Raw genomic sequence first — 224106 nt, 5'->3', positions numbered from 1 at the left:
GCCCTTCGACTTCGACATCTTCTTGCGGTCGGGGTCGACGATGAAGCCCGAGATCGCGGCGTTGCGCCACGGCGAGCGCCCGTCTTCGAGGGTCGAGCGCAACATGGTCGAGAAGAGCCAGGTGCGGATGATGTCCTGTCCCTGCGGGCGCAGGTCGAACGGTGCCGTGAGCTGCCACAGCTCCTCGTCGCGCTGCCATCCACCGGCGAGCTGCGGAGTGAGCGACGAGGTGGCCCAGGTATCGAGGATGTCGGCCTCGGCCTCGAAACCACCGGCCACGCCGCGCTGATCCTCGGTGTATCCCTCCGGCACGTCGGTCGTCGGGTCGATGGGGAGACTGGCGTGATCGGGAGCGATCACGCGGGCGTAGTCGCGCTCGCCGTTCTCGTCGAGGCCGTACCAGAGCGGGATCGGCACGCCGAAGAAGCGCTGACGCGACACGAGCCAGTCTCCGGTCAGACCTCCGACCCAGTTCTCGTAGCGAACCCGCATGAAGTCCGGGTGCCACGCCAGCTGCGTGCCGCGCTCGAGCAGCTCGTCGCGCAGGTTCGCGTCGCGTGCGCCGTTGCGGATGTACCACTGGCGGGTCGAGACGATCTCGAGAGGGCGGTCACCCTTCTCGAAGAACTTCACGGCGTGGTTGAACGGCTTGCCGACGGCCGTCATGTCTCCGGTCTCCTGCAGCTTCTCGACGATCGCCTTGCGCGCGGAGAACACCGTCTTGCCCGCGAGTTCGGCGGTGTACCAGTCGATCGCGTCGGCGTCGGCGACGATCGACGGCGCCGTCGGGAGGAAACGTCCGTCGAGGCCGATCGTGGTCATGTTCGGGAGGTGGTCGCCCGCCGCCGTGCGCAGCTCGCGCCACCAGATGATGTCGGTCACATCGCCGAAGGTGCAGACCATCGCGGCGCCGGTGCCCTTGTCGGGCTGTGCGAGGTGGTGGCCGTGGATCTCGATCTCGGCGCCGAAGAAGGGCGTGCGCACCTTCGTGCCGATCAGGTGCTTGTGCGGGCCCTCGGGGTGGGTCACGATCGCGATGCACGCGGGAAGCAGCTCGGGGCGGGTGGTCTCGATCGTGATCGAGCCGGATCCGTCGGCGAACGGGAAGTCGATGGTGTGGTACGCGGCCTGCTGGTCGCGATCCTCGAGTTCGGCCTGGGCGATCGCCGAGCGGAAGTCGATGTCCCACAGCGTCGGAGCGAGCGACTGATAGGCCTCGCCGCGCTCGAGGTTGCGCAGGAATGCGAGCTGGCTCTGACGGATCGTGTCGTCGGAGATGGTGCGGTAGGTCTGCGTCCAGTCGACCGAGAGGCCGAGCTGGCGGAACAGCGCCTCGAACTGCTTCTCGTCCTCGATCGTCAGACGTTCGCAGAGCTCGATGAAGTTGCGGCGGCTGATGGGCACCTGGTCGGCAGCGCGGCTGGACTTGTTGTCGCCGCCTTCGAACGGCGGGGTGAAGTCGCTCTGGTAGGGGAGCGTCGGGTCGCACCGCACGCCGTAGTAGTTCTGCACGCGGCGCTCGGTGGGCAGTCCATTGTCGTCCCACCCCATCGGGTAGAACACGTTCTTGCCGCGCATGCGCTCGAAGCGCGCCTTGACATCGGTGTGCGTGTACGAGAAGACGTGCCCGATGTGCAGGCTTCCGGATGCGGTCGGCGGGGGAGTGTCGATCGAGTAGACGCCCTCGCGGCCGGACTCCGCGGCGCGGATGCGGTCGAACAGGTACGTGCCCCGCTCGGACCAGGTCTCACCCCACTTCGCTTCGAGACCTTCGAGTGCGGGCTTGTCGGGAATAGCGGACATGAAGGTTCTCCTCGAGCGATGTATGCGGCACTGTGTGAGCGTGCCTGAGTGTGGATTGTGTCCCACAGTCTAATCGCCCGCGGCAGTGCAGAGTTCCGGTCCTGCCGCGCAGCGCCGGGGGTGAAGAGGACGCTCTAGAATTGGATCCAGTCCAACAAACGACGCGTCCGCGTCCCTTCGCCTTCCCTCCCGAGGAACAGCATGCCCATCACCTTCCTGCGCCGCGCGATCCCGCTCGGTGCCACCGTCGCCGTGAGCGCCCTCCTGCTCAGCTCCTGCGCCGCGCCGTCCTCCGAGTCCGACGGCGGAGAGCTCGTCTGGTCGATCGAGGGCGCGAACCTCTCTGCCGGGCACATGGATCCGCAGGTGAGCCAGCTCGACGTCTCCGGCATGGTGCAGCGGGCAGTGCTCGACTCGCTGGTCTTCCAGGAGGACGACGGCTCCTTCAGTCCCTGGCTGGCGAAGGAGTGGACCGTCTCCGACGACAGCACGGAGTACACCTTCGTCCTCCGTGACGACGTGACGTTCACCGACGGCGAGGTCTTCGACGCCGAGGCGGTCAAGGCGAACTTCGACCGCATCGTCGACCCCGAGACGGAGTCGGCGCAGGCGGCGTCGATGCTCGGAGCAGACTTCTACGCGGGTACGGAGGTCGTCGACGAGCACACCGTCACGGTCAGCTTCACCCAGCCGTACGCGCCGTTCCTGCAGGCCGCCAGCACGCCGCAGCTCGGGTTCTACTCACCGGCCGTGCTGGCGGAGTCCGCCGACCAGCTGAAGGCCGGAGGGCCCGATGTCACGGTCGGCACCGGTCCGTTCGTGCTCACCGAGTACACGCCCGATCAGGAGCTGGTGTACACCCGGAACGATGACTACGCCTGGGGACCGCACGGCGAGGATGCGGCGGAGGTCGAGACGCTGCGCGTCGAGATCCAGCCGGAGGCCTCCGTGCGCACCGGCGTCGTGCAGAGCGGCGAGGCGGACCTCGCGAGCAACATCCCCCCGAACCTCGCGGGAGATCTCGGCGACGGCATCACCGTGGACTCGGTCGAGTACCCCGGCCTGCCGTACTCGCTGTACCTCAACGAGAAGTACGGTGTCTTCGCCGACGAGAAGGTGCGCCAGGCATTCGCTCGGGGCATCGACGTCGACGCCGCCGTCGAGGAGATCTTCTTCGGGCAGTTCCCACGAGCATGGAGCGTGCTCGGCTCGACGACTCCCGGGTACGACGCCTCCCTCGAGGACAGCTGGCCTTTCGATGCAGCAGCGGCGAACGCTCTCCTCGACGAGGCCGGCTGGACGGAGCGCGACAGCGACGGCATCCGCATGAAGGACGGCAAGCGTCTGTCGGCGCGGTGGATCGCATGGACCCCGGTGCCGGACGACCGGGCCGCCCTGGCGAACGCCATCCAGTCGGATCTCAAGGCGATCGGGTTCGAGGTCGTGCGCGAGGTGCTGGAGCCCGGCGCCTACAACGAGCAGTACGGTCCCAAGACCTTCGACCTGACGGACTGGGGATTCTCCGGCGTCGATCCCGACTTCCTCCGCGCGCATCTGCACACAGAGGGGTTCCAGAACGCCTCCCAGGTCACCGATCCGGAGATCGACGCTCTGCTCGACCAGGCCGTCGCCTCCAGCGACCAGGACGAGCGCAACAGCATCTACACGCAGCTGCAGGAGTGGAATGCGGAGTACACGGCCATCGTCCCGCTCTACAGCCCCTCGGCGATCACCGCCGTCGGCGAGCGGGTCAGCGGTCTCGACTACGACCTGTACGGACGTCCGCTGTTCTACGATGTGAGCGTCGGCTGACCGCTGAGTCGTCGAGCACCCTTGGGCATATCGCTGCGGTATCGTTCGTGAGCGAGCGCCGCGTGCCGAAGGGTGCTCCGAGATCGTCGAGAGGGCGCCAACGGTGAAGGCAGCGCTCATCCGGATCGCCGGTCTCGCGGCATCCGTCGTGATCGTGCTCTGGGGTGCGGCGACACTCGTCTTCCTGGCGTTCCGCGTCATCCCGGGCGATCCGGTCTCGGTGATGCTCGGGCCGCAGGCTCAGGTGAGCGAGGCGGTCAAGGACGGCATCCGTGCGGAGCTCGGCCTCGATCGACCCCCGCTCGAGCAGTATCTGACCTTCATCGGTCAGCTCGCCCGGGGAGACCTGGGCGAGTCGTATCAGCTGCGGATGCCGGTGACCGAGGTCATCGGCCGTCAGCTCGGATCGACGCTGCAGCTCTCGGCGCTGGCTCTCGTGATCGCCGTGCTGCTCGCGCTCGCCGTCGCCCTGCTGGTGCGAGGCCAGGCAGGGCGAGCCGTCGCCGCGGGCATCGAGCTCGTCATCCTGTCGTCGCCCGTGTTCTGGATCGGATTGATCCTGCTCAGCGTCTTCGCATTCGGACTGGGGTGGTTCCCTGTCTCGGGTGCCCGCAATCCGGCGACGATCGTGCTGCCGGCCATCACGCTCGCGCTTCCCGTGGCGGCGCTGCTCGGCCAGGTGCTGCGGGATGGACTCGTGCAGGGCGAGCGGATGCCGTTCGCCGAGACCGTGCGGGCGCGGGGTGCGAGCCCGTCCTGGTTCACGCTGCGTCACGGGCTGAGACACGGTGCCGCGAATGCCGTGACCCTGGCGGCCTACCTGACCGGATCGGTGCTCGGAGGAGCGGTGCTCGTAGAGACCGTGTTCGCCAGGGCGGGCCTCGGCCGGGTCACCCTCGCGGCCATCACGAACCGCGATCTGCCGGTGATCACCGGGATCATCCTGCTCAGTGCCATCGTCTTCGTGATCGTGAACCTCGTGATCGAGCTGCTGCATCCGCTCATCGATCCTCGGCTGCGCACCGGGCGGGGAGGAAGGCGATGAAGCGCGCGCAGACCGTGCTGCTCTGGTGCGCCGTGGCCGTGCTGCTGGTGCTCGCATTCGCTGCGGCCTTCCCCGCTGTCCTCGCCACGCACGACCCTCTTCAGACCGACGTGCGCGCATCGCTTCTGCCGCCCAGCGCCGAGCATCTGTTCGGCACCGATCAGAGCGGGCGTGACGTCTACTCGCGCGTGCTCTACGGGGCAGGGCGCTCGATCGGCATCGGCCTGCTCGCCACGGGCATCGCGCTCGCCGTGGGGCTGCTCATCGGTGCGCTCGCCGGCCTCGCCCCGCGGGGAGTCGACGCGGCACTCATGCGGGTGAACGATGTGCTCATGGCCTTCCCCGAGTTCCTGGTCGCGCTCGTGGTCGTGGCGGTGCTCGGGCCCGGACCGGTCAACATCGCGATCGCCGTGACGCTCGCCGCCGTCCCCGTCTACATCCGGCTGGCGAGGGTGCAGACCCGCACCCTTCGCAGCGCCGAGCACGTCGAGGCCGCCCGGATCCTCGGCGTCCCCCCGGTGCCCGCGTTCGTCCGGCATGTCGTGCCGGGTGTGCTCGGGTCGCTGAGCGTGCTCGCGACGATCGGCATCGGCTCGAGCATCCTCGCGGCCGCCGGACTCAGCTTCCTCGGTCTCGGCCCGTCAGAGCCCACTCCCGAGTGGGGCCTCATGCTCGCCGGAGGACGCAACGTGCTCGGACAGGCCTGGTGGATCGCCGTGTTCCCCGGCATCGCGATCACCGTCACCGTGATCGCGGCGACGATCGTCGGCCGCGTGCTGCGTGCCAGAGCAGAGGGGCGGACGTCGTGACGGAAGCGCTCGAGCTGCAGGGGTTGCGCATCGACTTCGGTGGGACGCCCGTCGTCGACGGGGTGTCGCTGTCGGTGGCGCGAGGGGAGTGCGTCGCCATCGTCGGTGAGTCGGGCGCGGGCAAGTCGCTCACCGCGCGGGCACTTCTCGGACTGACGCCCGCAGACGCACGGGTGCGGTTCGAACGGTTCATCATCGACGGGACGGATGTCGCGCGGTTCGGCGAGCGGCGTTGGCGGTCTCTGCGCGGCGCGGGCATCGCGCTCGTCTCGCAGGATGCCCTCGTCTCGCTCGATCCGCTGCAACGGGTGGGATCGGAGATCGCCGAACCCCTGCGTCTCCACCGCCTCAGGTCGGGACGAGCGGCGCTGCGCGAAAGAGTGCAGGAGCTGCTGCACCGCGTCTGGATGCCGGACGCCGCCCGCCGAGCGCGGCAGTACCCGCACGAGCTCTCCGGCGGACTCAGGCAGCGGGCACTGATCGCCTCGGCCATCGCCGCCGAGCCCGCGATCCTCGTCGCGGACGAGCCGACCACGGCTCTCGATGCGACGGTGCAGGCGAGGATCCTCGGACTCCTCCGCGACATCGCCGACGCCGGCACCGCGATCGTGTTCATCAGCCACGACTTCGCGGCCGTCCGTCGCATCGCCGATCGCGTGCTCGTGATGCGCAACGGCGTGGTCGTCGAGTCCGGGCCCGTCGGCGAGGTCCTCGAGAAGCCGCAGCACGCGTACACCCGGCAGCTGATCGCCGCGACGATGCACGAACCGCGTGTGACCTCTACCGACGACGTGACACCCGTGCTCGTCGCCACAGGCGTCACCAGGACGTACGAGGAGATCGCCGCCGTGAACGACGCGTCGTTCGCCGTGCATCAGGGACGCACACTCGGCATCGTCGGGGAATCGGGGTCGGGCAAGACGACGCTCGCCCGGATGATCGTCGGTGTCGAGCAGCCGGACGACGGCGGCCTGCGCTGGATCGGCGAGCACCGCGTGCAGCTCGTGCACCAGAATCCGCTCGGCGCATTCGATCCCCGATGGAGCATCGGGCGGTCGCTGAGGGAGGCGCTCGCCGCGGGCGGCGTGCCTCGGGCGCTGCGTGCCGCGCGGGTGTCCGAGCTTCTCGCCGAGGTCGACCTCGACCCCGTATTGGCGACCCGGCGGCCGTCCGCGCTGTCGGGTGGGCAACGACAGCGTGCCGCCATCGCTCGGGCACTGGCTGCCGAGCCCGAGGTGCTCGTGCTGGACGAGCCGGTGTCGGCTCTGGATCCGTCGGTGCGTGAGCGCGTGATCCAGCTGCTGCTGAGGCTGCAGCGCGAGCGTCGGCTGACCATGATCTTCGTGTCGCACGATCTCGATGTCGTCGGGGCGGTCGCCGACGACGTGCTGGTGATGCAGGACGGCGTCATCGTCGAACAGGGTGCAGTCACGGACGTGTTCGAATCGCCGCAGCATCCGTTCACTCAGGAGCTGCTCGACGCGAACCGGCCCGTCAGTCCCTGACCTGGATGCCGATCCCCGCCGCGAGTACCGGTGCGAGCTGCTGCACCTGGAAGCTGCTCAGGGTCGTGCCGCGGAGGCTGTTCGCATCGACGAACGCCGAGGCGTCGAGCCCGCGCAGGTCGACGTGCGCGGCGCGCATGCCGCGGGAGTCCACCTCGTCGCAGCGCGTGTCGGTGAAGCGCACGCGGGTGAGCTCGGCCTGGGGCATGTCGATCGTCCGGATGCTGCACGCGGTGATCTCGACGTCCGTGGTCTTCGACGCCCCCAGGTTCAGATAGTCGATCCGCACGTCGCGGAGCTCCAGCTCGTCGATTCGGGCGCTGCTCAGATCGAGCGTGCCGATGCGTCCGCCGCTGATGCGCACGCGACGGATGCCGGCATCCCGCATCTTGAGCGAGGCGATGCGGACACCCGTCATGTCGACGTCGATGAGGGTGGCTCCGGTCAGATCGACACTGTCGGCATCGGCCGTGATCGTGCACTGCTCGAGTGAGGCGTGGGCGAGATCGGCTGCGACCTCGAGATCGAGCTGTGCCGCGAGCAGATCGGCGCTGCGCCGAGCCGTCGCCGACTCGAACTCGAGGGGAAGGTCGGGAGGCGAAACGCGGGGAGCCGCAGGGGATTCGGGGGAGCGGGCCATGCTTCGAGGGTAGGGGGTGGGTGAGACACTCCTCGGTTCGGCCGCGCCTTCCTCGGTTCGGCTGCTCCTTCCTCGGTTCGGCTGCTCCTTCCTCGGCCGGATGCGCTTCACTCGGCCTATCGCGCTGAATCGGACCGAGGGAGGTGGATTCGGCCGAGCGAGAGCGGGAGCACGAGAGTGGCGAGCGAGCGACGTCTGCGGACGCCTCGACCGCTCCTGCACAGAACGCCACGAGACGCCGTTGTGCGCACAAGCCTGGAACGGGGGGGGGGGGGGGGGCGACGCGCACGCGATACGTCCCACACTGGCTGGGTGCGGAGAACGTCAGAGGACTTGCTTGCGACGATGACGGAGCTCGGCGGCGTCGTGCGTGTCACCGTCATCCAAGAGCGCGGATTCGCTCGGAGCCTGGTCGCGTCGGCGGTCGAAGGCGGTGTGCTGATCCGGCCGCGACGAGGATGGCTCGCGGTGCCTTCCGCCGACGGGATGCTGATCAGCGCGGCGCGCCGAGGCGTCGTGCTGACCTGCCGTACTCAAGCCGCTCGGCTCGGTCTCTGGCTGCACGACGATTCGGGCAAGCCACACGTCGCCGTCGGGCCGAACGCCGCGGGGAGGCGACGTGTCGACGCGCAGGTGCACTGGGGCAGTCCGATCGTGCCGCGTCATCCGGATGTGCTCGTCGATCCGATCGAGAATGTGCTGGCGTACATCGCTGAGTGCGAGCCTTTCGAGCGGGCGCTCGCGACCTGGGAGTCGGCGCTCAACAAGTCGCTCGTCACGATGGAAGCTCTGCGCGGATACTCGTGGAAGCCGGCGGCGCGGCTGATTCTCGAACGGGCCACTCCTTTCGCCGATGCGGGGCTGTAGACCTACCTTCGTGCGCGACTGCGGTGGTTGAGAGAGCCGATCCGCGTGCAGATCTGGATCGCGGGCCACCGCGTCGACGCTCTGATCGGCGACCGATTCGTCGTACAGATCGACGGGGCCCACCACGTCGGTGCGCAGCGATCCGAAGACATCCGGCACGATGCCGAACTGCGGCTGATGGGGTATCACGTGATGCGCGTGTCGTACACGCACGTCATGTTCGACTGGCACATCGTGCAGGACCTGATCATGCGCGCGGTCGCGCAGGGACTGCACCGCGCGGGGTGAGTGACCCGCCGTTCAGACGCTTCGCACCGTCGGACAGATCGTCGTGCCTCGGCCGAACCCCCGGAGACTGGCCGACGGAGGTGCATTCGGCCGACGGGGGTGCGGGCCCCGAAGACAGAACCGACATCGGAAGCGCGCACGGACTTCGGCCGCGCTCAGGAGGCAGGAGGCGTACGCGCCGCACCGCGCGTACAATGGGAGACAAGAGCTGTGATCCGGACATCACCGGGGAGCTCTCGGAAGAACGGTCGGCTCGCGAGGGCGGACTCAGTAGAACCGAGCGGGGCAGGCCCGTCACAGCCGCAGTGAGAGTGGCTCCGCCGTGAGGCGCGGCACGCGAGGTGGTACCGCGGTCCCCGGAACGACAAGCCGGACGGATCGTCCTCGCAGCAGCATCCGCCACGACTCCTGCGAGACGACATGACCTACCCGCGTTCCTCCTTCGGCCCCGCCGCCGACCAGGCTGCCTCCGTCGCCCCGAGCCCTCGGTTCCCTCAGATCGAGCGCGAGGTGCTCGACTTCTGGGAGACCGATCAGACCTTCCGCGCCTCGATCGAGCAGCGCGAGGGCGAAGACGAGTGGGTCTTCTACGACGGCCCGCCGTTCGCCAACGGCCTGCCGCACTACGGGCACCTGCTCACGGGCTACGCCAAAGACGTCTTCCCGCGATTCCAGACCATGATCGGCAAGAAGGTCGATCGTGTCTTCGGCTGGGACACCCACGGTCTGCCCGCCGAGCTCGAGGCCATGAAGCAGCTCGGCATCACCGAGAAGAGCCAGATCGAGGAGATGGGCATCGACGTCTTCAACGCGAAGGCGAAGGACTCGGTGCTCAAGTACACCCATGAGTGGCAGGACTACGTCACGCGTCAGGCTCGCTGGGTCGACTTCGAGCGCGGATACAAGACGCTCGACCTCGGTTACATGGAGAGCGTGCTCTGGGCGTTCAAGACCCTGTTCGACAAGGGACTCGCCTACGAGGGATACCGCGTGCTGCCGTACTGCTGGCGCGACGAGACCCCGCTGTCGGCGCACGAGCTGCGCATGGACGACGACGTGTACCAGAACCGTCAGGACCCGTCGGTCACCGTCACGTTCCCGCTGACCGGTGCGAAGGCTGAGGCCCTCGGTCTCACCGCCGTGCGGGCACTCGCCTGGACGACCACACCCTGGACCCTCCCCACCAACCTCGCGCTCGCCGTCGGCCCCGACATCGAGTACGTCGTGCTGCCCGCCGGTCCCGGAGGAGCTGCCGACGTGCACCAGGTCGCGGGAACGACGGATGCCGCCGTCGAGGCCTCGGCCCACCGCTACCTTCTGGCGCGTGAGTTGCTCGGCGGCTACGTCAAGGAGCTCGGATACGAGAGCCTCGACGAGGCGCTCGCCGCGGTCGACGCGACGGTGCGCGGAGCCGAGCTCGAGGGCGTCACCTACGACCGGCTCTTCGACTACTACGCCGACGCCGAGACCTACGGCACGGAGAACGCCTGGCGCATCCTCGTCGACGACTACGTCACGGTCAGCGACGGCACCGGCATCGTCCACCAGGCTCCTGCCTACGGTGAGGACGACCAGCGGGTGGCCGGTGCTGCCGGCATCCCGACGATCCTGTCGCTCGACGATGGCGGACGATTCCTGCCGAACGTCACCGACGTCGCCGGGCAGCTGTGGATGGACGCGAACACGCCGCTCATCCGCCTGCTGCGCACCGAGGGGCGCCTCCTGCGCGAGCAGAGCTACGTGCACTCGTACCCGCACTGCTGGCGGTGCCGGAATCCCCTGATCTACAAGGCCGTGTCCAGCTGGTTCATCCGCGTCACCGACATCAAGGACGACCTGCTCGCGAACAACGAGCAGATCACCTGGGTGCCCGAGAACGTGAAGCATGGCCAGTTCGGCAAGTGGCTCGAAGGCGCGCGCGACTGGTCGATCAGCCGCAACCGCTACTGGGGCTCGCCGATCCCGATCTGGAAGAGCGACGACCCCGAGTACCCGCGCGTCGACGCCTACGGCTCGCTCGAGGAGATGGAGCGCGACTTCGGCACGCTCCCGCGCAACCCCGAGGGTGAGATCGATCTGCACCGCCCGTACATCGACGACCTCACCCGTCCGAACCCCGATGACCCGACCGGCCGGAGCACGATGCGCCGCATCGAGGACGTCTTCGACGTGTGGTTCGACTCCGGCTCGATGCCGTACGCGCAGGTGCACTATCCGTTCGAGAACCAGGAGTGGTTCGACACGCATGCGCCCGCCGACTTCATCGTCGAGTACATCGGGCAGACGCGTGGCTGGTTCTACGTCATGCACGTGCTCTCGACGGCGCTGTTCGATCGACCGGCGTTCACGGGCGTCAGCTGCCACGGCATCGTCCTGGGCAACGACGGCTACAAGATGTCGAAGTCGCTGCGCAACTATCCGGACGTCTCCGAGGTGCTCGACCGCGACGGCTCCGACGCGATGCGCTGGTTCCTCATGTCGAGCTCGGTGCTGCGCGGCGGCAACCTCGCAGTGACCGAAGAGGGCATCCGCTCGGGCGTGCGCGAGTTCCTGCTCCCGCTGTGGAACTCGTGGTACTTCTTCGCGACGTACGCCAACGCGGCGAAGCCCGGCGGATACGAGGCGACCTGGCGCACTGATTCGACCGACGTCCTCGACCGCTACATCCTCGCTCGTCTCGGCGACCTGGTGCGCGAGGTGCGAGCGGACCTCGAGGGTCTCGACTCCACGACCGCGTCCGCGCGTCTGCGCGACTTCGCCGAGGTGCTCACCAACTGGTACATCCGTCGCTCGCGCGACCGGTTCTGGGAGGGGTCGAGCACAGACGCCTTCGACACGCTCTACACGGTGCTCGAGACGCTGACCCGGGTCGCCGCGCCTCTCGTGCCGCTCATCAGCGAGCGCGTGTGGCAGGGGCTCACGGGCGGACGCAGCGTGCACCTGCAGGACTGGCCGGATGACACCGCGTTCCCCGCGGCGGACGAGATCCGCGACGCGATGGATGCCGTTCGCGAGCTGTCGAGCGTCGGCAACGCCCTGCGCAAGAAGGAGAAGCTCCGTGTGCGGCTGCCACTCGCACGCCTCACGGTGGTGTCACCTCTGGCGGCCACGCTCGGCCAGTTCGAGGACATCCTGCGCGAGGAGCTCAACGTCAAGTCGGTCGAGCTCGTCCAGCAGTCGGACACGACCGCCGGCGGATACGGGATCAGCCACCGGCTGAGCGTGAACGCACGTGCGGCGGGTCCGCGCCTGGGCAAGAACGTGCAGACGGTGATCAAGGCCGCGAAGTCCGGCGACTGGTCGGAGGTCGACGGCGTCGTGACCGCGGGCGGCATCGTGCTCGAGCCGAGCGAGTACGACCTCGTGCTCGAGACCACCGGCCGGCCCGAGGGGGAGGCGCTCGCGATCGTGCCGAGCGGCGGATTCGTCTTGCTCGACACGACGACGACTCCTGAGCTCGAAGCCGAGGGACTGGCGAGAGACGCCATCCGCGTCGTGCAGGAGGCCCGCAAGAATGCGGACCTCGATGTGAGCGACCGCATCGTTCTGGCACTGAACGTGGGCCCGGCCGATGCCGAGGCGCTGCAGGCGCATGCGGACCTGATCGCGGGGGAGACCCTGGCCGTCGCGTTCGCGGTGCAGGCGACCGACGACATGGACACCCTCGTGCAGGAGGTCGCCAGCCCCGGCGACGGCGTCTTCCGCAGTGGTGCGACCGCCCTGGGCGCCGACAAGCGTCCGATCATCGTCACGATCGACGTCACGACGAAGGAGCCCGCCGCATGAGCGCACGCGACAAGGCCGATGCCGTCTACGACAAGCTGCTGAGTCGTGCGGGGGAGCGTTGGGTGCAGCCGCGCAAGGAGCGCACAGCGCGCATCCTCGCGTATCTCGACGATCCGCAGCGCACGTATCGCGTCGTCCACATCACGGGTACGAACGGCAAGACCTCGACCGCTCGCATGATCGAGACCCTGCTGCGCGCGCACGGGCTGCGCACGGGCCTCTTCACCAGTCCGCACCTCGAGCGCTTCACCGAGCGCATCGTGATCGATGGAGAGCCGATCGAGGATGCCGCCGTCGTCGACGCCTGGAACGAGATCGAACCGTTCGTCGAGATCGTCGACGCCGAACTCGAGGCAGCGGGTGAGGAGCCGCTCACGTTCTTCGAGCTGCTCACCGTGCTCGCCTTCGTGGCGGTGGCGGATGCCCCGGTCGACGTGCTCGTCCTCGAAGTGGGAATGGGCGGCGAGTGGGACTCGACCAACACGGCCGACGGTGATGTGGCGGTGTTCGCGCCCATCGACATCGACCACGCCGATCGTCTCGGCGGCACGATCGCCGAGATCGCGACCGTGAAGGCGGGAATCATCAAGGAGGGCGCTGCCGTCGTGTCGGCCCAGCAGCCCGCGGAGGCCGCCGAGGTGCTGCGCCGTGTCGCTGCCGAGAGGAATGCCACGATCGCCTTCGAAGGGGAGGAGTTCGGACTCGCCGAGCAGAAGCTCGCCGTCGGCGGACAGCTGCTGACCATCCGCGGTCTCGCCGGAGCGTATGTCGAGGAGTACCTGCCCCAGTACGGAGCGCACCAGGGACACAACGCGGCTCTCGCGGTCGCAGCCGTGGAGTCGCTCATCGGCGGGGCGCAGCAGCCGATCGCCGCCGACATCATCTCGGAGGGCCTGCAGGGCTCGACCTCGCCGGGGCGACTTCAGCTGTTGGGCGTCGCTCCCACGGTGATCGTGGATGCGGCGCACAACCCGCACGGCGCAGCCGCGCTCGTGCAGGCGATGGATGACAGCTTCGACTTCGACGAGTGGGGTGTGGTGCTCGGCGTGCTCGCGGACAAGGATGCCGCCGGTATCGTCTCGAAGCTCGCACCCGCGGCGGCCCATGTGTTCGCCACGGCGCCCGAGTCCGACCGTGCGAGCGACGCGGATCTCATCGCCGATCTCGTCGAGTCGACGGGACAGCGTGCGACGGTGCACCCGACGCTCGCCGAGGCAGCGGACGCCGCGCGCGAGTGGGCGGCGTCATCGGATCGCCGGGCCGTCGTGATCGCCGGCTCGGTCGTGCTCGCCGGTGAGGCGATCGCTCTCGCCGAGGAAGAGGACTGGAAGTCGGGATGGCGCGCGTGACCGCTGCATCCCGCCCGGCCCGTCCGCCGCGTCCCCCACGCACTCTGGTGCAGAAACTGGCGCCGATCGTGCTCGGTTTCGAGTCCATCGTCGTCTTCCTCGCGGGGCTCACGGTCTTCGGTCTGAAGACGCTGCCCGCGGGCATCCCGCAATGGTGGGGGATCGTCGGCGGTGCCGTCGTCGGGCTCGCCTGCCTCGCCCTCGCCGGCATGATCACGAAGCCGTGGGCGATCACGGCGGGCTGGGTCCTGCAGGTCGTCATCGCTCTGGCGGCTATCCTGGTCCCCGCGATCCTGCTCGTCGTCGTGGTTTTCGGCGGCATGTGGGGGTATGCGACGATCATGGGGGCCCGATTGGACGCACGACGTCCCGACGGGCCTACGACTGAGACTCAGACAGAGAGTGAATGACATGGCCACCGAAGAAACCCTCGTCCTCGTCAAGCCCGATGGTGTCGCCCGCGGCCTCACCGGCACGATCCTGGCGCGCATCGAAGCGAAGGGCTACGCCCTCGTCGACATCCGCCTGGTCGAGCCCGACCGCGACCTGCTCGCCGACCACTACGCGGAGCATGAGGGCAAGCCCTTCTACGAGCCGCTCCTGGAGTTCATGCTCTCGGGCCCGTCGGTCGCCATCCGCCTCGCCGGCAACCGTGTGATCGAGGGCTTCCGCTCGCTCGCCGGCACGACCGACCCCACCACCGCCGCGCCCGGCACGATCCGTGGCGACTTCGGCCGCGACTGGGGTCTCAAAGTGCAGCAGAACCTCGTGCACGGCTCGGACAGCCCCGAGTCGGCCGCACGCGAGCTCGGCATCTGGTTCGACTGACCGATCCGCACACGACGAAGCCCGCCGCACGAGATCGTGCGGCGGGCTTCGTCATGTCCGGGCGGGGTCAGAAGATGATGCGCGCCATCTCGCCGAGGAAGTCCAGGCCCTGCAGCTGCGCCATCATGATGATGACCGCGTAGGCCAGGATGGTGGCCAGCGGAACCCAGACCATCAGCTTGTCGGCGCGTTCCCGGGTCTTCTCGTTCCGTGTGAAGGTGCCGTTGCGGGTCAGATGCAGCATCGTCGCGAAGAAGGTCGGGATGGTCACTGCCCACGTCACCATGCACCACGGGCACAGAACCCCGAGGTTCGCGGCGTAAAGGCTCTGGCCGATGAGCCAGCAGACGAGTCCGAAGGCGAAGGTGATCCCCGCGCCGAAGGCTGCCCAGAACCACCGCGGGAACCTCGCCCCGGCGAGGATCGCGACGCCGATCACCAACGGGGCCATCCACCCGGTCAGTCCGAGCAGCGGGTTGGGGAAGCCGAAGATCTCACCCTGCCAGGACCCGAGGTTCTTGCTGCACTGGATGAAGGGGCTCACATCGCAGGCGAGCGCATCGGTCGGGTTCTCCAGAAGCACGAACTTCTCGACCGTCAGCTGGAAGGCGGCGAACCAGCCGATGACGCTCGCGATGATCAACCACACGGCATAGACGACGGGGCGGGTGCGCTGCTCGCTCATGTGTGGATTCTCTCAGCGATCGCTATGTATCGGGCGTGAGCGCGCCGGAGAAAACGACCCGGAGTCGCGAGGATGCCGCGAACCGGGGCACTTGGTGCGATAATGGCCTGTGATGCATCGCTCGACCCCGTCGTGGCGCGCATCGACGCAGACTTCGGGGCCGTATGCCCCTCGTGATCAGAGCCATGGGCCGGTCGCACACCGAATGAGTTCGCGACACCTGCGGGTGTCGCATGAGAGTTAGCGGAACACGAAGTGTCCGCGCGAGGAGCAAGCCAGAGATGGCCGATGAGAACAATGACTACGACGCCCCTACCCTCGACTTCACTGCGGATGCTGACGCGCCCGCAGAGGTAGTCGCCGACGCTCCGGAGGCTGTCGCATCCGACGCTCCGGACGACGGCGAGGGTTCGACGAGCGAGACCGCCTCGGCCGAGGAGACTCCTGCGGAGGAGGCTCCCGCTGAGGATGCTCCTGCTGAGGAGGCTCCTGCTGAGGACACTCCTGCTGAAGAGGCTCCCGTCGAGGATGCCCCGGCTGAGGATGCCGCTGCTGCGGAGGCTCCGTCGCAGGACGCGCCCGACGCCTCTGCAGAGCAGCCCGCTGTCGAAGCCGCACCCGAGCAGCCCGCTGCCGAGAAGCCCGCTGCCGAGACCGCACCCGAGAAGCCGGAGGAGCCCAAGCCCCTCACCGCCGTCTCGCTGGGGCTGCTCCCCGAGGTCTTCGTCTCGCAGGTCTCGACCCAGCTGCACTTCTACGCACCCGAGGTCCTGCCGCTTCCTGCGCGCACGGGTCGCGAGCGTGTGTTCGACCGCATCGCCGACCGCGAGCAGGACGAGCCGGCCGGTCGTCGCGGCCGCCGTCGTCGCGGCGGTTCGGACGACCTCGACACTCGCGATCAGCGTGAGCCGCGGGAGCAGCGCGATGAACCGCGCCAGCCCCGTCAGCGCGTCGTGGAGTACATCACCGAGCCGAAGGCCATCAAGGGCTCCACGCGCCTGGAGGCGAAGAAGCAGCGCCGCCGCGACGGACGTGACGCAGGTCGTCGTCGCCCGGTCGTGACCGAGGCGGAGTTCCTCGCGCGTCGCGAGTCGGTCGACCGCAAGATGGTCGTCCGCTCCAAGAACGGCCGCACGCAGATCGGCGTCCTCGAAGACGGCGTGCTCGTCGAGCACTACGTCGCTCGCAACCAGGACGCATCGCTGATCGGCAACGTCTACCTCGGTCGCGTGCAGAACGTGCTGCCGAGCATGGAGGCAGCGTTCGTCGACATCGGCCGCGGCCGCAACGCCGTGCTGTACTCCGGTGAGGTCGACTGGGACGGCGTCGAGACCGGCAACCAGCCGCGCCGCATCGAGCTCGCGCTGAAGGCGGGCGACCGCGTCCTCGTGCAGGTCACCAAGGATCCGGTGGGCCACAAGGGCGCGCGTCTGACCAGCCAGATCTCGCTCCCGGGCCGCTACCTCGTGTACGTGCCGGGCGGATCGATGAACGGCATCAGCCGCAAGCTTCCCGACAACGAGCGCACGCGCCTGAAGCGCATCCTCAAGGAGGTCCTGCCCGAATCCTCCGGCGTGATCGTCCGCACGGCGGCCGAAGGCGCCACCGAGGACCAGCTCACGCGTGACGTCCAGCGGCTCACCAGCCAGTGGGAGCACATCCGCAAGCAGGTCGAGAACCAGCAGGCACCCGCACTGCTGCACGCCGAGCCCGACCTCCTCGTCAAGATCGTCCGCGACGTCTTCAACGAGGACTTCACGAAGATGCTCATCCAGGGCGAGGACGCGCAGCGCACGATCCGCGCCTACCTCGAGAGCGTCGCACCCGACCTCCTCGAGCGCGTCGAGTCGTATGAGGACGAGACCGACCCGTTCGACGCTTTCCGGATCACGGAGCAGATCGAGAAGGCGCTCGACCGCAAGGTGTGGCTGCCCTCGGGTGGTTCGCTGGTCATCGACCGCACCGAGGCGATGACCGTCGTCGACGTGAACACCGGCAAGTTCGTCGGCTCGGGCGGAAACCTCGAGGAGACCGTCACCAAGAACAACCTCGAGGCGGCCGAGGAGATCGTCCGCCAGCTGAGGCTGCGAGACATCGGCGGCATCATCGTCGTCGACTTCATCGACATGGTGCTCGAGTCCAATCGCGACCTGGTTCTGCGTCGCCTGATCGAGTGCCTCAGCCGGGACCGGACGAAGCACCAGGTCGCCGAGGTCACCTCGCTCGGCCTCGTGCAGATGACCCGCAAGAAGCTGGGCCTCGGCCTGCTCGAGACGTTCAGCGAGGCGTGCGACGTGTGCGCCGGCCGCGGCGTCATCGTCCACCACGACCCCGTCGTCAAGCACCGCTCCAGCAGCAACGGGAACGGCAACGGCAACGGGAACGGCAGCTCTCAGTCCAACCGTCGCCAGCGCGGCGGCAACGGTCAGTCGCAGAGCGCTGCTCCAGCCGCGGTGACGACGCACAGCATCCCCGAGGGAGCGAAGTCGGCACTCGCGCAGATCGCAGCCTCGACGCGCACTCCGAATGCCGACGAGCCGGCAGAGGCCGTCGCTCCCGTGACTGAGCCGACGGAAGCGACCGCACCGCAGGAGCGCGCCAAGAAGCCTCGCAAGAAGCGTGGATCCGACCGCAAGTCGTCGCCGAAGTCCCCGGCGGAGGCGCTGCTCGATTCGGTGCTCGATGCTCTTCCCGAGCCGAAGGCGCCCGGTCAGGGTCGCGGTCGTCGCCGCGTCTCGACGGCTGCCCTCACAGGCACGCCCGTCTCGGTGAACTCCGAGCCGTCAGCGCCGGTCGCGAGCGGGGATTCGGAGTCCTGAGGCGATCAGCCGCCTGACCAGCTCCTTGCCGCCGACATGCTGTGCGCCGGCGGCGAGGAGCCGGGGGATGATCTCTTCCGGAACGTCGTAGTGGTCGAGATCGAACGCGCGCGCGGGCACGTCATGCGCCCTCGCGAAGTCGTGCAGCTCCTGCAGGGTGTCATCGCTGACGAGATGAGCCCACAGGCGCCCGTGCGCAGGCCACAGGGGGTCATCGACGAGAACGGTCATCCCTTCAGCCTATGACCGGACACACCGGGCGGCACGTTTTGCCACAGTGTCCCGCATCCGGTAAAGTAGTCCCTTGGTGCGTATGCCGCGTCGTCCTGGACGGTCGGAGCGGAGAGTCTTGCGTTCGTGCCCGTCGCCCCGCGATGCATGCAAGCAACAGTCTTCCCGTGAGATCTCGGAGCCGCGAGCTCCCCAACGAAACAGGTATGAAGTGGTTTACGCAGTAGTGCGCGCCGGTGGGCGGCAGGAGAAGGTCGAGGTCGGCACGATCGTTCAGCTCGACCGTGTCAAGGCTGCACAGGGCGAGAAGATCGAGCTGGCCGCAGTGCTGCTCGTCGACGGCGCCTCGGTGACCACCGACGCTGATTCGCTGGCGAAGGTCAAGGTCACGGCAGAGGTCATCGGCAACCTCCGCGGCCCGAAGATCATCATCCAGAAGTACAAGAACAAGACCGGCTACAAGAAGCGTCAGGGCCACCGCCAGGAGCTCACGCGCGTCAAGATCACCGGCATCAAGTAAAGACCGAGGAGACCAGGACATGGCACATAAAAAGGGCGCAAGCTCCACCCGTAACGGTCGTGACTCCAACGCTCAGCGACTTGGCGTCAAGCGCTTCGGTGGACAGCAGGTTCTCGCCGGCGAGATCATCGTCCGCCAGCGCGGCACGCACTTCCACCCCGGCGTGAACGTCGGCCGTGGTGGCGACGACACTCTGTTCGCTCTGGCCGCCGGTGCGGTCCAGTTCGGCGCGAAGGGCGGCCGCAAGGTCGTCAACATCGTCGCCGCTGCTGAGTGATCACAGCACGACACTAGTCATCCGATTCGGGGCGGGCTTCGGCCCGTCCCGAATCTGCGTTTCCGGCCGAGTCCACATCTCAGGCCGCATCAATTGAGGAGAGAGACATGGTCAGCTTCGTCGACACCGTGACGCTGCATCTGCGCGCGGGCAAGGGCGGCAACGGCTGTGTCTCGGTGCACCGCGAGAAGTTCAAGCCGCTCGGCGGCCCCGACGGCGGCAACGGCGGTGATGGCGGCGACGTCGTGCTCGTCGCCGACACCCAGACGGGAACGCTCCTCTCGTACCACCACTCTCCGCATCGCAGCTCCGGAAACGGCGGCCCCGGAATGGGCGACCACCGTGCGGGGTTCATGGGCGAGGATCTCGAGCTTCCCGTTCCCGTCGGCACCGTGGTGAAGAACCCGGCCGGCGAGGTGCTCATCGACATGATCGAGCCCGGTGAGCGCTACGTCGTCGCCAAGGGCGGGCATGGCGGACTCGGCAACGCCGCACTCGCCACCCCGAAGCGCAAGGCTCCCGGGTTCGCGCTGCTCGGGACCCCCGGGTACGAGGGCGATGTCATCCTCGAGCTCAAGACCGTGGCAGACGTCGCTCTGGTCGGCTACCCCTCGGCGGGCAAGTCCAGCCTGATCGGTGCGATCTCGGCCGCACGCCCCAAGATTGCCGACTACCCCTTCACCACGCTGCACCCCAATCTCGGTGTCGTGCAGGCAGGGGACTCGCGGTACACGGTCGCTGACGTCCCCGGACTCATCGAAGGAGCGAGCGAGGGACGCGGTCTCGGACTGGAGTTCCTCCGTCACGTCGAGCGCTGCACCGCACTGCTGCACGTGCTCGACTGCGCAACGCTCGAGCCCGGTCGCGACCCGATCTCCGACCTCGATGTCATCCTGGGAGAGCTCGCCGCATACGAGGTTCCCGAGGGGCAGACCCCTCTGCTCGAGCGCCCGCAGCTCATCGCCCTGAACAAGATCGACGTGCCGGAGGCCCGCGACCTCGCAGACCTCGTGCGACCCGACCTCGAGGCTCGCGGATTCCGTGTCTTCGACATCTCCACGATCTCGCACGAGGGTCTGCGCCCGCTGACCTACGCGCTCGGCGAGATCGTCGACCAGCACCGTGCCGAGCTCGCCGCGACCGAGGTCCCGCGTGAGCGCGTCATCCTTCGCCCGCGTGGCCCGAAGAAGGGCTTCGAGATCCGCGTCGAGGGCGGAAGCTACGGCAACGTCTACCGCATCCTCGGCGAGAAGCCGGTGCGCTGGGTCCAGCAGACCGATTTCCAGAACGAAGAGGCGGTGGGCTACCTCGCCGACCGTCTCGAGAAGCTGGGCGTCGAGGACGAGCTCTTCCGCCTCGGTGCCGTGCAGGGGTCGACGGTCGTCATCGGCGAGGGCGACAGCATCGTCTTCGACTGGGAGCCCACCATGACGTCTGCGGCCGAGCTGATGACCGCACCCCGTGGCACCGACCCGCGTCTCGCCCCCAACGGGCGTCGCACCACCTCCGAGCGTCGTGAGAACTACTACGAGCGCATGGATGCCAAGGCCGAGGCTCGCGCCGAGGTCGAGGCTCAGCGGCTCGCGGCCTACCGCGAGGACGGGGAGTGACTGCCCGCACGAGGGCGGATCTCGCCACAGCCTCACGGATCGTCGTCAAGGTCGGGTCTTCCTCGATCAGCGGGGAGTCCTCCTGGCGCATCCCCGTTCTGGTGGAGGCACTGGCGGCAGCGCACGCGCGCGGGGCCGAGGTGATCCTCGTCTCCTCCGGAGCGATCGCCACGGGCATCCCGTTCCTGCGTCTCGATGCTCGCCCCACGGACCTGGCCACTCAGCAGGCCGCAGCCGCCGTCGGACAGAACATCCTCGTGTACCGCTACCAGGAGTCGCTGCGTCCTTTCGACATCGTCGCGGGACAGGTGCTGCTCACGACCGGTGATCTCGAGAATCCGACCTCGCGCAGCAACGCGCGACGGGCGATGGAGCGACTTCTCGGTCTTCGCATCCTGCCGATCGTGAACGAGAACGACACGGTCGCGACGCAGGAGATCCGATTCGGCGACAACGACCGCCTCGGCGCGCTCGTGGCCCAGCTGATCGAGGCGGATGCGCTCGTGCTTCTCAGCGACATCGAGTCGCTGTACACCAAGCCGCCGTCCGATCCGACCGCTGAGCCCATCGACGTCGTCGCTCCGGACGCCGATCTCTCAGGCCTCGAGTTCGGCTCGACGGTCGTCAACAGTGTCGGCACCGGGGGAGCGGCGACGAAGGTGTCCGCCGCCCGACTGGCGGCCGCGTCCGGAATCGGTGTGCTCGTGACCAGCGCCGACCTCGTCGACAAGGCCCTCGCGGGCGCCGACATAGGGACCTGGTTCGAGCCCGCGCTCTCCTAGACTGGGCGGATGACCGACCAGACCCCGCAGGTGCGGCTCGAGCGTGCCAAAGAGGCGTCCCGCGCCACGGCCAGACTGACCAGCGACGACAAGTCCCGCGCGCTCGAAGCCATCGCGGTGGCTCTCGAGGGGAACGCGGCCGCGATCATCGAGGCCAACGGCCGAGACATCGAGCGCGGTCGATCTGACAGCATCGGCGAGTCGCTCATCGACCGACTGCGCCTCGATGAGAAGCGCGTCGCCGCCCTCGCCGCTGCGGTCCGTCAGGTGGCGGCTCTTCCCGACCCTGTCGGTCGGGTCGTCGGAGGGCACCGGATGCCGAACGGCGTCGCTCTCGAGCAGGTGCGGGTGCCCTTCGGGGTGGTCGGGGCGATCTACGAGGCGCGCCCCAATGTCACGGTCGACATCGCGGCGCTCGCGCTGCGCTCGGGGAACGCCGTGATCCTGCGCGGTGGCAGCGCCGCACGAGACTCCAACGCGGTGCTCGTCGAGATCATGCGCCAGGCACTCGAGGAGGCAGGCGTCACCGCGGAAGCGGTGCAGACCGTCGACGACTTCGGTCGCGACGGCGCCACCGCCCTCATGCACGGACGGGGTTACATCGACGTGCTGGTGCCTCGCGGCAGTGCGGGGCTGATCGAGACCGTCGTGACCGAGGCGACCGTGCCCGTGATCGAGACCGGCGCCGGCAACGTGCACATCGTCCTCGACGAGAGCGCCCCTGACGACTGGGCGCAGGACATCGTCGTGAACGCGAAGGTGCAGCGCCCCAGCGTCTGCAATGCGGTCGAGACGGTCCTCGTGCTCCGTCAGGCCGCGCCACGGCTCGTCCCGCTGGTCGCGAGTGCGCTGCAGAGTGAGGGCGTGGCCATTCACGGCGACGACATGGTGGTCGGCCTCGTCTCGAACGTGATCCCCGCGACCGAGGAGGACTGGGCGACGGAGTATCTGAGCCTCGACATCGCGATCAAGGTCGTCGACACGCTCGATGACGCGCTCGACCACATCCGTCGCTACAGCACCGGCCATACGGAGTCGATCATCACGACGGATTCGCGCAACGCGGAGCGGTTCCTGGCCGAGGTCGACTCGGCGGTCGTGATGGTGAACACCTCCACGCGGTTCACCGACGGCGGGGAGTTCGGGTTCGGTGCCGAGGTCGGGATCTCGACGCAGAAGCTGCACGCGAGGGGCCCGATGGGGCTTTCCGAGCTGACCAGCACGAAATGGCTGGCGCGTGGGGCAGGGCAGACGCGCGGCTGAGGGCTAGACTAGGGGGCGCTGTGGCTCTTCGTGAGCCACGCCCGCCAGCCACGAAACGGAGTCAGGATGAACCTCGTCGCACAGATCGCGATGGTCGCTGCCGAAACCGAGCACCACGGCAATGTCCAGCTCGAGACGCTGATCTTCGGCGTCATCGCGATCATCGTCTTCGCCTTCCTCGGCCTGGTCACGCTGTCATACAAGAACGTCGCCAACCGTCACTCCGCCAAGGCTGACGCCTGGGCTGCGAGGCACGGCAAGGACGGCCACGAGGCAGGGCACGGCCACTAGGCCCATATGAACGACACGACCTCGCGTCCGGCGCGCATCGGTGTGATGGGCGGCACGTTCGACCCCATCCACCACGGGCACCTGGTCGCTGCGAGCGAGGTCGCGCACTCCTTCGATCTCGACGAGGTCGTCTTCGTGCCCACCGGACACCCGTGGCAGAAGTCGGATGTCACCCCCAGTGAGCACCGCTACCTGATGACCGTGATCGCGACGGCGTCCAACCCGCAGTTCACGGTGAGCAGAGTCGATATCGACCGTGAAGGGCCGACGTACACGATCGACACCCTCCGCGACCTGAAGGAGAAGCGGCCCGACGCCGAGCTGTTCTTCATCACGGGTGCCGATGCCGTGGCGCAAATTCTCAGTTGGAGGGACCATGATGAACTGTGGGAGTTGGCCCACTTCGTCGCGGTCTCACGTCCAGGACACGTCCTGAGCACTGACGGCCTCCCGAGCGACAACGTCAGCCAACTGGAGGTGCCGGCGCTGTCCATCTCGTCGACGGCCTGCCGGGCGCGGGTCCGTGACGACGAGCCGGTCTGGTACCTCGTCCCCGACGGAGTCGTTCAATACATCGCGAAGCATCATCTGTATCGGAGCAAGGCATGAGTACATCGGATCGGCAGGAACAGGGTCCGCTGACGCGAAAGCAGTTGCGTGAGATCCGGTTGACCGGCTCCACACCGGTCATCTCGGCGGAGGAGGCTGCTGCTGCCGCTGCGGTCGCGACTCCGCCCGCCGCAACGCCGCCCGAGGAGCAGGACGCCGCCGAGACCGAACCCGCTGCGCCGTCGGCACCGGCCGTCCGCGGCGAGACCGAGCCGGGGAACACGCCGCTGACGCGTCGCCAGGTTCGCGAGCGCGAACGCTCCATGACCGGATCCGTTCCCGTCGGCGACGCTGACGAGTCCGACGCGCCGGACAGTGCGGATGATGCGGACTCGACCGACGAGGTTCCGCCCGTCGAGGTCCCCGCGGCCGAGGCCCACGACTCCGACGTCCACGACTCCGATGTCCACGACTCCGATGTCGTTGACGACGATGACCAGGAAGACGACGACCCGGCTGCGGCGGACCTGCCCGCACCGGTCAGCGCCTCGACGAACCTCGACACGACGGACGACGACCGCGAGCCGGTCACCTCCGGCGCGGGCGACACGAGTGCCGCCGTCGCGGAGCTCGGAATCGATGCAGAAGCGACCGACGAGGTCGACGCAGGCGACGTTCTGGCGGATGTGGACGACGTCGACGACGACATCGCGGACGGGGAGCGCCCCGTCGTCAACTCCGCCTTCGGTCAGGATCTGCTCAGCGACGACGCGGAGACACGGAAGCCCTTCTCGCCGTCGTTCGACGAGCTGCTGACCGTCGGCGACTCGACCGGTTCTCAGCATCTCGCTCCGAACACCCTCATCTTCAACCCCTCCCAGGGAGAGGGGTCGCTCTCAGGCCCCGTCGCCTCCACGGGGGAGATCCTCGTGACCGGTTCCTACGAACTTCCCAAGGGACTCGGCTCACAGGGCCACGCGCACGGCACCACGGACGGCAAGGACGTGGACGCCGTGCTCATCGACGGCGAACTGCCCCCGGCATCCTCGCCCACGCCGATCGCCGCCAGCGCGGCCGTCAGCACCATCAAGCCCGCCGGCGAGGTCATCCGCCCGCCCGCCCCCGAAAAGGGCAACAAACTCATGCTCATCCTCGCGATCGTGGCGGGTGGTCTCGCGCTCGCGCTGGGCGTGTCCCTGATCGTCGCCTTCACCACGAATGTGTTCTGATGCAGTCACCTGAAACCGCCGAAGAGATGCTCCAGCTCGCGGCCGACGCCGCCGTCTCGAAGGGCGGTGAGGATCTCGTCGCGCTCAACGTCTCGGAGCCTCTGCCGCTCGTCGACATCTTCCTGCTCGTCACCGGAAACAGCGAGCGCAACGTCGCCGCCATCGCCGATGAGATCGAGGACAAGCTCATCGAAGCCGGTCACAAGCGGGTCCGCCGCGAAGGTCGCGCGGAGGCCCGATGGGTTCTCCTCGACTTCGGCGATCTGATCGTCCACGTCTTCCACCAGGAAGAGCGCGTCTACTACGGCCTCGAGCGTCTGTGGAAGGACTGCCCCGTCGTGCCGTTCGAGCTCGCAGACTCCGCCGCAGCAGACCGCGACTGACGTGACCGTCCACCTGATCACCGGCGCCGGATCCGGCATCGGCGCGGTCGTCGCGCGCCGCCTCCTCGATCGGGGCGATCAGGTCGTGGTGCTCGCCCGCGATGCCGGGCGCGCCAAGGAGATCACCGCGGCGCTGCCAGGAGCCTCGGCCGTCGTCGGCGACCTCGCGCAACCCGGCAGGCTGTCGTGGGCCCTGTCGAAGCAGGCGCTTCCCGAGCGCATCGACTCGCTGGTGCACGCGGCGGGCGTCGTCGACCTCGGACCCGTGGCCGACCTTCCGGCGAATCTCTGGGAGCGCCAGCTCGCGGTCAACCTCGTGGGGCCTGCCGAGCTCACCCGTCTGCTCCTCCCTGTGCTGCGCGTCTCTCGCGCTCGGATCGTGTTCGTCAACTCCGGTGCGGGGTTGCACGCGCACGCCGGCTGGTCGGCGTATGCCGCATCGAAGCACGGACTCAAGGCTCTCGCCGACGCATTGCGGGCCGAGGAGAGCGAGCATGGTGTGCGGGTCACATCGATCTACCCCGGACGCACCGCGACCCCCATGCAGGAGCGAGTGCACCAGCAGGAAGGGCGGGATTACGATCCGGAGCGGTTCATCACGGCGGATTCCGTCGCGACGACGATCCTCACCGCGCTCGACCTGCCGGACGACGCCGCTCTCACCGATCTGACCATCCGCCCTCGGGCGTGACCCCCTGAAGTCTCTCGTCTCAGCTGTCAAGCCCCTGTGACCTTTCGGTCGGAGCGGGGATGATCTTGAGTGGGGAGAGAGTCTTGGAGGGAATCACATGTCCGGAGATCCAGATCCTAGATACGTGCTGCATCGCGTCACACCGTCGGAGTGGGTGATCAACGACCGACGATACGAGACGAACGATCCGCGGCACGTGGTGGCATGCGTCTACGAGTACGCGGACACCGAGGTCGAGGTCGTGTGGCTTCGCGACCTGCCTCTGGCAGTGCGATACACGACCGCGTACGAAGTTCTCGAAGAGGTGACGCGAGTGCAGGATTCGAGCCGGGCGACGAGGCCCATCGCGATCCCGCACCTGCCCCCTCTTCTGGCGACCTGAACAGGCTGCGCGGCAGGACCCGGGGAGGGGCCTGCCGCGCAGGGGCGTGCTGGGCGAGGACTCAGGAGTCCTCGCCCAGCGGCTTCTCCGACGCCAGGCGGTCGGCCGCGGCGCCGTCGACCTGGTCGGCATCCGCATCCGTGTCGAGAACGGGCTCGCCGTCGACGTCGCGGTGAGGCACGCCGTCGATCTCTCCTTCGTCGTCCGGGCGGGGGACCAGCGGCGGTATCGGGTTGTTGGTCATCATCGACTCCTCTCGTGAGATGTGCGCGCCACGATAGGTCGGGCGTGCACAGACAGGGAGTGGGTTGACGACCGAGGTCCGGAGGAGTATCCGGCGGTGCGACGATTCTGCGGCACTCGATGGGTCGGCGGCGTCACACCGTTTCGGGGCGCTTCTTGCGGAACGGCTTCGCAGGGGTGTGCGGGCCGTCCCACACCGTGATGATGCCCCAGGCGACAGCGGCGATCGGCACCGAGAGCACCGCGCCGACGATGCCTCCGAGGATGGTGCCCGTGGTCAGGGCGAGGAGGATCACGAGAGCGTGGAGCTCGAGGGAACGGGCCATCACGACCGGCTGAAGGAAGTTGCCCTCGAGCTGATTCACGAGCACGACGATGCCGACGACGATGAGGGCTGCCACCGGGCCGTGCGTGACGAGCGCCACGAGAGCCGCGAGGATCCCGGCGGCGGTTGCGCCGACCAGGGGGATGAACGCCGTCAGGAAGACGATCACGGCGAGGGGGAGTGCAAGAGGGATCTGCAGGATCGCCAAGCCGATGCCAATGCCGAGAGCATCGGCGGCGGCGACGATCGACGTGCCGCGGATGTAGCCTCCGAAGACGTCGACGGTCTTGTCGCCGATGCGGCGCGCACGCTCATAGCTGTTCCCGGTGAAGGGACGGAGCAGGAACTCCCAGATGCGCGGTCCGTCCTTGAGGAAGAAGAACAGCACGACGATCATCAGCGCGAGACCGGTGAAGAAGCTCGCAGTGGCCGAGACCCCCGCGAGAGCTCCGCGTCCGAACGAGGCGCTGGTCAGGAAGTCGCCGACTCCTGCCCACACCTCGTCGAGATCGATCGATGCGATGTCGAAAGGCAGGGTGTCGAGCCAGGTCGTCACCTGTGTCACGCCGTCGGTGGCCGACTCGATCAGATCGTCCCACTGGGAACGGACCGTCAGCACGATCACCCAGACGATGCCGCCGAGGATCGCGAGGATGCCGATCAGCGCGATCCAGGTGGCGAGGATCGACGGCACTCCGCGACGCCGCATGAACGCGACGAGCGGGTGGATGGCCGAGGCGAGGATCAGCGCGATCGTCACGGGGATGAACACGAGAGAGAGCTGCGTGATCACCAGCACGCCGATGGCGACCAGGGCGAGCACCGAGAGGGTCTGCAGACTCCGTGTGGCGGCGAGGCCGAATCCCCGCGACCACAGTCGCGTCTCCGTCATCGGGGTCGACGCGTCTGACAGAGACGATGACATGGTCTCCGGTCGTCGGAACAGTCCCAGCACGTGCGTCCTCCACCTCGTCGAAGACCGTCTCGGTGACGAAGACGGCCTGGCCTTTCTATCCGGCGCAGCGGACGATGGCAAGTCCCTGGCGCTCTGCCGTGGGCGGCTCTTCGCCGATGACGAGGGCGCCCGCGCGCGCCGGTGTGTCGGAAGAACGAGAAGAAGGCCCCGCGATCTCTCGCGGGGCCTTCTATCGGGTGGACCTGGGGGGACTCGAACCCCCGACCCCCTGCATGCCATGCAGGTGCGCTACCAGCTGCGCCACAGGCCCAGAACTGCTTCCTCACTGCTCGAACCAACTTGAACAGAGTACTACACGGATCGCGCGCAACACCAATCGGCGCGGGGCCCCCGGGCGCGTCGCATTAGGCTGACCGCATGACGACGATCACCGCCACCGTAGAGGCCGACTTCGACGAATGGTGCGGTCTGTGGCGCGGGTATCTGACCTTCTACGGCACGGAGCTCCCTGACGAGATCACGACAGAGTCGTTTCGGCGGATCGTCGAGGGGCGGGATCTGCACGGAGCGGTCGCGCGCGACGGCGACGGGCGTGCGATCGGCATCGTGCACTGGCTCACGCACCCGGCGACGTGGAGCACGTCGCCCTACTGCTACCTCGAAGACCTCTATGTCGACGGCGAGTCCCGAGGCTCCGGGGTGGGGCGGCTGCTGATCGCCCACGTGCGTGCCTGGGCTGTCGAGAACGGGTGCGAGAAGGTCTACTGGCTGACGCAGGAGACCAACATGACAGCCCGCGCGCTCTACGACAGCGTGGCGACGCACACCGGGTACACGCACTACCAGATCGCCCTCTGACGCCCCGGAACAACCGCGTGATCGCGGGTGTTGTCATCATCGTGAGCATCCTGGACAGCGTCGTGATCGGCGCCGGTCAGGCCGGTCTGTCGGCCTCCTTTCATCTGACCCGTCTGGGCATCGGTCATGTCGTGCTCGACTCGGACTCCGAGCCCGGAGGCGCATGGCGGCACCGGTGGGATGCTCTGACGATGCGCGACGTGCACGGAGTGGCGGAGCTGCCGGGGGATTCTCCACCGCCGCGAGACGGGCAGCGCGCCAATATGGCCGTGCCGGCATACTTCGCGGCGTATGAGCGCGCTCATCGCCTGCCGGTGATCCGGCCCGTGGGAGTCGACCGGGTGGTCGACGAGGGCGGCCTCCTGGTCGTGCGCGCGGGGGAACAGGAATGGCGCAGTCGGACGCTCGTCAACGCGACCGGGACGTGGACGCATCCGTTCCTGCCGCACTACCCGGGGATGGAGACGTTCCTCGGCGAGCAGCTGCACACGGTCGACTATCCGGGACCAGAGCACTTCGTGGGCAAGCGCGTCCTCGTCGTCGGCGGGGGCGCGTCGGCTGTCCAGTTCCTCGGAGCTCTGGCGCCGATCACCGACACACTCTGGGTGACGCGGCGTGAGCCGGTGTGGCGCAGCGACGACTTCACGCCCGAAGCAGGAGCAGCCGCTGTCGCGCTCGTCGAGCGACGGGTCGCCCAGGGGCTGCCTCCCGAGAGCGTGGTGAGCGTCACAGGGCTCATGCTGCGGCCGCAGGAACGGGAGGCGGAGAGGCTCGGCGCCTACGCTGCTCGCCGCCCGATGTTCTCGCGCATCGAGCCGGACGGCGTCCGCTGGGCCGACGGCACCTTCGAGCGGGTCGACGTCATCCTCTGGGCGACGGGGTTCCGCCCGGCGATCGCGCACCTCGCGCCGCTGCACCTCCGCAGCGCGGCCGGGGGCATCCAGCTCGACCGCGGCGGGCGGGGGACGACCGCGGTGCAGGACCCGCGGATCCAGCTCGTCGGCTACGGTCCGTCGGCGAGCACGATCGGTGCGAACAGGGCGGGACGCTCAGCGGCGAAGGGCGTCCAGCGGGCGCTGGCCGTCGCATCGGTCCGGAGCCCCTGAGCGATCTCGGCCCGTTCGTCCCGAGCCGACGTCGGCGAGGGCGCGTAGGGTGAAGACATGTCGCGAATCATCGTCTTCGGCGGCCACGGCCGCATCGCACTGCTTCTCGCTCCTCTTCTCGTCGAGCGGGGTGACGAGGTCACCTCGGTCATCCGCAATCCCGACCACGTCTCGGAGGTCGAGGCGACAGGGGCGCATGCGCTCGTCGCCGACGTCGAGACCCTCGACACGTCTGAACTCGCGGAGATCATCCGCGGTCACGATGCCGTCGTCTGGTCGGCCGGGGCCGGTGGGGGTTCCGCGGATCGCACGTACGCCGTCGATCGTGACGCGGCGATCCGCACCATGGATGCCGCAGAGGCGGCGGGCGTCATGCGCTATGTCATGGTCTCGTGGATCGGTTCGAAGGCCGATCACGGAGTGGCTGAGGACGACGGGTTCTTCGCCTACGCGGATGCGAAGTGGGCGGCGGACGAGCACCTGCGATCGACGGACCTCGACGGCACGATCCTCGGCCCCGGCACGCTCACGTTCGATGAGCCGACGGGCCGTATCCTGCTCGACCCGGACGGCAAGGGCGAGGTCGCGCGCGCCGATGTGGCGGCTGTGATCGCAGAATCGCTCGGCAACCCCTCGACGTTCGGCCGCACCATCCGATTCGGAAACGGCACGGCCGACTCCGGCGTGCCCATCGCCGACGCTCTCACCACCTGACCTCATGCTGCGACGTCGCTTCGGAGCGGTCAGTGCCGCGGCGTTCGTCGCCCTCGCGACGGCGGCCGGACCGGCCTCTGCCGCGGCTGTCGGCTCGGTGCAGGGCGGTCTCGCCCATGCGCAGATCTCCTCACCAGCGATCGGCGAGCACGCCGAGGCTCTCGTCGCCGAGATGACGACGGTCGAGCAGGCGGCGAGCGTCGTGATGGGGCACATCCCGACGACGGATGCTGGAGCGCTCCGCGCCTACATGCAGCAGGGCCTGGGCGGTTTCATCCTGATGGGAGCGAACATCCCGGCGACCGACGACGAGCTCCAGACCCTCACGTCTGCTCTCACGGTCGACCCCGCGCTGCCTCCGCTCGTGGCGGTCGATCAGGAGGGCGGGATCGTGTCGCGCCTCGTCGGCGATGGTTTCCCCGCCTCGACCGTCTTGAAATCGCAGCCGGTCTCCGACACGTCGTCGGCGTTCTCCGCCCGCGCGGCGCTGGTGGCGAGAGCGGGGATCACTGTGAACTTCGGCACGGTCGCAGACCTGACGTCCGACCCGTCGTCATTCATCTACGGCAGGGCACTCGGCACCGACCCCCAGACGGCCGCCGAGCGAGTAGCTGCCGCCACCACGGCGCAAGAGCAGATCATCGCCTCCACGCTGAAGCACTTCCCCGGTCACGGGGCGGCGCCGGGCGACTCCCACAGTGCTGTCCCCGCCACAGCCGAGACCATCGACGAGTGGCGTTCCACGGACGCGGTGCCTTTCGTTGCAGGTATCGAGGCCGGTGCCTCTCTGCTGATGTTCGGCCACCTGGCCTACACCTCGATCGATCCTGCTCCCGCGTCTCTGTCGGCGCGCTGGCACGAGATCGCCCGTGAACAACTGGGATTCGACGGCGTGATCGTGACCGATGACCTCGGGATGCTGCAGTCCTCGGGGATTCCCGAGTACGCCGACCCTGTGACGAACGCCGTGTCGGCGGTCGTCGCCGGGAGCGACCTCGTGCTGATGATCGCCGGTTCGACTCCCGACACCGCCGGCCAGATCGTCCGCGGGCTCGCGGATGCGGTCGATGCGGGGGTGCTGCCCGCCGATCGGCTCGCCGACGCGGCCACCCGCGTGATGACGTTGCGCCTGCAGTCGACGTCGGCGACCACCGACTGGGCACCGTGCCCGGAGTGCGAGCCGGCGGACTGATCGTTCAGCCCGCTCACGCCGGTCAGCCCGCGAGCGTGACGGCGGTGGTGGAGCCGAGCCAGGCATGCAGCAGCTCGCCGCGCAGATGCCCACCGCGCTCTGCGAACACGCGCTGCCGGCGGACGTACTCCGCCTTGCCCTCGGTCGTCTCGATCGGTACGGGCTCGACGCCCCACGGTGCCAGGTCGTACGGCGCGGCCTGCATGTCGAGAAGGCGGATGTCTCTTGCGAGCTCGAAGGTGTCGAGCAAAAGTTCGCCGGGCACGAGGGGGCCCAGCTTGACCGCCCATTTGTACAGGTCCATGCCGGCATGAAGGCATCCCGGCTGCTCGAACAGGGGCTGCTCGTCGCGGGTCAGTTCCGTGCGGTTGCGAGGCACGGCCGCGGGTGTGAAGAACCGGAAGGCATCGAAGTGGGTGCATCTGAGGTCATGGCTCTCGACGACCAGATCCGTTGCGTCCTGCCCAAGACGCAGGGGCACCGCGTGTCTGTGCTCGTCCGCTCGATAGACCATCGCCCACTCATGCAGTCCGAAGCATCCGAACTGCCCGGGTCGAGAGGCGGTGCGACGCAGCATCCGCTCGATGAGGCCAACGAGGTCTGCCTTCTCGCGCGCGAAGGCAGCGGCATCCGGCACCGCACCGGCTCTGGTCGCGCCGGGGGAGTACCACCGCCAGGTCAGCCGCTCGTCGGCCTCCTCGAGCTCGACCCCGGCGCCGGGGTGCCACCGACGCAGCTGCGCGGGTTTGTAGCTGTAATAGGTGAACAGGAAGTCCCATACCGGGTGCTTCTCGCCCCGCGCGGCTCGTTCCCGATGCTCAGCCGTGAGGGCGTCGGCTCTCGTCTGGTGCGCTCGTTCGCGTTCCAGCCAGTCGGTCCGCGCCAGCGTCATGGTCACCTCAGTGGAGGATGCCGGCTTTGCCGAGCAGGTCACGGAGCCCCGCGCCGTCCTCGGCACTGACCCAGGGGGCGACGTCGTCGGAGTGCGGCTCGTGGCCCGCGCGACCACCGGCGAGCACGGCCTCGGCCGGGAGCAGCCGACGGATGGCGACGCCGGCGACGGAGTCCGGGTGCTCATCCATGAACTCGGAGTAGATCGCCTCGTCGTGCTGGCCGTCGTCGCCGATCAGCAGCCATTTCACGTGCGGGAACTCCGTGGCCAGGCGACGCAGGTTGGTGAGCTTGTGCTCGCGCCCGCTGCGGAACCATCGGTCATGCGTGGGGCCCCAGTCGGTGAGGAGCATGGAGCCTGCGGGGAACAGGTGGCGCCCGAGGAACCGGCGGAGAGTCGGGGCGATGTTCCAGGCTCCGGTCGAGAGGTAGACCATGGGAGCACCGGGATATTCGCGGAGCACCTGATCGAGCAGCACGGCCATGCCCGGCACGGGGATGCGCGCGTGCTCGTCGACGACGAAAGAGTTCCAGGCGGCGATGAAAGGTCGGGGGAGGGCGGTGACCATCACGGTGTCGTCGACGTCGGAGACGACCCCGAAGTGGGTCGACTCGGCCACGATGAACGCGGTCGTCTCGACCGGGTCCTGACCCTCGACAGAGAACGTGAAGGTCTGCCATCCTGGCTCGAGCTCGGCGTGCACGACCGAATCGATCACACCGCCCCGGTCGGCGACGACATAGTGCACCGAGTCGCCGATCTGCACGGCGACCTTCGCGAAGCTCACGGGGATGCCGACGAAGCTCCGCCAGCCGCGGACGCTGGCCGGTTCGCCGTCCTTCGTGCTCCGTGCGGGAGGGACGATGAGAACGCGACCGACGACACGCACCCAGCCGGGCCCGCCGTAACCGGGGAACGGGAGGATGGTCGCGGTGCGGCCGCGACGGCGCGCTCGCCCCTCGCGCCACACGTGGAGGCGGTGTTCGAGGCGCGCGAACCAGTGGATCCGGGGCGCCGGAGGTGACGAAGCCATTGCTTCAGTCTTTCACGTCGGTCGAGTCCTTCGCGTCGGAGATGTCGAGATGGCGCGCCTCGAGGCGCGAGATCACCTTCTTGCCCACGAACACGGCGACGAGGAAAAGGGCGATGATGCCGACGAAGATGTATCCCGCGTAGTGCACCCGGTCGGCGAGCTCATCGAAGCTGCCGGCGGCGAGCGAGGTGATGCTCACGTAGGCCGTCGCCCAGAGCAGGCAGGCCGGCGCCGTCCACGCGAGGAATCGGCGGTAGGAGTAATGGCTCATCCCCACGGTCAGCGGCACGAGGGAGTGCAGCACCGGCAGGAACCGCGAGAGGAAGATGGCGATGCCGCCGCGGCGGGCGAGGTAACGCTCCGCCCGCACCCAGTTCTCCTCGCCGACGCGTCGGCCGACCCAGGAGGCACGGATGTGCGGGCCGATCCACCGCCCGAGCCAGAAGCCGATGCTCTCGCCGATCAGCGCGCCGACGACGACCGAGACGACCATCGCTACGGCCTGAGGGAGGCTGGTGATGCCGATGGAGGCGACGAGCACGACAGTGTCACCGGGGAATACGAGCCCGATCAAGACGCTCGTCTCCAACATCACGGCGAGCCCCGCGACGAGCGTGCGAGTGATCGGGTCGATGGACCGCATGAAGTCGATCAGCCACGGCACCAAGTCGTCCACCCCTTGAGAATACGGGAGTGCACGCCGCCTAGGCTGAGAACGTGCCCGAACCTCTGAGCGCCCGCGTCCTGCCCGATCGGGTGACGCCTGACGCGCTCTTCCTCGCCCTCGAGCGGTCGTGCGCCGACCTGTTCTGGCTCGACGCCGGGGCGGAAGCGACGGAGGGATGGAGCTTCGTCGGGACGGGCGATCCGGCGTCGTTCCCCGGTGAAGTGCGGATGGATACCCGCACGGCCGCCGCGCATCCCGGTCCTCCGCTGCGGGGTGGGTGGGTCGGCTGGTACGACTACGAGACCGGCGCCCGAGCAGCGGGAGCACCCGTATCGGAAGCCGCTGACGAGCCCGGCGACGCCTGGTTGCGGGTCTCCCGGCTGGCGGCGTTCGATCATGCGACCGGCACCGTATGGGTTGCCGCAGCCCATGCCGATCTCGACGAGTGGAGCGCCGTCGTCGCGCGCGTCACCCCCTCCGCCGTGCCGCGCGGGGAGACGGTGTTCAGTGCGGCCTCGTCCGTACGCAGCGAGGCGCGACACACTCCGACGGAGTACGCAGGACTCATCGAGCGCTGCCGCGAGCTCATCAGAGCGGGGATCGCCTACCAGCTCTGTCTCACCACCCGGTTCACCGTGCCGGGGGAGCACGACGGAGTCGCGGTGTACCGACGCCTCCGTGCCGCCACTCCCGCTCACCATGGCGGCTTCATCCGGATCGGCGGCCGCTCCTTGCTCAGTGCGAGCCCCGAGCAGTTCCTCCACGCTGACGGCGGCGTCATCCGCACGCGGCCGATCAAGGGCACGCGGCCCCGCGGCGCAGACGCCGCGCACGATGCCGAGCTCGCCGACGAGCTCGCCGCGGACCCGAAAGAACGGGCTGAGAACGTCATGATCGTCGATCTGATGCGCAACGATCTGTCGAGGGTGTGCCGACCCGGGTCGATCCGGGTCGAGGCGCTGTGGGCCGTGGAGACGTATCCGGCGGTGCACCAGCTCGTCAGTACCGTCAGCGGCACGGCGGCCGCGGGCACGACGGCGAGCGAACTTCTCGCAGCGACCTTCCCGGCAGGCAGCATGACAGGCGCGCCGAAGCTCTCGGCGATGACGCGCCTGCATGAGCTGGAGGGAGGGCCTCGCGGTATCTACGCCGGGTGCTTCGGTTACATCGGCGATGAGGGGTCGCTCGACCTCGCGATGGTCATCCGCAGCATCGTGATCGACGGTACGGGCGCTGCGGTCGGCGCAGGCGGGGGGATCACCTGGCGATCGGTCGCCGCCTCGGAGGTCGCCGAGGTCGCGACGAAGGCTCGGGCGCCGCTCGCTGCGCTGGGAGTGGAAATGCCCGCGGCCTGGGCTTCCGATATCCTGAACTGATCCCCTTTTCCCTTCAGATTGGTCGTGCGTTCGTTGTCTGAGAACCTGTCCACCTCTCCCGTCGCCGAGGAGACCTCCTCGGCGCACGCTATCCAGGCCAAGTGGCAGAAGTACTGGGCGGAGAACGAGACGTTCCTCACCGGCGGCGACGATGACAAGCGGCCCCGCCGCTACGTGCTGGCGATGTTCCCCTACCCTTCCGGCGACCTGCACATGGGGCACGCGGAGAACTACCTGTATTCGGACATCGTGGCCCGGTTCTGGCGCCACCGCGGGCACAACGTGCTCAACCCGATCGGCTGGGACTCCTTCGGGCTGCCTGCGGAGAACGCGGCGATCCGTCAGGGTGCGGATCCCCGCGAGTGGACCTACCAGAACATCGCTCAGCAGAAGCAGGCGTTCCAGAACTACGGCGTCTCGTTCGACTGGTCGCGAGTGCTGCACACCTCCGACCCCGAGTACTACCGCTGGAACCAGTGGCTGTTCCTGAAGCTGCACGAGCGCGGTCTGGCGTACCGCAAGAAGAGCGCGGTCAACTGGTGCCCGAACGACCAGACCGTGCTCGCGAACGAGCAGGTCGTCGACGGCCGTTGCGATCGCTGCGGTGCCGAGGTCGTGAAGAAGAAGCTGACTCAGTGGTACTTCAAGATCACGGACTACGCCGACCGGCTGCTCGATGATCTGAACCAGCTCGAGGGCTTCTGGCCGCACAAGGTGCTGCAGATGCAGCGCAACTGGATCGGACGCTCGATCGGCGCCGACGTCGACTTCCGCATCGAGGGGCGCGACGAGCCCGTCACCGTGTTCTCGACGCGTCCTGACACCCTGCACGGAGCGACGTTCTTCGTCGTCGCCCCCGACTCCGACCTGGCGTCGGAGCTCGCAGCGGATGCTCCGGCCGACGTGCGCGAGCGATTCCAGAAGTACCTGGCCGATGTGCAGAAGACCACCGACGTCGACCGACAGGCCACCGATCGCCCGAAGACCGGGGTCTTCCTCGAGCGGTACGCGATCAACCCGGTCAACGGCGAGAAGCTGCCGGTCTGGGCGGCGGACTACGTGCTGGCCGATTACGGTCACGGAGCGGTCATGGCCGTGCCGGCGCACGACCAGCGAGACCTGGACTTCGCCCGCGCCTTCGACCTGCCCGTGAAGGTCGTCGTCGACACGACCGCGCCGGTCACCGGTGCGATGCCGGTCATCGAGGTCGATGAAGAGGGCGTGCCGATCGACACCGGTGCGGCGCTCGACGAGCAGAACCCCGCCTCCACCGGCATCGCTCTGACGGGAGAGGGCCGGATGATCAACTCCGGACCGCTCAACGGTCTGTCGAAGCGCAATGCGATCGCCCGTGCGATCGAGCAGCTCGAGGCGTCCGGCACCGGGCGCGCCGCCAAGAACTACCGTCTGCGCGACTGGCTGATCTCGCGTCAGCGCTTCTGGGGCACGCCGATCCCGATGCTGCACGCGGAGGACGGCCGGATCATCCCCGTGCCCGAGGAGCAGCTGCCGGTGAAGCTGCCCAGCGTCGAGGGGCTCGACCTCAAGCCCAAGGGATCGTCGCCGCTCGGCGCCGCTGAGAGCTGGGTCCGCACGGTGGATGCCGCCAGCGGTGACCCCGTGCTGCGCGATCCGGACACGATGGACACGTTCGTCGACAGCTCGTGGTACTTCCTGCGATTCCTGTCGCCGAACAGCGACACGGTCGCGTTCGACCCGGCTCAGGCCGCCCGCTGGTCGCCGGTCGACTCTTACATCGGCGGCGTCGAGCACGCCATCCTGCACCTGCTGTACGCGCGATTCATCACCAAGGTGCTGTTCGACATGGGGCTGATCGACTTCACCGAGCCCTTCTCGAACCTCATCAACCAGGGCATGGTCCTGCTCGACGGCGCCAAGATGTCGAAGAGCAAGGGCAACCTGGTGCTCTTCGAAGAGGAGCTCGACGCCTACGGCGCCGATGCGCTGCGCGTGGGTCTCGCGTTCGCCGGACCGGTCGAAGACGACAAGGACTGGGCCGACGTCTCGACGACCGGTGCGCAGAAGTTCCTGGCCCGCGCGTTGCGCATCGCCCACGAGGTGTCCTCTCCTGTCGACGTCGTGTTCGCGGGCGGAGATGCGGCGCTGCGTCGAGCCACGCACAAGCTGCTGGCAGATGCTCCTGGGCTCGTCGAGCAGACGAAGTTCAACGTCCTGGTCGCGCGCCTGATGGAGCTGGTCAACGTCACCCGCAAGACGATCGACGGTGCCGCAGGCGCCGCTGATCCGGCGGTGCGTGAGGCGGCCGAGACCGTCGCCGTGATGCTCGATCTGATCGCCCCGCACACCGCGGAGGAGATGTGGGAGATCCTCGGACACGAGCCGTCCGTCGGGCTCGTCACCTGGCGCTCCGCCGACCCGGCGCTGCTCGTCGAGGACACCGTGACCGCCGTCGTGCAGGTGGGCGGCAAGGTCCGCGCTCAGCTCGAGGTGCCCGCGCGCATCGGCGAGGCCGAGCTCGAATCGCTCGCCCGTGCCGACGAGCGGGTCATTCGCTCGATCGGCGACCGCGAGATCGTCAAGGTCGTCGTGCGCGCCCCGAAGATCGTCAGCATCGTCGTGAAGGGCTGACCGACCGCGTAGCCAGCCGCTCTGCACATCCGGCCGCCCACGGGGGTTCTCCCCGACGGGCGGCCGGATGCATGAGAGGCGTCGTTCGCTGGCATAGCGTTGCGGAATGCCCGAATCCGCCGCTTCCTCACCGGCGCCGCGCCGGTTGCGGCTAGGGGTCGGCGCCGCCGTCGTGCTGGCGCTCGTCGTGCTGTCCGCGGCCGTCGGACTCGGACTGATGCGGGGGCAGGCCGTGCCGACCGAATCGGTGCCGTTGGCCACCGAGGCCGCCGAGAGCGGCGGATCGACGGGAGAGCTCTACGTGCACGTGCTGGGCGCGGTCGAGCATCCGGGACTCTATGTCCTCGATCTCGACTCCCGGCTGGTCGATGCGGTGGCGGCGGCCGGCGGGACCACTGACGATGCCGACCTGACCGCGGTCAATCTCGCCCGCGTGCTCTCGGACGGCGAACAGATCAGCGTGCCGGTCGTGGGTGCCGCAGCCGCGGAGGGGTCGCCGGGAGCAGGCGCGCCCGCGGACGATCTGGTGGATCTCAACACCGCAGATCAGGCGGCGCTCGAGACTCTGCCGCGCATCGGCCCCGCCCTGGCCGAGCGGATCATCGCCTGGCGTGACGAGAACGGTCGGTTCACATCGGTCGACGACCTGCTGTCGGTCCCCGGCATCGGAGAGAAGCTGCTCGCCGGCATCCGCGACGGTGTGCGGGTGTGATGCGCGGTCTGCGGGCGCTGTCTCTCTCTCGCCTGAGTCCGAGCGTCGTCAGCTGTGCAGCGACGTGCCGCTTCTCGAAGCCCCCGAGTCGGTCAGGACGGCACGTGCGGCACGCTCGCCGGAAGCGAGGGCGCCTTGGATCGACGCGGTGTCTCTGTGATCCCCGGCTGCATACAGCCGCTCGGCGTAGCGCGGCGATCGCGGTGGGCCGAGCGGTGCCGGTTGGGCAGGCAACGCGTCCACGATGTCGTCGCGCCGGATCAGCTGCCACGCGCTGATGTCCGTACCCCAGACCTCTTCGAGGTGGCGGCGCACGTCGAACTCGTCGGCGGGTGCGCCGCCACGCGGCAGCAGGCAGGTCGCGGCGATGAGGTGACGTCCGGCCGGCGCATACGAGGGCACGGTGTGCGTCATCACGACGGTATTCACGACGGGGCCTCCACCTCGGCCGTCGACGGTGAGCAGTGCGGATCCGCTGGGAGGTTCAGTGGCGGCGAACCACCACGTCTGCAGACCTCTCGTGACCGGACGGGCGAGACCGGTGAGGTCGCTGACGGCATCGGCGCCGACTGCGACCACCGCCCGAGCCGCTCGCACGGAGTCGCCGTCGCTCAGCCCCACCGTGATCTCCTCTCCTCCTGCTGAGATGCCTCCCGCGCGCGCGCCGAGACGGATGTCAGTACCCGCCGCGCGCGCGTGCGCGGCGAGCTGCTCGGGGACAGCGGCGATCCCCTGTGCGGGAAGCCCGGGTCGGCCGAGCGCGAAGTAGAGTACGAGCAGTCGCGCGAAGGCGTTCGACGTCTCGCCGCCTCTCTCCGCCAGAACCCCGGCGAGAAACGGCTCGAGTACAGCGGTGCGAAGCGGGCCACGAAGCCCCGCGGCATCCCATCCCTCGCGCATGGTGGCATCGTTCCGAGCCAGATGCGAGAGCGGACTCACCAGTGCCGGCGCGGCCCAGCGTGCCAGCGCGACGGCATCCCGACCGCTCACCAGGCTGCTGCGCAGAGACGTGACGATCGACAGCGGATGCCGAAGCGGATGCCGCAGCTCAGCCACCCCGTCCGTCGTGCGCACCCGCACGCCCACAGGGAAGCTCCCGAGCGCGAGTGCGTCGAGATCGACGCTGCGCCGAAGTGCCGGGTAGGCCGGGTTGAGGACCTGGAACCCGCGGTCCAGCCGGAAGCCGTCGATGATGTCGGTGCGCTGGCGTCCGCCGACCGCATCCGCGGCCTCGAGGACGACGACGTCGAGTCCGTGAGCGGAGAGCAGTCCCGCGCAGCGGAGCCCTGCGAGGCCGGCGCCGATCACGATCACGTCATGCATCCGTGATGACCTCTCCTCGGCGCGTCAGAAAGTCTCGCACCAGAGTCAGGCGAATGGGCTGGTGTTCTGCGATGTCGCGTACGTCGACCATTCCCCGAGTATGCCTGAGTCGCTCGGTGTGGTGGACGGTGTCGGCTGTCGGAACGGCCCGCGGTCGGTGAATCGAAGTGCCCGCGGTCCTCACGCAGAGATCATCGCTTCGCATTCGGCGCTCCTGCACGCCGCGTCGGCATCGATGTGTTGTCCACCGACCGGGGGGGCGGGTGCGCTGCGAGGTGGTCGCACGCCCCTACGTTGTCCTGATGCACCGGCTGCCGATGAGATGCGACCCGCGGGTTCGACCGCGCGATGACGCGCGGGTATGAGCCGGGATCTGCGTCTGCTGCCGATCGCGGGCGGAGTGTGGGCGTTCGCCCTTGTCTGCGTGTTCGTGCCTCCAGCTGCGCAGTGGTGCCTTTTCGGTGGCGTGCTGGGGGCTGCGGCGTCGCTGTTGTGGATGCTGCGGCGGTCGTCCGCCGCGGCGTCCATGGCCGGGGTGGTGCTCGTGATGCTCGCCGCGATCGCCGCTGTCTCTGTCACTGTTCTTGCCGCGACACCGGCGCGCGAGGGCGCTGCGTCGTGGGACGGACGTGTGGTCGAGGCGACGGGGGAGGTCAGCACCTCGGCGTCGGTCGGTCGGGATGGGCGCCTGTGGATGGAGGTGCAGCTCACGGGCATCGGGTCGCCGGGGTCGGTGCGGGCGGCATCGGCTCCGGTGCGGATCGGCATCGACCCGGCCGACGGGTTCGATCTCGGTGCCACAGTCCGGGTGAAGGGCGAGGCAGCGGCGACGGATCCGGGGGAGAGGGCAGCGCTCGTCGTGTTCGCGAGCGAGGCGTCGGTCGAGGAGCCGGCATCCGGGGTCTTCGCGGTCGCGGCCGGATTGCGCAGCGCTTTCATCGACCGGGCGCAGCGACTTCCCGAGCCCGGAGCGGGTCTGCTTCCCGGACTCGCAGTCGGCGACACCCGCGCGGTGTCGACCGAGCTGAACGATGACATGCGCACCAGCGGTCTCAGCCACCTGACGGCGGTCTCCGGAGCGAACTGCGCCATCGTCGTCGGGGCGGTGTTCTGGTTGGCTGCGCTGTGCGGCGCCGGACGGGGGACTCGAGTCGTCGCGGCCGCTCTCGGTCTTGCGGGCTTCGTCGTCCTCGTGACGCCGGAACCCAGCGTGGTCAGGGCGGCGGTCATGGCGGGTGTCGCGATGCTGTCACTGCTTCTCGGGCGGCCGAGCGCGGGTGCGGGGATGCTGGCGCTCAGCGCGAGCGGCATCCTGATCGCCGACCCGTGGCTGGCCTCGACTGCGGGATTCGCGCTCTCGGTCTCCGCATCGGGTGCACTGATCCTGCTCTCGCCGTCGCTCACCCGCGAACTCGCGCGATTCATGCCGCAACCTCTCGCTCTCGCGATCGCCGTGCCGACGTCCGCACAGCTCGTGTGCGGCCCCGTCATCGCCCTCTTCGCAGAGCAGCAGTCTCTCGTGGGGCTCGTGGCGAACCTGCTGGCTGCGCCCGCGGCGCCGATCGCCACTGTCATCGGCCTCCTCGCGTGTCTCGCCGCTCCGGTGGGCGTTCTCGCCGACCTTCTGGCGGCGTCGGCATGGTTGCCCGCCGCGTGGATCGCGCAAACGGCCAGCATCACGGCCAGGCTGCCGTTCGCTCAGATCGCCATGGTGCCCGGCATCGCCAGCGCCGTGCTGGTCGGCGTCGTGAGCGCGGCGATCGGGGTGATTCTCGCCGATGGGTACCGCGCGGTGCCGGTCGTCAGGGGTGTCGCAGCGGCCGTGCTGGCAGTCGCGCTCGCCCTGGGCGGTGCGCATGTGGTGCTCAACGGTCCGCTGGCGAGCGCGACCACTCCCGACGAATGGTCGGTCGCCGCCTGTGATGTGGGCCAGGGAGACGCACTCGTCGTGCGCTCCGAGGGGGCGATCGCACTGATCGATACCGGGCCGGAACCGGAGCCGCTCGCCTCGTGTCTGCGCGAACTCGGTGTCGAACGCGTGGATCTGCTCGTGCTCACGCACTTCGATCTGGATCACGTCGGCGGGGTCGAGGCTGTTCAGGGGAGAGTCGGCGCGGTGCTGCACGGGCCACCGGGGGAGAGCGGTGACGAGCGGATGCTGCAGCACCTCGCCGACGGCGGTGCGACGGTCGGTCAGGCGGCAGCGGGCATGCGGGGTGACCTGGGCGCGGCGTCCTGGCAGGTGCTGTGGCCGCAGCGTGGGTCGGAGGCGTTCCCGCCGGGCAACGACCAGAGCGTGGTTCTGGAGATAGGTGGCGGCGGCGTACCCCGCTCGCTCTTCCTGGGCGACCTGTCGGGGGAGGCGCAGCGGATGCTGGAACGCACCGCGCATCTCCGAGGCGGCTACGCGGTGGTCAAAGTCGCCCATCACGGCAGCGCCGACCAGGACTTCCCGCTCTATCAGGACCTGCACCCGAGTGTCGCGCTGTTCAGCGCAGGCGTCGACAACGACTACGGGCATCCGCGAGCGGAGACTCTGGCATCGCTCGAAGCTGCCGGTGCGCGAGTGCTGCGGACCGACCAGCAGGGCCGTCTCCTCGTCGGCCTCGCGGGGGACGAGCTTCAGCTGTGGGCCGAGAAGCAGCCACCCTGACGACGGGGTCGACGTCTGTGGCCCCCGGTAGTCTGGAGGCATGGCTGCTTCTCGTACTCCTTCCCGCGGTGGGACCAAGGCAGCCAAGGTCCCGCAGGTGTCGTGGCGCGATCCGCGTCCGGCGCCGGTGGTGCTCGTGTTCGGCCCGGAGGAGGTCTGCGCAGAGCGCGCGATCGCCGGAGTCCGCGACTACCTCCGCACCGAAGACCCCGCGCTCGAGGTGACCGATGTCCGCGCTGATGACTACGCGCCCGGGACTCTCCTCGCGCTGACCTCGCCGTCGTTGTTCGGGGAACCCCGGCTGGTGCGCGTGTCGGGGGTGGAGAAGTGCTCGGATGCCTTCTTGCAGGAGGCTGTGTCCTACCTCGACCACCCGCAGGAGGGTGCGACAGTGATCCTGCGCCACACCGGGGCCAGCGTCCGCGGCAAGAAGCTGCTCGATGCGGTGCGCGCCGGGACGGGCGACGGCATCGAGATCCCGTGCCCGGCCATCAAGCGCGACGGCGACCGCGTCGACTTCGCTGCCGGCGAGTTCTCTGCGGCGAAGAAGCGGATCGCCCCGCCTGCGTTGCGCGCTCTGGTCTCGGCCTTCGCCGATGATCTCACCGAGCTCGCGGCGGCATGCCAGCAGCTGATCGGCGACGTCGAGGGCGATGTCACCGAAGAAGTCGTCACCAAGTACTACGGCGGGCGGGTCGAAGTCTCTGCCTTCGTCGTCGCTGACACCGCGATCGCCGGACGCTATGGCGAGGCTCTCGTGGCCCTGCGCCATGCCCTCGCCTCCGGCGCCGACCCCGTGCCGATGGTCGCGGCGTTCGCCATGAAGCTGCGCACCATGGCGCGCGTCGCCGGAAACCGCGAGCCGAGCCGCCAGCTCGCGCAGCGACTGGGAATGAAGGACTGGCAGGTCGACCGTGCGCGACGCGACCTCGCCGGATGGAACGAGCGTTCGCTGGGGATGGCCATCCAGGCGACGGCGCGCGCCGATGCCGAAGTCAAGGGTGCCGCCCGTGACCCGATCTTCGCTCTCGAGCGGATGCTCACCGTCATCGCCACCCGCCAGCCGTTCGGCGAGTGAGCGCGGTCTGACGCGCGGCAGCTGCCTCGTCCGTCGAGATCGCTGGCACATACGGTTCCGAGCACGCGAAAGAGCCCGCCCCGCGAACGGGACGGGCTCTTGTCACACCGTCAGGCGTGGAATCGGCTCAGAGAGCGGAGACCTGCTTGGCGATGGAGGACTTGCGGTTCGCAGCCTGGTTCTGGTGGATGACACCCTTGCTGACGGCCTTGTCGAGCTTGCGGGAGGCAGCCTTCAGAGCAGCCTCGGCTGCAGCCTTGTCACCGGAGACGACAGCGGCGCGGGTCGCGCGGATGTGCGTCTTCAGCTCGCTCTTCACGGCCTTGTTGCGCTCGTGAGCCTTGTCGTTGGTCTTGTTGCGCTTGATCTGCGACTTGATGTTTGCCACGTGTGGACGCTTTCTGTACGGAGTTGTTAGGAAATGCCGGCAGAAGAAGAGGGCTTCCACTCGGCGGTCGTGAGGGAAGAACCCACACGCAAGCCAAGAACCAACTCTACCAGCATCCGGGCGGTTCACCCTAAACGAGCGAGGTGTGCTCGTCACTGATGCGGTGTCGGTGCGTGTGGGTGCACAATCATCAGTATCCCGACACTCGCGTCGCGACCCCGACGTCAAGGAGCGACATGAGCCCCGCCCTCCCATCCGGATCGCCGGTGTCCGCTCTGCGGAGAGTCGGACCGCCATGGATGACCGTCTTCACCCTCGCCTGGCTGGCGATCTGGACGGTGCAGCTCACTCCGGTCCAGTTGCTCCTCCCCTTGCAGTTGAACACGTCTGAGAAGGACTGGATACCCGGCGTCATCTCGTCCGGGCTGGTGCTCGGCATCGGCGGTCTCGCAGGGATCGTCGCGGGCCCGCTGGCCGGGGCGCTGTCGGATCGCGCGGCCGTCGGACGGCGGCGTCGGCGACCATGGGCGATCGGTGGCGTGCTCGTCACCGCGCTGTTCCTCGTGGTGACCGGTTTCAGTGAGGGGCCCTGGGCCGTGGGAGGAGCCTGGGTCGGGGTGTCGATCGGCGTCGCGGTGTCGTCGGCCGCCTTCACCGCACTGATAGCGGACCAGCTTCCTCCGACGCAGCGTGGCGCCGCGTCCGCCGCCGTGGGCTCCAGTCAGGCGGTGGGCATCGTGCTCGGCGTCGGGCTCGTGGTGCTCCTCGGGCTCGGCATCCGTGAGGGGTACCTGCTGCTCGCCGGGATCATCGCGACGGTGGGAATCGGTGCAGCGCTGCTTCTGCCCGATCCGCCCGCGGCCGTCGACGCGACTCCGGTGACGCGTGATCGTCATCTGCTGGCATCGCTGCGCGATCGGGATTTCACCTGGATGCTGTCGGGCCGGCTCGTGACCAACATCGGCAACGCGCTCGGCACTGCACTGTTCCTCTTCTTCCTGCTCCATGGTCTGCACCAGGAGACGACGGTGGCGCAGGACAACCTGCTCCTCCTGATCGTGGTCTACACGCTGTTCGTGGTGCTCGCATCGGTGTGCACCGGTGTGCTCTCCGATCGCACGGGCAACCGGCGTTCCCTCACGATCCTGGCGACCCTGGTGCAGGCGGCCTCCGGCGTCGTGATCGCCGTCGTGCCGACCTTCGAGGCGACGATGGTCGCCGCCGCGCTCATGGGGCTCGGCTACGGCGCGTTCTCGACCGTCGGGCTCGCCTTCGCCGCCGACCTGCTGCCCGGCGAGAGGGACCACGCCCGTGACCTCGGCATCGTCTACGTCACGGCGGCACTCGGCCAGCTGATCGGCCCGGTGCTCGGGGCGGGGCTCGTCGCGCTCGTCGGGGGATTCTGGCTGGTGTTCGCAGCAGCCGCCGTGCTGTCGCTCGTGGGCGGTGCGCTCACGGCTCTGGCGAGGCAGCCGGCGCGGGAGCCGCGGCCTCACCCGTAGCCTTGGATTCGATGGTCGCGACGGCCAACCGCAGGACGGCGTTGAAGATCTGCGGACGCATCGCCGTGACGAGGTGCGTGGTGCGCGGCACGACGATGAGCTCTGCGTGAGGCGCGAGCCGTCGGAAGAGGGCCTCGTTGACTCGCAGCTGATCCCACTGTCCGTTCACGAACCACAGCGGCACGCGGATGCGGGCGACCGCTGTCGCGAGATCGAGCGTGGCGAGATTTCGCAGTGCCGTGTCCTGGGTGTCCAGCGCATAGCCGCCGGCGGCGAAATCGGAGCGCGTCTCTTCGGGGATCGTCGCTTCGAGGATGCGCTTCGTGATCCACATCCCGCGATCGGGCAGCCGATCGACGGCGCGCGCGATCGCGCGATACGCCGCGAGACCGGCGCCTCGGGGGAGCGACGTGCACGACGCGGCGACGAGCCCCGCGACCCTCGGTGCCTCCGCTCCGCCGACGTAGGCGAGTGTCAGCAGGCCGCCCATCGAGTGCCCGACGAGCAGCACGGGACCTCGCGTCGCTGCGTCGCGCACCGCGACGTCGATGGTGTGGAGCGCCTCGTGCAGGGTGAAGTCCTCCTCCATCCGGGTGCCATGCCCGGGAAGGTCGACAGCGACGGCCCCGATGCCCTGCTCCTCGAGGAAGGCGAGTTGCGACCGCCACATCGTCGCGGACGTACGGATGCCGTGCACGAAGACGATCTGGACGCTCACGCGTTCAGCATAGAGAAAAGCGGGGCCGGTGGATGGACCACCGACCCCGCTGCGAAGCTCTGACGAGTCAGGCTCCGAATGGATTACTTCTCGTATCCCACGTTCTCCACCGGCGTGATGCCGAAGAGGTCGAGACCCACGTAGGGCTCGGGCGTGAGGTTGGCGAGACCTTCCTTGACGGTCCAGATCTCCGGGCCGTTGAGGACCGGGATGATGCCCCAGGTCTTCGCGAAGATCTCGGACTCCATCTCCATGGCCTTCTTGGTCTGCTCGACCGGGTCGGAGATCGTCTCGAGCTCCTCGTGGATCATCGTGTCGATCTCCTCGGTGCCGGTGCCCGACAGGTTCAGGCCGCTGTCCGAGCAGTACAGCTGGCAGAACCAGGCGGCACCGAACGGGTCGGACGACGTGAAGTTGAGGAAGAAGATGTCACCGTTCTGCGTGGTGTAGTCCTCGGCGAAGTCGGCGGACGGGCGGGTGTCGATCGTCACCTCGACGCCGACCTCCTTCAGCTGCGCCTGAACGGCGAGCGAACGCGCGCGCGCGGTCTCGGTGTCGGAGTGCACGGGGAAGACGAGCGACAGGCGCTGGCCGTCCTTCTCGCGGATGCCGTCGGCACCGGCGACCCAGCCGGCCTCATCGAGGAGCTTGTTGGCACCCTCGGTGTCGCCGTCCTTGCGGCCGGCCTCCTCCAGCGCGTTGACATAGTCAGGCTGGAACGAGAAGAGGGTCAGGGACCCGGCGGGCTCCTCGGTGTAGTTCAGGCCGTTGAAGACGATGTCCTTGACCTGCTCGATGCTGATCGCCTCGAACACGGCCTTGCGGACCTCGAGGTCGGACAGCACCGGGTTGGTCGAGTTCAGCGTGAAGATCGCGTTCGCGGTCGCCTGACCCTTGTAGGTCTTGACGCCTTCGAGACCCTCGACCTGTGCGAGCAGCTCGGCGCTGCCGGTCTCGGCCATGTCGACCTCGCCGTTGCGCAGTGCGTTGACCGCCGCGGTCGGCTCCATCTGGATGAAGGAGACCTTGTCGAGCAGCGGAGCGTTGCCCCACCACTTCTCGTTCGGGACGAGCGTGACGACGCCGCCGGTCTTGTCGAAGTTGTCGACCGTGTAGGGGCCTGCGGCCCATTCCGGGTGCCAGTCGCCGAGGAACGCCGTGTTGAACAGCTCAGGCGTGTTGACGGCCGGGTGCAGCAGCTGCGAGTAGACCATCTCGGGCCAGGCGAACTCGCCCTTGAAGGTCACGATGACGTCGCGGTCGTTCTCGCCGGCCTCGACGGACTCGATCTCCTTCCAGCCGTCGGTCGCGTTGGGCTGGTACTCCTCGTTCTCGCCGCTCTGGGCTTCCCAGGTGGCCTTGAACGCGGTGACGTCGATGGGCGTGCCGTCGTTCCAGACAGCCTTCTCGTTGACCTTGAAGTGCAGGACGGTCTTGCCGTCTTCGACACCGAAGGAGTAGTCGTCGAGGTATGCGTCGTTCTTCTTGACGGTGCCGTCAGGATCCATCAGCAGGATCTGGGGGCGGAACCACGTCCCGATCTGGGTGACGCGGGCGTCACCGTCGCTGTGGAAGTAGTTCAGCTGCTCGGCGATGTTCGAGACGGGGATGCGGAGTTCGCCGCCCTCTGCGAGGTTCTCGCGGGGCTGCGGGTTGTAGTCCGCGCCCTCGACCGTCTGAGCTTCGCCTTCACCGCTGTTGCCGCCGCCGTTGCCTGCCGGTGCGCACCCGCTCATGACGAGGGCGAAGGCGGCGCCGAGAGCAGCGATGCCCATCAGCTTCTGATGCCGTTTCATGGTACTCCTTAGTGCCTGTCGGCCTTACTTGGGATAGGGGCAGACTAACCCCGCAACTCTCGGGCGAAACCCCAGTGACACGGAACCGTTATCGGACTGTGCACATCGGTACACAGGTCAGCTGACGGCGATGGCCTCTGCGTCGAAACCCTCGACGGGAAGGATGATCCGCTCGCGCGTGCGCTCGATGTCGGGGTCGGGGATCGGGATCGCCGAGAGCAGCGCCTTCGTGTAGGGGTGCTGCGGATCGTCGAACACCTGATCGACGTCTCCGTGCTCGACGAACGAGCCCTTGTACATCACCGCGACCCGGTCGGCGATGTGGCGTACGACGGCGAGGTCGTGCGCCACGAACAGGTAGGACAGCCCGAGCTTGGCCTTCAGCTCGTCGAGCAGGTTGATCACGCCGGCCTGGATCGAGACGTCGAGAGCCGAGACGGGCTCGTCGAGCACCACGATCTTGGGGTTGGTCGACAGCGCTCGTGCGATCCCGATGCGCTGACGCTGACCACCCGAGAACGCCTGGGGGAAGCGGTCGCTGTGCGCCGGGTCGAGACCCACGAGACCCATGAGCTCCTCGACGCGATCGAACACGTCGTCCTTGCTCATGCCGATCGCGAGCATCGGCTCGGCGATGATGTCCCAGACCGTCATGCGAGGGTCGAGCGCCCCCATCGGGTCCTGGAAGACGATCTGCAGATCACGACGGAGCTTTCGCTCCTCCGCTCGGTTCTTGATGTCGGCGACGCTCGTACCGCCGATGCGGATGTCGCCGTCCTCCTGCGCGACGAGATCCATGATCTGGAGGAGCGTCGTCGTCTTCCCGCTGCCCGACTCGCCGACGATCGCGAGGGTCTCGCCCTGGCGGATGTCGAAGCTGATCCCCTTGACGGCGTGCACCTCGCCGACCTTGCGCTTGAACAGCGCACCCTTCATGAGGGGGAAGGTCTTGTTGAGGTTGACCGCCTCGAGGGTGATGGGACGATCCTCGCGGGGCACCTTCGCCAGCCCGCTCTCGGGGATCTCCGGGATGGGGAAGACGGGGAGCCCGCCGATGCGTCCGTCGTCGTCGATGTCGTTCGCGCGGATGCAGGCGACGGAGTGGTCGGAGTGACCCTCGGTGGAGATGGGGAGCAGATCGGGCTCGCGCTGCAGGCACGCGTCGATCGCGATGGGGCATCGCGCCGCGAACGGGCACGCATCCGGCAGATTGATCAGGAGCGGGGGGTTGCCCTTGATCGGGATCAGCGGCACCTTCTCGGTCTTGTCGACCCGCGGGATGGCACCCAGAAGGCCGATCGAGTACGGCATCCGGGTGCGGTAGAACAGCTCGCGCACCGGGGCCTGCTCGACGGGCTTGCCGGCGTACATCACCAGCACGTCGTCGGCGGTCTTGGCGACCACCCCCATGTCGTGCGTGATGATGATCATCGCGGCGCCGGTCTCCTGCTGCGCCTTCTCCATGAGCTCGAGGATCTGCGCCTGGATGGTGACGTCCAGCGCGGTCGTCGGCTCGTCCGCGATGATGAGCTTGGGATTGTTGGCCATCGCGATCGCGATCACGACACGCTGACGCATGCCGCCGGAGAACTCGTGCGGGAAGGCCTTCATGCGGCGCTCCGCCTCGGGGATCCCGACGAGCTTCAGCAGCTCGACGGAGCGGTCCCAGGCGTCCTTCTTCGACAGCCGACGATGCACCGTGAGAGCCTCGATCAGCTGGTCGCCGATCGTGAACACGGGCGTGAGCGAGGTCAGCGGGTCCTGGAAGACCATGGCCATCCCGTTGCCGCGGATCACCGAGAGCTGCTTGTCGGACTTGCCGAGCAGTTCCTGGCCGTCATAGATGATCGACCCGGTGACCTTGGCGTTGTCGTCGAGCAGGCCCATGATCGCGAGCGAGGTGACGGACTTGCCCGAGCCGGATTCGCCGACGATGCCGAGGGTGCGCCCCTCTTCGAGGTCGAACGAGACGCCGCGCACGGCATCGACTCGACCGGCTTCCGACGGGAAGCTGACCTTGAGGTCTCGGACGGAAAGGACAGTACTCATGCGCGACCTCCAGCCGCAGAGGTCGGATCCAGGGCGTCGCGCAGACCGTCGGCGATGAGAGCCATCGAGACGGTGAGCAGGGTGAGCGCCGCTGCAGGGAAGTAGAAGAGCCACGGTGCGCTCACCAGAGTGCTGGAGCCGTAGCCGATCAGGGCGCCGAGCGAGACGTCGGGGAGCTTCACACCGAAGCCGAGGAACGAGAGCGCGGTCTCGGTGAGGACGGCGGACACGACGCCGAGCGTGAAGTTGATCACCAGCAGCGACCCGATGTTCGGGAGCATGTGACGCAGGACGATCCGCATCCCCGAGAGCCCGGCGTAGCGAGCGGCATGCACGTACTCGCGCTCGCGGATCGACAGCGACAGGGTCCAGATGATCCGGGCAGGGAAGAACCAGCCGACGACGAAGATCATGACGAGCGAGATCACCAGCCAGTTCCCGCCGGCGTCGTTCGAGATCATCGCGAGGATCAGGAAGTTCGGGACCACCATCATGAAGTGGATGATCGCGAGCATGATCCGCTCGTACCGGCCGCCGAAGTAGGCGGCGGTGGCTCCGATGAGTGCCGAGACGACCGTGGTGCCGATGGCCACGAGGGCAGCGATCATCATGGAGCGCTGAAGACCGACGGCGACCTGGGCGAAGTTGTCGTTGCCCGAACCGTTCGTCCCGAACCAGTGCTCGGCCGAGGGAGCCTGGCGCAGTGCGAGGAAGTCGAGGTCGGTGTGCGAGTACGGCGCGATGAGCGGTCCCACGATCGCGAACACCACCAGAAGCGCGAGGATGACGACGCCGATCAAGGCGCCGCGGTTGCGCAGGAACCGACGCGTATACAGCGTCAGCATCGAGGTGCGCTTGCGGTTCTTCGGCTTCTCCGGTTCGGCGATCTCGGGGGACACCCCGATGGCTTCCAGGGACATCAGCTCACCCGCACTCTCGGATCGAGGACAACCACGGCGACGTCAGCGAGGATCGCGCCGATCGCCGTCATCAGGGCGCCGAACGCCGCGACTGCGACCACGCCGTGAATGTCGTTGTTGTTCAGGGTCTGGATGAAGTACCGACCCATTCCGTTCCAGTTGAAGATCGTCTCGGTCAGCACCGCTCCGGTGAAGACCGCGGGGATCGTGAACGCGACCTGCGTCGTGACGGGGATCAGCGACGTCCGCAGCGCGTGCTTGCGGATGGCCTGCTGCTTGGTGAGTCCCTTGGCACGGGCGGTGCGAACGTAGTCCGCCTTGATGTTGTCGAGCAGCAGCGAGCGCTGCAGGAAGTGGATGGACGCGTAGCCCGTGAGCACCAGGCCGAGTGTGGGGAGCGTCAGATGTTGGAGGACGTCTATGAGGACGGGGAAGAATCCCTCGACCCCCTGACTGGAGGATCCGACGACGTAGAAGACGGTCGTGCCGACCGCGTTGTTGAAGTTGATCGCGAGCAGAACCAGAGCGAATCCCGCAACGACCGTGGGGATGTTCATCGTGATGATGCTCGTGCCCTGACCGATGCGGTCGGCCAGTTTGTACTGACGGGATGCCGTGTAGACACCGAGGGCGATGCCCAGGATGGTCGTGATGATCGTCGCCCCGAGCACGAGCTCGGCGCTGATCCAGACGCGGTATGCGACCTGCTCGTTGACGGACTCGCCTGTGGGGCCGACTCCCCAGTCCCAGCGGAAGAGGATGCTGGAGAACCAGGTCCACCATCGTTCGATCAGGGGGACCGATTCGCTGAGGTTGCGAGGCTTCAGCAGCGCATCGATCTGATCGGGCGAAAGCGGAGGTCGACGTCCGACGTAGTTGTTCTCGGGATCGAGATACAGCCACGCGAGGAAGTAGGTGATGTTCGTCGCGATGACGATCATCAGCACCCATCCCAGCAGGCGGCGCAACAGATACTTGATCAAGGTGATGATTCTTTCTCTTTTACAGACGCGCGCGGGATCCGCCGACGCAACGCTGAGCCGGGAAGACAGTCAATCACCATCAGCCGATCTGCGCGACACGACGCCTGCACTTGGTCTGTGACGGAGTCTTATCGCTCACGGGATCCGGTGTCACGGATGGCTCCCGGGCAACCTCGGCAGAATATCACCGGATCGCACGAAGCGGGCATAAGCCTCACCTCACCGTAGAATCGTCAGGACATGTCACCACGCGCTCTCACTCCGCTTCAGCCTGCCGCGACGCCTTCGGCGCAGATCCGCAACTTCTGCATCATCGCGCACATCGACCACGGCAAGTCGACCCTCGCCGACCGCATGCTCCAGATCACCGGCGTGGTCTCGGATCGCGACATGCGCGCGCAGTACCTCGACCGCATGGACATCGAGCGTGAGCGCGGCATCACCATCAAGAGCCAGGCCGTGCGGATGCCGTGGGAGATCGACGGCGAGACCTTCGCGCTCAACATGATCGACACCCCGGGGCACGTCGACTTCACCTACGAGGTGTCCCGGTCTCTCGCCGCCTGCGAGGGCGCGATCCTGCTCGTCGACGCCGCCCAGGGCATCGAGGCCCAGACTCTGGCGAACCTCTACCTCGCGCTCGAGAACGACCTGCACATCATCCCGGTGCTGAACAAGATCGACCTGCCGGCGGCCGACCCCGACAAGTACGCCAAGGAGCTGGCATCGCTCATCGGCGGCAAGCCCGAGGACGTGCTCCGTGTCTCGGGCAAGACCGGTGTCGGCGTCGAGGAGCTGCTCGACCGACTGGTCAAGGAGATCCCCGCACCCGTCGGAGACGCCGATGCTCCGGCCCGCGCCATGATCTTCGACTCCGTCTACGACGCCTACCGCGGGGTCGTCACCTACGTCCGCATGGTGGACGGCAGCCTGTCGCCCCGCGAGCGCATTCAGATGATGTCGACGGGTGCCAACCACGAAGCGCTCGAGGTCGGCGTGTCGAGCCCCGAACCGGTGCCGTCCAAGGGGCTCGGCGTCGGCGAGGTCGGCTACCTCATCACCGGTGTGAAGGACGTCCGTCTGTCGAAGGTCGGTGACACGATCACGACGGCACGCAGGCCCTCGACCCAGGCTCTGCCGGGCTACACCGACCCGAAGCCGATGGTCTTCTCGGGGATCTACCCGATCGACGGCAGCGACTACGCGGAGCTCCGGGAGGCGCTCGACAAGCTCAAGCTCTCCGACGCCTCGCTGCAGTACGAGCCTGAGACCTCCGTCGCCCTCGGTTTCGGCTTCCGCTGCGGGTTCCTGGGACTCCTGCATCTCGAGATCATCACCGAGCGTCTCGAGCGAGAATTCGGCCTCGACCTCATCACCACCGCACCCAGCGTGATCTACGAGGTGCTCACGAGCGACACGGGCGAGACCGTGACGGTGACGAACCCGAGCGAGTACCCCGACGGTCGCATCGGCTCGGTGTCGGAGCCGATGGTGAAGACCGCGATCCTGCTGCCCAAGGACTACGTGGGCACGGTCATGGAGCTCTGCCAGTCGCGTCGCGGAGCGCTGCTGGGCATGGAGTACTTCTCCGAGGAGCGCGTGGAGCTCCGCTACATGATGCCGCTCGGTGAGATCGTCTTCGACTTCTTCGACCAGCTCAAGTCCAAGACCCAGGGCTATGCCTCGCTCGACTACGAACCCGCCGGACAGCAGGAGGCGGACCTGGTCAAGGTCGACATCCTGCTGCAGGGTGACAAGGTCGACGCGTTCAGCTCGATCGTGCACCGCGACAAGGCCTACGCCTACGGCACGCTGATGACGGAGCGACTGCGCAAGCTGATCCCTCGCCAGAACTTCGAGGTGCCGATCCAGGCCGCCATCGGCGCCAGGATCATCGCCCGCGAGACGATCAGGGCGCTGCGCAAGGACGTGCTCGCCAAATGCTACGGCGGTGACATCAGCCGCAAGCGCAAGCTCCTCGAGAAGCAGAAAGAGGGCAAGAAGCGCATGAAGATGGTCGGTCGTGTCGAAGTGCCGCAGGAGGCGTTCATCGCAGCGCTCTCCGGCGACGTCGAGGGCAAGGACAAGAAGTAGGACCTTCGGGCCGGGCTGTTCCCGGCGTGGAGGGTGATCGTCCAGGGAACGGGAAGTAGGCTGGAACGCATGCGGCGCGGGACTTTCCGAGACGACACGGTTGACTATGCGGCCGTGGGTGCGACCCACGCGCCCGATCTGATGCAGTACCCGCCGGAGCGCAGCATCCCGGCGGAGAACTCCTGGCGGATCGGCAGCGGTCATGACCGCTTCCAGTCCGCGGGCGAAGCGCTGCTGACCTGGACCGCGCAGCGCGCGGCGGGCCTCAGCATCGAGGATGTGCGTCCCGCGCCCGGTCCCGCCTACGCCGGTGTCAGCTTCGACGCCGAGGGCACGCCGATCGCACCGAGCAAGAACGACGTCGAACAGCGCTTCGACGCGGAAGGCACCCCGTTCGCCGGCCCGGGCATGACGTTGCGTCTGCATGGGCGGGTTGCCGGCATGCGGGCGGATGCCGAGCTGCGCGTGATCTCCGTGACCGAGGAGAAGCGCCGGATCGGATTCGTGCTGGGCACGGTCGGAGGCTCGGTGGTGCGCGGTGAGGAGTCCTTCGACATCGACTGGCGTGAGGACAACGACGAGGTGTGGTTCTCCGTCCGTGCCTTCGACGCGCCGAACTCCCTGCTCTACCGCGTCGTCCCGCCGCTGGTGAAGCGCCGTCGCCGGGAACTGTTCGCACGCTATCTGCGGGCGATCTCGCCGCTGTACGCGACTCCGGTCTGATGGTCGCACCTCTCTGATGGCCGGTCCGCTCCCACTCGGCGATCCGGCACCGGCAGACGGACATCTGCCCTCCGATCTGCCGATCGATTCCTCCGTGCCCTTCTCCGCATATCTGCACGTCCCCTTCTGCCGGGTGCGGTGCGGCTACTGCGACTTCAACACCTACACCTCGGGAGAGCTCCGCGGCGCGAAGCAGGAGGACTACGCCTCGACGCTCATCACCGAGATCGCCCTGGCGAGGCGCGTTCTCGCGGATGCGGGCGCGCTGCGCCCGATGGACACCGTGTTCTTCGGCGGCGGCACGCCGACTCTTCTGCCCGCGGGAGATCTCGCCCGGATGCTCGGTGCGGCGACCGACGCGTTCGGCCTCGTCGACGGCGCCGAGGTCACGGTCGAGGCGAACCCCGACACGGTGACACGCGAGGTCGCGCGGACCCTCGCGGATGCCGGCGTCACGCGACTGTCGATCGGCATGCAGTCGGCAGTGCCGCATGTGCTCGCCGCTCTCGACCGCACCCATCGCCCCGAGAATGTGACGACAGCGGTCGCCGCGGCGAAGGACGCAGGCCTCGCCGTGAGCGTGGACCTCATCTACGGCGCCCCCGGTGAGTCGATCGGTGATTGGGAGGCGTCGCTCGACGCGGCGCTCGCACTCGAGTCGGACCACATCTCGGCGTACGCGCTGATCATCGAGGACGGCACGAAGCTCGCGCGACAGATCCGCCGAGGCGAGGTGCCGGCGCCGGACGACGACCTGCAGGCCGACATGTACGAGCTCGCCGATGCGCGTCTCGCAGCGGCGGGCTTCGACTGGTACGAGATCAGCAACTGGTCTCGCTCGCCCGAGCAGCGTTCGCGGCACAATCTCGCCTACTGGCGGGGGAGCGACTGGTGGGGATTCGGTCCCGGCGCGCACAGTCACGTCGCCGGCCTACGGTGGTGGAACGTCAAGCATCCGGCCGCGTATGCACAGCGGCTCGCCGCAGCGGAGTCTCCCGCCGCCGGCACGGAGCGGCCGGACGAGCAGTCGACGACGCTCGAGCGCATCCTGCTGCTGAGTCGCATCCGCGAGGGCATCGCCGTCTGCGACCTCGCCGCGGACAAGAGGACACGCGTCGCGGGTCTGATCGCGGATGGGCTCGTCGACCCGGCCGCTGCCGTTCGCGGACGCGTGCAGCTCACACTGCGGGGGCGCCTGCTCGCCGATGCCGTCGTGCGTGAGCTCACCGACTGATCGGCGACCGCTGAGTCCGGACATCGTGCCGGATCAGCACGTGGTCGGCGTCGGCGGGTAGAATTGGCACTCGTAGCCAGTGAGTGCCAAGAGGGAGGGAGTTGCGATGGTCAGCGAAAGAGGCCTCCAGGTTCTCCGCGCGATCGTGCAGGACTACGTCGAGACCCATGAACCCGTCGGCAGCCGATCGATCGTCGACCGATACTCCTTCGGCGTGTCCGCGGCGACGATCCGCAACGACATGGCACTGCTCGAAGACGAAGAGCTGATCGCCGCCCCGCACACCTCCTCCGGTCGCGTTCCCACCGACAAGGGCTACCGCGTGTTCGTGGATCATCTCGCCCAGCTGCGGCCACTGTCGGTCGCGCAGCGCACGGCCATCGAGTCCTTCCTCACCGCTCCCTCCGACCTCGACGACCTGATGGTGCGCACGGTCCGAGTGCTGACGCAGCTCACGGGGCAGGTCGCGCTGGCGCAGTACCCGTCATTCGCGCGCGCGCATCTCACGCATCTCGAACTCGTGGCGCTGGCGCCGAATCGTCTGCTCATCGTGCTCGTCACCGACGCGGGCGGCGTCTCGCAGCGCATCGCCCCGCTGCCCGTCGACGTCGACGACGCCGACATGGCGCTGCTGCGTGCTCGTCTCTCCGCCCTGATCACGGGCCGGGCGGTGAGCGACGCCGCTGAGCGGCTGCAGGCGCTTCTCGCGGACGACGCACACAGTCATGACGTCGTACTGCGCGCTCTCGCGACGATCGTCATCGACGAGCTCGGCGCCTTCCGTCAGGAGCGCCTGGTGATGGCCGGAGCAGCGACTCTGGCTCGACGCGAGCAGGACTTCCGCGGCAGCATCCACCCTCTGCTCGAGGCGATCGAGGAGCAGGTGACGCTGCTGCGGCTGATGAGCGAGATGGAGGCGGACTCCCACGGTCTCGCCGCCAGCATCGGCACCGAGAACGCGTCCTTCGGCCTCGGCGAGGCATCGATCGTGGCCAGCAACTACGCCGCCCCCAGCGGCACGGCGCGAGTCGGCGTGATGGGGCCGACGCGCATGGACTATCCGAGCAATCTCGCGGCGGCGCGGGCCGTGGCCCGCTATCTGTCTCGGATGCTCGACGAAGACGAGGCGGCCCGCTGACGCGGCCGCCCAGAGAACAGCACACGCAGAAGGGCCATTGTGGCAGACCACTACGAGGTACTCGGCGTCTCTCGTGACGCCTCCACCGACGAGATCAAGAAGGCGTACCGACGCCTCGCTCGTCAGCTCCACCCCGATGTGAATCCGGGTGAAGACGCGGCCGAGCAGTTCAAGCTCGTCACGCATGCATACGACGTCCTGAGCGACGACGATTCCCGTCGCCGCTACGACATGGGCGGCGGAGACGGCGCCGCCGGCAACTTCCAGGGCTTCGGCGGCTTCGGGGACATCTTCGAGACCTTCTTCGGTGCGGGCCAAGGCGGTGGCAGGGGCGCGCGTCCGCGGTCACGCCGCGAACGGGGACAGGACGCCCTCGTCCGGGTGACCCTCGATCTCGGCGACGTCGTCTTCGGTGCGCACCGCGACATCGAGGTCGACACGGCCGTGCTGTGCGAGACGTGCAACGGCTCGTGCTGCCAGGAGGGCACGTCGCCCGTCACCTGTGACATCTGCGGCGGCTCCGGCCACGTTCAGCGTCAGGTGCGGAGCCTGCTCGGCAACGTCGTGACCTCTCAGCCCTGCGGCACCTGCGAGGGCTACGGCACGACGATCCCGTATCCGTGCGGCACCTGCGGCGGCCAGGGGCGGGTGCGCTCGCGTCGCACCGTCTCGCTCGACATCCCCGCCGGCGTCGAGACCGGGCTGCGCCTGCAGCTGCCGGGCTCTGGCGAGGTCGGCAAGGCGGGTGGCCCGAACGGCGACCTGTACGTCGAGGTCACCGTGAACCCGCACCCGTCTTTCAGCCGCGACGGCGACGACCTGCTGGCGACGCTGGAGGTGTCGATGCCGGATGCGATCCTCGGCACCGAGACCACGATCCAGGGTCTCGACGGCGAGGTCGATCTCGAGATCCGCTCGGGCGTCCAGTCCGGCGACGTGCTGACGATCAAGGGCCGCGGCATCACGCCGCTGCGGGGCAACCAGCGCGGCGACCTCCGCGTCGGCGTGCAGGTGGTCACTCCGACCCGGCTCGACTCCGCGCAGCGCGCGCTCATCGAGGACTTCGCGAAGAAGACCAAGGCACCGGGCCCGCAGCTGGCGCAGTTCCAGCAGGGGCTGTTCTCGAAGCTCCGCGACCGCTTCCGTTCGCACTGATCCGGACGGCGCTCATGGCACTCCACTTCCTCGTCGAGAACTCCTCGGATGCCGCGGTCGGCGACCTCGTGTCGCTCACCGGCGCCGAGGCGAAGCACGCCGCCGTCGTCCGACGGCTCCGCGTCGGCGAGGCGGTGACGGTCGGCGACGGCTCGGGGGTGTGGCTGACCGGCGTCGCCGAAGAGGTGTCTCCGTCCCGCGTCGACGTGCGCGTGGCCGAGCGATCGGTCGACCCCGCGCCCAGCCCTCGCATCGTGCTCGTGCAGGCTCTCGCGAAGGGCGATCGCGACGAGCTCGCCGTGCAGGCGGCATGCGAGCTCGGTGTCGATGAGATCGTGCCGTGGCAGGCGAGTCGAAGCGTGTCCCGATGGGATGGTCCCAAGGCCGTCAAGGGGCGCGAGCGGTGGGCGACGATCGTCCGCGAGGCGGCCAAGCAGGCTCACCGGGCGTGGGTCCCGGAGGTGGCGCCTCCGGCGTCGACCGCAGACCTCGCGAGACGCGCCGCATCTCAGCGGGTGCTGCTTCTCGACCCGACCGCCCCCGTGCGGTTGTCCGAGCTCGAGCCGGACGGCAGGGACATCGTCCTCGTCGTCGGGCCCGAGGGTGGTATCTCCGACGACGAGCTCTCGAAGCTGTCGGACGCCGGCGCCGAGCGTGTGCTGCTCGGAGACACCGTGCTGCGCACGTCCACGGCGGGCCCGGCTGCGATCGCCGTGCTGTCGGTCGCACTCAGCCGCTGGTGATCAGGCTACGGACCCGGCAGTGCTGCGGTCAGTAGACTGGGAGCATGTCCGAGCCCTCGATCTTCACGCGCATCCTCAACGGCGACATCCCGGGTGAGATCCTGCTCGACACCGGCCGCGTGTTCGCGATCCGGGACATCAACCCGCAGGCACCGCTGCACGCGCTCGTGATCCCCAAGACCGAGGACTACCGCGACGTCACGGAGCTCGCCGAGGGCGACCCCGGTCTGCTCGCGGAGATCGTCGCGGCTGCGAAGCAGCTCGCCTCCGAGCATGCGAACGGCGAATACCGCCTCATCTTCAACAACGGCGCCAGCGCCGCCCAGTCCGTCTTCCACGTGCACGCCCATGTGCTCGGCAACATCGAGGAGAGCAAGCTCGTTGGCTTCTGACGAAAACGACCTGACCGCATCCGACACCGCCGTCGAGAAGATCTACGCCGACGGCGTCGCCATGGTGCAGCTCCTCGGCCCGCAGGATCGACTGCTCCGGATGCTCGAGAAGGAGCACCGCGACGTCCAGGTGCTCGTGCGCGGCAACGAGATCACGCTCACCGGCGCGCCGGAGGCAGTCGCGAAGGCGAAGACCCTGGTCGACGAGCTGATGACCATGACCAAGGCCGGCCACGACCTCGCCCCGAGCGACGTGACGAGCTCGGCCCGCCTGCTGCGCAACGACGGCGGCCCTCGCCCGAGCGAGGTGCTCGGAGAGGCGATCCTGTCGACCAGGGGCAAGGTCATCCGTCCCAAGACGCTGGGGCAGAAGGAGTACGTCGACGCGATCGAGGAGAACACGATCGTCTTCGGCATCGGCCCGGCCGGTACCGGAAAGACCTACCTCGCGATGGCCAAGGCAGTCCAGGCCCTGCAGCGCAAAGAGGTCACCCGCATCATCCTCACCCGCCCCGCGGTCGAGGCCGGAGAGCGGCTCGGATTCCTGCCCGGCACGCTCACCGACAAGATCGACCCGTACCTCCGCCCGCTCTATGACGCGCTGAACGAGATGATGGACCCCGAGATCGTCCCTCGTCTGATGGCGACGGGCACGATCGAGGTCGCCCCTCTCGCCTACATGCGCGGCCGCACGCTCAACGACTCGTTCGTGGTGCTCGACGAAGCGCAGAACACGACTCCCGAGCAGATGAAGATGTTCCTCACGCGTCTCGGCTTCGGGTCGAAGATGGTCGTCACCGGTGACATCACCCAGGTCGATCTCCCGCAGGGATCCTCGGGACTCCGGCTCGTCACCCGCGTGCTCGACGGCATCGACGACATCCATTTCGCGCGGCTCACGAGCGACGACGTGGTGCGTCACTCGCTGGTCGGACGGATCGTCGACGCCTACAGCGAGTATGACGAGCGGCGCACCGCCCAGCGCTACGAGCGCGAGCAGGCGGCGGAGTTCGCCAACCGTGCCGACCGGCGGGGCGCACAGCGACCAGGACCCCGAGACCGGATGCCGAAACGAGGCCTCTCCTGATGAAACGAGCACAGCAATGATCGAGATCAACAACGAGTCGGCCATCGACGTCGACGAGACCGTGCTGCAGCGCCTGACCGACTTCAACCTCGCGCAGATGCATGTCAGCCCGGACGCCGAGGTCGCGATCGTGCTCGTCGACGAGGCTGCCATGGAGGCCCTCCACGTGCAGTGGATGGATGAGCCCGGTCCGACCGACGTGCTCAGCTTCCCGATGGACGAGCTGCGCCCGGGCACCGAGGATCGCCCCACGGCCCCGGGGCTGCTGGGAGACATCGTGCTGTGTCCTCAGGTCGCCGAGGCTCAGGCCCAGGCCGCCGGCCACACCCTGATGGACGAGCTGATCCTGCTCACCACCCACGGTCTGCTGCACCTCCTCGGCTTCGATCACGCCGAGCCCGACGAGGAGCGCGAGATGTTCGGACTGCAGAAGGAGCTCATCCAGGGCTTCGCCGCGGCTGAACGTCGACGATGACCGCGGCCCTCCTGCTCGCAGGCGCTGTCCTGCTCGTCGCCTTCGGCGGCCTGATGGCGGCGATCGACGCCGCCTTCGGCGTCACGTCCCGGTCGGACATCGAGGAGATGGGCGCGGAGGGGCGCAACGGCCCCCAGCTGGTGCGCATCGCCGCCGACCCTGACGCACACGTCAACGCCGTCGCATTCATCCGCGTGCTCGCCGAGACGGCGGCCGCGGTGCTCGTCACGGTGGCGTTCAGCATCCTGTTCGACAACATCTGGTGGGCGATGCTGGCCGCAGCGCTGCTCATGACGGGTATCAGCTTCGTGCTGGTGGGGGCGAGCCCTCGATCCTTCGGGCGGCACCACGCCGAGGGCATGCTCCGGGCCAACGCACGCATCGTCCGCGGGCTGCGCATCATCCTGGGGCCACTCGCTCACGGACTCGTGGTGCTCGGCAACCGGGTGACCCCCGGGCGGGGACGCAGCTCGTTCACGTCCGAGGAGCAGCTGCTGAGCATGGTCGACGAGGCCGCCTCGAACGATCTGATCGAGGCTGACGACCGCGACCTCATCCACTCCGTATTCGACTTCACCGACCAGTTCGTGCGTGCGGTGATGGTGCCGCGCACCGAGATGGTGACGGTCGATGCGACGGCGACCACGAGCGAGGCGATGACGCTGTTCCTGCAGCGGGGCGTCTCCCGAATGCCGGTGGTCGACGACGACGCCGATGACGTGGTCGGAGTGCTCTATCTGAAGGACCTGGTGCTGTTCGCCTTCCGCGACGAGAACGCCTGGCGAACCGCATCCATCCGTCCGATCTCGCGACCCGCGACCTTCGTGCCGGAGTCCATGCGCGCCGAGACCCTCCTGCAGCAGATGAAGCGGGATGCCGTGCACGTGTGCCTCGTGATCGACGAGCACGGCGGCATCTCGGGGCTCGTGACCCTGGAGGACCTCATCGAGGAACTCGTGGGCGAGATCTCCGACGAGTACGATCAGGTATCGGCAGAGGTCGTCGAACTCGGCGACGGACGCTATCGCGTGAGCTCCCGACTCTCGCTCGAGGACGTCGGCGATCTGTTCGGCCTCGAGCTCGAGGACGAGGACGTCGATTCCATCGGCGGTCTGCTGGGCAAGGCACTCGGACAGGTCCCGCAACCGGGATCCACAGCGACGGTCGAGGGATTGACCCTCACCGGCGGCGCGTCTCGAGGACGAGGGCGCGGAATCGCGACCGTCTTCGTGGAACGAGCGGCAGACGACGCGGGTCATGCCGCAGATGAGAGAGACGGAAACGATGACTGAGCAGACGCGGAGCGGGTTCGTGACCTTCGTGGGACGACCGAACGTCGGGAAGTCCACTCTCACGAATGCGCTGGTGGGCGAGAAGATCGCGATCACCAGTGAGAAGCCGCAGACGACGCGACGGGCGATCCGCGGGATCGTGAACCGTCCGCAGGGGCAGCTCGTCATCGTCGACACCCCCGGCATCCACAAGCCCCGTACGCTCCTCGGCGAGCGCCTGAACGACCTCGTCGAACAGGTGCTCGGCGACGTCGACGTGATCGGCTTCTGCGTGCCGGCGACCGAGAAGGTCGGGCCCGGCGACCGCCGCATCGCGACGTCCCTCGACGGATACCGTCGTGCCAAGAAGATCGCCATCGTCACGAAGACGGACGCGGCCAGTCGCGACCAGATCACCGAGCGACTGATGGAGGTCGACGCGCTGCGCGAGGACTGGGACGCGGTGATCCCGATCTCCGCGCTCACGAACGACCAGCTGGAGGTGCTCGCCGACGAGGTGCTCGCACTGATGCCCGAGGGGCCGGCTCTGTACGGCGAGGGTGTCACGACCGATGAGTCGGAAGAGGACCGGATCGCCGAGATGATCCGCGAGGCCGCGCTCGACGGGGTCCGCGACGAGCTTCCCCACTCGATCGCGGTCGTGATCGACGACATCGCCCCGCGTGAGGGAACCGACCTGACCGATGTGCATGCATCCATCGTGGTGGAGCGTGACAGCCAGAAGGCGATCATCATCGGCCACAAGGGCAAGCGTCTGGCCGATGTCGGACGTCGGGCACGTGTCGGGATCGAAGAGCTTCTCGGCACGAGGGTGTTCCTGGGCCTCCATGTGAAGGTCGCGAAGGAATGGCAGCGCGACCCGAAGCAGCTCGGCCGCCTCGGCTTCTGACCCTCGACACGAGAGGCGGCGAGGATCCGGCGCTCCAGCGGTACGGCCGCAGGACTCTCCCGCAGGGGTAGGGTCGCGATATGACACTCGCACAGCACTGGATCGCATCGTCGTGGGGCGCCCCTGAGACATGGGAGTTCGTCGACTACGAGGTGCCGTCTCCCGGCCGCGGTGAGGTGACGATCCGCGTGGAGGCCGCCGGGGTGAATCCCGCGGACGCCAAGCACGTCGCGTCTGCTCACCAGGGCGTGCAGCTGCCTGTGCCGATCGGCTACGAGGTCTCGGGCACGATCAGCGCGATCGGACCCGACACGCGGATCGGCTCGGGGGAGGCGAAAGAAGGGGACGAGGTCGTCGCCTTCCGCGTGCGCGGGGGATACGCGACCGAGCTGACCGTGCCTGCCGAGAAGGCCTTCGCGAAGCCGACCACACTCACGCACGCGGAAGCCGCGAATCTGCTGCTCGCCGGCACCACGGCCGCTGAGATGCTCTGGGTGACCGGCGCGGCACCGGGGGAGACGATCCTCCTGCACGGCGCGTCGGGAGCGGTGGGAGTGAGCGTGCTGCAGCAGGCCGCGCTGCGGGGGATCCGAGTGATCGGCACCGCGAGCGCCGAGCGGTTCGACGTCGTCCGTCGTCTCGGGGGAGTCCCCGTGCGATACGGGGCCGGCCTGGCGGATCGGGTCCGGGGGGCCGCGGGCGAGGCGGGCGTCTCGGCAGCCCTCGACGCGGTGGGCACGGACGAGGCCGTGGACGTGTCCCTCGAGCTGGTCGCAGACCGCCAGCGCATCGTCACGATCGCAGCGATGGGCAGGGCCGCCTCCGACGGCATCCGGGTGATCGCCGGTTCGATGCCCGTCAGCGCCCGATTCCGGGACGAGGTGCGCGGGGAACTGATCGCTCTCGCTCAGAACGGAGATCTGATCGTTCCCGTGGCGCGGACGTTCGCCCTGGAGGAGGCTCCGGCGGCACTCGCTCTGCTCGCCGAAGGGCACCCCGGCGGAAAGCTCGCTCTGATCCCGTCGTCCTAATCGATCTCGCGCAGCGCCGAGGTCACGACCACGACCCCATCTCCGTACGCCGCATCCATCGCGTTCTGCACCGACCCGTCGTCCCACACGACCTGCATCCAGACATAGCCGCGTTCGGTCCACAGGGTGAGCGCATCGCGTCCCACGGCATTCGACAGCTCGTCGGACACCTGCGCCAGCTCAGCCTCGGAGCTCGCGCCTGGGACACCGCCCGTGGGATCCTCCGGTCGGACAGGGTCGTACAGGGCGAGCATGATCGGAGGATCAGTGACCGCGTATCGCTCGCCGTCGAAGGTTCCGTACACCGCGTAGGTTCCCCACGTGGTGTCGCCGCTGGATTCGCTCCCGTCTACCCCGTCCCAGGTCCAGCCGTCGAGGGGAAGGCCCGAGCACTGCGGGGGATGCGACTCGGCGACGATTCCGAGGCAGAGCCGAGGCTCACCGTCCACATCGAGCACCGTGCCGGTGCCGATCACCCGTCCTTCCGGCGGTGGGACGCTCGCGGCATCCCAGGTCGGTGAGGCCGAACTCGTCGGCGCGGATGCAGCTCCGGAACCGGACGAGCAGGCGGCGAGGCCGCACATCCCGATGACGGCGACGGCGGCGAGTAGCATGCGGCTGTGCGATGTGCTCATGCCTGACAGTGTCTCGTGACGGGTGATCGTCTCACGGCGGCTCTGAGCGGATCGGCATCCCTGCTACCATGGCCGCATGCCTTTCGGCGGTCTGCTTCTTCTTAGCTGCCGCGACGAGTCCTAAAGCTAGGGCCTTCCTCGTCGCGGCGCTTGTGTTGGCCCGTTCACAATTCTGACGAAGAGAAGAAGCCCCATCATGCAGAACACTCAGCGCCCGTCTGCGATGCCGATCCACAAATATCGGCCGTACCACGAGCAGATCACGGTCAACCTGCCCGACCGCACCTGGCCGGACGCCCGCATCACCGAGGCGCCCCGTTGGTGCGCAGTCGACCTCCGCGACGGCAATCAGGCGCTCATCGACCCGATGTCGCCCGAGCGCAAGCGCGTCATGTTCGAACTCCTCGTCAGCATGGGGTACAAGGAGATCGAGGTCGGATTCCCCTCGGCGAGCCAGACCGATTTCGACTTCGTCCGTCAGCTCATCGAAGAGAACCTGATCCCGGATGACGTCACCATCCAGGTGCTGACCCAGGCGCGCGAGCATCTGATCGCCCGCACGTACGAGTCGATCTCCGGGGCCAAGCAGGCGATCGTGCACCTCTACAACTCGACCAGCGTGCTGCAGCGCGAGGTCGTCTTCCGCACTGACAAGCAGGGCATCATCGACATCGCGCTCGAGGGTGCTCGGCTGTGCCGTCAGTACGAGAAGACCATCCCCGACACGAAGGTCTACTACGAGTACTCGCCCGAGAGCTACACGGGAACCGAGCTCGAGTTCGCCGTCGACGTCTGCAACCAGGTGATCGAGGTCTTCGAGCCCACCCCCGACCGCAAGGTCATCGTCAACCTGCCGGCGACCGTCGAGATGGCCTCGCCGAACGTCTACGCCGACTCGATCGAGTGGATGAGCCGCAACCTGGCGCACCGCGAGAACGTGATCCTGTCGCTGCACCCGCACAACGACCGTGGCACGGCGATCGCGGCGGCCGAGCTCGGCTACATGGCCGGGGCCGACCGCATCGAGGGCTGCCTGTTCGGCAATGGCGAGCGCACCGGAAACGTCGACATCGTGGCGCTGGGCATCAACCTCTTCACGCAGGGCATCGATCCGCAGATCGACTTCAGCGACATCGACCAGGTCAAGCGCACCGTCGAGTACTGCAACCAGCTGCCGGTGCCCGAGCGGTCGCCGTGGGCGGGCGACCTGGTCTTCACCGCGTTCAGCGGGTCGCACCAGGATGCGATCAAGAAGGGCTTCGAGGCGATGGCTGCCCGTGCCGAGGCTGAAGGCGTCACGGTCGACGACATCGAATGGGCCGTCCCCTACCTGCCGGTCGATCCGAAGGATCTCGGACGCTCCTATGAGGCCGTGATCCGTGTGAACTCGCAGTCCGGCAAGGGCGGCGTCGCCTATCTGCTCAAGGCGGACCACGCGATCGACCTGCCGCGCAAGCTGCAGATCGAGTTCTCGGGCGTCGTCCAGAACAAGACCGACGCCGAGGGCGGCGAGGTCACGAGCGAGCAGATCTGGTCGATCTTCAACGACGAGTACCTGCCCGCCACTGACACCGAGGCCAAGTGGGGGCGGTTCGAGCTGCTCTCGACGCAGACCCGCAGCGACATGTCGGGTGACGTGGTGCTCGACGTGACACTGCGCGACGACGATCAGCAGGTGTCCGTCGCCGGTAACGGCAACGGACCGATCGCTGCGTTCATCGAGGTGCTGCGCGGTCAGGGCTTCGACATCACTCTCTACGACTACGTCGAGCACGCACTCAGTGCAGGTGGCGACGCACAGGCTGCGGCGTATGTCGAGCTGCAGGTCGGCGATCAGCGCCTGTGGGGCGTCGGCATCGACGGAGACATCTCGACGGCATCCCTCAAGGCGATCGTCTCGGGCGTCAACCGCTCGATCCGCACGCGCCAGCTGGAGCTGGCAGCGGTCTGACGGTCGACGAGAACGCCCCCGCGGTCATCGACCGCGGGGGCGTTACGTCTGCCCCGTGCCGAGGATCGGTCACTCAGGGCTCGGCTTGACGACCTGGATCACTCCGGTCTCTGCGGCGACCTTGCGGCGATACAGGCGACGTTGCTCCGGAAGCGAGACGTCGAAGCTCACGGCGAGCACTCGGATCACCGCGGTGACGACGATGCCGAGCACGGCGGCGAGTGTGATCGACATCCCTAGTCCGTTCGCGGTGGCGATGAAGACGCAGCCGGCACCGGCGGCGACGGCGTAGAGCGAGCCGACATGCATGATCGAGGTCGGCAGGCCCATCAGCATGTCGCGCAGCACGCCGCCGCCGACCGCTGCGCAGACGCCGATGAACACCGCGGGAACGGGAGGGATGCCGAAGGCGATCGCCTTGCTCGTGCCGAACGCGCCGAACATGCCGATCACCACGGCGTCGAGCACCACGATGACGGTGTTGAGACGGTTGAAGAGTCCCGCGAGCAGCATCCCGAGCAGCGAGGCGCCGGTGGCCGTGAGCAAGTACCAGTTGCTCTGCAGCGTGGCCGGAGTCTGACCGAGCAGGATGTCGCGGATGAGACCGCCGCCCATGCCGATCATGATGCCGATGATCGCGACGCCGAGCCAGTCGAGTCGTCGCTGCCCCTGGAACCCCGACGCGAACATCGCGCCCTGAACGCCGCCGAGGCCGACGCCGAGGAGGTCCGCCCAGAGCGGAATGGTGAAGAGCGGTTCGGTCACGCCTCTATTCTCCCGCACGGAGGATAATCGAACGGTGCCCACCTACCGAGACGAAGCAGTGATCCTGCGCACCCACAAGCTGGGTGAGGCGGATCGCATCGTCACCATGCTGTCGCGTCAGCACGGCAAGATCCGTGCGGTGGCCAAAGGCGTCCGGCGCACGTCGTCGAAGTTCGGGTCGCGCCTCGAACCGTTCATGGTGGCCGACGTGCAGCTGTATCAGGGACGCTCGCTCGACATCGTGCAGCAGGCGGAGTCGCTCGGCTCCTACGGTTCCGACATCGCGGCCCACTACGACCGGTTCACATCGGCGAACGCGATGGTCGAGACCGCCGATCGGCTGAGCGACTCCGAGGCGACGCCCGAGCAGTACCTGCTGCTGGTGGGCGGGCTGCGTGCGCTCTCGCGGGGCGAGCATTCCCCCAGGAGCATCCTCGACTCCTACCTTCTGCGCGTGATGGCACTGTCGGGATGGGCGCCGTCTCTCGGCGACTGCGCACGATGCGCCGCCCCCGGCCCGCACGCGCACTTCGTCGGTCAGCTCGGAGGCGCCGTATGCGTGAACTGCGCGCCGGCCGGAAGTCCGAAGGTGGCAGAGAAGACCCTGTCGCTGCTGCGATCCCTCATGACCGGAGAGTGGGAGGCGATCGATGCCGCGCCTCACGCGGACAACGCCGCGGCATCGGGCCTCGTCGCTGCCTATGCGCAGTGGCACCTGGAGCGCGGCATCCGCTCGCTGGCCCACCTCGTGGCCGACATCCCTCGAGAAGGAGCACGGTGAGCCCCAAGCCCTACACCCACAAGGATGCCGTCGCGTATCGTCCGCTCGACTGGACGGGCGTCCACCCGCCGGCGTTCCGAGCGGTGCCCGAGCACGTCGCCATCGTCATGGACGGCAACGGCCGCTGGGCGAACCGCCGCGGACTGAACCGCGTCGAGGGGCACAAGGCGGGGGAGGAAGTGCTCCTCGACGTCGTCGCCGGTGCGATCCAGGCAGGGGTCAAGCATCTCTCCGTCTACGCGTTCTCGACTGAGAACTGGGCCCGGTCTCCCGAGGAGGTGCGCTTTCTCATGGGGTACAACCGCGACGTGCTGCACCGTCGACGTGATCAGCTCAACGAGTGGGGCGTGCGCGTGCGATGGGCTGGACGCAAGCCCCGGCTGTGGGGCAGCGTGATCAAAGAGCTGCAGTACGCGGAGCAGCTCACGAAGAACAATGACGTGCTCACCCTCACCATGTGCGTGAACTACGGCGGGCGTATCGAGTTGGTCGACGCGATGCGCGCGATCGCCGCCGATGTCGCGGCGGGACGGGTGAAACCGAACGCGATCACCGAGAAGATGATCCGTCGCAACCTCTACGTGCCGGACATGCCCGACGTCGACCTGTTCCTGCGCAGCTCCGGCGAGCAGCGCACCTCGAACTTCCTGCTCTGGCAGGCGGCTTATGCCGAGATGGTGTTCCTCGACACGCTCTGGCCCGATTTCTCTCGCGAGGAGCTCTGGCGCGCGATCGGGGTCTACCTGTCCCGCGATCGTCGTTTCGGCGGGGCGATCGACACCCCTGACGCTTCCGCCTGAGCCCGCAGCCATCGTTCTGTCTCTCGCGGGTGGCGCAGCCGGACGATGAGAAGATGGGGCTGCTCGCTCACGACGCCGGGCATCCGCTCGGTCCACTTGTGCAGCGTTAGCGTCTGCCAGGCGATGATGTTCTCCTCGGGATCTCCCGAGAACATCCGCCAGATCGGCTTCTCGACGTTGCCGTTCCACATGCGGGTGCGCAGGATGCTGCGCCCGAGCGTGCGCCGCAGCAGACGTGCCCGGACCACGCGATACGGGTAGTCCAGCCAGATCACGACCTTCGCACGAGGAGCGAGGATCTCATCGGTTCCCTTGCTCGTGTACTGCCACTCGGTGACCCAGCGGTCCTCCGCAGCGAAGGCGCGGACGTCGTCGAGGAAGGACGGCCGTGGAGTCCAGTTCTCACCGTGGAAGAGTCCGTCGATCTCGACGTGACGCAGATCCCAGAGGTCGGCGATGCGTCGTGCGAGCGTCGTCTTGCCCGATCCTGTGACACCGGCGATCAGCACTCTCTCCGGCCGAAGCGGCAGCGGATCGTCGGCGGAGAGCATCTGAGAATCCTAACGACGGAATAGCCCATAGGTGCATGCGGTTGGATGTCAATGTGAGTGAAGCCATCTCGATCGACATCTGGTCCGACATCGCCTGCCCGTGGTGCTACATCGGCAAGCGCAACCTCGAGAAGGGTCTCGAAGCCGTCTCCGGCGACGACGATGCGCCGCAGGTGAACATCACCTTCCATTCGTTCGAGCTCTCGCCCGACACCCCGGTCGACTTCGACGGAGATGAGATCGACTTCCTCGCCGGTCACAAGGGGATGCCGCGCGACCAGGTCGAGCAGATGCTGTCGCACGTCACCGGAGTCGCCGAGAACGCCGGGCTCGCGTACCGCTTCGACCTCCTCCAGCACACCAACACCGTGAAGGCGCACGAGCTCCTTCACTTCGCGAAGGCGCAGGGTGTGCAGCACGCGATGGAGGAGCGGCTGATGTCCGCGTACTTCACCGAGGGCAAGCACGTCGGCCGTATCGACGACCTGGTCGAACTCGCGGTCGAGGTCGGACTGAACCCGGACGACACGAGAGAAGCACTGGTGTCCGCTCGTCACCTCGCCGACGTCCGCCAGGACCAGGCGCAGGCCCAGGCCTATGGGATCCAGGGCGTGCCGTTCTTCGTGATCGACGGTCAGTACGGAATCAGCGGAGCGCAGCCGCCCGCAGCGTTCGAGAACGTCCTGCGTGACCTCTGGGCCAAGCGCGGTGAGACCGAGCCGGAAGCCGAGACGGCCGCGGTCTAGCGGGTCAGCGCGGCTTCGATCGCGCCGACGATCTCGGGGTCGTTCGGCTTCTGCTTCGGGCGGAAGCGGACGACCTCTCCGTCGGGAAGCACCAGGAACTTCTCGAAGTTCCACTCGACGCGACCCGCCTTGCCGCCGGCATCCGGAGTCTCCTTGAGCGTCTTGTAGAGATCGGTGGCGTTCTTGCCGTTGACCTTCACCTTGTCGTTGATCGGGAAGGTCACACCGTACGTGGTCGAGCAGAACTCGAGGATCTGATCGACCGATCCCGGCTCCTGCCCGAAGAACTGGTTGCAGGGGAACCCGACGACACTGAACCCGCGGTCGCCGTACAGGCGCTGCAGCTCCTCGAGCTGCTCGTACTGCGGAGTGAGGCCGCACTTCGAGGCGACGTTCACCACGAGGACGACATCGGCACCCAGATCATCGAGTGTCTTCTCGTTGCCGTCGGCGTCTGTGAAGGGGATGGAACGGACTGCGGGATCGGTCATATTCACAGCTTAGGTCGATGCGCCGAGACCGGCTCCGTGTCTGGGAGAATGGAGGGGACATGACTCTCGCCACCGCCTCAGCTCGCACCCTCAACATCGGTCCGATCGCCCTCGACGTGCCGGTCGTCCTCGCACCCATGGCGGGTATCACGAACACCGCGTTCCGCAGGCTGTGCCGCGAATACGGTGCGGGGCTCTACGTGAGCGAGATGATCACCTCGCGCGCGCTGGTCGAGCGCAACGAGACCACGATGCGACTCATCCGCCACCACGAGTCCGAGACTCCGCGGTCGATCCAGCTCTACGGCGTCGACCCGCACACGATCTCCGAGGCCGTCCGCATCATCGTCGCCGAAGACCACGCCGACCACATCGACCTGAACTTCGGATGCCCGGTCCCCAAGGTCACGCGCAAGGGCGGGGGAGCGGCGCTGCCGTGGAAGAGCTCTCTCTTCTCGCAGATCGTCACCCAGGCGGTCAAGGCGGCGGGCGACGTGCCCCTGACCATCAAGATGCGCAAGGGCATCGATCCCGACCACCTCACGTTCCTCGACGCCGGGCGCGCTGCCGAAGACGCCGGTGTCTCGGCCATCGCGCTGCATGCGCGGACGGCGAGCGAGTTCTACTCCGGCTTCGCGGACTGGAACGCGATCGGCGAGCTCAAGCAGGCCGTCACCAGCGTCCCCGTGCTCGGCAACGGCGACATCTGGTCGGCCGACGACGCCGTGCGCATGATGCAGCAGACCGACTGCGACGGAGTCGTCGTCGGACGTGGATGCCTCGGTCGTCCCTGGCTCTTCGGCGAGCTCGCGGCGGCCTTCGGCGCGGAATCGCATCCGGTCGACGCGACCCTCGGGTTCGTGGCCGATGCCTTCCGTCGCCACGCCGAGCTGCTGGTCGAGTTCTTCGAGGATGAGGACCGCGGATGCCGCGATGTCCGCAAGCATGTCGCGTGGTACTTCAAGGGCTATCCGGTCGGCGGCGACATCCGGACGGGGCTCGCGACAGCATCCAGCCTCGCCGAGATCGACGAGCTGCTCGGCCAGCTCGATCATTCGGCGCCGTACCCCGGCGCCGATGCCGAAGGACAGCGCGGTCGGTCCGGTCGCCCGAAACGCCCGGCGCTGCCGGACAAGTGGCTGGAGTCGCGGGAACTCGCGGCGTCGGCCTCAGAGATGATGCGAGGGGCGGAGATCGAGAACAGTGGCGGCTGATCCTCAGGCATACCCGGCTCGCGGACGCTCGGACGGATACGACCCGCGCGATGCCGAGCGATTCTTCGCCGAGACCCATCGATCCGAACGAGACGACTTCGCCCGCGACCGTGCGCGCGTGCTGCACTCGGCGGCTCTGCGTCGACTGGCCGCGAAGACCCAGGTGCTCAGCCCGGCCAGCACAGCCGATTTCGCCCGCAATCGTCTGACCCACTCGCTCGAGGTCGCCCAGGTCGGACGCGAACTCGCCACCGCACTCGGAGTCTCGGCCGATGTGGTCGACACCGCGTGCCTCAGTCACGATCTCGGACACCCTCCCTTCGGGCACAACGGCGAGCGTGCGCTCAACGAGTGGGCCGAGCCGATCGGCGGGTTCGAAGGCAATGCGCAGTCGCTGCGCATCCTGAGCCGTCTCGAGGCCAAGGCGATCGACGACGACGGGCGCTCTGTCGGACTCAACCTGACGCGAGCCAGCCTCGACGCGACCTGCAAGTACCCGTGGACCGCCGACAGCCCCGTGCCCGACCCGGGAGGTCGACTCAAGTTCGGCGTGTATCCCGAGGACGAGGCGGTCTTCCGGTGGCTGCGCGAGGGAGTCCCCGGACGCCGACGCTGCATCGAGGCGGAGATCATGGATCTGTCCGATGACATCGCCTATTCGGTGCACGACTTCGAGGATGCGATCGTCAACGGCTACGTCGATGTCGCGCAGCTGTCCGATCCGCGTCAGCATGAGGCGCTCATCGACCGCATCCAGCAGTGGGTCGGGTACGACTTCACCCGCGACGACCTCGCCGATGCCCTGTATCGACTCGCCTCCCAGCCGATGTGGCTGGAGTCCTTCGACCGATCACGGCATGACCTCGCCCGGCTCAAGAACCTGACGAGCGACTTCATCGGCCGCTTCGCGAGAGCAGCCGTCTCGGCGACACGTGAGGCATACTCCGGTCCCGCTCTCGTGCGCTACAACGCTCACGTCGTGGTGCCGCGGGTGATCGAGGCTGAGATCGCCGTGCTCAAGGGCATCATGGGGCAGGCGATCGTCACGATCGATGCCCGTAAGGGCGTATACAAAGAGCAGCGGCGGGTGCTGAAGCGTCTGGCCGATGCCCTCTGGTCGACCGACGCGCTGTGGTCTGCCGGCGCGGACGTGCTCGAGCCCGCCTTCTCGGCGGACTTCCTCGCGGCGACGAGCGACGCCGAGCGCGCCCGCGTGATCGTCGATCAGATCGCGAGCCTCACCGATCAGAGCGCGATCGACTGGCACAACAGGCTCGTCGGCGAGATCGACCCTGCGGAGGTCGGGATCTGGACTCCGAGACATGCGCGACCGGGTGCTCGTCAGCACACCCCGCGTCAGGCGGTCATCGAAGGGGTCGGCTGATGCCCCGCATCCGCCAGGCCGACGTCGACGAGGTCAAGGCCCGCACGAACATCGCCGACATCGTCGGGGAGCGCGTCGCACTCAAGTCCGCCGGAGTCGGCTCGCTGAAGGGCTTGTGCCCGTTCCATGACGAGAAGAGCCCCAGCTTCCACGTGCGGCCCCAGGTCGGCTACTACCACTGCTTCGGATGCGGTGAATCGGGTGACGTCTACTCGTTCCTGCGCGAGATGGACCACGTCAGCTTCACCGAGGCCGTAGAGCGACTGGCCGGCCGCCTCGGCTACGCGCTGCACTATGAAGACGGCGGGTCGGCACCGGAGACGAGCGGACGCAGTCGTCTCTATGCGGCCAACACCGCCGCCGCCGAGTACTTCCGCGGCCAGTTGCTCACCGCCGATGCGGAGGCGGGACGCCGGTTCCTCGGGGAGCGCGGCTTCGACGCCGGCGCTGCCGCGCACTTCGGCGTGGGGTTCGCGCCGCGCGGGTGGGACAAGATGTTGAAAGCCCTCACGGCTCAGGGGTTCACGCGCGAGGAACTGAGTGCTGCCGGTCTGGTGTCGACGGGTCAGCGCGGCGTCTACGACCGCTTCCGCGGCCGCCTCGTCTGGCCGATCCGCGACGTCTCCGGTCAGACGATCGGGTTCGGTGCGCGCAAGCTCTTCGAAGACGACCAGGGGCCGAAATACCTGAACACACCTGAGACGCCGATCTACAAGAAGGCCCAGGTCCTGTACGGCCTCGATCTCGCCAAGCGCGACATCTCGCGGGGCGATCCTCGCAGGGTCGTGGTGGTCGAGGGGTACACCGATGTCATGGCGTGTCACCTCGCCGGCCTCACGACCGCGATCGCGACGTGCGGCACGGCGTTCGGAACCGATCACATCAAGGTGCTCCGCCGGGTGATGGGCGACGACAACGCCTCCGGAGAGGTGGTCTTCACCTTCGACGGCGACGAGGCAGGTCAGAAGGCCGCGCTTCGCGCCTTCACCGAGGACGATCGCTTCAACGCGCAGACGTTCGTGGCTGTGGCGCCCGACGGCCTCGACCCGTGCGACCTCAGGCTGCAGCGCGGTGATGCCGCCGTGCGCTCCCTCATGGAGACCAAGCAGCCGATGTTCGAGTTCGCGATCGACAGGAAGCTCAGCGGCTTCGACCTCTCGACGGTCGAGGGCCGGGTGGGCGCGCTGCGCGCGGCAGCGCCGATCGTGGCGGAGATTCGCGATCGTCTGCTGCGACCCGGATACGAGCGGGTGCTCGCGCGAAGGCTGGGCATGGACCCCACCGAGGTGCGCAACGAGGTCGAACGTGCCGCACGTGGGGGAGCGCAGTCCGCGCGGCACGAGGCGGCCAGGCACGAGACCTCGATCGACTCCGCCACAGGGGCGCCGGGCATGGCTCCGGTCACTCTTGCGAGCCTGCCGCGAACCGCGGATGTCGCGGTCGAACGCGACGCGCTGATGGGCGCCCTGCAGTACGGTCACCAGATCGATCAGGCGCTGCTCACCCGCGCCCTCAGCGCTCCGTTCCGCACCCCGGGGCTCGACGCCGTGCGCGAGGCCGTCGCGGCCGCGGCTGACCGCACCCGCGCCGGTTGGGTGACGGATGCCGTGAACTCGGTGCGTGAACCCTACCGATCGCTCGCGGGCGAGCTGCTGATGACGCCGTTCCCGGCTCGCAACGAAGACGGCGCCGTCGCCTCGACGACCGATCTCGCCAAGCGGCTCATCATGCGCATCCTCGAGCACGAGAAGCAGGAGCTCCTCGGTGCCGTGCAGCGGGTTCCCGCGGACTCGGACGGCGGGCGCGCCCTGCGGATGCGTCTTCGCGACATCGACGTCGAGCGTCAGCGGTTCGCCGAGTCGTAACGCCGGCTGTCAGGCGCGGCAAGGCAGGATGGAGGAATGTTCTCCCGGCCCGAATCGACCAACGCGATCGACAGCTCTGATCTGGTCATCGATCGAATCGGGCACAGCGGCCCCACCCGCGCGATCGACGGGGTGAGCTTCGCTCTCGCACCGGGCGAGCTCATCTGCGTCGCCGGCCCGACCGGCTCGGGCAAGTCGACGCTCGTCGCGGCGCTGGCAGGATCCACGGATCCGTCGGTCCGGGTCGTCGGAGGCAGCGCTCAGGTGTGCGGAGTCGACATCCGCCGGCCGGGTCGCAAGCATCGCCTGCTGACCTACCGCACGGGATTCGTTCCGCAGGGCGCCGGTGCCGACCTCCCTCCCCAGCTCACGGTGAGCGAGATCATCTCAGAGCCGATCCTGATCCGCGAGAAGCGGGTCAATACCCAGGCGCTCTCCATCCGCGTCGCGACGCTGCTCGACGAGTTGCACCTGCCTCTCGGAACAGCCGCGAGGTTCCCGTACGAGTTGAGCGCAGGCATGCGTCAGCGTGTGGCGATCGCGCGATCGTTCGTGCTCGAGCCCTGGGTCCTCATCGCCGACGAGATCCTCGCCAACCTCGATCTCGAGGTGCGGCCCGTGGTGTTCGACGCGATCACCCGTCGGCGCAAGGAGCAGGGGATGGGCGCGCTGCTGGTGACGAACGACGCCGACTTCATCCGTGAGCTGAATGCGGAGACGCTGATGCTGCGCGGGGGTCACGTGGTCGCCCGCGGTGTCGGCAAGGACCTGCTGTGGGCGCCCAACGCCGAGGCGGATTCGGGCCACTGACAGGGGCGCGGACGACACGCCCGACCTGCGGCCCGTGTCACGACCACGCTCCGGAGTTTGCTAGGATTGACGAGTTGCCCGCACAGCGGAGCACATTCCTCGGTAGCTCAATTGGCAGAGCAGCCGGCTGTTAACCGGCAGGTTCTTGGTTCGAGTCCAAGCCGGGGAGCCAATGAGAAGGCCCGGAGATCCTGAGTAAAGTCAGGTTCCGGGCCTTCTCCCTTCCCGCCGCCGAAATCAGGAATCAGCGCGATTTCAGCGCTCGTTTCTGCGAGGCGATGTCGGAGAGATCAGCCAAGATGGTGCTATGGCTTGGAAACGGCGTGGCGCAGACCCGACACAACTTGAAGCTCTACATCCCGGGGTGCCGTCTTGGATGCGCTCCAAAGTGCTCGACTGGGCGGATGCCGTTTCGCGGAAGCCGGTGTACAGCATGTACAACACACTCGACCCCGATGAACAGATCATGCAGGAGTACGAGACCGCCGTTCGGAGACCGACTTCGCTCGTCAACCTCTTCATCCGCGACGGTGTGGAGGGGGTGTATGAAGCGATGGAAGAAGAGGAGTTCGTTGATTTTCTGGACTTCCTCGTCTACCGCGTTGGCAATGATGAGGCTGCCGACGATGTCCTCGGGTACCTCGAAGCAATATTGAGCGATGGAGGATCAGAATGGCGCGTGGGCCTCCGCGACGGCCACGCCTCCCTCGAGAGACGTGTGCCCGAGGGCGTCGTGCTCGCCGCCGACAACACGATTGCCAACTCCGGCTCCGCGGGTGCGCTGCTCGCTGAAGCTTGGCATGCCGCGTTCGGCAGAGACCCGGATCCGGAGGAAGCCTACGAGAAGTCGATCAAGGCTGTCGAAGAAGCTGCCGCGAAGATCGTGACGCCCAACAACAAGAAAGCCACACTCGGTACGATCGTGCGCGACCTAAAGGCGCAGAAGGACTGGAAGCTCGACCTGCCGACACCGGACGCAGACGTTGCGGTGAAGATGGCGGATGCGCTTTGGGTCGGCCAGGAGAGTCGCCATGGCGGTAACGGTTATCGGAAGCCGACACAGGCTGAGGCAGAGGCCGCCGTCTTGTTGGCCGTGCCACTCGTGCACTGGTTCACGTCGGGTGCGATGGCTAGACGGCCCGGCGTTCCATCGGCGTGACGTTAGACCTTGCGTAGATGTCGTCGAACGGCATCGAAATGATGTCTTCTTCCGGGGCGTGGCCGTAGCGGTCCAGCGTGAACGCGTAGCTCGCGTGCCCCATCCACTCCTGCACCTGCTTGTCTGAGTAGCGCCGGGAGTGGACCAGCGTCGTCGCGTAGAAGTGGCGGAGGTCGTGCCAGCTGAAGTCCTCCAGCCCGAGCCGCTTCAACACCGGTTTGAAGTAGTACCGCTTCAGAGATGCGATGTCGAACGGACGGTCGTAGTCCAGCCCTGCTGGGTGGCCTTTAGTTCCTGGCTGTCGTCCGGGCCAAAGGGGTGCAGTCGGGTCGTGGCGGTGTGGGTGCGTAGCGAGGTAGTCCTCCAGCTCCTGTTTCAGCGGCCCTGACAGTGGCGGGTGACGAACGCCCGCTTCTGTCTTCGTTTCCGCGTCGGCATGGTTCTGCCGCTGCTTGGACACCGATACTCGGCTCGCCACCGCTCCCATCATCGTGGTCACATCGCCGATGCGCAGCGCAGCCTGCTCGCCTGAGCGCAGCCCTGTGAACGCCGCGAAGCGCAGAATGAGACCGTTGGGCTCGTGCTCGTCCATCAGCTCTCCGATGCGGCGCACCTGCGGCATGGTGAGGAATGGGCGGCGCTTGCGCCGGGTGCGAGCCTTGATGATGTGCGAGTACGGGTTCGTCGCGATCAGCCCTAGTCGCAACGCGAAGTCGAACGTCTTCGACAGCGTGACCCCGGTGTTGTGGACGGTGCTATCCGAAAGCGGCTGCTTCGTGCGGTCAGAGGTCTTCTCGCGTAGCTCGTTGTACCAGGACTGCACGTCCATCACCGAAATTGAGTTGATGGGTCTGCTACCCAGGGTCGGATAGATGTGCAGGCGATACGCCATCTCGTCGTTGCGCCGAGTGCTGTGAGTGAGGTCGCGGACGGTTGTCGCAATTAGCTGTTCGGCAACCTCCCGCAAGGTCTGGCCGCGCCGAGCCAGAGGAGTACGGCCAGCGGCTCGCCTGAGCTTCACCACCGCGCCCAGGAGGATGGCGCGTAGCCAACGAGAACGCCACCGGTTGGGTAGCTCCCGCCCGGTGGCGTTCTATGTGGTGAGAGGGCGGGAAAAGGCTGACGGTCGCCAGGTGCGGGCCAAGTGAACCGCATCGGGCTGGCATACTTCCACTATGCCTACTCTCGACCCAGCCCCGCGGAGCATCCAGTCTGTGTATAACTGGCACGCAGCAGGAGAGCTCTTCGTGAACCGTCGGTACCAGCGAAAGCTCGTGTGGACCCAGGTCGAGAAGCAGAAGCTGATCGAGTCGATTCAGAACCAGTACCCCGTACCGGCGATCTTGCTCGCGGAACGAGACGAAGGCGGGTACGAGATCATTGATGGTCTCCAGCGCCTGTCCACGATCATCTCGTTCATTGAGAATGGGTTCTCCGCGCTGGACGGACGATTCTTCGACATCTCACACTTCACGGGCGCTCAGGTTCGTGTCGATGAGGGTCTTGTCGAGACCAAGCAAGACGCTGAGAAGCTCAGCCAACGCGAGGTCGGAACGTTCTTGGACTACGTGATGGCGATCACGGTGATGCGGGACGCATCCGAGGCTGAGATTGATGACGTGTTCCAACGCATCAACACTTACGGACACCGCCTTAGTGATCAGGAGAGGCGTCAGTCCGGCGTCCAGAATGAATTTGCGACCACAGTGCGTGAGCTTGCGACGACGATGCGGGGCGATGTTTCGACCGATGTGCTTCCGCTGTCAGAGATGCCCTCGATCAGCATTGACCTACCCATGACCAAACACGGCTACCGCGTGCAGGCGGAGGACGTTTTCTGGGTCAAGCATGGAATTCTGAGATCGACTGACCTTCGTGACTCGCTCGACGAGCAGTACATCGCAGACATCCTTGCTTCAGTAGCAGGAGGCACGATCGTTGAGCGGTCGAAGGCCGCTCTAGACGAAATCTACGACGCTGGATCGACGGAGAGCACGAGGGTCGAGGACGCGCTCCAGGTGTACGGCGCGGATACCTTCTCCGACGAGTTCAAGTTCTGCATAGATGAGATCGAGAAGGTTTGCTCGACGGGATTGAACACTAAGCTGCGCGACTTGCTTTTCACTTCGCCCAACACGAACGGGTTCCCTTCCGTCTTCGCGATCCTGTTCTTCGCTTTCCACGAACTTCTAGTCAAGGGCAACAACGTTGTTGCCGACTACGCGGGCCTCAAGACTGGGCTGACCGGAATGGCAGTCCATGTGTCAGCGAAGGCCACGAGTACTGAGAAGCGCGTTCAGAAGGTCAACTTGGTAAAGGGCCTGATCCAGCCGCACCTTGTTCCAGGCAAGGCCACAAACATCTACGGCAGCCAGGCCGTAGCCGACATCGATGGACTCATCCAGCGTTCGCAGATTGAGCTTCCTCACTACGAGTTGAAACAGGGACTGCTGACGCTGGCACCGACCGGCCGCGGTCTTGATGCAGGGATGATACCGAAGCTAGTTCGTACGATTTGCGCAATCGCGAACAACGGCCCGACCGCGGGCGCGATCGTTTTGGGTGTGGCTGACAAGTCCTCCGACGCAGACAAGATCAAGTCTCTCGACGGAACCGAGCCGCGCAGGGTTGGTCCTCGGTACGTTGTGGGTGTTGATCGAGAAGCCGCGTTCCTCGGCGAACAAGTTGAGGATTACTTCAGCCGTATCAAGGACGGGATCAGAAATTCCTCGTTGAGTGAGCCTCTCAAGTCCGACGTCCTCGCCTCGATCGATTACAACAACTACTACGGTCTCGGTGTCATCGTTATCGGCGTTCCGCCGCAGCGAGGCCCGGCGTCTGTGGGAACAGAGTTCTACTTCCGAAGCGCGGACCAGACTATGCAGGCGGCGGGCGCGGACATAGTCGCGATTACCCAGCGCTTCTGATTCGTAGAACAGAGCCGACTGGTGGTGTCGGCGGTTCGTGCAATGCTGACCCCACGCCGCGATGGGCGCGGCAGAACTGGGGACATCGATGTCAATTCAGGTCACGCACGTGCGTTACGGGAGCACCCGAAAGACCGAAGATGAGATCGTTCGCTACAAGTGGCATGGTCTCGAAACGAACGAGACACGCGACAACGACAAGTCCAGCCTCGTGGCTTGGGTTGAGGGCGGCGGCAAGGCCTATGTCGGGAGTGGCAGCGGTCGATCCCAAGTGGGCGTTGTGAAGCCAAGCAACGGCCAGCCGTATCTCCGCACCTACGCTGACGGGCAGTGGAACAACAATCTCCTGAGCCTGCCCACCTTCTAGCGCTACGTCGCTCGGCAGACCGGCCTCTCAACCGCAGAACGCCCCGACTGTCCCGGTGTACCGGCGTCGGGGCGTTCTGCGTGGGCAGGTGGTGGCTCAGTCCTCCCAGGGCAGCGGCTCGTCCACGACGTATGCGTCGCTCATCCAGGCGAGGAGATGCTGGGCCACCATCACCTCGAACGCGGCGAGAGTGGGGCGGCGTTCCATAGTCTTCTAGAACTCCCGGACTGCGGTGAACGCGGCGGCGGCGGCGTTGACGTAGTCGTTGCTCCACTCCTCGCCGCCGTACTCTTCCATGAGGCGGCATCCGGCTTCATCGATGGTTGCCAGGCGGATCGGCTCTGCGGTGGTGCTCATGGTGTGTCCCTTCGTCAGGGCCGCTCGGTGCGGCGTTGGGACAACCTTCCGACACAGTTCCACGCGGGTCAAAGGAGAGCGCGGTTCAGCGCCCATTCAGCGCTCTTGTTCGGATGCGATCAGTTACGACAGCTCCCGCTTGTTGACGACAGTCACCCTCGAACCCGCGGAAACACGCGGGACACGGGGAACATTCGCTCGCAGGCGGGAACAGGCGAGAGGCACACCAACTGCCTGTTAACCGGCAGGTTCTTGGTTCGAGTCCAAGCCGGGGAGCCAATGAAAAGCCCCTCTTCGGAGGGGCTTTTCCCTTTCTGCGGTGCGAGTCCCCGCTACTGTCTCTTCGAGGTCATTCGATGGTGACCTCCGGATACGCGAACGAGGCCCCGTCGGATGACGGAGCCTCGTTCGGTGGATCAGAGCGAGATCAGCGCGCTGCGCCCTTGAGCGACCCGGTGGTCTGGCCGGCGGGGTCGGAGATCACGCACTGCACGACGCGGTCGTTCAGCTCGTCCCAGGTCTGCTGGGTCGGCGTGATCGGGTAGACCTCGAGCACCGAGGCCTCGAAGGCGACACCGACGAAGCTCGTGTAGGCGTCGCCGATGCACTCCTGCGACGCGGCGTCGATGTTCTCCTCGGAGAACTCGCCGTCATCCATCGTGATCTCGTAGTAGACCTCTTCATCGTGCGGCTGGTCGCACGGGACGACGTCGGCGTCCTCGATGAGACCGCTTGCACTCGCCATCTTGCAGTCGCCGAGCTTCAGCGAGAAGATGTCGATGTTCGAGCTCTCGGTCACCTGTCCGGTGTCCTCGTCGCGGTCGGCGTCTCCCGAACCGCCCCCCAGGATGCCGTTCAGCGCGCTGCAGCCGGTCAGTGCGACCGACAGCGCCACGGCAGAACCTGCCAGCGCCAGTGCGCGTCGCGTGCGCATCTTCATCATTTCGTCCCCTCCAGAGCCTCTTGGTGAGTGGCATATTGAAATACCACCTCAAGCACGGTATCCGGGCCGGAGTCTGTGATGCAACTCCGAGAAGACTGTGAGCGGGCTGGGAGGGGAGGTCAGGCTTCCAGATCGTCGATGCCGGGAACCCAGCTCGCGCCGGGCTTGCCCCACCCGCGCTTCTTCGCGATCTTCTGGACGGTCTTCCAGTCGCCGTCCGAGAGGCGGTCGATGTAGAGGATGCCGTCGAGGTGGTCGAACTCGTGCTGCATGATGCGGGCGCGCCAGCCGTCGACCGCGATCTCCACCGGCGCCCCGTCGAGATCGACGCCTGAGACCCGCACCCGCTCCGAGCGCCGCAGCGGGAATCGCTCACCCGGGAACGAGAGGCAGCCTTCGGACTCCAGCTCGTCGTCCGGCTCGCCGGGTTCCAGCGGCACCATCCAGAGCTCCGGGTTGATGATCACGCCACGCCACGGCTGCTCGTCATCGTCGACGTACGCGTACGTGTAGATGCGCAGCGGCACGCCGACCTGGGGTGCGGCGAGACCGACGCCCGGGGCCCTGTCCATCGTCTCGAACATGTCGGCGACGAGCGTGCGGATGTCGTCGGAGATCTCCTCGACGACGGAAGCGGGGGAGTGCAGGACGGGGTCGCCCATGATGCGAATAGGAAGAACAGCCACGCCATAACCCTACTCGGCGCACATCGCCGGGTAGGGTCGAAGGGTGAGCATCTCCGTATGGATGACTGGGGCGGAAGACGTCACCGAGCAGCTGGTCGGTGTCTTCCAGAACCCGAAACTGCTCCTCGGCATCCCCCTCGCGCTTGCGGGTGCCGTCTTCATGTCTCTCGGCGCGCAGTATCAGCATCGTGGCGTCGAGAAGGTGGAGCGGCTCAGCGGATCCGACGGAGCCAGCGGTCTGAGCATGAGCCAGATGAAGGGCCTGCTCACCCGGCCCTCCTGGATAGCCGGAACGCTGATGCTCGGCCTGGCGATCGTGTGTCAGCTCGCGGCGCTCTCTCAAGCGCCACTGATGGTGGTGCAGCCGCTCGGCGCCATCGCGCTTGTCATCACCACGCTGCTCAACGCGCGGATCTCGGGTCATTCGCCGACCAGGAAGTCGATCATCGCGATCGTCTGCTGTGTGGGCGGCATCTTCCTGTTCGTCTTCTTCGCGGCGATCTACGCCACGGAGAAGGAGATCACCGACACCGAGCTCTTCACGATCCTGGCGATCCTGCTGGTCGTCATCATCGTGCTCGGCGCCTGCTGGCTGGTGCTCCGCCACCGCATGCGCGCTCTGTTCTACGTCATCGGCGCCGGCATCCTCTACGGTTTCGTCGCCACTCTCGCCAAAGCCGTCATCAGCCGGATCAGCGCCGGCAACTTCGAGTGGATCACCCTCGTGTGCGTCATCGCGCTGATCGCGGCCGGCGCCGTCGGAGCGTACTTCGTCCAGTCCGCCTACAGCTCGGGGCCGCCGGATCTTGTCATCGCCGGACTGACGGTCGTCGACCCCATGGTCGCCGTGCTCATCGGCATGGTCGTGCTCGGAGAGGCCGCGGCGTCACCGCCGTGGGTTCTCGTGATCTTCGCCGTGGCCGGTGCCATCGCGATCTGGGGCGTCGTCAACCTCGCGCGGTATCACCCGCAGGTGCTGAGCGACAGCCAGGACCTCGGGATCACGCGCGGCAGTGACGACGCGACAAAAGACCCCGAGGCCTGAGTTCTCTGGACTTCAGTACGCCGGGTCGATGAGGTCGGGAGAGACCTCCGACGCAGCGGCCTCGTCGACGAAGAAGACGGTGCGCTTGCGGCCCTTGGCGCCCGCGGCCGGAACGTTGGTGTAGCTCGCGCCCGCGAGGGCGAGTCCGAGCGCCGACGCCTTGTCCGCGCCGGTGAGGACCAGCCAGACACGCTTCGACGCGTTGAGCACCGGGCGCGTCAGCGTGACACGCTCCGGCGGAGGCTTGGGAGAGTCGCGAACCGGCAGCGCGGCGGCGTCCGTCACGGTGACCTCGGGGCGATCGGGGAAGAGTGAGGCGATGTGGCCGTCGGGCCCCACGCCGAGGAAGCAGACCGCGAACGACGGCCACGGGTGCTCGTCGGTCCCGTAGCGCGCGAGATCCGCCGCGTACGCCGAAGCCGCCTCGTCGAGGGCCAGCCCCTCGTCCGCAGCAGCGACCTCGTGGATGTTCTCGGCGGGGACGGGAATGTGGTCGAGCAGGGCCTCACGCGACTGCACCGCATTGCGATCGGCGTCGTCGCGAGCGACGAACCGCTCATCGCCCCACCAGAAGTGAACCAGCGACCAGTCGATCTGACCCGACCTGGGGTCGTCGCGCGTCGCACGCAGAACCGCACCGCCCATCGAACCGCCGGTGAGGGCGATGTGGGCGACGCGGCCGTTGCGCGTGCGCGCACGAAGGCGCGTCAGGAATCTGTCGGCCACGCTCGCGGCAAGTGCTGCGGGCGTGGCTTCGACCACGACCCGCTTCTCTGCGGGCGCTGTCTTCGTCGACATCATTCTCCTGTCTGGGGCGGACCCAGTTTCTCCCAGCCCTCGGTGATCACTCGACCGTACAGGACGTCGGGGTCGAGGCGACGCAGCTCCTCGGCGAGGCACTCCCGCAGCGTGCGGCGCGGCAGGTGCAGGTCGTGGTCGGGCTGGTCGGGCTGCGTGAGCACGGCCACGCCGGGCGTGGGCCGCTCGAGCAGGATGTCGCCCGACGAGCGGTGCAGACGCACCGACTTGATGCCCTCCTGCCAGTGCTCGGGGTCTTCGTACGACCAGGTCACCGGGACGTCGAGGGCCATCTGCAGCCACGCGGCGAGCAGCGCGGTCGACGGCGAGGCCGATCCACCGCGCACCTCGACAGCGGTGACCTCTTCGAACGGCGGCTGATCGAGCACGGCGGCGAGCTGCTCGCGCCAGTGCGTGAGACGGGTCCACGCGAGGTCGGTGTCGCCGGGCGCGTGGGTCTCGCCGAGCAGTCCCAGGCGGTCGCGAACATCGGGTGCGGTCGCGGCATCCGTGATGCGGCGCTGCGCGATCTTGCCGAGGGGAGACGAGGCCGGCGATGTCGGCGCCTCTTCGGGCCACCAGGCGACGACGGGGGCGTCGGGCAGGAGCAGACCTGTGACCAGGCTCTCCTCGTTGCTGGCGGCGTCTCCGTAGGCCCGGAGGACGACGACCTCGGAGGCGCCGGCGTCACCGCCGACGCGGATCTGAGCGTCGAGACGCGACTCGCCCTCACCCGTGGTGAGAACGATGACACGCATGGGGTGCTCGCGGGACGCGTCGTTTGCCGCGTCGATCGCTGCCTCTGCGACGCCGTTGCGTGCAGAGATGATCAGCGTGAGCACACGGCCGAGTGCGACGGCGCCGCCCTCTTCGCGCACCTTGACGAGCTGCTTGGCGACCTGGCTGACGGTCGTGTCGGGAAGGTCGATGATCATGGGCGTCTCCACACTCGTCCATCACGGGCAAGGAGGTCGTCGGCGGATGCCGGACCCCACGAACCGGGTGCGTACTGGTCGACCGGGCCGCCCTCGGCTGCCCAGTACTTCTCCACGGGGTCGAGGATCTTCCAGGAGAGCTCGACCTCCTCATGGCGCGGGAACAGCGGCGGGTCGCCCAGGAGCACGTCGAGGATCAGACGTTCGTACGCCTCAGGGCTCGCCTCGGTGAACGCGTGGCCATAACCGAAGTCCATGGTGACATCGCGCACGTTGGTGCCGTTTCCGGGCACCTTCGATCCGAAGCGGATCGTGACGCCCTCATCGGGCTGGACGCGGATGACGAGCGCGTTCTGGCCGAGCTCTGCCGTGTTCGAGCGGCCGAAGAGGTGCTCCGGTGCCTTCTTGAACACGACGGCGACCTCGGTCACACGACGCCCCAGACGCTTCCCGGTGCGAAGGTAGAACGGGACGCCGGACCAGCGTCGGGTGTCGATCTCCAGCTTGATCGCGGCATAGGTCTCGGTCGCGGACTCGGGGTTCATCCCGTCCTCGTCGAGGAATCCGGTCACCTGCTCGCCACCCTGCCAGCCGCCCGCGTACTGCCCGCGGGCGGTCGCGAGCGAGAGATCCTCCGGCACGTGGACCGCAGCGAGAACCTTCTCCTTCTCGGCACGCAGGTGCTCGGCGGACAGGCTGATCGGCTCTTCCATGGCGGTGAGCGCGAGCAGCTGCAGCAGGTGGTTCTGGATGACATCGCGCGCCGCACCGACGCCGTCGTAGTAGCCCGCACGGCCACCGACGCCGATGTCCTCGGCCATCGTGATCTGCACGTGGTCGACGTAGTTGCGGTTCCAGATCGGTTCGTACAGCTCGTTCGCGAAGCGCAGGGCCAGGATGTTCTGGACCGTCTCCTTGCCGAGGTAGTGGTCGATGCGGAAGATCGAGTCGGCGGAGAACGCCACCTCGAGGGCGGCATTGAGTTCGCGCGCCGACTCGAGGTCGTGGCCGAACGGCTTCTCGATCACGACACGTCGCCAGCGCTCATCGTCGTCGTCATTCGCTCCGACGAGGCCGGAGTCCTTGAGCTGCTTCGCGACGAGGGGGAAATCCTTCGGCGGGATCGACAGGTAGAACGCGTGGTTGCCCATCGTGCCGCGTTCGACGTCGAGCTGATCGACCGTGTCGCGCAGCTTGCGGAAGGACTCGGGGTTGTCGAACTCGCCCGAGACGAAGCGGATGCCCTGCAGCAGCTGCGCCCACGTCTCTTCGCGGAAGGGCGTGCGTGCATGCTGCTTCACGGCGTCGTACACGACCTGGGCGAAGTCCTGGTCCTCCCAGTCTCGACGGGCGAAGCCCACGAGAGCGAATCCGGGAGGCAGGAGTCCGCGGTTGGCGAGATCGTAGACGGCGGGCATGAGCTTCTTGCGTGACAGATCTCCGGTCACACCGAAGATCACGAGGGCGCTGGGCCCGGCGATCCGGTTGAGGCGGCGATCATCGGGGTCACGCAGCGGGTTGTGCCCGCGCGAGATGGGAACAGACATCGGTGGGGGATTCTCCTGGCTGTTACTTCTGTGCGGCTTCGAAGAGGGTGAGGACGTCGGCCGACGAATCGGTGATCGTCAGGGAGACGACCGGACGGCCGTGCTCGGCGAGGACACCGGCATCGCCGGCGGCCTGTGCCTCGATGAGCTGTCCGAACGTGAACGGGCGCTCGGGGATCTCGAGGTCGACATCCGTGCGCTCCAGGATCTGCAGGAACACGCCCTGCGCCGGCCCGCCCTTGTGGTACTGGCCGGTGGAGTGCAGGAACCGGGGTCCCCATCCGAACGTCGTCGGCCGACCGGAGTCGGCGGCGACGAGCTCGCGGAGACCCTGCAGCTGCGGGACGTCGAGCCTGTTGACGTATGCCTGGATCGACACGTAGCCGTCTTCCGGCAGCACAGCCCACAGCGCGTCGAGCACGCCCTCGACGGTTCCCGACACCGCGAGAGCGGGGTCGGAGACGCGGACCTCGACGCCGTTCTCGACGAACGCCGGTGTCGTCGGAGCGGGACGTGCATCCAGCAGTCCACGGGCGGCGACCTTCGCCGACTCGACGTCGGGCTGGTCGAACGGGTTGATGCCGAGCAGATACCCGGCGATGGCGGTCGCGTACTCCCACACGATGAGCTGCGCACCCAGCGAACCGCTGACGAGGATCTCGCCCTCGTGACGTTCGCGCAGGTGGAACTCGTTCGCGTCGTCGACGAGCCGCACGATCTGGAGATCGGCGGGTCGGGAGTCGAGCTCCGGCGACACGGGCAGCAGGACGACGGGAAGGATGCCGGTGCCGTCCTTGCCGGTGGACTCCGCGATGAGCTGCTCGATCCAGTCGGGGAGCCCGTTGATGTGCGTGCCGTCGGTGATGAGACCGAGCTTGTCGCGTCGCGGCGTGGTGGCGGAGATCGCCGCGGCCAGCCGGAGTGCCGGGTTGTCGGCCGAGTCGATGGCGACCTCGAGGAGCGAGGCCTCGGCCTCGTCGAGGAGCTCGGCGATGTCAGCGCCCGCGAGCCCCGACGGTACGAGGCCGAAGGCGGTGAGGGCCGAGTACCGTCCGCCGACGTGCGGGTCGGCGTTGAACACGCGGTAGCCGGCTTCACGAGCGGAGACGTCGAGCGGCGAGCCCGGGTCGGTCACGACGATGATGCGCTCGAGCGGGTCGATGCCCACGTCGCGGAACGCGGCCTCGAAAGTGCGACGCTGCGAGTCGGTCTCGACGGTCGAGCCGGACTTCGAGGAGACGACCAGCACGGTGTTCTCCAGGCCCTCGTCGAGCGCGGCGAGCACCTGGCTCGGCGCGGTCGAGTCGAGAATCGTCAGCGGGACACCGGCGGTCTGGGCGATCACCTCGGGGGCGAGCGATGACCCGCCCATGCCGGCGAGCACCACCCGATTCACACCCTTCGCGTGCAGATCGGCGCGGAGGGCGACGATCTCGGCGACGAGGGGGCGCGAGACGGATACCGCCTCGACCCAGCCCAGGCGGATCGACGCCTCGGACTCGGCGGCGGGACCCCACAGGGCTGCGTCACCGCCGGTCACCCGCGAGGCGACCAGGTCGTGGACGAGAGCGGGAACCGTCTCGTCGATCGCGACCCGAGCCGCGCCCGAGGCGTGGATCGCAAACGTCATCGCTGCGCCTCGAGGCCCTCAGCCACCTGCGTCAGCAGATCGTGCCAGGAGTCGATGAACTTGGCGACGCCCTCGTCCTCGAGCACCTGGGTGACGTCGGTGAAGTCGATGCCGAGGTCGGCGAGACCGGCGAACACGGCGCGAGCCTCGTCGTAGCCGCCCGTGATCGTGTCGCCGGTGACGACGCCGTGGTCGAAGGTGGCCTCGAGCGTCTTCTCCGGCATCGTGTTGACGACGTCCTTTGCCACGAGCTCGGTGACGTAGAGCGTGTCGGGCAGGGCCGGGTCCTTGACGCCGGTCGACGCCCACAGCGGACGCTGCGGGTTGGCGCCCAGCTTGATGAGGTCCTGCGCACGCTTCTCGGCGAACTTCTGCTCGTAGAGCTCATAGGCGAGACGCGCGTTCGCGAGGCCCGCCTTGCTCTTGAGCGCCTCGGCCTCGTCGGTTCCGATCGCCGAGAGGCGCTTGTCGGTCTCGGTGTCGACGCGCGACACGAAGAACGAGGCCACGGAGTGGATGCTCGACAGATCGAAGTCGGCGCTGTGCGCGCGCTCGAGACCGGTGAGGTAGGCGTCGATGACCTCGGCGTAGCGCTCGAGGCTGAAGATCAGGGTGACGTTGACGCTGATGCCCGATGCGATCGCCTCGGTGATGGCAGGCAGGCCCGCCTTCGTCGCGGGGATCTTCACGAGCAGGTTCGGACGGTCGACCTTTGCCCACAGCTGCTTGGCCTGTGCGACGGTGCCCTCGGTGTCATGCGCGAGGTCGGGGGAGACCTCGATGGAGACGCGGCCGTCGACGTGGCCCGACTTCTCCCACACGGGGCGGAAGACGTCGAGAGCGGCGGCGACGTCCTGCGTGGTCGCGGCGAACACGGCCTCTTCCGCCGTGGCGCCCGACGCTGCGAGCTCGGTGACCTGAGCGTCGTACGAGGTGTTGTTCTTGTCGGTGATCGCGTTCGCGAAGATCGTCGGGTTGGTGGTCACGCCGACCACGTTGCGCGACTCGATCAGCTCGGCGAGGTTGCCGGACGAGATGCGGGTGCGGGACAGGTCGTCGAGCCAGATGCTGACACCGGCTGCTGCGAGGTCTGCGGTGGGGGTGCTCATGCGTTCTCCTTGATGGTCTCGCGTGCGGCCGCGATGACGGCCTCGGTGGTGATGCCGAACTTCTGGAACAGGGTCTTGTAGTCGGCGGAGGCGCCGAAGTGGTCGATGCCGACCGAACGGCCGCGGTCGCCCACGATGCCGCGCCAGCTGAGGACGGAGCCGGCCTCGACCGAGACGCGGGCGGTGACGGCCTTCGGCAGGACCGACTCGCGGTATGCCTCGTCCTGCTCGTCGAACCACTCGAGCGAGGGAGCCGACACGACGCGGACGTTGACGCCCTCTTCGGCCAGGGCCGCCCGGGTGTCGACCGCCAGCTGGACCTCGGACCCGGTCGCGATGATGATCACGTCGGGGGTGCCGTTCGGCGCCTCGGCGAGCACATATGCACCCTTCGAGACACCGTCTGTCGAGGCGAAGAGGTCGCCGTCGGCTGCACCCTGGCCGCGCTCGAACACCGGGATGTTCTGACGGGTCAGCGCGATGCCGGTGGGGCCCTCGTGGCGTCGGAGGATCTCGAGCCAGGCGGCCGAGGTCTCGTTGGCGTCAGCCGGACGCACCAGGGTGAAGTTCGGGATGGCGCGGAGCGTCGCGATCTGCTCGACGGGCTGGTGCGTCGGGCCGTCTTCTCCGAGGGCGACGGAGTCGTGGGTCCAGACGAAGATGCTGGGGACGTTCATCAGCGCGGCCAGACGCACCGGCGGGCGCATGTAGTCGCTGAAGATGAGGAAGGTGCCGCCGAAGGCGCGCGTCGGGCCGTGCAGCACGATGCCGTTGACGATGGCGCCCATGGCGTGCTCGCGGATGCCGAAGTGCAGCACGCGGCCGTAGGGGTCGCCCGACCACTCGTGGGTCGACCACTCGGCGGGGATGAAGGACTTCGAGTCCTTGATCGTGGTGAGGTTCGACTCGGCGAGGTCGGCCGATCCGCCCCAGAGCTCGGGGAGCTCGGCGGCGAGGGCGTTGATGACCTGACCGGAGGCCGCACGCGTCGAGACGTCCTTGCCGCCTTCGAAGACGGGGAGCGCCGAGGTGATGTCGGCTGGCAGCTGCTTCGCCTCGAGGCGGTCGAGCAGCGCCTTGCGCTCAGGGTTGGCCGCGGCCCACGCGTCGAACGACTTCTGCCACTCGGCGCGGGTCTCCGCGGCGCGATCCGCGAGTGCGCGGGTGTGGGCGATGACGTCGTCGGCGATGGCGAAGTGCTCTTCGGGGTCGAAGCCCAGGACCTTCTTCGTTGCGGCGAGCTCGTCGCCACCGAGCGCGGAGCCGTGGATCTTGCCGGAGTTCTGCTTGCCGGGCGAGGGCCAGCCGATGATCGTCTTCAGGATGATGAGCGACGGCTTCGAGGTCTCGCCCTTCGCGGCCTCGATCGCCGCGTTGAGCTCGGCGACGTCCTCGACGTACTCGCCGGTCTTCTTCCAGTCGACGACCTGGACCTGCCAGCCGTAGGCCTCGTAGCGCTTGGCGACGTCTTCGGTGAAGGCGACGTTCGTGTCGTCCTCGATCGAGATCTGGTTGGAGTCGTAGATCGCGATGAGGTTGCCGAGCTCCTGGTGGCCCGCGAGCGAGGAGGCCTCGCTGGTGACGCCTTCCTGGAGGTCGCCGTCACCGGCGATCACGTAGACGAAGTGATCGAACGGGCTGGTGCCCGCCTCTGCCTCGGGGTCGAACAGGCCGCGCTCGTAGCGGGCGGCGTAGGCGAAGCCGACGGCGGAAGCGAGTCCCTGTCCCAGCGGGCCGGTGGTGATCTCGACGCCCTTGGTGTGACCGTATTCGGGGTGGCCCGGGGTGAGGGAACCCCACGTGCGCAGTGCCTTGAGGTCGTCGAGCTCGAGGCCGAAGCCGCCGAGGTAGAGCTGCACGTACTGGGTGAGAGAGGAGTGTCCGACCGAGAGGATGAAACGGTCACGACCCAGCCAGTCGGTGTCGGTCGGGTCGTGACGAAGCACCCGCTGATAGAGGAGATACGCGGCCGGAGCCAGGCTCATCGCGGTGCCGGGGTGGCCGTTGCCGACCTTCTCCACGGCATCCGCAGCCAGAAGACGCGCGGTGTCCACCGCGCGTCGGTCGATCTCATCCCACTGCAATTCCGACACTGTGAAGCCCTTCTGCAACTGTTCGAGAGCGCCGGATTGCACGATCGCAGTCCGCAACGATACGGAGGGGTTTGTGATGTGCGCCGGACGCGCGAGTCATTTCAGCATAGCGCCGAGGTTCGACTCGTTACCCCCCTTTACAACGCTCCGCCCGTCCAGTAATTCCATGCCTTCGTCGAGGCTTGCGATGAGCGGCGGAACTGCGGATCAGGAGTCCTGGAACGCGATCCCGTCGCGTCCCGGGAGCCCGAATGCGAGGGTCGGTGGAGCGCTGATCATCGGGGCGGGCGAGCCCTGCGCCCGGCGTGCCCTAGACTGGGAAACGCTGTCGTGACGCGTGTGGAGGAGGCGATCGAGATCTCGACGATGTCTGATCAGACCGTTGTGAAGAAGTCCATCGGTCGCACCGTGAAGGCGTACGTCGCCCTCACCAAGCCGCGCGTCCTCGAACTGCTGCTGGTGTCGACCGTCCCGGTGATGTTCCTCGCTCAGGGCGGTCTCCCCGACATGTGGCTGGTGCTGGCCACCGTGATCGGCGGCTCGCTGAGCGCCGGCTCGGCTGCGGCGTTCAACATGTACCTCGACCGCGACATCGATGCCCACATGCATCGCACGGAGAACCGTCCGCTGGTGACCGGCGAGATCAGCCCGCGAGGCGCGCTGATCTTCTCCTGGACGCTCGCCGTCGTCTCGACCGTATGGCTGTGGTTCACCACGAACTGGCTGGCGGCCACGCTGTCGGCATCCGCCATCTTCTTCTACGTCGTCATCTACACGATGATCCTCAAGCGACGCACCGAGCAGAACATCATCTGGGGCGGCATCGCCGGGTGCTTCCCGGTGCTCATCGGCTGGGCTGCCGTCACCGGCTCGCTCGACTGGCCCGCGTTCATCCTGTTCGCGCTCATCTTCCTCTGGACGCCGCCGCATTACTGGCCGCTGTCGATGAAGTACAAGGACGACTACGACGACGTCGACGTGCCCATGCTCGGTGTCACCCGCAACGCCTCACAGGTCGGCCTCCAGGTCATCCTCTATGCCTGGGCGACCGTCGCCTGCTCGCTGCTGCTGATCCCGATCGCGAACATGGGCCTCGTCTACGGCGTCTCCGCCGCGGTGTTCGGCGGCTGGTTCATCTATGAGTCGCACCGCCTGTACAACCAGGCGGTGCGAGGCAACGAGGCGCGGCCGATGCGAGTCTTCCACGCCTCGATCACTTATCTGACGCTGATCTTCGTGGCCGTCGCGGTCGACCCGCTGCTGCCGTTCTGATCCTGCTCGGCGTCGCCGACCAGCTCGTCGTCCGCCGCTGTCGCGGGGATCTCGGAGTCGATGGGGTCGGCCTCATCGGCCTCAGCTGACTCGTTCGTCCCATCGATCGGCCCGACGACTGCGGGTGCAGGAGAAGGCAGGAGCGCCTGCACCGCACTCAGACCGACGGCGATCAGCACGCCGATGACGCCGGCGCCCAGAAGCGCGGCTCCGACGACGACGAGCGACTGCCCCACGTAGATCTCGATGCCGGTCGCCGTGCCGTCGAGCAGAGTGCTCGTCATGGTGCCGACCTGGCCGGCGATCAGCCACCCGCCCACTCCCGCTGAAGCGAGCGAGAGCACGAGGAGGAGCCAGAAGCCGATGCTGCGTGTCAATGACTTGTTCATGTCCGCAACGGTGCACGACGAACTGATGAGCCGCTGATGCCCGGGCTGTGCATCCCCTGTGCGCAGCCGGGGTCAAGCCTCCGCAGCGGCCGGCTTCTTCAGGTTCAGCACCACCACGGTGTACGCAGCCGCCGACAGCGAGGCGAGCACCATGTGGATGCCCACGAGCACCGGCGGGAGGCCTTCGCGCGCCTGCCACACGCCCACGCCGACCTGCACCAGGATCGCCAGCACGAGCACGAGCAGCCATCTGCGCGGTCGTAGGTGCAGGACCCACGCGGCGATCGTCAAGGTGACGACGAGCGCGGCGAGGATGTATCCCGGCCAGGAGTGCACGTGGGCGAGCACCGTGGCGTCGAATCCCTGGCGCTCGACGGCCGCGTCGCCGGAGTGCGGCCCGGAACCGGTGGTCAGCACGCCGAACAGGATCGTCACGGCGAGGGCGAGACCGGTGATGTGGCTCAGTGCCGCGAACCAGGTCGGCACCGCGCGCTCACGCGGTCCGGGCGCGGCGTAGAGCCTGACCAGGAAGGCCGCGGTCACGCACACAAGGAGGAGGGACGACACGTAGTGGAATCCGACGATGAAGGGGTTCAGTCCCGTGAGCACCGTGATGCCGCCCACAAGAGCCTGCGCGACGACGCCGATCAGCACGACCCAGGCGAGGATGACGAGATCCCGCCTTTCGGTCGTCACCCTGACCGATCTGACCGTGGCGGCGATGACCGTCACGAGCAGAGCCGCCATCGCGAAGGGCGTGGCGGGGAGGTCGACGAGCGTGAAGATGAAGAACACGACCCCGGCCGCCAGGATTCCGGCGGCGGCGAAGCGGAGGGCCGAGAACACCGTGGCCTTCCCCCCGGTGCGCGCCAGCACGAGCAGCAGGACGGCGAGGGCGATGACGCCGACCACACCCGTCATGACGCGGTTGCCGAACTCGATGATGCCGTGGATTCCCTGATCGGCATAGATCGGGACGAGCGACTCCGGCGTGCAGAGCGGCCACTCGGAGCATCCGAGGCCTGATCCGGTCAGCCGCACGGCGCCGCCGGTGCCGATGATGATGGTCTGCGCGAGGAATGAGAGCCAGGCGAAGACGCGAAGCGCTCGCCCCCAGAGGATCGCATGCGTCGACGCTGCCGCGTTCGTGGGGGAGGAGATCGTCGTCTCGGGCATAAGTCTCTCCGAACCGCGCCGGACACGGCGAGCGGCCCTGTCTTCAGGCGGAACCTGTAGAATCGGATTGTTGTGATGAGCGCTGACCGCGCTGAAGCATCGCTAACAGTTTAGGCGCGATGGATGCGCCGGTGATGAGGGCCCACCAACGGCACCCGCTCCCGCAGACTCGACGGGGATCAGGTGTGTCGGGGCGGATGACACCGTTTGGGACCTGTGAGGAGAGTGTGTGATGTCGGATGTGCTGATCGACCGCCCGGAGCTTGACGGCCTGGGGGTGTACGAATTCGGGTGGCATGACGAAGATGCCGCCGGAGCCATCGCCAAGCGCGGTATCTCCGAAGAGGTGGTCCGCGGGATCTCGGCGCTCAAGCACGAGCCCGAATGGATGCTGAAGACCCGACTCAAGGGCTATCAGCTCTTCGGTCGCAAGCCGATGCCGACCTGGGGTGCAGACCTCAGCGAGATCGACTTCGACAACATCAAGTACTTCGTGCGCTCGACCGAGAAGCAGGCCCAGTCCTGGGAGGATCTCCCGGCTGAGATCCGCGAGACGTACGAGCGCCTCGGCATCCCCGAGGCCGAGCGTCAGCGCCTCGTCGCCGGTGTCGCAGCGCAGTACGAGTCCGAGGTCGTCTACCACCAGATCCGCGAGGATCTAGAGGAGCAGGGCGTCATCTTCATGGACACCGACACCGCGCTCCGCGAGCACCCCGAGTTCTTCGAGGAGTACTTCGGCACCGTGATCCCGGCCGGCGACAACAAGTTCGCCGCGCTCAACACAGCCGTGTGGTCGGGAGGTTCGTTCGTCTACGTCCCCAAGGGCGTGCACGTCGAGATCCCGCTGCAGGCGTACTTCCGCATCAACACCGAGAACATGGGCCAGTTCGAGCGGACCCTGATCATCGCCGACGAGGACAGCTACGTCCACTACATCGAGGGCTGCACCGCTCCGATCTACAAGTCGGACTCGCTGCACTCGGCCGTCGTCGAGATCATCGTGAAGAAGAACGCCCGCGTTCGGTACACGACGATCCAGAACTGGTCGAACAACGTCTACAACCTCGTCACCAAGCGCGCCGTCGCCCATGAGGGCGCGACGATGGAGTGGGTCGACGGCAACATCGGCTCCAAGGTGACGATGAAGTACCCGTCGATCTACCTGATGGGCGAGCACGCCAAGGGCGAGACCCTCTCGGTCGCCTTCGCGGGTCCCGGCCAGCACCAGGATGCCGGCGCGAAGATGATCCACATGGCTCCGTACACGCAGTCGTCGATCGTCTCCAAGTCGATCGCCCGTGGCGGTGGACGTGCGGGATACCGCGGCGAGGTGAGGGTGGACGCGAACGCGCACCACTCCGCGAACACCGTGCGCTGCGACGCGCTGCTGGTGGACACGAAATCGCGCTCCGACACATACCCGGCCATCGACATCCGGGTCGACGACGTGCAGCTGGGCCACGAGGCCACCGTCTCGAAGGTCAGCGAGGAGCAGCTCTTCTACCTGCAGTCCCGCGGCATGCCCGAGGACGAGGCGATGGCGATGATCGTGCGCGGCTTCATCGAGCCGATCGCGCGCGAACTGCCCATGGAGTACGCGATGGAATTGAACAAGCTCATCGAAATGGGCATGGAAGGATCGGTCGGCTAAATGGCGGCCTCGACGACAGCGCCCAGCGAGGCGCAGCACACGAACGCGCACATCGACCCCGCAGCTCAGGTCTCGGATGCCGGATTCGTCCCGGTGCAGACCCGCTCGGAGCGTCCGCACTCCTTCGAACCCGCCGACTTCGGTTCGCCGACCGGCCGCGAGGTCAACTGGAAGCACACTCCGGTGGCCAAGCTCTCCGCCCTCTTCGAGGTGGCAGGTCTGACCGAGGGCGTGCGCTACTCGTTCGGTGACGGCGAGAAGTACGTGGCGGCACCGCTCGCCGCGGGTGATGCCCCGCGCGGAGAGGTCTTCCTGGCCGAGGACATCACGGCGGCCGTCGCCTGGCAGGGCTCATCCGAAGCGCTGCACATCCGCATCCCGCGCGAAGAAGAGGTCGCTGAGCCGATCCTCGTCTCGATCGAGGGCCTCGGCGCCGAACTGCGCGCCGATGCCCACATCGTGATCGAGGCCCTCGAGCACAGCTCGGCCACCGTCGTGCTCCAGCACACCGGAGCCGCGCAGTACTCGCAGAACGTCGAGATCATCGTCCGCGATGGCGCGAAGCTCACTGTCATCAGCCTGCAGCAGTGGCAGGACGAGGCCGTGCACACCTCTGCGCATCAGGCCAGGGTCGATGCGGATGCCACGCTCAAGCACTTCGTGATCAGCTTCGGCGGCGGAGTCGTGCGCGTGAACCCGAGCGTCGAGCTCGCCGGCGCCGGATCCGAGGGCTACCTCTACGGACTGTCCTACGCCGATGCCGGGCAGCACCTTGAGAGCCAGGTCTACCTGCACCACAAGGGCCCGCACACCAAGGGCGACGTGCTCTACAAGGGTGCGCTCCAGGGGCAGGGAGCGCACAGCGTCTGGATCGGCGACGTGCTCATCGGCGCCGACGCGACGGGCACCGACTCCTACGAGGCGAACCGCAACCTGGTGCTCACCGAGGGTGCACGCGCCGACTCGATCCCGAACCTCGAGATCGAGACCGGGGACATCCTCGGCGCCGGCCACGCCAGCGCCACGGGGCGCTTCGATGACGAGCAGCTGTTCTACCTGCAGGCCCGCGGCATCAGCGAAGAGGAAGCGCGCCGACTCGTCGTGCTCGGATTCCTCACCGACATCGTTCAGCGCCTGGGAATCCCGGCACTGGAGACCGAGCTGCTCGACGCGATCGAGACGGAGCTCGCCGAGGTGAACGCATGAGCGCCGAGCGCGTGTGCGGCGTCGCGGAACTCGAGCAGGACATGCCGATCCGCGTCGAGCCGAACGGCGTCCCGATCACCGTGATCAAGGACTCCGAAGGTGTGATCCACGCCATCGGGGACACCTGCACGCATGGCGACATCTCTCTCGCCGAAGGCTTCGTCGAAGGTGACACGGTGGAGTGCTGGGCCCACGGCTCCGCGTTCTCGCTGCTCACCGGCAAGCCCCAGAACCTCCCTGCTTATGAGCCCGTTCCGGTCTACGTCGTCGAGATCGACGGCGACGACGTGCTCATCGACCCGACTGTGACGAAGGAAGTCTGAATGTCTGTTCTCGAAATCCGCGACCTGCACGTGACGGTCGAGACCGAGGCGGGTACCACCCCGATCCTCAACGGAATCACCCTCACCATGAACACCGGTGAGACGCACGCGATCATGGGCCCCAACGGCTCGGGCAAGTCGACGCTCGCGTACACGATCGCCGGCCACCCGAAGTACACCGTGACCTCCGGCTCGATCACGTTCGACGGCCAGGATGTGCTCGCGATGAGCGTCGACGAGCGCGCGCGCGCCGGCCTGTTCCTCGCGATGCAGTACCCGGTCGAGATCCCCGGCGTGACGGTGACGAACTTCCTCCGCACCGCCAAGACGGCACTCGACGGCGAAGCTCCGGCGATCCGCGGCTGGACCAAGGACGTCAAGGCGGCCATGGCGAACCTCCGCATGGACCCGAAGTTCGCTCAGCGCAACGTCAACGAAGGCTTCTCCGGTGGCGAGAAGAAGCGTCACGAGATCCTGCAGCTCGAGGTCCTCAAGCCGCAGTTCGCGATTCTTGACGAGACCGACTCGGGCCTCGACGTCGACGCGCTGAAGATCGTCTCGGAAGGCGTCAATCGCGCCAAGGAGTCGACCGGCCTCGGCGTGCTGCTGATCACGCACTACACCCGCATCCTCCGCTACATCCGTCCGGACTTCGTGCATGTGGTCGTCGCGGGCAAGATCGTCGAAGAGGGCGGCCCTGAGCTCGCAGACCGGCTCGAGGAAGAGGGATACGACCGTTTCCTCGACCCCGCAGCCCCCATCGAGGCGTAGGCTGATTCGCATGACAGCCACCCTCACGGACGCGAAGTACGACGAGGTCACCGAGGCGCTCAAAGACGTCATGGACCCGGAACTCGGGATCAACGTCGTCGACCTCGGTCTCATCTACGACCTCGCTTGGGATGACGAGAACGATGCTCTCGTCATCCACATGACGCTGACCAGCGCCGGCTGCCCCCTGACGGACGTGCTCGAGGACCAGACCGCGCAGGCTCTGGACAACGTCGTCGACCGCTTCCGCATCAACTGGGTGTGGATGCCGCCGTGGGGTCCGGAGAAGATCACAGACGACGGGCGCGACATGATGCGCGCCCTCGGCTTCGCGATCTGAGAATGCTCGAAGTCACGGCTCTGCCTCTGGCGGAGCTCAGACGACGTAGCAGCGAGAAGTGGCGGGAGTATCCCGCTGACGTGCTTCCGCTCTTCGTCGCGGAGACCGATTTCCCGCTCGCACCGGAGGTCTCGAACGCGTTGCGTCGCGCCGTCGAGCTCGGAGACACGGGGTACATCGCCTCGCGGACACCATTGCCCGACACCTACGCGGCGTTCGCACGCCGTCGCTTCGGCTGGGAGGCGGATCCGACGCGGATGCGCACCACGGCCGATGTGAGCATGGGCATCGTCGAGATACTCCGCCGCGTGACGCAGCCGGGAGAGCGCGTGGTCGTCACCCCTCCCGTGTACCCGCCGTTCTTCGATCTGGTGTCCGAGGCCGGCGCCGAGGTGGAACGGGTGCCTCTCATCGACACGGGGATGGGGTGGGAACTCGATCTCGACGGCGTCCGTGCAGCGTTCGAGGACGGCGCGACCGCGATCCTGCTCTGCAATCCGCACAACCCGACGGGCACCGTCCACAGTCGCGACGCGCTCGCGGCGCTGGCCGAGATCGCCGACGAGTTCGGCGCGGCGGTGGTCTCCGACGAGATCCACGCACCGCTCGCGCAGCCGGGAACCGGCTTCACGCCGTTCCTCCACACGGGCGAGGCCGCCGAGCGCGTGGGGTATGCGGTCGTCAGCGCGAGCAAGGCCTTCAATCTGGCCGGCCTCAAGTGCGCCCTCATGGTGACCGCTTCCGAATCGACGAGCGCGGTCGTGCGCGGGTTGCCGATCGAGGTCGAGTGGCGCACCGGTCAGTTCGGTCTGCTCGCGGCTGTCGCCGCCTTCTCGGAGGAGAGCGATGAGTGGCTGGACGGGCTGCTCGCGACACTCGACGCGAACCGCGTACTCCTCGAGGACCTGCTCGCATCGAAGCTCCCCGGTGCCCGCTACCGGATGCCCGATGCCGGCTACCTCGCCTGGATCGATCTCTCGGCTCTCGGATGGGGCGACAACCCCGCGCGTCGGATCCTCAAGGAGGCGAAGGTAGCCCTGCACTTCGGCCCCGCCTTCGGCGAGCAGGGCAGGGGATTCGTGCGGTTGAACTTCGGGACGAGTCCGGAGATCATCACCGAGGCCATCGAGCGCATCGCGACGCTCGTGGATCGATGACGGTCGATCGCGCGACATCGTCGATCTGGGACCGAGAACGCCTCTGGGTCACCGCCGGCGCGGTCGCGCTGATCTTCCTGGCGGCGATCGAGGCTCTGGCGGTGACGACCGTCATGCCGATCGTCAGCGAGGCGCTCGACGGCCAGGCGCTGTATGCGGTGGCCTTCGCGGGGACACTGGCGACGAGCGTGATCGGGATGGTCGCCGCGGGTGCCTGGTCGGACGCTCGCGGGCCCCGGGGTGCGCTGTACGCCGCCGTGTCGCTGTTCATCGCCGGCCTTCTGCTGTCGGGGTTCGCGGTGACGATGGATCAGTTCCTCATCGGCCGCCTCGTGCAGGGGCTCGGTGCGGGCGGACAGACGGTGGCCCTGTACGTCGTGGTGGCCCGCCTGTATCCGCCCCACCTGCACGGAAGGGTCTTCGCGGCGTTCGCCGCGGCCTGGGTGGTGCCGTCGATGATCGGCCCGTTCCTCGCGGGTGCCGTCGCCGAGTACCTCGACTGGCGGTGGGCATTCCTCGGGGTGGCCGTGCTGACGACGGCCGCCTTTCTCATGATCGCGATCCGGTTGCGCGGCGTCGACCTCGGGCATGGCGAACCACAGGACCGTCGAGCTCTCGTGACTCGTCTGATGCTCGCCGTCGTCGTCGCGGTGTTCGCCGTGCTGATCGGCTTCACGGCCGAGATGACCGCGCAGATCGGATGGTCGGTCGCACTGGGCTCGGTGGCCGTCATCGCCGTGGCCGTGCTGCCGCTGCTCCCTCGACGCACTCTGCGCGCCGGCCGGGGCCTGCCGAGCGTCGTGCTCATGCGGGGCGTCGTCGCCGGCGCGTTCTTCGCCGCGGAAGCGTACATCCCGTACCTGCTCATGGAGAGGTTCGGGTTCACGGCGACGTGGGCGGGCATCGCCTTGATGTTCGCCGCGTTCGCCTGGGCCGGTGCGTCCGCGCTGCAGGGGAGGTTCGGTGAACGTCTCGGCAACACGAGGATCACCGTCATCAGCCTCTCGCTGCTGGTCTGTGCTCTGGTGTTCGTGCTCCTCGCAGCGCTCTGGGGGTTCTCGCCGCTCTTCGTGGTGGTGGGATGGGCCTTCGCCGGCGGCGGCATGGGTCTGCTCTATCCCCGCCTCACGGTGCTCACGCTCGCGTACTCGGATGCCGGCAACCAGGGCTTCAACTCGTCAGCTCTGTCGATCTCGGACTCCACGGGCGCCGCGGTCGTCATCGCTCTCGCGGGTCTCGCCGTCGCCAGCCTCGGCGGTGGTGCGAGCGCCTTCGGCGTCGTCTTCGCGTTCTGTCTCGGTCTGGTGCTCCTGGCGTTCGTGCCAGGACTCAGGCTGGGTCACGCCGCGGAGCTGACGGATGCGGAGTCGCGCGAGCGGTGAGGCCGGCGCCGGACGACTCTCCGGCGAGCGCGGCCACGCCGAGGTCGAAGACGCGGTCGAGTCCCGCTGTGACGTCGATCGTGTGGTCGTCGAGCGCTGCTCCGTGGCTGTCGGCGTGCATCCGCTGCTGAACGAGAGTCGCATGGCCGAGCACGAAGTGCAGGAGTGCGGCTGCTCGCTCCGGTGCGTCCGACAGGCCGTGGCGCGTCAGCGCGGCTTCCAGTGCGGTGTGCGCATACGACGAGCCGAGACGCAGGGCATACGTGCTGAGCACGAGCTCGGCCCCGTCGCGATAGGTGAAGAGCGCGTCGCGGATGCTGCGGGCGGTGGTCAACACGTCCGCATCGTCGCGCGGGATGCCCGCGGTGATGCGATCGGCCAACTCCGCCAGCAGCTCCTGCTTGCTCGAGAAGTGCCAATAGAGAGCACTCGGCTGCACATCGAGCCTGCCGGCGATCCGCCGCATCGAGAGGTCGGCGAGGCCGACCTCGTCGAGGAGCGCGAGTGCAGCGCGCGCGACGCCGTCGCGGTCGTGACGGGTCGAGTTGTGCTCCGGGGCCATCCCGTCAGTATAGTGAACACCGTTCAAGTGAACGGTGTTCAGGAAGGTGATGGACGATGGCTCGGCACACAGACGACCTCGGTCGCGAACTCGCGAGGGTGGCGATCTTCGCCGCGCTCATCATCGTCCTCGGAATGGTGACGATCCCGATCCCCGGCGGGGTGCCCATCACCGCGCAGACCCTGGGGGTGATGCTCGCCGGCGCTGTACTCGGCCCGCGGTCGGCCCCGCTCTCGGTGCTCCTCGTGTTGGTGCTGGCAGCGGTCGGGCTCCCCGTCCTCGCCGGTGGCCGTGGCGGTCTCGGCGTCTTCGTCGGTCCGACAGCCGGCTACCTGCTCGGGTGGCTCCTGGGCGTCATCGTCATCGGACTGATCGTGCGCAGCGGTCGGCCCCGCTGGTGGCGGATCGCCCTCGGGGTCGTCGTCGGCGGCATCGTGGTCGTGTACGTCTGCGGGGTGCCCGTCACCGCGCTCGTACTCGGGCTCGACCTGGGACCCACCGCACTGGCGAGTCTCGTCTTCCTCCCCGGCGATCTGCTCAAGGCGGCAGCGGCCACAGCGCTGGTCCTCGCGCTACGGCGCGCGTACCCTCGAGCTTTCGGCACGAGTGCCCCATCCGTGCCGGCATCCGTCCGTGCGGTCTGAGACCTCGACCGGATCGATCTCGGTCGACGATGTCACCGTGGAGCGGGAGGGGCAGCCGATCCTGCGCGATGTGAGCATCGAGCTCACGACGGCGACGATCGCGGTCATCGGCGCGAACGGTTCAGGAAAGTCCACTTTCGCGCGTCTGCTGAACGGCCTCGTGCTCCCGGATGCAGGGCGCGTCACGGTGCACGGTCTCGATTCTCGTAGGGATGTGAAGGCTCTGCGGCGGCGGGTGGGTTTCGTCTTCACCGATCCGCAGGCGCAGATCCTCATGCCTACGCCTGCCGAGGACCTCGCGCTGTCGCTTCGCGGATCCTCTCGTGCGGACGTCGACAGACGTGTGGCCGCGGCACTCGCCGAGCACGGCTTGACCGATCGGGCGGACGTGCCGGCGTCGGCGCTGTCCGGCGGTCAGAAGCAGATGCTGGCTCTCGCGTCTGTCCTGATCACCGAACCGCAGCTGATCGTCGCCGACGAGCCGACGACCCTGCTGGACCTGCGCCACTCCCGACGGATCGCGGATCTGCTGCTGGCGCTTCCCGCCCAGGTCGTCATCGTCACCCACGACCTCGAGCTCGCAGCGAGGTGCGACCACGCGGTCCTCTTCGAGGCGGGCTCGATCATCGCGTCGGGCGCCCCGCCGGACGTGGTCGCCGAGTATCGCGAGCTGGCCGCGTGATCCAGTCCTATCGGCCGGGGGCGAGTATCGTCCACCGGATGCCGGCGGGCCCCAAGCTCGCCGTCTTCGCCGTGCTCGCGCTCGTCTCGTCCGGCTATCCGCACGATCGATGGAGCGTCACAGCCGCGCTTCTCGTCGTCTGCCTGCTCTATCTCGCCGCCGGCCTTCCGGGGACGACCCTGCTCGTCGAGGCGTGGCGGCTGCGGTGGCTCGTACTGGTTCTCGGGGCCGCCCTGTGGATCTTCGCCACACCGCTCACGGCATGGGTCAGCACGGCCAGGGTGGCATCACTGCTGCTGCTGGCGTCGCTTCTCACGATCACCACCCGGATGGGCGATCTGCTCGCGGTGCTGCATCGGATGCTGAGACCGCTGCGCCGACTGGGCATCGATGCGGATGCCGTCGCGATGACGATCTCACTGACCCTCACGATGATTCCGGTGGTCGCAGGCTTCGCCCATGCGGTCACCGAGGCCCACCTCGCACGCGGCATCCGTCGCGGCGTGCGAGGCGCGGTGCCGCTCATGGTCAGGACACTACGCCACGCGGACGACGTCGGCGACGCTCTCGCCGCTCGCGGTCTCGTGTGATCGGCGGGCGATGCGCAGGGACAGCAGCATCCCGCCGGCGGCGACCGAGGCAGTGAGCACGGTCGTCCCCGCGACGAGGAGCAGGACGACGGAGGCGATGCCCAGGACGGCGGCGATCACGACCCGGTGCGTCCTGTCAGCGGATCGCGGCGACGGCTGCGTCTCGATGCGGGTGAGGGAGGTCGCGATCGCCGCTGTCAGAGTCAGGGCGACGGCGAGCCAGATCGGACGCGACACCCACCAGGAGACGGAACTCGGATCCGGCAGCGCGATTCCGCTGACGAGTGAGGCGACGGCCGAGATCCCCGCCATGGCGAGCAGTACCGGCATGTGCCACAGGTAGATCGTCATGGTGCGGCGATTGACGAAGGCGCCGAACGCGGCGGGGACCGGCCGGTGGCTGAGCTCGTCGATGCGATCGCGCAGAAGCGAGACGGCGCTCAGGTGCACGACGCCGACGAGCAGCAGCGCGGCGGTCGGGGGATTGATGTTCGCGATGAGGTCGGGGGAGTAGATCCCGGTCGCGAACGCTGCGATGAGGGCGGTCAGAGCCGCTGCTCCCACCAGGGCCCGCGTCGCTCGAGGCAGCCGGTCGATCGTGCCGTCGGCGAGGAAGAACCCGATCTGCTGGAGTGCGAGCCACACGAAGGCGAGATTCAGAAACCCCAGTCCCTCGACCCCGGTGCTCGCCCGGGCCACATCGACGCAGACCGATGCCCACACGAGGGCTGCGACGGTGACCAGGGGCCTGCGTGCGTGGGCTCTCGAGAGTGCCGGGAGGAGCGCCTGACAGCCCAGGAAGACTCCGAGGAACCACAGCGGCTGGCTGTAGCGGAAGCCGGCGGTGGCGATGATGTCGGCGGGAACACCTGCGACGTGGAGAGCCGCGAGCGCGACGCCGACGACGGCGATGGCGAACAGTGCGGGCCGGAGCAGGCGATGCACGCGGGCTGCGATGAAGTCGGATGCGGTGCCGCCGCGCGCCTGCGACCGCCGGAAGGCGATGTGACCGGCGAAGCCTCCGATGATGAAGAACAGCGGCATGACCTGGAGGACCCAGCTCACGGGGATGATCCACGAGGTGCCCTCGCTCGCGTTCGCGAAGACCGGGCTGCCGTCGGCGATCGTGACGCCCACCATGATGGCGTGAAGCAGCACGACTCCTGCGACGCAGATCGCTCGCAGCAGGTCGATCGCGGCATCACGACCGGCCGGCAGCGGGGGGCGGGGAGCGATGCGGGGCGGCGCTTCGACGATGGCCATGGAGTCCTCCTCGGATAGGTGTCCGAGGAGCGTATGGACGCGGTGCCGGTCGGGGGATCACCCTCCGGGCTGGTTCGCACCCCTACTGCGGTGTGACCCGGAGCAGCGGCTCAGGAGGGCTCGACGAGACCCGTGTCGTAGGCGAGGATCACGGCGTGCACGCGGTCGCGGAGTCGGAGCTTGGCGAGCACCTTGCCGACATGCGTCTTCACGGTCTGCTCGGCGATGAAGAGGTCGGACGCGATCTCGCTGTTCGACCGTCCGCGACCGATGAGCACCAGCACCTCCCGCTCCCGATCGGTCAGGTCTGCGAGCGAGGTCGCCGCCTTCGCGGTGCGGGGCCGACGTCCGGCGAACTGCTCGATCATGCGCCGCGTCACACTGGGGGCGAGCAGGGCATCGCCGCCGGCGACGACGCGCACGGCGTGCACGAGCTCCTCGGGAAGAGCGTCCTTCAACAGGAATCCGCTCGCGCCGGCCTCGAGCGCGTCGTAGACGTAGTCGTCGATGTCGAAGGTCGTGAGCATGAGGATCCTCGGCACATGAGCCGCAGGGTAGGCGGGTCCGAGGATGCGCCGAGTGGCCTCGATGCCGTCGACCTGCGGCATCCGCACGTCCATCAGGATGACGTCCGGATCGAGGCGGGCAGCGAGGGTGATGGCTTCGGCTCCGTCGGCCGCCTGGCCCGCGACACGGATTCCCTCGTGCGCATCGAGCAGAGCGGCGAATCCGGCGCGCACCATCGCCTGGTCGTCGGCGATGAGGACGCTGATCGTCACGGATTCTCCTGGGTGATCGGAGCGGTGGTCTCGCTCGATGGACGCTCGTGCAGCGGGAGGGAGGCGATGACCTCCCACCCGCCCTCGGTGGTGGGGCCGGCGGCGAAGGACCCGCCGAGCAGTTCGACGCGCTCACGCATGCCGCGAAGTCCATAGCCTCCGCTGGGGTGAGCCGGTGGGGTGGTGGCGCGGCCGTTGCGGACGCGGATGCCGATGGCGTGGAGATCCGCCTGCAGGCGCACCGTGACGGCGGCGCCGGACGCGTGCCGTACCGCGTTGCTGAGCGCCTCCTGCGCGATGCGGAAGGCGGCGATCTGCACGGCCTGCGGGGCGTCGGTGAACGCGCCCGTCATCTCGAGCCCCACCGTCACGCCGGCGCGCCGGATCGTGTCGACGAGGGCCGGGATGTCGTCGATGCTCTGCTGCGGCGCCAGCTCGGCCGCCTGGTCCTCGGTGCGCAGCACGCCCAGCATCCGCCGCATCTCGGTGAGCGATCCCCGCGCTGTGGCCGCGATGCTCTCGAACTCCGACGTCGCCGCGTCGCCGATCTCGGGCAGTCGGTATCGAGCAGTGGACGCCTGCACCTGGATGACCGACATACTGTGGGCGATGACGTCGTGCAGTTCGCGGGCGATACGGGTGCGCTCCTCGACGAGCGCGCGGCGGGACTCTTCGAGGGCTGAATGCTCCCGTTCCTTCGTGAGCTCGGCAGATACCCTCACGCGTCCTGCGACCAGTACGGCGACCAGGAACACGGCTGCGGCCACAGACGTGGTCACGATGAGATCTGCCGTGGCGCTGCCTGCCGTCGCCGGAGTGGCGACGATCTCGGGGCGCAGCAGCGGGGCCGTGAGGGAGAGCAGCGCGCCGACGCCGAGCGGGACGACGCCCAGGCGCGCGCCGTGGACGAAGGTCACGACGCCCACGAAGAGGACGAAGGTGACGAGCGCGGGCACCGACCACGGCCACGGCGCCTCGGTCGCCTGATCGGGCACGACCAGCAGCGGGAGCGCGAACGCCGCAGAGCAGAACATCGCGATCGCCCACCGCGGATACCGCAAGGAGAGCAGCGGCGCCGAGCAGAGTGCAGCGCCGAGGATGAACGTCAGCGGCAACGCGGTGCCGTACAGCACGGTCTGCAGCGACACGAGCACCGCGAAGAGCGCCAGGCTCGCCACGGCGAGCGCGGCGAGCGCGGCCGTTCGACGGCTGATGCGGGGAGTCCGCGGTGTGCGGGGTGTGCGGGGCAGGCGACGTGCCATGAGTGTCATCCTGCCAGTTGCGGGACGGGGGCGCGTCGACGCCGGGCAGCGGTGACGCGGTCGATGACCAGTCCGATGATGAGAGCGACCCCGATACCGATCCCGGCGCTGGCGAGGGGCTGATCTTCGATCCATGATCCGGCGAGCAGCCCGATCGCCAGGCTCAGCGCGCTCCAGCTGAGACCGGCCACGACGCTCAGGGGAAGGAAACGCCTCCAGGGGAATCGCAGCGCGCCCGCCGACATGTTCACAGCGACACGGCCGACAGGGATGTATCGAGCGCCGAGGATCAGAGCCGCACTGCGCTGGTCGAGGGCGCGTTCCGCGTGGGCGAAGGCCGAGGCGATCCGCGGTCGACGCATCCACGCCCAGCGGGTCGTGCCGAGTCGACGACCGAGCACGAATGCGATGTTGTCGCCGATGGTCGCGCCGACGGCGGCGACGAGCCCGAGCGGGATTAGCGCCCATGGCTCTCCTGAGGATGCCAGCACGGCGGCTGCCGCCACGAGCACGGTCTCACTCGGAACAGGCGGGAAGAAGCCGTCGATGATCGTCACCGCGAGCAGCACGGCATACAGCCAGGGGGAGGCGACGGTCTGCAGGATGAGCTCGTTGATGACGTCCACCTCAGCAGGCTAGAAAGCGGAGGGCACGCAGGGCATCACCCTGAGGTATCGATCGCATCCACCCGCAGAGGTAGATCTGTGCACAGGCCGACGACTGCACCACGATCCGTACGTCGACTGAACACCCAGCCGAGCGATCTATACTGGGAGTTTGGCCCCTCGGCCTGAACCCCCTTGAAAGAACGGACATCCCGCCTGTGCTTGCCGTGCACGAACTCGAGATCCGCGTGGGCGCACGCCTCCTGATGGAGAACGTGTCGTTCCGTGTGAGCGACGGAGACAAGATCGGTCTCGTCGGCCGCAACGGTGCAGGCAAGACCACGCTCACCAAGGTGCTCGCCGGCGACGTCCTTCCCTCTGGGGGCACGGTGACGCGCTCCGGAGAGCTCGGCTACCTTCCCCAGGATCCCCGTTCGGGCAACCCGGAGGATCTGGCGCGCACGAGGATCCTCGATGCCCGCGGACTCGGACAGCTGAATCTCGGCATGACCGAGGCCTCGCTGGCCATGGGCTCGGAAGACCCCGCCGTGGCCGAGAAGGCGATGAAGCGCTATGCGCGCCTCACCGAGCAGTTCGAGGCACAGGGCGGATACGCCGCAGAAGCCGAGGCGGCATCCATCGCCAACAACCTCTCGCTGCCCGACCGCATCCTCGATCAGCCGCTCTCGACGCTCTCGGGCGGACAGCGTCGTCGCATCGAGCTCGCGCGCATCCTGTTCTCGGATGCGGAGACGATGATCCTCGACGAGCCGACCAACCACCTCGACGCCGACAGCGTCGTGTGGCTGCGCGAGTTCCTCAAGAACTACAAGGGCGGGCTGATCGTGATCAGCCACGACGTCGAGCTCGTCGGCGAGACCGTCAACCGCGTCTTCTACCTCGACGCGAACCGCCAGATCATCGACACCTACAACATGAACTGGAAGAACTACCTGCGCCAGCGGGTGGCCGACGAGGAGCGCCGCAAGAAGGAGCGAGCCAACGCCGAGAAGAAGGCCACCACGCTGCAGCAGCAGGCGGCCCGTTTCGGTGCGAAGGCGTCGAAGGCCGCTGCCGCTCACCAGATGATCGCGCGCGCTGAGAAGCTCCTCGCGGGTCTCGACGAGGTCCGCCAGGAAGACCGGGTGGCGAAGCTCCGCTTCCCCAAGCCCGCCGCCTGCGGCAAGACCCCGATGATGGCGACGGGGCTGTCGAAGTCGTACGGATCGCTCGAGATCTTCACGGATGTCGACCTCGCGATCGACCGCGGATCGAAGGTCGTCGTGCTCGGACTCAACGGTGCGGGCAAGACCACGCTGCTGAGGATGCTCGCCGGAGTCGACGAGCCGGACACGGGTCAGCTCGAGCCGGGCCACGGGCTCAAGGTCGGCTATTACGCGCAGGAGCACGAGAACCTCGACGTGAACCGCTCGGTGCTCGAGAACATGGTCTCGGCCGCTCCGCACATCACGGAGATGGAAGCGCGCAAGGTGCTCGGATCCTTCCTCTTCACCGGCGACGATGTGCTCAAGCCCGCCGGGGTTCTCTCGGGCGGCGAGAAGACGCGTCTCTCGCTGGCGACCCTCGTGGTCTCCTCGGCCAACCTGCTGCTGCTCGATGAGCCCACCAACAACCTCGATCCCGCGTCTCGCGAGGAGATCCTCGGTGCTCTCGCGCACTACGAGGGTGCAGTGGTCCTCGTCTCGCACGACCCCGGTGCGGTGCAGTCGCTCAACCCGGAGCGCGTGCTGATCCTTCCCGACGGTGTCGAGGACCTCTGGAGCCAGGAGTACCAGGACCTCATCGAGCTCGCCTAACGCGTCCGAGGTGGGCCACGTCCGACGGGAGTGGCATAGTCGACAGGGTGACCCATGACGACTCCGACCTCGCCCTCGATCCGCTCAACGACTGGCTCAGAGGACGCCACGCTCTCACCGGCGTCGCTCCGGACTGGGACATCCGCGACCTGCCGGATGACCCGGCGGTCCTGTTCGCCGAGTGGTTGCGCGCCGCCGCCGCAGCCGGGGTGGCGGAACCGCACACGGTGACGCTGGCGACGGTCGACGCCGACGGGATCCCCGATGCGCGCACGCTCATCCTGAAGAGGATCGACGAACGAGGGTGGGCCTTCGCGAGCACGCGGTCGTCCCGTAAGGGGGCGCAGCTCGGCGCAGTGCCGGCAGCGGCCCTGAACTTCTGGTGGCAGCCGCAGGTCCGTGCAGTCCGCGTGCGCGGCCGCGTGGAGGAGGCGACGCCGGAGGAGAGCGCCGCCGACCTCGCCGCTCGCTCGGCGGCCGCACAGGCCGGCATCGCCGACGGCGACTGGGTGCTCTGGCGCATCGTCCCGAGCCGCATCGAGTTCTGGCAGGGGGAGACCGATCGGAACCACACCCGTCTCGTGTACGAGGCATCCGCGGACGGCTGGAGCCGGGCGCTCTCCGGTCGCGCCGCTGACCGCATCGAGGAGGAGGCTCGCGCATGAGCGACTTCCAGGTCATCGAGATCGGTGCGCTGGACGAGTGGCGTGAGCACCACGGCGGCTTCGATGCCGCGCGCTCCCGCGACGGTCGCCGCGTCGTCGACCACGAGCTGACGATGCAGTTCATCGGACTCACCGCGAACGCCCTCGCTCCGGGTGAGGAGGCGGGGTACTGGCACGTTCATTCACGCATCGAGGAGCTCTACGTCTACCTCGAGGGGCGCGGGCAGATGGGTCTCGACGACGAGATCGTCGAGGTCGGCCCCGGCACCGTGATCCGAGTCGGTCAGGGGGTCGCCCGCACCTGGCGGTCTCACCCTGGCAGTGCGGGGGAGCTCCGCTGGCTGTGCATCCGGGCCGGAGGCCAGGAGCTGCCGCATCTTCCCGATGACAGTGCGCGCCTGCCTGACCGGCCGCTGCCCTGGACCGACTGAACGATGAGCGAGGTTCTCCCGCCTCCGCCGTCAGAGGCCCCGAGCTTCGCCGACGACTTCTCGACGGGGCTCGACGACGAGAAATGGGTCGCCCACTACCTCCCGCATTGGACGGTTCCCGAGAGGTCGGCGGCGCGATATGAGATCGTCGACTCGGTGCTGCGCCTGCGTATCGACAGCGATCAGCTCGATTGGCGGAAGGAGGATGCCCCGCTCCGTGTGTCGAATGTGCAGACCGCGGTGTTCTCCGGATCCGTCGGGTCGGCGCGCGGCACGCACCGACATCGTCCGGACGGTCTGGAGGTGCGAACGGAGACGCCTCTGCACTTGCTGTTCGCTCCCGCCCGCGGACGCATCGATGTGACCGTCGCCGCGAGCGCCGACGAAGGATGCATGCTCGCCGCCTGGCTCGTCGGGATCGAACACCTCTCGGAGAGGGATGCCGGCGAGATCTGCATCTTCGAGATCGACGCGGATGCGGTCTCGAATACGACTCGAGCGCGGACCGGCATCAAGGCGCACGGTGATCCGCGTCTGCAGACCGACATGGCCGAGGTGGTGCTCCCGTTCGACGCGAGTGAGCAGCACACCTGGACAGTCGTCTGGGGTGACGGCGAGACGGTGATCGGCTGCGAGGGGAGGGTGCTGCGGCGGATCCCGCAGTCGCCCGACTATCCGCTGATGCTCCTGATCGATCTCTTCGAGATCGGGACGCCCTCGGGCCGCTACCCCAAGTCCGCCCTCGTCGTGGACGTGCGGGCCTGGGGCTGACGCGCCTCAGCGAGCGTCGAGGAGCTCGTCCTCGACGTCGGCATCGCTGTCACGGCGCCGGGACTTCTTGACGGGTGCCGGCATCCCCTCCACCTCTTCGCGGTGCTTCACGATCTCGGTGCGGATGATGTAGCCGATGAACACGAAGCCCATCAGCGCGAACAGGATCCACTGGATCGCATACGACAGATGCGGGCCGGGGTCGTCGGTGGGGGAGTCGAAGCGGCCCAGGGTGCCTTCGCCCGCCGGTTCCTCGCTCACGATCTGCCCGTACGCGCTCGTGATCACGTCTCCGTCGACCAGCTCGGCGATCGAGGGGAGGTTGATCGTCGGCACCTGGCCCTCGGGAGCGCCGCGTCCCGAGGCCGGCAGCTGCTCTCCGGGACGCAGACGCACGATGACCTCGACCTCTCCGCTCGGAGGCGCAGGAACGGCATCCGGGGAATCACCGTCGCCGGGCGGCACCCATCCGCGGTCGACGATGAACACACGTCCGTCGACATCGCGGAACGGCACCAGAACCTCGAACGCACTCGTGCCGCCGTGGGGCCGATTGCGCACGAGGAGCTGGTCATCGGCGATGTACTCGCCGTTCAGGACGACAGGGTGCCAGACGTCGCCGGGCTCGAGCGCTCCGTCGGCGCCGATGAGGTCGGACAGCGGGACGGGATCCGCGTCATAGTTCTTCTCGACGAGAGCGATCTGCTCGGATCGCGTCTCGTTGCGCTCGAACTGCCAATTCGACAGGAAGGCGCACCCGACCGCGAAGCCGATCGCGATCAGCACGTACACGGTCCATCGACCCATCCGGGCACTCACGAGGGCATACCATCTCTCACTGTCACGGGGAAGTCTCTGGCAGCCAGGTAGTCGTGGAGGAACGAGACATGCTCGTCGCACGCGAGCCAGATCTTCTCACGGTCGGCGGCATGGATACGCGGATTGCGCCACACCACCTGCGTGGTCGCCGCGCTCCGGCATCCGGCACGCGAGCACTCCAGTCCACTCACTCGCGATCCTGGCGGCTTTCGTGGATGGTGATGACGTGAGGCGGCGGATCCTGTTCGACCGGAAGCGTCGGGGCCGGGGCAGGTGCCTCCAGCTGCTGCACGGGAGATTCCGCCGTCGTCTCGGTGCTGTCGCTTCCTGCGTTCGCGAACACCACCGCGATGTAGGGAAGGAGCGCGGCCGCGAGCGCGAAGACCCATGTGTACCAGCCGTAGGGCTGCACGAACATCATGAGCGCGAAGCAGAGGATGCGGATCGTCATGGTGAGCGCGTATCGGCGCACGCGGTGGTCCGCCTCGTCTTTCGGCGACTGCGGAAGCGAGGTGACAGCAGGGACCAGTGGCTTGCTCTTCACGATGAGTCCAGCCTACGCCGGTGCGGGCACCACGGCGCGCCCGTCTGCTGCTCAGGTCGAGAAGAGGAAGGGCAGAGTGAAGGCGCCGAAGAACAGGAACCCGATGACCATCATGATGATGCCGATGACGAGCACCGCGACCATGATGTACCCCATGATGAGGCCGGCGAAGGCCATGCCGCGTCCGCCGATCGAGGGGTTCGCCTTCGTCTGTCGGAGCGCCATGTGGCCGGTGATCACGGCGACGATCGAGGCGAGCAGAGGCACCACAGCCCAGAAGAGCACGACTCCGGCGATTCCGCAGATCAGCGACGTGACCGCGAGTCCGCTCGCCGGGCGAGGTGCGGGATAGTTCGGTGCTGCGTAGTTCGGTGCCGCGTAGTTCGGGTATCCGGTGGCGGGTTGGCCGGGAGCGGACGTCGGGTAGGGCGACGCTGCAGACGCTGAGCCGTAGGGGTGCATCGATCCGCCGCCGTGGACAGGCGGGCTCGGCGCGAAGGAAGGCGCGGCGCCCGGGTACGCCTGGGTGGGCGACGCCGGAGGGGCAGTCGGGTACGACGGCGGCTGCGCCGCCGGAGAGGCTGCCTGGTAAGGCTGTGCGGGTGGTGCCGGCGCTGCGGGCGGCGGGGGAGTCGGCTGCGGTCCGCCCGAAGGGGTGGGGATGCTGTTGTCGCTCACGGTGGCGCCTTTCGTCGGGTTCAGCGTTCCAGTCGCGGCGTCCGTCTGTCAAACGACGCCGGTCGGACGGCGGCATCCTCGGTAGGATCGAGGACGACCAGGCCCCGACCCCAGCGGCCAGATCAGGAGTGGAAATGAGTTCTCGCGTCGTCCTCGTCACCGGCGGCAACCGCGGCATCGGCCGCGCCATCGCAGAGCGATTCGTCCGTGACGGATACCGCGTCGCAGTGACGGCGCGGAGCGGGGAAGGCCCCGACGGCACGTTGACGGTCCGCGCGGACGTCACGGACGCCGCGGCTCTCGACGCGGCATTCACCGAGGTCGAGCAGCAGCTCGGGCCGGTGGAGATCGTGGTCGCCAACGCGGGGATCACCAAGGACACTCTCCTCCTTCGCATGAGCGAGGACGATTTCGACAGCGTCGTCGCCACCAACCTCGGCGGAACGTTCCGTGTCGTCAAGCGCGCGTCCAAGGGCATGCTGCGGGCTCGTTTCGGACGCGTCATCCTCATCTCGAGCGTCGTGGGCCTGTACGGCTCGGCGGGGCAGGTGAACTACTCCGCATCGAAGAGCGCACTGGTGGGCTTCGCGCGATCGCTGACCCGCGAACTCGGCGGACGCGGCATCACCGCGAACGTCGTCGCGCCGGGCTTCATCGAGACCGACATGACCGCAGAGCTGCCCGAGGAGACTCAGAAGCAGTACAAGGCGAACATTCCCGCCGGACGCTTCGCCACTCCTGACGAGGTCGCGGGTGTGGTCACCTGGCTCGCGGGCGACGACGCCGGCTACATCTCGGGCGCGGTCATCCCCGTCGACGGCGGCCTCGGGATGGGGCACTGAGCCGAGGCCGACGCCCTGTCGTCACCGACGGGAGACCGCCGCGTCGATGAGCTCGGCCAAGCGGCCCGGAACCGAGAACTGCGGCCAGTGTCCTGAGCCGATGCGGATGACCTCGGCGTCGCCGATCGCTCGGAATTCATCCGCGTACGGGCCCCACTGCTCGAGCTCCGACTCGAGAGTCTCCTGATCCATCGCGCCCATCAGCAGTGTCACGGGTACCCCGTGGCGCTGCTCCGAGCGCAGCTCGATCGGATCGGTGGGCACCCGCGCGGGAACGCTCCGAGCCAGCGGACCGGTGCGGGCGCGGGTCGAGTCGTCGAGGTCGTCGACGTCTTCGTCGGGGAAGTAGTCCCACCCCGGGAAGGGGACGACGCCGTCGACGACCTCGAATTCGCTGATGCCGAATCCGGAGGGCGGCGGCACCGTGTCGACGAAGACGACACGCGAGACGAGGTCGGGCCGTGCGTCGGCGACGCCCCAGGCGACGTTGCCGCCGCCGCTGTGACCGACGACGGCCACGGGTGCCCCGATGTCGTCGACCGCGGCCACGGCGGCATCGACCCACTCGGCGATTCCGATGTCGGAGGAAGCGGCGGCGGGGAGACCGACGCCGGGCATCGTCAGGGGATGCACCGAGTGCCCCGCGCGTTCGAGGTCGGCGGTCACCTCGCTCCAACTGGACGCGTCGAGCCAGAGACCGGGGATGAGGATGATGTCCATGCCCCGACGCTAGACGGGGCCTCGGACATCCGCTAGGGCAGCAGCGCGATGACCTCGGAGAGGTCCTGCGGACCGATCACGAGACTCGCCGCCGCGCGTACGGCAGGCTTCGCATTGAACGCCAGTCCGAGACCGGCGACGGCCATCATCTGCAGATCGTTGGCTCCGTCCCCGATCGCGATGGTGGCGTGACGGGGGACCCCGAGCTCGTCGGCCCAGTGCTGCAGTGAGGCGGCTTTCACGGCGGCATCCACGATCTCGCCATCGACGCGGCCGGCCAGGGCGCCGTCCACGATCTCGAGGCGGTTGGCGCGCCACCGGTCGACGCCGAGCCCGGGGGCGACGTCGTCGAGGATCTCGTGGAACCCTCCGGACACGACTCCCACGACACCGCCGCGCTCATGGACGGCCGCAGTGAGCTCGCGCACCCCAGGGGTCGGCTCTATGCGCGCCAGCACGCGCGCGAACCCCGACACCGGTACGCCTTCGAGCGCAGCGACGCGGGAGCGCAGGCTGGTGGCGAAGTCGATCTCGCCGCGCATCGCGGCTTCGGTGGCCGCCTGCACCTCAGGGCCCCGCCCGACCTCATCGGCGATCAGTTCGATCACCTCGTTGCGGATGAGGGTGGAATCGGCATCGAGGACGACGAGGAAACGCGCGGCAGTCACGCCTTCGAGCCTATCGACAGCAGAACGGCCCGCTGTGCAGCCGCGTATCGCGGCGACACCGTCACCTCTCGATGAACAGGCCCTTGCCCACCACGGTGATGCCCGACTCGGTCACGGTGAACCCGCGAGCCAGATCTCGCTCGCGGTCGACGCCGACGGTCGCACCGTCCGCGAGGACCACGTTCTTGTCGAGGATGGCTCGATGGACTCTGGATCCCGCTCCCACCCGCACCCCGTCGAAGACGACGGAGTCGGTGATGGTGGATCCTCCTCCGGCGAGTGTCCACGGACCCACGACGCTGCGCTCCAGATGAGTGCCCGAGAGCACGGATCCGAGCGACACGATCGAGTCGATCGCATTGCCGATGCGCCCGACGGAGTCGCGCACGAACTTCGCGGGCGGCGAGTTCACGGCCTGCGAGTGGATCGGCCACTCCATGTTGTAGAGGTTGAAGATCGGAAGCGTGGAGATCAGGTCCATGTGCGCGTCGAAGAAGGAGTCGATCGTACCCACGTCGCGCCAGTACGAGCGGTCGCGCGGCGATGAGCCGGGGACGTCGTTCCGCTTCATGTCGTAGTAGCCGGCCTCGCCTCGATCGACGAAATACGGCACGATGTCGCCGCCCATGTCGTGCCCGGAGGTCGGCGATTCGCCGTCTGCCTCGACCGCGGCGATCAGCGCATCCGCGTCGAAGATGTAGTTGCCCATCGAGGCGAGCACTTCGTGGGGCGAGTCCTCGAGGCCGGCGATGTCGGTCGGCTTCTCGAGGAACTGCTTGATGCGGCCGGACTCGGTGTCGGCGTCGATGACCCCGAACTGGGACGCCATGGCGAGCGGTTGGCGGATGCCCGCGACGGTGGCCTTCGCGCCGGACTCGATGTGGGCGTCGAGCATCTGTCGGAAGTCCATGCGGTAGACGTGGTCGGCGCCGATCACGACGACGATGTCGGGCTTCTCGTCATTGATGAGGTTCAGGCTCTGCAGGATCGCATCGGCCGAGCCCGAGAACCAGCGCTTTCCGAGACGCTGCTGCGCGGGCACCGAGGTCACGTACGAGTCGAGGAGAGCTGACATGCGCCACGTCTGCGAGATGTGGCGATCGAGGCTGTGCGACTTGTACTGCGTGAGTACGACGATCTGGCGCAGACCCGAGTTGATGAGGTTCGAGATCGCGAAATCGATCAATCGGTACTGTCCGCCGAAAGGCACTGCAGGTTTGGCCCGATCGGCCGTGAGGGGCATGAGACGCTTTCCCTCGCCGCCGGCGAGGATGATGCCGAAGATCTTCTTTGGTGCGGACATGCACCAACCATAGATGCGATTCGGCTCGGCTAACTAGCATCTGGACAACTGAGTCACTACCGTCTAGACATGCGCGTCGAGATGATCACGAAGGAATACCCGCCGGAGATCTACGGAGGTGCCGGTGTGCACGTCGCCGAGCTCGTCACGGCCCTGCGGCAGAATATCGATGTACAGGTCAGGGCCTTCGGAGCTCCTCGTGACGAGGCGGGAACTTTCGCCTATCGGACACCTTCAGGACTGGCCTCTGCGAACCCCGCGCTGCAGACGCTCGGGACGGACCTCGAGATCGTCGCGGCGATCTCGGACGCCGATCTCGTGCACAGTCACACCTGGTACGCGAACTTCGCCGGGCACATCGCCTCGCAGCTTCACGGCATCCCGCACGTCCTCACCGCGCACAGCCTGGAACCGCTCCGCCCGTGGAAGGCCGAGCAGCTCGGCGGGGGATACGCGGTGTCGAGCGGAATCGAGAAGCTCGCGTACGAGAACGCGGCGGCGGTGATCGCTGTCAGCGCCGGCATGCGCGAGGACATCCTGCGGAGCTACCCGTCGGTCGACCCGACCCGGGTGCGCGTGATCCACAACGGCATCGACGTGGATCGCTGGCGGCCGGTGCAGAACCCGGCGTTCCTCGAGTCGGTCGGTATGGATCCGACCAGGCCGTCCGTCGTGTTCGTCGGCCGGATCACCCGGCAGAAGGGCCTGCCGTACCTCCTTCAGGCCGCTCGTCTGCTGCCCCCGGAGGTCCAGCTCATCCTCTGCGCCGGCGCGCCGGACACCCCCGAGATCATGGCGGAGGTGCAGGAGGGCGTGCGGCTTCTCCAGCAGACCCGCGAGGGCGTCGTCTGGATCGATCGGATGCTGCCGCGCGACGAGCTGTCGGCCATCCTCACCGCGGCGACGACATTCGTGTGCCCGTCCGTCTACGAGCCGCTGGGAATCGTGAACCTCGAGGCCATGGCCTGTGGCGCTGCCGTCGTCGGCACGGCGACCGGCGGCATCCCCGAGGTCGTCGACGACGGGGTCACCGGCCGCCTGGTGCCGATCGAGCAGCTCCAGGACGGCACGGGGACGCCGGTCGATCCGGAGCGCTACGTCGCCGACCTCGCTGACGTGCTCACCGAGGTGACGTCCGATCCCGAGCGAGCCCGTGCCTATGGTGCGGCCGGCCGGGAGCGGGCTCGCGACGAGTTCAGCTGGGGCGCGATCGCCGACACCACGCGCGCGCTGTACGCGGAGCTGACCGCCTGAGCCGATAGGCTGGAGGCATGTCGAGCGCTCTGGAATTCACCGACGTCGTCGTGCGCCGAGAGGGGCGCAACATCATCGATCACGTGACCTGGCAGGTCGACGATGATCAGCGGTGGGTGATCCTCGGACCCAACGGTGCAGGCAAGACGACGCTGCTCCAGCTGGCTGACACGCTGATGCACCCGACCTCGGGAACCGTCACGGTGCTGGGAGAGACCCTCGGACGCACGGATGTGTTCGAGCTGCGCCCGCGCATCGGCTTCGCCTCCTCCGCGATGGCGAAGCGCGTGCCGCGCGAAGAGACGGTTCTCAACACGGTGCTCACAGCGGCATACTCCGTGCTCGGGCGATGGAACGAGAGCTATGAGGACATCGACGAGCGTCGTGCGCTGCGCGTCCTCGGCGACTGGCGACTCGACCACCTCGCCGACCGGACCTTCGGCACGCTGAGCGACGGCGAGCAGAAGCGCGTGCAGATCGCCCGCGCCGTGATGACCGACCCCGAGCTGCTGCTGCTCGACGAGCCGACCGCGTCTCTCGACCTCGGCTCTCGCGAGGAGCTCCTTGCACTCCTGAGCGGCTATGCGTCGTCGCCGACGACGCCGGCGATGCTGATGGTCACGCACCACGTCGAGGAGATCCCGGTCGGATTCACTCATGTGCTGCTGATGCGCGAGGGGCGCATCGTCGCCGCCGGGCCCGTCGCCGAGACTCTGACGGCCGAGGCTCTGACCGAGACGTTCGGCATGCCGATCGTCCTCAGCAGCGAAGAGGGTCGCTATGCGGCCCGCGCGGCATCCTGATGCGCATCTGATAGAATCGATCCTTGGTGCTCTCTGCACCGCAGACTTCCCTCGTCCCTGGCACAATCCAGGGCAGCAACTAAGGAATCCCATGAAGACTGACATTCACCCCGTGTACAAGGCTGTCGTGTTCCGCGACCTCGGCTCGGGCGAGACGTTCCTCACCCGTTCGACTGTCTCGAGCGACAAGACCATCGAGCTCGACGGTGTCGAGTACCCGGTGATCGACGTCGAGATCTCCTCGGCATCGCACCCGTTCTACACGGGCAAGCAGCGCATCATGGACTCGGCCGGTCGCGTCGAGAAGTTCAACCAGCGCTTCAAGGGTTTCGGCGGATCGTCCAAGTAACGACCCCCGCGATCGAAGGCCCCGTGTTCCTCGGAACACGGGGCCTTCGTCGTCTGCAGTGGGTTCGTCTTCTGCGGTCGGATCGCGCGCGAGTCGTCAGACGTCGATGACGATGCGCTCTCCGTCGATGCGGCCCAGCGGGTCGCCAGGGGCCGGTGCGGGGGCGGTGCGCTGAGTCTGACGGTCTCGCTCGGCACCGGCTTCGTGCGCCGATGGCATCCACACCGCGTCGAACGATCCGCCCAGGCCGCCGCCCGCGCTCTCGTACTTCTTCTCGAGCGGAGTACGGGAGTAGACCGCCACGATCACCACCACGGCCGCGGTCGCGGCGACGAGGAGGATCGCGATCGTCAGCAGGGTCCCGAGAATGTCGGCCATGACTCCAGGCTAGGCGGGACGACTCCGATCGGCATCCGTCTGCAGGAGGATCCTCAGCGGATGCGTCGGCCCTGGGCGAGATCGATGAGATGCGTCAGCACGGGACCCGACCGCAGGCCGTTGTGCTCGTGTTCGCTCGTCACCCAGAGCTTCACGCCCGGCAGCAGGCGCGCGGTCTCGAGGGAGTACTCCAGCGGCACGTAGACGTCGTTCACGTACACGGCGGCCGCGCCCGTCGCACCCGAGGTGGCGATGGCGACCTCGTCGTAGATGCGCGGCCACTCGAACTCGGCGAGCGCGAGCGTCACATCGCGCCACGGCCGGAAGGCCGGCACGGTCTCGGTCCAGTCGCGGCGGATGTGCTCTCCGGTGAACAGCGTGACGTCGTCCCGGAAGTCCTGGGGCTCCGCCCGCTCGGCGGACCAGCGGGTCGCGTGTCCGCTGGCGTAGCTCGACTCGTGGAAGACGAAGTAGAGCGGGTTGCGCCCGCTGTAGGGCAGCGCGTGCATGAGGTCGTGGCGGAACGCGTTCGATGCGGCATCTCGCTCCAGGAGCGACCACAGGGTCTGCCAGCCCTCGTTCGTGCCGAGCGCCGAACCCACAGAGCGCAGTCGAGACGGCGAGACCACCTCGCCGTCGGGGAGCACGATGTCGCCGGCCGCTGCCCGGTCGACCAGACCCCGCATGACGTCGCGATGCTGCGGGAATCGCCGGTAGTACTGCTCGGAGGCCGCGCGCATCTTGTCATAGCAGAGCGCGTACACCTCGTCAGGATGACGATCGACGGCGCTCAGGCCGCCCGTGATGAAGACGTCCGCCAGCGAGTCCGCATCGGTGGAGAGATAGGCCAAGGTCGTGAACCCGCCGAACGACTGGCCGAGCACGCTCCACGTCTCAGCGCTGAGGTGCTCGCGCATCGCCTCGCAGTCCCGGACGATCGAGTCCGCGCGGAGATGGGTCAGGTACTCGGCCACTGCCTCGGAGCCTCGTGCGAGGTCGCCGTCGCCCACGGGCGTGGACAGGCCGGTGCCGCGCTGGTCGAGCATCACGACGCGGTAGTGCGCGAGGGCCTCGTCGAGCCAGGCGGCGGAGGATGAGGCGTGGAAGGGTCGCGGCGCTTCGTGACCGGGGCCGCCCTGCAGGTAGACGAGGAAGGGGAGTCGCTCGCCTCCCTCGCGGGTGACGACGCGGGCGAAGATGTCGATCGTGCGGGTGTCTGCGGCGTCGCCCCAGACGAGCGGCACGGTCAGCGTGTGCTCCTCGATCGTGAGGTCGAAGAGGCGGTGGATGGTGGTGGTCATGTCACATCACATTCCCGATGTAGGAGTACTTGACGAAGACCTCCGAGGCGATGTCGGCCTCGTGGAGCACGCCCTGCACTGCGTTCATCATGTAGTTCGAATCCCACCCCATGTAGAGGTGGTGCGTCTCGTCCAGCTGGTCCCACTGACCCTTCCAGGCCATGGTGTCGTAGATCGGACCGCCGTGAGCGGCGCAGTACGACACGGCGGCCGCGCGGGTGTCGGTCCAGGAGCGGCGGAAGACGCGGTTGAAGAGGTGCTTGACGTCGAAGACCTCCCAGCGCTCTCCGCGGTATTCGACGTACTCGAACTCGCGTTCCCACCCGGCGGGCCATCCACGGCGGCGGACGGCATCGAGGATGGGAGTGAGGCCGTCGTCATCGATCTCCGGCAGTGCGGGGCGGGCCCAGATCCGCAGCAGGTCTGCGGTCAGGCGGATCGTGCGCTGCGAGATGGCCGCGGTGCCCCAGGTGTCGGTGGCCGCGAGCGCCTTCGTCTCGGCGATCGTGCTGCGGGCGTACGCGGAGTCGCGCTTGACGGAATAGGACTCTCCGAAGACCCGCTCCGCCAGTCGCTGCTCGAGAAGCGTGAGGTTGCCGAGCGTGGGTGCGAGAGCGCGATGCGCGTTGCGTTCGTCGTCCGAGTACTCGATCCACTGGCGCACGCCGTCGCCGGACCAGCTGTCGCTGGGCACCGTGGGCACGATGTGCTCGACATCGAAGTCGATCGGGTCATCGACCCCCTCGATGCGGCCCAGCACGTATGCCGGGTGCGCGAGCTCGCTGTACTTCACCACCGCACTCACCCGTTCGTCAGACGGGGTGATGCGGGCGAAGGCGCGAGCCAGGGCGTCGCGCCCATGCGCACGTGCGCGGCAGAGACGGGCGACCAGGCGCTCGTTCGGAAGATTGACGAGCGTCCGCCGCAGGTACATCGCCTGGATCCACTCGAGAGTCTCGACGAGCTCATCCCGCTCGATCAGACCTCGGGCGTGCTCGCTGTAGACGCTGAGGACGAGAGGGTAGGACGCCCGGCCGAAGGTGTTGACGTAGCGCAATTGCCGGGCGATCTCCGGGTCCTGCTCGCGCGAAGGATCGAGCAGGATGCCGTAGATCTCGGCGTAGTGGCGCCAGACCTCGGCATCCGCCTGCAGATGGTCCAGGTCGACGCGAGGGAACGACTGCCGGAACGCGCTGTAGACGCCGTGCTCGCCGTTGGCGGCGACCTCCCGTCCCGTCGTCATCACCAGATAGTGCCGCCAGAAGGCTCCGATCGCCTCTCCGGTGTGCCGTTCGATCGGAAGCCAGAACCGCTCCTCGACCTCGAGCTGCTCCGTGTGGGTCAGGCCCATGAGCATGTAGTTGTGGATGAGCTCGTGGTCGCGCAGCGGCTCGCCCGTCGAGTTCAGGCTCGCGAAGATCTGCTGGGCGTTCGCGTCGGCACCGAGCGTGATCGACACGTGCTCGAGCTTCTGCAGACCGGCCCAGATGAGCGGGGCTTCATCGGCGTGCACCTGGCTGCGGAAGAACGCGTAGTTGTCATCGAACCGCGACTCGCGGTCGGCGTGGCCGTCGCGTTCGAGCACCACGGATTCGTAGAGCTCGGCCCACGCGTCGTGCGGGCGCAGCTTCGTGCGGGTGGGGTCGTCGGGGCGCACGAGCACGCGGTCGAGATCGGCGGCGAGCCGGGGGTCGGAGTCCTGGACCGCATGCCGAAGGGCCGCGACCAGCAGCATCAGCGTGGTGATGCGCTGCTGCCCGTCGATCAGGACGAGGTCGGTGTCGGCATCGCTGTCGTCGGCCGCCGACAGGATCGACCCGATGAAGTGGCGGTGGGATGAGTCCTCGCGGGCGACCGCACGGACGTCCGAGAGAAGCTGCTCGCACCCGCCGATGTCCCACCGATACTGGCGCTGGTACACCGGCACGACGATGGTCGTGGAGTCCTCTGCGAGCCACTCGATCGTGTTGACAGCTGTCGCCTCGACGTTGGTCGCAGTGCTCATGCTGGTGTCTCGTCCTCCCGTAACGCCCGGCGCCGAGGAGTCGCCAGGCGCCCGATTCAGTCTATTCGCTTATTCACGGCGGCCCTCGGCGGCGCTCCAGAGGTGCCCTGTTAGGCTTGCCTTATCAGGGCCTGTTAAAACGTGCTGGCCCCCGATGAAGGGACATGACCTAGATCATGGGATACATCAAATCGAAGGCGCTCGAAGACAAGGGCTTCGTCGTGCTCGACAGCTACGACCAGGAGCTCGACCCCAAGGAGTGGCTCGACATCGAGTACAACGACTGGAAGTCGTCGGGCGACACCCGCTTCGCGCCGCTCGCCAGCGCCAAGGGCGAGATCGAGTGCAACGGCTTCTGGAACCACAAGCCGCCGCGCACCGACAAGGACGGCGTCTGGATCGACTCGCAGACGGCGAAGGCTCCGAACCTCACGCGTCGTGCACAGGAGCCCGGCGCGAACGTCGGTCGCTGCCGCGTCATCGAGCTGCAGCCGACCCCGTACGGCGAGTGCCTGTACAACCTCCACCAGGACGACAACAACCGTCTGAACCCCGACGGCACCGGATGGGTCGTGCGCGGATTCTTCAACCTCAGCGACGACAAGGACAGCTTCTTCGTCCTGCGCGAGAACCGCACGGACCCGAGCATCGAGTACCGCATCGCCCTGCCCGCCGGTGCACAGCTCATCGTCGACACGCAGCGTCTGTGGCACGCCGCGACGCACGTGGGCACCGAGCCCCGCTACTGCCTCATCACGTCGTGGACGTCCGGCCCTGAGCTCGACGCCTACATCGAGAAGTACCACGGCACCCAGGACGTGCCGAACGTCGAGGTCCCGCAGGAGGTCCTCGAGGCCGGGTACGCCGAGCAGGCTCGCCGTGACGCCGCCCGTGCCGCGTACTACGCCGCCAAGGGGCAGCAGGTCAAGCAGGCCATGAGCGAGGCCTGAGCCTCATCCGAATCAGGACCGGCGACGGTCCGAAGGCCCCGGTCCTCGTGACCGGGGCCTTCTTCGTGGAATCACATGCTTGTGATTTCGCCTGGTCTGGGCGAGAATAGCCCCATAACCGCATATTCACGCCAGTTCTCGGTGTTTCAGGTCGTTGGGGAAGACGCACCTGATGAAACGGAGAGATCATGGCGACGGCTTACGCACGCGGAGTGGTGTTCATCCACTCTGCACCTCGCGCGCTCTGCCCGCACCTGGAATGGGCGGTCGGACGCGCCATCGGTCGTGCGGTGAACTTCGACTGGAGCGACCAGCCCGTGCTCGACGGCGCACGCCGCGCCGAGTTCTACTGGGATGGTCCGGTCGGCACGGGCGCTGCTCTCGCGACCGCGATCCGCGGCTGGGAGCATCTCCGCTTCGAGGTGACCGAGGATCCGACTCCTCGCAGTGACGGAGGGCGCTGGCTGCACACTCCCGACCTCGGGATCCACTACGCCCAGACGGACGCGGCCGGAAACATCGTCATCGGTGAGGACCGCATCCGTTACGCGATGGAGATCGCGGCCGGGAGCGCGACCGAGCTGCAGCGTGAACTCGACATCGCACTCGGCTCGGCCTGGGACGAGGAGCTGGAGCCGTTCCGCCACGCGAGCGATGACGCGCGGGTCGTGTGGCTGCACAAGGTCGGCTAGGCAGCCGCCCACAGACCTGGAAGGGGAAGGCGCGAGTATCGGATGTCGGTGAGCGATCCCGGACGCTGAGAAGGCGAATTCCCTTTCCATACATGACGAGGACCCCGCCCCTGGACAACAGGGACGGGGTCTTCGTCCGTCAGATGACGGCTGACCGGGCCATGTCGGTGCGGGCGGTGGTTCCGCCGGACATCACGTCGTCCCACGCGAGCCGCAGTCGCTGCATCGCCTCGGCGGTGCGCTCCGGGGGCAGCGTGATCGGGATGCGCAGGCGCCGCTCGAGCACGCCACCCGTGGAGAAGCGAGGTCCGGGCGGGAGGATCAGCCCGTGATCACGTGCGGCCAGCGACAACTCCGTCGAGACGGGAGCGCCGAGATCGAGCCAGGCGGACAGTCCGCCGTTCGTCTGAGGCATCGAGAGGCTCTCGATCGATTCGAGTCCCACCGCCACGGCATCCCGACCCGCGTGCAGGCGTGACGCGACGTGCGAGGTGAGAGCGGGCATCTCGCGCAGTAGCTCGACGGCGATGCACTGCTCGAGCAGCGCCGTGCCGAGCTCGAACGAGGGGCGGACGGCGAGCAGGCGGGTGATCATCGCGCGGTCGGCACGGATCCAGCCGATGCGCATGCCGCCCCAGGCGATCTTCGACATCGAGCCGACGGTGATCACGCGCGGGCCGAACGCCGCCAGAGGACGTGGAGACCAGCCGCGATCGATGTCGAGCTCCGCGGTCGTCTCGTCGACGACGAGATGGGTCCCGACGCTCTGCGCCGTCGCCGCTATGCGTGACCGGGCCGTGTCGGGCAGCGTCGCGCCGGTGGGATTGTGGAAGTCGGGGATCAGATACGCCAGGTGGGGGCGACTGCGAAGAAGCGTGTCGGCGATGTGGCGCTCATCCCACCCGGTGACATCCACCGGAGTCGGCACCAGTCGGTAGCCATGGCGGTGGAGCGCCTCGAGAGCGTGCGGGAAGGTCGGCTGCTCGACGAGTGCACGCTCTCCGCGTCGGCCGATCGTCGCGAGCACCAGGTTGAACGCGTGGAGAGCGCCGGACGTGATCATGATCTCGTCGGCATCCGTCGGGAGCCCCCGCTGCGTGAAGCGCTCGGCGACTGCGTCACGCAGCTCGGGGAGGCCCTGCAGCGAGTATCCGCTCGTGCCGCGCAGCGCGGCCAGGCGGGGGAGCGATCGTACCGTCGCGTCGTACAGCCCCGGCGTAGAATCCATCGAGGCGATCGACAGATCGATCGCCGAGGCGTCAGCCACAGGACCGACACGTGCTGCGGTGTGCGGAAGTGTGACACGGGTGCTGCCTCCGTGCCGACGCGAGACGTAGCCGTCGACCTCGAGGAGCCCGTACACGCGGGTCGTGGTGGAGCGGGACCGTCGCAGCTCGAGGGCGAGCGCTCGCTCGGACGGCAGACGCTCGCCCACCGTCAGTCGACCGTCGAGGATCAGCGCACGGATCTGTTCGGCCAGGGCCTTCGCTGTACCGCCGGCGACGTTCTGTGCGCCGAGCTGCTGGACGAGTCGTGAGGTCATCTGTCCAGCATGCCGTAAAGTGGCCTGAGGAAAGCAGGCCACTTCTCGTCGAGTGGACGTCTGGCGCGCATCCGCGGCGGGTGCACGATGGAGGGATGCAGCTCCGTTCCGTCTTCCTCCCCATCGCAGCCACCAGTCGTCGTGACGTCGTCGAGCGCATCGTCCAGTTGCTCGTCGGGCTGTTCCTCTACGGTGTGGCACTCGGTCTGATGGTGCGCGGAGGCATCGGCGTCGCGCCCTGGGATGTCCTCGCTCTCGGCATCGCCGGAAACGCAGGCATCGGCTACGGGGTGGTGACGGTGCTCGTCTCCGTGCTGGTGCTGCTCCTGTGGATCCCCCTGCGGCAGCGCGTCGGTCTCGGCACGCTGCTCAATGCACTGCTCGTCGGACCGAGTGCAGATCTCGCACTCTTCCTCCTCCCCGTGCCCCCGTCGGTGTGGGTGGGTGCTCCAATGTTCGTGGTGGGGCTGCTGCTCCTCGCGTTCGCCACCGGGCTCTACATCGCCGCGGACTTCGGTCCCGGCCCGCGCGACGGCCTCATGACGGGTCTCGTCGGGCGAACGGGCTGGCCGGTCTGGCTCGTCCGCACTCTGATCGAGGGCAGCGTGCTGCTGATCGGGTTCCTGCTCGGCGGGCCTGTGGGCGTGGGAACCGTGCTCTTCGCGTTCGGAGTGGGGCCGCTGATCGGGTGGTTCCTGCCCTGGATGACGCGGGTGCGGGCGGCTCGCTCACGACAGCTCGTCCGCGCGTAGTCCCACCGCTGTCGACGACAACGGCCCCCGGGATCACCCGGGGGCCGTTCTCTCTTCCACCTCAGTCAGTCGGCGCTTGCGAACACGGCGACGGCGTTGTGCCCGCCGAAGCCGAACGAGTTGCTGATCGCGTAGAGCTGACCGTCGCCGAGGGGCTGCGGTTCACCTGAGAGCTTGAACGGCACAGCCGGGTCGGGCTCGGTCATGTTGATGGTCGGCGGAGCGACGCGGTCCCGCAGGGCGAGCAGCGAGAAGATCGCCTCGAGGGCTCCGGTGCCGCCGAGCAGGTGCCCCGTCGACGCCTTCGTGGCCGACACGGGGATCTCATCGATCCGGTCGCCGAAGACCTTCTTGAGTGCGACGTACTCGTTGGGGTCGCCGACCGGGGTCGACGTCGCGTGGGCGTTGATGTGGGCCACCTGGTCGGCGCTGATGCCGGCCTCGTCGAGAGCCTGGGTGACGGCGCGGGCGGCACCGTTGCCCTCGGGGTCATTGCCCGTGATGTGATAGGCGTCTGCCGTGACGCCACCGCCGAGCACGTAGCCGTAGATCTTGGCGCCGCGCGCCCGGGCGTGCTCCTCGGTCTCGAGGATCAGCGCCGCAGCGCCCTCTCCCATCACGAAGCCGTCACGGTCGATCGCGCCGGGGCGCGAGGCGGTCGCCGGGTCGTCATTGCGCCGCGACAGGGCCTGAGCCGAGGCGAAGGACGCCATCGTGATCGGGTGGATGGCGGATTCGGTGCCACCCGCGATCACGACGTCGGCGAGACCGTCCTGCAGGTGGTGGAAGGCGTGGATGATCGACTCGGTGCTCGATGCGCAGGCACTCACGACGGTCTGCGCGTAGGCGCGAGCCTGGAACTGCAGCGACAGGTTGCCGGCAGCGGCGTTCGGCATCAGCATCGGAACGGTCAGGGGCATCACCCGGCGCGGTCCCTTCTCGCGCAGGGTGTCCCATGCGTCGAGGAGGGTCCAGAGGCCGCCGATGCCGGTGGCGAAGTCGACACCGAGGCGCTCGGGTGCGACCTCGGGCGAGCCGGCATCCGCCCAGGCCTCGCGCGCTGCGATGAGCGCGAACTGCGACGACGGGTCGAGACGCTTCGCCTCGTGGCGGGGAAGGACCTCTTCGGGGCGGACGATCGCCTCAGCGGCGAAGGTCACGGGGAGTTCGTACTGCTGCACCCAGTCGTGCTCGAGAGTGCGGGTGCCGGACTGGCCTGCGAGCAGGTTCGTCCAGTTCTCGGGAGCTGTCCCGCCGATGGCGGACGTGGCGCCGATGCCGGTGACGACGATGCGCTTGGTCATGTGTGGTTCCTTGTCAGGCGGGTCGAGCAGAGGGCGGGCAAGGCGGAGGATGCCACGCCCCGCAGACGCGGGGGTGGCATCCTGCGTGGATTACTCCTGGCCTGCGACGATGAAGTTGACGGCGTCGCCGACGGTCTTGAGGTTCTTGACCTCGTCGTCGGGGATGGTGACGCCGAACTTCTCCTCGGCGTTGACGACGATCGTCATCATCGAGATCGAGTCGATGTCGAGGTCGTCGGTGAACGACTTCTCGAGGGCGACCTCGGAGGCGTTGATGCCGGTCTCGTCGGTGATCAGCTCTGCGAGGCCAGCGAGGACCTCATCGTTGGTGAAAGCCATGTGGTCTTCCTCTTTCTTACGGGTTGTATTCGGAACCGTGGAACAGTCTAGGGAAAGTCGGCGCGTTGTCAGGGAAGGACGACGACCTGAGCGGCGAACACGAGACCCGCGCCGAAGCCGATCTGCAGTGCGAGGCCGCCCGAGAGCTCGGGGTGCTCGGCCATCAGACGGTGACTCGCGAGCGGGATGGAGGCCGCCGACGTGTTGCCGGTGGTCTCGATGTCGCGGGCGATCACGGTGCTCTCCGGAAGCTTGAGCTGCTTCGCGAACTCGTCGATGATGCGCATGTTCGCCTGGTGCGGAATGAACGCGGCGATGTCCGTCGGCTCGACGCCGGCCCGGTCGAGCGCCTCGCGCGCGACCTTCGCCATCTCCCAGACCGCCCAGCGGAAGACCGTCTGGCCCTCCTGACGAAGGGTGGGCCACGGCACCTCGCCGTCGCGGAACTCGGTGAGCGTCGCATTCATGCCGACAGCGTCGGCCTTCGACCCGTCCGATCCCCACACTGCGGGCGCGATGCCCGGCGTGTCGCTCGGGCCGATGAGCGCGGCTCCGGCACCGTCGCCCAGCAGGAACGAGATGCTGCGGTCGGTCGGATCGACGACGTCGGACAGCTTCTCGGTTCCGATCACGAGCGCGTAGCGGGCGGCGCCGGACCTGATCAGCGCATCCGCCTGGGTGATCGCATAGGCATAGCCGGCGCAGGCGGCGTTCACGTCGTAGGCCGCGGCGGGGTTCGCACCGACGCGGTCGGCGACGATCGCGGACACCGACGGCGACTGCTTGGGGTTGCTGATGGTGGCGACGATCACGAGGTCGACCTGGTCAGCGGGGATGCCCGACTTCTCGATGGCCTCAGCGCCGGCGATCGCGGCGAGATCGATCGCGTCCGTGTCCTTGTCCGCGCGGACACGCGTGACGATGCCGGTGCGCTGGCGGATCCACTCGTCGCTCGAGTCGATCGGTCCGATGAGGTCCTCGTTCGGCACGGCGTTCTCGCCCCGGGCAGCACCGAAGGAATAGATGCGGGTGTAGGCGGGACCGGTGATCTGGTTCAGGGTGGGGCTCATGCGGCTTCTCCGTTCAGCAGCGCGACGGCCGCATCGAGATCATCGGGGGTCTTCACGGCGACGGTCGGCACGCCGCGCAGGCCGCGCTTGGCGAGACCGGTCAGTGCGCCCGCCGGGGCGAGCTCGATCAGCCCGGTGATGCCCTGGTCGGCGAACGAGGCCATGCACAGGTCCCAGCGCACCGGCGAGGAGACCTGGTCGACGAGATAGGTCAAGGCCTGCGAACCGTCACTGACGACCGAGCCGTCGCGGTTGGTCCACAGCGTGATGCCGGGATCTGCGGGAGTCACGGTCGACACGGCGTCACGCAGCGCGGCGACGGCCGACCCCATGAACGAGGTGTGGAACGCGCCCGCCACCTGCAGAGGGATGACGCGGGTGCCCTTGACGGGCTCGGTGGCGAGAGCGTCGAGCCCGGCGAGCTCACCGGCCACGACGAGCTGGCCGCCGCCGTTGTAGTTGGCGGGGGAGAGGCCGAGCTCGCTCAGACGGGTGAGGATGGCCTCCTCGTCTCCGCCGAGCACGGCGCTCATGCCGGTCGGAGTCTGGGCGGCGGCATCGGCCATCGCGCGGCCGCGGATGCCGACGAGGCGCATGCCGGTCTCGGCATCGATCACTCCGCTGCCGACGAGTGCGGCGATCTCGCCGACGGAGTGTCCGGCGACGCCGTCTGCTCGGCGTCCCGCGCGAGCGGTGAGTGCGGCGGCGGCGATGAGGGACGCGGCGACGATCAGAGGCTGGGCGATGCGCGTGTCGCGGATCGTGTCAGCATCCGACACCGTTCCGTGCTGCCGGAGGTCGACCTCGGAGGCCTCGGAGTACGAGGCGAGAGTCTCCGTCACGCCGTCCAGCTCGAGCCAGGGGGAGAGGAAACCGGGGGTCTGCGAGCCCTGTCCAGGGCATACGACGACAATCACCACCCCAGTCTGCCAACGATCTGACAGAAGTGGTGGATGATCCATCACAAGATTCCGAAGAACCCTTGTGTGTGGCGTACAGCTGAAGGGTGTCTGGCGCGGCGATCAGCGTGCGGGACGCCGCAGCGGAGGGCGACGTCGCACCTGCTCGGCGGCGCCGATCGAACCGAGGATGAGCGCCGTCTGCAGGATCAGAGCCTCACGTGGGCCCGTGGCGTCCCAGCCGATGACCTCGCTGACTCGCTTCAGGCGATAGCGCACGGTGTTCGGGTGCACGAACAGCTCGCGGGCGGTCGCCTCGAGGGAGCGACCGTTGTCGAGGTAGCTCCACAGCGTCGTCACGAGGTCGGTCGAATGGGCCTGCAGCGGTCGGTAGATGCGCTCGATCAGCGTCTGCTTGGCGAGCGGATCACCGGCGAGGGCGCGCTCGGGAAGCAGGTCGTCGGCGTCGACGGGCCGCGGAGCGCTCCGCCAAGCCCGCGCCACGGCGAACCCGGCGAGGGCGGCTCGTGCGCTCTGGCTCGCGTCGACGAGCGCGGCGACCGCGGGGCCGAGCACGACGTAACCCGGACCGAAGGAGGGCTCGAGGCGCGTCGCGATCTCTTCGAAGCCGAGTTCCTCCTCTTCGCCCTCCGCGAGCTCCTGGCCGGCGACGCGTGCGCGCCCGATGACGAGAACGAGGCGCGAGCCCTGCACGCCGATCAGCACATCGACCGCGAGCTTGCGCGCCGTGCGACGCACCAGATCGACATCGAACTGCGGGGGAGTCGTGCCCACCAGCACCGCGACCTCGCCGTGTCCGTGCCAGCCCAGCGCGGCGATGCGACTCGGCAGCTCTTCGTCGGCTTCGCCGGTCAGGATCGAGTCGACGACGAGCGCCTCGAGCCTGGCATCCCAGAGGCCGCGGGCCTCAGCAGCGCGGGCGTAGACGTCGGCCGCGGCGAAGGCCACGTCGCGAGAGTAGAGGAGGATCGCCTCGCGGAGATCTGCACCCCGACCGGCGACCCTCTCTTCCGTCACCTCGACGGTGACGCGGATCAACTGGAGGGTCTGCTGCAGGCTGACGCTGCGGAGCAGCTCGCGCGGTGCCGCCGCGAAGATGTCGGCGGCAATCCACGGCGTCGACGTCGGGTCCTCGTACCACTGGATGAACGAGGTGATGCCCGCCTGGGCCACCAGCCCGACCGCAGAGCGGCGGGCTGGTGGCATGTCGGCGTACCACGGGAGGGTGTCCTCGAGGCGCTTGATCGTCACCGAGGCGATGTCACCGGAGATCCGGCGCAGCCAGGTGAGCGTGGCGGACTTGTCCATGCCGCGCGAAGAGGAACCCGTCACCAATGACTCAGCTTTCGCCGCCCGCGTTGCCGCTGGTGCCGGCGTTCACGTCGAGCAGGCTGTACTTCTGGATGGCCTGCGCGGCGAGAGAGCGGTCGACGACCCCGTCTTCGGCGAGCGACTGCAGCGTGCGGACGACGATCGACGGACCGTCGATCTTGAAGAAGCGACGAGCGGCCGCACGCGTGTCGGAGAAGCCGAAGCCGTCGGCACCGAGCGTCGCGAACCGCTGCGGGACCCAGGGACGGATCTGGTCCTGCACGGCGTGCATGTAGTCGCTCACGGCGACGACGGGACCCTCGGCACCCTGCAGCTTCTGCGTGAGGTACGCGGTGCGGGGCTCTTCTTCGGGGTGCAGGAAGTTGTGCTCGTCGGCGGCGAGGCCGTCGCGGCGCAGCTCGGTCCACGAGGTGACCGACCAGACATCGGCGATCACGCCCCAGTCGTTCTTCAGCAGCTCCTGTGCTTCGAGAGCCCAGGGGAGTCCGACGCCCGAGGCGAAGAGCTGGGCACGCGGGCCCTCGCCCTCGCCGACGGAGATGCGGTGGATGCCGCGCACGATGCCGTCGACGTCCACGTTCTCCGGCTCGGCCGGCATCACCATCGGCTCGTTGTAGAGCGTGATGTAGTACATGACGTTCGGGTCTTCGTGGTTGCCGCCGTACATGCGCTCGAGACCGGAGCGCATGATGTGCGCGATCTCATAGCCGTAGGCCGGGTCGTACGAGACCGTCGCCGGGTTGGTGGCGGCGAGCAGGTGCGAGTGGCCGTCGGCGTGCTGCAGGCCTTCACCCGTGAGGGTGGTGCGGCCGGCCGTCGCCCCCATGATGAAGCCGCGCGCCATCTGATCACCGGCGGCCCACTGGGCGTCACCGGTGCGCTGGAAGCCGAACATCGAGTAGAAGAGGTAGATCGGGATCAGCGGCTCGCCGTGCGTGGCGTACGACGTGCCGGCCGCGGTGAACGCTGCGAGGGCGCCCGCCTCGTTGATGCCGACGTGCACGATCTGTCCCTGAGGGCTCTCCTTGTAGGCGAGGAGGAGCTCGCGGTCGACCGAGGTGTAGTGCTGGCCGTTCGGGTTGTAGATCTTCGCCGAGGGGAAGTACGCGTCCATGCCGAACGTGCGGGCCTCGTCCGGGATGATCGGGACGATGCGGTGCCCGAAGTCCTTCGAGCGCAGCAGGTCCTTCAGCAGACGGACGAACGCCATGGTCGTGGCGATCTCCTGCGTGCCGGAGCCCTTCTTCGGAAGCGCATAGGCCGTGTCGTCGGGGAGCGAGAGTCCCACGTGAGTGGAACGGCGCTCGGGCAGGTAGCCGCCGAGAGCCTGGCGGCGCTCGAGCATGTACTGGATCGTCTCGTCCTGCGGGCCCGGGTTGTAGTACGGGGGCAGGTAGGGGTTCTCCTCGAGCTGCGCATCCGTGATCGGGATGTGCATCGCGTCGCGGAACGTCTTCAGGTTGTCCAGCGTCATCTTCTTCATCTGGTGGGTCGCGTTGCGGCCCTCGAAGTGCGGACCGAGGCCGTAGCCCTTGACGGTCTTCGCGAGGATGACGGTGGGCTTGCCCTTGTGCTCGGTCGCGGCCTTGAACGCGGCGTAGACCTTGCGGTAGTCGTGGCCACCGCGCTTCAGGTTCCAGATGTCGTCGTCGGAGTAGTCCTTGACGAGGGCCGCTGCACGCTCGTCGCGGCCGAAGAAGTGCTCGCGGACGTACGCACCGGACTCGGCCTTGTAGGTCTGGTAGTCGCCGTCGGGGGTGACGTTCATCAGGTTGAGCAGCGCACCCTCGGTGTCGCGGGCGAGCAGGTCGTCCCATTCGCGACCCCAGACGACCTTGATGACGTTCCAGCCCGCGCCGCGGAAGAACGACTCGAGCTCCTGGACGATCTTCCCGTTGCCGCGCACCGGACCGTCGAGACGCTGGAGGTTGCAGTTGACGATGAACGTCAGGTTGTCGAGCCCCTCGTTGGCTGCGACCTGCAGCTGTCCGCGGCTCTCGACCTCGTCCATCTCACCGTCGCCGAGGAAGGCCCAGACGTGGGACTGCGAGGTGTCCTTGATGCCGCGGTTCTCGAGGTACTTGTTCGACATCGCCTGGTAGATGGCGTTGATCGGACCGAGTCCCATGGAGACGGTGGGGAACTGCCAGTACTCCGGCATCAGACGCGGGTGCGGGTACGACGGGATGCCGTGCGGCGCGTGCGACTTCTCCTGGCGGAAGCCGTCGAGCTGGTCTTCGCTCAGGCGGCCCTCGAGGTACGAGCGCGCGTAGGTGCCGGGGGAGGCATGGCCCTGGATGAAGATCTGGTCGGCGCCACCGGGGTGGTCTGCGCCCTTGAAGAAGTGGTTGAAGCCGACCTCGTACAGAGCGGCCGACGATGCGTACGTCGAGATGTGGCCGCCGACGCCGATGCCGGGGCGCTGCGCGCGGTGCACGGTGATCGCGGCGTTCCAGCGGATCCACGCACGGTAGCGGCGTTCGATCTCTTCGTCACCCGGGAACTCGGGCTCGTTCTCCGGCGCGATCGTGTTGATGTAGTCGGTGGTCGGGACCATCGGCACGCCCAGGTGCAGCTCCTTCGAGCGCTTGAGCAGGCTGAGCATGATCTCGCGGCCACGACCGTGGCCCTTCGCGTCGACGAGCTCGTCGAGAGACTGCTGCCACTCGCCCGTCTCTTCCGGATCGCTGTCGAGGGGGCCCTGGGAATACGGATCCTGGTCGTGCACAGTCACGGGGAGCCTTTCGTCAAGCTGGCAGGTCATGCCAATGAAACGGGAAGCGACGCGGGCAGCCTTGTCGGCTGTGCACAACGCGTGCCGCCCTCAGCCTATCCCTCTTCCACGACATCAGCGCGCATCGGGTCATCTGTAGACTGGGACGCACCAGGGCCTTTAGCTCAGCTGGTAGAGCGCCACGTTTACACCGTGGATGTCGTCGGTTCGATCCCGGCAGGGCCCACCGCATCGATCACCTGCTGAAGGCGGCCGATCCTCCACCCCGTGTCTCCGACGGGGCGCAGAACTCTACTCCGCAGCGTCGACAATGGCCAGGGCCGGCTGATTTCTTCCTGCGGCGTCGCGCCGCTCGTAGAGTTCTCCGTGGACTCTGAGCGGCTTGCGGACGTCGAGGCGATGCCGGGAAGGAGGCCACGTGGACATCTGTCGAGAGTGTCGGTTCGTCGTGGCCAATCCGGTGGGCCGACTCACCGTCTCGCGTGTGGGACTGCTCTCCGACGCCCGGTTCCCAGGCCGGAGCATTCTGAGCCTCCGCGATCACTACGACGACATCGCCGACGCGCCGGCGGAGATCGCCGAGCTCTTCCTGGTCGACATCCAGTTCGCCTCTCGCATCATCCGCCGAGCGACCGGAGCCGATCGGGTCGACGTCGTGCTCTCCGGAGCTGCAGGGCCGCATGTGCATGCGCACCTCGTCCCGCGCCGCCGAGACCGCGACCCTCGTCCTGACCACGGCCCCGACGAGGACCCGAGGGCGTGCCGGCCGCTCGAGCCGCTTCCTGAAGCGATGGCCGTCGGACTGCTCGCCGCGGCCTTCGACGTGGCCGGGGCCGGTCTCGCCGGGACATAGCGATGGCGCACCCGGACTCTCGGTCCGGATGCGCCATCGTGTGCCGCGTGGGCGCTACTGCTGGATGAAGGCGAGGATGTCGGGGTTGATCACATCGGCGTGCGTCGTCAGCATGCCGTGGGGGAACCCGGGGTAGATCTTCAGGGTCGAGTCGCTCAGGAGCTCCGCCTGCTTCAGAGCGGCATCCTTGTACGGCACGACCTGGTCGTCGTCGCCCTGGATCACGAGGACCGGAACGGTGATCGCGGTGAGGTCTTCGGTCTGGTCCGTCTCGGAGAAGGCCTTGATCCCCTCGTAGTGAGCGAGGGCGCTGCCCGTCATGCCCTGTCGCCACCAGTTGTCGACCACGGGCTGCGACAGCGTGACACCATCACGGTTGAAGCCGTAGAAGGGCCCGGAGGCGACAGCCTGGAAGAACTCGGCGCGATTCGCGGCGAGTGCCTCGCGGAAGCCGTCGAAGACCGAGATCGGGGTGCCCTCGGGGTTGCTGTCGGTCTGCACCATCAGCGGCGGCACCGACGAGACGAGCACCGCCTTGGCGACGCGGCCCTGCGGCTGTCCGTACTGCGCGACGTAGCGCGCGACCTGGCCGCCGCCCGTCGAGTGCCCGATGTGGATGGCGTTGCGGAGGTCGAGGTGCTCGACGACGGCCGAGGCATCGCTGGCGTAGTGGTCCATGTCATGGCCGGTGCGGATCTGCGACGACCTTCCGTGGCCCCGGCGGTCGCTCGCGATGACGCGGTAGCCCTTGTCGAGGAAGAACAGCATCTGCGCGTCCCAGTCGTCGGACGAGAGCGGCCAGCCGTGGTGGAACATGATGGGCTGCGCGTCGGGGCTGCCCCAGTCCTTGTAGTAGATCTCTGCGCCATCATCCGTGGTCACGAACGCCATGATCAGCCTCCAGGTTTCCGCCGTCCCGAGAGAGATCCCGGACGACTGTCGAACGCCCCACGTCAGCTTCGTGGGAGCGCGACCACGCTAACCCGTCCGGCCTCACGGCGCGCTCGACATCTGTCCAGAATCCGTCCCCGGCGTTTTCGACATCTGTCCGGTGCGGCGTCGAGGCCGCATCGATAGCGTCTCGACCATGTCGAACTCCCGGATCTCGCACGGGGCGGGATTCTGGGTGGTCGCCTCCGCCTTCCTGCTCGTGATGGCGTACGCGACCGTGCCGACCCCTCTGTACCCGCTGTACCAGGAGGTCGACGGGTGCCCGGTCTCGGTGATCACCCTGATCTTCGCGGCCTTCGCCGTCGGCGTCGTGCTCAGCCTCTTCTTGCTCGGGCATGTCAGCGACTGGATGGGGCGACGGCGGATGCTGGTGATCGCGATCCTCATCGCGGCTCTCAGCGCCGTCCTGTTCCTCGCATGGCACGAGGTGCCGGGACTGCTCGCCGCGAGGCTGGTGAACGGCGCGAGCGTCGGCATCCTCACCGCCACCGCCACCGCGCATCTGGGTGAGCTGCGAGCCCAGGCGCGCCCCAGCGAGAACGCGATCGTGGCCGCATCCGTGGCGGGTGCCGCCAATCTCGGCGGACTGGCGCTCGGACCGCTGATCGGCGGTCTGTTCGCCGAGTTCCTGCCCGCGCCGCTGGTGCTGCCGCACGCGGTCTTCCTCGTGGTGCTCGTCGCGGCCGCGATCGCGGTGTCCGGTGTCCCGGAGACGGTGACACCACCCGGCGAGCCGAGACGGTACAGGCCGCAACGCATAGCCGCACCGCCGCGATCGAGGGCGGCATTCATCGCCGCGGGCTTCGGAGCATTCGCCGGATTCGCCCTGTTCGGCCTGTTCACCTCTCTCGCGCCCACCATCCTCATCAGCACGTTCGGCGAGCATGACCACCTTCTCGCCGGGATCACCGCGTGCTCGGTGTTCGCTGCCGCGGCAACCGGCCAGGTGGCTCTCGCTCGGGTGCCGCTGCGCATCCAGCTGACGGTCGCGGCCGTCTGCTGCGCATGCGGGCTCGTCGCCGTCGCCGCAGGAACGCTGGTGCCGTCGCTCGCGGTGTTCCTCTTCGGAGGCGTCGTCGCAGGCGTCGGCGTCGGGCTGCTGTTCAAGTCGTCGGTCGCGACGGCCGCGGGTCTCGCCGAGCCGGGACGACGGGGGGAGACGCTCGCGCTGGTCTTCCTCATCGCCTACTGCGGCCTCGCGCTTCCGGTGCTCGCGATCGGAGTGATCCTCACGTTCGCATCGCAGACCACGGTGCTCCTCGTCTTCATCTCGATCGTGTCGGTCGCGACCGTCTCGGCGGCGGTCGTCATGCGTCGCGCGCTCGTCGGTCAGGAGCCCGGCGCGAGGGCCGGACGTGCAGTGTCCGGTCCCGACGAAACCGCCCCGTAACCGGCGCGCCATCAACCCGCCGACGAGACCTGCCAAGCTGAGATCAGCGAAAGGCGGACGCCGTGACACAACCCTCACCCTTCGGGCTGATGCTGCGCTCGTTGCGCGTGGGCCAGAACCTGACTCTCGAAGCGCTCGCGTCTCGATCCGGGGTGAGCGTGCGCACGATCGGCGACCTCGAACGCGGAGCGAGCGCCTCGCCGCAACGGCGCACCGTCGATGCGCTCGCCGACGGACTCGGACTCGATGTGGCCGATCAGCATGCGTTCCTCCGCGCTGCGCGTGCCCGGCCCCGTGCCGCCGTCGCGACAGAGCCCGCGGGGGCCATAGCCCCGCACCGGGTGTTCGACTTCTCGGGCCGGCAGGCCGAGATCGATGAAGCACTTCGCATCCTGCACGGCCCTCAGCCCGCAGATCGGCAGCGACCGGCGCTGGTCATCAGCGGCGCGCCGGGAATCGGCAAGACGACCGGCGCCGTCGAGATCCTTTCGCGTGGAGGAGAGGCCGACCGCCGTCCGCTGGTCTTCGTGGGGCTGGACGGCTTCAGCTCGTCTCCGCTGACACCGCTCCAGGTGGTCACCGCCATGCTGCGGCAGCTCCCCGGAGCGGAGCAGAAGCCGCCTGCTGATCTGGCGACGGCGCGGACCCAATGGCAGGCAGCGGTCGCGGAGGCTCCCGTCCAGGTGCTGCTCGACAACGTCGCGAACGAGGCGCAGATCCGTCCGATCCTGTCGATCTGCGCGGGAGATGTCGTGGTCGTGACGTCGCGCCGGAGTCTCGCAGGCCTCGAAGGGGTGCGCCGCCTGCGGCTCGGGCCCCTGCAGCGGGACGAGAGCATCGCGTTCCTCGGTCGTCTCATCCCGCATGACGATGCCTCCGATCTGGATGCGCTGAGTGAGATCGCGGCCCTGTGCGACGACGTGCCCCTCGCGCTTCGAGTGGTCGGCAATCGCATCGCCAGTCGCCCCTCATGGACGGCCGCCGATCTCCTGAGCCGACTGCGCACGTCGGAGGACAGGCTGCGCATGCTCGTCGCCGGTGACCTGGCCGTGGAAGCGGCCATCTCTCTCTCCTACGAGGAGCTGGACCCGCGCACTGCCGCGCTGTTCCGGTGGATCTCGCTCATCGACGGTCGCACCTTCGGGGCCCATCTCGCAGCGGCTGCCGTGCGATCGTCAGATGTGGCCGAGGTGGAGCGTCGGCTGGACGACCTCACGGACCTGGGAATGCTCGAGGCGCGCGGTGGCGACCGCTACCGTCTGCACGACCTGATGCGTCTCTTCGGGCTGGGCAAGCTGCGCGATGCTGTCGGATCCGACGAGATCGCGCGGCGGCACGCCCATATCCGCGCGTGGCTGCTGGGGAGTCTGGAGCGCGCCGGCGCCTGGTACGAACCGGGAAGGGATGCGAGCGCAGTCTCACGCAACGGCCGCAGCTTCATCGATGCCGAGGCCGCCGCGGTGTGGATCCGCGAGGAGGTCGAGCACTGGTGGCCGGCGTATGCGGAGGCAGCGGAGCTCGGCGAGGACGCGATGGTCTGCGACGTCGCGGATGCGCTGCACTGGTACTCCGACATCTGGATCACGTGGGGACACTGGCATCGATTCTTCTCTCTCGCGGCTGCGGCGGCGAAGAGGCTGGGCGACCCGAGAGCAGAAGCCGCGCAGCTGGGGTACGTCGCGTGGGCGGAGATCGTCGAGGTCGGTGACCGGGCGAACGCGGTGCTCACCGGGCATGCCGCGCTGGAGGCGGCCACCCGCGCGGGTGATGCCGCACAGCAGGGCTGGGCGCACTACTACATCGGGTGGGCGAGCTGGACGCTGGATCGTCTCGTCGAGGCCGACGAGGCGGCCGCGGCCGCCATGGTCGCCTTTCGCGCGGCTCAGGAGACGACAGGGGCGGAGAACGCGCAGGTGCTCTCGTCGATGGTCAAGGCCCGACGCGGCAAGTACCTCGAGTCGATCCCCGAGACGGAGGCGACGCTCGCGCGCGTCCGATCCGCCGAGACCACGGACAGTCTGACCAGCATCGTCACGCAGTTCGCGGCGTGCCTCGACCTCGTCGACGCCTACGTCGCCGTCGGACGACACGAGGACGCGGTCCGAGTCGGCGCGCTGGGCATCGAGATCGCACGATCACTCAAGGACGACACCCGTGTGCTGCTGATGATGCGCCGACACATCCGTGCGCTGATCCACGCGGGCGACGGCGAGGCTGCGATCGCCGAGGCGGATGAGGCTCTGGCCATGCTGGGGCCGGGGAGCAGCGAGGCGTTCATCTTCGACAGAGTGCGCCGGGAGGTGTCGCTCATCGGCACGTCTCGCGCACCCGGTTCAGAGGGCGATGCAGCGTGATCGTCCGGCGGGGTCCCGCGGTCACAGGCGGCCGGTCGACTCCCAGAGCCTGATGAGCTTCAACGCAAGATGGAGAGTGCTGCGCGCGACGCCGTCGTCGAGCGCCTCTCTGACCACCTCGGGCAGACGCTCGAGCCGGTAGTAGAGCGTCGTGCGATGGACGAACAGGATGCGGCACGCCGCGACGACGTTCGCACCCACGTCGAGATACGTCTCGACGGTCACCCGCTGGCTGTCGTCTCGTTGGGAGTAGAGCGCATGCGCGGCGGGCGAGATGATCCGGAGTGCTGCCGGATCGGCTGACGCCGAGGCGAGCAGCCGCCATCCGCCCAGAGCGCTCGAGTCGACCGAGGGGTGGAACTGCGGGAGGGCGGCCGCGAGAGAGGCGGCGATGACGGCCTCATCGGCGGCGCTGCGCAGGTCCGACGCGCCCTGCGCAGGGGAGGCGGTGCCGATTCCGAGAATGCGGATGCCGCGTCTCGCCGCCTCGTCGAGGAGGAGGTCGGTGAGGCCGCTGTCGGACGGCTGTCCCACGAGCAGGACGACACCGCGCTCCAGCCCGATGAAATGAGCCGGCACGGGCCGGAGGTGCGTCAGGTGGCGTCCGAAGGCGATGCGGTCGACATCGCTCACCGTCGCATCGATGAGGACCGCGCGAGCGACCGTGCCGGGGCCCGGCCGGAGCCACCGCTGCTGGACGGCGTGCGCGAAGGCGCCGCGACGCACGGACTCGTCGGCGTGCAGCAGATCGACCAGGATCGACTCTCGATCGACACGCGACGAACCAGGGGCCCTGCGCAGGGCGATACGGGTGAGGGCGACGGCCGCATCGATCGCCTCGAACTCGCTCGCCGTGAGCTGCGGCCCATCTCCGAGGTCGATCTCGATGACGGCGACCGGGACACCGTCGTCATGCACCGGAACGGAGAGGAGCGAGGCGGATGCCTGAGGTGATGCGGACAGCCCGCCGTCGGACGCCGCCGGACCGAACTCGTGCACGACCACTCGGCGGTGCAGGGATGCTGCGAGTTGGAGGGCGATCTCCGACAGCGCCGTCGAGGCTGCGGGGGTCGTCGTATCGCTGATCGTCATGGGTCGCTCCTGTGCGGGGGATGGGCTCACCGTGTCGCTCTGCGTCGATGGATGCGGACGTCACATCCACCGAACTCGAGTACGCCCCATAGAAGCGTCTTCCGAGCAGCCGCACCAGGCGGAAAGCAGGCAGAAGTGAGGAACGACCGTCTTCGACTCCTGTCGCATGGTCGTGAGTCTGACGGTTCATAGATTCGTATTCAGCGGAGGAACGGACACGAGGTGACGCGATGATGAGCAGCAGCACGGTCGTCCTCGTGCACGGAGCCTTCCTGGACGCATCCGGTTGGTGGCCGGTCGTGCTCCGCCTGCTCGACGCCGGACACCGCGTGCTCGCTCCGCCGGTGACCGGCCGCAGCTTCCGCGGCGACTGCGACTACATCCGCACGATCGTCGAGCACGTCGACGGAGAGGTGCTGCTCGTCGGACACGGGTATGGCGCGGCCGTCATCACGGTCGTCGGCGAGGCGGCGAACGTCTCAGGGCTGCTTTTCATCGCGGGCTATGCGCTGGAACGGGGCGAGAGCATCGCCGAGATGCGAGACCTCTTCGCGCCGGCAGAGGCATCCGCGCATCTCGTGGCCACCGTGTTCCCGGGTGAAGACGGCGCACGGCGAACGGAGCTGACCGTCGCACCCGACCAGTTCGCGCGCCTTCTCGCGCCGGGCCTTCCCGCCGACGAATCGGGAGTCCTCGCGGTCTCACAGCGCCCGATCTCCGACTCCGTGTTCGCCGAGCGGGCGTCCGGCGCGGGCTGGAGCGTGACGCCGAGCTGGGGCGTCGTGGCGACTCACGACCGTCTCATCAGCCCGCACCTCCAGCGCTTCGGATATCGGCGAGCGGGATGTCGAGCGGTGAGGGAGCTGGACGCACCGCACTTGGTCACGCAGACGCACGCCGCGGAGATCGTGCGGTTCATCGACAGCATCCTCGACGAGATCGAGACCCGTGGCTGAGCAGCAGGGGAATGCTGTCGACACCCGCCCCGGTTGGACGGCGGGGTTCGCGCCGCTCGCCGTCCCGATCTTCCGCCTGGTGTGGCTGGCATCGATCGTCAGCAACATCGGCAGCTGGATGCAGACCGTCGGCGCTCAATGGCTCCTGGTGCAGAACGACAGCTCGCCGCTGCTCGTCGCGCTCGTGCAGACGGCATCGGCAGCGCCCGTGCTCCTGTTCGCGATCCCGGCCGGCGTCATCGGCGAGTTCCTCAACCGTCGGCGCGTCCTTCTCTGGTCGCAGACGGTCCAACTCGCCGTCGTGCTGGGTCTCACGTATCTGACCGCGGTCGGCCAGACGACCACGACCATCCTGCTGGCGTCGACGTTCGTGCTGGGGACGGTCTCGGCCATCCAGCTGCCGGCGTTCCAGGCACTCGTGCCGGACATCGTGCCGCCGAAGCTCCTGATCGATGCGGCGAGCCTCTCCTCGATCGGCGTGAACATCGCCCGCGCGGTGGGACCGGCGATCGCCGGCCTCGTGGTCGCCCAGTTCGGCGTCGCGGCGGTCTTCCTGCTCAATGCGCTCTCCTTCCTGGTGTTCCTGGGCGTGCTGCTCTTCTGGAAGACCTACAGTCCGCCGGTGGCTCGGCCCGAGCCCTTCGTCGATGCAACGCGGGCCGGCATCCGCTACATCCGCCACTCGCGGATCGTCCGCCGCATCCTGCTGCGGCTCGCCGTCTTCCTGATACCGGCGAACGCGCTCTGGGCGCTGCTGCCGACCATCGCCAAGAACTCGCTCGGGTTCTCTGCGAGTGGCTACGGCCTTCTGCTGGCAGCGCTGGGAGCAGGATCGATCGTCGGTGCGTTCGTGCTCCCGTGGGCGCGTCGCGTCGCAGCGGTCAACGGTGTGGTGCTGGCCTCGTCCGTGGTCTTCGGGGCAGGACTCGTGATTCTCGTGACCTCGCCGACCCTGTGGATCACCTTTCCGGCGCTCGTGGCCACCGGTCTCGCCTGGATCGGGGTCATCGCGACCATCAACGGCACGGTGCAGGCGTTCCTGCCCGTCTGGGTGCGTACGCGCGGCCTGTCGTTCTACCAGCTCGTCCTCTTCGGCTGCACGGCCGCCGGGTCTGCGGGCGCGGGCGTGCTCGCGTCCGTGTGGGATCCCGGGCTCGTGGTCATCGGGGCCGGGATCCTCTGCGGCCTGGGCGGACTCTCCCTGCTCGTGTGGCCCATGCCGGCGACGAGCGGCATCGGCCGCGGCATCGTGGAGGTGCCGGGGGTCGAGGACCGGCCCCGCCTGGACGGTGCTGACGACGCGCCCGTTCTGGTGGTCATCCGGTATCGCATTCCGGTCGAGCGGAGACAGGAGTTCCTCGACACGATGACCGGCGTGCAGCAGACCCGTCTGCGGACGGGGGCGCGGGGGTGGCAGGTGTACGTCGACGCCGACGACCCAGGGTCGGTCATCGAGGCGTACTCCGTCGGCTCCTGGCGCGAGCACGTGAGTCAACACGAAGGTCGCACCACCGAGTTCGACGCCCAGCAGATCACCCGTGCGCGCGCGATGAGCACCCAGGAGCTCGAGGTGACGCACCTGCTCGCCATCCCCCTGCCTCACCACCGCGGCGTCGAGAAGCGCCGCACCCGCCACAAGAGACGGAGCCTCCCGCATGGAACGTGACGACCACCCCACCACTCACCCCGAGATCCCGTCGTTGGGCGACCCCGATCTGCCGCAGGAGGGGGAGGTGAACATCGCCGATCGCCCGCAGAGCAACACGATGACCGGTCCGCAGAACGAGGTCATCGAGTCGCAGTTCCCGAACCAGATGCACGCGCCGGCGACGGACATCAGCACGCAGCCGTTCTTCTGGTCCTCGTTCAACATCTCACCCCGCCGGGTGCAGCGCGGCGGCTGGGCGCGGGAGCTCACGAAGCAGGACTTCCACATCTCCGACGAGATCGCCGGGGTCAACATGTACCTCGAGCCGGGCGGCATCCGCGAACTGCACTGGCACCAGACCGCCGAATGGGCGGTCATGACCCGCGGCAAGGCGCGGGTGACGACTCTCAGCCGGTCGGGTCTTCCCGCGGTGGAGGATGTGGAAGAGGGTGATCTGTGGTTCTTCCCGGCGGGCACCCCGCACTCCCTGCAGGGCCTCGGCCCGGGCGGGGCGGAGTTCGTGCTGGCGTTCGACGACGGAGACCAGTCCGAGTCGAACACACTGCTGCTGACCGACTGGTTCGCACACACCCCGCCCGAGGTCCTCGCGAAGAACTTCGGCGTCGCGCAGTCGGTCTTCTCCGACATCCCGCTGCACAACCTCTGGATCTTCCCCGGCGAAGAACCACCCGCGCTCGACATCGACCAGGCCGCCGCGGGCGTGGAATGGGGCATGGAACCGGTCATCTTCCGACTGTCGCGGTCGAAGCCGCTGTATGAGAACTCCGGTGGATCCATCCAGATCGCCGACTCCACCAACTACGCCTACTCCAGCACCGTCGCTGCAGCCCTCGTGACGGTCGAGCCGGGGTCGATGCGCGAGCTGCACTGGCACCCGAACGCCGACGAATGGCAGTACTACCTCCGCGGCTCCGCCCGCATGACCGTGTTCAACACCGGCCCCCATGCGAACACGACCGACTTCCGCGCCGGAGACGTGGGCGTGGTCCGGAAGAACCTCGGCCACTACATCGAGAACACCGGCGACGACGTGCTGCAGTTCCTCGAAGTGTTCCGCACCGACAAGTACGAGGAGATCTCCCTCGCGAACTGGCTCTCCCACGTGCCCCCGCAGCTCGTCTCCGCACACCTGAACATCGAACCCGCAGTGCTGGCCACGTTCCCCCGCGGAGCACAGGGCATCACACCACTGCGCTGATCAGCGCCCTCCGAGCGCGATCAGCGTTGAGCGCCTTCGGCGAGGTAGCGGTGAATGAGGGTGACGGCCATCGCGCCCTCGCCGACGGCGGATGCGACGCGCTTGACGGAGTTCGCACGGACGTCGCCCGCCGCGAAGATCCCGGGGACGGATGTCTCGAGGTAGTAGGGCGAGCGTGCCAGCGGCCACTTCTGCTGGTCGTCGGGAATCAGGTCCACGCCGGTGAGCAGGAACCCGCGACTGTCGAGCTGCACATCCGTCGTCGCCGCCCACTCGGTGTTGGGAGCCCCGCCGATGCAGACGAACAGGTGGGTCGCGGGCACGCGTGTGGTCCTGCCCGCCTGGTCGAGGGTGATCTCTCGCAGATGCTCGTCTCCGTCGACCGCGACGACGCGGGTGTGGACGAGGATGGTGACGTTGCTCTGCGCGGCGAGCCGGTCGAGCAGATAGGCCGACATGGTCGACGAGAGCGAGGGGCCGCGGACGACGACAGTGACGTGCGCCGCGTGGGCCGCGAGGTTCATGGCCGCCTGTCCTGCGGAGTTGGCGCCGCCGACGACGTAGACGTGCTGACCGATGCAGGCGGAGGCTTCGCTGGTGCCCGCGCCGTAGTAGATGCCGGCACCGCGGAGGCCCTGCTCGCCGTCGAGGCCGAGTCTGCGCCACTGCACGCCGGTGGCGCACAGCGCCGCGCGTGCATGGATCTCCGACCCGTCGGCGAGCCGAGCCCGCACGTCGTGGTCCCTGAACGTGCGGGCGATGCCGTACCTCATGACGATGAGTTCGGCGCCGAAGGAGAGCGCCTGCCGGCGGGCGCGCTCGGCGAGCTCCGCCCCGGAGATCCCCCCGGGGAAACCGAGGTAGTTCTCGATGAGGCTGCTGAAACCGGCCTGCCCGCCGACGGCGTCGCGCTCTACGACGGCGACGCTGAGACCCTCGGATGCCGCGTAGACGGCGGCCGAGAGTCCGGCGGGTCCAGCTCCGTAGATGATGAGGTCGTACGTCGACTGCGCCGGAGGCTTCACCCAGCCGAGAGCCGCAGCGACCTGCTCGGGGTTCGGGTCCTCCAACACGGCGCCTTCGGGGAGGACGACCAGCGGCAGCCGCCTGCCGGTCAGGTCGATTCCCGCCGCCGCGGCGGCACCCCGGGGAACCATGATCGGCAGGAACGGAACCTCGCTGCGGGTCAGATAGTCGCGCAACGCGAAAGCCTGCGGCCCGTCGGCGTCGGCGATGAGACGCAGGGGCGACCGCTGGTCGGGTGCCTCGGTCACGCGTCGCCTGCGAGCTGCTCCTGCCAGTCCGCAGGCACGCGCTCAGCCGGGCCGGGGGTGGTCTGCGACCGCGGATGGCTGTGCGGGGGAGCGAGGACGGGACCGTCGAAGGCTGTCTCGGTGCCGAAGTCCCAGAACCAGTCCTCACCGGGCTCGAAGCTCTGGATCACTCGATGGCCGCTCGTGTGCGCGTGCTTCGTCGCATGCTTGTGCAAGGAGTCGTCGCAGCATCCGATGTGCCCGCAGTAGGCGCACCGGCGCAGATGCAGCCACCACGAGCCGATCGCCTCGCAGTCCAGACACCCCGGGCCGGAGGGGGGAACGTCCGCCCGGATGAAGTCGCTGACGTCGCTCATGGGTGCATCTCCTGTCGTCGGTATGCCGTCGGGGTCATGATGTCGGGATTCCGTGTCGTACTCAAGGGTGCCCGCGGGAGTCCTCATGTTCCTTCGACACCCGTCGAAGCCGTGCTCGTCGACATCCTCTAGGTTCGGGGAGGTGAGCACCTCTTCCTCCCGCCGGGTCCCGATCGAATCGCAGAAGGTCGATGCGCCGCTGACGTCCAGCGCGACGTTCCTCGTGCTGCAGATCGCTGACGGAGCGGATGCCGCGTCGACCGCGCGCGACGCGATCGCCGGTATCGACGACCTCGTGAAGAACGTCGGATTCCGTGATCTCGACGCGATGCTGTCGTGCACGGTCGGCATCGGAGCCGCGGCGTGGCCGCGCCTCACCGCGCGCCGGGTTCCGGCCGAGCTGCACCCCTTCGCGCCGGTCGTGGGCCCGGTGCACACCGCGCCGGGCACGCCCGGGGATCTCCTCTTCCATATCCGTGCGAACCGCCAGGATCTCGTGTTCGAGTTCGAGCGCCAGCTGCTCGACGTGCTGGGCGACGCCGTGACCGTGGTCGACGAGACCTCGGGATTCCGGTATTTCGACGTGCGCGACCTGCTCGGCTTCGTCGACGGGACCGCGAACCCGGTGGGGAACGCCGTCGCCGAGTCGACGCTGGTGGGCGCAGAGGACGGTGATCACGTCGGGGGCAGCTACGTCGTCGTCCAGCGATATCTGCACGACCTCGGTCAGTGGCAGGCGCTGACGACCGAGCAGCAGGAGGCCGTGATCGGCCGCAAGAAGGCCGACAATGTCGAGCTCGACGATGCGGCCGTCGGGCAGAAGTCCCACAAGACCCTCGCCACCATCGTGGTCGACGGTGTCGAGCACGACATCCTCCGTGACAACATGCCTTTCGGCAGCCCGGGCTCGTCGTCCTTCGGCACCTACTTCATCGGGTACTCGCGCTACCTCTGGGTCATCGAGAAGATGCTCGAGAACATGTTCATCGGCGACCCGCCCGGCGCGTACGACCGGCTCCTGGACTTCTCCCGCGCCACGACCGGGAGCACCTTCTTCGCGCCGTCCGCGGACTTCCTCAGCGGGCTCGCCGACGAGCCGATGCCCGTGCAGCGCATCTGACGGCAGACGAGCGGACAAGAGTCACCTCCCATCTCGCGCCGCACGCGCGTAGCGTTGATATATGGGAAGACTCTTCTACGGAGCCGCTCAGCCGCCGATCCTCATCGAGGACCGAGCGTTGGCTCACCTCAAGATCGTCGTCACGACGAAGCTGCGCCGCAACGAGAGCTTCACCCTGTCGTGGATCCACAAGGACGGCGAGGCCCCCGGTCGATCGACCATCTGGCTGCATCCGTCGATCCCGCTGCGCTTCGTATTCGACGAGACGGAGGCACCGACGCTGAACCGTCGGTGGATCGAGGAGCTCTCTCAGACGCTCAGCAGCACGGGCGGCGTCTGTCTGACTGCGGAGATCATCGATCCCACCGAAGGCGGGGAATCGGAAGGCGCAGGCGGAGGGCGGTGACCGAGTCGCTCACAGGGTGAGGCGGCGGTCGACGATCTGCTGCGCGACATCGTGCAGGCGCGCCCCGACAGAGCGCGCGTGTCGTCGAAGGATGGTGAAGGCATCGTCGATGGAGACGCTGCGCTGAAACGACAGCGCGCCCTTCGCCTGCTCGATCACGATCCTGCTGTCGAGCGCGTGTTGAAGCTGCGCGGTGCGGTCGGCATGTGCGAGGAGCGTGCGATGCTGCACCAGACCGATCGTGGCGAACTCGCTGAGTGCTTGAGCGACGGCAGCATCCTGGTCGGTGAGCACACCGACCCGGTCGAAGAACAGGTTCAGCGCACCGAGGTGCTGACCGCGCAGAGAGAGCGGTACCGCGTAGCCGGCGCGAAGGCCGCGTCGTACCGCGAGAGGAGCGAACTGGGGCCACCGATCGGCACTCGACCGCAGATCAGGTGTCTCGACCACGCGCCCGGACCGGAAGCTGTCGAGGCAGGGCCCCTGCTCGATGCCGAGCTCTGCCTCCTCCACATCGCTCGCACGCTCACTCGTCGAGCCCAGCACGTGGAGCCGGCCTCCGGCATCGGCCAGGACTATGCCGGCGTCGACCGCAGGGGTGAAGCGCGTCGCTGCCTCGACGAGGAGGTCCATGGTGTCGATGACGTCGTAGTCCGGATCCAGAGCGTCAGCCAGGCGGCGGAAGACAGCGGTCAGGTCGCTCTGCGAGTGCGGGTCGCGGGTCATATCGAACGGCATTGGAATCCGATCCTCAGCTCACGCCCACGGTATGGCCATGCTCTGCACCCACATTCTCCGGTTCGTGAACCAGATACAGCCCGGACGGCGCATTCGCGGTGAACGCGAGCGCCTCGATCCAGTGCCGATTGAGCTCGGGGACCTTGCCGCCGGTGTACTTGAAGACGAGGTTGCACCCGGCGTGCATCCAGACCGAGCTCCGACCGCCGCCGATGCTGGCGTCCTCCCTCCAGGTGAAGAGGAACGGCTCGCCGCGACGCAGCTTCGTCGTCATCACGACCTGCAGATGGTGGAGCGCGCGATCGTCGATCTCGACCTTCTGATTTCCCTCGTATACGAACTTGCCCATGATGGGACATCCCTTCGTAGATCTCCTTCTGTGCCCAGACCTACAGGGGTGCGGTGCGCCTCGCAAGGCCCTTGCAGATTGGACCCATGGCTCAGTCGACGCGGGACCGTCGCGCGCAGAACGACGCCGCGCAGAGCACGGTCGCGATCATGAGCAGGCGACGAGCGCGAGGATGCGTGGTCAGCCAGGTGTACAGGCTCGCACGGCGTCCGCGCCGCGGGAGGGTGCCGTCGTTCGGCTGCCCGTCGGGTGCGAAGAGGTTGCCGGCGCCCGGGGATGCCGCCTCTCGCGTGTGCATCGTCCTCTCGCCCCACCGGCCGAGGATCCGATCGAGAGCCCGCGGGAACATGGTCTCGGCCAGCGCGAGCACGCGCCCGCCTCCCCCCGCGTAAAGCTCGTCGACAGGATGCTCCGCCGCATACGCGATGCACCCGGCCACGACGGAGGGTGAGTAGTACGGCGGCGGTGCAGATGGTCTGAGGCCGAGGTGCGAAGCCGAACTGGCGAACAGTGGCGTGTCGATGACGGCCGGACGCACGACGGTCACCGAGATGGGATCGTTCTGATCGATCAGTTCGCGGCGGAGACCCCGCATGGCGCCCTCCACGGCGCTCTTGGCGGCCGCGTAGGCGCTGTGCAGCGGCAGCGTCGTGCGAGCCTCGACGGACGTCACGCAGATGAGCGCCCCTCCGCCTGCGCGCCGTAGCGCGGGCAGCGCCGCCAGCGCACCATGTATCTGGCCGAGGTAGTCGACTTCCATGAGCCGACGGAACTCCTGCGGCGTGGTCCGCTCGAATCGGCCGTACAGCAAGACGCCGGCGTTGTTCACCCAGGTGTCGATACGGCCGTACCATTCCTCTGCCTTGTCGGCGGCTTGCAGGACCGCCGCAGGGTCGGTGACATCGCAGACGACATGCCGCGCGTGCCCGCCCGTCGCGGTGATGCGGGCGACCGCCTCGTGGAGACGATCCTCCTGTCGCGCGAGTAGCACGACGCGTGCTCCCGCGGCCGCCAGACGTTCGGCTGCCGCCCGGCCTATTCCGCGGGATCCGCCGGTGATCACGACGACCTGCTGCGACAGCGGACGGTGTCGAAGTCCGCGCGACCGACGATCGGCACTCGTGTTTCCCGGACCGAAGACCTGCATGACTCACTCCCTCACGACTCGTACGGTGCCCAGCGACGAGTCAGCCGCGTCGGGGATGACCATGCCCGCCTCGACGCCCGTGCGGAGGTAGCGCATCACCGGCTCGTTGATGCGCTCACCCGGAAGGATCACTGGCACGCCGGGCGGATACGGGGTGATCTGCTCGGCCGCGATGCGACCGGGCGCTTCATCGGCGGGGACGACTTCGACGGGTCCGAAGAACGCATCGCGGGGCCGGACGACCGTGTCGAGCTCGAGCTCGCCGGGTGTGGGCCGCGACACCGGTGAGTTTTCGGGCAGGGCGGGGGCGGCCTGCGAGAGTGCAGCGAGCGCGTCTGCGAGAAGGTCTGCCGAGGCCTCGGAGTCGGCGAGGGAGAACGTCGCCTCGATGCGTGTCGGGTCGTTGAGGCCGACGTCGAGACGTGCGTTCTCGCGCAGCCAGTCCGCGGCCTGGTAGCCGCTGATGCCGAGCTCGCTGACATCGATCAGGATATGAAGGGGGTCGAAGTCATGGGATGCCTCGGAGCCGATCAGCTCGTCACCGAGGACATGCAGTCCCGGCATCGCATCGATGCGATCTCTGGTGCGGTGCACCAGATCGAGTGCGGCGGAGATCATCGCGCGTCCGTCCTGGACCATCTGGCGGCGCCAGCCGTCCATCGCTCCGTACAACAGCACGTTCGCGCTCGTGGTCGCCAGCACATCGGCACACTGCTTGAGCCGCACAGGATCGACGAGATCACCCTGGAGGTGGTAGATCGATCCCTGTTCGAGTCCCATGCCCATCTTGTGGACGCTGACCACGCAGACGTCCGCGCCCGCATCCATCGCCCACGTCGGCAGATCATCATGGAACGGCAGGTGCGCGCCCCACGCCTCGTCGATGATCAGCGGCTTTCCCCGGCGATGACACACGTCGGCGATCGCGGCGATGTCGGCGCACGTGCCGTAGGGCGTCGGGCTCGTGATCAGCGCCGCGCTCGCATCGGGGTACCGCTGCCACATCTTCTCGACGTCGTCCGGAGAGGGCGGGTGGGCGAGGTGCAACCGCGCGTCCCAACTCGGCCTCACCCATCTCGGCTGCAGACCGGAGAGTACAAGACCAGCAGTCACCGACTTGTGTGCGTCGCGACCTATCAGCAGCTCGCCCTCGCCGCGTGTCACAGCCAGTATCGCGGCCTTCACCGAGAGCGAGCTGCCGCACGTCGAGAAGAAGGCGTGGTCGGCCCCGACGGCCTCCGCCATAAGCGCCTGGGCCTGCTCGAGGTAGCCCTGAGACGACGACCGGTCGTCGAGTCCCGCTGTGGCCAGCAGGTCGTTGCGGAAGACATCCGTTCCGAGGGCGGCGAGTGTGCGAGGGTCCGCACCCCGTCCCTGACGGTGACCGGGTGGGGTGTACCCGTAGCGGGAGAGCTGGTGGTACTCGGTCATCGCGTCGAGGATCGGTGCGGCTGTCTGGTCCATGCCGCCCGTTGTACTCGCGCTGTGGCTCGGTCGCGTGGGCCTTGCGCTTCGTTCGGTCGTGTGATGAGGTTCGCAGCATCAAGGCGGGCGGCGAAAAAGTCAAGCAGCTGTGCCGGCCGTCACTGTCGTCGGCTGAATGCGTGCATGAGAACTTTCGGTGTCGAAGAGGAACTGCTGTTGGTCGACGTGCGAACGGGGCTGCCGACCGCGGCCGCACCTCGGATCCTCGAGTGGCGATCTAAGGATGGCGGGCCCGAGCTCGAGGCGGAGATACAGCAGGAGATGATCGAGGTCGTCGGTCCCGTGTGCTCGACCACGCAGCAACTGGCCGGAGCGATCGCCGACGGTCGGCGCCGTGCCGATGCCGACGCGGTCGCGGTGGGTGCCAGAGCGCTTCCGCTCGCGACGTCACCGGTCTCGGTGCATCCGCACGCATCGCCGTCGTCGCGCTACGCGGAGATGATGCGGCGGTACGGCATCACCGCCCGGCGAACGCTGACCTGCGGATTCCACGTGCATGTGGCGATCGATTCGCCGCGCGAGGGGGTAGCGGCACTGGATCGCATTCGCGACTGGCTTCCGACGATCCTGGCCTTGAGCAGCAACTCGCCGTTCTGGGATGGTACCGACACCGGCTATGCCAGCTATCGCAACGATGTCTGGAGTCGTTGGCCCTGTGCGGGACCGAATCCGGTCTTCGGCTCGGAGGCGGCGTATCGGGAGCATGAGGGTTCCCTGCTCGCTTCGGGGGCACTGCTCGACGAGGGGATGCTGTACTTCGACGCGCGGCTCTCGCGGCACCACCCGACCCTCGAGGTGCGGGTCGCCGACATCTGTCTGCGGCAGGAGGATGCCGTGACCATCGCAGCCCTCTGTCGCGGACTGGTGGAGACCGCTGTGATCGAGTGGCAGGCAGGGATGCCGCCCCTCCGCACGGATCAACGATTGCTCGGACTCGCCACATGGCGGGCGGCGTTGAGCGGCATGCGGGGTGACCATGTTCACCCTGTCGCCGGTACTCCGTGCGCGCCCGCAGCGAGCATCGCCGCGCTCCTCGAGCATGTTCGACCGGGATTGGAAGCCCTCGGTGACGTCGAGCGCGTGGTTCACGGCGTGCAGGAGATCCTACGGCGGGGGACGGGTGCGGACTGGCAGCGCGAGCAGGTCGCCCGGCGGGGCTCGGTCGGTGACATCGTCCGTAATCTGAGCGCCGACGGAGTGCCGGCCGCGGAATCGACAGGCGAGTCGGCATCGGTGATCGTCTGAAGAAGTTGCGGGCGCCATACACCCGGGACCTCGATTTCGGCAAGGGTGCTGGAACGGCTTTCTCACCCCGTTAGACCAGTGCTCACCAATCCAGCGGATCGGTCGACGAAGTCGTTCGATCCGAGACGACCCCGCACGAAGGAGCACTGATGTCGGACACTTATGGCACGACGAGCCTGAGCGGCTCGGACGCGCATCACGAGCAGGATTCAGGGAAGGCGGAGGCTGCCAAGAACGAGGCGGCCGGTCTTGCCGACACGGCCGGCGCTCAGGCGAAGGACGTGATGGGCACCGCCAAGGAAGAGGCGGCGAGCGTCGTCGGCGAGGCCAAGACGCAGGCGAAGGACCTGTACGCGCAGACCACCCGTGAGCTGAAGGAGCAGGCGCACACGCAGCAGCAGCGCCTCGCCGGTGGGCTTCGGTCGGTCAGCGACGAACTCGGTTCGATGGCTGCGAACTCGGAGGGCAGCGGTGTCGCGAGCGATCTGGTGCAGCAGGTCGCCGGACGGCTGTCGGGCGCGGCGAGCTGGCTCGGGGACCGCGATCCGGCCTCCGTGCTCACGGAGGTGAAGCGGTATGCGAGACGCAAGCCCGGAACCTTCATCCTCGGGGCGGCGATCGTCGGCGTCGCCGTCGGCAGGCTCACCCGAGCGCTGGCATCGAACGCCTCGGCAGATGACACGCATACATCTTCACGGCCGGTGACGCCGCCCCGTGAGGTCCACCCGGACCCGGCCGTACCGGTGCCGGTCGGCTCTCCCGCGGTCGGTGCCGCCGACAGCGGCGGGGCGGCGGCTGCAGACCTCACCGGCGCTCCGACACGCACGGAGACAGAAGGTCTCACACCTCCGACCCGTCGTGGCGGCGCACAGACCGCCTGGACCGGATCGGGCGCACTCGGGGAGGGTGGCGATGAGCGACCCCACACCCTCTGAGACGAAGGCCGCGTCGAACTCGCTCGGCGATCTGCTGGGTGAGGTCTCGCGAGACCTGTCGACGCTGATGCGTCAGGAGCTCGCACTCGCTCGCGCGGAGCTGCGGGAGACCGCGACGAAGTCCGCGAAGGGCGCGGGCATCATGGGTGCCGCCGGCTATGCGGCGCTGATGGCGGTGTTCTTCCTGTCCGTCGCACTGTGGTGGGCGCTGGGCTCGCTCATGGGGCGCGGCTGGTCGGGCGTCGTCGTGGCCGTGATCTGGGCGATCGTCGCGCTGATCCTGTTCGTGGTCGGCCGAACTCAGCTGAAGCAGGTCGAGGGCATGCCGCAGACCGTCGACACGGTCAAGGAGATTCCGGAAGCACTGAAGAGAAATGAGGAGAACCGATGAGTGATTCACCCGACGAGATCCGCGCGAACATCGAGCGGACGCGACAGGAGCTGGGGTCGGATGTCGACGCGCTCGCCGACAAGGTGACGCCGTCGAAGATCGTGGACCGGCAGATGGGGAAAGTGCGCGGTGCCTTCACCTCGGTGCGCGAGCGCGTCATGGGGTCGGCGGACGATGCGGGATCCACGCTCTCGGACGCCGGCGACCGCGTGACGGAGGTCAAGGACCGCGCCATCGCGAAAGCCGAGGGCAATCCGCTCGCGGTCGGCCTGATGGCCTTCGGGGCGGGGCTGCTGATCGCATCGCTCGTCCCGGCGTCGTCGAAGGAGCAGCAGCTCGCGAAGACGGTCAAGGACCAGGCTCAGCCGCTCGTCGATGAGGTCACGGACGTGGCCAAGGAGGTCGGCGAGCATCTGAAGGAACCGGCACAGGCGTCGGTCGAATCCGTGCGGGAATCGGCGCAGGAATCCGTGGCCGTCGTGAAGGACGAAGCGCAGACCGCGGCCGGTGAAGTGACCGATCAGGCGCAGCAGGCCCGCGAGAACATCGCGGGCAGCTGACCGCCATCGACCGGACGGACCCGTCGCACGCGGGTAGGCGACGGGTCCGTCCGTCCTGAGAGGAATGAAGATGTCGCAGCCGCACACGGAGGCCCGAGACGGGAATGTCGATCCCGAGGCCTCGAGCAAGCCCGACTCCCCGGACGATCTCCACGGACGATCATGGAAGTACGTGGCGAAGAAGGCCTTCCGTGAGTTCTCGTCCGACCAGTGCACCGATATAGCTGCCGCGCTGACGTACTACGCGGTGCTGTCGATCTTTCCCGGACTGATAGCGATCTTCTCGCTCCTCGGCGTCGTCGGGCAGGGACAGGCCGCCGGGGAAGCGGTGATCGGCATCGTCGAGCAGATCGCCCCGGGCGACACGGCGAACGCCCTCCGGGGCCCGATCGAACAGGTCGCGGACTCGCCGGCCGCCGGGTTCGCGCTGATCAGCGGCATCCTGCTCGCTATCTGGTCGGCGTCCGGGTACGTCGGCGCCTTCAGCCGAGCGATGAACCGCATCTACGAGATCGACGAGGGGCGACCGTTCTGGAAGCTCAAGCCTGCACAGCTGCTCGTGACGGTGATCACCATCGTGCTGTTCGTCATCGCGGCGATCATCCTGGTGGTGTCGGGGCCGGTCACGCGAGCCATCGGCGACTCACTCGGACTCGGCACCGTGCCTCAGGCCATCTGGTCGATCGCGAAGTGGCCTCTGTTGGGGTTCATCGTCGTCCTCGCCGTTGCGATCCTGTACTACGCCACTCCCAACGCGAAGCAGCCGCGCTTTCGGTGGATCAGCCTCGGGGCGCTCCTCGCGATCATCGTGCTGGCTGTCGCCACGGCGGGCTTCGCCTTCTATGTGGCGAACTTCTCGAACTACGACCGCACCTACGGCTCCCTCGCGGGCATCGTGGTGTTCCTGCTGTGGCTGTGGATCGCCAACCTGGCGCTTCTCGTCGGAGCGGAGTTCGACGCCGAACTCGAGCGAGGTCGCCAACTGCAGGCGGGCATCGCCGCAGAGCGGGAGATCCGCCTTCCCCCGAGGGACACACGCAAGAGCGACAAAGCCGCAGAGAAGGAGCAGCAGGACATCGACGAGGCCCGCCGAATCCGCGAGCATGCCGATGCAGAATCGGGGCACCGCGAATCCGACGGGTCCGACCGTCGATGACCGATCAGCGTGCGGTCGGCGGAAGCTTGTCCACGCCGTGCCGGTTCGGCTTGTCGGGCTCCGCGGCGGTATCGGGAGACGCGTGCGCGGGTCCGGTCGGCCCCGCTTCGGACGTCGGATAGTGCGGCTCGTCGATCTCGACGGCCTTGTCTCGCTCGTCGAGAGGAGGCAGATGGTCGAGCGGTTGCTTGATGTCGTCTGGGTGGCTCATGCAGACAGGCTCCGCCACCGGTGACATGAGCGAACAGGGGCTTGTCATCGAAAGGATGATGTGGTGGGCGACTGTTCTCCGGTGAGGCGTAGGCTCGATTTCCTGCACGCCCGGCCTCTTCTCGTCTACGACGGCGATTGCGCGTTCTGCACCACGGCGTGCTTCCCGTCACGCCCCCGTTCTCCTGGGTCGCTGCGCTGGGCTATTCGCTGATCGCGCGCTTCCGACACCGTCTTCCCGGCGGCACGGCCGCCTGTGCGCTTCCGCGGGCCTGAGACATCACCCGACGATCCTCCGGTTGTCAACGCCCCTTCGCGCACGCGGGCGCTCACCTAGCATCGCCGGATGGGACGCCTCAGGTATGACAGCACACTCGACCCGATCGTCATCGACGATGTGACGCTCGCGCACATGAAGATCGTCGTCGGCACGAAGCTCAGGCGGCAGGAGAGCTTCATGATGTCGTGGCTCCCGGGAGACGATTCCCGCGACGGCCGACTGACCGCGTGGATTCATCCGAGCATCCCGCTCGTTCTGGCGTTCGACAGCGCTGATCCGATTCGCGTGGACGCCGAGCGCGTGTCCCGCATGATGAACAGCCTCAATGCTCACGGGGAACTGCTGATCGAGGAGATGTAGGGCGCTCGCAGCACCTACATCGGGTTCCCGTCGGCTGTCAAGAGAGGCGAAGTTCCCATCGCGGTCCAGAGAATGAACCGCATGAACCCATCCCCGCACCCCCTCACCGCCCACGCATCCTCCGACGCGAGACTCGCACGGACCCTCCGGAGCATCGACTACCCGGCAACGAAGGATGACCTGCTGAGAATCGCCGTCGTCGATCATCTCGAGGTGAGGACCATCGACGCCATCCACGACCTGCCTGCTCGCGACTACCACGGAGTCGCCGAAGTGCTGAAGACGCTCGACGGGGCCTGACTCTGCCGCCGGCGCACTCTGCAGGGTGAACGCAGACTTGTCAATACCCTGCGAGAGGCCTCGCGGTCTTCCTACCCTGGCACCATGTCCGACCTCACCGGCGCGCCACTGACGCTCACGTGGCCGCACGAATCCGATACATCGTCGCCGTCGCGACTCCCCATGCACGCGCCGCAGGGAGGTGCATGATGGGCAGATTCATCTATGAGGGCTCGATCAGGATCGAGATCGAGGATCGTGCGCTCAGCCACCTGCAGCTCGTGATCACCGCGAAGCTCCGACGAGCCGAGCCCTTCAACTTCAGCTGGCGCGAGGATCAGAGCATCGGGGGAGGCCGCACCACTGTCTGGCTGCACCCGGGGAGTGCGCTGGTCTATCGGTTCCTCGGCAGCAGGCAGCCATCGATCAACCGGCGGTGGGTCGATGCGCTCGCATTCACCGCGAATGCCCCGACCGGGCTGTACCTGGTCGCAGAGCCCGACGACATGTCGGCAGGGGAGAAGCTCGGAGTGCCCGCCGACCTGTAGCCGAGCGGCGCCGCGATCCTCAGGGTGGAGATGCGTTCCGCGCATCTTGTCAATACCCGAGAAGGGGCGAGCGAACCCGATCTATCGTGCCGCCATGAACGGCGCTCCACTCCTCGACATCGAATACGTCCTCCCGCTGCGATGGGGGAATGACGAGACGATGGACGATCTCACGGCCTACCTCACGCGTCTGCGCGCGTGGGCGGACGTGACGGTGGTCGACGGATCCGACCCCGACCGCTTCGCCTCGCACGCGTCGGCCTGGTCGAGTCTCGTCCGGCACATCCCGTGCGACGAGACCACGGGCGCGAACGGCAAGGTGCGGGGCGTGCTCACGGGCATCGCATCCGCTCGGCACGAGCGTGTGGTCATCGCCGACGACGACGTGCGGTACGACTATCGCGCGCTCGCCGCGGTGGTCTCCGAGCTCGAACGCGCGACCCTCGTGAAGCCGCAGAACCATTTCGCTCCGCTGCCCTGGCATGCCCGGTGGGACACCGCTCGCAGCCTCCTCAACCGCGCCCTCTCGGACGACTACCCCGGAACCTACGCTCTGCGGCGCTCGGCACTGCTCTCGGCAGGTGGATACGATGCGGACACGCTCTTCGAGAATCTCGAGATGGAGCGCACCATCCGCGCGACCGGCGGTCGAATCCACTCCCGACCCGACATCTACGTCATGCGGCGCCCGCCCACCGCCCGGCACTTCCTGTCGCAGCGGGTCAGACAGGCGTACGACAGCTGGGCGCAGCCGCTGCGCCTCGCGATCGAGGCGGCGATCCTTCCCACGGTGTGGATCCTGCGCCACCGACCGGGCTCGCTGGCGCTCGTGCTGCTCATGATCGTCGTGCTCGCCGAGCGCGGCCGACGACGGCTCGACGGCCGTTCGGTGTTCCCGGCGACCAGTGCATTGTGGGCGCCGCTGTGGGTTGCCGAGCGTGCGGTGTGCTCGTGGCTCGCCATCGCCGTGCGGCTGCGCGGAGGGGTGCGGTATGGGGGAGCACGTCTGAGAGTCTCGGCCCATAGTCAGCGCAGCATCCTGCGCCGGATCGCCGAGGAGGCTGGGCCTCGATGGCCTCAGACAGCCACGGATGCCGGGGGGAGGTGAGGAACATGGAGATGGAAGCGTGGGCGCTCGCTGCGAGCGCGGCACTGTTCATCGGCGGCGTCCTGAAGGTGATGATCCTGATGACGATCCGAGAGCGGAGAGATCGGCACGAGAATCGCCACGTCTCGTCACCCTGACTCCGGTAACCTCATGCGCATGGCCACCGCAACGACGCAGACCCCGAAACGCGAGGCCTTCGGCTCGCGCAACGTCTTCATCCTCTCTGCGATCGGCTCTGCCGTCGGGCTGGGGAACATCTGGAGATTCCCCTACGTGGCGTACGAAGGCGGAGGCGGGGCGTTCCTTATCCCGTATCTGTGTGCGCTTCTCACTGCCGGAATCCCGCTCCTCTTCTTCGACTACGCGATCGGCCACCGATTCCGCGGCTCCGCGCCGTTGGCCTTCCGACGGATGCACCGCAGGGCCGAGCCGCTCGGCTGGTGGCAGGTGCTCATCTGCGTGGTGATCGCGGTCTACTACGCGGTGATCATCGCGTGGGCTGCGATGTACACGTGGTTCTCGGCGCAGCTGACCTGGGGGCCGGGCAACGAGAACGACTTCTTCTTCATCGACTTCCTCCGCTCGGCCGATGTCGCCGAGGTCGGCATCTCGACGGACTTCGTGCCGCAGGTCGGCCTCCCGCTCGTGGCGGTCTGGCTGATCGTCATCGTCATCATGGCGCTGGGTGTGAAGCGCGGAATCGGCCGGGCGAACATGATCCTGATGCCTCTGCTCACGGTGATGTTCGCGATCCTCGTGGTGCAGTCGCTGTTCCTGCCGGGCGCCATGGACGGGCTGAACGCCTTCTTCACCCCCAACTGGGAAGCGCTGGGCGACCCGGCCGTCTGGGCATCCGCCTACGGCCACATCTTCTTCTCGCTGTCGGTGGCCTTCGGCATCATGGTGACCTACTCGTCGTACCTGAAGCGCAAGACCGACCTCACTGGTTCCGGTCTGGTCGTGGCGTTCGCGAACTCCGGCTTCGAGATCCTCGCGGGAATCGGCGTGTTCGCGGCCCTCGGCTTCATGGCGCAGGCGCAGGGGACCGAAGTGGCCGGTGTCGCGTCGTCGGGAATCGGCCTGGCCTTCATCGCCTTCCCCACGATCGTCTCTCAGGCGGCGGGCGGCTCGATCATCGGCGTCCTGTTCTTCGGAGCGCTGGTCTTCGCGGGGGTGACCTCGCTCATCTCGATCCTCGAGGTGATCGTCGCGGCGCTGCAGGACAAGCTGGGCTGGGCGCGCATCCGCACGACGCTCACGGTGTCCATCCCGCTCGCGATCGTCTCGTTGGCACTGTTCTCGACGACCACCGCGCTGTCGGTGCTCGATACCGCTGACGCCTTCGTCAATGCCTTCGGCATCATGGCCGTCGCCCTGGTCGCGGTGATCGTGGTCGCATGGCTGCTGCACAAGCTGCCGGCACTCGTCGACCACCTCGATCGTCGGTCGAGCTTCCGGGTCGGGCGAGTGTGGATGCTGCTCGTCGGCGCGCTCGCGCCCCTCGTGCTCGGGTACCTGCTCGTCACCGAGCTGATCTCGAAGATCTCCGAGCCGTACGGCGGCTATCCGGGATGGTTCCTCGCCGTCTTCGGATGGGGCATGGTCATCGCACTCGTCGTGATCGCACTGCTGCTCTCGGCGCTGCCATGGAGCGGTCGCTCCCACGCCAAGGATGATCCCGAGTATGACGAGTTCCTCACCGAGGAAGACTACGAACCGGATGCCGAGACCTCGTCGATCCCGCTGATCGCGACCTCGGAACCGCACGCGACGGAGAAGGGAGCGGGCGCATGACCACGACAGCGATCGTCATGATGATCATCGCGATGGTCACGATCTGGGGTGGCCTCATCGCCGCCGTCGTGAACCTCGCTCGTCACCCCGAGGCAGCGGATTCGGAGCCGGCGCCGCCCGTCGAGCTCTGACCGTCTTACCCGCATGGGGAGCGGGAATCAACCCGCTCCTCACGTTCCTCGATCCTGACTACTTTCTCTTCCAGAAGCACTGTCGACGGAAGAGGAGCCCATGAGCAGGACGCGGCCGAGATTCGATATCGACGAGTGGAGCATCGGTGCCGACGGCATCGACGTCGAGAACCTCGCCCATGAGGAGTCTGTCTTCGGACTCTCGAACGGTCATGTGGGCTGGCGGGGGAACCTCGACGAAGGCGACCCGCGCGGCGTCGCGGGAAGCTATCTGAACGGCCTCTTCGAAGAGCACCCGATGCCGTATGCCGAAGAGGGATACGGCTACCCCGAGTGCGGGCAGAGCGTGATCAACGCGGCCAACGGCCAGCTCATCCGGCTGATCGTCGGGGACGAGCCGTTCGACGTCCGTCGTGGATCGCTCACGTCGCACACCCGTCGTCTCGACTTCCGCGCGGGAACTCTCGAACGCGAGGTCGAGTGGACCAGTCCGACCGGCCAGCGGGTGCGGATCCGGTCGACGAGGATCGTCTCCTTCGCGCACCGCTCCGTCGCAGCGGTGCACTACCGTGTGCAGGCGCTCGGCGGTCCGGCGGAGGTCACCGTCATCTCCGAACTGCTGGCGAACGAGCCGCTGCCGATCACGCACGACGACCCCCGGGTGCAGGAGCTGCTGAGCGAGCCGCTCGAGGGGGTGGCCGCGGCAGCCGACGCGGCTGCCGCCACCCTCGTACATCGCACGAGGAAGAGCGGGCTCACGACCGCTGTCGCGATGGACCATCGCGTGAGCGGTTCTCCCCGGAGCGAGCCGAGCGTCGAGACGGATGTCGATGCGACGGGCGACCGTGCGCGCACCACTGTTCACGCATCGCTGGCTGCCGGAGAGACGCTCGAGATCGTCAAGCTCGTCGGTCATGAATTCTCGTCCGACCTCTCGACCGCCGCCCTGCGCGACCGGGCCGAGACGGCGGTCGGCGACGCGCTGCGGGCCGGATGGGAAGCACTGGTCGCCGATCAACGGGCGCGGCTGGACGACTTCTGGGAGTGCGCCGACGTGCGCGTCGACGGACCGGCACGGCTGCAGCAGGCCGTGCGCTTCGCGCTCTTCCAGGTGTTCCAGGCCTCCACCCGCATGGAATTGCGATCCGTTCCGGGAAAGGGGCTGACCGGCTCCGGATACGAGGGGCACACCTTCTGGGACTTCGAGGCGTTCGTGCTCCCCGTCCTCACCTCTACCCTCCCGCACGCCGCCGAACAGGCGCTGCGGTGGCGACATTCCGTGCTCGATCGCGCTCGTGACAGGGCGGCGCAACTGCATCTGCAGGGTGCCGCATTGCCGTGGCGGACCATCGACGGCAGAGAGTCGTCGGGGTACTGGCCTGCCAGCACGGCCGCGTTCCACATCAACGCCGATGTGGCCGGAGCGGTTCTGCACTACGTGCGGGCGACGGGCGATATCGACTTCGAACGGGAGGCCGGCCTCGAGATCCTGGTCGAGACCGCTCGCCTCTGGGCCTCGCTCGGTCGGTGGGACTCGCACGGAGGCTTCCACATCGACGGCGTCACGGGGCCGGACGAGTACTCGGCCATCGCGAACGACAACGTCTTCACGAACCTGGCAGCCCGGAAAAACCTTCAAGGGGCGGCGGCCGCGGCCCGACGGCATCCGGAGGTCGCGTCGGAGCTCAAGGTCGTAGACGACGAGATCGCAAGGTGGGAACTCGCTGCCGCAGGGATGACGGTGCCCTTCGATGACGAACGGGGCGTGCACCCGCAGTCCGCCGGCTACACCGACCTCGAACGGTGGGACTTCGAGTCGACCGCCCAGGACGAGTACCTGCTGCACGACCACTTCCCGTACTTCGATCTCTACCGCAAGCAGGTCGTGAAGCAGGCCGATCTGGTGCTCGCCCTGTTCTTCTCGCATGAGTCGTTCACCGCGGAGCAGAAGGAGCGTGCGTTCGAGTACTACGAGGCGATCACCGTGCGGGATTCATCGCTGTCGGCGGCGGCGCAGGCCGTGGTCGCCGCGGAGGTCGGTCACCTGGATCTCGCGCTCGACTATCTCGCCGAGGTCGCGACTCTCGATCTCGACGACCTTCATGGCAACACCGGTCAGGGGCTCCATGTCGCCGCTCTCGCGGGGGTCTGGACGGCCATCACCGCGGGCTTCGGCGGGATGCGCGACAGCGACAGCGGCCTGCGGTTCTGCCCGCGTCTTCCGTCCGAGATCGACGGGCTCGAGTTCGGGGTGCGCATCCACGGCTGCGTCCTGCGTGTCGATGTCCGCCAGGCGGAGGCCACCTATCGGCTCGCCTCGGGCGACCCGCTCACCATCACCCACTACGACGAGCAGGTGACGCTCGACGCCGGACATCCCGTCACCAGAGGGATTCCACCACTGCAGTCGCGGGGGCCGCAGCCACGGCAGCCTCGAGGACGAGCGCCCCGACCGGCGCTCGAAGCGTTCAGTGGCTGACGTGGCACAGAGAGAGGAGACAATCATGTCGGATCGAACCATCGGTCGCGCATCGATGCGAATGGCCTTCTGGTCATGGACGCTCATCATCGTGGTCGGGCTGGCGACCATGATCGCCCTGCCTCTGACGGGGAGGTGAACGAGATGCGTCGCTTCGTCAGAGACGGGGGACTCAGCCTCGTCTTCCTCGCGATCTTCGCGCTCAGCCTGATCGGGCAGTCGATCGCGGGACACGCCTACAACAACCAGGAGCTGGCTCAGCACGGTCAGCCGCCCACTCCGTATCTGGAATTCGTCACCTCCTCCGACTTCCTCGTCGATGTGGCGGAGAACTGGCAGTCGGAGTTCCTGCAGTTCTTCCTCTTCATCCTCGCGACCATCTGGTTCATCCAGCGAGGATCACCTGAGTCCAAGAAGCCGGGCGACGAGGGAGTGGGGTCGGACGCCGATCAGCTCGTCGGAGAGCACGCGCATGTCGACTCCCCGCGCTGGGCGAAGGTGCATGGAGTGCGCGGGTGGATCTACTCCAACTCGCTTCTGCTCGCGATGGGAACGATCTTCGTGCTCTCGTGGCTCGCCCAGTCGCTCGCCGGGCATGTCGTCGCCAACGAGCAGAACGCGCAGCACGGCCTGCCACCGGAGACGTGGATCGACTATGTCGTCTCGGCGGAGTTCTGGAACCGCACGCTGCAGAACTGGCAATCGGAGTTCCTGGCCGTCGGCGCGATGGTCGCCTTCTCGATCTATCTGCGGCAGCGCGGCTCGAGCGAGTCGAAGCCGGTCGGCGTGCCGCATCACGTGAGCAGCGTCGAGTCCGAGTAGCGAGGACCTTCTCGCGTCGATCGTCAAGCCCCTGTCTGCAGCGAAGTCGGAAGGGTTTCCTGGCGCGAAACCGATCGACAGGAGCGGATGATGAAGCACGTGAAGTATGCCGAGAAGTCGGTTCTCGTGGGTGATGACGCGGCGGACACGCTGATGGACTACGCGCGAGTGCTGGCGAGTGAGGGGAGCGCCGACACGGTGACGCTGCGGGTCGTCAGCCCGGACGGGAACATCGTCGACGCGTCTTTCCTGCTCACGCCGAGCACTGAGCTCATGGTCGAGTCGACCAACTCCCAGCTCGAGGAGCCGGACAACTGGGAGCCCGTGCAGGAGATGCGCGACCGCATCGCGTCGTCGCGCTCCACCGTCGTGACCGAGACGGAGCCCCCGTGGATCCTCGAGAGCACTGAGGAGATCTAGCCGCGCGTGGGGCTCAGGCCTTGCGCCACTCGTGCGACTCGATGCTCGCGCCGGCCTGCGGCCCCATCTGCAGCATCCCTCCGTCGATCACCACCGATGCTCCGGAGATGTAGGCGGCCGGCGGCGACGCGAGGAAGGCGATCAGCGCGGCGACCTCGCGTGCGTCCCCCGGGCGTCCCAGCGGGATGCCGGGGCGGTCCTGCGTGTGAGGATCCACATCCGTCTGCCCGGTCATCGGGGTCGCGATCTCGCCGGGGGCGACGCTGACCGCGCTGATCCCCGCCGAGCCCAGCTCGAGGGCGAGGTTCTTCATCAGTCCATCGAGTCCGTGCTTCGCGGCGTCGTACGCGCTCGAACCGACCATCGGCTGATGCGCATGCACGCTGGTCACGGCGATCAGGCGGCCGCCGTTGCCCGCCGCGACCATCGCGCGCGCGGCGCGCTGCAGGCAGACGAAGGCGCCGGTGAGGTCGGTGTCGATGACGTGCTTCCAGTCATCCAACGAGAGGTCGAGGAACGGAGTCGACGTCCCGGTCCCCGCGTTGTTCACGAAGACGTCGAGGCCGCCCAGTTCCGCGATCAGGCCGTCGATCACGTCGCCGCACGCGGGGATGTCGGCGACGTCGAGCTGCCCCGTGATCGCCCGCGCTCCGTGGGTGCGCACCTCTTCGGCGGTCTGCTCGGCGCCCGCCTGATCGGAATGCCACGTGATCGCCACGTCCATCCCGGCGGTGGCGAGCGCCACCGCCGTGGCGCGGCCGATTCCCGAATCGCCGGCCGTGACGATCGCCCTGCGGGGTGCGTGGTCAGTGTCCATCGTCGTCTCCTCGTGATTCGGTCCAGCGCAACGCAGCCTCGGGATCCCTGACTGCTCGGTTCTCGCGCGGCTCGTCGTCGGCCAGCGGTTCGTCTTCTTCGATGACCACACGGGCATCGGTCAGCACGGCTGCCCGCGCCAGAGCTTCGGCGATCGGAATCCTGCCGATCACTCCTGCCGCGAGCCGCTCGGACTCGTCCGTCGCCACCCACGGCGCGGCGTCGAGCGCCAGCAGAGTGCGCTCGTCGTCGAGCATCCGATTGTCGAGAAGCAGTGTGTCGACGCGTGCCTGCTGCAGCGCCGCTGTGACCTCAGCGACGCCGACGGCCCCTGCACTCCCGTCATCGATCGAGGCTCGGGTGCGCACATCGGCGACTGTGGCCACAGCATGGCGCGCACAGGCCCGAGCGATCGCGGAATCGAGCTCGTCGGTGTCGGCACCGTCGGCGAGGGTGTTCCCGTCGACCATGACCAGCAGGTCTCGCGCGGTCTCGTCGAGCGCATCTCTGAGGAGCTGCTTGGCCCGGACGTCGCCGGACACGACGACGAAGGCCGGATGCTCCTCGCGAATGAGATCGGTCACGGCGCCGGCGACTTCGTCCTGATTGCGCTTCCAGGTCGTCTCGGCGTACCTGTGGAAGGCCGACTGCAGTCCGCCACCCGCCTGCACCTTGGTCATGTCCTGCGTGCTGCCATCGATATCGAACCGCGCCTCCGCCCCGCCGCCGGCCCGCTCGAGTCGAATCTCCGCGCTCGCGCGGCTGGTCTCGACGACGATGTAGCGGGCGGCGGCGCTCTGGTGGCGCAGCAACGGCAGCACGGATGGCAACGCGCTGTGCGAGAGCCGCTCAGGGCCCAGCCGGGGCCCGACGAAGCCCTCGTCGAGCACCACATCACCGCCGGACGCCAGCAGCACTCGTGCCGACGGGCTGGGAAACCCTTTGCTCTGCGCGAGAGCCTGCTCGACGGCCCGCGCGTCGTCGTCCGGAGCGCCGCTCTCGATCAACCTTTCGCGCACGGCCCGTCGACGCGCCTCCTCTTCGACCTGAGGATCGGCCCCGGTGCCATCGACGTACACGCTCGTCCAGGCGCCCGGCCGCTGGAGGAGAGCCGTGAGAGTGTCGCGGGTCATGGCGAGTCCTCGCCATCGTGGAGGTCGGGATCGAGCGGGTCGCTCTCGAAGCTGCGCTGGACCGCCTCGTCGTCGGTGTCATCGGGCAGCGGCTCCGTCTCTCGGAACGGCTCGGCATGGGGCCTGCCATGGCCCTGGACCATCCCTCTGGTCTCCTGCTTCATCTGCTCGTCGAGCTCGGGACCGTGTGTGGTGTTGCCCCGCTGGATGTCGGACATCATGTTCTCCTCTTCGGATTCGGTTCGGATTCCGCCGACGCTACGATCGTGGGAGAAGGCCGGCGAACGGGTTGACGCGGATCGAATGCGGCGCTAGCCGGCCGTCTTCTCGTATGCGCGCATCGCCGCGTCCTGCGCGTCAGCCAGGGCATCCTCGATGGACTTGTCGCCGAGCAGCGCCGCAGTGATGGCGTTGTTGAGCTCGTTCTGGATCTCCTGACCGGCGGGCGACGAGCCGAATGACTCTCCGTACTCGACGACGTCGTAGTAGGTCGAGATCACCTGATCGAATCCGGCGTTGCCGCTCTCGGTGACCCACTGATCGCGGATCTCCTGGTCAGATGCCGGCGACCCGGTGAAGAGGCCGGTGTTGATGCCGCCGTCCTGCTCGCGGACCTCGGCGCGCGCCTCGCCAGCCGCGTTCCAGGCCTCGTCGGAGGTGAGTTCCACCATCCATGCGCAGGCAGCTGCGGGGTTCTCCGCACCGACCGGGATCACGAACGCCGTGCCTGACGCGACCGAGAAAGGCTCGCCGTCCGATGAGCGGAACGGGACCGCTTCGAGCTCGAGCTGGTCGACATACGGGGAGAGCACGTTGGGGTACCACTGGGCGTTGACCTGACCGCCGACCTGTCCCGCCACATACTGGTTGTTGTCGCCGAAGGTGTCGAAGGAGTCGGTGAAGCTCTTCACCGACGCGAATCCGCCCTGGGCGTCCGTGATCTCTTTCAGCATCTCCAGCCCGGCGACGTTGCTCGGATCGTCGAGCGTGGGAGCCCCTTCTTCATCGTTGAGCTGCCCGCCCATCGCCAGCACCCAGAGCCCGCCCTGGCCGGTCGCGACCGGGTCGAAGCCCAGGCGGGTCGGCACTCCTCCCGACTCCTGGTAGATCTTCTCGATCGCTCCCATCAGGGCATCCGGCTTCGACGTGTCGAACTCCTCGGCCGAGACACCGGCCTCGGCGAGCACCGCCTTGTTCAGCAGGATCGCCGGCGGCTGGTAGAACTGCGGCACGGCCCACACGCCGTCCTCGTACGTCACATCGTCGACGACGAAGGGATACCAGTGATCGCGCGGCGAGACGTCGTGCGCCTCGAAGCACGCGTCCAACGGCATGATCAGGTCCTGTGCCGCATACGTCGTGACGTAGCGTCGGTCCATCTGCACGACATCGGGCACATCGCCGCTCGCGATGCGGGTGGTGAACTTCTGAGCGTCGAACGCCGTGGCGTCGAGGTCGACCTCGACGTCCGAGAGCTGCTCGGCGGCATAGTCCATGCGCGAGGTGCCGACATCATCGGCGTTCTCGAAACCCCAGGCCTTCAGGGTTCCGGTGGCGTCCGCGCCGAAGTCGACCGACTCTGCGGCGCTCTCGCCGCTTCCCCCGCCGCACCCGCTGAGCAGCAGAGCGGATGCCGTCACGGCTGCGGCGGCTCCGAGGATTCGTGTCTTCATGTCGTTCTCCATTCATGTGGGGGGCGGATACCCGCCCTGCGAGATAGGGATCAGCCCTTGCGCCCCTGCGTCGCGACGCCCTCGATGAAATACCGCTGGCCGAAGGCGAAGAGCAGCAGCATCGGCAGGGTCACGATGAGCGATGCCACCATCACGTACTGGTAGTCGCCGTGACCACCGGCCGTCGGGCTGTACTTCGTCATCGCGTAGGCGATGCCGAGAGGCGCGGTGAACTCGTCGACGGACCCGGCGTTGAGGTAGATCAGCGAAGCCTGCAGGTTGTTCCAGCTGGCCTGGAACTCGAAGAGGAACACGATCACGAACGACGGGATCGAGAGCGGCATCGCGATGCGCCAGAACAGGCCCCAGGCGCTCGCTCCGTCGAGTCGCGCGGCCTCGAACAGCTCTCGGGGAAGTCCGAGGAAGAACTGGCGCTGCAGGAAGATGTAGAAGGCGGAGCCGAACAGGTTCATGCCCCACAGCGGAACCCAGGTGCCGAGCATGCCGGTCTGCTTCCAGATGAGGTAGACCGGAATCATCGTCACCGCTCCCGGCAACATCATCGTCGCCAGCACCAGTCCGAACAGCAGCTTGCGGCCCGGGAATCGGAAGTAGGCGAACCCGAAGGCCACGATCGAGCTCGAGATGGCGACGGTACCCGCAGCGAGCAGGGCGATGGCGACGCTGTTCCACACCCAGCTCAGCAATGGCAGCTGATTCCACACCTCGATGTAGTTCTCGGGAACGAACGTGCGCGGGAAGAGACTGTTGTCGAACACCTCTCCCCGGGGCTTCAGGCTCGCGGCGATCAACCAGATGAAGGGGTAGAGGAACAGCAGGCCGAAGCCGATCAGAACGATCGTGAGCAGGATGCGTGCGACCAGACTCTTCGGTCGAGCGAGGCGTCGACGTCTGCGCGGCTGCCCCGGGGTCGTGACCGAGACCGTGTCGGTGCGGGGTTCCGGTCCGGGAGGCGGGGTGAGCGGGACAGGTCGGATCGTCGTCGACATCAGCGGTCTCCCTCGTAGTAGACGAAGCGGTTGCCGACCTTCACCTGGATGAGCGTGATCAGCATGATGATCACGAACAGCAGCCAGGCCATCGCGGCCGCGAAGCCGAAGTCGAACTGGCGGAAGGCCTGCTGGAACAGGTAGATGGCATAGAACAGCGACGCCTCGGGGGAGGCGTTGCTCTGATCTCGCCAGAACAGCAGATAGGCCTGGTCGAAGATCTGGAAGGCCGCGATCGAGAGGACGATGACGTTGAAGAACATGGCTCCCGAGATCATCGGCAGAGTGATCGAGAAGAACCGGCGGATGGGCCCGGCCCCGTCGAGCGACGCCACCTCGTAGAGCTCGATCGCCACATTCTTGAGCGCGGCGAGGAAGATGACCATCGTTCCGGCGACCGTCCAGAGCGTCATGATGACGATGCTCGGTTTGACCCATGCCGGGTCGACCAGCCACTGCGGTCCCGAGATGCCGAACACGCGGAGGAACTGGTTGATCGCCCCCGAGTTGCCGTTGAGCAGGAGGAAGAAGACGGCGGCCGTGGCGACGGCGGGGGTCATCTTGGGCAGGTAGTAGAGCACCCGGAAGAAGCCGGCGCCGCGGCCCACCCGATTGAGCAAGAGTGCGAGGACGAGCGCGAAGATGATCTCGAGAGGCACGGCCATCACGACGTAGAACAGCGTGTTGGCGAGCGAGAGCCCCACCCGAGGGTCGTCGAAGAGCTCGGCGTAGTTGGCGATGCCGATCGGACGCGCCGAGTTGGTGGCGAGGTTGTAGTTGCTGAACGAGATGTAGAGGCTGTACGCCATCGCACCCGCCGTGAAGATCAGGAATCCCAGGATCCATGGCGAGATGAACAGGTATCCGGCCAGGACCTCACGCCTGTTGTACGGATCGCGCTGCCGTCGCTGCCGGTGTGCCGTCTTCATGAGAGGAGAAGCTAGACGCGCGGGGAGAAACAGGCGCGGGGCTTGTCACCGAACGGTTGTTGTGCAACTCTCGGACTTCATAGGTGCCTCCATCGCGCCGCCCGTCGGCTGGCGGTATCGTGAAGAGCACTATGAGTGAGTCATTCGACGATGCGCTGAACGATCTGGAGCGCTCCGGTCGTCAGCTGGACGCGCTCAGTGGTTTCTTCCTCGATCGGTTCCCGGTCACGGGTGCCGCGGTCTCGACCGTAGGGGACGTGCTCGGGAGCGAGACGATCTCCGCGACCGACGACGTGGCGGCACGCCTGGATGAGCTCCAATTCGACCTCGGTGAAGGCCCGTGCTGGGAGGCCATGCGCACCTCTGCCGCTGTCCTCGAGCCCGACTTCCGGCACCGCGGCGTCTCTCGGTGGCCCGCCTTTGCCTCGGCTGTGGAAGACGACGCGGAGGTCGCGTCGATGTTCGCCTTCCCGCTGTCGGTCGGCGAGATAAAGATGGGGGCGGTCGATCTCTACTCGGCAGAGCCGGTCGCTCTCACCCCGGGCGAGTGCACTCAGGCGCGCGCTATGGCCGACGTGGTGAGCCGGCATGTGCTGAGGGACGCTCTGTCGGGCTTCGCGGACAACGACGCGCAGACGGGGATCTACTCTCGGAGAACCGTGCACCAGGCGACGGGGATCGTCCTCGCGCAACTCGACATCGGTCCGGACGACGCGCTGCTCATGCTTCAGGCGCGGGCATTCTCGACCGGGCAGCGCGTCATGGAGGTCGCGCAGGCGGTGGTCGACGGTACTCTCCGCTTCTCGCGCACGTCAGGCGGAATCGAGGCGGGGTCATGACCGCGCCCACGCGCGAAGCTCGGCTGCTGGAGCTCTTCGCCACGCTCGCGGACACGATGGTCGACGACTACGACGTCGTGGACCTGCTGCAGACACTCGTGGATGCGTGCCAGGAGCTGCTGGACGCGAGTGACGCCGGCATCCTTCTCGCCGACACCGCGGGTGATCTCGAACTCGTCGCATCCACGAGCGAGGCGACGGAACTCGTCGAGGTGATTCAACTCGGTGCGGAGGCAGGGCCCTGCATCGAGTGCTTCGTGACGGGGACGGCGGTGTCGGTTCCCGACATCGCCGCCGGTTCAGGGAAGTGGCCGGTGTTCCGCCAGGCGGCGCTGGAGAACGGCTTCGCGGCCATCGAGGCGATACCGATGCGGCTGCGGAACACGACGATCGGCACCCTCAACCTTCTCCGATCCGACACCGGGTCGCCGCCCGCGGAAGACCTCTCCGCGGCGCGAGCGTTCGCCGATGTGGCAACGATCGGGATCCTGCACGAGCGGAGCCTCCGAGAGCAGGAATCGCTCTCGTCCCAGCTGCAGACCGCACTGAACAGCCGAGTGATGATCGAGCAGGCCAAGGGCGTGGTCTCGTTCACGGCGGGGGTGTCGATCCCCGACGCCTTCACGCTCATGCGCACCTTCGCCCGTGATCACGGCCTGCGTCTGAGCGAGGTGGCTGAGCGCATCGTGCGCCGCGACATCAGGCTTGAACCACCTGAAGCCTGAAAACGCAAGGGGGGTCGACCTCGCGGACGAACGGGCCTAGCGTGGAATCGCTGCCCCGGACCCGGTAGCGAAATGCAACCGTCAACAGTTCCGGGAGTGATCATGAAGTCCCTCATCACCCAGGTCGGCACCTACCTGACCGGCGACGCGACCGCAGACGCGGTGCTGGAGTACTGGAAGGCCCTGGCGGAGGAGCGGCGATCGGATGTCGTGGAGATCCCCGTCGTCGGCCCCGCGGGCGGGCGGTCGAGTGTGCGGGTGACGCTAGGCGCCATGTTGCCGATCGCCGTTGTGCATGCGGAACTTTCACCGCAGATCGAGGACGACGACAAGGCAGCCGTCGGGATCCGGGCTCGCGCGCACGCGCTCACGCCGACTGCGACGAGCGCATTCGACTCCGCTGACGTGCCGGAGGTGTTCGACCCGGAGTGCGAATCGGACCTGGTCTGAGTCCGCGTACGCGAGCGAGCTAGTCGCCGTCGGAGGCCCACTCCAGGCGGGAGAGAGTGCCGACATCGAGCGAGTAGCGCCTGTCGATCTGAATACAGGTCAACAGGGTGTGTCCGCATCCGCGACACAAGAGGATCACGCCGGCCGGATCCAGTTCTGCGACGGCGTCGCCGAGCACGGCCTTGCGATCGCAGCGCGTGCAGGTGGCCCGAGCACCGGTCATGTCCCTGCCGAACACTTCGATCAGGATCCCGCCAGCGGCGTTGCCGTCGACTCTCGTGCGATGGCCGGGGTGGGCAGCGTCCATCAGGCACCTCCGAAACGCTCGGTACGGATGCGGTCGGGCGGATGCCCCGCCGCGACGAGCAGATCGGCGACCGCCTCGACGAAGCCGGTCGGCCCGCAGACGTATACCGAGGGGCGCTGGGCGGCGGGGATGGTCGAGGCCTCGAGCGTCGCGGCATCCACCCTGCCCGCGGGGCGAGCGAAGCCGACCGGTGCCGAGCGGCTGTACGCCCAGTCGACGCTGAAGGCGTCGTCGGCGAGATCGCCCAGTTCGGCCGCGTAGAAAGCGTCGTCCGCGGAACGCACCGCGTACAGGAGCCGCATCGGTGCGGAGCTGGCCGAGCGCGCATGCTCCCGGGCCATCGCGAGGAGTGGCACTATCCCTGAACCGCCGGCGATGAGCTGAACGGGCTCGGGCTGGGCTGGGGTCCACACGAAGTAGGCGCCGATCGGACCGCGGACCTCCAGCTCGTCGCCGGGCCGGACGTCCTCGACGAGATACGGAGAGACCTCGCCATCCGGCACCTCGTCGACGGCCAGCTCGAGCACGTCACCCTCTCCGGACGATGCGAGCGAGTACGACCGCACGGCCTGATAGCCGTCCTCAGCGGTCAAACGCACATCGACGTGCTGTCCGGCGAGATTCCCCGGCCACCCGTCGACCCGGAGGGAGAGCACGCGGCCATGGGGTGCGGCTCGTCGGACCTCGATGACGCTGGCGACAAGCCACAGCGACGACGAGGTCACCAGTAACGCTCCTCTTTCCACGGGTCGCCGTACATGTTGTATCCGTTCTGCTCCCAGAACCCCGGTTCGTCGTTCTCGAGAAGATCCAGGCCGTGGACCCACTTCGCGGATTTCCAGAAGTAGAGGTGGGGGACGAGGAGCCGGGCGGGGCCGCCGTGCTCTGCGGCGAGCGGCTCGCCCTCGAACTCGAATGCGATCCACGCCTTGCCGCCGGTCAGGTCGGCGCGGGGAACATTCGTCGTGTACCCGCCGTAGGAGAAGACCCGGGTGAAGTCGCCGTCTCCGGCATCCTGCAGCAGATGATCGAGCGAGACTCCGCGCCACTGCGTGCCCAGCTTCGACCACCGCGTCACGCAGTGGATGTCGGTGGTGATCGTATCGATCGGGAGCGCCTGCAGCTCATCCCACGACCAGGTGCGGCGAATGCCGTCGAGCCCGACGACCGCGAACTCCCAGGTGTCGGTCGCGACTCGGGGTGTTGGTCCGGCCGAGAGCACCGGGAAGTCCTCGGTGAGGTACTGACCCGGGGGGAGCCGGTCATCCGACTCGCGTCGCCGGGCGCCGAAGCCGCGGGAGATCACAGCCATGATCGCCTTCTTTCGTTGGTCCCACTCATTCCACCCGATTGAACGGGCGGACGCCTCCTGCAGGTGTCGAACGCGGCACGCGCGGGTCGCCCCGATTCTAGGACCGTGGGGCGCGGTGTCGCACCATTCGAGGGCGGAGAGCGCCGGACGGCGTCTCCGCCCTCGAGAGGTCAGACGACCTCGGCAGCCGCCTCGACGATGAACTGGATGACGTCCTGGGGGAGGGCACGCATCACGAGGTGCGGTGCGTCGAGTTCGATGACGCGACGGAAGTTGCCGCGGGTGTAGCCGAAGCGCTCGACGTCCGGGTTGATGGTGTGGTCGGCAGCGGACACGATGCCGAAGGCAGGCTTGGTCTTCCACGCAGCGACCGGTGCGGCCTCGCTGAACGCAAGGGCTGCGAGGGGGCGCTGTGCGACGGCGAGGACCTCGGAGATGGCGGGGTCGATGCCGGCAGCGAAGACGTGCGGGAAAGCCTCGACCTTGACCGAGACGTCCGTGCCGTCCTCAGCGCCGGGGTTCGGGAACGGAGTGTAGACGAGGTTGGCGGCCAGCTCGGAGTCGGGGAACCCGCCCTGCAGCTGGCCGAGGCTCTCGCCTTCTTCGAGTGCGTAGCCCGAGAGGTAGACCAGCCCCACGACGTTGTCCGCAGCACCGGCGACCGTGATCACTGCGCCACCGTACGAGTGGCCGACCAGGAGGACGGGCCCCTCGATCTTCTCGACGACAGAGCGGATGTACGCCGAGTCGCCGAGCAGACTGCGGTTGGGGACGGCGGGGACGACGACCTCATGGCCGAGATCGAGAAGACCGCGAGTGACGGGCTCGAAGCTCGCGGCGTCGGCGAATGCGCCGTGGACGAGGACGATGGTGAGGTTCGACATGATTTCCTTTCGGGGGTGGTGGTTATGACGCTAGGTTCGGCGGCCGATCCTGTCGGGCTTCGCCGCGAAGAAGTGGCGGCACTCGCAAGGATCAACCCGGAGTACTACGTGCGGCTCGAACGCGGCCATGACCACCAGCCGTCTGCGCAGGTGCTGCTGGCGCTCGCCCAGGCGCTGAAGCTGGACGACGCCGCCACGACGTATCTGCTGCGGTTGAACAGCGGGTGGAGTCCGTCTGCGATGGAGCGATCACCTGCCTCCCAGAAGATCCCGGAGTCCGTCACAGCGCTTCTGCGAACACTGCAGGACGTGCCCGCAGTCGTCGTCGACGGCAACCAGGACGTACTCGCTGCCAACCCCCTCGCGCAGGCTCTCCAGCCGGCTTCGATGCAGCCGGGACGGAATCTCCTCCTGGCCACTTTCAGTGCCGGCGCGCGGGACCGGGTCGGTGAGACCTGGAGGAGTCTGGCCGAAAGGCTTGTGGCGTCATTCCGTCTGCGGAGCAATCCGAACGATCCCCGTTTTCGGGAACTCCTCGCGAACCTGCTTATTCAGGATGCCGACTTTCCGGGGATCTGGGCACGGCACGAGGTCGCGGATCTCAGCTTCGACACCACCCAGCACAGGATCGAGCCGTTCGGAGTCGTGACCGTCTCCTGGCAGCACTTGCAGGTGCCCAATACTGACACCTATCTCGTGCTGTTCGCGGATCCACCGGGCTCGCCTGCCGCGGCGGCCATCCGCTACCTCGCCGAGTCGATCCGCTGAGCGGGCACCTGTCGGGTGCGTGACCACAGTTCGCGCACTGCGGCCGCCGAAGAGTCGTCGGCGGGAATCCACAGCAGCACTCTGTGGTCGCTGCCATCCGCCGATATCCGCGCCTCGTACTGCTGCCGTCCTGTCATCGGGTGTAACACGTCGATGAGCTGCGAGGCGGGGCACTCATCGAGCTCGGTCCGCGCCCACTGCTCCCTGAATTCCTGGCTGTGCGCCCCGAGCTCGCGGATCAGGTGCGCGAAGCGGGGGTCCTGTCCGAATTGGACGAGGTTCGCGCGCAGCAGGCCGGCGACCTGTCCGGCGATCTCACTCCAACGCCCCAGCGTCTCGGCCGCTTCGGGATTCAGGAAGAATGACCGCGCGAGGTTGTTTCCGACGGTGAACGCGGCCGTCAGGGCCATCGCCAGAGGCGTCGTCGACACGACATCCAGATGACGGTTCACGACCACCGTGATCTGGGGTGATGGTGATCCGGAGTGCTCCATTGCTGTCTCGCGATCCATGACGGCCACGATACCTTCGGCCTCGGGCCCCACAGGGTCCCTCTCAAGGCCTGCCACGGGGCGTCCAGGCGTGCACAATGCCCTGCAGGCCCCGCCGAGTCAGGGGCTGCGATTATCGTGTCTTCTCATAGTCCGCCGCCAGCCAGTCGTGTCGCATGGGAAAGGTGTCGAGTGAGCCGTCATACTCCACTCGGATCCGAACGCACGCTGACCGTGCGCGGGATGCGGTTCCGCGTGATCGAGAGCCGGGCGGATGACGCGACCGAGACGATCGTGCTGATCCACGGCATCGGGATGTCTCACCGCTACTTCGCGCGACTGCACCACGTGCTCGCTCGGTCGGTTCGCGTCGTGTCCCTCGACCTGCCGGGGTTCGGGGGGCTCCCCAAGCCCGGTCACGACATCACGATCGAAGAGATGGCCGACGCCATCGGAGAGCTGGTGGTCGCAGTGAGCAGCGGCCCGGTGGTTCTCGTCGGCCACTCGATGGGAGTCCAGTGGGCAGTCGAGACCGCGGTTCGCCATCCGGCGCGGATCGCCCGAGTGGTCGCGATCGGGCCGGTCGTCGACGACGCACATCGCAGCCTCGGCGCACAGGCGCGTGCGCTGGCTGTCGACACGTTGGGGGAGACCCCGGCCACGAACGTCATCGTCTTCAGCGACTACGTGAGGTGCGGCCCGCGCTGGTATCTGCGACAGGCTGCCCATATGCTGCGTTATCCCACCGAGGATCGGGTTGGGAGTCTCACCGTGCCGCTGCTCGTCCTCCGCGGAGCGAAGGACCCGATCGCCGGTGCCGCGTGGTGCGATCGCCTCGTGTCGAGCGCCCGCGACGCGGACATCGTCGCGATTCCCGGCAGACATCACGTCGTACAGCGATCTGCGCCGGATGCGGTTGCAGACAGCATTCTGGAACCGACTCCGGGATCGCGATCGGGGTGACCGCCGGAGTCGCCGCGCCGATAGTGCTCCTTCGATCAGCGCGATGTCAAGACCGTCTCCGACAAGAGTCGGGATTCGTAGCGTGGCCGCATGAATCGCACTCGATCCTTCACCGAGGTGGCACCCGGCTTCTTCTGCGTATCGGTCGCCGAGGTGAACTGCTACCTGATCAAGACAGTCGATGGGCTCACGCTCGTCGACGCCGGACTGCCCGGCAGTCGACGACCGCTGCACGCGCTGCTCGAACACCTGGGCGCCCGCGAGTCGGACATCGACGCGGTCATCCTCACCCACGGGCACTTCGATCACGTCGGAGTCGCCTCGAGCATCCGCGCTCACGGGGCGACGGTGCTCGTGCATTCCGCGGACGCGCGCCTCGCCCGGCATCCGTACAGCTATCGACCCGCGAGTCCGCGGGTGCCGTATCTGCTCTCGCACCCGCGCGGCATCCCCGTGATCGCTCGGATGGCGGCGCACGGGGCGCTCGGCGTGCGCGGCGTGGACGCCCTCGGTCGGATCCACCACGGGCAGCCCGTGGATGCCCCCGGTGCGCCGACCGCGCTCTGGACTCCCGGTCACACGGCAGGGCACTGCGCCGTGTTCTTCGAGGAGCAGGGGATCCTGCTCTCGGGCGACGCGCTCGTGACCCTCGATCCCTACACCGGCGAGGCAGGTCCCCAGATCATCGCGCGCGCCGCGACCGCCGACACCGCACGGGCGCTCGCCTCGCTCGACACACTCGCCGAGACGTCGGCTCAGCTCGTGCTGCCCGGACACGGCGGCCCCTGGCGAGACGGGATCGCGGCGGCGGTCGCGGAAGCCGCACGACGCGGCGCCCACTGAAGACGGGCGCCGCGCCATCAGCGCTCAGCGCGATCGACGGGCGCGCTGCACCGCTGCCGCCGCCGCCGCGACGGTGAGGATCCACGGCCCCGCGACGATGATGGGGTCGAGCCAGGCGTGCCGCAGATCGCGGCGTCCGCGTCCGAATCGAGATGCGATCGGGCGGTGGCGCGGTTCGGAGGTCACACCGGTCAGGGTCACGGGATCGTCCGGCCGGGTCGTGAGGAAGGACCTGGCGTGAGCGGTGACGGCATCGATCCGGTCGCCGAGCACGAGCAGCAGCCACCGGGTGTTCTTCGTCTCACTGAACCGGTCGTACGCGAATCGACGGATCACGCCGGAGACCCCGTGCAGCGGCTGGGCGGTGCCGAACACGGGAGGGAGCATCGAATGCTCGATCGACTTCTCCCGCCGGGGGTCTTCGTCCTGACGCTCGGGGAACGTCCACCGAGCCCCCGTGTCCGGAAGGTCATCCCGCTGGTCCCAGGTTCTGCGGTGCTCAGGGTCGAGATCGGCGCCCCACCCGGGGATCCGCTCGCGCAGCTCGTCCGCGGAGGGCGCGAGGCCCGGACGATCGGCCGTGTAAGGCATGATCACTCCTCTCCGACGACCACGAGCGGTTTGACGCAGTCGTCCAGCTTGGCGGAGAACACGTGATAGGCCTCCGCGATGTGCTCCAACGGGAACCGGTGGGTGAGAAGCTCCGACGGGCGCACATGGCCGTCCCGGATATGTTCGAGCAGCCGTGGCCACTGGCGCTTGACCGGAGCCTGATTCGCGCGGAGGGTGAGCCCCTTGTTCACGACATCGCCCATGCGAACAGCCGAGGTGAGCGGGCCGTAGGCACCGATGACCGAGACGGTGCCGCCCTTGCGCACGGAGTCGATGGCCCAGTTGAGTGCGACGGGTGACCCGCCCTGGAGCTTCAGCTTCGCGCCGGTGACGTGCTGGACGACGCTGCCGTCCGCTTCTGCGCCCACGGCGTCGATCACGACGTCGGCCCCCAGATAGCCCGTCGCCTTCTTCAGCGCGAGCACGATATCTCGCGCCTCGGCGAGATGGATGGTCTCGGCGTGGGCGAACGTGCGCGCTTTCTCGAGTCGGTAATCGATGTGGTCGACGACGATCACGCGTCCCGCGCCGAGGAACCACGCCGAACGCGCGGCCGCCAGGCCGACTGGACCCGCGCCGAAGACGACGACCGTGTCGAGCGGAGCGATCTCGCCGAGCTGGGCACCGAAGTACCCGGTCGAGAACGCGTCGGTCAGCAGGAGGGCGTCCTCCGAACTCAGCCAGTCGGGGATGACGGACGGGCCCACGTCGGCGAACGGGACGCGCACGAACTCCGCCTGACCGCCGTCGTATCCTCCCGTGCTGTGCGAGTAGCCGTAGATCCCGCCGACCGCGGTCGCGTTCGGATTCACGTTGTGGCAGTTCGAGAAGAGCCCGCGACTGCAGAAGAAGCACGAGCCGCAGTAGATGTTGAAGGGAACCATGACCCGATCGCCGCGCTGCAACGTCTGGACCGAGGAGCCCACCTCTTCGACGACGCCGACGATCTCATGCCCGAAGGTGTGACCGATGCGCGTGTCCGGCATCATGCCGTGGAACAGGTGCAGGTCAGAACCGCAGATGGCTGCCCTCGTCACCCGGACGATCGCGTCGTTCGGGTGCTGGATGCGTGGCTCCGGTTTCTCTTCGACCCGCACCTTGTACGGGCCGCGGTAGGCCATCGCCTTCATCTCGGTGCCTCCGTCTGTCGGTGCAGTGTGGTCATGGTCGTGCGCTCCTTCGACTCGCTTATCGGGTTATCCGTCGGCTCCCCGCCGGTCGGGTCGGCCCCCAGCGCCGACCCCGACCGGACGTCGTGGCCTCACTCCTTGTTCGTCATGTCCTGAACCGCTCCCGCCACCTTCTCGACGACGTTGGGCAGCTCCGTCGTGCCGTAGAAGCGCGAGTCGGGGTGCGTGGGCGGAGGCATCGGCGCGGTGGTCGTCGGACCCTCGTGATAGCTGAACTCGCCGTGGCCGTCAGGAGTGGGTCCGCTCGCCCAGCTGCCCTCTGCGGCGGCGGGGCCGTCGCTGAAGTTCAAGTACTGGTACGAGACGTCGCGGTGCTCCTTCGACAGCGGGAAGTTGCTCGGGACGGGAAGGATTTCGGCGCCTTCGGCCTTGAGCTCCTCGACGGCGGCGAGCCACTGGTTCTGGTGCATGGTGTCCCTCGCGAGCAGGAAGCTCAGAAGATCGCGCACTCCGTGATCGTCGGTCATGTGGTACAGCCGGGCGACCTGCACGCGGCCCTGCATCTCGGCGTTCGCGTTGGCGGTGAAGTCGGCGAGCAGATTCCCGCTCGATGTGATGTACGAGCCCTGCCACGGGTTGCCGTTGCTGTCGACGGGTCGCGCTCCGGCGCCCGCGACGATGCCCTGCTGGACGTCGGTTCCTCCGATGATCGCGGCGACCGTCGGGTCGTCCTGGACGGCATCCTCGGTGATTCCGAGCGGCGACTTCTCGAGCAGCTGCGCGATCATGATCGCGAGCATCTCGACGTGACCCATCTCTTCGGCACCGATGCCGAAGACCAGGTCGCGGTACTTGCCGGGGATGTGCATGTTCCACGCCTGGAACTGGTACTGCATGGCGACCGTGATCTCGCCGTACTGGCCGCCCAGGACCTCCTGGAGCTTTCGGGCGTAGACGGCATCCGGGGCTTCGGGGGTGGCGGTGAACTGAAGTTCCTGACGATGGAAGAACATGGCTGCCTTTCTGGTCGGATCGTGATGGGTGCCCATGAGACCGGTTCTCGCTGCGACGGGATAAGGGCTTCACAGACCGCCGGGCGACGAGGATAATCCGCGAACCGGGTCCGGAGAACTGAACGACTCGAGGATCGAGTTCCGCGTTTTCTGCTCATAAACGTGTTGTTCGTGCTAACTTCACTCGTAAAACAGTTGTTCTAGCCACGGAGTCACATTGCTGAGTAGTTCTGCTGTTTCCGCTGATTCCACTCAGCCCCAGGAAGCCCCCGCTTCGCCCGAGAAACTCGCACGCGACAACATGCCGCTCGCCACTTTCCTGGCTGTGGAGAAGGCGCGGTCGGCGACGCACGTCGATCTGGACGACCTTCTCTCCGCCGCCCGCCTGGGCCTCGCCCGCGCGGCCATGTCGTATGACGCCGCGCGGGGCATTCCTTTCGGTGCGTTCGCGAGCAGCCAGATCAACTGGGCGATGCTGTCGGAGATGCGTCGCGCCGACCCCGCCGGCGAGAGAGGACGCGACAAGATCGAGCGCGTGAGAGTCGCCGCCGAGACGGTGCTCGCCCGCACCGGCCGAGCCGCGAGCACGGCGGAGCTCGTGCGGGAGTCGGGGCTCACCGCCGAGGTCGTCTCGGAGATGATGAAGCTCGACGAGATGGTGCGCACCGCGATCAGCTTCGAGGAGCACTTCGACGCCGAGACCGGCCGACAGGCGGTCGACCTCACCGACAGCGTCATCCTCCCCGAGCACGCCGTCGAGCAGTCCGAGACGCGAGCGATGATGAACCGAGTGGTCGACGCTCTGCCCACGGCGATGCAGCAGGTCGTGCGCGGCATCTATCTCGAAGACCGCATGGTGAAGGACATCGCCGAAGAGCTCGCCGTCAGTCATGCCTACGTGTCGAAGCTGCGCTCGCGCGGACTCGAACTGATGCGCGAGGCCATGGAGGCCTGGGAGAACGGCACGACGGGTGACCGATCGACCAAAGCCAGGGCCGAGTTCTTCGAGGCGCTCTTCGGGCCCGTCCGCGCCGAGATCCGCGACCGGTCGAGCGAGCTCCTCGCCGCCGTGTGACGCGACCCGTGGAATCTTCCGGATCCGTGGTTACGCCAGCGGCCGATGTCGCGAATATCGGTTGTGCAGGCCCACGGATGGGCCCGCGTCCAGCCCCATAACCACGGAGGAATTCTCATGGGTCTCCAGATCGCAACCAACGTCGGTGCACTCAACGCGTACCGCAACCTCTCTGTCAACCAGAACGACGTCTCGAAGTCGCTCGAGAAGCTCTCGAGCGGTCTGCGCATCAACCGCGCAGCCGATGACGCCGCCGGCCTCGCCATCTCCGAGGGCCTGCGTTCGCAGGTCAACGGTCTGAACGTCGCAGCCCGCAACGCTCAGGACGGCATCTCGGTCATCCAGACCGCAGAAGGCGCGCTCACCGAGGTCCACTCGATCCTGCAGCGTGTCCGCGACCTCGCGGTCCAGGCCGGCAACGACTCGAACAACACCGAGTCGCGCGACGCCATCAAGACCGAGATCGACTCGCTGGGCGAGGAGCTCACCCGCGTCGCCGCCAGCACGAACTTCAACGGGATCAAGCTGCTCGACAGCGCGAACACCCTGACGTTCCAGGTCGGCGCAGGCTCCGAGGCCGCCGAGGACCAGATCGGCGTCACGCTGACCGACTTCTCGGGCCTGGGCGCCACGATCGGCGCTCTGACGGTCGACACCGCGGCCAACGCACTCACCTCGATCGGCGCGATCGATGACGAGATCACGGCCGTCTCGACCGCTCGTGCGGGTCTCGGTGCGGTGCAGAACCGCTTCGAGTCGACGATCAACTCGCTGCAGGTCTCGGCCGAGAACCTCGCCGCAGCGAAGAGCCGCATCGCGGACACCGACATGGCCGCCGAGATGGTCAAGTACACCGCCTCGAACATCCTGCAGCAGGCCGGCACCGCCATGCTCGCTCAGGCGAACCAGTCGGGCCAGGGCGTCCTGCAGCTTCTCCGTTGAGTCGCTGCGCCTGAGGCGCACAGGGCGCCCGGGCGGAGTCACCTCCGCCCGGGCGCCTTCCTGTAGGACACCCTTGACCGCAACGCACGGAAGACGACCGGGATGAAACTCGACGGACTGGTATCAGGGCTCAAGACCGAAGAGCTCATCAAGGCGCTCATGGACGTCTCGGCGATCCCGAAGACGCTCATCACGAACAAGATCACCGACCGCAACTCGGTCATCACCAACCTGCAGTCGCTGAACAAGACGCTGCAGGAGCTCGTCGACAAGGCCAAGACCGCCGCGGGTCCCAGCTCTCTGGCATCCTTCACCGCGTCCTCGTCGTCCGAGACGGTCACGATCACCGCCGGCAGCAAGGCGACCGCATTCTCGACCGCCATCGTGGTGGATGCCGTCGCCACAGCGCACTCCGTCGTCACCGCTGCCGCAGGAGGAACAGCGTGGGGCGGCACCTTCACCCTAGTGGGATCCGACGGCGAAGCCGTCGAGGTCACTCCGCTCGGCACCGGTCCGCAGGACCTCGCGAAGGCGATCAACGCGTCGAAGGCCGGCGTGAGCGCGACCGTCGTGCCCGCGGGAACGGATGCCGACGGCAAGCCGCTCTCGCGCATCCAGCTCACCTCCGCCGAGACCGGCGCAGCTGGTGCCTTCACCCTGCACCGCGGAACCGCGGCGGAGGTCACCGCCGGAACCGCGGTCGATCTCGGTGCCGCCCCCGGCGCCGCACTGCTCACCCAGGGCGCGGATGCCCGCATCCGACTCTTCGCCGGCACTGACGCCGAGCAGACCCTGAACAGCGCGAGCAACACCATCACCGTCGGTGAGGGCATCGAGGTCACGGTCACGAAGGCCAGTGCCGACCCCGTCACCGTGACCGTCGCACGCGATGCGAAGAAGCAGAGCTCGACGGCGGAGGCGTTCGTCAAGGAGATCGCCGCGCTGCTGGTGCGCATCGACAACGGCTCGAAGGCGACCATCGGCGAGGTCGGCGAGACCACGACCCTCGGCGTCTTCACCGGCGACAGCACGGTGCGAAACCTCCGCGGCGCGCTGGCGACCGCCGTGCAGCATCCGATCGACGGCATCTCGCCCTCGACGATCGGCATCACCGTCAGCGACAAGGGCGTGCTCTCGTTCGACGCCGAGAAGTTCGCCGCAGCTCTCGCAGAAGACCCGGAGGGCACGCAGGAGCTGTTCTCGGCGGTCTCGGCGCGGGTGCAGGACGTGACGACCCAGTACTCCGACAAGTACGACGGCCTCCTGACCAAGCGCATCACCGGCCAGGAGGACGAGGTCAAGACGCTCAAGACCCAGGTCGAGCGCTGGGACATCCGGCTCGAACAGCGCCGCGCCACCCTCGAACGCACGTACGCGCAGCTCGAGGTGCAGCTCTCGAAGCTGCAGTCGCAATCGTCGTGGCTGACCAGCCAGCTCGCCGGACTCACCCCGTCGGATTCCTGACCTCGTCCTCGTGACATCGCATCGCATCGGAGCACGTACTCATGGCACTCACCTCACTCGACCGGGCCAAGCAGCAGTATCTGGAGCAGCAGGTGGCCTCCGCCACGCCTGAGCGCCTTCTCGTGTTGCTCTACGACCGCCTCCTGGTCGACATCGAGCGCGCGGACGCCTGCCAGGAAGCGGGGGATTGGGCGGCTGCGGGGAACCACCTCGTGCACGCGCAGCAGATCGTCGCCGAGCTCAACGGCTCGCTCACCGATGAGTGGGACGGCTCCGCAGAGCTGCACGGCGTGTACACCTACCTCACGGGACGCCTGATCACCGCCAACATCGCTCGAGACCGCGCGGCCACCGCAGAATGCCGAGCTCTCGTCGTGCCGCTCCGCGAAGCGTGGCATGCGGCGGCTGCCGCGGTCTCGTCGACCGCGCAGACCCCCATCACGGCCCTGGCCTGAGCGACCGTGCCCGATACTCTCTCGGCCTGGCTGACGGTGCTCGACCAGTTCGAGCGCGCCCTCGACGCCGCCGACGAGCACCTCGACGAGCAGTCCTTCGAGGCGCCGGACGGCCCCGTCCCCGAGGAGCTGCGCGAGCGTGCCGAAGCCGTGCTCGCGCGGCAGCAGCTCATGATCGGCGGACTCGTCACATCGCGCGCCAATGTGGCTCGCGAGATCGCCGCACTGCGGCGCGTGCCGACCTCCACCCAGAATCTGCCGGCATATCTCGACGTCGAGGGTTGAGCACAGCGGTTACATGGATGCCCGGGTGTCGCGATAGTCGGCACAGAGCACGGATCGCTCGACGATTGGCCAGGGATCGGCCTCTCCACCAACATCCCGGAGTGCCCCCGTGCTCGAATCCGTCACGTCCTCTGCGCTCATCAGCGCGCTCGACGGGCTGGCCCTGCGCCAACGCTCGATCGCCGAGAACATCGCCAACGTCAACACGCCGGGCTACCAGGCCCAGCGCGTGCGGTTCGAGGATGAACTCCGTTCTGCTGTCCAGGGCGGCTCCGGAAGCGTCGCCGCGACGGTCGAGCGCTCGCTCGAGCCGACCAGGCTGAACGGCAACAACGTCAACCTCGACACCGAGACGCTCTCGAACATCGACACCGTGCTGCGTTTCCAGTTCGCGAGTCAGGCGATCGGCGGTCAGGCGGCCTCGATCACCAAGGCGATCGGGCAGGCCTCCGCATGACCTTCGACGCGATCGGCATCGCCGGCACCGGCCTGACCGCGCACCGCAAGTGGCTCGACGCGCTCAGCGACAACATCGCCAACGTGAACACCGCGACACCCGCAGGCCAGGAGGCGTTCCGGGAGAAGTTCGTGACCGTGCAGGCCGGCACCGACAGCCCCGGCGTGTACGTCGCCGGCGTCGTCGAATCCGAGGCCGACGCGAAGCTCGTGTACGACCCCGAGCACCCCTATGCGAACGAGGACGGCTACGTGCAGTACCCGAACGTCGAGCTCGGCGACCAGATGAGCATGCTGATCCTCGCCCAGCGCGGATACGAGGCGAACGCCGCTGTCGTCGACCGGGCGAAGACGACCTACGAGGCAGCGCTGCAGATCGGCCGCAACTGATGTCGGGCATCGAGGCCATCGGCGCCTCCGGTGTCGCGCCGCTCTCGACGCTCAGCTTCGAGACGGGCCCGGACGCGACCAGTGCTCCTGCCTCCGGAAACGCCTTCGCCACGACGCTCTCGGGGGCGATGGAGAACCTGCAGCAGCTGCAGTCGACGTCGAACGAGCTCGCGGTGCAGGCGGTCACGGGAGACCTGCAGGACATCCATCAGGCGATGATCGCGTCGACGCGCGCCTCGGTGACGCTCGACCTGGTGGTGGCCGTGCGTGACCGCAGCGTCTCGGCGTTCAACGAGATCATGAGGATGCAGGCCTGACGATGCCCAAGATGCTCACGACCTACTACGACCGCGCCAAGCAGGTCGTCTCAGGATTCTCCCTCGCACAGCGCACGATCGCCATCATCGGTGTCGCGCTGCTCGTGATGGGCGCCATCGCCCTCGGCGCGTGGCTCACCAAGCCGCAGATGAGCCCGCTCTTCACCGGCCTGAGCGCCGGCGACGCGTCGGCCGTCGTCGAGCAGCTGAAGTCGGCAGGCGTGACCTACGAGCTCGCCGAGGGAGGCGCGACGATCCTCGTGCCCGACGACCAGGTCTATCCGCAGCGTCTCGCGGCGGCATCCGCCGGGCTGCCCGGCGACACGAGCGAGGGCTACACCCTGCTCGACGAGATGGGTGTGACGGCGAGTGAATTCCAGCAGTCGGTGACCTACAAGCGTGCCATCGAGGGCGAGCTGGCCAGCACGATCGGCGCGATGGAGGGCATCTCGACGGCGTCGGTGCAGCTGGCGATCCCGGAGGAGAGCGTCTTCGTCTCGGAGCAGCAGAGCCCGACCGCATCCGTGTTCGTGAAGACCCGCAACGGCTCAGGGCTCAGCGACGAGAAGATCGAGGCGATCGTGCACCTCACGAGCGCCGCCGTGCCGGGGATGACGCCGGAGGACGTCGCGGTGACCGATCAGGACGGCCGCGTGCTCTCGGCGGTCGGCACCGGGCTCACCGGGAACTCCTCGAAGCAGGCGACGGAGCATGAGGCCAAGGTCGCGGCATCCGTCAGCAAGATGCTCGAGACGATCGTCGGGCCCGGCAACGCGACGGTGACGGTATCGGCCGATGTCGCGAACTCCACATCCGAGCGCATGGACGAGACGTACTCGGCCCCCGAGGGCGAGCTGAGCGCATCGGAGCAGACCAAGACCGAGACGTACAACGGCGGCGAGGGTGGAGGTGCCGGCGTGCTCGGCCCCGACAACATCGCGGTTCCCAACAACGCCGAGGGGACCGGCGCCTATGAGTTCGAGGAGACCTCTCGCAACAACGCCGTCAACAAGTCGACGGAGAAGACCATCACCCCCGCCGGAGAGGTGACGCGGCAGACCGTCAGCATCGCGCTCAACCGAGGGACGGTCACCGGAGTGACGGCGAACCAGATCGAATCGCTCGTGGCATCCGCGGCAGGGATCGATGTCGAGCGCGGCGACGAGATCGCCGTCGAGTTCGTCGAGTTCAACCAGGCGGGTGCGACGGCGGCGCAGACAGCGCTGCAGGCGGCGGAGGCCGAGCGCGACGCGCAGTTCCAGCAGGAGCTGCTGCGCTCTGCGATCATCGGCGGCGCGATCCTGCTCGCGGCGATCATCCTGATCGTCTTCCTCATCGTGCGCCGCAAGATGAAGCGTCGGGTGATGTACACCGAAGACGGACCGATCGAGTACTTCGCGACGGTCACCGAGAGCGAGGAGCAGAAGCTCCGCTCGCTCAGAGGGCTGAAGGAGGCCGAGGCGATCATCGCCCCGGCGCCGACCAAGCTGCTGCCGTCCGCGTCGGCCGATCTCGACGACGAGCCCGAGCCCGACAAGGTGCTGGTCGAGCGGCGTCGCCGGGAGATCGACGACCTCGCCAAGCGCGAACCCGACACGATCGCCAGCGCACTGGCCGACCTGATGGATGAGGCGACCGTATGAGCGCGCTGACCGAGCTGCTGGACGCGCAGGCCGACACGGTCGAGGTGTCGGCCGTCGAGGCGCCGGCGCCCGTGGCTGCGCCGGAGATGAGCGGACTGCGCAAGGCCGCGATCGTGCTGATGAACATGGATCGCGCCGCCAGCGCCGAAGTGCTCCGCCACCTCGGCGAGGAGCGGTCCGAGATGCTCGCGGCCGAGCTGACACAGCTCGGGGGAGTGGACGTGGCCTCGACGGCCCGTGCTCTCGGCGAGTTCCGGCGCATCGCCACCGGCGGCTCGGTGCCGTCGCGCGGCGGGCAGGAGCTCGCCACCGGACTGCTCGAGACGGCATTCGGCCGCGAGAAGGCGGTCGGGATGGTCGGCCGGGTCATGTCGCAGGGGTCGGTCTCGTTCGACTTCCTCAATGCGGCGGACCCGGCCCAGCTCGCCACGATCATCGAGGGTGAGCTTCCGACCACCGTCGCCGTCGTGCTGGCCAACCTCAGAGCCGATCGTGCGGCGGCGGTTCTCGCCGCCCTGCAGGATCCCCTGCGCACGGACGTAGCTCAGGCGATCGCGACGATGGGCACCGCCACGCAGGAGGCGATCTCGATCGTGGCCGACTCGCTGCGCTCACGCACCGGCGTCTTCGCGATGCGCGACAACCATGAGTCCATCGGAGGCGTGCAGCCTCTCGTCGAGATCATCAACCGCTCGGACACCGCGCTCGAGAAGTCGCTCCTCGCAAGCCTCGAAGGCCGTGATCTCGCCCTGGCCGAGGACATCCGCAGCCGCATGGTCACGTTCGCCGACATCGCGCGCCTCGAGGATCGCGACGTCCAGCGGGTGATGCGCGGTATCGACCTGCGCATGCTCGCCCTCGCGCTGAAGGGCGCGGACGACCAGATCACCGACAAGGTGAAGAGCAACATGACGGAGCGCAACCAGGAGAACCTCGCTGAGGAGACCCGAGTCCTCGGTCCCGTGCGCATGCGTCAGGTCGATGAGGCCAGAGCCGAGATCGTGCGCATCATCCGCGACCTGGAAGCCGCGGAGGAGATCACGATCTCGCGCGAAGACGAGGATGAGCTCATCGAGTGATCCCTCTGACGGCAGGTGAGTCGGTCGATCCGGTTACGGACGCAGCCGGGTGTCGCGATAGTGGGTCTGGAGCACGGATCGCTCGACCTACGGGCCACGGACAGGCCTCGCCCTTCGATTCCGAGGTGTCCGCCGTGCTCGATTCCGCCTTCACGCCACTGGTCGTGCCGCGCGTCGGCGAGACGCCCATGGACCTCCGCGGCGAGGCCGACAGGGCCCGCACCCGTGGCTATGCCGACGGCTTCGCCGAGGGCCGCAGGCTCGCCCTCGACGAGGGAGAGATGCAGCACGCCGCGCAGCAGCAGCGGATGCACGAACTCCAGGAGCTGTACCTGCATGAGCGCGGCTCGGGTCTGCGCGCGTTGGAGAGCGCGCACGCGGCCCTCGACCGCCGCATCGACGAGCTGAGCATGCTCGCCGCCGATCGCATCGAAGAGCTCGCCGTCGCCCTCGCCACCACGATCCTCGGAGCAGAGCTGTCGGATCCGGCACGTTCGGCGGCGCATGCGCTGCGCCGGGCGCTCACGGAGATGCCGGCGGAGCGCTGGACAGGGGTCGCCTTCAGCGAGCAGGACGTCGCAGTCCTGCAGGACGAGATGTCGTCGATCGACGCGTTGCGCGGCATCCGGATCTCCGCCTCTCCGGCCGTGGACAACGGCGGCGCCATCGTCGAGATCGAGAACGGGGCCGTCGACACGCGCATCACGTCGGCGCTCGCCCGCGCGGCCGCAGCACTCGACGGCGACGAACAGGATGCCGAGGTGATCGTGTGATCACCGCGACGCGGTCGTGGAACCGTGCGCTCCTGGCAGCGCGCCCGGAGCGCTCAGGAACCGTGAAAGCCGTGCGAGGGCTCGGCGTCGAGGTGCTGGGCATCGACGGCGCGGTCGGCGACCGCATCCGCATCGACGCGACCGACGGCCGTGTGGTGGATGCCGAGATCGTCGCCGTCGACGGAGCCGCCGCCCGCTGCATGCCGCTGGGCAGGCTCGACGGGATCACCGCCCGTGCCCGGGTGCGGCACGGGGGAGCGCCGCTGCAGGTGCCGACCGGACGAGCGCTGCTCGGACGCGTGCTCGACGGACTCGGGCGACCGATCGACGGCAAGGGGCCGCTCGACCGGGGTGTCGCTCCCGTCTCGCTCGACCACGATGCGCCGAGCGTCATGGATCGCCAGCGCATCGATCGTCAGCTCGGCCTCGGCGTCCGCGTGCTCGACACGATGACGCCGGTGGGTTCGGGGCAACGTCTCGGGCTCTTCGCCGGCTCGGGCGTCGGCAAGTCGTCGCTGATGTCGATGATCGCCCGTGGCTCCACTGCCGATGTGAACGTCATCGCCCTCGTCGGGGAGCGCGGTCGCGAGGTGCGCGAGTTCCTCGAGGACGACCTGGGCCCCGAGGGTCTGGCGCGGTCGGTGGTGGTCGTCGCGACCTCGGATCAGCCCGCGATGGCGCGCCTGCGCTCGGCATTCGTCGCGACCAGGATCGCCGAGGCGTTCCGCGACGACGGCCTCGACGTGGTGCTGATGATGGACTCCCTCACGCGCGTCGCCATGGCGCAGCGCGAGATCGGGCTCAGCGCCGGCGAACCGCCCGCCACCCGCGGGTATCCGCCGTCGACGTTCTCGGTGCTGGCCCGCCTGCTCGAGCGCGCAGGAACCGGACCCGTCGGATCGATCACCGGCCTGTACACGGTGCTCGTCGACGGCGACGACCACAACGAGCCGATCGCGGACGCCGCGAGAGGAATCCTCGACGGCCATGTGGTGCTCGACCGCGCGCTGGCGATCCGCGGACACTTCCCCGCGATCGACGTGCTCGGCTCGGTGTCTCGCGTCGTGTCGAAGATCACCACTCCTGAGCAGCGTCAGGACGCGGTGATGCTGCGCAGCGTCCTGGCGGCTCGTCGCAGCGCGAACGACCTCATCGAGATCGGCGCCTACCGCCAGGGAGCGAACCCGATGGTCGACGCCGCCCTCGCGCACGAAGGAGCGATCTCGCGCTTCCTCACCCAGCGGATGGACGATCTTGCGGCGTCCGACGACTCCTGGCAGCAGCTCGCCGCCCTCACCACCGACTTCGGAGGACTCACCCCATGACCTTCCCACTGGCTGGCCTGCTGCGCGTGCGCGGCGCCCAGGAGCGTGTCGCCGCCGAGCAGCTGTCGCGTGCGAGCGCGGAACGGGCGCAGGCCGAGCTCGACGAGCAGACCGCGATCTCGAGCCTCGCCGACATCAGCGCGCAGATCGACGATCCACGAGCGCTGATGGCCATGGCCGCCGCTCGCGCCGCGGGACGCAGCACGCTCAGCGATCTGCAGGCGCTCGTCCAGATGAGGCGCGGCACGGAGTCGGAGGCGAAGTCGGCCCACGTCGAAGCGCGGCGCGACCTGAAGGGACTCGAGCGGCTCGAGAGCACCCACCGCGTGGAGGCGACCAAGGCCGAGCTCGCCGCGGAGCAGTCGGCGCTCGATGAGATCGCTGTGGTCCGCACCGCGCGACGTGAGGGGAGTGCCGCATGACCGGGCTCGCGGCGGTGATCGCCCGCGTTGACGCGATCGAGACGCAGATCGTGTCGCTGGATCCGGCAGGCCGCGCGGCGGCGGCGTCGGCTGCGGCGACCGCGACCGCGGCGACCGCCGAGACATCGGCGGCGAGCGCGACGACGTTCGCTGGAGTCCTCGAAGCGGCGAAGGCGGCCTCGACGCCGGAAGCACCCGCTGCCGGCCAGACCCCGCAGACTGCGGCGGCGGCAGCCGGCACGGGAGCGGGCGACGAAGCGAGCGCTGAGGTCATCTCGGCGCTGCAGACGCTGTTCTCGGCCAATGCCACCGGCGCAGACAGCTCGACGGCGTCGATGCAGAAGATCATCGAGATGCTCGGATGACCGCCGTGGGGCTGCTCGCGACGGTGGCGGGTTCAGGAAGCGGCGAAACGGAGACAGGTGGACGATCTTCGGCCGTTTCGGGCTCTCTGTTCGGCGACGCGCTGATCGCCGCTGGACGGGTGCTCGACGGTGCGACGGATCAGGACGCGGCGACGCTCACGCCCGACGGACAGGACGCGCCGACTGCCGAGGAGACTGCGGCATCCGACGACGCGAGCGGGGCAGAGGCGCCGATCGCGACCATGATGCACCTCACCGCGCAGTTCGCTCCGGCCGTGGCTGCGGCGGCCCCTGCATCCACGTCGACGCCTGCGCAGAGGACGCCGGATGCGACGACGCTCGATGGGACGACGCTCGTGCAGACGGCGCCGGAGGCAGCGGGGAGCGCCCGCAGCGCTCTCCCCGCTCCCGCAGCAGCGTCGGGTGAGGCGCGCCCTGCCGAGCTCCCCACAGGCCCGGCCGCGGCAGCCGTCGAGACGGGCGCGACGGTGACCTCCCCGCCTCTCGGCGTGTCGGCGCCGGAACGGACTCCTGCGCCCGAGATCTCATCGGCATCGGCATCGGCATCGGCGTCGGCGTCGGCATCGGCGAGCGGCGCTGACGGGGCGCCTCCTGTGGCCGGCGCCCGAGTACGCCCGGAGACCCTGTCGAGCGACGCTCCCCGTGACGCTCCGGTGACGGGTCAGCAGGACCCGGCGGAGGGGGACGCCGACCCTGCGACATCCTTCGCTGCCGCTGCGGCTCCGCGGTCCGAGTCCCCGCGGAGTGCGGTGTCGTCGACTCCGATCCCGACCACCGTCGGCGTCTCCGCTGCGTCCGTGATGGGCGGCCACGCAGAGCCGCTGCCGGCGAGCGACCCCGTCGATCCGCTGCCGGGTCCGCAGTCCGGGGCGCCTCCTATGACTCTCGCTCCGGTCGCATCTCCGGCCGCGGCGACGGCCATGCCCGTGTCCTCGCCCGAAGCGGCCGCGTCGACCAACCGGGCCGTCGCCGCGCAGGTCGCACCCGTGGTGGTGAGCATCGCGCAGCGCCCGATGGGCACCCATCAGCTCACGATGACGGTGAACCCGGACAGCCTCGGCCCCGTCACCGTGCGCGCGCACATCAGCGCAGCGGGCGAGGTGCAGGTCGAGCTCAGCGGCGCCACCGATGCAGGGCGCGACGCGCTGCGGACCATGCTCGTCGACCTTCGCCGTGATCTCGCCGCGGTGATGCCGCACGCGACTCTCAACGTCTCCCACGGGGCATCGGCGGACACCGCCGGAGACCGCGGCCAGCAGGGCGCGGGCGATGCGTCACCGGAGCAGGGCTCCGGTGATCGCGACGCGCAGCGCGGACGCTCCGACCAGCGCCGCGGGGCCGAGCAGAGCCCCGATCTTTCCCGCATCATCCCGACGACGTCCTCTGCCGCATCCGGTGCAGGGCTCGACATCTTCGCCTGAGAGGACGACCGAATGACTGTCGACGCAGTGACCGCACCGAGCTCCATCCACACGGGAGGCATGACCGATCCCGCAGCCCGCAAGCAGGTGCTCGACGGCGAGGTGTTCCTCAAGCTGCTGGTGACGCAGCTGACCCATCAGGACCCCTCGAGCCCGATGGACACGAACGAGATGATCTCGCAGACGACCCAGCTCGCGATGATGGAGCAGCTCACCACGCTCGCCGACAACGGCGCCGAGGCCTTCGCCCTGAACATGCGTCAGGCGGCGAGCGCCCTGATCGGTCAGGAGGCGAGCTACAAGGACGCCGACGGCAAGACCGTCTCGGGAATCGTGACCAAGGTCTCGTTCGACGGACCGATCCCGCAGGTGACCATCGGCGACAAGACGGTCGCGCTCGACGTCATCACCGGAGTCGCGACCGCGCAGACCACCCCCGCACCGACCACCCCCGCTGCGCCCACCCCCGCTGCGCCCACCCCCGCCGCAGTCTGACCCCGTCTCACCCAGGAAGAGAGAAACCCCATGCTTCGCTCGCTCTACTCCGGAATCTCCGGTCTCCGCTCGCACCAGACCATGCTCGACGTCACGGGCAACAACATCGCCAACGTCAACACGGCAGGGTTCAAGGGCTCGTCCGTGCTGTTCCAGGACTCGCTGTCCCAGCTCATCGGCAACCCGGGCATCCCCGACGACGAGGTCGGCGGTCGCAACCCCGCCCAGGTCGGTCTGGGCGTGCAGGTCGCCGGCGTGCGCACCAACTTCGCTCAGGGCTCGGCCCAGGCGACGGGCCGCGGTGGCGACCTGATGATCTCGGGCGACGGCTTCTTCGCCGTCCGAGCCGGCGGAGAGACCCTTTACACGCGGGCGGGCGGCTTCTCGTTCGACCCCACCGGCAAGATGGTGACCGCCGACGGCTCGATCGTGCAGGGCTGGTCGGCGCAGGACGGCGTGGTGAACACGGGGCAGGCGACGGGCAACATCGTGCTGCCGCTCGAGGCGGTGTCACCTGCGAAGGCGACGACCTCGGCGACGGTCACCGGCAACCTGCCCTCGACCGCCGCGGTCGGTGACGAGCTGGTGCGCGACGTGACCGTCTACGACGCCCAGGGCACGCCGTCTACCCTCAGCCTGACCTTCACGAAGACGGCGGCCGGATGGGACGTGACCGAGCCGACCAGTGGCGCGACGGGGGCGCTGACCTTCACCGACGGCAAGCAGGCCGGCGCAGGCCTCACGCTCGCAGCCGGCGCCGTCAGCGTCGACCTGGGTGCGGTCACGGGCTACGCGAACATGTCGACGGTCGCCGTGACGGAGCAGGACGGATCGGCTGCCGGCACGTTGAAGTCCTACAGCATCACCGGCGACGGATCCATCGTCGGCACGTTCAGCAACGGTGCGACGCAGACGCTCGGCAAGATCGCCATGGCGACGTTCGCGAACCCCGAGGGGCTGGAGAAGGCGGGCGGCACGGCCTACCGCGCATCCGTGAACTCCGGAGCTGTGCGCATCGGGGAGCCGGGCCAGGCCGGTTTCGGCAACCTCGTCTCGGGTGCGCTGGAGATGAGCAACGTCGACCTCTCGCAGGAGTTCACCAACCTCATCGTCGCCCAGCGCGGGTTCCAGGCCAACGCGCGCATCATCACCACGAGCGACGAGGTCCTGCAGGAGCTCACGCAGCTCAAGCGCTGATCGCCTGCGCCGACTCGGTCGGACACGCGCGACGAGGCCCGCCCCTGGTTACCGGGGGCGGGCCTCGTCGCGATAGTCGGAGCAGACTTCCCCCTCTCATCCGAAGCCCGGAGAACCCCCGATGATCATCGTCACCCGCCTCGACCGCACCCGGTTCGCGGTGAACCCCGACCTGATCGAACGCATCCACGCCTCGCCGGACACCACTCTGCACATGGTCGACGGTCATGTGTACGTGGTCGAGGAGGATCTCGACGCCCTGATCGATCTGATCGTCGCGTACCGGGCGCGCGTGCTCGGCGCAGCCCAGGCACTGACCTCGCAGACGGGGGCATGACGGTGGATCCCGCATTCATCATCGGGGTGATCCTGGCGTTCGGCGCGCTGGTGGCGATGATCACGATGGAGGGGGCGAGCTTCGAGGCTCTGCTCATTCCGGCGCCGATGATCCTCGTGCTCGGCTCGACGATCGGCGTCGGCATCGCCAGCCACACCCTCCGCGACACGATCCTCGCTGTGAAGAGCCTCGGGCGCATGGTCAGGGGCCCGAAGATGACGCCGGAGGCGGTCATCCCCTTCCTCGTGGGGTATGCCGAGAAGGCCAGGGGCGAAGGTCTGCTGGCACTGGAGCAGGAGCTCGACTCGGCACCCGATGCCTTCACCCGACAGGCGCTGCAGGCTCTCGCCGACGGAACGGATGCCGAGGATCTGCGCACGGTCATGGATGACGAGATCGCCGCGACATCGTCGCGCAACCGCGTGGCATCGAAGTTCTTCGGCTCGCTGGGCGGATATGCGCCCACGATCGGGATCGTCGGCACCGTCGTCTCGCTGACGCACGTGCTCGAGAAGCTCGACGAACCCGACCACCTCGGGCCGATGATCGCCGCGGCCTTCGTCGCCACGCTCTGGGGTCTGCTCTCGGCCAACTTCATCTGGAACCCGATCGCCGGTCGCCTCGGACGGATCGGAGCCGTCGAGCTCGAGCGGATGACCCTGGTCTCGGAGGGCATGCTCGCCATCCAGGCCGGAAGCGCACCGCACCTGCTCCAGGAGCGCCTCGAGGCGCTGTCGACCGTGAAGCCCAGGGCCGCCAAGAAGAAGCGCGAGCCCGAACGGGCAGAGGGCGTGCAGTGAGCACAGCCCGTCGAGCTCGCGGTCGCGGGCATGAAGATGACTCACACGATGAGCCGGACGAGCGCTGGGCCGTCTCGTACGCGGACATGGTCACGGTTCTGATGTGCCTGTTCATCGTGCTCTTCGCCGTGTCGAACGTCGACAAGACGAAGTTCGAACTGCTCGCGAACAGCCTCGCCACGGGTTTCGGGCAGGAGAGCACCGAGGGCGGTGCCGACACGGCCGAGGGCGTGATCGTGCCGCCTGAACTGCAGGACGATGACGGGGTGGTCGACCTCGCGGCGCGGGCCGAGATCGAGTTCGAGTCGCTCGAGGGACTGCGCGATCGCATGAGCACCTCGCTGGCGGCACAGGGCCTGCAGGACACGGTGCAGTTCGTCATCGACGACCGGGGGCTCCAGGTGGGGCTGGTCGGCGCAGAGACGTTCTTCGCCGACAACAGCACCGACCTCTCGGCGAAGGCGGACGCCGTGCTCGACACGATCGGAGACGTGCTCGTCACGGTCGACAACCAGGTGAGTGTCGAGGGGCACGCCGACCACCGCGTCTCCGCCGCACCCTTCGCCACCAACTGGGAGCTGTCCGGCGGGCGCGCGACCCAGGTGGCGCGGTTCCTCGTCGAGCACGAAGGCGTCGGAGGACCCCGTGTGAAGGCGACGGCGTTCTCGGACACCCGACCCATCGTGCCGGGCGACACCCCTCAGGCGCTGGCCAGCAACAGACGCGTCGACATCATCGTCGAATCGAACGAAGAAGAGCAGGTGAGAGCGCTGATACCCGCTCTCGCGGCTGCTGCGAACAACTGAGCTCACGTGAACACCACCGTCGAGGAGACCGTCATGACCGCATCCGCCGTGCTCGATGACCCCGCCCTGCGCCATCCGGCGTACGATTTCGGACGCCCCGCCCAGCTCGGACGCGAGAGCACCCGCCATCTCGAAGCGGCCTTCGAGTCGTTCGCCCGGCTGTGGTCGTCCCAGCTCACGGCGAAGATCCGCGTGCGCGCCCACCTCGCACTCGAGACCGTCGAGCTCGTGTCGTACGAGGAGTACGCCGACACCCTGCCCGGCACGACGGCCATGGTCGCCGGCTCGTTCGCCGACCGCGACGAGCCGTGCGTCGTGCAGTTCGGTCTCGACAGCGCCCTGCTGTGGGTGGTGCAGATGATGGGCGGCAGGAGCACATCGCTTCCCGAAGCCCGCACCTTCACGCCGATCGAGCTCGCCCTCGTCCGCAACCTGATGGAGGGCACCTTCGAGCACCTCCACGCCAGCCTCGGCGCCCTGCTCCCTGGTGCACCGCGCTTCACCGCGGTGCACTACAACCCCCAGTACATGCAGGTCATCTCCGCGACGGCGGCGGTGATCGTCGCCCGATACGCCATGCGTCTCGGCGATTCCGAGTCGACCGCGACGGTGATGCTGCCGGCGACCGCGGTCGTCGACCGCCTCGCGGCCACGGGATCGGACGCGGCATCGGCGCATTCGACGGATCAGACCCTGGATCAGGTGCGCAGCACGCCGTTGGAGCTGACGCTGCGCCTCGCGCCCATCACGATCGGCACCGGAGAGATCCTCGATCTCGCACCGGGCGACCTGCTGCGCCTGCCTCACCCCGAGACCCGGCCGTACGAGCTCATGGCCGGGCAGACCCGGATAGCTCTCGCGACACCGGGCAGCAGAGGCTCGCGCCTCACCTGCAAGATCACGACCACCCATGAGGAGACCCACTGATGAGCACCTTCCACGAGACCGCCATCGCCGCGGCGATCGCCGGCAAGCTGCCGTTCGGCTACCCCGTGATCCCGGCACCGTCCACCGACCCCGGCGCGTCGGGCGACGCGGTGGTCGTCACTTTCACGGGCAGCCCCGGGGCCCGCATCGCGATCCAGGTCATCGACCCGTCGCAGCTCGAGGACGGCTCCAAGAACGCTCAGCTGGCCGATCGCCTGCACCCGATCTTCGAGGCGGCCGCCGCCGTGCTCGGCAGCGGCTCGCTCGGCGACGGAGCCGTGGTCGACGCCGCCGAGGTCTTCACCGATTCGGGGACCCAGGTGTTCGACATGGTCGACGCCGACGGCAGCGTCGTGGCGCGCGCATCCGTGCGCATCGACGGAGCCAGGGCGGCATCCGCGTCGGGTCCGCAGCGGCTCAACCGCATCGCGGGGGTCGAGATGGAGCTCGTGGTCGAGATCGGGCGCACGCGGATGCCGGTGCGCGACGTGCTCTCGCTCGAGCCGGGCCGTGTGGTCGAGCTCGACCGCGCCGCCGGGTCTCCCGCCGACATCAAGCTCAACGGCCGACTGATCGGGCACGGCACGGTCGTCGTCGCCGAGGGCGACTTCGCGATCCGCGTCGAGCGCATCCTCGACAGCGCCGAGACGGTCTGAGCGTGGACGACATCCTCGTCGCGCTCCGTGCGATCGTCGCGCTGGGAGCGGTGCTCGGGCTGCTGCTCTTCCTCAGCCGCCGCCTGCAGAAGTCGCAGGCGAAGGGTGTGAGTCCGCTGGCAGGGCTGATGCCGAAGAAGCTCGCCAAGCTGACCGAGCTCGTGCCGACGCGGCCCGCCGCGGCGCCGCGCGCGCGCCCGGAGAAGATCACCGTGGTGGCGAGGTCGGGCATCGGCGGCAAGGCACAGCTCGTCGTGGCGGAGTTCGGCGGCATCCGCTACGTGCTCGGCGTGACGGAGCACGGGATCAACGTCGTCGACACCCAGGAGGCTCCTCCTTTCGAGCAGGAGGAGGTCGTCTCCTCGGACGTACGATCCGCCTCCGTCGAGATGCCCGATGACATCGTCGACCGCGCGCTGCGCTCGGTCGCCTGATACGCGGTCAGCGCATCGGTCGACGCGGTTACGTGCACCTCGTGATGTCGCGATAGTCGACTGCGAGCACGGATCGCTCGACCCCCTGGCTACGGATCGGCCACGCCACCCATCTTCGGAGTGCCGCCGTGCCCGCATCCGCCGCAGTCGCCGCGCCGACGTCTGCGCGCACACCGCGACTGCCTCGCCGCGTGTGGGTGCTGCTCGCCGCGGTGCTCGTCGTCGTGACCGCACTCGTGCTGCTGCAGGCCACAGGGGCGCACGCAGCGGCGATGCACGTCCCGACTCAGGTCGGTGACGGCGAGGGCGACGGCGTGACGATCAACGGCATCAACGGGGCGCCGTCCGACAGCATCATGACGTTGCTGGGCATCACCGTGCTCAGCGTCGCTCCGGCGCTGCTGCTGATGATGACGAGCTTCACCAAGATCTTCGTCGTGCTGGCCCTCACCCGGAACGCGCTCTCGCTGCCGTCGATCCCGCCGAACCAGGTGCTGGCCGGTCTCAGCCTGTTCCTGACGCTGTTCATCATGTGGCCGGTGCTCACCGACATCAACACCGTCGCCGTCGCGCCGTTCACCGACGGCCAGATCGACTTCGGCAGGGCGTTCGAGCTCGCCCAGGAGCCCCTGCGGCAGTGGATGCTCTCGTACACGCGCGAAGAGGACATCGCGCTGATGCATCGCGCAGCGCAGATGGAGAACCCCACGGACGCCGCGAGCATCCCGCTGCAGACGCTCGTCCCGGCCTTCATGATCAGCGAACTGCGCGCGGCGTTCCTCATCGGGTTCATCATCTTCGTGCCGTTCCTCGTCATCGACCTGGTGGTCGCGAGCGCACTCATGTCGATGGGCATGATGATGCTGCCGCCCGTCATGATCTCGTTGCCGTTCAAGATCCTCCTGTTCCTGCTCATCGACGGATGGGGCATGGTCATCACCGCGCTCGTCCAGTCCTACAACGGGGGTGGCGGGTGAACCCCGAAGCGGTCATCGACATCGGTCAGGCGGCGCTCATCGTCGGTGCGAAGCTCTGCGCGCCCCTGCTCATCACCGCCCTGGTGGTGGGCTTCGCGATCTCGCTGCTGCAGTCCATCACCCAGGTGCAGGAGATGACGATCTCGTTCGTGCCGAAGCTCGTCGCCGTCGGCATCGCGCTCCTCGTCACGGGGCACTGGATGATCGCCGAGATGATCGCGTTCACGAACGAGATGTTCGCGCGGATACCGTCGCTGCTGAACGGCGGCTGATGAACATCCCGATCGATTTCACCTGGCTGGAGGCGACCTCGCTCGCCTGCGTGCGGATCACGGCATTCCTGGTCCTCGCCCCGCCGTTCAGCCACGGCACGATCCCGATGCGGATCCGCGCGATGCTCGGCGTCGGTCTCGCTCTCGCCGTGTCGCCGGTCGTGACCGCAGGATATGAGCGCCTCGACACCGGGGCCTTCATGCTCGCACTGGCAGGGCAGGCCCTCACGGGGGCGCTCCTCGGCTTCCTCGTGATGGTGCTCTTCAGCGCGATCCAGGGCGCCGGCCACCTCGTCGACACCTTCGGCGGGTTCCAGCTGGCTCAGGCCTTCGATCCCGGCATGGCGATCAACGGCGCACAGTTCACCCGACTGTTCCAGATGACCGCGATCATGCTGCTGTTCGCCTCCGACGGATACCAGCTCGTGCTCGGCGGTCTGTTCCGATCGTTCGACGCGGTGCCGGTCACCGGCATGATCGATCTCGCCAAGCCCGCCGAGGCGCTCGTCGGCGCTGCGGGACAGATGATGCTCAGCGCGGTGCAGATCGCGGGACCGCTGCTCATCGTGCTCTTCCTCGCCGACGTCGGACTCGGTCTGGTCAGCCGCGTCGCGCCCGCCCTGAACGCCTTCGCGATGGGCTTCCCGATCAAGATCGGTCTCACGCTCCTGCTCGTCGGATTCGTCTACGCGGCGCTCCCGAGCGTGGTCGCCGTGATCGCCGAGGAGGCTGCGCGACTGCTCCTGGGGGTGACCCGATGAGCGAGACCGACACCGGCGAACGCACCGAGAAGGCGACCGAGCGTCGCCTGAAGGAAGCGCGGAAGAAGGGCCAGATCGGCCGCAGCCAGGACTTCACGGCCTGGGTCTGCATCGCCGCCGCGGCCGTCATGATGGTGCCGACGATCGCCTCGGGCACGCAGGTGGTCACCGAGCTCTTCCTCGCGGTGACGCCCGTCGCGATGAACCCCACCGACGGCGCCGCCATGGATGTGCTGAGCTCGGCCATCGCCTCGCTCGGGGGCATCCTGCTTCCGATGCTGGTGGTGGTGCTGCTCGCCACCACGGCCACCGCGGTCGCGCAGGGCGGCATCCACCTGCGCGGGGTGACCATGCGCACCGAGCAGTTCAACATCGTGTCGGGCGTCAAGCGCGTCTTCGGCCGGCAGGCGCTCTGGGAGGGCGCCAAGGCGCTGCTGAAGACCGTGGCCATCGGGCTCGCACTGTGGATCGTCGTCTCGGGTCTCGTCCCGGTACTGATGGCCAGCGGCAGCCACAACATCACCTGGCTGCTCGAGCAGGCGGCCGGGGGAGCGGTCGCGCTGCTGCAGGTCGCCGTGGCGGTGGGCATCCTGCTCGCAGCGATCGATGTGGCGGTGGTCATGCGGCGCAACCGCAAGCACACGCACATGACGAAGAACGAAGCCAAGGACGAGCACAAGAAGACCGAGGGCGACCCGCTCGTGCGCTCCCAGCGCCGCTCGCGGCAGCTCGCCATGAGCCGCAACAGGATGATCGCCGCGGTGGGCGACAGCGACGTCGTGCTCGTGAACCCCACGCACGTGGCGGTGGCGCTGCGCTACGAGCCGGGCAAGTCGGCGCCACGGGTCGTGGCGAAGGGCGCGGGGATCGTCGCGCAGAAGATCCGCGAGAAGGCGGAGGAGAACGGCGTGCCGATGATCAGGGACATCCCTCTCGCACGTGCGCTGCACTCGGCCTGCGAGATCGGGCGGGAGATCCCCGAAGAGCTCTACACCGCGGTCGCCCAGGTGCTCGCCTTCATCGAGCACCTCAAACGTCGAGGCTCGGCCAGGGGAACGCACACGATGCCCTTCGCCAGCACCAGGGACCGCGGCCTGTGAGTCCGGCCGCGAGCACATCAGAACGAGCAGAGAGAATCAGAAGGCGAGACGCATGATCGGTCAGCTGTTGTCCAAGGGGGCTGTTCCCGTCGGTGTGGTGGGGATCATCCTCCTGCTCATCGTGCCCATCCCGACCGGTCTGCTCGACGTGCTCATCGTCCTGAACATCTCGTTCGCGCTGCTGATCCTCCTGACCGCGATGTTCGTGAAGAAGCCTTTGGACTTCTCGGTGTTCCCGAGTCTGCTGCTCGTCGCGACCCTCTTCCGGCTCGGCCTCAACGTCGCGTCGACCCGCCTCGTGCTCAGCGAGGCCCACGCGGGTCAGGTGATCCAGGCGTTCGGTCAGATCACCATCAGCGGCTCACTCGTGATCGGTGCCGTGATCTTCCTCATCCTCACCGTCATCCAGTTCGTCGTGGTCACCAAGGGTGCCGAGCGCGTCGCCGAGGTGGGCGCGCGCTTCACGCTCGACGCCATGCCGGGCAAGCAGATGGCGATCGACGCCGACCTGAACGCCGGTCTGATCACGGATGACGAGGCGCGCAGGCGACGCGCAGAGGTCGCCGCGGAGGCGGACTTCTACGGTGCGATGGACGGTGCGTCGAAGTTCGTCAAGGGAGATGCGATCGCGGGCATCGTGATCGTGGTCATCAACTTCGTCGGCGGCATCATCATCGGCATGGTGCAGCACGGCATGGACGTGGGCGAGGCGCTCGAGACGTACAGCATCCTCACCATCGGTGACGGGCTGGTGACCCAGATCCCCGCCCTGCTCATGGCGGTGTCGACCGGCATGATCGTCACGCGTGAGAACGCGGAGGCCGAGATGGGTCAGGCCGCCGGCCGTCAGCTCATGCAGTCCCGCAACGCCCTGGTGATCACCGGACTCGCCGCCATCGCCATGGGGTTCATCCCCGGGATGCCGCTCGTGATCTTCCTGGCTATCGGAGCGGTCCTGCTGTTCGCGGCATCCCGCGTGAAAGCGAACGAGGACCGCGATGCCGCACGTGAAGCGGATGCCCTGCAGCAGGAGGCCGTCGAGGCCGGCACCGAGGGCCCGGAGGACCTCATGGACCGGATGCGCGTGCACGCCCTCGAGATCTCGCTGTCTCCCGACATCGTCGATCTCGCCTCAGGGGGAGCGGGAGATCTGCTCACCCGGGTGAAGTCCCTCCGCCGCAAGCTCGCCCTCGACATCGGCATCCTCATGCCGCCGGTGCGCACGCGGGACAACATCGAGCTGCCCGCGCAGACGTACTCGATCCTCATCGCCGGGGTCGAGGCCGGACGCGGGTCGGTTCCTCGGGGCCACGTTCTCGCGATCGGCACGGGACTCGAGCAGCTTCCGGGCACCGCCGTGGTCGACCCGGTGTTCGGTCTCGAGGGCAAGTGGGTGCCCGCCGAGATGTCGCACGCCGCCGACATGGCCGGCGCGACGGTGATCGATCGGGCGAGCGTCATCATCACCCACCTCTCCGACATCGTGCAGAGCCAGGCCGACCGCCTGCTCTCCCTCGAAGACGTCCGCCAGCTGACCGAGCACTTGAAGCAGTCCAGCCCTGCGACGGTCGAGGAACTCACCCCGGCCGTGCTGTCGCTCGCCGCGATCCAGCGCGTGCTGGCGGGGCTCCTCTCCGAGCGGGTGCCGATCAACGACCTGGCGCGTATCTACGAGGCGCTCGCACTCCGAGGCAAGACGTCGACGGAGACGGCGGGTCTCATCGACGCGGCCAGGGCGGCGCTCGGGCCGGCGATCGCCTCGCGCTTCGCCGAGGACGGACGCATCCGGGTCGTCATGTTCGAGCCGATCCTCGAGCAGCAGATGCTCGAGGGCATGCGCGTCGTCGACGGTCACCCGCAGATCGTGCTGACGCCGGAGGCGACGATGCAGGTGCTCGAGAACGTGCGTCGCACTGTCGCCGAACTCGACCAGGTCGGTCCGGAGCCCGTTCTCGTCTGCGCGCCGTCACTGCGACAGGCGGTGCGTCGGATGGTGTCATCGCAGGTCAGCGGCCTTCCGGTGCTCTCCTACGACGAGGCTGCGGCGGGCGGTCTCGCGACCGACGTGGTCGGCGTCGTCCGCATGACGCAGTCGGCTCTTCCCAGCGGCGCGTTGTAGCGTTCGATTCTGCTCATTTATGAGTTGAGTGCGATACGTTTGTGAGCAGAGGGCGCACCGGCGCTCACGCCATGGAAGGCAGACGACGCATGCTGGTACTGACGAGACGCGCCAACGAGAGCATCGTGATCGGCGACGACATCACCGTCACGATCCTCGCCGTGACGCCGAGCGGTGTCCGTGTCGGCATCGACGCCCCTCGCGACAAGCGCATCAACCGCGCCGAGATCGTCATCGCCGTGAGCGATGCGAATCAGGAGGCCGTGCAGACCTCCTCCGACGACTCCGCCGAATCGCTCATTCTCGGCGCCCTGGGCAGAACCACCCCTGCTCCATGATCGGACGCTCGGAGTGTCATCTCCGGGACTCCGAGTTACTGCGTCGAGCGTTGTCGCGATAGTCGTTCATGTGACGGGCGATCCCGTCATGAAAATCGCGACATGACGAGGTGACGAATCGTGGCCGCTCACGACCTGAGCATGCAACTGATGCGAGAGCGCGATCTGCTGGAGGTGCTGCTGTTCAAGCTCGACGAGCAGCAGATGCTGCTCGCGACCGGACGCAACCGGTGGATCCACCATGCGGCGAACGAGATCGAGCGGGTCCTCGCGGCCATGCCGACCGTCGCACTGTCGCGCGACACGCTGGTCATCGCGGTGGCTGACGAGTGGGGCGTGCCCGAGGCGACGACGCTCCGCGATCTGATCGAGGCTGCGCCGACCGACGCGTGGCGCGAGATCCTGTCGGGTCATCTCGAGGCCATGACCACTCTGGCCGACGAGATCGGCGACATGAAGAAGGTCAACGAGCAGCGTCTGCGCACGGCGATCCGGGTGACGCAGGAGACGATCGCCGGCCTCGGGGTGCCGACCGGCGAGTACGACACGCACGGCGACGTCGTCCGCGGCGCGGACGCCCGACTTCTCGACACCAGGGTCTGAGGTAACCATGTCTTCCTTCGCAGGGCTCCGCCTCGCAGAATCCGCGCTCTCGGCCGCACGCGCGGGGATGACCGTCACGGGTCAGAACATCGCCAACCAGACGACTCCGGGCTACACGCGCCAGCGGGTGGAGCAGACCTCGCTCTCGGCGCCGGGGCAGACGGGGCTCTGGCCATCCGGCATCGCCATCGGCGGGGGAGTGGGCGTGACCGGGATCGCGAGGCTCGGCGACGACATTCTCGATGCCCGTGTGCGCGACGCGCTGTCGACCTCCGGCTTCTGGTCGGCTCGTGCGACGGCAGCGAGCCGCGCAGAGGACGTGCTGGCCGAACCCACGAAGGACGGTCTCGCGGCGAACCTCAACAGGTTCTGGTCGGGCTGGTCCGACCTCGCCAACACGCCGGATCCGGCAGCGGCGCAGGTCGTGCTCTCGAATGCCGACGTGCTCATCGGACAGATCGCGGAGGGCTACCAGACCATCGCGGGGCAGTGGAACGACCTGCGCAGTCAGGTCGACGGTCAGCTCGCCGACGTCAACGCCGCTGCGAGCCAGGTGGCCACTCTCAACGGACAGATCAGGGAGGCGCTGCAATCGGGGCGCAACGCCAACGAGCTCATGGACCAGCGCAGCGTCCTCGCCCAGCAGCTCTCGTCGGCCGTCGGTGCGAAGGGCATCGTCGAGCCGGACGGCACACTGACTCTTCGCGTCGACGGCAATGCGCTCGTGTCGGGCGACAGCAGCCGAGCGCTCGTCGCGAGCGGACCGCGTGACATCGCGGACGCAGGTCGGATCACCGTCTCATGGGCGGATCGACCGAACCTCGCGGTGCCGATCACGGGTGGCGTCGTCGGCGGCACGATCAGCGCTCTGGCCCCCGCGTCCGACGGGGGGACGCTCGCCGGTGTCGCGGCCGCCTACAACGAGACGGCGACCGCGCTCGCGACCGCCGTGAACGACGTGCACCGCACCGGCGTCACCTCGTCGGGAGCGGCCGGAGGCGACTTCTTCGCGCTCGACGGTTCGGGTCCGGCGGCGCTGGGAATCCGTGTCGTCCCGACGGGACTCGATCAGCTGGCACTGGCAGCGCCGGGTGCGGGCGCGAAGGACACCACCATCGCCGACCGCATCAGTGCGCTGGGGACATCTGTGACGGGGCCCAGCAAGACGTGGTCGACGTTCGTCACCGGCTTCGCAGTCGCCGTCGCCGGGGACCTGCAACGCGCGGACATCGCCGATATGGGCGCGGTCGCGGCGGTCACCGCGCAGCAGTCGAACGCCTCGGTGGACGGCGACGAGGAGACGATCAACCTCCTGACCTACCAGACCGCATACCAGGCGGCGGCTCGCGTTCTGACGGCCGTCGATGAGGCACTGGATCTGTTGATCAACCGCACCGGCCTCGTCGGCCGCTGACTCTGGGGAGAGTGAAATGATCGGTCGAATCACGACCAGCACCATGACGCAGCAGTCGCTGCGCACACTGCAGACCAACCTCGCGGATCGCGCACGGCTGCAGGATCAGGCCGCGTCGCAGCGCGCCTTCCGCTCGCCGAGCGACGATCCGGCCGCCGCGGCCACGGCGCTCGGTGTGCACGGTGATCAGGCGCGCGTCGCTCAGTTCGCCCGCAACCTCAGCGACGGGATGGCGTGGGTGACCACGGTTGACACCGCTCTCGGCGCGAGCGCCGATCTGCTCAACCGCGCGCGTGATCTCACCGCACAGGGAGCGAACTCGGGCGCGCTGAGCCCGACCGCTCGCGAGTCGATCGCCCAGGAGCTCGAGTCGATCAGCGCAGAGCTGCTCGCCAAGGCGAACACGAGGGTGCTCGGCCGCAGCGTCTTCGCGGGAACGAGCGATGCGGGAGCCGCGTTCGATCCCACCACCTTCAGTTTCAACGGCGGCGCGGGCGACGGTGTGCATCGCCGCATCAGCGAGAACGAGACCGTGCGCGTGGACTTCGACGGCGCTCAGGCGTTCGGCGAAGGGGCAGACAGCGCCTTCGCCCTGCTGAACGACATCGCGGCCGAACTGCGCAGCGGTGCCGAGGTCGGCTCGCGTCTCGGCGACATCGATGCGCGGCTGAAGGACGTCACCGCGGCTCGCGGATCCACGGGCGCTCGTCAGGTGCAGATCGAGCGGGCGTCGGCGCAGAATCTCTCCTCGTCGATCGACCTCGAAGCGCGCCGTGCCGAGGTCGAGAACGTCGACAGTCTCGAGGTGCTCGTGCACCTGCAGTCGGCCGAGCTCGTGTTCCAATCCGCCCTGCAGGTGACGGCCCGCTCGCTGCAGACCAACCTGATGGAGTTCCTGCGATGAGCGCACCCACTGACCGGACGACGGCGACGGTCGACGTCGAGTTCGCTTCGCCGATGCCCGGACTCGCCCCGCACACCTCTTTCACCCTCGAGCAGATCGACGGAGCGGAGGGCCTGCACGCGCTGCGCGCGACGGATGCCGACGTCCGCCTGTTCCTCCTCGACCCGCGATCCGGGGACTACGGCTACGAGCCGAGCATCCCCGCAGACGTGCAGTCCGAGATCGGCGCCGCCGACGAGTCGGAGATCCGGGTGTTCGTCGTGGCGAACCCCTCGGCCGACGGCGTGTACATCAACCTGCGTGCGCCGATCCTGATCCACACCGTATCCGGCCGTGCCGCACAGGCGATCCTCGAGGATCAGCGCTACCCGATCCGCGCCCTGCTGGGTGCCTGAGCAGGACGTGACGTTCGACGGCTCTTTCGACAGGGTGGACTCCCGGCACGGGGAGAATTCCGAGATTCACCGCATATACCAAGGAAGAGCATCTATCCTCTAAGAGCACAGGCTGGGGTACTGGCGGGATCCCGGCGTCGTCGCAGGAGATCGGGACCTGGGGCACGTCATGGATGCGGTTGGTAGGGGTACAGCGCACGACGCTCGGTGACGAGCGACATTCCATGGGACGGAAGACGACATGAGCACATCAAGGACGCTCGAGACGAATCGGGTGAGCAAGCGGGAGTTCGTGCAGAGATTCGCACGACGCGGTGGCATCTCGGTTCAGGCCGCACAGACGGCGTACAACGCGATGATCGACGAGCTCCTCGACCTCGTGGGCCGCGGGAACACGGTCACACTCACCAACTTCGGCAAGTTCTATCCGCAGACGCACAAGGGGCACCGGGTGCAGTTCGCGAAGGACGACGGAGACGCCGAGGTCAACGACTACACCGTGCTGAAGTTCTCCGCGACGCGCGAGGTGAACCGCCGCGTCAAGGTGAACGATTAGTCATCGTTATCTGAACGTAAACGAAGATCCCCGGAGGTTTTGGCCTCCGGGGATATTTCTTGCCCGTCGCACCCCTAGTCTGTAGTCAGATGTAGTTCTGGCCACTGGGGAGAGGCCGCGCTGTGAGTCGCTGGGGAGGGCTTGCACTTACAGTGAAAGAGGCGAATCCGATGCCTATGCGTGCCCGCAACCAGCTCGTGGTCGATCACCTGCACATCGTCGGCGCGGCGACGGCATATGTGGCGTCTCGACTCACGCATGTCTCCCGTGACGACCTCGCCTCTGCCGGTGCGTTCGCGCTGGTCCGCGCGGCCGAGAAGTTCGACGCGACCCTCGGCGTGCCCTTCGGCGCGTTCGCTCGAGGACGCGTCAACTGGGCGCTGAAAGACGAGCTGCGGTCGATGGACTGGGCGCCTCGAGATGTTCGGGTGCGAGCCAAGCAGACGACGAAGGTCCGACAGACACTGACGGCCGCCCTCGGTCGCACGCCCACTGTGGCGGAGATCGCGGCAGCCATGGGCGTCGACACGGCCGTCGCGCGCGAAGGGCTCGCCGACGCCGAGCGGCTGCTGACGAGTCTCGATGCGCCGGACGCGCCGGAGATCGTGTGGACCGGCTACCTGCCCGAGGAGCTCGCGATCGCCTCCGAGCGCGACGAGTTCCTGCGGCGCGCCGTCGACGCGCTGCCGGAGCGCAAGCGGGCGATCATCACGGCGATCTATTTCGAGGACCGCACGGTCAAGGATCTCGCGGAGCAGCTCGGCGTCTCCCACGCCGCCGTCTCGCAGCAGCGTGCGGAAGCGGTGCGCATGCTTCGAGATGCGCTGGATCGGCACTACGCCGACACCCCTCAGCGTGAGGCAGCACCGGCAGCGCGGTCCTCCGCGTCGGCGCTGGACGCGTACTTCGAGCGCCTCGCGGCCGGCGGTCAGCGGTTCACGCGCGCGATACTGTCGCACGCGGTCGGCGTCTGATCCGTCGCGCGCACGCGCGTGGCCGCAGGGCCGTCAGAGACCGAAGCCGTAGCTGGGCTGACCCACCAGGATGAGACTGACCGTCGTCGGGTAGACCTCGGGCTCTTCATCCTCATCGTCGAGCAGCTCGAGCTTGTGGATCGGCACGAAGATGCCGCCGTCCGGCTCGAAGATCAGATCCTTCGGCACGAACGAGGCGAAGATCGACCGTGTCGCGTGGCGCAGCTCGAACGTGCGACCGACGTCGCCGCGCTCGAAGAGGTTCATCTCGACCTCATCCGACCACACCTTGCCGTCGGGGAAGCGAGCCTCGATGCGATAGGTGCTCGGTTCGACCGCCTTGATGTTGAGATCCTCCACGACGTCCGCGAACAGTGCGTCCGGCTGCTCGAGTTCGAAGGCGATGGCGCGGAGGTGGTCGTAATTGAGGCGAGCGCGACGCGAGAACAGTGCGACGTTCTCGATCTCGTCCGGGTCCGCGTGGGGGGCCTGATCGATGAGGTACTGGCGCACCTCGTCGGGACCGGGGTACTCGAATCGCATGTGGTAGTGGAACCGGCCGGGGCGGTTGACGATGTACGTGCTGACGTCGCTGATGTCGTTCACCGTGAGGCAGTAGATGCGCTTCACGGACGAGAGGCCGTCGAACAGGGACAGGAACTGGTTCTGTCGATTGCCTCCCTCTGCGCCCCCGCGGCGGCCAGCGGGGAAGATCTTCTCGAACTCGTCGAAGATGATCAGACACTCGTCGAGGGTGTCCAGGAACTCCACGATGCCGTCGTTGTCCTCTGAGACGATCACGACGGGCAGGCACTGCTCGAGGGCCTCCTCGGCGACCATGCGAAGGAACAGCGTCTTGCCGATCCCCTTGTCGCCGGAGAGCATCACGCCCAGGCTGCGGTCCGAGAGGGCGTAGGACCGGAAGATCTTGTCGACCTTCCTGTCTCGGCCGCCGTAGACGCGCTCGGTGCCGACGGTGAGGTCGTCGATCTTGATCAGGCTGAAGCCCTCTTTCGAGGTGAAGTGCACCCGATAGGTGCCGAGAGGGAACTCATGATGCGTGCGGACGGCGTCGTCGTAGACGCGGACGTGTCCGCCCGTCTCGATGTAGGTGCTGGTCAAGATCCTTCTCCTTCGCTCCCCGTGTTGATATATCGGTTGAGATCGGACTGCCGTAAGGCGTTCGGCGAGATATTTTCGCAGTACCCTGAGCGGACAGCGGGCGTGGGGACGCCCGGGTCAGGGGAACCGCTATGGGGACGAACGCAGGCGAGCAGCCGATCGCGGGGTCGATCGTCATCGTGGTCGAGGCCGCGCCGCAGGGGCTGCTGCAGTACACGCTGGATCCTGACGATCGTCAGCCCGAATGGCAGGTGATCCTCATCGCCCATGACGATGCCGTGATGGGCGCCGCGACGACACCGGAGCAGACGGCGGAGCTGCTGGTGCGCGGCAGCGTCGAGTGCATCAGGCAGAGCATCCCGAGCCTCGAGGTCGGCGGACTCACCATGCGGCCGGAGCTCGGGCCGAACGACAACGCCCAGATCGTCGCCGCCGGCGAGGCCATCTTCCTGCAGTCCGAGTGGGATGCGGTCGTGGAGCAGGCGGGCGATCTCCCCGAGGTCTGAGCGCGAGCGTGCCGCTCCCGGCGGCACCGTCAGTCCGGCGTCAGGAACGCGTCGACGATCAGCGCCCCGCGGATCCCGCGAAGCTCGTCGATGATGCGAGCGATTCCCCGCGCGGTCACCGAAGGCATCTGCAGATCGTGGGGTCCCAGTGGTTCGAGCCGTCCGGTGCGAACCCGGATGACCTCCCAGCCGGCGGAGCGCAGCGCGCGATCCTTGCGGAGATCGGTCTGCTCGCGGGTGCCGACATGCTCGAGTCCGTGGCGCCCGACCGTGTCGTACTCGATCGCGACACGGAGCTCCGGCAGCAGGATGTCCGGCCACACCTCGGTATGGCGGAAGAACGGGCGAGAGACTTTGACCGCGTTGACACCGGTCGTGACGGAGATGCGGGCGGCGAGCATGGCGCGGAGTCTGGCCTCGGCGGCGGATACCGGGGCCGGGGCGCAGACGCTGGAGAAGGCTTCGCCGGAGGGGAGATCGGGCGTCTTGCTGCAGAGGGTGAGCGGGCGTTTCGGCCGCCGGGGTATCGCGCGGGCTTCGCCCAGCACGACCGGCTGGGGCCTGGCGAGCGTCGAGCATTCCGGGCACCACGCCGACTGGCGGCGCACCCGACCGGGGCGTTCGCGCTGCTCAGCGGGGGTGGCGGCGAAACGATGGCCCACTCGGCATTCCCAGCACAACAGCACATCGGCCGCCAACGGCACCTGCGAGAGTGCGATGCCGTGATTGAGTTCGGGGTGGTACTGGCGGATCAGTTCGGGGTAGGCGGCCCACTGCGAACGATAGGTGCCGATCTCGTAGGGCACCTCCCGTCCTCGCGAGAACTGGCGTCTCGCCCACCACGACTGCACGGGTTCGGTCACGTCGGGCAACCTACCGGGCACTCCGGACATCGCCAGGAGGGGCTGGACGTGACAGACTCGCGGAGAGCAATGAGTCCGATGAACGGACAGAGGGAGTCGTCATGCCGCAGCGGATCGTGATCAGTGGCGCATCGGGCCTGATCGGCACGGCGCTCGCCTCGTCGCTGCGGTCGGACGGTGTGGAGGTGACGACCCTCGTGCGTCGCCCTCCGCGTGATCCCTCTGAGGTGCAGTGGATGCCGGGGGAGCGCGAGCTCGACCCCGATGTGCTGGCGGGCGCTGTCGCCGTGGTCGCGCTGGGTGGTGCGAGCGTCGGGCGTCTGCCTTGGACGCGACGGTATCGCCGCGAACTCGTCGAGTCCCGACTGACGGGCACCCGCACGCTCGCGACGGCGGTGCGCACTCTGCGAGACGATGCTCCGGCGTTCGTGTCGGCATCCGCTGTCGGCTACTACGGCTCGGCGCCGGGCGAGGTGCTGACCGAGGCGTCGCTCGCGGGCGACACGTTCCTGGCGCAGCTGTGCGTCCGATGGGAGCAGGAGGCGCTGCGCGCGGGGGAGCAGACGACGGTCGCGCTGCTGCGCACCGCTCCGATCATCCATCGCAAGGGTGTGCTGAAGCCGCTCATCCAGCTCACTCGCTTCGGGGTCGCCGGTCCGATCGGGCCCGGCACCCAGATCTGGCCATGGATCTCTCTCGACGATGAGGTGCGCGGCATCCGACACGTGATCGACCAGCGCCTCGAGGGGCCCGTCAACTTCACCGGGCCGACGCGTGCCTCGGCGAACGACATCGGTCGCGCCCTCGCGAAGAGGATGCGCCGACCGTTCTGGATCCCGGCTCCTGCCTGGGCCCTCCGGCTCGCGCTGAGTCGGTCGGCCGCCGATTCGCTGCTGCTCTCCGATGCGGACGTCAGACCCGGCGCGCTCGAAGGCTCGGGCTTCGAGTTTCGGCACACGACAGCCCAGCAGGCCGTCGACGCCGCGCTGTGATCGGGCGACGACGACTGCCGTGCAGGCTCAGTGCCCGTGCGGGTCGCGCCGATTGAGTGTCTCGACCACCTGCGCATAGTCTCCCCGTGCTTCGCCGTAGCGCAGGAACTTCACGTTCTCGACCTGGATCTCGGTCGCATCCGGCTGGGTCTCGATCAGGTCGACGACCTCGCTGACGAACTCGTCGAGCGGCATCGCGAACTCGCTGGTCTCCTGCCCCGGCATGAGCGAGGTGCGGACGGAGGGCGGTTCGAGCTCGAGCACGCTCACACTCGTGTCGGCGAGCTGCAGACGCAGAGATTCGCTGAGCATGTGGATGGCCGCTTTCGTCGCGTTGTAGGTGGGCGTCACGCGAAGCGGCGCGAAGGCCAGACCGGACGACACAGTCATGATCGTCGCGTCCGGCATGGTGCGCAGGTGCTCGATGAAGGCCGCGATCAGCCGGATCGGACCCAGGAGGTTGGTGGTGACGGTGGCCTCGGCGTCGTCGAGGAACCCCTCGGGCGACGTCCAGTCCTCGACCCGCATGATCCCGGCCATCGGGATGACCACGTTGAGCGAGGGGTGGGCGGCCATGACCGTCTGCGCGGCCGCCCGGATGCTGTCGGCGTCCGTCGTGTCGATCCGGACGGTGTGGATGCCCGGGTTCGCCGCGGCGATCTCGTCGAGCAGTTCGGCGCGACGCCCGCCCACGATCACGCTGTTGCCCCGATCGCTGAGCCGCAGAGCGAGGGCGAGGCCGATACCGCTCGTGGCACCGGGGATGAAGATGGTGTTTCCGCTGATGTTCATACGTCCACTCTTCGTGCTCTCGCCCAGGACCTCCAGAGATGGCGCATCCAGGGATCGGGCGTCCCTGGATGCGCGAGGCAGAGCACGAGATACTGCAGAGGTGGACAGAGAAGCACTGGCCGAGTTCCTCGTGCGTCGCAGGGAGCAGCTGAAGCCGTCCGACGTCGGCCTCGGTGCGGGGGCGCGTCGACGCACCCCCGGGCTTCGACGCGAGGAGGTCGCGCAGCTCGCCGCCATGTCGACCGACTACTACGCGCGGCTCGAGCAGCAGCGCGGGCCGCAGCCCAGCGTACAGATCCTCGGCTCGCTCGCACGGGCGCTGCGTCTGACCCCCGACGAGCGTGACTACCTGCATCGGGTCTGCGGACACAGCGCACCGGACCGCACGATCTTCACCGACTACGTGCATCCGGGGATGCTCCGCGTGCTCGACCGGCTTCACGACACGCCCGCGTTCGTCGTCTCCGCGCTCGACGAGGTGCTGATCCAGAATGACGCAGCACGCGCTCTGCTCGGCGACGCGAGCGGTCTGGAGGGGATCGAGCGCAGTGGGATCTACCGCTGGTTCGCGCACCCGGACGACGAGCGCCGGCGGTACCCGGAGGAGGATCATCCGCGTCACAGTCGTGTGCTCGTGGCCTCCCTCCGATCCGCCTATGGCGCCCTGGGCGAGCGGTCTCGCGCCGGCGAGATCGTCCGCGAGCTCGCGTCGCTCAGCCCGGAGTTCGCACAGCTGTGGGAGGTGCACGAGGTCAGGCGGCGCTTCGAAGACCACAAGGTCCTGATCCATCCCGAGATCGGTCCGATCGAAGTCGACTGCCAGGCGCTTTTCACCGAGGACGAATCCCAGGCGCTCATCGTCCTGACAGCGGCGCCGGGCAGCGACGCCGAGAGCAAGCTCGAGCTGCTCAGAGTGCTCGGGACGCAGCGCGTCTGAGAGCCGTGACGCGCCGTCGTCCGAGGCTCTACGACCGAGACGCCTCAGGACGCCTCAGGACTCCTCGTGCGATGCGGGATCCGCGTCGAACAGTCGCCCATCGGGGCGTCCGAGCGCCGTGATCGCCTCGACCTCCGCATCCGACAGCACGATCGCTCCGGCCGCGAGGTTCGACACCTGATGCTCGAGCGACGACGCCTTCGGGATCGCGACGGTCTCGCGTGCCACATGCCAGGCGAGCACGGTCTGCGCGGGGGAGATCCCATGGGCGGCAGCCACCTCGCCGATCACCCTCTCCTCGATGAGTTGCTTCGCCCGACCGAGAGGACTCCATGCTTCGGTGAGGATGCCGTGCTCCCGGTGGTAGGCGAGCTGATCGGTCTGCGGGAAGTACGGGTGCACCTCGATCTGGTTCACGACGGGCCTCACCCCGGTCTCCCGCTCGATGCGCTCGAGGTGCTCCGGCAGGAAGTTCGAGACGCCGATCTGCCTCACGACGCCGCGCTGCTGAGCGTCGACCAGCGCCTCCCAGGCCTGCACGTACTCGTCCTGCTGCGGGTTCGGCCAGTGGATCAGATGCAGATCGATCGCGTCGACCCCGAGCCGCGACCGGCTCTCCTCGATGCTCGTCCGCGCCTTCGCACGCGGGTGATGGCGTCCGGGCAGCTTGGTCGTGACGATGAGCTCTGCGGCGTCCACGTCGGATGCGCGCACGCCGCGACCGACTGACCCCTCGTTCTCGTAGTTGAAGGCCGAGTCGATCAGGCGGTATCCGGCCCCGATCGCCGTGGTGACCGCATCCGCACCCGCGTCGCCGTCGAGCGCGTATGTTCCGAGTCCGAGAGCCGGAAGAGCGAAGCCGTTGTGTGCCGTGAAGTGAGGAAGAGCCGTCATGGCGCCAGCGTACGCTGGAGCGATGAGCGTGGTGCAGAGGATGGCGTCGGATGACGGTGTCCCCGATAATGCCGAGCGGTGTCCCTGTGGCTCCGGAGATCTCTTCGGCGGATGCTGCGGCCCGCTGCTCGGCGGCGCCGCTGCGCCGACGGCCGAACGCCTGATGCGCTCCCGGTTCACGGCGTTCGCGATCGGGGATGCCGCGTACCTCCTGGCGTCCTGGCATCCGTCGACCCGTCCGACCGACCTCGACCTCGACCTCGACGTGGTGTGGCGGCGGCTCGTGATCATCGATCGGGTCGACGGCGGACCCTTCGACCGAGAGGGCGTGGTCGAGTTCGAGGCGTTCTGGCGGCAGGATGCCGAGCGCGGTTCGCTGCGTGAACGGAGCCGCTTCGTGCGGGAGGAGCGCAGTTGGCTGTACCTCGACGGACAGGTCGGGTGATGGACGGGGCTGGGCAGCGACTAGATTTGAGAGCGTGAACGCCAGCCCAGAACACCAGCGCATCCTGCTCGACGTCGCCGACCTGGACCGGCGCATCGCGCAGGCTGAGCGCGCGCGCACCAAGCCGCCGCAGGCCGCTCGCATCGCCGAGCTCGTCGCCATCCGTCAGGAACAGCTCCGAGAGCTGACGACTCTGACGGGTGTGCGCGACGACGTTCGCACCGAGCTCACGCGTCTCGAAGCCGATGTGAAGCTCGTCGAACAGCGTCGCGCCCGTGACGCCGATCGACTGGCCACGGCGACGAACTCGAAGGAGGCGCAGGCTCTCGAGCACGAGATCGCCAGTCTCGCCAAGCGCCAGAGCGATCTCGAGGATATCGAGCTCGACGTCATGGGGCGCGTGGAGGACGCAGACGCGGCGGTCGCCGCTCAGCAGGCACTGCTCGGGACGACCACCGCGGAGGGCACCGCGCTCACCGCTCAGGCCAAGGCCGACGTCGCCACTGCGACCGATCTGATCGCGCAGTTGACTCGCGACCGTGAGGCGGTCACGGCGACCCTTCCGGCGCCGCTCCTCGCCGAGTACACGCGTCGCGCTGCGAACAGTGCCGGTGCGGCGCTGCTCACCCGCGGAACGTGCGAGGGATGTCGGATCCTGCTCCCCGGCACCGACCTGAACGACATCCGCAATGCGGCAGACGACCTCGTGGTGTCCTGCCCCGAGTGCGGGTGCATCCTGGTGCGCACCGAGGAATCCGGGCTGTGATCCGCGCGCCGCGAGCGCGACGGCGGTGAGCTCGCGGCTCCAGACCGAACGTCGGATCGCCCTGGTCAAGGGCGCGACCGGTGCATACATCGCCGTGGAGCTCGACTCGGACGATGTCGAGGTCGCGCGCACCGAGCTCTCTCCGACCGAGATGCCGGTGTGGGTGGCCGAGCAGGAACGCGTCGATCCGCCCCGGTGGGTGATCCGCAGCGCCCGGGAGATCTACCCCGTGCTGCTCGCCTCGGGTGTTCTTCTCGGCCGATCGCACGATCTGGTGCTCTGCCACGCGATCCTCCGCGACACCGACACCGTCGCTCGTCCGCTCGCACCATCCGCGTCGTGGGTGCGACGCGAACCCGTCGACGACGCACCGGCATTGTTCGAGGTCGCCGAGCACAGCGATTCGCACGACCCCGTGGCGGATGCGCTCGATCAGTACCGCGAGCAGCGCCGAGTCCTGCGCGACAGCAAGGACGGGCGGCTGACCCTGCTCACGTCGGCCGAGTCGGCGGGTGGCCTCATCGCCGAGGAGATGCGCGCTGCCGGCCTGCCGTGGAATGAGTCCGTGCACGACGGCATCCTCACCGAGATCCTGGGCACTCGACCGATCGCGGGCGGCCTTCCCAGCCGCATGGTGGCTCAGGGCGAGAGGGTGCGCTCGATCCTCAGCGACCCCACGCTCAACCTCGAGAGCCAGCCGAAGCTGCTGCGTGCTCTGCACCGCGTCGGCGTGCAGGTCGAGTCGACGAGCCGGTGGGAGCTCGCCCAGCACAGCCACGCCGTGGTCGAACCGCTCCTGGCCTACAAGAAGCTGTCGCGGCTGCTGAGCGCCAACGGGTGGGCCTGGCTCGCCGAGTGGGTGCACGACGGCCGGTTCCGACCGATCTACATCACGGGCGGCGTCGTGACGGGACGATGGGCATCGGCGGGTGGCGGCGCCCTCCAGCTGCCGCGCAATCTGCGCGCCGCCGTGCGCGCTGACGACGGATGGACGCTCGTCGTCGCGGATGTCGCGCAGCTCGAGCCGCGGATGCTGGCCGGCATGGCCGGTGACCGCGCGATGGCCCGGGCGGCCCAGGGCAAGGACCTCTATGAGGGAGTCGTCGAGTCCGGCGCGGTCGCCACGCGAGAGGAGGCCAAGTACGCCGTCCTCGGGGCGATGTACGGCGCGACCACCGGTGACAGCGGCAGGCTGGTCCCTCGACTGCGCAAGGTGTATCCGCGCGCTATGGCCCTCGTCGACCGCGCCGCGCGCTTCGGAGAGGACGGGGGAGTCGTCTCGACGTGGTTGGGACGGTCGTCTCCTCGCCCGTCGACGGAGTGGGAGGCGATGCAGGCTGCGGCTACCGGCGCGGATGCCGACCCTGCGGAGGTCGCCCTCGCCCGGCGTCGGGCCCGGGACTGGGGCCGCTTCACCCGCAACTTCGTGGTGCAGGGGACCGCGGCCGAGTGGTCGTTGATCTGGCTGGCTGAGATCAGGCATCGCCTGCAACTGCTGCCCGTCGCGGAGCGCGAAGCGCCGGCATCCGGGATCTTCGGTTCCCGCGCGCACCTGGCCTTCTTCCTGCACGACGAGGTGATCCTGCATGTCCCGCAGGAGCAGGCGGATGCTGCGGCCGACGCGGTGCGCGAGGCCGCGGCTGTGGCCACCCGCCGCCTCTTCGGCAACTTCCCGATCGACGTGCCGCTCGATCTCCGCATCGCGGAGTCGGCGGAGAAGTAGCGCAGCCTGGTCGTAGACTGGAGCTGTGAATGGGTCGACTGGACGGCCGCGTGGCGGGCGACCGCACCGAGGAACGTCCGGGCTCCTCAGGGCAGGACGGTGGGTAACGCCCACCCGGAGCAATCCGCGAGAAAGTGCCACAGAGAGCAGACCGCCCCGCAAGGGGTAAGGGTGAAAGGGTGGTGTAAGAGACCACCGGGGGCCATGGTGACATGGCCCGCCAGGTAAACCTCGTCCGGAGCAAGGTCAGACAGAGGATGTTGACGCGGCTCGCCGAGTCCTCGGGTAGACCGCTAGAGTGCCACGGCAACGTGTCGCCGAGAGAGATGGCCGTCGAAGGGGCGAAGAACCCCGGAACAGAACCCGGCGTACAGGTCGACCCATTCGCACCCACCTCCTGAGCAGGGCCGCGCTGGCTTCCTGGCCGGATGCTCGATAGCGTTCGGGCATGTCGAACCGTCCTGCCGCCACGGCGCTCCTCGCGGCTCTGTCACTCGCAGCGCTCAGCGGGTGCACCGCCACGATGCCTGAGGTCGCAGCGACCACGGCAGCCGTTCAGCCCGCGGCTGTGCCGACGCCGAGTGACACGCCCGCGCCGACACCCACCCCACCCGCAGAGGCAAGTCGCTGCACGGTGCTGTCGATGATCTCGATCCCGGGATACAGCGAGGGAGACGAGGAACCCACCTTCTACGCGACATGGAACGGTGTCGCACCGGTGGACAACGGCGAGACCGACTTCGCTCGCGGCACGGTCACGCATACGGCAGACGGGCTCATCTCGACTTACACGGTCGCGGCGGGGGATGCGCCATCCGCCGTGAGGGAGCGGCTGTGCACGGACGTCTATGCGGCGATGACTTACAGCCGTCTGGGTTCGATGCTGTACCCCGGCGATGTGCTCACGCTGGGACCGGGAGCCATGGAGCCGCTCGTGACGGAGCCGTTCGTGAGCGAGCCGCAGCGTCAGTGAGAGCGGGGGAGCGTGGCGATCGCAGTTGCATTGCCGAGCAAGTCTTTTGCTTAGCTAGTTATCTTGATATGTTGTGCGCGTGACCGCGACTTCTGGGTCACCTGCCAGCAGGTCCCCAGCATGCTGGCGAGCGCCCCGCGAATTCCCCAGGTTCCCCGGGGCGCTCTTTTCTCTCGCTCACGGCATCGGCGTGGTCGTCACGCCAGACGGTCCTGCCCCGGCTGATCCTCCCTATGCGTGGAATCTTCGAGCTTCCTGCGCGCGAGGTTACGTCGCACCAGCGGCCAGAACAGCACGAGCACGCCGGTGGCGACGAGGCTCGTCCAGACCTGGGTGCGACCCCCTTCGCTGAACATCATCACGACGATCACCGCGGCGATGCATGCGATCAGGAGCACGTTCAGCCAGGGGTGCAGCCACATCCTGAGTTTCAGGTTCGCCACCTCTTCCGGCGTCATCTTCTGGCGGAGTCGCCACTGTGTGACGGCGATGAAGACGTACACGAACAGTGCGACCAGGCCCGCGGAGTTCATGATGAAGTCGAAGATGCCCGATCCCGGGGTGAAGAAGTTCACGAGCGTTGCGATCAGGCCGCCGCTGGTCGAGGCGAGCAGCGCCATCACCGGGACGCCGCTCTTCGACCGCTTCGCCACGATCTTCGGCGCGAAGCCCTGCTCGGCGAGGGCCGCGAACATGCGCGACGCCGAGTACAGGCCAGAGTTGAGCACCGAGATCACCGCCGTGAAGATGACGAGCTGCATGATGATGCTCGCGCCCGGGATGCCGAACTGCTCGAGGGCGTAGGTGAAGGGCGCGTTGGCGACGTCGGTCGGCACAGGCAGTTCGTTCCAGGGCACCACGGTGACGATGATGAGCACCGAGCCGACGAAGAACAGCAGGATGCGCCAGATGATCGTGCTCGTCGCCTGGCGGATGCCCTTGGCGGGATCCTCCGATTCGGCGGAGGCCATGACGGCGATCTCGGTGCCGAAGTACGAGAAGATCACCAGGGCCACACCGGTGAACGCAACGCCGAAGCCGTTCGGGGCGAATCCGCCGTGTTCCCAGAGGTTGGAGATCGACACCTCCGAGTTCGGCCACAGGCCGAAGGCGAACAGCAGACCCGCGCCGAGGAAGACGACGATCGCGAGCACCTTGACGCTGGCGAGCCAGAACTCCACCTCGCCGAACGCGCGCACCGAGATGATGTTCGTGCCGACGAAGATGCCGATGAGGATCAGCGACCAGGCCCATGACGGCACGGCGGGGAACCAGCTCGCCATCGTCTCGCCGCCCAGCACCGCCTCATACGCGAGGACTCCGACCCAGAAGTACCAGTACAGCCATCCCACGAGGTAGGCGGCCCAGTTTCCGAGGCCCACTCGCGCATATTCCATGAACGAGCCGATCGCCGGGCGCGAGGCCGCCATCTCGCCCAGCATGCGCATGGCGAGGAAGACGAGCAGGCCGCCGATGAGGTACGACAGCACGGCGGCCGGACCCACGGCGCGGATGACATTCCCGGATCCGACGAACAGGCTCGCTCCGATGATGCCGCCGAGGGTGATCATGGTGACGTGACGCGACCGCAGCTTCTTCGCCTGTGGTCTGTCGACGGGCACCATCCCGGCTGTCGTCTCCGGCGATACCGGCCGGTCCCATGATGATTCGGATGGTTCGTTCATCTCGACGCTGCCTTTCGTTGCCGTCCGGTCTCACCGTCGAGGCGCAGACGGGCGGGGTGCCATGGTGTCACGTCGCCGGGCCGCCGCGCGGGTGATCCGGTGAGACGCGCCGCAATCCCGGACGCGACGAAGGCCCCGCCGGATCGGCGGGGCCTTCGTCGTCTCTGTGGTCGGGGAATCAGTCGCCGGCGAGCGAAGCCGCGCCGATGATGCCGGAGTTGTTGCGGTGGATCGCCGGGACGATCGGTGTCTTGAGGTCGAGAAGCGGGAGGAAGTCACCGGCGTTCTTCGACACTCCGCCGCCGACCACGAACAGGTCGGGGCTGAAGAGGAACTCGATGTGCGAGTAGAACTTCTGCAGACGTTCCGCCCACTCCGCCCAGCTGAGTCCCTCGCGCTCGCGCGCCGAGGTGGCTGCATACGTCTCGACCGACTCGTACTCGCCGAAGTTCAGGTGGCCGAGCTCGGTGTTCGGCAGCAGGACTCCGTCGTACAGGAATGCCGAGCCGATGCCCGTGCCGAGGGTCGTGAGCAGCGTGAAGCCGCGCACATCCCGCGCCGCGCCGTGGCGGGCCTCCGCGACGCCGGCCGCATCCGCATCGTTGACGAAGACGATGTTGCGCCCGAGCCCGTCGCGGAAGAACCGCTCGGCGTCGAAGTCGATCCATTCCTTCGAGACGTTGGCGGCCGAGAGCGTCTTGCCGCGCTTGACGATCGCCGGGAACGCGACGCCGAGGGGAAGAGTCGTGTCCTTGACGTCGAGCGTCTTCAGAACCGTCTGCACGGCCTGCAGGACGTCCTGCGGTGATGCGCCCTCAGGAGTGGGTACGCGTACCCTGTCCGAGGCCATGGTGCCGTGCTCGAGGTCGACCAGACCTGCCTTGATACCCGTGCCGCCGATGTCGACGCCGATCGCTTTTGCCATGCTGGTTAGCTTAGCGACCACGCTCAGCGCCAGTAGGATCGATGACACCACGTGAAGAAGGGGATCGGCCATGTCGAACGGCGATGAGAAGTACTGGTACAACCTGGAGACCGGCCAGGTGGAATTCGGCATGATCTCCGCATCGGCCGACCGCGTCGGCCCCTTCGACACCGAGGCTGAGGCGTCTCGGGCTCCGGAGAAGCTCAAGGAGCGTTCGCGCGCCTGGGCTGAGGAGGAAGCAGCCGAGAGCGGCTGGGACGCCGGTATCGGCAAGGCCGAGTGACCGTGGACAAGCAGAGGGATTTCGTCCTCCGGACGATCGAAGAGCGCGGCGTCAAGTTCGTCCGCCTGTGGTTCACCGATGTCATCGGCACGCTCAAGTCCGTCGCCATCGCGCCGGCCGAGGTCGAGGGCGCGTTCGCCGAGGGCATCGGATTCGACGGCTCGGCCATCGAGGGCCTGACCCGCAGCTACGAGTCCGACCTGCTCGCCCAGCCCGACCCCACCACCTTCCAGACCCTGCCGTGGCGCGGCGAAATCGACCCGACCGCGCGCATGTTCTGCGACATCACGACGCCGGACGGCCGTCCTGCCGTCTCCGACCCCCGCCATGTGCTCAAGCGCACGCTCGCCAAGGCGGCGGATGCCGGATTCACGTTCTACACGCACCCCGAGATCGAGTTCTACCTCCTCAAGTCGTCGTCGTTCGGCCCTGAGGGTCCGGTTCCGGTCGACTCCGCCGGCTACTTCGACAACGTTCCCGGCGGCACGGCGCACGACTTCCGCCGCCGTTCCGTGCGGATGCTCGAGGATCTCGGCATCTCCGTCGAGTTCAGCCACCACGAGGGCGGCCCGGGTCAGAACGAGATCGACCTGCGCTACGCGGACGCGCTGACGATGGCCGACAACGTCATGACATTCCGCACCGTCATCAAAGAGGTCGCGATCGAGCAGGGCGTCTACGCCACCTTCATGCCGAAGCCGCTGAGCGGTCACCCCGGAAGCGGCATGCACACCCACATGTCGCTCTTCGAGGGCGAGCGCAACGCGTTCTATGAAGAGGGCGCCAAGTACCAGCTCTCCAAGACCGGACGACACTTCATCGCCGGCCTGCTGCGTCACGCAAACGAGATGGCGGCGGTGACCAACCAGTTCGTGAACTCCTACAAGCGGCTCTGGGGCGGCGACGAGGCTCCGAGCTTCGTCACCTGGGGCCACAACAACCGCTCCGCTCTGGTGCGCGTGCCGATGTACAAGCCCAACAAGGGCGGTTCGTCGCGTGTCGAGTACCGCGCGCTCGACTCGGCAGCCAACCCGTATCTCGCGTACGCCCTCATGCTCGCGGCCGGCCTCAAGGGCATCGAGGAGGAGTACGAGCTGCCTCCCGAGGCCGAGGACAACGTGTGGTCGCTCAGCGACGCAGAGCGCCGCGCGCTCGGCTATTCTGCGCTTCCGGCGAGCCTCGACCACGCGCTCGAGTACATGGAGAGCTCCGAGCTCGTCGCCGAGACCCTCGGCGAATCGGTCTTCAACTACGTGCTGCTCAACAAGCGCAAGGAGTGGGAGGCCTACCGCGGCCAGGTCACTCCGCTGGAGCTGAAGAACAACCTCGAGCTGCTCTGAGCGTCGTCGATGGCCCGTTCGGACGATTCC

The 224106-nt window shown here is 67.8% G+C and carries 235 protein-coding genes, 3 tRNA genes and 1 other RNA gene (2 of these 239 only partly in view); 155 read left to right on the top strand and 84 right to left on the bottom strand.

What is annotated here, in order from left to right; translation table 11 throughout:
- Positions 1-1803 carry the 5' portion of a valine--tRNA ligase gene (gene valS, locus AKG07_RS05675; RefSeq protein WP_053096608.1) on the bottom strand. Its footprint begins 792 nt before the window's first position, so 1803 of the gene's 2595 nt are visible here — the first part of the coding sequence; the start codon lies at positions 1801-1803; the stop codon falls past the left edge of the window.
- Positions 1804-2004: 201 nt separating this feature from the next.
- Here valS and AKG07_RS05670 point away from each other — a divergent pair, with 201 nt between their 5' ends.
- The 4 genes from AKG07_RS05670 to AKG07_RS05655 all read left to right on the top strand — a co-directional run bounded on the left by AKG07_RS05670 (position 2005) and on the right by AKG07_RS05655 (position 6974).
- Positions 2005-3615, top strand: a complete 1611-nt coding sequence (locus AKG07_RS05670; protein ID WP_053096606.1) for an ABC transporter substrate-binding protein — start codon at positions 2005-2007, stop codon at positions 3613-3615.
- A gap of 103 nt (positions 3616-3718) precedes the next feature.
- Positions 3719-4660, top strand: coding sequence for an ABC transporter permease (locus tag AKG07_RS05665; RefSeq protein ID WP_053096604.1), 942 nt, complete (start codon positions 3719-3721; stop codon positions 4658-4660).
- Positions 4657-5469, top strand: coding sequence for an ABC transporter permease (locus tag AKG07_RS05660; protein WP_053096602.1), 813 nt, complete (start codon positions 4657-4659; stop codon positions 5467-5469). The genes AKG07_RS05665 and AKG07_RS05660 overlap by 4 nt, the downstream gene beginning before the upstream one ends.
- Complete coding sequence (locus tag AKG07_RS05655) at positions 5466-6974, top strand: ATP-binding cassette domain-containing protein (RefSeq protein ID WP_053096601.1); 1509 nt, start codon at positions 5466-5468, stop codon at positions 6972-6974. The genes AKG07_RS05660 and AKG07_RS05655 overlap by 4 nt, the downstream gene beginning before the upstream one ends.
- Here AKG07_RS05655 and AKG07_RS05650 read toward each other — a convergent pair.
- Positions 6964-7614, bottom strand: a complete 651-nt coding sequence (locus tag AKG07_RS05650) for a pentapeptide repeat-containing protein (protein ID WP_053096599.1) — start codon at positions 7612-7614, stop codon at positions 6964-6966. The genes AKG07_RS05655 and AKG07_RS05650 overlap by 11 nt on opposite strands.
- Positions 7615-7959: 345 nt before the next feature.
- On the opposite strand from AKG07_RS05650, the gene AKG07_RS18025 reads away from it, so the two are divergent.
- From AKG07_RS18025 to ndk, 6 genes are all read left to right on the top strand, one after another.
- Positions 7960-8481: a hypothetical protein gene (locus AKG07_RS18025; protein ID WP_233277333.1), complete on the top strand. Its 522-nt coding sequence runs from the start codon at positions 7960-7962 to the stop codon at positions 8479-8481.
- Between the two features lie 27 nt (positions 8482-8508).
- Complete coding sequence (locus tag AKG07_RS18020) at positions 8509-8769, top strand: endonuclease domain-containing protein (protein ID WP_233277332.1); 261 nt, start codon at positions 8509-8511, stop codon at positions 8767-8769.
- A 420-nt stretch (positions 8770-9189) separates the two neighbouring features.
- A complete protein-coding gene (gene ileS / locus AKG07_RS05640; RefSeq protein ID WP_053096597.1) occupies positions 9190-12555 on the top strand; it encodes an isoleucine--tRNA ligase in 3366 nt (1121 codons plus the stop codon).
- Entirely contained in the window at positions 12552-13904 is a 1353-nt protein-coding gene (locus AKG07_RS05635; protein ID WP_053096595.1) for a bifunctional folylpolyglutamate synthase/dihydrofolate synthase, read from the top strand. Before ileS ends, AKG07_RS05635 begins: the two co-directional genes overlap by 4 nt.
- Positions 13892-14314: a DUF4233 domain-containing protein gene (locus AKG07_RS05630; protein WP_053096593.1), complete on the top strand. Its 423-nt coding sequence runs from the start codon at positions 13892-13894 to the stop codon at positions 14312-14314. The genes AKG07_RS05635 and AKG07_RS05630 overlap by 13 nt, the downstream gene beginning before the upstream one ends.
- A 1-nt stretch (position 14315) precedes the next feature.
- On the top strand, positions 14316-14732 hold the full coding sequence (ndk, locus tag AKG07_RS05625) for a nucleoside-diphosphate kinase (protein WP_053096590.1): 417 nt from the start codon (positions 14316-14318) through the stop codon (positions 14730-14732).
- A 67-nt stretch (positions 14733-14799) separates the two neighbouring features.
- Here the strand turns inward: ndk and AKG07_RS05620 are convergent, their stop codons facing one another.
- Positions 14800-15417 carry a vitamin K epoxide reductase family protein gene (locus AKG07_RS05620; protein WP_053096588.1) on the bottom strand — a complete coding sequence of 206 codons (618 nt, stop codon included), beginning with the start codon at positions 15415-15417 and terminating at the stop codon, positions 14800-14802.
- A 281-nt stretch (positions 15418-15698) separates the two neighbouring features.
- Between AKG07_RS05620 and AKG07_RS05615 the strand changes: the two genes are divergently transcribed.
- Positions 15699-18236 carry an Rne/Rng family ribonuclease gene (locus tag AKG07_RS05615; RefSeq protein ID WP_053096586.1) on the top strand — a complete coding sequence of 846 codons (2538 nt, stop codon included), beginning with the start codon at positions 15699-15701 and terminating at the stop codon, positions 18234-18236.
- Here the strand turns inward: AKG07_RS05615 and AKG07_RS05610 are convergent.
- Positions 18201-18467 carry a DUF4031 domain-containing protein gene (locus AKG07_RS05610; RefSeq protein WP_053096584.1) on the bottom strand — a complete coding sequence of 89 codons (267 nt, stop codon included), beginning with the start codon at positions 18465-18467 and terminating at the stop codon, positions 18201-18203. The genes AKG07_RS05615 and AKG07_RS05610 overlap by 36 nt on opposite strands.
- 211 nt (positions 18468-18678) lie before the next feature.
- On the opposite strand from AKG07_RS05610, the gene rplU reads away from it, so the two are divergent.
- The 11 genes from rplU to AKG07_RS05555 all read left to right on the top strand — a co-directional run bounded on the left by rplU (position 18679) and on the right by AKG07_RS05555 (position 26444).
- Positions 18679-18987 carry a 50S ribosomal protein L21 gene (gene rplU, locus AKG07_RS05605; RefSeq protein ID WP_072591411.1) on the top strand — a complete coding sequence of 103 codons (309 nt, stop codon included), beginning with the start codon at positions 18679-18681 and terminating at the stop codon, positions 18985-18987.
- Positions 18988-19006: 19 nt separating this feature from the next.
- On the top strand, positions 19007-19264 hold the full coding sequence (gene rpmA / locus AKG07_RS05600; RefSeq protein WP_028501603.1) for a 50S ribosomal protein L27: 258 nt from the start codon (positions 19007-19009) through the stop codon (positions 19262-19264).
- Between the two features lie 107 nt (positions 19265-19371).
- On the top strand, positions 19372-20874 hold the full coding sequence (obgE, locus tag AKG07_RS05595; protein ID WP_053096582.1) for a GTPase ObgE: 1503 nt from the start codon (positions 19372-19374) through the stop codon (positions 20872-20874).
- Positions 20871-21656, top strand: coding sequence for a glutamate 5-kinase (proB, locus tag AKG07_RS05590; RefSeq protein WP_053096581.1), 786 nt, complete (start codon positions 20871-20873; stop codon positions 21654-21656). Before obgE ends, proB begins: the two co-directional genes overlap by 4 nt.
- Positions 21657-21665: 9 nt before the next feature.
- Entirely contained in the window at positions 21666-22919 is a 1254-nt protein-coding gene (locus AKG07_RS05585; protein ID WP_053096579.1) for a glutamate-5-semialdehyde dehydrogenase, read from the top strand.
- A gap of 66 nt (positions 22920-22985) precedes the next feature.
- Complete coding sequence (locus tag AKG07_RS05580) at positions 22986-23210, top strand: hypothetical protein (protein ID WP_053096577.1); 225 nt, start codon at positions 22986-22988, stop codon at positions 23208-23210.
- A gap of 6 nt (positions 23211-23216) precedes the next feature.
- The gene (gene nadD / locus AKG07_RS05575; protein ID WP_053096575.1) at positions 23217-23819 is read left to right on the top strand and encodes a nicotinate-nucleotide adenylyltransferase; all 603 of its coding nucleotides are present in this window, start codon (positions 23217-23219) and stop codon (positions 23817-23819) included.
- Positions 23816-24988 carry a hypothetical protein gene (locus AKG07_RS05570; RefSeq protein ID WP_053096574.1) on the top strand — a complete coding sequence of 391 codons (1173 nt, stop codon included), beginning with the start codon at positions 23816-23818 and terminating at the stop codon, positions 24986-24988. Before nadD ends, AKG07_RS05570 begins: the two co-directional genes overlap by 4 nt.
- The gene (gene rsfS / locus AKG07_RS05565; RefSeq protein ID WP_042537705.1) at positions 24988-25371 is read left to right on the top strand and encodes a ribosome silencing factor; all 384 of its coding nucleotides are present in this window, start codon (positions 24988-24990) and stop codon (positions 25369-25371) included. Before AKG07_RS05570 ends, rsfS begins: the two co-directional genes overlap by 1 nt.
- A 1-nt stretch (position 25372) precedes the next feature.
- Positions 25373-26062, top strand: a complete 690-nt coding sequence (locus tag AKG07_RS05560) for an SDR family oxidoreductase (protein WP_053096572.1) — start codon at positions 25373-25375, stop codon at positions 26060-26062.
- 124 nt (positions 26063-26186) lie between these two features.
- Positions 26187-26444: a hypothetical protein gene (locus tag AKG07_RS05555; protein ID WP_232224447.1), complete on the top strand. Its 258-nt coding sequence runs from the start codon at positions 26187-26189 to the stop codon at positions 26442-26444.
- 61 nt (positions 26445-26505) lie between these two features.
- Here the strand turns inward: AKG07_RS05555 and AKG07_RS05550 are convergent, their stop codons facing one another.
- The 3 genes from AKG07_RS05550 to AKG07_RS05540 form a co-directional block, all read right to left on the bottom strand.
- The gene (locus tag AKG07_RS05550; RefSeq protein WP_053099155.1) at positions 26506-26688 is read right to left on the bottom strand and encodes a hypothetical protein; all 183 of its coding nucleotides are present in this window, start codon (positions 26686-26688) and stop codon (positions 26506-26508) included.
- Between the two features lie 133 nt (positions 26689-26821).
- Positions 26822-27904: an AI-2E family transporter gene (locus tag AKG07_RS05545; RefSeq protein WP_233277331.1), complete on the bottom strand. Its 1083-nt coding sequence runs from the start codon at positions 27902-27904 to the stop codon at positions 26822-26824.
- Between the two features lie 261 nt (positions 27905-28165).
- Positions 28166-28238 (bottom strand) — tRNA-Ala (locus AKG07_RS05540).
- 107 nt (positions 28239-28345) lie between these two features.
- Between AKG07_RS05540 and AKG07_RS05535 the strand changes: the two genes are divergently transcribed.
- Genes AKG07_RS05535 through AKG07_RS05520 form a run of 4 tightly spaced genes read left to right on the top strand, consistent with a single transcriptional unit; the run spans position 28346 to position 31798 of the window.
- Positions 28346-28786: a GNAT family N-acetyltransferase gene (locus AKG07_RS05535; RefSeq protein ID WP_053096568.1), complete on the top strand. Its 441-nt coding sequence runs from the start codon at positions 28346-28348 to the stop codon at positions 28784-28786.
- Positions 28787-28827: 41 nt separating this feature from the next.
- A complete protein-coding gene (locus AKG07_RS05530; RefSeq protein ID WP_053099153.1) occupies positions 28828-29892 on the top strand; it encodes an NAD(P)-binding domain-containing protein in 1065 nt (354 codons plus the stop codon).
- Positions 29893-29949: 57 nt separating this feature from the next.
- Positions 29950-30606 carry an SDR family oxidoreductase gene (locus tag AKG07_RS05525; protein WP_053096566.1) on the top strand — a complete coding sequence of 219 codons (657 nt, stop codon included), beginning with the start codon at positions 29950-29952 and terminating at the stop codon, positions 30604-30606.
- Between the two features lie 4 nt (positions 30607-30610).
- On the top strand, positions 30611-31798 hold the full coding sequence (locus AKG07_RS05520) for a glycoside hydrolase family 3 N-terminal domain-containing protein (RefSeq protein WP_053096564.1): 1188 nt from the start codon (positions 30611-30613) through the stop codon (positions 31796-31798).
- A gap of 22 nt (positions 31799-31820) precedes the next feature.
- Here AKG07_RS05520 and AKG07_RS05515 read toward each other — a convergent pair whose 3' ends face one another.
- Genes AKG07_RS05515 through AKG07_RS05505 form a run of 3 tightly spaced genes read right to left on the bottom strand, consistent with a single transcriptional unit; the run spans position 31821 to position 34399 of the window.
- Complete coding sequence (locus AKG07_RS05515; protein WP_053096562.1) at positions 31821-32690, bottom strand: hypothetical protein; 870 nt, start codon at positions 32688-32690, stop codon at positions 31821-31823.
- A 7-nt stretch (positions 32691-32697) separates the two neighbouring features.
- Positions 32698-33723, bottom strand: coding sequence for an App1 family protein (locus AKG07_RS05510; RefSeq protein WP_053096560.1), 1026 nt, complete (start codon positions 33721-33723; stop codon positions 32698-32700).
- Between the two features lie 4 nt (positions 33724-33727).
- Positions 33728-34399: a DedA family protein gene (locus AKG07_RS05505; RefSeq protein WP_053096558.1), complete on the bottom strand. Its 672-nt coding sequence runs from the start codon at positions 34397-34399 to the stop codon at positions 33728-33730.
- A 41-nt stretch (positions 34400-34440) separates the two neighbouring features.
- On the opposite strand from AKG07_RS05505, the gene AKG07_RS05500 reads away from it, so the two are divergent.
- The 3 genes from AKG07_RS05500 to AKG07_RS05490 all read left to right on the top strand — a co-directional run bounded on the left by AKG07_RS05500 (position 34441) and on the right by AKG07_RS05490 (position 39088).
- Complete coding sequence (locus tag AKG07_RS05500; RefSeq protein WP_053096555.1) at positions 34441-35766, top strand: anthranilate synthase component I family protein; 1326 nt, start codon at positions 34441-34443, stop codon at positions 35764-35766.
- 33 nt (positions 35767-35799) lie between these two features.
- The gene (gene leuS / locus AKG07_RS05495; protein WP_053099152.1) at positions 35800-38376 is read left to right on the top strand and encodes a leucine--tRNA ligase; all 2577 of its coding nucleotides are present in this window, start codon (positions 35800-35802) and stop codon (positions 38374-38376) included.
- Positions 38377-38482: 106 nt separating this feature from the next.
- Positions 38483-39088: a ComEA family DNA-binding protein gene (locus AKG07_RS05490; protein ID WP_053096553.1), complete on the top strand. Its 606-nt coding sequence runs from the start codon at positions 38483-38485 to the stop codon at positions 39086-39088.
- A gap of 48 nt (positions 39089-39136) precedes the next feature.
- Here the strand turns inward: AKG07_RS05490 and AKG07_RS05485 are convergent, their stop codons facing one another.
- On the bottom strand, positions 39137-40411 hold the full coding sequence (locus AKG07_RS05485) for an FAD-dependent oxidoreductase (RefSeq protein WP_053096551.1): 1275 nt from the start codon (positions 40409-40411) through the stop codon (positions 39137-39139).
- Positions 40412-40772: 361 nt separating this feature from the next.
- On the opposite strand from AKG07_RS05485, the gene AKG07_RS05480 reads away from it, so the two are divergent.
- Together AKG07_RS05480 and holA are read left to right on the top strand one after the other, a co-directional pair.
- On the top strand, positions 40773-43064 hold the full coding sequence (locus AKG07_RS05480; protein ID WP_053096549.1) for a ComEC/Rec2 family competence protein: 2292 nt from the start codon (positions 40773-40775) through the stop codon (positions 43062-43064).
- Positions 43065-43104: 40 nt separating this feature from the next.
- Positions 43105-44142 (top strand): DNA polymerase III subunit delta, encoded by a 1038-nt coding sequence (gene holA / locus AKG07_RS05475; RefSeq protein ID WP_053096547.1) that lies wholly within the window; start codon positions 43105-43107, stop codon positions 44140-44142.
- Between the two features lie 127 nt (positions 44143-44269).
- Here the strand turns inward: holA and rpsT are convergent, their stop codons facing one another.
- On the bottom strand, positions 44270-44530 hold the full coding sequence (gene rpsT / locus AKG07_RS05470; protein ID WP_053096545.1) for a 30S ribosomal protein S20: 261 nt from the start codon (positions 44528-44530) through the stop codon (positions 44270-44272).
- A 236-nt stretch (positions 44531-44766) separates the two neighbouring features.
- On the opposite strand from rpsT, the gene AKG07_RS05465 reads away from it, so the two are divergent.
- Positions 44767-46032: an MFS transporter gene (locus tag AKG07_RS05465; protein WP_053096543.1), complete on the top strand. Its 1266-nt coding sequence runs from the start codon at positions 44767-44769 to the stop codon at positions 46030-46032.
- Here AKG07_RS05465 and AKG07_RS05460 read toward each other — a convergent pair.
- The 5 genes from AKG07_RS05460 to AKG07_RS05440 form a co-directional block, all read right to left on the bottom strand.
- Positions 45983-46750 (bottom strand): alpha/beta fold hydrolase, encoded by a 768-nt coding sequence (locus tag AKG07_RS05460; protein ID WP_053096541.1) that lies wholly within the window; start codon positions 46748-46750, stop codon positions 45983-45985. The genes AKG07_RS05465 and AKG07_RS05460 overlap by 50 nt on opposite strands.
- 83 nt (positions 46751-46833) lie before the next feature.
- On the bottom strand, positions 46834-48546 hold the full coding sequence (locus tag AKG07_RS05455; RefSeq protein WP_053096539.1) for an ABC transporter family substrate-binding protein: 1713 nt from the start codon (positions 48544-48546) through the stop codon (positions 46834-46836).
- A 117-nt stretch (positions 48547-48663) separates the two neighbouring features.
- On the bottom strand, positions 48664-50595 hold the full coding sequence (locus AKG07_RS05450) for an ABC transporter ATP-binding protein (RefSeq protein WP_053096537.1): 1932 nt from the start codon (positions 50593-50595) through the stop codon (positions 48664-48666).
- Positions 50592-51515, bottom strand: a complete 924-nt coding sequence (locus tag AKG07_RS05445; RefSeq protein WP_053096534.1) for an ABC transporter permease — start codon at positions 51513-51515, stop codon at positions 50592-50594. The genes AKG07_RS05450 and AKG07_RS05445 overlap by 4 nt, the downstream gene beginning before the upstream one ends.
- A complete protein-coding gene (locus tag AKG07_RS05440; RefSeq protein WP_053096532.1) occupies positions 51515-52498 on the bottom strand; it encodes an ABC transporter permease in 984 nt (327 codons plus the stop codon). The genes AKG07_RS05445 and AKG07_RS05440 overlap by 1 nt, the downstream gene beginning before the upstream one ends.
- Before the next feature lie 240 nt (positions 52499-52738).
- On the opposite strand from AKG07_RS05440, the gene lepA reads away from it, so the two are divergent.
- The 12 genes from lepA to AKG07_RS05380 all read left to right on the top strand — a co-directional run bounded on the left by lepA (position 52739) and on the right by AKG07_RS05380 (position 64751).
- A complete protein-coding gene (gene lepA, locus AKG07_RS05435) occupies positions 52739-54592 on the top strand; it encodes a translation elongation factor 4 (RefSeq protein WP_053096530.1) in 1854 nt (617 codons plus the stop codon).
- Positions 54593-54661: 69 nt separating this feature from the next.
- The gene (locus AKG07_RS05430; RefSeq protein ID WP_053096528.1) at positions 54662-55315 is read left to right on the top strand and encodes a DUF1990 family protein; all 654 of its coding nucleotides are present in this window, start codon (positions 54662-54664) and stop codon (positions 55313-55315) included.
- Between the two features lie 16 nt (positions 55316-55331).
- Complete coding sequence (hemW, locus tag AKG07_RS05425) at positions 55332-56549, top strand: radical SAM family heme chaperone HemW (RefSeq protein WP_053096526.1); 1218 nt, start codon at positions 55332-55334, stop codon at positions 56547-56549.
- A gap of 106 nt (positions 56550-56655) precedes the next feature.
- Positions 56656-57687, top strand: a complete 1032-nt coding sequence (hrcA, locus tag AKG07_RS05420) for a heat-inducible transcriptional repressor HrcA (protein WP_053096524.1) — start codon at positions 56656-56658, stop codon at positions 57685-57687.
- 39 nt (positions 57688-57726) lie between these two features.
- Positions 57727-58842, top strand: coding sequence for a molecular chaperone DnaJ (gene dnaJ, locus AKG07_RS05415; protein ID WP_053096522.1), 1116 nt, complete (start codon positions 57727-57729; stop codon positions 58840-58842).
- 14 nt (positions 58843-58856) lie between these two features.
- A complete protein-coding gene (locus tag AKG07_RS05410) occupies positions 58857-59585 on the top strand; it encodes a 16S rRNA (uracil(1498)-N(3))-methyltransferase (protein WP_053096520.1) in 729 nt (242 codons plus the stop codon).
- A 44-nt stretch (positions 59586-59629) separates the two neighbouring features.
- On the top strand, positions 59630-59977 hold the full coding sequence (locus tag AKG07_RS05405; protein ID WP_053096519.1) for an HIT domain-containing protein: 348 nt from the start codon (positions 59630-59632) through the stop codon (positions 59975-59977).
- Positions 59978-60038: 61 nt separating this feature from the next.
- Positions 60039-61064 (top strand): PhoH family protein, encoded by a 1026-nt coding sequence (locus tag AKG07_RS05400; protein ID WP_230100781.1) that lies wholly within the window; start codon positions 60039-60041, stop codon positions 61062-61064.
- A gap of 16 nt (positions 61065-61080) precedes the next feature.
- Positions 61081-61539 (top strand): rRNA maturation RNase YbeY, encoded by a 459-nt coding sequence (gene ybeY, locus AKG07_RS05395; RefSeq protein ID WP_053096515.1) that lies wholly within the window; start codon positions 61081-61083, stop codon positions 61537-61539.
- Complete coding sequence (locus AKG07_RS05390; protein ID WP_053096513.1) at positions 61536-62831, top strand: hemolysin family protein; 1296 nt, start codon at positions 61536-61538, stop codon at positions 62829-62831. The genes ybeY and AKG07_RS05390 overlap by 4 nt, the downstream gene beginning before the upstream one ends.
- Positions 62824-63720: a GTPase Era gene (era, locus tag AKG07_RS05385; protein WP_053096511.1), complete on the top strand. Its 897-nt coding sequence runs from the start codon at positions 62824-62826 to the stop codon at positions 63718-63720. Before AKG07_RS05390 ends, era begins: the two co-directional genes overlap by 8 nt.
- Positions 63721-63800: 80 nt before the next feature.
- Complete coding sequence (locus tag AKG07_RS05380; RefSeq protein WP_053096509.1) at positions 63801-64751, top strand: quinone oxidoreductase family protein; 951 nt, start codon at positions 63801-63803, stop codon at positions 64749-64751.
- On the opposite strand, the gene AKG07_RS05375 is transcribed toward AKG07_RS05380, so the two are convergent.
- On the bottom strand, positions 64748-65386 hold the full coding sequence (locus tag AKG07_RS05375; RefSeq protein WP_233277330.1) for a hypothetical protein: 639 nt from the start codon (positions 65384-65386) through the stop codon (positions 64748-64750). The genes AKG07_RS05380 and AKG07_RS05375 overlap by 4 nt on opposite strands.
- Positions 65387-65582: 196 nt before the next feature.
- On the opposite strand from AKG07_RS05375, the gene leuA reads away from it, so the two are divergent.
- Positions 65583-67337, top strand: coding sequence for a 2-isopropylmalate synthase (gene leuA / locus AKG07_RS05370; RefSeq protein ID WP_053096506.1), 1755 nt, complete (start codon positions 65583-65585; stop codon positions 67335-67337).
- A 69-nt stretch (positions 67338-67406) separates the two neighbouring features.
- Here the strand turns inward: leuA and AKG07_RS05365 are convergent, their stop codons facing one another.
- Complete coding sequence (locus tag AKG07_RS05365) at positions 67407-68102, bottom strand: trimeric intracellular cation channel family protein (protein WP_053096504.1); 696 nt, start codon at positions 68100-68102, stop codon at positions 67407-67409.
- Positions 68103-68136: 34 nt separating this feature from the next.
- Between AKG07_RS05365 and recO the strand changes: the two genes are divergently transcribed.
- Entirely contained in the window at positions 68137-68883 is a 747-nt protein-coding gene (gene recO, locus AKG07_RS05360) for a DNA repair protein RecO (RefSeq protein ID WP_053096502.1), read from the top strand.
- Positions 68880-69683 carry an isoprenyl transferase gene (locus AKG07_RS05355; protein WP_053096500.1) on the top strand — a complete coding sequence of 268 codons (804 nt, stop codon included), beginning with the start codon at positions 68880-68882 and terminating at the stop codon, positions 69681-69683. Before recO ends, AKG07_RS05355 begins: the two co-directional genes overlap by 4 nt.
- Here the strand turns inward: AKG07_RS05355 and AKG07_RS05350 are convergent.
- Positions 69623-70234, bottom strand: coding sequence for an AAA family ATPase (locus tag AKG07_RS05350; protein WP_053096498.1), 612 nt, complete (start codon positions 70232-70234; stop codon positions 69623-69625). The two genes, AKG07_RS05355 and AKG07_RS05350, sit on opposite strands and share 61 nt — an antisense overlap.
- A 53-nt stretch (positions 70235-70287) precedes the next feature.
- Here AKG07_RS05350 and AKG07_RS05345 point away from each other — a divergent pair, with 53 nt between their 5' ends.
- Positions 70288-70980: a DsbA family oxidoreductase gene (locus tag AKG07_RS05345; protein WP_053096496.1), complete on the top strand. Its 693-nt coding sequence runs from the start codon at positions 70288-70290 to the stop codon at positions 70978-70980.
- Here AKG07_RS05345 and AKG07_RS05340 read toward each other — a convergent pair.
- Complete coding sequence (locus AKG07_RS05340) at positions 70977-71471, bottom strand: glutathione peroxidase (RefSeq protein WP_053096494.1); 495 nt, start codon at positions 71469-71471, stop codon at positions 70977-70979. The two genes, AKG07_RS05345 and AKG07_RS05340, sit on opposite strands and share 4 nt — an antisense overlap.
- Before the next feature lie 59 nt (positions 71472-71530).
- Between AKG07_RS05340 and dusB the strand changes: the two genes are divergently transcribed.
- The 6 genes from dusB to AKG07_RS05310 all read left to right on the top strand — a co-directional run bounded on the left by dusB (position 71531) and on the right by AKG07_RS05310 (position 77903).
- Entirely contained in the window at positions 71531-72685 is a 1155-nt protein-coding gene (gene dusB, locus AKG07_RS05335) for a tRNA dihydrouridine synthase DusB (protein WP_053096491.1), read from the top strand.
- On the top strand, positions 72675-74069 hold the full coding sequence (locus tag AKG07_RS05330) for a deoxyguanosinetriphosphate triphosphohydrolase (RefSeq protein ID WP_053096489.1): 1395 nt from the start codon (positions 72675-72677) through the stop codon (positions 74067-74069). The genes dusB and AKG07_RS05330 overlap by 11 nt, the downstream gene beginning before the upstream one ends.
- Positions 74069-75934, top strand: coding sequence for a DNA primase (gene dnaG / locus AKG07_RS05325; RefSeq protein ID WP_053096487.1), 1866 nt, complete (start codon positions 74069-74071; stop codon positions 75932-75934). The genes AKG07_RS05330 and dnaG overlap by 1 nt, the downstream gene beginning before the upstream one ends.
- 36 nt (positions 75935-75970) lie before the next feature.
- On the top strand, positions 75971-76744 hold the full coding sequence (locus AKG07_RS05320) for an ATP-binding cassette domain-containing protein (protein WP_053096485.1): 774 nt from the start codon (positions 75971-75973) through the stop codon (positions 76742-76744).
- Between the two features lie 96 nt (positions 76745-76840).
- Positions 76841-76916 (top strand) — tRNA-Asn (locus tag AKG07_RS05315).
- Positions 76917-77120: 204 nt separating this feature from the next.
- Positions 77121-77903: a hypothetical protein gene (locus AKG07_RS05310; RefSeq protein WP_053096482.1), complete on the top strand. Its 783-nt coding sequence runs from the start codon at positions 77121-77123 to the stop codon at positions 77901-77903.
- On the opposite strand, the gene AKG07_RS05305 is transcribed toward AKG07_RS05310, so the two are convergent.
- Positions 77875-78924, bottom strand: a complete 1050-nt coding sequence (locus AKG07_RS05305; protein WP_150115078.1) for a tyrosine-type recombinase/integrase — start codon at positions 78922-78924, stop codon at positions 77875-77877. The two genes, AKG07_RS05310 and AKG07_RS05305, sit on opposite strands and share 29 nt — an antisense overlap.
- Positions 78925-79078: 154 nt before the next feature.
- Here AKG07_RS05305 and AKG07_RS05300 point away from each other — a divergent pair, with 154 nt between their 5' ends.
- Together AKG07_RS05300 and AKG07_RS05295 are read left to right on the top strand one after the other, a co-directional pair.
- The gene (locus tag AKG07_RS05300) at positions 79079-80830 is read left to right on the top strand and encodes a DUF262 domain-containing protein (protein WP_053096478.1); all 1752 of its coding nucleotides are present in this window, start codon (positions 79079-79081) and stop codon (positions 80828-80830) included.
- A gap of 88 nt (positions 80831-80918) precedes the next feature.
- Positions 80919-81197: a DUF3892 domain-containing protein gene (locus AKG07_RS05295; protein ID WP_082297833.1), complete on the top strand. Its 279-nt coding sequence runs from the start codon at positions 80919-80921 to the stop codon at positions 81195-81197.
- 213 nt (positions 81198-81410) lie between these two features.
- On the opposite strand, the gene AKG07_RS17810 is transcribed toward AKG07_RS05295, so the two are convergent.
- The 3 genes from AKG07_RS17810 to def form a co-directional block, all read right to left on the bottom strand.
- Positions 81411-81554: a hypothetical protein gene (locus AKG07_RS17810; protein ID WP_171821922.1), complete on the bottom strand. Its 144-nt coding sequence runs from the start codon at positions 81552-81554 to the stop codon at positions 81411-81413.
- A gap of 427 nt (positions 81555-81981) precedes the next feature.
- The gene (locus AKG07_RS05290) at positions 81982-82494 is read right to left on the bottom strand and encodes a septum formation family protein (RefSeq protein WP_233277329.1); all 513 of its coding nucleotides are present in this window, start codon (positions 82492-82494) and stop codon (positions 81982-81984) included.
- A 122-nt stretch (positions 82495-82616) separates the two neighbouring features.
- Positions 82617-83183, bottom strand: coding sequence for a peptide deformylase (gene def, locus AKG07_RS05285; RefSeq protein WP_072591388.1), 567 nt, complete (start codon positions 83181-83183; stop codon positions 82617-82619).
- Positions 83184-83244: 61 nt separating this feature from the next.
- Here def and AKG07_RS05280 point away from each other — a divergent pair, with 61 nt between their 5' ends.
- Positions 83245-84228, top strand: a complete 984-nt coding sequence (locus tag AKG07_RS05280) for a DMT family transporter (protein WP_053096472.1) — start codon at positions 83245-83247, stop codon at positions 84226-84228.
- Positions 84229-84240: 12 nt separating this feature from the next.
- Here the strand turns inward: AKG07_RS05280 and pgl are convergent, their stop codons facing one another.
- Genes pgl through tkt form a run of 6 tightly spaced genes read right to left on the bottom strand, consistent with a single transcriptional unit; the run spans position 84241 to position 92340 of the window.
- Positions 84241-85026: a 6-phosphogluconolactonase gene (pgl, locus tag AKG07_RS05275; protein WP_171821921.1), complete on the bottom strand. Its 786-nt coding sequence runs from the start codon at positions 85024-85026 to the stop codon at positions 84241-84243.
- The gene (locus tag AKG07_RS05270) at positions 85026-85961 is read right to left on the bottom strand and encodes a glucose-6-phosphate dehydrogenase assembly protein OpcA (RefSeq protein WP_053096468.1); all 936 of its coding nucleotides are present in this window, start codon (positions 85959-85961) and stop codon (positions 85026-85028) included. The genes pgl and AKG07_RS05270 overlap by 1 nt, the downstream gene beginning before the upstream one ends.
- The gene (zwf, locus tag AKG07_RS05265; protein ID WP_053096466.1) at positions 85958-87508 is read right to left on the bottom strand and encodes a glucose-6-phosphate dehydrogenase; all 1551 of its coding nucleotides are present in this window, start codon (positions 87506-87508) and stop codon (positions 85958-85960) included. The genes AKG07_RS05270 and zwf overlap by 4 nt, the downstream gene beginning before the upstream one ends.
- Before the next feature lie 22 nt (positions 87509-87530).
- Entirely contained in the window at positions 87531-89138 is a 1608-nt protein-coding gene (locus AKG07_RS05260) for a glucose-6-phosphate isomerase (RefSeq protein WP_053096464.1), read from the bottom strand.
- A complete protein-coding gene (tal, locus tag AKG07_RS05255; RefSeq protein WP_053096462.1) occupies positions 89135-90247 on the bottom strand; it encodes a transaldolase in 1113 nt (370 codons plus the stop codon). The genes AKG07_RS05260 and tal overlap by 4 nt, the downstream gene beginning before the upstream one ends.
- Positions 90244-92340, bottom strand: a complete 2097-nt coding sequence (tkt, locus tag AKG07_RS05250) for a transketolase (protein WP_053099150.1) — start codon at positions 92338-92340, stop codon at positions 90244-90246. Before tkt ends, tal begins: the two co-directional genes overlap by 4 nt.
- Positions 92341-92706: 366 nt before the next feature.
- On the opposite strand from tkt, the gene AKG07_RS05245 reads away from it, so the two are divergent.
- Positions 92707-93612 (top strand): heme o synthase, encoded by a 906-nt coding sequence (locus AKG07_RS05245; protein ID WP_053099149.1) that lies wholly within the window; start codon positions 92707-92709, stop codon positions 93610-93612.
- On the opposite strand, the gene AKG07_RS05240 is transcribed toward AKG07_RS05245, so the two are convergent.
- Complete coding sequence (locus AKG07_RS05240) at positions 93558-94001, bottom strand: hypothetical protein (RefSeq protein ID WP_150115077.1); 444 nt, start codon at positions 93999-94001, stop codon at positions 93558-93560. The genes AKG07_RS05245 and AKG07_RS05240 overlap by 55 nt on opposite strands.
- A gap of 72 nt (positions 94002-94073) precedes the next feature.
- On the bottom strand, positions 94074-95177 hold the full coding sequence (locus AKG07_RS05235; protein WP_053096459.1) for a COX15/CtaA family protein: 1104 nt from the start codon (positions 95175-95177) through the stop codon (positions 94074-94076).
- A gap of 232 nt (positions 95178-95409) precedes the next feature.
- Between AKG07_RS05235 and sufB the strand changes: the two genes are divergently transcribed.
- Genes sufB through AKG07_RS05200 form a run of 7 tightly spaced genes read left to right on the top strand, consistent with a single transcriptional unit; the run spans position 95410 to position 102007 of the window.
- Complete coding sequence (sufB, locus tag AKG07_RS05230) at positions 95410-96828, top strand: Fe-S cluster assembly protein SufB (RefSeq protein ID WP_053096457.1); 1419 nt, start codon at positions 95410-95412, stop codon at positions 96826-96828.
- On the top strand, positions 96829-98034 hold the full coding sequence (gene sufD, locus AKG07_RS05225; protein ID WP_053096455.1) for a Fe-S cluster assembly protein SufD: 1206 nt from the start codon (positions 96829-96831) through the stop codon (positions 98032-98034).
- On the top strand, positions 98031-98357 hold the full coding sequence (locus tag AKG07_RS05220) for a non-heme iron oxygenase ferredoxin subunit (protein WP_053096453.1): 327 nt from the start codon (positions 98031-98033) through the stop codon (positions 98355-98357). Before sufD ends, AKG07_RS05220 begins: the two co-directional genes overlap by 4 nt.
- Positions 98358-99128, top strand: a complete 771-nt coding sequence (sufC, locus tag AKG07_RS05215; RefSeq protein WP_053096451.1) for a Fe-S cluster assembly ATPase SufC — start codon at positions 98358-98360, stop codon at positions 99126-99128.
- Positions 99129-99138: 10 nt separating this feature from the next.
- Positions 99139-99468 (top strand): metal-sulfur cluster assembly factor, encoded by a 330-nt coding sequence (locus AKG07_RS05210; RefSeq protein ID WP_053096448.1) that lies wholly within the window; start codon positions 99139-99141, stop codon positions 99466-99468.
- Between the two features lie 2 nt (positions 99469-99470).
- Positions 99471-100625: a MalY/PatB family protein gene (locus AKG07_RS05205; protein WP_053096445.1), complete on the top strand. Its 1155-nt coding sequence runs from the start codon at positions 99471-99473 to the stop codon at positions 100623-100625.
- Positions 100622-102007, top strand: a complete 1386-nt coding sequence (locus tag AKG07_RS05200) for an MFS transporter (protein WP_053096443.1) — start codon at positions 100622-100624, stop codon at positions 102005-102007. The genes AKG07_RS05205 and AKG07_RS05200 overlap by 4 nt, the downstream gene beginning before the upstream one ends.
- On the opposite strand, the gene AKG07_RS05195 is transcribed toward AKG07_RS05200, so the two are convergent.
- The gene (locus AKG07_RS05195; RefSeq protein ID WP_082297831.1) at positions 101955-102569 is read right to left on the bottom strand and encodes a TetR family transcriptional regulator; all 615 of its coding nucleotides are present in this window, start codon (positions 102567-102569) and stop codon (positions 101955-101957) included. The genes AKG07_RS05200 and AKG07_RS05195 overlap by 53 nt on opposite strands.
- A gap of 56 nt (positions 102570-102625) precedes the next feature.
- Here AKG07_RS05195 and AKG07_RS05190 point away from each other — a divergent pair, with 56 nt between their 5' ends.
- Genes AKG07_RS05190 through AKG07_RS05180 form a run of 3 tightly spaced genes read left to right on the top strand, consistent with a single transcriptional unit; the run spans position 102626 to position 104485 of the window.
- A complete protein-coding gene (locus tag AKG07_RS05190; protein WP_053096441.1) occupies positions 102626-103213 on the top strand; it encodes a biotin transporter BioY in 588 nt (195 codons plus the stop codon).
- A complete protein-coding gene (locus tag AKG07_RS05185) occupies positions 103203-103895 on the top strand; it encodes an energy-coupling factor ABC transporter ATP-binding protein (protein ID WP_082297830.1) in 693 nt (230 codons plus the stop codon). The genes AKG07_RS05190 and AKG07_RS05185 overlap by 11 nt, the downstream gene beginning before the upstream one ends.
- 38 nt (positions 103896-103933) lie before the next feature.
- Positions 103934-104485: an energy-coupling factor transporter transmembrane component T gene (locus AKG07_RS05180; protein ID WP_233277328.1), complete on the top strand. Its 552-nt coding sequence runs from the start codon at positions 103934-103936 to the stop codon at positions 104483-104485.
- On the opposite strand, the gene AKG07_RS05175 is transcribed toward AKG07_RS05180, so the two are convergent.
- From AKG07_RS05175 to AKG07_RS05160, 4 genes are all read right to left on the bottom strand, one after another.
- Positions 104432-105748, bottom strand: coding sequence for an acyltransferase family protein (locus AKG07_RS05175; protein WP_053096437.1), 1317 nt, complete (start codon positions 105746-105748; stop codon positions 104432-104434). The genes AKG07_RS05180 and AKG07_RS05175 overlap by 54 nt on opposite strands.
- Positions 105749-105858: 110 nt before the next feature.
- Positions 105859-106527 carry a response regulator gene (locus tag AKG07_RS05170; protein WP_053096436.1) on the bottom strand — a complete coding sequence of 223 codons (669 nt, stop codon included), beginning with the start codon at positions 106525-106527 and terminating at the stop codon, positions 105859-105861.
- The gene (locus tag AKG07_RS05165; protein ID WP_053096433.1) at positions 106524-107789 is read right to left on the bottom strand and encodes a sensor histidine kinase; all 1266 of its coding nucleotides are present in this window, start codon (positions 107787-107789) and stop codon (positions 106524-106526) included. Before AKG07_RS05165 ends, AKG07_RS05170 begins: the two co-directional genes overlap by 4 nt.
- Positions 107790-107794: 5 nt before the next feature.
- Positions 107795-108415 (bottom strand): DedA family protein, encoded by a 621-nt coding sequence (locus tag AKG07_RS05160; protein ID WP_053096431.1) that lies wholly within the window; start codon positions 108413-108415, stop codon positions 107795-107797.
- A 197-nt stretch (positions 108416-108612) separates the two neighbouring features.
- Between AKG07_RS05160 and AKG07_RS05155 the strand changes: the two genes are divergently transcribed.
- From AKG07_RS05155 to AKG07_RS05140, 4 genes are read left to right on the top strand one after another with little or no spacing between them, the layout of a single operon-like run.
- On the top strand, positions 108613-110211 hold the full coding sequence (locus AKG07_RS05155; RefSeq protein ID WP_053096429.1) for an ABC-F family ATP-binding cassette domain-containing protein: 1599 nt from the start codon (positions 108613-108615) through the stop codon (positions 110209-110211).
- Positions 110212-110258: 47 nt separating this feature from the next.
- Positions 110259-110876 carry a pyridoxamine 5'-phosphate oxidase family protein gene (locus AKG07_RS05150; RefSeq protein WP_053096428.1) on the top strand — a complete coding sequence of 206 codons (618 nt, stop codon included), beginning with the start codon at positions 110259-110261 and terminating at the stop codon, positions 110874-110876.
- Positions 110873-111307 carry a cupin domain-containing protein gene (locus tag AKG07_RS05145; RefSeq protein WP_053096426.1) on the top strand — a complete coding sequence of 145 codons (435 nt, stop codon included), beginning with the start codon at positions 110873-110875 and terminating at the stop codon, positions 111305-111307. Before AKG07_RS05150 ends, AKG07_RS05145 begins: the two co-directional genes overlap by 4 nt.
- A gap of 3 nt (positions 111308-111310) precedes the next feature.
- The gene (locus tag AKG07_RS05140; RefSeq protein WP_053096424.1) at positions 111311-112078 is read left to right on the top strand and encodes a hypothetical protein; all 768 of its coding nucleotides are present in this window, start codon (positions 111311-111313) and stop codon (positions 112076-112078) included.
- Between the two features lie 6 nt (positions 112079-112084).
- Here AKG07_RS05140 and AKG07_RS05135 read toward each other — a convergent pair whose 3' ends face one another.
- From AKG07_RS05135 to AKG07_RS05120, 4 genes are read right to left on the bottom strand one after another with little or no spacing between them, the layout of a single operon-like run.
- Positions 112085-112885: an SURF1 family cytochrome oxidase biogenesis protein gene (locus AKG07_RS05135; RefSeq protein WP_053096422.1), complete on the bottom strand. Its 801-nt coding sequence runs from the start codon at positions 112883-112885 to the stop codon at positions 112085-112087.
- Positions 112886-112893: 8 nt separating this feature from the next.
- Complete coding sequence (locus AKG07_RS05130) at positions 112894-113088, bottom strand: hypothetical protein (RefSeq protein WP_053096420.1); 195 nt, start codon at positions 113086-113088, stop codon at positions 112894-112896.
- On the bottom strand, positions 113085-113441 hold the full coding sequence (locus AKG07_RS05125; RefSeq protein WP_053096417.1) for a DUF3099 domain-containing protein: 357 nt from the start codon (positions 113439-113441) through the stop codon (positions 113085-113087). The genes AKG07_RS05130 and AKG07_RS05125 overlap by 4 nt, the downstream gene beginning before the upstream one ends.
- 51 nt (positions 113442-113492) lie before the next feature.
- Positions 113493-114119, bottom strand: coding sequence for a DUF4190 domain-containing protein (locus AKG07_RS05120; protein WP_082297829.1), 627 nt, complete (start codon positions 114117-114119; stop codon positions 113493-113495).
- A gap of 134 nt (positions 114120-114253) precedes the next feature.
- Between AKG07_RS05120 and AKG07_RS05115 the strand changes: the two genes are divergently transcribed.
- Entirely contained in the window at positions 114254-114961 is a 708-nt protein-coding gene (locus AKG07_RS05115; protein WP_053096412.1) for a beta-ketoacyl-ACP reductase, read from the top strand.
- 21 nt (positions 114962-114982) lie between these two features.
- Here the strand turns inward: AKG07_RS05115 and AKG07_RS05110 are convergent, their stop codons facing one another.
- The 3 genes from AKG07_RS05110 to glgC form a co-directional block, all read right to left on the bottom strand.
- Positions 114983-115681, bottom strand: coding sequence for an alpha/beta fold hydrolase (locus AKG07_RS05110; RefSeq protein ID WP_053096410.1), 699 nt, complete (start codon positions 115679-115681; stop codon positions 114983-114985).
- 32 nt (positions 115682-115713) lie between these two features.
- A complete protein-coding gene (gene serB, locus AKG07_RS05105; protein ID WP_053096408.1) occupies positions 115714-116349 on the bottom strand; it encodes a phosphoserine phosphatase SerB in 636 nt (211 codons plus the stop codon).
- A gap of 61 nt (positions 116350-116410) precedes the next feature.
- On the bottom strand, positions 116411-117652 hold the full coding sequence (glgC, locus tag AKG07_RS05100; RefSeq protein ID WP_053096406.1) for a glucose-1-phosphate adenylyltransferase: 1242 nt from the start codon (positions 117650-117652) through the stop codon (positions 116411-116413).
- Between the two features lie 69 nt (positions 117653-117721).
- Between glgC and glgA the strand changes: the two genes are divergently transcribed.
- The 3 genes from glgA to AKG07_RS05085 all read left to right on the top strand — a co-directional run bounded on the left by glgA (position 117722) and on the right by AKG07_RS05085 (position 120058).
- Positions 117722-118906 carry a glycogen synthase gene (gene glgA, locus AKG07_RS05095; RefSeq protein ID WP_053096404.1) on the top strand — a complete coding sequence of 395 codons (1185 nt, stop codon included), beginning with the start codon at positions 117722-117724 and terminating at the stop codon, positions 118904-118906.
- Positions 118907-118923: 17 nt separating this feature from the next.
- A complete protein-coding gene (locus AKG07_RS05090) occupies positions 118924-119709 on the top strand; it encodes an ABC transporter ATP-binding protein (protein WP_053096402.1) in 786 nt (261 codons plus the stop codon).
- Between the two features lie 91 nt (positions 119710-119800).
- Positions 119801-120058 carry a type B 50S ribosomal protein L31 gene (locus AKG07_RS05085; protein WP_042537536.1) on the top strand — a complete coding sequence of 86 codons (258 nt, stop codon included), beginning with the start codon at positions 119801-119803 and terminating at the stop codon, positions 120056-120058.
- A gap of 96 nt (positions 120059-120154) precedes the next feature.
- On the opposite strand, the gene AKG07_RS05080 is transcribed toward AKG07_RS05085, so the two are convergent.
- The 3 genes from AKG07_RS05080 to AKG07_RS05070 are packed head-to-tail and all read right to left on the bottom strand — an operon-like array spanning position 120155 to position 123742.
- Positions 120155-120436: a hypothetical protein gene (locus AKG07_RS05080; protein ID WP_053096401.1), complete on the bottom strand. Its 282-nt coding sequence runs from the start codon at positions 120434-120436 to the stop codon at positions 120155-120157.
- A gap of 53 nt (positions 120437-120489) precedes the next feature.
- The gene (locus AKG07_RS05075) at positions 120490-121737 is read right to left on the bottom strand and encodes an alpha/beta fold hydrolase (protein ID WP_053096399.1); all 1248 of its coding nucleotides are present in this window, start codon (positions 121735-121737) and stop codon (positions 120490-120492) included.
- 1 nt (position 121738) lies between these two features.
- Entirely contained in the window at positions 121739-123742 is a 2004-nt protein-coding gene (locus AKG07_RS05070; RefSeq protein WP_053096397.1) for a DUF262 domain-containing protein, read from the bottom strand.
- A 176-nt stretch (positions 123743-123918) separates the two neighbouring features.
- On the opposite strand from AKG07_RS05070, the gene AKG07_RS05065 reads away from it, so the two are divergent.
- Both AKG07_RS05065 and AKG07_RS05060 read left to right on the top strand, forming a co-directional pair.
- Complete coding sequence (locus AKG07_RS05065; RefSeq protein WP_053096395.1) at positions 123919-124692, top strand: hypothetical protein; 774 nt, start codon at positions 123919-123921, stop codon at positions 124690-124692.
- Positions 124693-124880: 188 nt separating this feature from the next.
- Complete coding sequence (locus AKG07_RS05060; protein WP_053096393.1) at positions 124881-125384, top strand: DUF3145 domain-containing protein; 504 nt, start codon at positions 124881-124883, stop codon at positions 125382-125384.
- 139 nt (positions 125385-125523) lie between these two features.
- Here the strand turns inward: AKG07_RS05060 and yczR are convergent, their stop codons facing one another.
- Positions 125524-126927, bottom strand: a complete 1404-nt coding sequence (yczR, locus tag AKG07_RS05055; protein ID WP_053096391.1) for a MocR-like transcription factor YczR — start codon at positions 126925-126927, stop codon at positions 125524-125526.
- 95 nt (positions 126928-127022) lie between these two features.
- Here yczR and yczE point away from each other — a divergent pair, with 95 nt between their 5' ends.
- Entirely contained in the window at positions 127023-127679 is a 657-nt protein-coding gene (gene yczE / locus AKG07_RS05050) for a membrane protein YczE (RefSeq protein ID WP_053096390.1), read from the top strand.
- Between the two features lie 65 nt (positions 127680-127744).
- Here the strand turns inward: yczE and AKG07_RS05045 are convergent, their stop codons facing one another.
- The 6 genes from AKG07_RS05045 to aceE form a co-directional block, all read right to left on the bottom strand.
- Positions 127745-128983 (bottom strand): beta-ketoacyl-[acyl-carrier-protein] synthase family protein, encoded by a 1239-nt coding sequence (locus AKG07_RS05045; RefSeq protein WP_053096389.1) that lies wholly within the window; start codon positions 128981-128983, stop codon positions 127745-127747.
- A 90-nt stretch (positions 128984-129073) separates the two neighbouring features.
- Entirely contained in the window at positions 129074-129322 is a 249-nt protein-coding gene (locus AKG07_RS05040; RefSeq protein WP_017202249.1) for an acyl carrier protein, read from the bottom strand.
- A gap of 68 nt (positions 129323-129390) precedes the next feature.
- On the bottom strand, positions 129391-130392 hold the full coding sequence (locus tag AKG07_RS05035) for a beta-ketoacyl-ACP synthase III (protein ID WP_053096388.1): 1002 nt from the start codon (positions 130390-130392) through the stop codon (positions 129391-129393).
- Positions 130389-131309, bottom strand: coding sequence for an ACP S-malonyltransferase (locus AKG07_RS05030; protein WP_053099146.1), 921 nt, complete (start codon positions 131307-131309; stop codon positions 130389-130391). Before AKG07_RS05030 ends, AKG07_RS05035 begins: the two co-directional genes overlap by 4 nt.
- A 105-nt stretch (positions 131310-131414) precedes the next feature.
- On the bottom strand, positions 131415-132620 hold the full coding sequence (locus AKG07_RS05025; RefSeq protein ID WP_053096387.1) for a PucR family transcriptional regulator: 1206 nt from the start codon (positions 132618-132620) through the stop codon (positions 131415-131417).
- Between the two features lie 31 nt (positions 132621-132651).
- Positions 132652-135378: a pyruvate dehydrogenase (acetyl-transferring), homodimeric type gene (gene aceE / locus AKG07_RS05020; RefSeq protein WP_053096386.1), complete on the bottom strand. Its 2727-nt coding sequence runs from the start codon at positions 135376-135378 to the stop codon at positions 132652-132654.
- Positions 135379-135531: 153 nt separating this feature from the next.
- Here aceE and AKG07_RS05015 point away from each other — a divergent pair.
- Both AKG07_RS05015 and AKG07_RS05010 read left to right on the top strand, forming a co-directional pair.
- A tRNA-Val gene (locus AKG07_RS05015) sits at positions 135532-135604 on the top strand.
- Between the two features lie 192 nt (positions 135605-135796).
- A complete protein-coding gene (locus AKG07_RS05010) occupies positions 135797-136231 on the top strand; it encodes a hypothetical protein (protein ID WP_053096385.1) in 435 nt (144 codons plus the stop codon).
- A 54-nt stretch (positions 136232-136285) separates the two neighbouring features.
- Here the strand turns inward: AKG07_RS05010 and AKG07_RS05005 are convergent, their stop codons facing one another.
- Positions 136286-137122, bottom strand: coding sequence for an alpha/beta fold hydrolase (locus tag AKG07_RS05005; RefSeq protein WP_053096384.1), 837 nt, complete (start codon positions 137120-137122; stop codon positions 136286-136288).
- Positions 137123-137318: 196 nt separating this feature from the next.
- Here AKG07_RS05005 and AKG07_RS05000 point away from each other — a divergent pair, with 196 nt between their 5' ends.
- Positions 137319-138572, top strand: coding sequence for an MFS transporter (locus AKG07_RS05000; RefSeq protein WP_082297828.1), 1254 nt, complete (start codon positions 137319-137321; stop codon positions 138570-138572).
- A 62-nt stretch (positions 138573-138634) separates the two neighbouring features.
- A complete protein-coding gene (locus AKG07_RS04995; RefSeq protein ID WP_150115076.1) occupies positions 138635-140926 on the top strand; it encodes a helix-turn-helix domain-containing protein in 2292 nt (763 codons plus the stop codon).
- A 21-nt stretch (positions 140927-140947) separates the two neighbouring features.
- Here AKG07_RS04995 and AKG07_RS04990 read toward each other — a convergent pair whose 3' ends face one another.
- The gene (locus AKG07_RS04990; RefSeq protein WP_053096382.1) at positions 140948-142018 is read right to left on the bottom strand and encodes a PucR family transcriptional regulator; all 1071 of its coding nucleotides are present in this window, start codon (positions 142016-142018) and stop codon (positions 140948-140950) included.
- Between the two features lie 233 nt (positions 142019-142251).
- Between AKG07_RS04990 and AKG07_RS04985 the strand changes: the two genes are divergently transcribed.
- From AKG07_RS04985 to AKG07_RS04975, 3 genes are read left to right on the top strand one after another with little or no spacing between them, the layout of a single operon-like run.
- Complete coding sequence (locus tag AKG07_RS04985) at positions 142252-142974, top strand: alpha/beta fold hydrolase (protein WP_053099145.1); 723 nt, start codon at positions 142252-142254, stop codon at positions 142972-142974.
- Positions 142967-144640: an MFS transporter gene (locus AKG07_RS04980; protein ID WP_053096381.1), complete on the top strand. Its 1674-nt coding sequence runs from the start codon at positions 142967-142969 to the stop codon at positions 144638-144640. The genes AKG07_RS04985 and AKG07_RS04980 overlap by 8 nt, the downstream gene beginning before the upstream one ends.
- Positions 144630-145841 carry a cupin domain-containing protein gene (locus AKG07_RS04975; protein WP_053096380.1) on the top strand — a complete coding sequence of 404 codons (1212 nt, stop codon included), beginning with the start codon at positions 144630-144632 and terminating at the stop codon, positions 145839-145841. Before AKG07_RS04980 ends, AKG07_RS04975 begins: the two co-directional genes overlap by 11 nt.
- A 20-nt stretch (positions 145842-145861) precedes the next feature.
- On the opposite strand, the gene AKG07_RS04970 is transcribed toward AKG07_RS04975, so the two are convergent.
- The gene (locus tag AKG07_RS04970) at positions 145862-147115 is read right to left on the bottom strand and encodes an NAD(P)/FAD-dependent oxidoreductase (RefSeq protein WP_201778472.1); all 1254 of its coding nucleotides are present in this window, start codon (positions 147113-147115) and stop codon (positions 145862-145864) included.
- Entirely contained in the window at positions 147112-147471 is a 360-nt protein-coding gene (locus tag AKG07_RS04965) for a UBP-type zinc finger domain-containing protein (protein ID WP_053096379.1), read from the bottom strand. The genes AKG07_RS04970 and AKG07_RS04965 overlap by 4 nt, the downstream gene beginning before the upstream one ends.
- A gap of 142 nt (positions 147472-147613) precedes the next feature.
- On the opposite strand from AKG07_RS04965, the gene AKG07_RS04960 reads away from it, so the two are divergent.
- Both AKG07_RS04960 and AKG07_RS04955 read left to right on the top strand, forming a co-directional pair.
- Complete coding sequence (locus AKG07_RS04960) at positions 147614-148591, top strand: Dyp-type peroxidase (RefSeq protein ID WP_053096378.1); 978 nt, start codon at positions 147614-147616, stop codon at positions 148589-148591.
- Between the two features lie 61 nt (positions 148592-148652).
- A complete protein-coding gene (locus AKG07_RS04955) occupies positions 148653-148997 on the top strand; it encodes a DUF7882 family protein (protein WP_053096377.1) in 345 nt (114 codons plus the stop codon).
- Positions 148998-149006: 9 nt separating this feature from the next.
- On the opposite strand, the gene AKG07_RS04950 is transcribed toward AKG07_RS04955, so the two are convergent.
- The 4 genes from AKG07_RS04950 to AKG07_RS04935 all read right to left on the bottom strand — a co-directional run bounded on the left by AKG07_RS04950 (position 149007) and on the right by AKG07_RS04935 (position 152695).
- Complete coding sequence (locus tag AKG07_RS04950) at positions 149007-149735, bottom strand: GAF and ANTAR domain-containing protein (protein ID WP_082297826.1); 729 nt, start codon at positions 149733-149735, stop codon at positions 149007-149009.
- Between the two features lie 13 nt (positions 149736-149748).
- Positions 149749-150084 carry a DUF7882 family protein gene (locus AKG07_RS04945; protein WP_053096376.1) on the bottom strand — a complete coding sequence of 112 codons (336 nt, stop codon included), beginning with the start codon at positions 150082-150084 and terminating at the stop codon, positions 149749-149751.
- A 91-nt stretch (positions 150085-150175) separates the two neighbouring features.
- Positions 150176-151231, bottom strand: coding sequence for an SDR family oxidoreductase (locus AKG07_RS04940; protein ID WP_053096375.1), 1056 nt, complete (start codon positions 151229-151231; stop codon positions 150176-150178).
- A gap of 3 nt (positions 151232-151234) precedes the next feature.
- Complete coding sequence (locus AKG07_RS04935) at positions 151235-152695, bottom strand: aminotransferase class I/II-fold pyridoxal phosphate-dependent enzyme (RefSeq protein WP_053096374.1); 1461 nt, start codon at positions 152693-152695, stop codon at positions 151235-151237.
- A gap of 144 nt (positions 152696-152839) precedes the next feature.
- Between AKG07_RS04935 and AKG07_RS04930 the strand changes: the two genes are divergently transcribed.
- The 5 genes from AKG07_RS04930 to AKG07_RS04910 all read left to right on the top strand — a co-directional run bounded on the left by AKG07_RS04930 (position 152840) and on the right by AKG07_RS04910 (position 157003).
- Positions 152840-153961, top strand: a complete 1122-nt coding sequence (locus tag AKG07_RS04930; protein WP_053096373.1) for a carboxylate-amine ligase — start codon at positions 152840-152842, stop codon at positions 153959-153961.
- 149 nt (positions 153962-154110) lie between these two features.
- Positions 154111-154896, top strand: coding sequence for a hypothetical protein (locus tag AKG07_RS04925; protein ID WP_053096372.1), 786 nt, complete (start codon positions 154111-154113; stop codon positions 154894-154896).
- Entirely contained in the window at positions 154874-155287 is a 414-nt protein-coding gene (locus tag AKG07_RS04920; protein WP_053096371.1) for a phage holin family protein, read from the top strand. The genes AKG07_RS04925 and AKG07_RS04920 overlap by 23 nt, the downstream gene beginning before the upstream one ends.
- Positions 155284-155847, top strand: a complete 564-nt coding sequence (locus AKG07_RS04915; protein ID WP_053096370.1) for a DUF3618 domain-containing protein — start codon at positions 155284-155286, stop codon at positions 155845-155847. Before AKG07_RS04920 ends, AKG07_RS04915 begins: the two co-directional genes overlap by 4 nt.
- A gap of 64 nt (positions 155848-155911) precedes the next feature.
- Positions 155912-157003: a YihY/virulence factor BrkB family protein gene (locus AKG07_RS04910; RefSeq protein ID WP_445928299.1), complete on the top strand. Its 1092-nt coding sequence runs from the start codon at positions 155912-155914 to the stop codon at positions 157001-157003.
- Positions 157004-157007: 4 nt separating this feature from the next.
- Here AKG07_RS04910 and AKG07_RS04905 read toward each other — a convergent pair whose 3' ends face one another.
- Complete coding sequence (locus AKG07_RS04905; protein ID WP_053096369.1) at positions 157008-157214, bottom strand: hypothetical protein; 207 nt, start codon at positions 157212-157214, stop codon at positions 157008-157010.
- A gap of 345 nt (positions 157215-157559) precedes the next feature.
- On the opposite strand from AKG07_RS04905, the gene AKG07_RS04900 reads away from it, so the two are divergent.
- From AKG07_RS04900 to AKG07_RS04865, 10 genes are all read left to right on the top strand, one after another.
- Positions 157560-157853, top strand: coding sequence for a DUF7882 family protein (locus AKG07_RS04900; protein WP_053096368.1), 294 nt, complete (start codon positions 157560-157562; stop codon positions 157851-157853).
- Between the two features lie 81 nt (positions 157854-157934).
- Entirely contained in the window at positions 157935-158153 is a 219-nt protein-coding gene (locus tag AKG07_RS04895; protein WP_171821920.1) for a DUF2795 domain-containing protein, read from the top strand.
- 188 nt (positions 158154-158341) lie between these two features.
- Positions 158342-158680, top strand: coding sequence for a DUF7882 family protein (locus tag AKG07_RS04890; RefSeq protein WP_053096366.1), 339 nt, complete (start codon positions 158342-158344; stop codon positions 158678-158680).
- Between the two features lie 94 nt (positions 158681-158774).
- A complete protein-coding gene (locus AKG07_RS04885) occupies positions 158775-159788 on the top strand; it encodes a glycosyltransferase (RefSeq protein ID WP_053096365.1) in 1014 nt (337 codons plus the stop codon).
- A gap of 5 nt (positions 159789-159793) precedes the next feature.
- Positions 159794-159925, top strand: coding sequence for a hypothetical protein (locus tag AKG07_RS18170; protein ID WP_256381364.1), 132 nt, complete (start codon positions 159794-159796; stop codon positions 159923-159925).
- 19 nt (positions 159926-159944) lie between these two features.
- Positions 159945-161582 (top strand): sodium-dependent transporter, encoded by a 1638-nt coding sequence (locus AKG07_RS04880; protein ID WP_053099140.1) that lies wholly within the window; start codon positions 159945-159947, stop codon positions 161580-161582.
- On the top strand, positions 161579-161713 hold the full coding sequence (locus AKG07_RS17425; RefSeq protein WP_082297825.1) for a methionine/alanine import family NSS transporter small subunit: 135 nt from the start codon (positions 161579-161581) through the stop codon (positions 161711-161713). Before AKG07_RS04880 ends, AKG07_RS17425 begins: the two co-directional genes overlap by 4 nt.
- Positions 161714-161813: 100 nt before the next feature.
- Entirely contained in the window at positions 161814-164192 is a 2379-nt protein-coding gene (locus tag AKG07_RS04875) for a glycoside hydrolase family 65 protein (protein WP_053096364.1), read from the top strand.
- A 144-nt stretch (positions 164193-164336) separates the two neighbouring features.
- Entirely contained in the window at positions 164337-165014 is a 678-nt protein-coding gene (locus AKG07_RS04870) for a DUF6766 family protein (protein WP_053099138.1), read from the top strand.
- A 90-nt stretch (positions 165015-165104) separates the two neighbouring features.
- Entirely contained in the window at positions 165105-165434 is a 330-nt protein-coding gene (locus AKG07_RS04865; RefSeq protein ID WP_201778471.1) for a hypothetical protein, read from the top strand.
- Between the two features lie 13 nt (positions 165435-165447).
- Here AKG07_RS04865 and AKG07_RS04860 read toward each other — a convergent pair whose 3' ends face one another.
- From AKG07_RS04860 to AKG07_RS04835, 6 genes are all read right to left on the bottom strand, one after another.
- Complete coding sequence (locus AKG07_RS04860; protein ID WP_053096363.1) at positions 165448-166251, bottom strand: SDR family oxidoreductase; 804 nt, start codon at positions 166249-166251, stop codon at positions 165448-165450.
- Positions 166241-167383: a baeRF2 domain-containing protein gene (locus tag AKG07_RS04855; RefSeq protein ID WP_053096362.1), complete on the bottom strand. Its 1143-nt coding sequence runs from the start codon at positions 167381-167383 to the stop codon at positions 166241-166243. Before AKG07_RS04855 ends, AKG07_RS04860 begins: the two co-directional genes overlap by 11 nt.
- A complete protein-coding gene (locus AKG07_RS04850) occupies positions 167380-167601 on the bottom strand; it encodes a hypothetical protein (protein WP_053099137.1) in 222 nt (73 codons plus the stop codon). The genes AKG07_RS04855 and AKG07_RS04850 overlap by 4 nt, the downstream gene beginning before the upstream one ends.
- Positions 167602-167694: 93 nt before the next feature.
- Entirely contained in the window at positions 167695-169056 is a 1362-nt protein-coding gene (locus AKG07_RS04845) for an ABC transporter substrate-binding protein (protein ID WP_053096361.1), read from the bottom strand.
- A 50-nt stretch (positions 169057-169106) separates the two neighbouring features.
- A complete protein-coding gene (locus AKG07_RS04840; protein ID WP_053096360.1) occupies positions 169107-170066 on the bottom strand; it encodes a carbohydrate ABC transporter permease in 960 nt (319 codons plus the stop codon).
- Positions 170066-170995: a carbohydrate ABC transporter permease gene (locus AKG07_RS04835; RefSeq protein WP_053096359.1), complete on the bottom strand. Its 930-nt coding sequence runs from the start codon at positions 170993-170995 to the stop codon at positions 170066-170068. Before AKG07_RS04835 ends, AKG07_RS04840 begins: the two co-directional genes overlap by 1 nt.
- 131 nt (positions 170996-171126) lie before the next feature.
- Here AKG07_RS04835 and AKG07_RS04830 point away from each other — a divergent pair, with 131 nt between their 5' ends.
- The 3 genes from AKG07_RS04830 (at position 171127) to AKG07_RS04820 (ending at position 173009) form a co-directional block, all read left to right on the top strand.
- The gene (locus AKG07_RS04830; RefSeq protein ID WP_053096358.1) at positions 171127-171834 is read left to right on the top strand and encodes a GAF and ANTAR domain-containing protein; all 708 of its coding nucleotides are present in this window, start codon (positions 171127-171129) and stop codon (positions 171832-171834) included.
- Positions 171831-172559, top strand: coding sequence for a GAF and ANTAR domain-containing protein (locus AKG07_RS04825; protein ID WP_053096357.1), 729 nt, complete (start codon positions 171831-171833; stop codon positions 172557-172559). Before AKG07_RS04830 ends, AKG07_RS04825 begins: the two co-directional genes overlap by 4 nt.
- Positions 172560-172661: 102 nt before the next feature.
- On the top strand, positions 172662-173009 hold the full coding sequence (locus AKG07_RS04820) for a hypothetical protein (protein WP_053096356.1): 348 nt from the start codon (positions 172662-172664) through the stop codon (positions 173007-173009).
- Between the two features lie 19 nt (positions 173010-173028).
- Here the strand turns inward: AKG07_RS04820 and AKG07_RS04815 are convergent, their stop codons facing one another.
- The 4 genes from AKG07_RS04815 to AKG07_RS04800 all read right to left on the bottom strand — a co-directional run bounded on the left by AKG07_RS04815 (position 173029) and on the right by AKG07_RS04800 (position 175512).
- Positions 173029-173316 (bottom strand): DUF6510 family protein, encoded by a 288-nt coding sequence (locus AKG07_RS04815; RefSeq protein ID WP_053096355.1) that lies wholly within the window; start codon positions 173314-173316, stop codon positions 173029-173031.
- Positions 173316-174041 carry a ferredoxin reductase gene (locus AKG07_RS04810; protein ID WP_053096354.1) on the bottom strand — a complete coding sequence of 242 codons (726 nt, stop codon included), beginning with the start codon at positions 174039-174041 and terminating at the stop codon, positions 173316-173318. The genes AKG07_RS04815 and AKG07_RS04810 overlap by 1 nt, the downstream gene beginning before the upstream one ends.
- Positions 174038-174628 carry a sulfite oxidase-like oxidoreductase gene (locus tag AKG07_RS04805; protein WP_053096353.1) on the bottom strand — a complete coding sequence of 197 codons (591 nt, stop codon included), beginning with the start codon at positions 174626-174628 and terminating at the stop codon, positions 174038-174040. The genes AKG07_RS04810 and AKG07_RS04805 overlap by 4 nt, the downstream gene beginning before the upstream one ends.
- Before the next feature lie 170 nt (positions 174629-174798).
- On the bottom strand, positions 174799-175512 hold the full coding sequence (locus AKG07_RS04800; RefSeq protein ID WP_053096352.1) for an alpha/beta hydrolase: 714 nt from the start codon (positions 175510-175512) through the stop codon (positions 174799-174801).
- Here AKG07_RS04800 and AKG07_RS04795 point away from each other — a divergent pair.
- A complete protein-coding gene (locus tag AKG07_RS04795) occupies positions 175483-176280 on the top strand; it encodes an MmyB family transcriptional regulator (protein WP_171821919.1) in 798 nt (265 codons plus the stop codon). The genes AKG07_RS04800 and AKG07_RS04795 overlap by 30 nt on opposite strands.
- On the opposite strand, the gene AKG07_RS04790 is transcribed toward AKG07_RS04795, so the two are convergent.
- A complete protein-coding gene (locus AKG07_RS04790) occupies positions 176256-176792 on the bottom strand; it encodes an MmyB family transcriptional regulator (RefSeq protein ID WP_150115074.1) in 537 nt (178 codons plus the stop codon). The two genes, AKG07_RS04795 and AKG07_RS04790, sit on opposite strands and share 25 nt — an antisense overlap.
- A 171-nt stretch (positions 176793-176963) precedes the next feature.
- On the opposite strand from AKG07_RS04790, the gene AKG07_RS04785 reads away from it, so the two are divergent.
- Positions 176964-177734, top strand: a complete 771-nt coding sequence (locus AKG07_RS04785; RefSeq protein WP_233277327.1) for an alpha/beta fold hydrolase — start codon at positions 176964-176966, stop codon at positions 177732-177734.
- Between the two features lie 90 nt (positions 177735-177824).
- Positions 177825-178577: an MBL fold metallo-hydrolase gene (locus AKG07_RS04780; RefSeq protein WP_053096349.1), complete on the top strand. Its 753-nt coding sequence runs from the start codon at positions 177825-177827 to the stop codon at positions 178575-178577.
- Between the two features lie 24 nt (positions 178578-178601).
- On the opposite strand, the gene AKG07_RS04775 is transcribed toward AKG07_RS04780, so the two are convergent.
- The 3 genes from AKG07_RS04775 to AKG07_RS04765 form a co-directional block, all read right to left on the bottom strand.
- Positions 178602-179168: a hypothetical protein gene (locus AKG07_RS04775; RefSeq protein ID WP_053096348.1), complete on the bottom strand. Its 567-nt coding sequence runs from the start codon at positions 179166-179168 to the stop codon at positions 178602-178604.
- Between the two features lie 2 nt (positions 179169-179170).
- A complete protein-coding gene (locus AKG07_RS04770; RefSeq protein ID WP_053096347.1) occupies positions 179171-180319 on the bottom strand; it encodes a zinc-dependent alcohol dehydrogenase in 1149 nt (382 codons plus the stop codon).
- A 131-nt stretch (positions 180320-180450) separates the two neighbouring features.
- Entirely contained in the window at positions 180451-181332 is an 882-nt protein-coding gene (locus AKG07_RS04765; RefSeq protein ID WP_053099135.1) for a manganese catalase family protein, read from the bottom strand.
- Positions 181333-181549: 217 nt separating this feature from the next.
- Between AKG07_RS04765 and AKG07_RS04760 the strand changes: the two genes are divergently transcribed.
- The 35 genes from AKG07_RS04760 (at position 181550) to AKG07_RS04590 (ending at position 209830) form a co-directional block, all read left to right on the top strand.
- Complete coding sequence (locus AKG07_RS04760; RefSeq protein WP_445928298.1) at positions 181550-182407, top strand: sigma-70 family RNA polymerase sigma factor; 858 nt, start codon at positions 181550-181552, stop codon at positions 182405-182407.
- A 117-nt stretch (positions 182408-182524) separates the two neighbouring features.
- The gene (locus AKG07_RS04755) at positions 182525-183349 is read left to right on the top strand and encodes a flagellin N-terminal helical domain-containing protein (protein ID WP_053096345.1); all 825 of its coding nucleotides are present in this window, start codon (positions 182525-182527) and stop codon (positions 183347-183349) included.
- A 102-nt stretch (positions 183350-183451) separates the two neighbouring features.
- Positions 183452-184813 carry a flagellar filament capping protein FliD gene (fliD, locus tag AKG07_RS04750; RefSeq protein ID WP_053096344.1) on the top strand — a complete coding sequence of 454 codons (1362 nt, stop codon included), beginning with the start codon at positions 183452-183454 and terminating at the stop codon, positions 184811-184813.
- A 41-nt stretch (positions 184814-184854) separates the two neighbouring features.
- On the top strand, positions 184855-185268 hold the full coding sequence (gene fliS, locus AKG07_RS04745; protein WP_053096343.1) for a flagellar export chaperone FliS: 414 nt from the start codon (positions 184855-184857) through the stop codon (positions 185266-185268).
- A gap of 6 nt (positions 185269-185274) precedes the next feature.
- Entirely contained in the window at positions 185275-185553 is a 279-nt protein-coding gene (locus AKG07_RS04740; RefSeq protein ID WP_053096342.1) for a hypothetical protein, read from the top strand.
- 109 nt (positions 185554-185662) lie between these two features.
- The gene (gene flgB / locus AKG07_RS04735) at positions 185663-186010 is read left to right on the top strand and encodes a flagellar basal body rod protein FlgB (protein WP_053096341.1); all 348 of its coding nucleotides are present in this window, start codon (positions 185663-185665) and stop codon (positions 186008-186010) included.
- The gene (gene flgC / locus AKG07_RS04730) at positions 186007-186399 is read left to right on the top strand and encodes a flagellar basal body rod protein FlgC (RefSeq protein ID WP_053096340.1); all 393 of its coding nucleotides are present in this window, start codon (positions 186007-186009) and stop codon (positions 186397-186399) included. The genes flgB and flgC overlap by 4 nt, the downstream gene beginning before the upstream one ends.
- A complete protein-coding gene (gene fliE / locus AKG07_RS04725) occupies positions 186399-186716 on the top strand; it encodes a flagellar hook-basal body complex protein FliE (protein ID WP_053096339.1) in 318 nt (105 codons plus the stop codon). The genes flgC and fliE overlap by 1 nt, the downstream gene beginning before the upstream one ends.
- Before the next feature lie 2 nt (positions 186717-186718).
- A complete protein-coding gene (gene fliF / locus AKG07_RS04720) occupies positions 186719-188359 on the top strand; it encodes a flagellar basal-body MS-ring/collar protein FliF (RefSeq protein WP_053096338.1) in 1641 nt (546 codons plus the stop codon).
- Positions 188356-189438, top strand: a complete 1083-nt coding sequence (gene fliG, locus AKG07_RS04715) for a flagellar motor switch protein FliG (RefSeq protein ID WP_230100771.1) — start codon at positions 188356-188358, stop codon at positions 189436-189438. The genes fliF and fliG overlap by 4 nt, the downstream gene beginning before the upstream one ends.
- A gap of 134 nt (positions 189439-189572) precedes the next feature.
- A complete protein-coding gene (locus AKG07_RS04710; RefSeq protein ID WP_150115073.1) occupies positions 189573-190211 on the top strand; it encodes a FliH/SctL family protein in 639 nt (212 codons plus the stop codon).
- On the top strand, positions 190211-191536 hold the full coding sequence (locus AKG07_RS04705; protein ID WP_053099133.1) for a FliI/YscN family ATPase: 1326 nt from the start codon (positions 190211-190213) through the stop codon (positions 191534-191536). Before AKG07_RS04710 ends, AKG07_RS04705 begins: the two co-directional genes overlap by 1 nt.
- Complete coding sequence (locus AKG07_RS04700) at positions 191533-191958, top strand: hypothetical protein (protein ID WP_053096336.1); 426 nt, start codon at positions 191533-191535, stop codon at positions 191956-191958. The genes AKG07_RS04705 and AKG07_RS04700 overlap by 4 nt, the downstream gene beginning before the upstream one ends.
- Entirely contained in the window at positions 191955-192323 is a 369-nt protein-coding gene (locus tag AKG07_RS04695) for a hypothetical protein (protein ID WP_053096335.1), read from the top strand. Before AKG07_RS04700 ends, AKG07_RS04695 begins: the two co-directional genes overlap by 4 nt.
- Positions 192320-193765, top strand: coding sequence for a flagellar hook-length control protein FliK (locus AKG07_RS04690; RefSeq protein WP_053096334.1), 1446 nt, complete (start codon positions 192320-192322; stop codon positions 193763-193765). Before AKG07_RS04695 ends, AKG07_RS04690 begins: the two co-directional genes overlap by 4 nt.
- 12 nt (positions 193766-193777) lie before the next feature.
- Positions 193778-194260, top strand: coding sequence for a flagellar hook capping FlgD N-terminal domain-containing protein (locus tag AKG07_RS04685; RefSeq protein WP_053096333.1), 483 nt, complete (start codon positions 193778-193780; stop codon positions 194258-194260).
- Between the two features lie 30 nt (positions 194261-194290).
- Complete coding sequence (locus tag AKG07_RS04680; RefSeq protein ID WP_053096332.1) at positions 194291-195457, top strand: flagellar hook protein FlgE; 1167 nt, start codon at positions 194291-194293, stop codon at positions 195455-195457.
- A 121-nt stretch (positions 195458-195578) separates the two neighbouring features.
- Positions 195579-195794 carry a flagellar FlbD family protein gene (locus tag AKG07_RS04675; protein WP_042541095.1) on the top strand — a complete coding sequence of 72 codons (216 nt, stop codon included), beginning with the start codon at positions 195579-195581 and terminating at the stop codon, positions 195792-195794.
- Positions 195791-196594 (top strand): motility protein A, encoded by an 804-nt coding sequence (locus AKG07_RS04670; protein ID WP_445928297.1) that lies wholly within the window; start codon positions 195791-195793, stop codon positions 196592-196594. Before AKG07_RS04675 ends, AKG07_RS04670 begins: the two co-directional genes overlap by 4 nt.
- Entirely contained in the window at positions 196591-197400 is an 810-nt protein-coding gene (locus AKG07_RS04665) for an OmpA/MotB family protein (protein WP_053096330.1), read from the top strand. Before AKG07_RS04670 ends, AKG07_RS04665 begins: the two co-directional genes overlap by 4 nt.
- Before the next feature lie 33 nt (positions 197401-197433).
- Entirely contained in the window at positions 197434-198327 is an 894-nt protein-coding gene (locus AKG07_RS04660; RefSeq protein WP_150115071.1) for a flagellar motor switch protein FliM, read from the top strand.
- On the top strand, positions 198327-198983 hold the full coding sequence (locus AKG07_RS04655) for a FliM/FliN family flagellar motor switch protein (RefSeq protein ID WP_053096328.1): 657 nt from the start codon (positions 198327-198329) through the stop codon (positions 198981-198983). The genes AKG07_RS04660 and AKG07_RS04655 overlap by 1 nt, the downstream gene beginning before the upstream one ends.
- 2 nt (positions 198984-198985) lie before the next feature.
- Complete coding sequence (locus tag AKG07_RS04650; protein ID WP_053096327.1) at positions 198986-199417, top strand: flagellar biosynthetic protein FliO; 432 nt, start codon at positions 198986-198988, stop codon at positions 199415-199417.
- Between the two features lie 128 nt (positions 199418-199545).
- Positions 199546-200394 carry a flagellar type III secretion system pore protein FliP gene (gene fliP / locus AKG07_RS04645; protein ID WP_233277326.1) on the top strand — a complete coding sequence of 283 codons (849 nt, stop codon included), beginning with the start codon at positions 199546-199548 and terminating at the stop codon, positions 200392-200394.
- The gene (fliQ, locus tag AKG07_RS04640; protein WP_042541106.1) at positions 200391-200666 is read left to right on the top strand and encodes a flagellar biosynthesis protein FliQ; all 276 of its coding nucleotides are present in this window, start codon (positions 200391-200393) and stop codon (positions 200664-200666) included. The genes fliP and fliQ overlap by 4 nt, the downstream gene beginning before the upstream one ends.
- Positions 200666-201427 (top strand): flagellar biosynthetic protein FliR, encoded by a 762-nt coding sequence (locus tag AKG07_RS04635; protein WP_042541108.1) that lies wholly within the window; start codon positions 200666-200668, stop codon positions 201425-201427. Before fliQ ends, AKG07_RS04635 begins: the two co-directional genes overlap by 1 nt.
- A complete protein-coding gene (locus AKG07_RS04630) occupies positions 201424-202527 on the top strand; it encodes an EscU/YscU/HrcU family type III secretion system export apparatus switch protein (protein ID WP_053096326.1) in 1104 nt (367 codons plus the stop codon). Before AKG07_RS04635 ends, AKG07_RS04630 begins: the two co-directional genes overlap by 4 nt.
- Before the next feature lie 52 nt (positions 202528-202579).
- Positions 202580-204646 carry a flagellar biosynthesis protein FlhA gene (locus AKG07_RS04625; protein WP_053096325.1) on the top strand — a complete coding sequence of 689 codons (2067 nt, stop codon included), beginning with the start codon at positions 202580-202582 and terminating at the stop codon, positions 204644-204646.
- 89 nt (positions 204647-204735) lie between these two features.
- On the top strand, positions 204736-204984 hold the full coding sequence (csrA, locus tag AKG07_RS04620; RefSeq protein ID WP_053096324.1) for a carbon storage regulator CsrA: 249 nt from the start codon (positions 204736-204738) through the stop codon (positions 204982-204984).
- A 141-nt stretch (positions 204985-205125) separates the two neighbouring features.
- A complete protein-coding gene (gene flgN, locus AKG07_RS04615) occupies positions 205126-205587 on the top strand; it encodes a flagellar export chaperone FlgN (protein WP_222839304.1) in 462 nt (153 codons plus the stop codon).
- 7 nt (positions 205588-205594) lie between these two features.
- Positions 205595-207001, top strand: a complete 1407-nt coding sequence (gene flgK / locus AKG07_RS04610) for a flagellar hook-associated protein FlgK (RefSeq protein WP_053096322.1) — start codon at positions 205595-205597, stop codon at positions 206999-207001.
- A 16-nt stretch (positions 207002-207017) separates the two neighbouring features.
- Positions 207018-207905, top strand: a complete 888-nt coding sequence (gene flgL, locus AKG07_RS04605; protein ID WP_072591334.1) for a flagellar hook-associated protein FlgL — start codon at positions 207018-207020, stop codon at positions 207903-207905.
- A complete protein-coding gene (locus tag AKG07_RS04600) occupies positions 207902-208300 on the top strand; it encodes a flagellar assembly protein FliW (protein WP_053096321.1) in 399 nt (132 codons plus the stop codon). The genes flgL and AKG07_RS04600 overlap by 4 nt, the downstream gene beginning before the upstream one ends.
- Positions 208301-208541: 241 nt before the next feature.
- Positions 208542-208856 carry an HU family DNA-binding protein gene (locus AKG07_RS04595; RefSeq protein ID WP_053096320.1) on the top strand — a complete coding sequence of 105 codons (315 nt, stop codon included), beginning with the start codon at positions 208542-208544 and terminating at the stop codon, positions 208854-208856.
- Between the two features lie 170 nt (positions 208857-209026).
- Positions 209027-209830: a sigma-70 family RNA polymerase sigma factor gene (locus tag AKG07_RS04590; RefSeq protein WP_053096318.1), complete on the top strand. Its 804-nt coding sequence runs from the start codon at positions 209027-209029 to the stop codon at positions 209828-209830.
- Between the two features lie 33 nt (positions 209831-209863).
- Here AKG07_RS04590 and AKG07_RS04585 read toward each other — a convergent pair whose 3' ends face one another.
- Positions 209864-210952: an AAA family ATPase gene (locus AKG07_RS04585; RefSeq protein ID WP_053096315.1), complete on the bottom strand. Its 1089-nt coding sequence runs from the start codon at positions 210950-210952 to the stop codon at positions 209864-209866.
- Positions 210953-211083: 131 nt separating this feature from the next.
- On the opposite strand from AKG07_RS04585, the gene AKG07_RS04580 reads away from it, so the two are divergent.
- Positions 211084-211458 carry a hypothetical protein gene (locus AKG07_RS04580; protein ID WP_053096313.1) on the top strand — a complete coding sequence of 125 codons (375 nt, stop codon included), beginning with the start codon at positions 211084-211086 and terminating at the stop codon, positions 211456-211458.
- A gap of 29 nt (positions 211459-211487) precedes the next feature.
- Here AKG07_RS04580 and AKG07_RS04575 read toward each other — a convergent pair whose 3' ends face one another.
- Complete coding sequence (locus AKG07_RS04575; protein ID WP_082297823.1) at positions 211488-212321, bottom strand: zinc-ribbon domain-containing protein; 834 nt, start codon at positions 212319-212321, stop codon at positions 211488-211490.
- Positions 212322-212422: 101 nt separating this feature from the next.
- Between AKG07_RS04575 and AKG07_RS04570 the strand changes: the two genes are divergently transcribed.
- Positions 212423-213313, top strand: a complete 891-nt coding sequence (locus tag AKG07_RS04570) for a TIGR01777 family oxidoreductase (protein WP_053096309.1) — start codon at positions 212423-212425, stop codon at positions 213311-213313.
- Positions 213314-213340: 27 nt separating this feature from the next.
- Here AKG07_RS04570 and AKG07_RS04565 read toward each other — a convergent pair whose 3' ends face one another.
- Positions 213341-214105 (bottom strand): SDR family oxidoreductase, encoded by a 765-nt coding sequence (locus AKG07_RS04565; protein WP_053096307.1) that lies wholly within the window; start codon positions 214103-214105, stop codon positions 213341-213343.
- 100 nt (positions 214106-214205) lie between these two features.
- Here AKG07_RS04565 and AKG07_RS04560 point away from each other — a divergent pair, with 100 nt between their 5' ends.
- A complete protein-coding gene (locus AKG07_RS04560; RefSeq protein WP_053096305.1) occupies positions 214206-215042 on the top strand; it encodes a helix-turn-helix transcriptional regulator in 837 nt (278 codons plus the stop codon).
- 54 nt (positions 215043-215096) lie between these two features.
- On the opposite strand, the gene AKG07_RS04555 is transcribed toward AKG07_RS04560, so the two are convergent.
- The gene (locus AKG07_RS04555) at positions 215097-215936 is read right to left on the bottom strand and encodes an aldo/keto reductase (RefSeq protein ID WP_053096303.1); all 840 of its coding nucleotides are present in this window, start codon (positions 215934-215936) and stop codon (positions 215097-215099) included.
- Between the two features lie 22 nt (positions 215937-215958).
- On the opposite strand from AKG07_RS04555, the gene AKG07_RS04550 reads away from it, so the two are divergent.
- From AKG07_RS04550 to AKG07_RS04535, 5 genes are all read left to right on the top strand, one after another.
- Positions 215959-216381, top strand: a complete 423-nt coding sequence (locus AKG07_RS04550) for a YchJ family protein (protein WP_053096300.1) — start codon at positions 215959-215961, stop codon at positions 216379-216381.
- Positions 216382-216415: 34 nt separating this feature from the next.
- Entirely contained in the window at positions 216416-217147 is a 732-nt protein-coding gene (locus tag AKG07_RS04545; RefSeq protein ID WP_053096298.1) for a zinc ribbon domain-containing protein, read from the top strand.
- 25 nt (positions 217148-217172) lie between these two features.
- Positions 217173-218870 carry a bifunctional 3'-5' exonuclease/DNA polymerase gene (locus tag AKG07_RS04540; protein ID WP_233277324.1) on the top strand — a complete coding sequence of 566 codons (1698 nt, stop codon included), beginning with the start codon at positions 217173-217175 and terminating at the stop codon, positions 218868-218870.
- Positions 218871-218900: 30 nt separating this feature from the next.
- An RNA gene (gene rnpB / locus AKG07_RS17350) (RNase P RNA component class A) lies at positions 218901-219257 on the top strand.
- Positions 219258-219318: 61 nt separating this feature from the next.
- On the top strand, positions 219319-219843 hold the full coding sequence (locus AKG07_RS04535; protein WP_053096296.1) for a hypothetical protein: 525 nt from the start codon (positions 219319-219321) through the stop codon (positions 219841-219843).
- A gap of 197 nt (positions 219844-220040) precedes the next feature.
- Here the strand turns inward: AKG07_RS04535 and AKG07_RS04530 are convergent, their stop codons facing one another.
- Both AKG07_RS04530 and ppgK read right to left on the bottom strand, forming a co-directional pair.
- A complete protein-coding gene (locus tag AKG07_RS04530) occupies positions 220041-221528 on the bottom strand; it encodes an amino acid permease (RefSeq protein ID WP_053096294.1) in 1488 nt (495 codons plus the stop codon).
- Between the two features lie 178 nt (positions 221529-221706).
- Positions 221707-222453: a polyphosphate--glucose phosphotransferase gene (gene ppgK, locus AKG07_RS04525; RefSeq protein ID WP_053096292.1), complete on the bottom strand. Its 747-nt coding sequence runs from the start codon at positions 222451-222453 to the stop codon at positions 221707-221709.
- Between the two features lie 70 nt (positions 222454-222523).
- Here ppgK and AKG07_RS04520 point away from each other — a divergent pair, with 70 nt between their 5' ends.
- The 3 genes in view from AKG07_RS04520 to AKG07_RS04510 are tightly spaced (at most 9 nt apart) and all read left to right on the top strand, a layout consistent with a single transcriptional unit that may run on beyond the window.
- Positions 222524-222736 carry a hypothetical protein gene (locus tag AKG07_RS04520; RefSeq protein ID WP_053096290.1) on the top strand — a complete coding sequence of 71 codons (213 nt, stop codon included), beginning with the start codon at positions 222524-222526 and terminating at the stop codon, positions 222734-222736.
- Positions 222737-222738: 2 nt separating this feature from the next.
- Positions 222739-224076, top strand: a complete 1338-nt coding sequence (gene glnA / locus AKG07_RS04515; RefSeq protein WP_042541155.1) for a type I glutamate--ammonia ligase — start codon at positions 222739-222741, stop codon at positions 224074-224076.
- Between the two features lie 9 nt (positions 224077-224085).
- Positions 224086-224106: the start of a bifunctional [glutamine synthetase] adenylyltransferase/[glutamine synthetase]-adenylyl-L-tyrosine phosphorylase gene (locus AKG07_RS04510; protein ID WP_053096288.1), read on the top strand. It continues 2955 nt past the right edge of the window; the window shows 21 of its 2976 coding nt (coding positions 1-21); its start codon is at positions 224086-224088; its stop codon lies beyond the right edge, outside the window.

The sequence above is a fragment of the Microbacterium sp. CGR1 genome (genome assembly GCF_001266755.1).
In the GTDB taxonomy this organism is placed as follows: Bacteria; Actinomycetota; Actinomycetes; order Actinomycetales; family Microbacteriaceae; genus Microbacterium.
This window is presented reverse-complemented; position numbering and strand designations above follow the sequence as displayed.

Coding starts and splice junctions, on each gene's coding strand:
- AKG07_RS05670 (WP_053096606.1), top strand. CDS start 2,005: ATGCCCATCACCTTCCTGCGCCGCGCGATCCCGCTCGGTGCCACCGTC.
- AKG07_RS05660 (WP_053096602.1), top strand. CDS start 4,657: ATGAAGCGCGCGCAGACCGTGCTGCTCTGGTGCGCCGTGGCCGTGCTG.
- AKG07_RS05650 (WP_053096599.1), bottom strand. CDS start 7,614: ATGGCCCGCTCCCCCGAATCCCCTGCGGCTCCCCGCGTTTCGCCTCCC.
- AKG07_RS18025 (WP_233277333.1), top strand. CDS start 7,960: ATGACGGAGCTCGGCGGCGTCGTGCGTGTCACCGTCATCCAAGAGCGC.
- ileS (WP_053096597.1), top strand. CDS start 9,190: ATGACCTACCCGCGTTCCTCCTTCGGCCCCGCCGCCGACCAGGCTGCC.
- AKG07_RS05635 (WP_053096595.1), top strand. CDS start 12,552: ATGAGCGCACGCGACAAGGCCGATGCCGTCTACGACAAGCTGCTGAGT.
- AKG07_RS05630 (WP_053096593.1), top strand. CDS start 13,892: ATGGCGCGCGTGACCGCTGCATCCCGCCCGGCCCGTCCGCCGCGTCCC.
- ndk (WP_053096590.1), top strand. CDS start 14,316: ATGGCCACCGAAGAAACCCTCGTCCTCGTCAAGCCCGATGGTGTCGCC.
- AKG07_RS05620 (WP_053096588.1), bottom strand. CDS start 15,417: ATGAGCGAGCAGCGCACCCGCCCCGTCGTCTATGCCGTGTGGTTGATC.
- AKG07_RS05615 (WP_053096586.1), top strand. CDS start 15,699: ATGGCCGATGAGAACAATGACTACGACGCCCCTACCCTCGACTTCACT.
- AKG07_RS05610 (WP_053096584.1), bottom strand. CDS start 18,467: ATGACCGTTCTCGTCGATGACCCCCTGTGGCCTGCGCACGGGCGCCTG.
- rpmA (WP_028501603.1), top strand. CDS start 19,007: ATGGCACATAAAAAGGGCGCAAGCTCCACCCGTAACGGTCGTGACTCC.
- obgE (WP_053096582.1), top strand. CDS start 19,372: ATGGTCAGCTTCGTCGACACCGTGACGCTGCATCTGCGCGCGGGCAAG.
- AKG07_RS05585 (WP_053096579.1), top strand. CDS start 21,666: ATGACCGACCAGACCCCGCAGGTGCGGCTCGAGCGTGCCAAAGAGGCG.
- AKG07_RS05580 (WP_053096577.1), top strand. CDS start 22,986: ATGAACCTCGTCGCACAGATCGCGATGGTCGCTGCCGAAACCGAGCAC.
- nadD (WP_053096575.1), top strand. CDS start 23,217: ATGAACGACACGACCTCGCGTCCGGCGCGCATCGGTGTGATGGGCGGC.
- AKG07_RS05570 (WP_053096574.1), top strand. CDS start 23,816: ATGAGTACATCGGATCGGCAGGAACAGGGTCCGCTGACGCGAAAGCAG.
- rsfS (WP_042537705.1), top strand. CDS start 24,988: ATGCAGTCACCTGAAACCGCCGAAGAGATGCTCCAGCTCGCGGCCGAC.
- AKG07_RS05550 (WP_053099155.1), bottom strand. CDS start 26,688: ATGACCAACAACCCGATACCGCCGCTGGTCCCCCGCCCGGACGACGAA.
- AKG07_RS05545 (WP_233277331.1), bottom strand. CDS start 27,904: ATGACGGAGACGCGACTGTGGTCGCGGGGATTCGGCCTCGCCGCCACA.
- AKG07_RS05535 (WP_053096568.1), top strand. CDS start 28,346: ATGACGACGATCACCGCCACCGTAGAGGCCGACTTCGACGAATGGTGC.
- AKG07_RS05525 (WP_053096566.1), top strand. CDS start 29,950: ATGTCGCGAATCATCGTCTTCGGCGGCCACGGCCGCATCGCACTGCTT.
- AKG07_RS05520 (WP_053096564.1), top strand. CDS start 30,611: ATGCTGCGACGTCGCTTCGGAGCGGTCAGTGCCGCGGCGTTCGTCGCC.
- AKG07_RS05515 (WP_053096562.1), bottom strand. CDS start 32,690: ATGACGCTGGCGCGGACCGACTGGCTGGAACGCGAACGAGCGCACCAG.
- AKG07_RS05510 (WP_053096560.1), bottom strand. CDS start 33,723: ATGGCTTCGTCACCTCCGGCGCCCCGGATCCACTGGTTCGCGCGCCTC.
- AKG07_RS05490 (WP_053096553.1), top strand. CDS start 38,483: ATGCCCGAATCCGCCGCTTCCTCACCGGCGCCGCGCCGGTTGCGGCTA.
- AKG07_RS05485 (WP_053096551.1), bottom strand. CDS start 40,411: ATGCATGACGTGATCGTGATCGGCGCCGGCCTCGCAGGGCTCCGCTGC.
- AKG07_RS05480 (WP_053096549.1), top strand. CDS start 40,773: ATGAGCCGGGATCTGCGTCTGCTGCCGATCGCGGGCGGAGTGTGGGCG.
- holA (WP_053096547.1), top strand. CDS start 43,105: ATGGCTGCTTCTCGTACTCCTTCCCGCGGTGGGACCAAGGCAGCCAAG.
- AKG07_RS05465 (WP_053096543.1), top strand. CDS start 44,767: ATGAGCCCCGCCCTCCCATCCGGATCGCCGGTGTCCGCTCTGCGGAGA.
- AKG07_RS05455 (WP_053096539.1), bottom strand. CDS start 48,546: ATGAAACGGCATCAGAAGCTGATGGGCATCGCTGCTCTCGGCGCCGCC.
- AKG07_RS05450 (WP_053096537.1), bottom strand. CDS start 50,595: ATGAGTACTGTCCTTTCCGTCCGAGACCTCAAGGTCAGCTTCCCGTCG.
- AKG07_RS05445 (WP_053096534.1), bottom strand. CDS start 51,515: ATGTCCCTGGAAGCCATCGGGGTGTCCCCCGAGATCGCCGAACCGGAG.
- lepA (WP_053096530.1), top strand. CDS start 52,739: ATGTCACCACGCGCTCTCACTCCGCTTCAGCCTGCCGCGACGCCTTCG.
- AKG07_RS05430 (WP_053096528.1), top strand. CDS start 54,662: ATGCGGCGCGGGACTTTCCGAGACGACACGGTTGACTATGCGGCCGTG.
- hemW (WP_053096526.1), top strand. CDS start 55,332: ATGGCCGGTCCGCTCCCACTCGGCGATCCGGCACCGGCAGACGGACAT.
- hrcA (WP_053096524.1), top strand. CDS start 56,656: ATGGTCAGCGAAAGAGGCCTCCAGGTTCTCCGCGCGATCGTGCAGGAC.
- AKG07_RS05410 (WP_053096520.1), top strand. CDS start 58,857: ATGGCACTCCACTTCCTCGTCGAGAACTCCTCGGATGCCGCGGTCGGC.
- AKG07_RS05405 (WP_053096519.1), top strand. CDS start 59,630: ATGTCCGAGCCCTCGATCTTCACGCGCATCCTCAACGGCGACATCCCG.
- AKG07_RS05400 (WP_230100781.1), top strand. CDS start 60,039: ATGGTGCAGCTCCTCGGCCCGCAGGATCGACTGCTCCGGATGCTCGAG.
- ybeY (WP_053096515.1), top strand. CDS start 61,081: ATGATCGAGATCAACAACGAGTCGGCCATCGACGTCGACGAGACCGTG.
- AKG07_RS05390 (WP_053096513.1), top strand. CDS start 61,536: ATGACCGCGGCCCTCCTGCTCGCAGGCGCTGTCCTGCTCGTCGCCTTC.
- era (WP_053096511.1), top strand. CDS start 62,824: ATGACTGAGCAGACGCGGAGCGGGTTCGTGACCTTCGTGGGACGACCG.
- AKG07_RS05380 (WP_053096509.1), top strand. CDS start 63,801: ATGACACTCGCACAGCACTGGATCGCATCGTCGTGGGGCGCCCCTGAG.
- AKG07_RS05375 (WP_233277330.1), bottom strand. CDS start 65,386: ATGAGCACATCGCACAGCCGCATGCTACTCGCCGCCGTCGCCGTCATC.
- leuA (WP_053096506.1), top strand. CDS start 65,583: ATGCAGAACACTCAGCGCCCGTCTGCGATGCCGATCCACAAATATCGG.
- AKG07_RS05350 (WP_053096498.1), bottom strand. CDS start 70,234: ATGCTCTCCGCCGACGATCCGCTGCCGCTTCGGCCGGAGAGAGTGCTG.
- AKG07_RS05340 (WP_053096494.1), bottom strand. CDS start 71,471: ATGACCGATCCCGCAGTCCGTTCCATCCCCTTCACAGACGCCGACGGC.
- dusB (WP_053096491.1), top strand. CDS start 71,531: ATGACTCTCGCCACCGCCTCAGCTCGCACCCTCAACATCGGTCCGATC.
- dnaG (WP_053096487.1), top strand. CDS start 74,069: ATGCCCCGCATCCGCCAGGCCGACGTCGACGAGGTCAAGGCCCGCACG.
- AKG07_RS05320 (WP_053096485.1), top strand. CDS start 75,971: ATGTTCTCCCGGCCCGAATCGACCAACGCGATCGACAGCTCTGATCTG.
- AKG07_RS05310 (WP_053096482.1), top strand. CDS start 77,121: ATGCGCTCCAAAGTGCTCGACTGGGCGGATGCCGTTTCGCGGAAGCCG.
- AKG07_RS05300 (WP_053096478.1), top strand. CDS start 79,079: ATGCCTACTCTCGACCCAGCCCCGCGGAGCATCCAGTCTGTGTATAAC.
- AKG07_RS05295 (WP_082297833.1), top strand. CDS start 80,919: ATGTCAATTCAGGTCACGCACGTGCGTTACGGGAGCACCCGAAAGACC.
- AKG07_RS17810 (WP_171821922.1), bottom strand. CDS start 81,554: ATGAGCACCACCGCAGAGCCGATCCGCCTGGCAACCATCGATGAAGCC.
- AKG07_RS05290 (WP_233277329.1), bottom strand. CDS start 82,494: ATGAAGATGCGCACGCGACGCGCACTGGCGCTGGCAGGTTCTGCCGTG.
- AKG07_RS05280 (WP_053096472.1), top strand. CDS start 83,245: ATGACTGGGGCGGAAGACGTCACCGAGCAGCTGGTCGGTGTCTTCCAG.
- pgl (WP_171821921.1), bottom strand. CDS start 85,026: ATGTCGACGAAGACAGCGCCCGCAGAGAAGCGGGTCGTGGTCGAAGCC.
- AKG07_RS05270 (WP_053096468.1), bottom strand. CDS start 85,961: ATGATCATCGACCTTCCCGACACGACCGTCAGCCAGGTCGCCAAGCAG.
- zwf (WP_053096466.1), bottom strand. CDS start 87,508: ATGTCTGTTCCCATCTCGCGCGGGCACAACCCGCTGCGTGACCCCGAT.
- AKG07_RS05260 (WP_053096464.1), bottom strand. CDS start 89,138: ATGACGTTTGCGATCCACGCCTCGGGCGCGGCTCGGGTCGCGATCGAC.
- tal (WP_053096462.1), bottom strand. CDS start 90,247: ATGAGCACCCCCACCGCAGACCTCGCAGCAGCCGGTGTCAGCATCTGG.
- AKG07_RS05245 (WP_053099149.1), top strand. CDS start 92,707: ATGTCTGATCAGACCGTTGTGAAGAAGTCCATCGGTCGCACCGTGAAG.
- AKG07_RS05240 (WP_150115077.1), bottom strand. CDS start 94,001: ATGAACAAGTCATTGACACGCAGCATCGGCTTCTGGCTCCTCCTCGTG.
- AKG07_RS05235 (WP_053096459.1), bottom strand. CDS start 95,177: ATGCCCGAGACGACGATCTCCTCCCCCACGAACGCGGCAGCGTCGACG.
- sufB (WP_053096457.1), top strand. CDS start 95,410: ATGTCGGATGTGCTGATCGACCGCCCGGAGCTTGACGGCCTGGGGGTG.
- sufD (WP_053096455.1), top strand. CDS start 96,829: ATGGCGGCCTCGACGACAGCGCCCAGCGAGGCGCAGCACACGAACGCG.
- AKG07_RS05220 (WP_053096453.1), top strand. CDS start 98,031: ATGAGCGCCGAGCGCGTGTGCGGCGTCGCGGAACTCGAGCAGGACATG.
- sufC (WP_053096451.1), top strand. CDS start 98,358: ATGTCTGTTCTCGAAATCCGCGACCTGCACGTGACGGTCGAGACCGAG.
- AKG07_RS05210 (WP_053096448.1), top strand. CDS start 99,139: ATGACAGCCACCCTCACGGACGCGAAGTACGACGAGGTCACCGAGGCG.
- AKG07_RS05205 (WP_053096445.1), top strand. CDS start 99,471: ATGCTCGAAGTCACGGCTCTGCCTCTGGCGGAGCTCAGACGACGTAGC.
- AKG07_RS05200 (WP_053096443.1), top strand. CDS start 100,622: ATGACGGTCGATCGCGCGACATCGTCGATCTGGGACCGAGAACGCCTC.
- AKG07_RS05195 (WP_082297831.1), bottom strand. CDS start 102,569: ATGGCCCCGGAGCACAACTCGACCCGTCACGACCGCGACGGCGTCGCG.
- AKG07_RS05190 (WP_053096441.1), top strand. CDS start 102,626: ATGGCTCGGCACACAGACGACCTCGGTCGCGAACTCGCGAGGGTGGCG.
- AKG07_RS05180 (WP_233277328.1), top strand. CDS start 103,934: ATGCCGGCGGGCCCCAAGCTCGCCGTCTTCGCCGTGCTCGCGCTCGTC.
- AKG07_RS05175 (WP_053096437.1), bottom strand. CDS start 105,748: ATGGCCATCGTCGAAGCGCCGCCCCGCATCGCTCCCCGCCCCCCGCTG.
- AKG07_RS05165 (WP_053096433.1), bottom strand. CDS start 107,789: ATGGCACGTCGCCTGCCCCGCACACCCCGCACACCGCGGACTCCCCGC.
- AKG07_RS05145 (WP_053096426.1), top strand. CDS start 110,873: ATGAGCGACTTCCAGGTCATCGAGATCGGTGCGCTGGACGAGTGGCGT.
- AKG07_RS05140 (WP_053096424.1), top strand. CDS start 111,311: ATGAGCGAGGTTCTCCCGCCTCCGCCGTCAGAGGCCCCGAGCTTCGCC.
- AKG07_RS05135 (WP_053096422.1), bottom strand. CDS start 112,885: ATGGGTCGATGGACCGTGTACGTGCTGATCGCGATCGGCTTCGCGGTC.
- AKG07_RS05115 (WP_053096412.1), top strand. CDS start 114,254: ATGAGTTCTCGCGTCGTCCTCGTCACCGGCGGCAACCGCGGCATCGGC.
- AKG07_RS05110 (WP_053096410.1), bottom strand. CDS start 115,681: ATGGACATCATCCTCATCCCCGGTCTCTGGCTCGACGCGTCCAGTTGG.
- glgC (WP_053096406.1), bottom strand. CDS start 117,652: ATGTCCGCACCAAAGAAGATCTTCGGCATCATCCTCGCCGGCGGCGAG.
- glgA (WP_053096404.1), top strand. CDS start 117,722: ATGCGCGTCGAGATGATCACGAAGGAATACCCGCCGGAGATCTACGGA.
- AKG07_RS05090 (WP_053096402.1), top strand. CDS start 118,924: ATGTCGAGCGCTCTGGAATTCACCGACGTCGTCGTGCGCCGAGAGGGG.
- AKG07_RS05085 (WP_042537536.1), top strand. CDS start 119,801: ATGAAGACTGACATTCACCCCGTGTACAAGGCTGTCGTGTTCCGCGAC.
- AKG07_RS05080 (WP_053096401.1), bottom strand. CDS start 120,436: ATGGCCGACATTCTCGGGACCCTGCTGACGATCGCGATCCTCCTCGTC.
- AKG07_RS05075 (WP_053096399.1), bottom strand. CDS start 121,737: ATGACCACCACCATCCACCGCCTCTTCGACCTCACGATCGAGGAGCAC.
- AKG07_RS05070 (WP_053096397.1), bottom strand. CDS start 123,742: ATGAGCACTGCGACCAACGTCGAGGCGACAGCTGTCAACACGATCGAG.
- AKG07_RS05065 (WP_053096395.1), top strand. CDS start 123,919: ATGGGATACATCAAATCGAAGGCGCTCGAAGACAAGGGCTTCGTCGTG.
- AKG07_RS05060 (WP_053096393.1), top strand. CDS start 124,881: ATGGCGACGGCTTACGCACGCGGAGTGGTGTTCATCCACTCTGCACCT.
- yczR (WP_053096391.1), bottom strand. CDS start 126,927: ATGACCTCACGACTCGTCCAGCAGCTCGGCGCACAGAACGTCGCCGGC.
- yczE (WP_053096390.1), top strand. CDS start 127,023: ATGCAGCTCCGTTCCGTCTTCCTCCCCATCGCAGCCACCAGTCGTCGT.
- AKG07_RS05045 (WP_053096389.1), bottom strand. CDS start 128,983: ATGACCAAGCGCATCGTCGTCACCGGCATCGGCGCCACGTCCGCCATC.
- AKG07_RS05040 (WP_017202249.1), bottom strand. CDS start 129,322: ATGGCTTTCACCAACGATGAGGTCCTCGCTGGCCTCGCAGAGCTGATC.
- AKG07_RS05035 (WP_053096388.1), bottom strand. CDS start 130,392: ATGAGCCCCACCCTGAACCAGATCACCGGTCCCGCCTACACCCGCATC.
- AKG07_RS05025 (WP_053096387.1), bottom strand. CDS start 132,620: ATGGACAAGTCCGCCACGCTCACCTGGCTGCGCCGGATCTCCGGTGAC.
- AKG07_RS05005 (WP_053096384.1), bottom strand. CDS start 137,122: ATGGCGTTCGTGACCACGGATGATGGCGCAGAGATCTACTACAAGGAC.
- AKG07_RS05000 (WP_082297828.1), top strand. CDS start 137,319: ATGTCGAACTCCCGGATCTCGCACGGGGCGGGATTCTGGGTGGTCGCC.
- AKG07_RS04990 (WP_053096382.1), bottom strand. CDS start 142,018: ATGACGATCAGCGATACGACGACCCCCGCAGCCTCGACGGCGCTGTCG.
- AKG07_RS04985 (WP_053099145.1), top strand. CDS start 142,252: ATGAGCAGCAGCACGGTCGTCCTCGTGCACGGAGCCTTCCTGGACGCA.
- AKG07_RS04975 (WP_053096380.1), top strand. CDS start 144,630: ATGGAACGTGACGACCACCCCACCACTCACCCCGAGATCCCGTCGTTG.
- AKG07_RS04965 (WP_053096379.1), bottom strand. CDS start 147,471: ATGAGCGACGTCAGCGACTTCATCCGGGCGGACGTTCCCCCCTCCGGC.
- AKG07_RS04955 (WP_053096377.1), top strand. CDS start 148,653: ATGGGAAGACTCTTCTACGGAGCCGCTCAGCCGCCGATCCTCATCGAG.
- AKG07_RS04950 (WP_082297826.1), bottom strand. CDS start 149,735: ATGCCGTTCGATATGACCCGCGACCCGCACTCGCAGAGCGACCTGACC.
- AKG07_RS04945 (WP_053096376.1), bottom strand. CDS start 150,084: ATGGGCAAGTTCGTATACGAGGGAAATCAGAAGGTCGAGATCGACGAT.
- AKG07_RS04940 (WP_053096375.1), bottom strand. CDS start 151,231: ATGCAGGTCTTCGGTCCGGGAAACACGAGTGCCGATCGTCGGTCGCGC.
- AKG07_RS04935 (WP_053096374.1), bottom strand. CDS start 152,695: ATGGACCAGACAGCCGCACCGATCCTCGACGCGATGACCGAGTACCAC.
- AKG07_RS04930 (WP_053096373.1), top strand. CDS start 152,840: ATGAGAACTTTCGGTGTCGAAGAGGAACTGCTGTTGGTCGACGTGCGA.
- AKG07_RS04925 (WP_053096372.1), top strand. CDS start 154,111: ATGTCGGACACTTATGGCACGACGAGCCTGAGCGGCTCGGACGCGCAT.
- AKG07_RS04920 (WP_053096371.1), top strand. CDS start 154,874: ATGAGCGACCCCACACCCTCTGAGACGAAGGCCGCGTCGAACTCGCTC.
- AKG07_RS04915 (WP_053096370.1), top strand. CDS start 155,284: ATGAGTGATTCACCCGACGAGATCCGCGCGAACATCGAGCGGACGCGA.
- AKG07_RS04910 (WP_445928299.1), top strand. CDS start 155,912: ATGAAGATGTCGCAGCCGCACACGGAGGCCCGAGACGGGAATGTCGAT.
- AKG07_RS04905 (WP_053096369.1), bottom strand. CDS start 157,214: ATGAGCCACCCAGACGACATCAAGCAACCGCTCGACCATCTGCCTCCT.
- AKG07_RS04900 (WP_053096368.1), top strand. CDS start 157,560: ATGGGACGCCTCAGGTATGACAGCACACTCGACCCGATCGTCATCGAC.
- AKG07_RS04895 (WP_171821920.1), top strand. CDS start 157,935: ATGAACCCATCCCCGCACCCCCTCACCGCCCACGCATCCTCCGACGCG.
- AKG07_RS04890 (WP_053096366.1), top strand. CDS start 158,342: ATGGGCAGATTCATCTATGAGGGCTCGATCAGGATCGAGATCGAGGAT.
- AKG07_RS04885 (WP_053096365.1), top strand. CDS start 158,775: ATGAACGGCGCTCCACTCCTCGACATCGAATACGTCCTCCCGCTGCGA.
- AKG07_RS18170 (WP_256381364.1), top strand. CDS start 159,794: ATGGAGATGGAAGCGTGGGCGCTCGCTGCGAGCGCGGCACTGTTCATC.
- AKG07_RS04880 (WP_053099140.1), top strand. CDS start 159,945: ATGGCCACCGCAACGACGCAGACCCCGAAACGCGAGGCCTTCGGCTCG.
- AKG07_RS17425 (WP_082297825.1), top strand. CDS start 161,579: ATGACCACGACAGCGATCGTCATGATGATCATCGCGATGGTCACGATC.
- AKG07_RS04875 (WP_053096364.1), top strand. CDS start 161,814: ATGAGCAGGACGCGGCCGAGATTCGATATCGACGAGTGGAGCATCGGT.
- AKG07_RS04870 (WP_053099138.1), top strand. CDS start 164,337: ATGCGTCGCTTCGTCAGAGACGGGGGACTCAGCCTCGTCTTCCTCGCG.
- AKG07_RS04865 (WP_201778471.1), top strand. CDS start 165,105: ATGAAGCACGTGAAGTATGCCGAGAAGTCGGTTCTCGTGGGTGATGAC.
- AKG07_RS04860 (WP_053096363.1), bottom strand. CDS start 166,251: ATGGACACTGACCACGCACCCCGCAGGGCGATCGTCACGGCCGGCGAT.
- AKG07_RS04855 (WP_053096362.1), bottom strand. CDS start 167,383: ATGACCCGCGACACTCTCACGGCTCTCCTCCAGCGGCCGGGCGCCTGG.
- AKG07_RS04850 (WP_053099137.1), bottom strand. CDS start 167,601: ATGTCCGACATCCAGCGGGGCAACACCACACACGGTCCCGAGCTCGAC.
- AKG07_RS04845 (WP_053096361.1), bottom strand. CDS start 169,056: ATGAAGACACGAATCCTCGGAGCCGCCGCAGCCGTGACGGCATCCGCT.
- AKG07_RS04840 (WP_053096360.1), bottom strand. CDS start 170,066: ATGTCGACGACGATCCGACCTGTCCCGCTCACCCCGCCTCCCGGACCG.
- AKG07_RS04835 (WP_053096359.1), bottom strand. CDS start 170,995: ATGAAGACGGCACACCGGCAGCGACGGCAGCGCGATCCGTACAACAGG.
- AKG07_RS04830 (WP_053096358.1), top strand. CDS start 171,127: ATGAGTGAGTCATTCGACGATGCGCTGAACGATCTGGAGCGCTCCGGT.
- AKG07_RS04825 (WP_053096357.1), top strand. CDS start 171,831: ATGACCGCGCCCACGCGCGAAGCTCGGCTGCTGGAGCTCTTCGCCACG.
- AKG07_RS04820 (WP_053096356.1), top strand. CDS start 172,662: ATGAAGTCCCTCATCACCCAGGTCGGCACCTACCTGACCGGCGACGCG.
- AKG07_RS04815 (WP_053096355.1), bottom strand. CDS start 173,316: ATGGACGCTGCCCACCCCGGCCATCGCACGAGAGTCGACGGCAACGCC.
- AKG07_RS04805 (WP_053096353.1), bottom strand. CDS start 174,628: ATGGCTGTGATCTCCCGCGGCTTCGGCGCCCGGCGACGCGAGTCGGAT.
- AKG07_RS04800 (WP_053096352.1), bottom strand. CDS start 175,512: ATGTCGAACCTCACCATCGTCCTCGTCCACGGCGCATTCGCCGACGCC.
- AKG07_RS04790 (WP_150115074.1), bottom strand. CDS start 176,792: ATGGATCGCGAGACAGCAATGGAGCACTCCGGATCACCATCACCCCAG.
- AKG07_RS04780 (WP_053096349.1), top strand. CDS start 177,825: ATGAATCGCACTCGATCCTTCACCGAGGTGGCACCCGGCTTCTTCTGC.
- AKG07_RS04775 (WP_053096348.1), bottom strand. CDS start 179,168: ATGCCTTACACGGCCGATCGTCCGGGCCTCGCGCCCTCCGCGGACGAG.
- AKG07_RS04770 (WP_053096347.1), bottom strand. CDS start 180,319: ATGAAGGCGATGGCCTACCGCGGCCCGTACAAGGTGCGGGTCGAAGAG.
- AKG07_RS04765 (WP_053099135.1), bottom strand. CDS start 181,332: ATGTTCTTCCATCGTCAGGAACTTCAGTTCACCGCCACCCCCGAAGCC.
- AKG07_RS04755 (WP_053096345.1), top strand. CDS start 182,525: ATGGGTCTCCAGATCGCAACCAACGTCGGTGCACTCAACGCGTACCGC.
- fliD (WP_053096344.1), top strand. CDS start 183,452: ATGAAACTCGACGGACTGGTATCAGGGCTCAAGACCGAAGAGCTCATC.
- fliS (WP_053096343.1), top strand. CDS start 184,855: ATGGCACTCACCTCACTCGACCGGGCCAAGCAGCAGTATCTGGAGCAG.
- flgC (WP_053096340.1), top strand. CDS start 186,007: ATGACCTTCGACGCGATCGGCATCGCCGGCACCGGCCTGACCGCGCAC.
- fliE (WP_053096339.1), top strand. CDS start 186,399: ATGTCGGGCATCGAGGCCATCGGCGCCTCCGGTGTCGCGCCGCTCTCG.
- fliF (WP_053096338.1), top strand. CDS start 186,719: ATGCCCAAGATGCTCACGACCTACTACGACCGCGCCAAGCAGGTCGTC.
- fliG (WP_230100771.1), top strand. CDS start 188,356: ATGAGCGCGCTGACCGAGCTGCTGGACGCGCAGGCCGACACGGTCGAG.
- AKG07_RS04700 (WP_053096336.1), top strand. CDS start 191,533: ATGACCTTCCCACTGGCTGGCCTGCTGCGCGTGCGCGGCGCCCAGGAG.
- AKG07_RS04695 (WP_053096335.1), top strand. CDS start 191,955: ATGACCGGGCTCGCGGCGGTGATCGCCCGCGTTGACGCGATCGAGACG.
- AKG07_RS04690 (WP_053096334.1), top strand. CDS start 192,320: ATGACCGCCGTGGGGCTGCTCGCGACGGTGGCGGGTTCAGGAAGCGGC.
- AKG07_RS04685 (WP_053096333.1), top strand. CDS start 193,778: ATGACTGTCGACGCAGTGACCGCACCGAGCTCCATCCACACGGGAGGC.
- AKG07_RS04680 (WP_053096332.1), top strand. CDS start 194,291: ATGCTTCGCTCGCTCTACTCCGGAATCTCCGGTCTCCGCTCGCACCAG.
- AKG07_RS04675 (WP_042541095.1), top strand. CDS start 195,579: ATGATCATCGTCACCCGCCTCGACCGCACCCGGTTCGCGGTGAACCCC.
- AKG07_RS04670 (WP_445928297.1), top strand. CDS start 195,791: ATGACGGTGGATCCCGCATTCATCATCGGGGTGATCCTGGCGTTCGGC.
- AKG07_RS04660 (WP_150115071.1), top strand. CDS start 197,434: ATGACCGCATCCGCCGTGCTCGATGACCCCGCCCTGCGCCATCCGGCG.
- AKG07_RS04655 (WP_053096328.1), top strand. CDS start 198,327: ATGAGCACCTTCCACGAGACCGCCATCGCCGCGGCGATCGCCGGCAAG.
- AKG07_RS04635 (WP_042541108.1), top strand. CDS start 200,666: ATGAACATCCCGATCGATTTCACCTGGCTGGAGGCGACCTCGCTCGCC.
- AKG07_RS04630 (WP_053096326.1), top strand. CDS start 201,424: ATGAGCGAGACCGACACCGGCGAACGCACCGAGAAGGCGACCGAGCGT.
- AKG07_RS04625 (WP_053096325.1), top strand. CDS start 202,580: ATGATCGGTCAGCTGTTGTCCAAGGGGGCTGTTCCCGTCGGTGTGGTG.
- csrA (WP_053096324.1), top strand. CDS start 204,736: ATGCTGGTACTGACGAGACGCGCCAACGAGAGCATCGTGATCGGCGAC.
- flgN (WP_222839304.1), top strand. CDS start 205,126: ATGCAACTGATGCGAGAGCGCGATCTGCTGGAGGTGCTGCTGTTCAAG.
- flgK (WP_053096322.1), top strand. CDS start 205,595: ATGTCTTCCTTCGCAGGGCTCCGCCTCGCAGAATCCGCGCTCTCGGCC.
- flgL (WP_072591334.1), top strand. CDS start 207,018: ATGATCGGTCGAATCACGACCAGCACCATGACGCAGCAGTCGCTGCGC.
- AKG07_RS04600 (WP_053096321.1), top strand. CDS start 207,902: ATGAGCGCACCCACTGACCGGACGACGGCGACGGTCGACGTCGAGTTC.
- AKG07_RS04595 (WP_053096320.1), top strand. CDS start 208,542: ATGAGCACATCAAGGACGCTCGAGACGAATCGGGTGAGCAAGCGGGAG.
- AKG07_RS04590 (WP_053096318.1), top strand. CDS start 209,027: ATGCCTATGCGTGCCCGCAACCAGCTCGTGGTCGATCACCTGCACATC.
- AKG07_RS04580 (WP_053096313.1), top strand. CDS start 211,084: ATGGGGACGAACGCAGGCGAGCAGCCGATCGCGGGGTCGATCGTCATC.
- AKG07_RS04570 (WP_053096309.1), top strand. CDS start 212,423: ATGCCGCAGCGGATCGTGATCAGTGGCGCATCGGGCCTGATCGGCACG.
- AKG07_RS04565 (WP_053096307.1), bottom strand. CDS start 214,105: ATGAACATCAGCGGAAACACCATCTTCATCCCCGGTGCCACGAGCGGT.
- AKG07_RS04555 (WP_053096303.1), bottom strand. CDS start 215,936: ATGACGGCTCTTCCTCACTTCACGGCACACAACGGCTTCGCTCTTCCG.
- AKG07_RS04550 (WP_053096300.1), top strand. CDS start 215,959: ATGAGCGTGGTGCAGAGGATGGCGTCGGATGACGGTGTCCCCGATAAT.
- AKG07_RS04535 (WP_053096296.1), top strand. CDS start 219,319: ATGTCGAACCGTCCTGCCGCCACGGCGCTCCTCGCGGCTCTGTCACTC.
- AKG07_RS04530 (WP_053096294.1), bottom strand. CDS start 221,528: ATGAACGAACCATCCGAATCATCATGGGACCGGCCGGTATCGCCGGAG.
- ppgK (WP_053096292.1), bottom strand. CDS start 222,453: ATGGCAAAAGCGATCGGCGTCGACATCGGCGGCACGGGTATCAAGGCA.
- AKG07_RS04520 (WP_053096290.1), top strand. CDS start 222,524: ATGTCGAACGGCGATGAGAAGTACTGGTACAACCTGGAGACCGGCCAG.